General features: G+C 59.3%; 183 protein-coding genes, 8 tRNA genes and 1 pseudogene (1 of these 192 cut by a window edge). 76 read left to right on the top strand and 116 right to left on the bottom strand.

Annotation, left to right across the window (positions count from 1 at the left end; genetic code table 11):
* The 12 genes from rpoC to JJQ51_RS25975 form a co-directional block, all read right to left on the bottom strand.
* Positions 1 to 343 carry the 5' portion of a DNA-directed RNA polymerase subunit beta' gene (gene rpoC, locus JJQ51_RS25920; protein ID WP_113353738.1) on the bottom strand. 3866 nt of this gene lie to the left of the window's left edge, so 343 of the gene's 4209 nt are visible here — the first part of the coding sequence; the start codon lies at positions 341 to 343; the stop codon falls past the left edge of the window.
* A 176-nt stretch (positions 344 to 519) separates the two neighbouring features.
* Positions 520 to 4662, bottom strand: a complete 4143-nt coding sequence (gene rpoB / locus JJQ51_RS25925) for a DNA-directed RNA polymerase subunit beta (RefSeq protein WP_112435150.1) — start codon at positions 4660 to 4662, stop codon at positions 520 to 522.
* 262 nt (positions 4663 to 4924) lie between these two features.
* The gene (gene rplL / locus JJQ51_RS25930) at positions 4925 to 5308 is read right to left on the bottom strand and encodes a 50S ribosomal protein L7/L12 (RefSeq protein ID WP_069614844.1); all 384 of its coding nucleotides are present in this window, start codon (positions 5306 to 5308) and stop codon (positions 4925 to 4927) included.
* Positions 5309 to 5366: 58 nt separating this feature from the next.
* Entirely contained in the window at positions 5367 to 5885 is a 519-nt protein-coding gene (gene rplJ / locus JJQ51_RS25935) for a 50S ribosomal protein L10 (protein ID WP_047637052.1), read from the bottom strand.
* A gap of 329 nt (positions 5886 to 6214) precedes the next feature.
* Positions 6215 to 6913 carry a 50S ribosomal protein L1 gene (rplA, locus tag JJQ51_RS25940; RefSeq protein WP_069614843.1) on the bottom strand — a complete coding sequence of 233 codons (699 nt, stop codon included), beginning with the start codon at positions 6911 to 6913 and terminating at the stop codon, positions 6215 to 6217.
* A gap of 4 nt (positions 6914 to 6917) precedes the next feature.
* Positions 6918 to 7349, bottom strand: coding sequence for a 50S ribosomal protein L11 (gene rplK, locus JJQ51_RS25945; protein WP_069614842.1), 432 nt, complete (start codon positions 7347 to 7349; stop codon positions 6918 to 6920).
* A gap of 213 nt (positions 7350 to 7562) precedes the next feature.
* Positions 7563 to 8093, bottom strand: coding sequence for a transcription termination/antitermination protein NusG (gene nusG / locus JJQ51_RS25950; protein ID WP_004123460.1), 531 nt, complete (start codon positions 8091 to 8093; stop codon positions 7563 to 7565).
* Positions 8094 to 8111: 18 nt separating this feature from the next.
* On the bottom strand, positions 8112 to 8312 hold the full coding sequence (gene secE / locus JJQ51_RS25955; RefSeq protein WP_069614841.1) for a preprotein translocase subunit SecE: 201 nt from the start codon (positions 8310 to 8312) through the stop codon (positions 8112 to 8114).
* Between the two features lie 195 nt (positions 8313 to 8507).
* A tRNA-Trp gene (locus JJQ51_RS25960) sits at positions 8508 to 8583 on the bottom strand.
* A gap of 211 nt (positions 8584 to 8794) precedes the next feature.
* A complete protein-coding gene (locus tag JJQ51_RS25965; RefSeq protein ID WP_173002540.1) occupies positions 8795 to 9673 on the bottom strand; it encodes a 3-deoxy-manno-octulosonate cytidylyltransferase in 879 nt (292 codons plus the stop codon).
* A gap of 5 nt (positions 9674 to 9678) precedes the next feature.
* A complete protein-coding gene (locus JJQ51_RS25970) occupies positions 9679 to 10365 on the bottom strand; it encodes a glycosyltransferase (RefSeq protein WP_069614840.1) in 687 nt (228 codons plus the stop codon).
* A 329-nt stretch (positions 10366 to 10694) separates the two neighbouring features.
* Positions 10695 to 11588, bottom strand: a complete 894-nt coding sequence (locus JJQ51_RS25975) for an NAD-dependent epimerase/dehydratase family protein (protein ID WP_113333947.1) — start codon at positions 11586 to 11588, stop codon at positions 10695 to 10697.
* Positions 11589 to 11743: 155 nt separating this feature from the next.
* On the opposite strand from JJQ51_RS25975, the gene JJQ51_RS25980 reads away from it, so the two are divergent.
* Positions 11744 to 12292, top strand: a complete 549-nt coding sequence (locus tag JJQ51_RS25980) for a GrpB family protein (RefSeq protein ID WP_113333946.1) — start codon at positions 11744 to 11746, stop codon at positions 12290 to 12292.
* Here the strand turns inward: JJQ51_RS25980 and JJQ51_RS25985 are convergent.
* From JJQ51_RS25985 to JJQ51_RS26005, 5 genes are all read right to left on the bottom strand, one after another.
* Positions 12289 to 12798, bottom strand: coding sequence for an AAA family ATPase (locus JJQ51_RS25985; RefSeq protein WP_113353740.1), 510 nt, complete (start codon positions 12796 to 12798; stop codon positions 12289 to 12291). The two genes, JJQ51_RS25980 and JJQ51_RS25985, sit on opposite strands and share 4 nt — an antisense overlap.
* A gap of 72 nt (positions 12799 to 12870) precedes the next feature.
* The gene (gene tuf, locus JJQ51_RS25990) at positions 12871 to 14046 is read right to left on the bottom strand and encodes an elongation factor Tu (protein WP_095434658.1); all 1176 of its coding nucleotides are present in this window, start codon (positions 14044 to 14046) and stop codon (positions 12871 to 12873) included.
* 400 nt (positions 14047 to 14446) lie between these two features.
* A complete protein-coding gene (locus JJQ51_RS25995) occupies positions 14447 to 14875 on the bottom strand; it encodes a DUF3597 domain-containing protein (RefSeq protein WP_145631329.1) in 429 nt (142 codons plus the stop codon).
* Positions 14876 to 15077: 202 nt separating this feature from the next.
* Positions 15078 to 15151 (bottom strand) — tRNA-Gly (locus JJQ51_RS26000).
* Positions 15152 to 15176: 25 nt separating this feature from the next.
* Positions 15177 to 15261: transfer RNA gene (locus tag JJQ51_RS26005), tRNA-Tyr, on the bottom strand.
* A 198-nt stretch (positions 15262 to 15459) separates the two neighbouring features.
* Here JJQ51_RS26005 and rlmB point away from each other — a divergent pair.
* Positions 15460 to 16368, top strand: coding sequence for a 23S rRNA (guanosine(2251)-2'-O)-methyltransferase RlmB (gene rlmB / locus JJQ51_RS26010; protein ID WP_113351537.1), 909 nt, complete (start codon positions 15460 to 15462; stop codon positions 16366 to 16368).
* 39 nt (positions 16369 to 16407) lie between these two features.
* The gene (locus JJQ51_RS26015; RefSeq protein ID WP_113351538.1) at positions 16408 to 17097 is read left to right on the top strand and encodes an AprI/Inh family metalloprotease inhibitor; all 690 of its coding nucleotides are present in this window, start codon (positions 16408 to 16410) and stop codon (positions 17095 to 17097) included.
* 58 nt (positions 17098 to 17155) lie between these two features.
* Here the strand turns inward: JJQ51_RS26015 and JJQ51_RS26020 are convergent, their stop codons facing one another.
* From JJQ51_RS26020 to JJQ51_RS26030, 3 genes are all read right to left on the bottom strand, one after another.
* Positions 17156 to 17449 (bottom strand): hypothetical protein, encoded by a 294-nt coding sequence (locus JJQ51_RS26020; RefSeq protein ID WP_113351539.1) that lies wholly within the window; start codon positions 17447 to 17449, stop codon positions 17156 to 17158.
* Between the two features lie 146 nt (positions 17450 to 17595).
* On the bottom strand, positions 17596 to 17865 hold the full coding sequence (locus JJQ51_RS26025) for a hypothetical protein (RefSeq protein WP_069614918.1): 270 nt from the start codon (positions 17863 to 17865) through the stop codon (positions 17596 to 17598).
* Positions 17866 to 17998: 133 nt separating this feature from the next.
* A tRNA-Thr gene (locus tag JJQ51_RS26030) sits at positions 17999 to 18074 on the bottom strand.
* A 158-nt stretch (positions 18075 to 18232) separates the two neighbouring features.
* Between JJQ51_RS26030 and JJQ51_RS26035 the strand changes: the two genes are divergently transcribed.
* On the top strand, positions 18233 to 19006 hold the full coding sequence (locus tag JJQ51_RS26035; protein WP_113351540.1) for an NAD kinase: 774 nt from the start codon (positions 18233 to 18235) through the stop codon (positions 19004 to 19006).
* 106 nt (positions 19007 to 19112) lie between these two features.
* On the opposite strand, the gene prfB is transcribed toward JJQ51_RS26035, so the two are convergent.
* From prfB to JJQ51_RS26050, 3 genes are all read right to left on the bottom strand, one after another.
* Positions 19113 to 20244, bottom strand: a protein-coding gene (gene prfB, locus JJQ51_RS26040) for a peptide chain release factor 2 (RefSeq protein WP_269245487.1) whose coding sequence is annotated in 2 segments (ribosomal slippage) — positions 19113 to 20174 and positions 20176 to 20244 — 1131 coding nt in all. Because the reading frame shifts where the segments join, the coding sequence is not laid out codon by codon here.
* 126 nt (positions 20245 to 20370) lie between these two features.
* Complete coding sequence (locus JJQ51_RS26045) at positions 20371 to 22833, bottom strand: penicillin-binding protein 1A (protein WP_113328935.1); 2463 nt, start codon at positions 22831 to 22833, stop codon at positions 20371 to 20373.
* 257 nt (positions 22834 to 23090) lie between these two features.
* Positions 23091 to 24341, bottom strand: a complete 1251-nt coding sequence (locus tag JJQ51_RS26050; RefSeq protein ID WP_371864930.1) for an N-acetylmuramoyl-L-alanine amidase — start codon at positions 24339 to 24341, stop codon at positions 23091 to 23093.
* A 640-nt stretch (positions 24342 to 24981) separates the two neighbouring features.
* Between JJQ51_RS26050 and JJQ51_RS26055 the strand changes: the two are divergent.
* Positions 24982 to 27217, top strand: a pseudogene (locus JJQ51_RS26055) (Rne/Rng family ribonuclease); the annotation flags it as partial.
* 934 nt (positions 27218 to 28151) lie between these two features.
* Here the strand turns inward: JJQ51_RS26055 and JJQ51_RS26060 are convergent.
* Positions 28152 to 29309 carry a pyridoxal phosphate-dependent aminotransferase gene (locus JJQ51_RS26060; protein WP_269245489.1) on the bottom strand — a complete coding sequence of 386 codons (1158 nt, stop codon included), beginning with the start codon at positions 29307 to 29309 and terminating at the stop codon, positions 28152 to 28154.
* Between the two features lie 212 nt (positions 29310 to 29521).
* On the opposite strand from JJQ51_RS26060, the gene JJQ51_RS26065 reads away from it, so the two are divergent.
* The 7 genes from JJQ51_RS26065 to JJQ51_RS26095 all read left to right on the top strand — a co-directional run bounded on the left by JJQ51_RS26065 (position 29522) and on the right by JJQ51_RS26095 (position 35426).
* Positions 29522 to 30289: a DsbA family protein gene (locus JJQ51_RS26065; protein ID WP_152094275.1), complete on the top strand. Its 768-nt coding sequence runs from the start codon at positions 29522 to 29524 to the stop codon at positions 30287 to 30289.
* A 208-nt stretch (positions 30290 to 30497) separates the two neighbouring features.
* Complete coding sequence (gene aroQ, locus JJQ51_RS26070) at positions 30498 to 30935, top strand: type II 3-dehydroquinate dehydratase (protein ID WP_069614924.1); 438 nt, start codon at positions 30498 to 30500, stop codon at positions 30933 to 30935.
* 24 nt (positions 30936 to 30959) lie between these two features.
* A complete protein-coding gene (accB, locus tag JJQ51_RS26075; protein ID WP_069614925.1) occupies positions 30960 to 31433 on the top strand; it encodes an acetyl-CoA carboxylase biotin carboxyl carrier protein in 474 nt (157 codons plus the stop codon).
* Between the two features lie 10 nt (positions 31434 to 31443).
* A complete protein-coding gene (gene accC / locus JJQ51_RS26080; protein WP_173002541.1) occupies positions 31444 to 32796 on the top strand; it encodes an acetyl-CoA carboxylase biotin carboxylase subunit in 1353 nt (450 codons plus the stop codon).
* Positions 32797 to 32799: 3 nt separating this feature from the next.
* Positions 32800 to 33444 (top strand): leucyl/phenylalanyl-tRNA--protein transferase, encoded by a 645-nt coding sequence (gene aat / locus JJQ51_RS26085; RefSeq protein WP_152094276.1) that lies wholly within the window; start codon positions 32800 to 32802, stop codon positions 33442 to 33444.
* Between the two features lie 49 nt (positions 33445 to 33493).
* Complete coding sequence (locus tag JJQ51_RS26090; protein ID WP_145320339.1) at positions 33494 to 34453, top strand: DUF2167 domain-containing protein; 960 nt, start codon at positions 33494 to 33496, stop codon at positions 34451 to 34453.
* A 337-nt stretch (positions 34454 to 34790) separates the two neighbouring features.
* Entirely contained in the window at positions 34791 to 35426 is a 636-nt protein-coding gene (locus tag JJQ51_RS26095) for a DUF1062 domain-containing protein (protein WP_152094277.1), read from the top strand.
* Between the two features lie 66 nt (positions 35427 to 35492).
* Here the strand turns inward: JJQ51_RS26095 and JJQ51_RS26100 are convergent, their stop codons facing one another.
* The 6 genes from JJQ51_RS26100 to JJQ51_RS26125 form a co-directional block, all read right to left on the bottom strand.
* Positions 35493 to 35933 (bottom strand): DUF2155 domain-containing protein, encoded by a 441-nt coding sequence (locus tag JJQ51_RS26100; protein ID WP_069614929.1) that lies wholly within the window; start codon positions 35931 to 35933, stop codon positions 35493 to 35495.
* A gap of 103 nt (positions 35934 to 36036) precedes the next feature.
* Entirely contained in the window at positions 36037 to 36435 is a 399-nt protein-coding gene (locus JJQ51_RS26105; protein WP_152094278.1) for an NADH:ubiquinone oxidoreductase subunit NDUFA12, read from the bottom strand.
* Between the two features lie 106 nt (positions 36436 to 36541).
* Complete coding sequence (locus JJQ51_RS26110) at positions 36542 to 37009, bottom strand: GNAT family N-acetyltransferase (protein WP_152094279.1); 468 nt, start codon at positions 37007 to 37009, stop codon at positions 36542 to 36544.
* Between the two features lie 20 nt (positions 37010 to 37029).
* A complete protein-coding gene (locus JJQ51_RS26115; RefSeq protein WP_113351548.1) occupies positions 37030 to 37533 on the bottom strand; it encodes a GNAT family N-acetyltransferase in 504 nt (167 codons plus the stop codon).
* A 3-nt stretch (positions 37534 to 37536) separates the two neighbouring features.
* Positions 37537 to 39042, bottom strand: coding sequence for an Asp-tRNA(Asn)/Glu-tRNA(Gln) amidotransferase subunit GatB (gene gatB, locus JJQ51_RS26120; RefSeq protein ID WP_152094280.1), 1506 nt, complete (start codon positions 39040 to 39042; stop codon positions 37537 to 37539).
* Between the two features lie 87 nt (positions 39043 to 39129).
* Positions 39130 to 39639: a GNAT family N-acetyltransferase gene (locus JJQ51_RS26125; protein ID WP_269245490.1), complete on the bottom strand. Its 510-nt coding sequence runs from the start codon at positions 39637 to 39639 to the stop codon at positions 39130 to 39132.
* A gap of 300 nt (positions 39640 to 39939) precedes the next feature.
* On the opposite strand from JJQ51_RS26125, the gene JJQ51_RS26130 reads away from it, so the two are divergent.
* Positions 39940 to 40197 carry a YjhX family toxin gene (locus JJQ51_RS26130; RefSeq protein WP_113328947.1) on the top strand — a complete coding sequence of 86 codons (258 nt, stop codon included), beginning with the start codon at positions 39940 to 39942 and terminating at the stop codon, positions 40195 to 40197.
* Between the two features lie 72 nt (positions 40198 to 40269).
* Here JJQ51_RS26130 and JJQ51_RS26135 read toward each other — a convergent pair whose 3' ends face one another.
* The 4 genes from JJQ51_RS26135 to JJQ51_RS26150 all read right to left on the bottom strand — a co-directional run bounded on the left by JJQ51_RS26135 (position 40270) and on the right by JJQ51_RS26150 (position 45107).
* On the bottom strand, positions 40270 to 42267 hold the full coding sequence (locus JJQ51_RS26135) for a DUF4139 domain-containing protein (RefSeq protein WP_269245491.1): 1998 nt from the start codon (positions 42265 to 42267) through the stop codon (positions 40270 to 40272).
* Positions 42268 to 42482: 215 nt separating this feature from the next.
* The gene (gene gatA / locus JJQ51_RS26140) at positions 42483 to 43964 is read right to left on the bottom strand and encodes an Asp-tRNA(Asn)/Glu-tRNA(Gln) amidotransferase subunit GatA (protein ID WP_152094284.1); all 1482 of its coding nucleotides are present in this window, start codon (positions 43962 to 43964) and stop codon (positions 42483 to 42485) included.
* 57 nt (positions 43965 to 44021) lie between these two features.
* The gene (gatC, locus tag JJQ51_RS26145; RefSeq protein ID WP_015339557.1) at positions 44022 to 44309 is read right to left on the bottom strand and encodes an Asp-tRNA(Asn)/Glu-tRNA(Gln) amidotransferase subunit GatC; all 288 of its coding nucleotides are present in this window, start codon (positions 44307 to 44309) and stop codon (positions 44022 to 44024) included.
* Between the two features lie 87 nt (positions 44310 to 44396).
* Entirely contained in the window at positions 44397 to 45107 is a 711-nt protein-coding gene (locus JJQ51_RS26150; protein WP_145631346.1) for a metal-dependent hydrolase, read from the bottom strand.
* 117 nt (positions 45108 to 45224) lie between these two features.
* Between JJQ51_RS26150 and ruvX the strand changes: the two genes are divergently transcribed.
* Complete coding sequence (ruvX, locus tag JJQ51_RS26155) at positions 45225 to 45722, top strand: Holliday junction resolvase RuvX (protein WP_095434546.1); 498 nt, start codon at positions 45225 to 45227, stop codon at positions 45720 to 45722.
* Here ruvX and JJQ51_RS26160 read toward each other — a convergent pair.
* From JJQ51_RS26160 to JJQ51_RS26185, 6 genes are all read right to left on the bottom strand, one after another.
* Positions 45656 to 45991 carry a DUF6105 family protein gene (locus JJQ51_RS26160; protein ID WP_152096427.1) on the bottom strand — a complete coding sequence of 112 codons (336 nt, stop codon included), beginning with the start codon at positions 45989 to 45991 and terminating at the stop codon, positions 45656 to 45658. The two genes, ruvX and JJQ51_RS26160, sit on opposite strands and share 67 nt — an antisense overlap.
* Positions 45988 to 46161 carry a hypothetical protein gene (locus JJQ51_RS26165; protein ID WP_269245492.1) on the bottom strand — a complete coding sequence of 58 codons (174 nt, stop codon included), beginning with the start codon at positions 46159 to 46161 and terminating at the stop codon, positions 45988 to 45990. Before JJQ51_RS26165 ends, JJQ51_RS26160 begins: the two co-directional genes overlap by 4 nt.
* A 129-nt stretch (positions 46162 to 46290) precedes the next feature.
* A complete protein-coding gene (locus JJQ51_RS26170) occupies positions 46291 to 46947 on the bottom strand; it encodes a TetR/AcrR family transcriptional regulator (RefSeq protein ID WP_269245493.1) in 657 nt (218 codons plus the stop codon).
* Between the two features lie 153 nt (positions 46948 to 47100).
* On the bottom strand, positions 47101 to 47400 hold the full coding sequence (locus tag JJQ51_RS26175; protein ID WP_112723131.1) for a type II toxin-antitoxin system RelE/ParE family toxin: 300 nt from the start codon (positions 47398 to 47400) through the stop codon (positions 47101 to 47103).
* Complete coding sequence (locus JJQ51_RS26180) at positions 47390 to 47635, bottom strand: type II toxin-antitoxin system ParD family antitoxin (protein WP_113351557.1); 246 nt, start codon at positions 47633 to 47635, stop codon at positions 47390 to 47392. The genes JJQ51_RS26175 and JJQ51_RS26180 overlap by 11 nt, the downstream gene beginning before the upstream one ends.
* A gap of 85 nt (positions 47636 to 47720) precedes the next feature.
* Positions 47721 to 49379: an acyl-CoA dehydrogenase family protein gene (locus tag JJQ51_RS26185; protein WP_113351592.1), complete on the bottom strand. Its 1659-nt coding sequence runs from the start codon at positions 49377 to 49379 to the stop codon at positions 47721 to 47723.
* 185 nt (positions 49380 to 49564) lie between these two features.
* Here JJQ51_RS26185 and JJQ51_RS26190 point away from each other — a divergent pair, with 185 nt between their 5' ends.
* The 10 genes from JJQ51_RS26190 to rpmG all read left to right on the top strand — a co-directional run bounded on the left by JJQ51_RS26190 (position 49565) and on the right by rpmG (position 61176).
* Positions 49565 to 50521 (top strand): aspartate carbamoyltransferase catalytic subunit, encoded by a 957-nt coding sequence (locus JJQ51_RS26190; RefSeq protein WP_113351558.1) that lies wholly within the window; start codon positions 49565 to 49567, stop codon positions 50519 to 50521.
* Entirely contained in the window at positions 50518 to 51807 is a 1290-nt protein-coding gene (locus JJQ51_RS26195) for a dihydroorotase (RefSeq protein ID WP_113351559.1), read from the top strand. The genes JJQ51_RS26190 and JJQ51_RS26195 overlap by 4 nt, the downstream gene beginning before the upstream one ends.
* Positions 51808 to 51841: 34 nt before the next feature.
* Positions 51842 to 52459 carry a glycerol-3-phosphate 1-O-acyltransferase PlsY gene (gene plsY / locus JJQ51_RS26200; RefSeq protein WP_113351560.1) on the top strand — a complete coding sequence of 206 codons (618 nt, stop codon included), beginning with the start codon at positions 51842 to 51844 and terminating at the stop codon, positions 52457 to 52459.
* On the top strand, positions 52459 to 53607 hold the full coding sequence (dprA, locus tag JJQ51_RS26205; RefSeq protein WP_113351561.1) for a DNA-processing protein DprA: 1149 nt from the start codon (positions 52459 to 52461) through the stop codon (positions 53605 to 53607). Before plsY ends, dprA begins: the two co-directional genes overlap by 1 nt.
* 278 nt (positions 53608 to 53885) lie before the next feature.
* Positions 53886 to 56558, top strand: a complete 2673-nt coding sequence (topA, locus tag JJQ51_RS26210) for a type I DNA topoisomerase (protein WP_113351593.1) — start codon at positions 53886 to 53888, stop codon at positions 56556 to 56558.
* Positions 56555 to 58933, top strand: coding sequence for a ribonuclease R (rnr, locus tag JJQ51_RS26215; RefSeq protein WP_113351562.1), 2379 nt, complete (start codon positions 56555 to 56557; stop codon positions 58931 to 58933). Before topA ends, rnr begins: the two co-directional genes overlap by 4 nt.
* A 32-nt stretch (positions 58934 to 58965) precedes the next feature.
* Positions 58966 to 59421 carry a DUF983 domain-containing protein gene (locus JJQ51_RS26220; protein ID WP_113328958.1) on the top strand — a complete coding sequence of 152 codons (456 nt, stop codon included), beginning with the start codon at positions 58966 to 58968 and terminating at the stop codon, positions 59419 to 59421.
* Between the two features lie 35 nt (positions 59422 to 59456).
* A complete protein-coding gene (locus JJQ51_RS26225) occupies positions 59457 to 59735 on the top strand; it encodes a hypothetical protein (RefSeq protein ID WP_113328959.1) in 279 nt (92 codons plus the stop codon).
* Positions 59728 to 60912 (top strand): MFS transporter, encoded by a 1185-nt coding sequence (locus tag JJQ51_RS26230; RefSeq protein WP_069614950.1) that lies wholly within the window; start codon positions 59728 to 59730, stop codon positions 60910 to 60912. Before JJQ51_RS26225 ends, JJQ51_RS26230 begins: the two co-directional genes overlap by 8 nt.
* Before the next feature lie 96 nt (positions 60913 to 61008).
* Positions 61009 to 61176 (top strand): 50S ribosomal protein L33, encoded by a 168-nt coding sequence (gene rpmG, locus JJQ51_RS26235; protein ID WP_003587245.1) that lies wholly within the window; start codon positions 61009 to 61011, stop codon positions 61174 to 61176.
* A gap of 825 nt (positions 61177 to 62001) precedes the next feature.
* On the opposite strand, the gene JJQ51_RS26240 is transcribed toward rpmG, so the two are convergent.
* Together JJQ51_RS26240 and JJQ51_RS26245 are read right to left on the bottom strand one after the other, a co-directional pair.
* Positions 62002 to 63375: a PleD family two-component system response regulator gene (locus JJQ51_RS26240; RefSeq protein ID WP_113351564.1), complete on the bottom strand. Its 1374-nt coding sequence runs from the start codon at positions 63373 to 63375 to the stop codon at positions 62002 to 62004.
* 16 nt (positions 63376 to 63391) lie between these two features.
* Positions 63392 to 63763: a response regulator gene (locus JJQ51_RS26245; protein ID WP_028754034.1), complete on the bottom strand. Its 372-nt coding sequence runs from the start codon at positions 63761 to 63763 to the stop codon at positions 63392 to 63394.
* Positions 63764 to 63894: 131 nt separating this feature from the next.
* Between JJQ51_RS26245 and JJQ51_RS26250 the strand changes: the two genes are divergently transcribed.
* Together JJQ51_RS26250 and JJQ51_RS26255 are read left to right on the top strand one after the other, a co-directional pair.
* Positions 63895 to 64203: a DUF3572 domain-containing protein gene (locus JJQ51_RS26250; protein WP_269245494.1), complete on the top strand. Its 309-nt coding sequence runs from the start codon at positions 63895 to 63897 to the stop codon at positions 64201 to 64203.
* A 2-nt stretch (positions 64204 to 64205) separates the two neighbouring features.
* A complete protein-coding gene (locus JJQ51_RS26255) occupies positions 64206 to 64853 on the top strand; it encodes a hypothetical protein (RefSeq protein WP_269245495.1) in 648 nt (215 codons plus the stop codon).
* 17 nt (positions 64854 to 64870) lie between these two features.
* Here JJQ51_RS26255 and JJQ51_RS26260 read toward each other — a convergent pair whose 3' ends face one another.
* On the bottom strand, positions 64871 to 65449 hold the full coding sequence (locus tag JJQ51_RS26260; RefSeq protein ID WP_069614954.1) for a GNAT family N-acetyltransferase: 579 nt from the start codon (positions 65447 to 65449) through the stop codon (positions 64871 to 64873).
* A gap of 83 nt (positions 65450 to 65532) precedes the next feature.
* Here JJQ51_RS26260 and JJQ51_RS26265 point away from each other — a divergent pair, with 83 nt between their 5' ends.
* From JJQ51_RS26265 to JJQ51_RS26275, 3 genes are all read left to right on the top strand, one after another.
* Positions 65533 to 66822, top strand: a complete 1290-nt coding sequence (locus JJQ51_RS26265) for a DNA polymerase IV (RefSeq protein WP_113351594.1) — start codon at positions 65533 to 65535, stop codon at positions 66820 to 66822.
* A gap of 190 nt (positions 66823 to 67012) precedes the next feature.
* Entirely contained in the window at positions 67013 to 68056 is a 1044-nt protein-coding gene (locus JJQ51_RS26270) for a glycoside hydrolase family 25 protein (RefSeq protein ID WP_113328963.1), read from the top strand.
* Between the two features lie 194 nt (positions 68057 to 68250).
* Positions 68251 to 69522 carry a L,D-transpeptidase family protein gene (locus JJQ51_RS26275; RefSeq protein ID WP_113351566.1) on the top strand — a complete coding sequence of 424 codons (1272 nt, stop codon included), beginning with the start codon at positions 68251 to 68253 and terminating at the stop codon, positions 69520 to 69522.
* 62 nt (positions 69523 to 69584) lie between these two features.
* On the opposite strand, the gene dnaE is transcribed toward JJQ51_RS26275, so the two are convergent.
* Complete coding sequence (gene dnaE, locus JJQ51_RS26280) at positions 69585 to 73079, bottom strand: DNA polymerase III subunit alpha (RefSeq protein ID WP_113328965.1); 3495 nt, start codon at positions 73077 to 73079, stop codon at positions 69585 to 69587.
* A 355-nt stretch (positions 73080 to 73434) separates the two neighbouring features.
* On the opposite strand from dnaE, the gene JJQ51_RS26285 reads away from it, so the two are divergent.
* Together JJQ51_RS26285 and JJQ51_RS26290 are read left to right on the top strand one after the other, a co-directional pair.
* Positions 73435 to 74022 (top strand): hypothetical protein, encoded by a 588-nt coding sequence (locus tag JJQ51_RS26285; protein WP_113351595.1) that lies wholly within the window; start codon positions 73435 to 73437, stop codon positions 74020 to 74022.
* 79 nt (positions 74023 to 74101) lie between these two features.
* Positions 74102 to 74569 carry a DUF5680 domain-containing protein gene (locus JJQ51_RS26290; RefSeq protein ID WP_113351567.1) on the top strand — a complete coding sequence of 156 codons (468 nt, stop codon included), beginning with the start codon at positions 74102 to 74104 and terminating at the stop codon, positions 74567 to 74569.
* Positions 74570 to 74576: 7 nt separating this feature from the next.
* Here JJQ51_RS26290 and JJQ51_RS26295 read toward each other — a convergent pair whose 3' ends face one another.
* From JJQ51_RS26295 to JJQ51_RS26415, 25 genes are all read right to left on the bottom strand, one after another.
* Positions 74577 to 75260 carry an ABC transporter ATP-binding protein gene (locus JJQ51_RS26295; protein ID WP_113328967.1) on the bottom strand — a complete coding sequence of 228 codons (684 nt, stop codon included), beginning with the start codon at positions 75258 to 75260 and terminating at the stop codon, positions 74577 to 74579.
* Between the two features lie 14 nt (positions 75261 to 75274).
* Positions 75275 to 76585 carry a lipoprotein-releasing ABC transporter permease subunit gene (locus tag JJQ51_RS26300; RefSeq protein WP_113351568.1) on the bottom strand — a complete coding sequence of 437 codons (1311 nt, stop codon included), beginning with the start codon at positions 76583 to 76585 and terminating at the stop codon, positions 75275 to 75277.
* A gap of 26 nt (positions 76586 to 76611) precedes the next feature.
* Positions 76612 to 77934, bottom strand: coding sequence for a proline--tRNA ligase (gene proS / locus JJQ51_RS26305; protein ID WP_113328969.1), 1323 nt, complete (start codon positions 77932 to 77934; stop codon positions 76612 to 76614).
* Positions 77935 to 78556: 622 nt separating this feature from the next.
* Positions 78557 to 78832, bottom strand: coding sequence for a DUF1467 family protein (locus JJQ51_RS26310; RefSeq protein WP_069614963.1), 276 nt, complete (start codon positions 78830 to 78832; stop codon positions 78557 to 78559).
* A 149-nt stretch (positions 78833 to 78981) separates the two neighbouring features.
* Positions 78982 to 79386, bottom strand: a complete 405-nt coding sequence (gene mce / locus JJQ51_RS26315) for a methylmalonyl-CoA epimerase (RefSeq protein WP_152096420.1) — start codon at positions 79384 to 79386, stop codon at positions 78982 to 78984.
* Positions 79387 to 79410: 24 nt separating this feature from the next.
* Positions 79411 to 81084, bottom strand: coding sequence for a ribonuclease J (locus tag JJQ51_RS26320; protein WP_269245496.1), 1674 nt, complete (start codon positions 81082 to 81084; stop codon positions 79411 to 79413).
* Positions 81085 to 81098: 14 nt separating this feature from the next.
* Positions 81099 to 81863, bottom strand: coding sequence for a biotin--[acetyl-CoA-carboxylase] ligase (locus JJQ51_RS26325; RefSeq protein WP_269245497.1), 765 nt, complete (start codon positions 81861 to 81863; stop codon positions 81099 to 81101).
* Positions 81863 to 83305 (bottom strand): NADH-quinone oxidoreductase subunit NuoN, encoded by a 1443-nt coding sequence (nuoN, locus tag JJQ51_RS26330; RefSeq protein ID WP_069614967.1) that lies wholly within the window; start codon positions 83303 to 83305, stop codon positions 81863 to 81865. Before nuoN ends, JJQ51_RS26325 begins: the two co-directional genes overlap by 1 nt.
* 18 nt (positions 83306 to 83323) lie before the next feature.
* On the bottom strand, positions 83324 to 84835 hold the full coding sequence (locus JJQ51_RS26335; RefSeq protein WP_269245498.1) for an NADH-quinone oxidoreductase subunit M: 1512 nt from the start codon (positions 84833 to 84835) through the stop codon (positions 83324 to 83326).
* Entirely contained in the window at positions 84835 to 86829 is a 1995-nt protein-coding gene (nuoL, locus tag JJQ51_RS26340) for an NADH-quinone oxidoreductase subunit L (protein WP_113328975.1), read from the bottom strand. Before nuoL ends, JJQ51_RS26335 begins: the two co-directional genes overlap by 1 nt.
* A 7-nt stretch (positions 86830 to 86836) precedes the next feature.
* The gene (nuoK, locus tag JJQ51_RS26345; protein WP_007689961.1) at positions 86837 to 87145 is read right to left on the bottom strand and encodes an NADH-quinone oxidoreductase subunit NuoK; all 309 of its coding nucleotides are present in this window, start codon (positions 87143 to 87145) and stop codon (positions 86837 to 86839) included.
* 31 nt (positions 87146 to 87176) lie between these two features.
* The gene (locus tag JJQ51_RS26350; protein ID WP_069614970.1) at positions 87177 to 87791 is read right to left on the bottom strand and encodes an NADH-quinone oxidoreductase subunit J; all 615 of its coding nucleotides are present in this window, start codon (positions 87789 to 87791) and stop codon (positions 87177 to 87179) included.
* A gap of 149 nt (positions 87792 to 87940) precedes the next feature.
* Entirely contained in the window at positions 87941 to 88432 is a 492-nt protein-coding gene (gene nuoI, locus JJQ51_RS26355) for an NADH-quinone oxidoreductase subunit NuoI (RefSeq protein ID WP_112511122.1), read from the bottom strand.
* A gap of 40 nt (positions 88433 to 88472) precedes the next feature.
* Positions 88473 to 89516 (bottom strand): NADH-quinone oxidoreductase subunit NuoH, encoded by a 1044-nt coding sequence (gene nuoH / locus JJQ51_RS26360; RefSeq protein ID WP_047627053.1) that lies wholly within the window; start codon positions 89514 to 89516, stop codon positions 88473 to 88475.
* 12 nt (positions 89517 to 89528) lie between these two features.
* Positions 89529 to 91610, bottom strand: coding sequence for an NADH-quinone oxidoreductase subunit NuoG (gene nuoG, locus JJQ51_RS26365; protein ID WP_269245499.1), 2082 nt, complete (start codon positions 91608 to 91610; stop codon positions 89529 to 89531).
* A gap of 242 nt (positions 91611 to 91852) precedes the next feature.
* Complete coding sequence (locus tag JJQ51_RS26370; protein ID WP_269245500.1) at positions 91853 to 92611, bottom strand: 5' DNA nuclease; 759 nt, start codon at positions 92609 to 92611, stop codon at positions 91853 to 91855.
* Between the two features lie 9 nt (positions 92612 to 92620).
* Positions 92621 to 93925 carry an NADH-quinone oxidoreductase subunit NuoF gene (gene nuoF, locus JJQ51_RS26375; RefSeq protein WP_069614974.1) on the bottom strand — a complete coding sequence of 435 codons (1305 nt, stop codon included), beginning with the start codon at positions 93923 to 93925 and terminating at the stop codon, positions 92621 to 92623.
* Between the two features lie 10 nt (positions 93926 to 93935).
* Entirely contained in the window at positions 93936 to 95057 is a 1122-nt protein-coding gene (locus JJQ51_RS26380) for an NADH-quinone oxidoreductase subunit E (protein ID WP_113328979.1), read from the bottom strand.
* A gap of 15 nt (positions 95058 to 95072) precedes the next feature.
* Positions 95073 to 95375, bottom strand: coding sequence for a hypothetical protein (locus tag JJQ51_RS26385; protein ID WP_269245501.1), 303 nt, complete (start codon positions 95373 to 95375; stop codon positions 95073 to 95075).
* Positions 95375 to 96565: an NADH-quinone oxidoreductase subunit D gene (locus tag JJQ51_RS26390; protein ID WP_113328981.1), complete on the bottom strand. Its 1191-nt coding sequence runs from the start codon at positions 96563 to 96565 to the stop codon at positions 95375 to 95377. Before JJQ51_RS26390 ends, JJQ51_RS26385 begins: the two co-directional genes overlap by 1 nt.
* A 69-nt stretch (positions 96566 to 96634) precedes the next feature.
* On the bottom strand, positions 96635 to 97237 hold the full coding sequence (locus JJQ51_RS26395; RefSeq protein ID WP_269245502.1) for an NADH-quinone oxidoreductase subunit C: 603 nt from the start codon (positions 97235 to 97237) through the stop codon (positions 96635 to 96637).
* Between the two features lie 18 nt (positions 97238 to 97255).
* Positions 97256 to 97837 carry a NuoB/complex I 20 kDa subunit family protein gene (locus JJQ51_RS26400; RefSeq protein WP_015339504.1) on the bottom strand — a complete coding sequence of 194 codons (582 nt, stop codon included), beginning with the start codon at positions 97835 to 97837 and terminating at the stop codon, positions 97256 to 97258.
* Positions 97828 to 98193, bottom strand: a complete 366-nt coding sequence (locus JJQ51_RS26405; protein WP_028754004.1) for an NADH-quinone oxidoreductase subunit A — start codon at positions 98191 to 98193, stop codon at positions 97828 to 97830. Before JJQ51_RS26405 ends, JJQ51_RS26400 begins: the two co-directional genes overlap by 10 nt.
* Before the next feature lie 258 nt (positions 98194 to 98451).
* Positions 98452 to 98528 (bottom strand) — tRNA-Asp (locus tag JJQ51_RS26410).
* 48 nt (positions 98529 to 98576) lie between these two features.
* Positions 98577 to 98653 (bottom strand) — tRNA-Asp (locus JJQ51_RS26415).
* A 390-nt stretch (positions 98654 to 99043) separates the two neighbouring features.
* Here JJQ51_RS26415 and JJQ51_RS26420 point away from each other — a divergent pair.
* Positions 99044 to 99119 (top strand) — tRNA-Val (locus JJQ51_RS26420).
* Positions 99120 to 99481: 362 nt separating this feature from the next.
* Here JJQ51_RS26420 and JJQ51_RS26425 read toward each other — a convergent pair.
* The 6 genes from JJQ51_RS26425 to JJQ51_RS26450 form a co-directional block, all read right to left on the bottom strand.
* A complete protein-coding gene (locus tag JJQ51_RS26425; RefSeq protein WP_113390763.1) occupies positions 99482 to 100777 on the bottom strand; it encodes a capsule biosynthesis protein in 1296 nt (431 codons plus the stop codon).
* The gene (locus JJQ51_RS26430) at positions 100774 to 102351 is read right to left on the bottom strand and encodes an LTA synthase family protein (protein ID WP_113390770.1); all 1578 of its coding nucleotides are present in this window, start codon (positions 102349 to 102351) and stop codon (positions 100774 to 100776) included. The genes JJQ51_RS26425 and JJQ51_RS26430 overlap by 4 nt, the downstream gene beginning before the upstream one ends.
* Before the next feature lie 130 nt (positions 102352 to 102481).
* Positions 102482 to 103336, bottom strand: coding sequence for an SDR family oxidoreductase (locus tag JJQ51_RS26435; protein WP_113390762.1), 855 nt, complete (start codon positions 103334 to 103336; stop codon positions 102482 to 102484).
* 18 nt (positions 103337 to 103354) lie between these two features.
* On the bottom strand, positions 103355 to 104713 hold the full coding sequence (locus JJQ51_RS26440; protein ID WP_246661783.1) for an aminotransferase class I/II-fold pyridoxal phosphate-dependent enzyme: 1359 nt from the start codon (positions 104711 to 104713) through the stop codon (positions 103355 to 103357).
* Between the two features lie 62 nt (positions 104714 to 104775).
* Positions 104776 to 112239 carry a type I polyketide synthase gene (locus JJQ51_RS26445; protein WP_269245503.1) on the bottom strand — a complete coding sequence of 2488 codons (7464 nt, stop codon included), beginning with the start codon at positions 112237 to 112239 and terminating at the stop codon, positions 104776 to 104778.
* Positions 112240 to 112582: 343 nt separating this feature from the next.
* Positions 112583 to 113761 (bottom strand): polysaccharide biosynthesis/export family protein, encoded by a 1179-nt coding sequence (locus JJQ51_RS26450; RefSeq protein ID WP_269245504.1) that lies wholly within the window; start codon positions 113759 to 113761, stop codon positions 112583 to 112585.
* 636 nt (positions 113762 to 114397) lie between these two features.
* On the opposite strand from JJQ51_RS26450, the gene JJQ51_RS26455 reads away from it, so the two are divergent.
* From JJQ51_RS26455 to JJQ51_RS26485, 7 genes are all read left to right on the top strand, one after another.
* The gene (locus tag JJQ51_RS26455; protein WP_269245505.1) at positions 114398 to 115234 is read left to right on the top strand and encodes a class I SAM-dependent methyltransferase; all 837 of its coding nucleotides are present in this window, start codon (positions 114398 to 114400) and stop codon (positions 115232 to 115234) included.
* A 140-nt stretch (positions 115235 to 115374) separates the two neighbouring features.
* A complete protein-coding gene (locus JJQ51_RS26460) occupies positions 115375 to 116439 on the top strand; it encodes a hypothetical protein (RefSeq protein WP_269245506.1) in 1065 nt (354 codons plus the stop codon).
* Between the two features lie 70 nt (positions 116440 to 116509).
* Positions 116510 to 117721: a capsule biosynthesis protein gene (locus JJQ51_RS26465; RefSeq protein WP_269245507.1), complete on the top strand. Its 1212-nt coding sequence runs from the start codon at positions 116510 to 116512 to the stop codon at positions 117719 to 117721.
* Positions 117722 to 117734: 13 nt separating this feature from the next.
* Positions 117735 to 118388, top strand: coding sequence for an ABC transporter ATP-binding protein (locus JJQ51_RS26470; RefSeq protein ID WP_269245508.1), 654 nt, complete (start codon positions 117735 to 117737; stop codon positions 118386 to 118388).
* Between the two features lie 95 nt (positions 118389 to 118483).
* Positions 118484 to 119683, top strand: a complete 1200-nt coding sequence (locus JJQ51_RS26475) for a capsule biosynthesis protein (protein WP_269245509.1) — start codon at positions 118484 to 118486, stop codon at positions 119681 to 119683.
* Between the two features lie 17 nt (positions 119684 to 119700).
* Positions 119701 to 120807, top strand: coding sequence for a hypothetical protein (locus tag JJQ51_RS26480; RefSeq protein ID WP_113328990.1), 1107 nt, complete (start codon positions 119701 to 119703; stop codon positions 120805 to 120807).
* 56 nt (positions 120808 to 120863) lie between these two features.
* Positions 120864 to 123047 carry a glycosyltransferase family 2 protein gene (locus tag JJQ51_RS26485; protein ID WP_113328991.1) on the top strand — a complete coding sequence of 728 codons (2184 nt, stop codon included), beginning with the start codon at positions 120864 to 120866 and terminating at the stop codon, positions 123045 to 123047.
* Positions 123048 to 123064: 17 nt separating this feature from the next.
* On the opposite strand, the gene JJQ51_RS26490 is transcribed toward JJQ51_RS26485, so the two are convergent.
* Positions 123065 to 126520, bottom strand: coding sequence for an ATP-binding protein (locus tag JJQ51_RS26490; RefSeq protein ID WP_269245510.1), 3456 nt, complete (start codon positions 126518 to 126520; stop codon positions 123065 to 123067).
* The gene (locus JJQ51_RS26495; protein WP_269245511.1) at positions 126520 to 127755 is read right to left on the bottom strand and encodes a metallophosphoesterase family protein; all 1236 of its coding nucleotides are present in this window, start codon (positions 127753 to 127755) and stop codon (positions 126520 to 126522) included. Before JJQ51_RS26495 ends, JJQ51_RS26490 begins: the two co-directional genes overlap by 1 nt.
* Positions 127756 to 127974: 219 nt before the next feature.
* Between JJQ51_RS26495 and JJQ51_RS26500 the strand changes: the two genes are divergently transcribed.
* Positions 127975 to 128961, top strand: coding sequence for an aldo/keto reductase (locus JJQ51_RS26500; protein ID WP_269245512.1), 987 nt, complete (start codon positions 127975 to 127977; stop codon positions 128959 to 128961).
* 146 nt (positions 128962 to 129107) lie between these two features.
* The gene (locus JJQ51_RS26505; RefSeq protein ID WP_269245513.1) at positions 129108 to 129845 is read left to right on the top strand and encodes an SDR family oxidoreductase; all 738 of its coding nucleotides are present in this window, start codon (positions 129108 to 129110) and stop codon (positions 129843 to 129845) included.
* 116 nt (positions 129846 to 129961) lie between these two features.
* On the opposite strand, the gene JJQ51_RS26510 is transcribed toward JJQ51_RS26505, so the two are convergent.
* Positions 129962 to 130480, bottom strand: a complete 519-nt coding sequence (locus tag JJQ51_RS26510; RefSeq protein WP_092710850.1) for a winged helix-turn-helix transcriptional regulator — start codon at positions 130478 to 130480, stop codon at positions 129962 to 129964.
* Between the two features lie 89 nt (positions 130481 to 130569).
* On the opposite strand from JJQ51_RS26510, the gene JJQ51_RS26515 reads away from it, so the two are divergent.
* Positions 130570 to 131211 (top strand): dihydrofolate reductase family protein, encoded by a 642-nt coding sequence (locus tag JJQ51_RS26515; protein WP_269245514.1) that lies wholly within the window; start codon positions 130570 to 130572, stop codon positions 131209 to 131211.
* 208 nt (positions 131212 to 131419) lie between these two features.
* On the opposite strand, the gene hupB is transcribed toward JJQ51_RS26515, so the two are convergent.
* The 4 genes from hupB to clpP all read right to left on the bottom strand — a co-directional run bounded on the left by hupB (position 131420) and on the right by clpP (position 136948).
* Positions 131420 to 131695, bottom strand: coding sequence for a DNA-binding protein HupB (gene hupB, locus JJQ51_RS26520; RefSeq protein WP_015339480.1), 276 nt, complete (start codon positions 131693 to 131695; stop codon positions 131420 to 131422).
* Positions 131696 to 131898: 203 nt separating this feature from the next.
* Entirely contained in the window at positions 131899 to 134319 is a 2421-nt protein-coding gene (lon, locus tag JJQ51_RS26525) for an endopeptidase La (RefSeq protein ID WP_113351589.1), read from the bottom strand.
* Positions 134320 to 134739: 420 nt separating this feature from the next.
* Positions 134740 to 136017, bottom strand: a complete 1278-nt coding sequence (gene clpX / locus JJQ51_RS26530) for an ATP-dependent Clp protease ATP-binding subunit ClpX (RefSeq protein WP_047627083.1) — start codon at positions 136015 to 136017, stop codon at positions 134740 to 134742.
* Between the two features lie 298 nt (positions 136018 to 136315).
* Positions 136316 to 136948, bottom strand: a complete 633-nt coding sequence (gene clpP, locus JJQ51_RS26535; protein ID WP_269245515.1) for an ATP-dependent Clp endopeptidase proteolytic subunit ClpP — start codon at positions 136946 to 136948, stop codon at positions 136316 to 136318.
* Positions 136949 to 137359: 411 nt separating this feature from the next.
* Here clpP and JJQ51_RS26540 point away from each other — a divergent pair, with 411 nt between their 5' ends.
* On the top strand, positions 137360 to 138604 hold the full coding sequence (locus JJQ51_RS26540) for a GGDEF domain-containing protein (protein ID WP_269245522.1): 1245 nt from the start codon (positions 137360 to 137362) through the stop codon (positions 138602 to 138604).
* A 139-nt stretch (positions 138605 to 138743) separates the two neighbouring features.
* Here the strand turns inward: JJQ51_RS26540 and pstB are convergent, their stop codons facing one another.
* The 5 genes from pstB to JJQ51_RS26565 all read right to left on the bottom strand — a co-directional run bounded on the left by pstB (position 138744) and on the right by JJQ51_RS26565 (position 143153).
* The gene (gene pstB / locus JJQ51_RS26545) at positions 138744 to 139580 is read right to left on the bottom strand and encodes a phosphate ABC transporter ATP-binding protein PstB (protein WP_095434490.1); all 837 of its coding nucleotides are present in this window, start codon (positions 139578 to 139580) and stop codon (positions 138744 to 138746) included.
* Positions 139581 to 139609: 29 nt separating this feature from the next.
* A complete protein-coding gene (gene pstA, locus JJQ51_RS26550) occupies positions 139610 to 140461 on the bottom strand; it encodes a phosphate ABC transporter permease PstA (RefSeq protein WP_113328999.1) in 852 nt (283 codons plus the stop codon).
* 10 nt (positions 140462 to 140471) lie between these two features.
* Positions 140472 to 141443 (bottom strand): phosphate ABC transporter permease subunit PstC, encoded by a 972-nt coding sequence (gene pstC / locus JJQ51_RS26555; RefSeq protein ID WP_113329000.1) that lies wholly within the window; start codon positions 141441 to 141443, stop codon positions 140472 to 140474.
* A gap of 76 nt (positions 141444 to 141519) precedes the next feature.
* Entirely contained in the window at positions 141520 to 142545 is a 1026-nt protein-coding gene (pstS, locus tag JJQ51_RS26560) for a phosphate ABC transporter substrate-binding protein PstS (RefSeq protein WP_113329001.1), read from the bottom strand.
* 263 nt (positions 142546 to 142808) lie between these two features.
* Entirely contained in the window at positions 142809 to 143153 is a 345-nt protein-coding gene (locus JJQ51_RS26565; RefSeq protein ID WP_113329002.1) for a cupin domain-containing protein, read from the bottom strand.
* Between the two features lie 208 nt (positions 143154 to 143361).
* Between JJQ51_RS26565 and JJQ51_RS26570 the strand changes: the two genes are divergently transcribed.
* Positions 143362 to 143910, top strand: coding sequence for a phosphatase PAP2 family protein (locus JJQ51_RS26570; protein WP_152093450.1), 549 nt, complete (start codon positions 143362 to 143364; stop codon positions 143908 to 143910).
* 113 nt (positions 143911 to 144023) lie between these two features.
* Here JJQ51_RS26570 and JJQ51_RS26575 read toward each other — a convergent pair whose 3' ends face one another.
* A complete protein-coding gene (locus tag JJQ51_RS26575; protein ID WP_152093451.1) occupies positions 144024 to 145307 on the bottom strand; it encodes an O-acetylhomoserine aminocarboxypropyltransferase in 1284 nt (427 codons plus the stop codon).
* Between the two features lie 167 nt (positions 145308 to 145474).
* Positions 145475 to 145903 carry a CoA-binding protein gene (locus JJQ51_RS26580; protein ID WP_015339469.1) on the bottom strand — a complete coding sequence of 143 codons (429 nt, stop codon included), beginning with the start codon at positions 145901 to 145903 and terminating at the stop codon, positions 145475 to 145477.
* A gap of 113 nt (positions 145904 to 146016) precedes the next feature.
* Between JJQ51_RS26580 and JJQ51_RS26585 the strand changes: the two genes are divergently transcribed.
* From JJQ51_RS26585 to JJQ51_RS26625, 9 genes are all read left to right on the top strand, one after another.
* On the top strand, positions 146017 to 146343 hold the full coding sequence (locus JJQ51_RS26585; RefSeq protein ID WP_113329005.1) for a hypothetical protein: 327 nt from the start codon (positions 146017 to 146019) through the stop codon (positions 146341 to 146343).
* A gap of 825 nt (positions 146344 to 147168) precedes the next feature.
* Complete coding sequence (locus JJQ51_RS26590; RefSeq protein ID WP_113390105.1) at positions 147169 to 148005, top strand: EamA family transporter; 837 nt, start codon at positions 147169 to 147171, stop codon at positions 148003 to 148005.
* Between the two features lie 238 nt (positions 148006 to 148243).
* A complete protein-coding gene (gene rplM, locus JJQ51_RS26595) occupies positions 148244 to 148708 on the top strand; it encodes a 50S ribosomal protein L13 (protein WP_004122374.1) in 465 nt (154 codons plus the stop codon).
* A 2-nt stretch (positions 148709 to 148710) separates the two neighbouring features.
* Positions 148711 to 149181 carry a 30S ribosomal protein S9 gene (gene rpsI / locus JJQ51_RS26600; RefSeq protein WP_069616279.1) on the top strand — a complete coding sequence of 157 codons (471 nt, stop codon included), beginning with the start codon at positions 148711 to 148713 and terminating at the stop codon, positions 149179 to 149181.
* A 140-nt stretch (positions 149182 to 149321) separates the two neighbouring features.
* Positions 149322 to 149585 carry a hypothetical protein gene (locus tag JJQ51_RS26605; RefSeq protein ID WP_113354727.1) on the top strand — a complete coding sequence of 88 codons (264 nt, stop codon included), beginning with the start codon at positions 149322 to 149324 and terminating at the stop codon, positions 149583 to 149585.
* A 66-nt stretch (positions 149586 to 149651) separates the two neighbouring features.
* A complete protein-coding gene (locus tag JJQ51_RS26610; protein WP_269245516.1) occupies positions 149652 to 150029 on the top strand; it encodes an antibiotic biosynthesis monooxygenase family protein in 378 nt (125 codons plus the stop codon).
* Entirely contained in the window at positions 150010 to 150963 is a 954-nt protein-coding gene (gene speB / locus JJQ51_RS26615; protein WP_113354726.1) for an agmatinase, read from the top strand. Before JJQ51_RS26610 ends, speB begins: the two co-directional genes overlap by 20 nt.
* A 136-nt stretch (positions 150964 to 151099) precedes the next feature.
* Positions 151100 to 152032 carry an N-acetyl-gamma-glutamyl-phosphate reductase gene (gene argC / locus JJQ51_RS26620; protein WP_113354725.1) on the top strand — a complete coding sequence of 311 codons (933 nt, stop codon included), beginning with the start codon at positions 151100 to 151102 and terminating at the stop codon, positions 152030 to 152032.
* A 434-nt stretch (positions 152033 to 152466) separates the two neighbouring features.
* Positions 152467 to 153783 carry a DUF2778 domain-containing protein gene (locus JJQ51_RS26625; protein WP_113390104.1) on the top strand — a complete coding sequence of 439 codons (1317 nt, stop codon included), beginning with the start codon at positions 152467 to 152469 and terminating at the stop codon, positions 153781 to 153783.
* A 23-nt stretch (positions 153784 to 153806) separates the two neighbouring features.
* Here the strand turns inward: JJQ51_RS26625 and JJQ51_RS26630 are convergent, their stop codons facing one another.
* The gene (locus tag JJQ51_RS26630) at positions 153807 to 154910 is read right to left on the bottom strand and encodes a COX15/CtaA family protein (protein ID WP_113354723.1); all 1104 of its coding nucleotides are present in this window, start codon (positions 154908 to 154910) and stop codon (positions 153807 to 153809) included.
* A gap of 112 nt (positions 154911 to 155022) precedes the next feature.
* Here JJQ51_RS26630 and JJQ51_RS26635 point away from each other — a divergent pair, with 112 nt between their 5' ends.
* Complete coding sequence (locus tag JJQ51_RS26635) at positions 155023 to 155232, top strand: DUF2842 domain-containing protein (RefSeq protein ID WP_069616272.1); 210 nt, start codon at positions 155023 to 155025, stop codon at positions 155230 to 155232.
* 134 nt (positions 155233 to 155366) lie between these two features.
* The gene (locus JJQ51_RS26640; RefSeq protein WP_113354722.1) at positions 155367 to 156623 is read left to right on the top strand and encodes a GNAT family N-acetyltransferase; all 1257 of its coding nucleotides are present in this window, start codon (positions 155367 to 155369) and stop codon (positions 156621 to 156623) included.
* On the opposite strand, the gene JJQ51_RS26645 is transcribed toward JJQ51_RS26640, so the two are convergent.
* Positions 156624 to 158879: a GumC family protein gene (locus JJQ51_RS26645; RefSeq protein WP_113329015.1), complete on the bottom strand. Its 2256-nt coding sequence runs from the start codon at positions 158877 to 158879 to the stop codon at positions 156624 to 156626. It lies immediately after the preceding gene.
* A gap of 191 nt (positions 158880 to 159070) precedes the next feature.
* Between JJQ51_RS26645 and JJQ51_RS26650 the strand changes: the two genes are divergently transcribed.
* The 6 genes from JJQ51_RS26650 to JJQ51_RS26675 all read left to right on the top strand — a co-directional run bounded on the left by JJQ51_RS26650 (position 159071) and on the right by JJQ51_RS26675 (position 165283).
* The gene (locus JJQ51_RS26650; RefSeq protein ID WP_069616269.1) at positions 159071 to 159646 is read left to right on the top strand and encodes a polysaccharide biosynthesis/export family protein; all 576 of its coding nucleotides are present in this window, start codon (positions 159071 to 159073) and stop codon (positions 159644 to 159646) included.
* A 12-nt stretch (positions 159647 to 159658) separates the two neighbouring features.
* On the top strand, positions 159659 to 160804 hold the full coding sequence (locus JJQ51_RS26655; protein ID WP_113354720.1) for a glycosyltransferase family 4 protein: 1146 nt from the start codon (positions 159659 to 159661) through the stop codon (positions 160802 to 160804).
* A gap of 76 nt (positions 160805 to 160880) precedes the next feature.
* Positions 160881 to 162437: an undecaprenyl-phosphate glucose phosphotransferase gene (locus tag JJQ51_RS26660; RefSeq protein WP_269245517.1), complete on the top strand. Its 1557-nt coding sequence runs from the start codon at positions 160881 to 160883 to the stop codon at positions 162435 to 162437.
* The gene (locus tag JJQ51_RS26665) at positions 162434 to 163696 is read left to right on the top strand and encodes an O-antigen ligase family protein (RefSeq protein WP_152096044.1); all 1263 of its coding nucleotides are present in this window, start codon (positions 162434 to 162436) and stop codon (positions 163694 to 163696) included. Before JJQ51_RS26660 ends, JJQ51_RS26665 begins: the two co-directional genes overlap by 4 nt.
* A complete protein-coding gene (locus JJQ51_RS26670; protein ID WP_152096043.1) occupies positions 163693 to 164928 on the top strand; it encodes a glycosyltransferase family 4 protein in 1236 nt (411 codons plus the stop codon). Before JJQ51_RS26665 ends, JJQ51_RS26670 begins: the two co-directional genes overlap by 4 nt.
* A gap of 64 nt (positions 164929 to 164992) precedes the next feature.
* Positions 164993 to 165283: a helix-turn-helix domain-containing protein gene (locus JJQ51_RS26675; RefSeq protein WP_145631470.1), complete on the top strand. Its 291-nt coding sequence runs from the start codon at positions 164993 to 164995 to the stop codon at positions 165281 to 165283.
* A gap of 68 nt (positions 165284 to 165351) precedes the next feature.
* Here JJQ51_RS26675 and JJQ51_RS26680 read toward each other — a convergent pair whose 3' ends face one another.
* Positions 165352 to 166374, bottom strand: coding sequence for an extracellular catalytic domain type 1 short-chain-length polyhydroxyalkanoate depolymerase (locus tag JJQ51_RS26680; protein WP_246661063.1), 1023 nt, complete (start codon positions 166372 to 166374; stop codon positions 165352 to 165354).
* 224 nt (positions 166375 to 166598) lie between these two features.
* Complete coding sequence (locus JJQ51_RS26685) at positions 166599 to 166811, bottom strand: hypothetical protein (protein ID WP_113329022.1); 213 nt, start codon at positions 166809 to 166811, stop codon at positions 166599 to 166601.
* 236 nt (positions 166812 to 167047) lie between these two features.
* Here JJQ51_RS26685 and JJQ51_RS26690 point away from each other — a divergent pair, with 236 nt between their 5' ends.
* Together JJQ51_RS26690 and JJQ51_RS26695 are read left to right on the top strand one after the other, a co-directional pair.
* Positions 167048 to 167443 (top strand): hypothetical protein, encoded by a 396-nt coding sequence (locus JJQ51_RS26690; RefSeq protein WP_113329023.1) that lies wholly within the window; start codon positions 167048 to 167050, stop codon positions 167441 to 167443.
* Positions 167444 to 167536: 93 nt separating this feature from the next.
* Complete coding sequence (locus JJQ51_RS26695; protein ID WP_113329024.1) at positions 167537 to 168232, top strand: thermonuclease family protein; 696 nt, start codon at positions 167537 to 167539, stop codon at positions 168230 to 168232.
* Between the two features lie 36 nt (positions 168233 to 168268).
* Here JJQ51_RS26695 and JJQ51_RS26700 read toward each other — a convergent pair.
* Both JJQ51_RS26700 and JJQ51_RS26705 read right to left on the bottom strand, forming a co-directional pair.
* A tRNA-Pro gene (locus tag JJQ51_RS26700) sits at positions 168269 to 168345 on the bottom strand.
* A gap of 87 nt (positions 168346 to 168432) precedes the next feature.
* A complete protein-coding gene (locus JJQ51_RS26705; protein ID WP_113329025.1) occupies positions 168433 to 168843 on the bottom strand; it encodes a BA14K family protein in 411 nt (136 codons plus the stop codon).
* A 174-nt stretch (positions 168844 to 169017) separates the two neighbouring features.
* Here JJQ51_RS26705 and JJQ51_RS26710 point away from each other — a divergent pair, with 174 nt between their 5' ends.
* Positions 169018 to 169278 (top strand): hypothetical protein, encoded by a 261-nt coding sequence (locus JJQ51_RS26710; RefSeq protein ID WP_112723085.1) that lies wholly within the window; start codon positions 169018 to 169020, stop codon positions 169276 to 169278.
* 167 nt (positions 169279 to 169445) lie between these two features.
* Here the strand turns inward: JJQ51_RS26710 and JJQ51_RS26715 are convergent, their stop codons facing one another.
* The 8 genes from JJQ51_RS26715 to JJQ51_RS32855 all read right to left on the bottom strand — a co-directional run bounded on the left by JJQ51_RS26715 (position 169446) and on the right by JJQ51_RS32855 (position 175957).
* On the bottom strand, positions 169446 to 169691 hold the full coding sequence (locus JJQ51_RS26715; RefSeq protein ID WP_244557786.1) for a hypothetical protein: 246 nt from the start codon (positions 169689 to 169691) through the stop codon (positions 169446 to 169448).
* Positions 169692 to 170023: 332 nt separating this feature from the next.
* A complete protein-coding gene (locus JJQ51_RS26720) occupies positions 170024 to 171130 on the bottom strand; it encodes a porin (RefSeq protein ID WP_113329026.1) in 1107 nt (368 codons plus the stop codon).
* A 341-nt stretch (positions 171131 to 171471) separates the two neighbouring features.
* Positions 171472 to 172017: a MerR family transcriptional regulator gene (locus JJQ51_RS26725; RefSeq protein ID WP_069616255.1), complete on the bottom strand. Its 546-nt coding sequence runs from the start codon at positions 172015 to 172017 to the stop codon at positions 171472 to 171474.
* A gap of 229 nt (positions 172018 to 172246) precedes the next feature.
* A complete protein-coding gene (locus tag JJQ51_RS26730; protein WP_069616254.1) occupies positions 172247 to 172585 on the bottom strand; it encodes an integration host factor subunit alpha in 339 nt (112 codons plus the stop codon).
* 107 nt (positions 172586 to 172692) lie between these two features.
* A complete protein-coding gene (locus tag JJQ51_RS26735) occupies positions 172693 to 173664 on the bottom strand; it encodes a beta-ketoacyl-ACP synthase III (protein ID WP_269245518.1) in 972 nt (323 codons plus the stop codon).
* A gap of 19 nt (positions 173665 to 173683) precedes the next feature.
* Positions 173684 to 174730 carry a phosphate acyltransferase PlsX gene (gene plsX / locus JJQ51_RS26740; protein ID WP_113329028.1) on the bottom strand — a complete coding sequence of 349 codons (1047 nt, stop codon included), beginning with the start codon at positions 174728 to 174730 and terminating at the stop codon, positions 173684 to 173686.
* Between the two features lie 102 nt (positions 174731 to 174832).
* The gene (locus JJQ51_RS26745; RefSeq protein ID WP_269245519.1) at positions 174833 to 175390 is read right to left on the bottom strand and encodes a YceD family protein; all 558 of its coding nucleotides are present in this window, start codon (positions 175388 to 175390) and stop codon (positions 174833 to 174835) included.
* A gap of 9 nt (positions 175391 to 175399) precedes the next feature.
* Positions 175400 to 175957 (bottom strand): ubiquinol-cytochrome C chaperone family protein, encoded by a 558-nt coding sequence (locus JJQ51_RS32855; protein WP_069616334.1) that lies wholly within the window; start codon positions 175955 to 175957, stop codon positions 175400 to 175402.
* A gap of 280 nt (positions 175958 to 176237) precedes the next feature.
* Between JJQ51_RS32855 and JJQ51_RS26755 the strand changes: the two genes are divergently transcribed.
* The gene (locus tag JJQ51_RS26755) at positions 176238 to 176747 is read left to right on the top strand and encodes an outer membrane protein assembly factor BamE (RefSeq protein ID WP_069616250.1); all 510 of its coding nucleotides are present in this window, start codon (positions 176238 to 176240) and stop codon (positions 176745 to 176747) included.
* Positions 176748 to 176826: 79 nt separating this feature from the next.
* Here JJQ51_RS26755 and JJQ51_RS26760 read toward each other — a convergent pair whose 3' ends face one another.
* The 3 genes from JJQ51_RS26760 to JJQ51_RS26770 form a co-directional block, all read right to left on the bottom strand.
* The gene (locus JJQ51_RS26760) at positions 176827 to 178965 is read right to left on the bottom strand and encodes a sodium-translocating pyrophosphatase (RefSeq protein WP_113354712.1); all 2139 of its coding nucleotides are present in this window, start codon (positions 178963 to 178965) and stop codon (positions 176827 to 176829) included.
* A gap of 248 nt (positions 178966 to 179213) precedes the next feature.
* Entirely contained in the window at positions 179214 to 179696 is a 483-nt protein-coding gene (gene nusB, locus JJQ51_RS26765; RefSeq protein ID WP_047627120.1) for a transcription antitermination factor NusB, read from the bottom strand.
* A gap of 3 nt (positions 179697 to 179699) precedes the next feature.
* The gene (locus JJQ51_RS26770) at positions 179700 to 180155 is read right to left on the bottom strand and encodes a 6,7-dimethyl-8-ribityllumazine synthase (RefSeq protein ID WP_069616248.1); all 456 of its coding nucleotides are present in this window, start codon (positions 180153 to 180155) and stop codon (positions 179700 to 179702) included.
* A 199-nt stretch (positions 180156 to 180354) separates the two neighbouring features.
* Here JJQ51_RS26770 and JJQ51_RS26775 point away from each other — a divergent pair, with 199 nt between their 5' ends.
* Genes JJQ51_RS26775 through JJQ51_RS26785 form a run of 3 tightly spaced genes read left to right on the top strand, consistent with a single transcriptional unit; the run spans position 180355 to position 181923 of the window.
* Positions 180355 to 180864, top strand: a complete 510-nt coding sequence (locus JJQ51_RS26775) for a cupin domain-containing protein (protein WP_152096039.1) — start codon at positions 180355 to 180357, stop codon at positions 180862 to 180864.
* Positions 180865 to 180901: 37 nt separating this feature from the next.
* A complete protein-coding gene (locus JJQ51_RS26780; RefSeq protein WP_145320482.1) occupies positions 180902 to 181420 on the top strand; it encodes a GNAT family N-acetyltransferase in 519 nt (172 codons plus the stop codon).
* Positions 181421 to 181440: 20 nt separating this feature from the next.
* Positions 181441 to 181923, top strand: coding sequence for a GNAT family N-acetyltransferase (locus JJQ51_RS26785; RefSeq protein ID WP_113329031.1), 483 nt, complete (start codon positions 181441 to 181443; stop codon positions 181921 to 181923).
* 46 nt (positions 181924 to 181969) lie between these two features.
* Here the strand turns inward: JJQ51_RS26785 and JJQ51_RS26790 are convergent, their stop codons facing one another.
* The 7 genes from JJQ51_RS26790 to JJQ51_RS26820 all read right to left on the bottom strand — a co-directional run bounded on the left by JJQ51_RS26790 (position 181970) and on the right by JJQ51_RS26820 (position 188578).
* Positions 181970 to 182590: a riboflavin synthase gene (locus tag JJQ51_RS26790; RefSeq protein ID WP_113329032.1), complete on the bottom strand. Its 621-nt coding sequence runs from the start codon at positions 182588 to 182590 to the stop codon at positions 181970 to 181972.
* Positions 182590 to 183699 carry a bifunctional diaminohydroxyphosphoribosylaminopyrimidine deaminase/5-amino-6-(5-phosphoribosylamino)uracil reductase RibD gene (gene ribD / locus JJQ51_RS26795; protein WP_269245520.1) on the bottom strand — a complete coding sequence of 370 codons (1110 nt, stop codon included), beginning with the start codon at positions 183697 to 183699 and terminating at the stop codon, positions 182590 to 182592. The genes JJQ51_RS26790 and ribD overlap by 1 nt, the downstream gene beginning before the upstream one ends.
* A 2-nt stretch (positions 183700 to 183701) precedes the next feature.
* Complete coding sequence (nrdR, locus tag JJQ51_RS26800) at positions 183702 to 184178, bottom strand: transcriptional regulator NrdR (RefSeq protein ID WP_015339425.1); 477 nt, start codon at positions 184176 to 184178, stop codon at positions 183702 to 183704.
* 9 nt (positions 184179 to 184187) lie between these two features.
* The gene (glyA, locus tag JJQ51_RS26805) at positions 184188 to 185486 is read right to left on the bottom strand and encodes a serine hydroxymethyltransferase (RefSeq protein WP_113329135.1); all 1299 of its coding nucleotides are present in this window, start codon (positions 185484 to 185486) and stop codon (positions 184188 to 184190) included.
* A gap of 175 nt (positions 185487 to 185661) precedes the next feature.
* Entirely contained in the window at positions 185662 to 186975 is a 1314-nt protein-coding gene (locus JJQ51_RS26810; protein WP_113329034.1) for a L,D-transpeptidase family protein, read from the bottom strand.
* 513 nt (positions 186976 to 187488) lie between these two features.
* Complete coding sequence (ldtR, locus tag JJQ51_RS26815; RefSeq protein WP_069616333.1) at positions 187489 to 188004, bottom strand: transcriptional regulator LdtR; 516 nt, start codon at positions 188002 to 188004, stop codon at positions 187489 to 187491.
* Between the two features lie 133 nt (positions 188005 to 188137).
* A complete protein-coding gene (locus JJQ51_RS26820) occupies positions 188138 to 188578 on the bottom strand; it encodes a DUF6163 family protein (RefSeq protein ID WP_069616240.1) in 441 nt (146 codons plus the stop codon).
* Positions 188579 to 188721: 143 nt separating this feature from the next.
* Between JJQ51_RS26820 and hemB the strand changes: the two genes are divergently transcribed.
* The 6 genes from hemB to JJQ51_RS26850 all read left to right on the top strand — a co-directional run bounded on the left by hemB (position 188722) and on the right by JJQ51_RS26850 (position 192894).
* On the top strand, positions 188722 to 189735 hold the full coding sequence (gene hemB, locus JJQ51_RS26825; protein WP_113329035.1) for a porphobilinogen synthase: 1014 nt from the start codon (positions 188722 to 188724) through the stop codon (positions 189733 to 189735).
* A 180-nt stretch (positions 189736 to 189915) separates the two neighbouring features.
* Positions 189916 to 190374: an RDD family protein gene (locus tag JJQ51_RS26830; protein ID WP_113329036.1), complete on the top strand. Its 459-nt coding sequence runs from the start codon at positions 189916 to 189918 to the stop codon at positions 190372 to 190374.
* Positions 190375 to 190556: 182 nt separating this feature from the next.
* Positions 190557 to 191336, top strand: a complete 780-nt coding sequence (locus tag JJQ51_RS26835; protein WP_092710709.1) for an arginyltransferase — start codon at positions 190557 to 190559, stop codon at positions 191334 to 191336.
* On the top strand, positions 191337 to 192233 hold the full coding sequence (locus tag JJQ51_RS26840) for a DMT family transporter (RefSeq protein ID WP_152096037.1): 897 nt from the start codon (positions 191337 to 191339) through the stop codon (positions 192231 to 192233).
* Between the two features lie 50 nt (positions 192234 to 192283).
* A complete protein-coding gene (locus tag JJQ51_RS26845; protein ID WP_092710703.1) occupies positions 192284 to 192505 on the top strand; it encodes an AbrB/MazE/SpoVT family DNA-binding domain-containing protein in 222 nt (73 codons plus the stop codon).
* Entirely contained in the window at positions 192502 to 192894 is a 393-nt protein-coding gene (locus JJQ51_RS26850) for a type II toxin-antitoxin system death-on-curing family toxin (protein WP_152096036.1), read from the top strand. The genes JJQ51_RS26845 and JJQ51_RS26850 overlap by 4 nt, the downstream gene beginning before the upstream one ends.
* A gap of 105 nt (positions 192895 to 192999) precedes the next feature.
* On the opposite strand, the gene parC is transcribed toward JJQ51_RS26850, so the two are convergent.
* A complete protein-coding gene (gene parC / locus JJQ51_RS26855; protein WP_152096035.1) occupies positions 193000 to 195258 on the bottom strand; it encodes a DNA topoisomerase IV subunit A in 2259 nt (752 codons plus the stop codon).
* A gap of 230 nt (positions 195259 to 195488) precedes the next feature.
* Between parC and JJQ51_RS26860 the strand changes: the two genes are divergently transcribed.
* Positions 195489 to 196676, top strand: coding sequence for a hypothetical protein (locus JJQ51_RS26860; RefSeq protein WP_113329042.1), 1188 nt, complete (start codon positions 195489 to 195491; stop codon positions 196674 to 196676).
* 66 nt (positions 196677 to 196742) lie between these two features.
* On the opposite strand, the gene JJQ51_RS26865 is transcribed toward JJQ51_RS26860, so the two are convergent.
* Entirely contained in the window at positions 196743 to 197399 is a 657-nt protein-coding gene (locus tag JJQ51_RS26865; protein ID WP_173002488.1) for a TetR/AcrR family transcriptional regulator, read from the bottom strand.
* A gap of 66 nt (positions 197400 to 197465) precedes the next feature.
* On the opposite strand from JJQ51_RS26865, the gene JJQ51_RS26870 reads away from it, so the two are divergent.
* Positions 197466 to 198635 (top strand): serine hydrolase domain-containing protein, encoded by a 1170-nt coding sequence (locus tag JJQ51_RS26870; RefSeq protein WP_269245521.1) that lies wholly within the window; start codon positions 197466 to 197468, stop codon positions 198633 to 198635.
* 62 nt (positions 198636 to 198697) lie between these two features.
* On the opposite strand, the gene JJQ51_RS26875 is transcribed toward JJQ51_RS26870, so the two are convergent.
* A partial coding sequence (locus tag JJQ51_RS26875) for an IS3 family transposase (RefSeq protein ID WP_135488309.1) occupies positions 198698 to 198795 on the bottom strand: 98 nt, incomplete at its 5' end.

Consider the following 198795-nt stretch of genomic DNA (forward strand, 5'->3'; position numbering starts at 1 on the left):
TGTGGGCAACGGGAGCGGCGAGCTCGATATGGCCCATGCGCTCACGGCGAACGCGCGACAGCGTGACTTCGACGCCGCACTTTTCGCAGATGATGCCCTTGTACTTCATGCGCTTGTACTTGCCGCACAAGCATTCGTAGTCCTTGATCGGTCCGAAGATTCGCGCGCAGAAAAGACCATCACGTTCCGGCTTGAACGTACGATAGTTGATCGTTTCCGGCTTCTTGATCTCGCCATAAGACCAGGAAAGAATCTTCTCCGGCGACGCAATCGAAATCCGGATGGAATCGAAATTCTGCGCAGGCACCTGCGGATTGAAAAGATTCATGACCTCTTGGTTCATGCCTATCTCCTTTAGGGGCGAAACGCCCTCGAATTGCGTGCAGTGCCGGCAAATCCCGGGAACCGGACTGACGCTTTAAAACCGCCTTGCGGCGCCATGCATCCAAAGGGACGCCAACGGCGCTGCAATATTCCAAGCGGTGCGCGCTGACCGACAGCGCGCACCCTGACAGGCTATTACTCGGCTGCGTCCGGAAGCTGGCTTGCCGTCTGCAGATCGTCGACCTTGGAATTTTCCAATTCGACGCTGAGACCCAGCGAGCGCATTTCCTTGACGAGAACGTTGAAGCTTTCCGGAATGCCCGCCTCGAAGGTGTCGTCGCCACGAACGATGGCTTCGTAGACCTTGGTACGGCCGGCCACGTCGTCCGACTTGACCGTGAGCATTTCCTGCAGCGTATAAGCTGCACCGTAAGCTTCGAGCGCCCAGACTTCCATTTCGCCGAAGCGCTGGCCGCCGAACTGCGCCTTACCGCCCAGCGGCTGCTGGGTGACGAGCGAGTACGGACCGATCGAACGGGCGTGGATCTTGTCGTCGACAAGGTGGTTCAGCTTCAGCATGTAGATGTAGCCAACCGTAACCTGGCGGTCGAACTGCTCGCCGGTACGTCCGTCGTACAGCGTCGACTGGCCGGTTTCCTTGAGACCTGCCATTGCCAGCATCTTGTTGACGTCAGCTTCGCCAGCACCGTCGAAGACCGGGGTCGCGATGGACACGCCACGCTTCCACTGGTCGGCCAGACGCAGAACCGATGCATCGTCGTACTCGTGAACGTCGTCGCTCTTCGGGCCATCGCCAACGACCAGGTCGATCGTCTTGCGCAGAGGCTCGATGTTGCCGCTTGCCTTGTAGGCTTCGATCAGTTCGCCGATCTGACGCCCCATGCCGGCGCAAGCCCAGCCCAGGTGCGTTTCGAGAATCTGACCGACGTTCATGCGCGAGGGCACGCCGAGCGGGTTCAGCACGATATCGACATGCGTACCGTCTTCCAGGAACGGCATGTCCTCGACCGGAACAATGCGTGAGACCACGCCCTTGTTCCCGTGACGGCCTGCCATCTTGTCACCCGGCTGGATCTTGCGCTTCACGGCAACGAAGACCTTGACCATCTTCATGACGCCCGGAGGCATTTCGTCGCCACGCTGGACCTTCTCGACCTTGTCCATGAAGCGCTGTTCGAGGCGCGACTTGGATTCGTCGTACTGGCCACGCAGGGCTTCGAGCTCGCTCTGGACCTTTTCGTCCTCGACGGCGAACATCCACCACTGCGAACGCGGATACTCGGAAACGACGGCGTTCGATAGTTCCGTGCCCTTCTTGAAGCCCTTCGGACCAGCAAGAGCAACCTGACCACGCAGCATCTCGACCAGACGGCCGTAAACGTTACGATCGAGGATCGCCTGTTCGTCGTCACGGTCCTTGGCAAGGCGTTCGATCTCTTCGCGCTCGATCGCCATGGCACGTTCGTCCTTTTCGACGCCGTGACGGTTGAAAACGCGAACTTCGACGACCGTACCGTAGGTGCCGGGCGGCATGCGCATGGACGTATCGCGAACGTCCGATGCCTTTTCGCCGAAGATGGCGCGCAGGAGCTTTTCTTCTGGCGTCATCGGGCTTTCGCCCTTCGGCGTGATCTTGCCGACGAGGATATCGCCCGGCTGAACTTCGGCGCCGATGTAAACGATGCCGGCTTCGTCCAGGTTCTTCAGCGCTTCTTCCGAAACGTTCGGAATATCACGGGTGATTTCTTCCGGACCGAGCTTGGTGTCGCGCGCCATCACTTCGAACTCTTCGATGTGAATGGAGGTGAACACGTCGTCGGCAACGATACGCTCGGAGAGCAGGATCGAGTCTTCGTAGTTGTAGCCGTTCCACGGCATGAACGCGACGAGCACGTTGCGGCCGAGGGCCAGATCGCCGAGATCGGTCGACGGACCGTCCGCCAGGATGTCGCCCTTGTTGACCACGTCACCGACTGTCACCAGCGGACGCTGGTTGACACAGGTGTTCTGGTTCGAACGTTGAAACTTCATCAGGCGGTAGATATCGACGCCGGACTTCGACGGATCGAGGTCTTCGGTGGCGCGGATAACGATACGTGTTGCGTCGACCTGGTCGACCACGCCGCCGCGGCGGGCGCCGATAGCAGCACCGGAGTCACGCGCCACGACCGGCTCCATGCCGGTACCGACGAACGGGGCTTCGGCACGCAGAAGCGGCACGGCCTGACGCTGCATGTTCGAGCCCATGAGAGCGCGGTTGGCGTCGTCGTTTTCCAGGAACGGGATCAGAGCGGCAGCGACCGAAACCAGCTGCTTCGGCGACACGTCCATCAGGTTGATGTTGTCGCGCGGAGCGAGCATGACTTCGCCGGCATGGCGGCAAACGACGAATTCCTCGATGAAGGAGCCGTCGGCGTCGAGCTCGGCGTTGGCCTGAGCAACGTAGTACTTCGCCTCTTCCATAGCGGAGAGGTAGAGCACGTCGTTGGTCACCTTACCGTCGATGATGCGGCGATAAGGGCTTTCGATGAAGCCGTACTTGTTGACGCGGGCAAAGGTCGCCAGCGAGTTGATGAGGCCGATGTTCGGACCTTCCGGCGTTTCGATCGGGCAAATACGACCGTAGTGCGTCGGATGAACGTCGCGGACTTCGAAGCCGGCACGCTCGCGGGTCAGACCGCCTGGGCCGAGAGCCGAAAGACGGCGCTTGTGGGTGATTTCCGAAAGCGGGTTCACCTGGTCCATGAACTGCGACAGCTGCGAAGAGCCGAAGAATTCGCGGACAGCGGCGGCAGCCGGCTTTGCGTTGATCAGATCCTGCGGCATGACCGTGTCGATTTCGATCGAGGACATGCGTTCCTTGATCGCACGTTCCATGCGCAGAAGACCCAGACGATACTGATTTTCCATCAGCTCGCCGACCGAACGGACGCGGCGGTTGCCGAGGTTGTCGATATCGTCGATCTCGCCCTTGCCGTCGCGCAGCTCGACGAGCATCTTGACCACGGCCAGGATGTCGTCCTTGCGCAGGATGCGGACGGTGTCTTCGACGTCGAGGTCGAGGCGCATGTTCATCTTCACGCGGCCGACGGCGGAGAGATCGTAGCGCTCCGCATCGAAGAACAGCGAGTTGAACATGGCTTCGGCCGATTCCATGGTCGGCGGCTCACCCGGACGCATGACGCGATAGATGTCGAACAGAGCGTCCTGGCGGTTCTCGTTCTTGTCTGCTGCGAGCGTGTTGCGGATGTAGGCGCCGACATTGATGTGGTCGATGCCGAGAACCGGGATCTCGTCGAAGCCCGCGTTCAGGATAACCGGCAGTGTCTTCTCGTCGATTTCGTCGCCGGCTTCGAGATAAATCTCACCGGTCTGGAAGTTGACGATGTCTTCTGCCAGGAAGAGGCCATACAGCTCTTCGTCGGTCGCCTTCAGAGCCTTCAGGCCCTTGTCCTGCAGCTGACGCAGCAGGCGCGGCGTGAGCTTCTTGCCGCCTTCGACAACGACTTCGCCGGTGTCGGCGTCGATCATGTCGGCAACGGTCTTGGCGCCCTTCAGAGTTTCCGGCTTGAAGGGAATGCGCCAGCCATCGCCGTCGCGCTGATAGAGCGACTTCGTGTAGAAGGTCGACAGGATGTCTTCGCCATCCATGCCGAGCGCCATCAGCAGCGACGTCACCGGAATCTTGCGGCGGCGGTCGATACGGGCGTAGACGATGTCCTTGGCGTCGAATTCGATATCGAGCCAGGAGCCGCGATACGGGATGACGCGAGCGGCGAAGAGCAGCTTGCCGGAAGAATGGCTCTTGCCCTTGTCGTGATCGAAGAAGACGCCCGGCGAACGGTGCATCTGCGACACGATCACGCGCTCGGTGCCGTTCACGATGAACGTACCGTTGTTCGTCATGAGCGGCATGTCGCCCATGTAGACGCTCTGTTCCTTGATGTCCTTGATGGACTTCGCGCCCGTATCCTCGTCGATATCGAACACGATCAGACGGAGGGTCACCTTCAGCGGCGCGGCGTAGGTCAGGTCGCGCTGGCGGCACTCATCGACGTCGAACTTCGGCGGTTCGAACTCATAGGAAACGAACTCCAGCATGGAAGCGCCGGAGAAATCGGTGATCGGGAAAACCGACTTGAAGACAGCCTGAAGACCTTCGTCCGGGCGGCCGCCCTTCGGTTCTTCGACCATGAGAAACTGATCGTAGGATGCCTTTTGAACCTCGATGAGGTTCGGCATCTCTGCGACTTCGGGAATCTTACCAAAAAACTTGCGTACGCGCCTGCGACCGTTGAACGAAAGGGTCTGAGCCATCGTCGCTCCTTTAAAATCCTGCACCCGGGCCTGCAACGGATGGGAACCGCTGGCCAGGCGACCCCATCAATCAATGAGTAGTTCAATCTCGTCTATCTAACCGAAAACCGCTCAGCCGGATTGCGTCGCGGTTCGGTTTGAGACCATCCTCTTGAAGAACCCATTACCCAAAAGCCGTTTTGCCCGCGGCTTTTGGGTAATTCGTTCAGAAAAACGGCAAATGGGAGGTAGCAAAAAGCCACCTCCCAAAGCAGTTTCAAGCTTACTTAACGTCGACCTTAGCGCCGGCGTCTTCGAGCTTCTTCTTGATGTCAGCGGCTTCAGCCTTGGAAACGCCTTCCTTGACAGCCTTCGGAGCGGCTTCAACGAGGTCCTTGGCTTCCTTGAGGCCGAGGCCGGTGATGCCGCGGACTTCCTTGATGACGTTGATCTTGTTCGCGCCGGCATCAGCGAGGATGACGTCGAACTCGGTCTTTTCTTCTTCAGCAGCTGCAGCAGCGCCGCCAGCACCACCAGCAACGGCAGCAACAGCTACCGGAGCAGCGGCGGAAACGCCCCACTTTTCTTCGAGAAGCTTCGACAGTTCTGCGGCTTCGAGAACGGTCAGCGAGGAGAGGTCTTCAACGATCTTTGCGAGATCAGCCATTTTAGTAGTTCCTTTTGTTCGGTTCGAACTGGTTGGTTATGAACAGCGAAAAACCGCCTTACGCGGCTTCGTCCTTCTTGGCGTAGGCCGAGAACACGCGAGCAAGCTGGCTTGCCGGCGCTGCAACAACACCTGCGATGCGGGTAGCCGGAGTCTGGATCATGCCCAGCAGCTTCGCGCGCAGCTCGTCCAGCGAAGGCAGGGTCGCGAGCGACTTGACACCTTCGGCGTTGAGCGTTGTTGTTCCCATGGCGCCGCCCAGAACAACGATCTTATCGTTGGTCTTGGCGAAATCCACGACGACCTTCGGAGCGGTAATCGGGTCATTGCTGTATGCGATCAGCGTCTGACCGGTGAAGAGATTGGAAATCCCTTCCGCATCCGTGCCCTGAAGAGCAATTTTGGCCAGGCGGTTCTTCGCGACTTTGACGGTGCCGCCAGCAGCGCGCATCTTGGAACGAAAATCGTTCATCTGAGCGACTGTAGCACCAGCATAGTGGGCCACGACAACCGAGCCCGAAGCCTTGAAGACTTCGTTCAGTTCCGTGACGAATTCGCGTTTTTCCGCTCTTTCCACTGCTTTTCTCCAGTTGACAGGACCGGGTTAGCGGGCCTGCCGGGTTGCCTTTTGCCTCCTGGGATCAATGAGATCCCAAGCGACGCTTGAGGATCCTGTCCCCTCGCGCTCGAGCCTGACGGCTCCAAGGCACAAGGCATCCAAGGCTCGAACCGAGTTCATCGAAGCGAAGCTTCTTCAAAATTCGGGTCTTACCCGTCTCATGCAGGCTTGAGTGATTAAGGGATAACCACCTGCAATCTCGGACAGGAATTCCGGATTTCTCCGGAAATCCCGGCCCCGAAAGGCCGGGAATTCTTAAATGCCGGGCACAAAGCCCGGCATAATCATTAGGCGCTCGGCGCCGTAACCGTCGACGGCTCGATCTTGACGCCCGGCCCCATGGTCGAGGAGATCGCTACGCGCTTGACGTAGTTGCCCTTGGCGCCAGCCGGCTTAGCCTTGATGACGGCGTCGGCGAAAGCGCGGATGTTTTCTTCCAGAGCCTTGGCGTCGAAGGAAGCCTTGCCGATACCGGCATGGACGATACCAGCCTTCTCGACGCGGAACTCGACAGCGCCGCCCTTGGAAGCTTCAACAGCACCCTTGACGTCCATCGTAACCGTACCGACCTTCGGGTTCGGCATCATGCCGCGCGGGCCGAGAACCTTACCGAGACGGCCGACGAGCGGCATCATGTCCGGGGTGGCGATGCAGCGATCGAAATCGATCTTGCCGCCCTGAACGATTTCGACCAGGTCTTCCGCACCGACGACGTCAGCGCCGGCAGCCTTGGCTTCGTCAGCCTTGGCGCCACGAGCGAAGACGGCAACGCGAACCGTACGGCCGGTGCCGTTCGGCAGGTTGACGACGCCGCGAACCATCTGGTCGGCGTGACGCGGATCAACACCAAGGTTCATCGAGATTTCGACGGTTTCGTCGAACTTGGCGACGGCACGTTCCTTGACCATGTTGATGGCCAGATCCAGAGCATAGAGCTTGGTCGGATCAACGCCTTCACGAATCTTCTGAATACGCTTTGCTACCATGGTCTTAACCTACCACTTCCAGGCCCATGGCGCGGGCAGAGCCCTCGATCATGGCCATTGCGCCTTCGATATCGGCGGCGTTCAGATCCTTCATCTTGGCTTCGGCGATCGCCTTGACCTGAGCCTTGGTCAGGGTGCCAGCCTTGGCACCCTTGCCAGGGGTCTTCGAGCCGGACTGGATCTTCGCTTCCTTCTTCAGGAAGTAGCTGACCGGCGGCTGCTTCATGACGAAGGTGAAGGACTTGTCCTGGTAGTAGGTGATGACGACCGGGATCGGCATACCCTTTTCCATTTCCTGCGTGGCGGCATTGAACGCCTTGCAGAATTCCATGATGTTAATGCCACGCTGACCAAGCGCAGGACCGATCGGCGGCGACGGATTCGCCGAGCCGGCCTTGACCTGCAGCTTGAGCTGGCCTGCAACTTTCTTAGCCATTTCTCTCTGCCTTTCTACATGACCGGTTGCCCGGCCTACTATGCCGGATCGCTCCGGCGGCTGCGGTTGCGTGGTGCGGATCGCCAGGCCCGGCTAAGACCCTACCCTTCCACGCGGATTGCGGCTTGGCCGCGAGACATAAGCAAGCATTTGCTTATATCCAAACTCGAACAAAAGGCCAGCCGCCAGGCCAACCTTTCGTAGAAATCACAATCAGACCTTCTCGACCTGGCTGTATTCCAGCTCGACCGGCGTAGCGCGGCCGAAAATCGACACTTCCACCTTCAGGCGCGAACGCTCTTCGTCCACATCCTGAACCGTGCCGTTGAACGATGCGAACGGACCGTCGGATACGCGGACCTGCTCGCCAATCTCGAAGGATACAGAAGCCTTCGGCCGCTCGACGCCTTCCTGGACCTGACCGAGAATGCGCTCGGCTTCATAATCCGGAATCGGAACGGGCTTATTGTCGGAGCCGAGGAAGCCAGTGACCTTCGGCGTATTCTTGATCAGGTGGTAAGCCTCATCCGTCAGGTTGGCGCGCACGAGCACGTAACCCGGGAAGAACTTGCGCTCGCTGTCGACCTTGCGGCCGCGACGAACCTCAACAACCTTTTCGGTCGGCACAAGGATCTTCTCGAACAGATGCTCGAGACCCTTCTGCCTGGCCTTCTCCTCGATGGATTCAGCCACTTTCTTTTCGAAATTAGAATAAGCGTGGACGATGTACCAACGTGCCGCCATGTTCATCTCCACCCGATATCAGTTGCCGGTATTCAGCACGTAGCTGAGAATCCAGCCAATGAGCTGGTCGGCAGCAAAGAAAAACAGCGAGGCGAAAACGACCATGACGAGCACCATCACCGTCGAGATCATCGTCTCGCGACGCGAGGGCCAAGTGATTTTCGACGTCTCGGAGCGCACCTGCCGCAGAAACGCTAGTGGATTCGTTTTGGATGCCATTGACTGCCCACGCAATTACGGCGCGTAAAGCTGAACATATCAGCCCCACGCACCGCGTGTCTGTTAAACCCTACATAAACACCGATTCCCGATTTAACAAGAGGCAATACGGTGTTTTCTAAAATTTGCCGACAAACCGGCATGACCCTCAACCCAAGAAGCTGCGAAACGACGCGCCAGTCAAATCAAGGAAAATGGCAGGGGCAGCAGGGCTCGAACCTACGACCTGCGGTTTTGGAGACCGCCGCTCTACCAACTGAGCTATACCCCTTCTTCCTTCGAATATTCGCTCCAGGCGGTGGACCGCCCGAGCAGTTCGAAGACATGGCGCTCCCTTTAAGGCGGGACGAAACGATTGGCAAGAGCGTTTTTTGCTTTTTCCCAATCGAACCCGCGACTTCACATAGGACATGCCCAATCGGACAGATCTGCCGGACGTGCAAAGCCGCGGCAAATGCTGCAGAAAGGATGCCCCCTCGCCCTCATTGCTCTCCGGGAGAACCTTTCGGCTTGCGCTTGAGAAATTTCGGCCTGAGGCGACGCATAAAATTATCCGCAGAGCGAATCACATTGGTCAGGGAGATCAGCTTGTCTATTTCGGCGTCGGTATTTCCGAGCCGCTCAGACAAAACCTCGGCGGCGGCCAAGGCAATCTCGTCCGGAGGCACCTCCGTGAAGCGCTGAGCAAGGCTGATATAGGGGTTCAGTGCAACCCCACCATGGATGGTGATCTTTCCCAGCCGGGCAAACAAGCGCAGGAAGGTCTGCTCGAAACTCCAATCGTGGGCGGAAACCACCCTCCACTTCTGACTGCGCCGGGCCGAGAAGCCGGCAAGTACGATCTTGCCGGGCAATTTCAGATCGCTGAGCCACAGAGCCATGGCAAAGCCGCTCGTCGGCGTCTTGCCCTCCGTATAGAAATCGGAGCAGAAGCCGACGAGATCGAGATGGCCAGTCGGCGCCCCCTGAAAATCGGCGGCGGGATTGAGCTTCTCTTCCGCACCGAGGCGGATATTCATGATGCCGAGGAAATATTCCTTCGGAAAGAACTTGACCACCTCGCCCACTTCGCCGCGATAGACGATGTTGGCGCCACGCGGCTGGCCACGAGAGATCAGCAGTGAATGCCCATGGAACGGGCGATCCAGAACCTTGTAGACCTTGTTGAAGAAGACGAAGAGCGCAGTCTCAGGAAACTGCGCCTGCAGGCTTGAGATATCGACCGCATCGCTATTGGCGACCAGGACGATATGGGAAAACCCCATCAATATGGTCCGCCATTCGTCGGTGCTGCTCAAACCAGCCGCGGAACCCGCGGCCGGTATGCCGACCTCAATATTTCCGGTCGTCTTATGATCCAAATCGCTCACTTCTGCTGGACGTGCAGCATGCGGTCGCGCATGGCGAACCATTCTTCGGCGTAGTCGTCGTTGCGGTATTCGTCGAAATACGGGCCGCCATCGGTGAAGTGCACGAGCTTGGCATCTTCGCGATAGTCGTATTCATTGACGAGATAGTTCCAGACGACCGGCACCTCACCGATCTGATCGTCGTTCTCCAGCCACTTGAACTGATGAAGCTGAAGGCCCGTCGCCGTATTGACGAAATCCTTCGTCAACGCCGTGCACTTGGCGTTGTTGAACAGGATCATGCTGGACCAGTTCTTCTTTTCATACTTCGTCTGCGTCTGGCCGAGGAACTTGGTTTCGATCTTTGGCTGGTAGTCGTGCTTGACGCACATGGCGGCATAACGATCGTCACGCAGCGCCCAAAGCTCGGCGATATCGGCGCGGGCGAGCATGTCGCAGTCCATGAAGATGCTCCAGCCCTGGTAATCGCTGAGGTAAGGCACGAGAAAGCGCGAGAAGGAAAATTCTGTCGACTGCAGCGGATTGCGCTCGCGGGTGAAGATGCCCTCGAGATTGTTGAGCACGATCGGCGAGAAGACCACCGGAATAGACGAGCGCTCGATGATGCTCTGGGTCAGGACGTGATAGGCCACGACCTCCTTGGAATCGAACCCGACGAAAATACGTGCAACATTATCCTTCATGATACCTCCGAAACGGCTAAGCGCCTGCAGGCCAGCCGGCTATTATCTTTCGTCGCGACGCAAATCGCACGCTGCTCACCCTCAAGGCCCATCAGCCGGAGGGCGCTGGTTCGAAACAGGCGCGCGGATATACCGAACCATGCGCTGCAATCTCTAGGAGATGCTTCGCGAACGCAACCCTACTTAAATAAACGGCTGTATTTGTCGAGTGTTTGGGGAAGCATTTTTGGTTTTGTTGCGTAACAAATGGAGAGGCACCCTCCCCTAGATCGATGCCTTTGCCGGGCGCCAACACAAAACGCCCGGCCGATCGCATGGGCTGCGCGCCCTCAGACCTTCACATATTTGCGCCAGTCGTGCTCTTCCTTGAAGCCCAGAACCTCGCGGATCTTGCGGTTGGACAGGAGGCCCTCATATTCGCCGATCTCGCGCGTGAAGGGAACGTTGGGATAGTGCTTTGCGGCGAGCTCGCGCGATGGCGTATTGGCCGAAACCGTGTCGTTGGCGGCGTTGAACACCTGGAAACCGAGGCCGTTCTTCTCGATGCAGAGATGGACGATCTGGCCGAGGTCACGGGCGTCGATATAGCTCCAGGCAATGCGCTTGCGGATTTCGCTATTGGCGAAAAACTCGGGGAAGCGCTCATATTCGTGCGGCTCGATGACGTTGCCGATGCGCAGCGCGTAGATGTCGATGCCGAAACGCTCGGCGAAAGCCCGAGCCGTCTTCTCGTTTACGACCTTGGACAGACCATAGGAATCCATCGGATTGACATCATAATCCTCCTCCAGCGGGAACTGATGGAAGTCGCGATGGCCTTCGGCGAAACAGACGCCATAGGTCGTCTCGCTGGAGGCGATAATGATCTTCTTCACGCCGAGCTTCGCGGCCGCCTCGATGACATTGTAGGTGCTCATCGTATTGATGCGGAAGGTCTCGTTGTCCGGCTTGATCAGGATGCGCGGAATGGCGGCGAAATGCACGACGGCATCGAAAGGCTGCACACCCTTGCCCTGATCGAGATCGGGAAAATCACGATGCATCGTCAGGACATTATAGACCTGTCCCGCATCGGTGACATCGGCCTGCAAGTTGGTGACGCCGGGGCTGTTCAGCGGCACGAGATCGACATTGTGGACCTCATAGCCGGCATTGACCAGCCAAGGAACCGCGTGACGTCCAGCCTTGCCGCTGCCGCCCGTGAACAAAATACGTTTCTTCATGAAATCTCCTCCAGATAAAATCGAGCGATAAATAGGCCCTTGCCTCCGTTTCGCAAGACACGGCTTGGTGAGCTGACGCTTTCCTCGCAAAATAAACGGGACGACTCGGTAAAGCATATGCCGCGTGGCGAAAACGACGAAAGGAGATGAGTGGGATGCGGCCGATCACGCTTGTCGAATATGATCCGCAATGGCCCTTTCTCTTCGAAGACAAAAGCAGGGCAATTGGCCTGCTGCTTGGCCATCCCGCCACGTTCCATCATATCGGCAGTACTGCCATCGCCGGACTATGCGCCAAACCGAAACTCGATATCGATGCGGTCCTTTTCTCGGAAGAGGACAGACTCGACGCGACGGAGCGTTTGAAAGAAGACGGATATCGCTTTCATGGCGATCTTCTCAGAGCCGGCCGATGGGCTTTCACTAGGGATGAGATGCCTTACGGCACGCGACTTTATCTTTGTCTGCCTGATAACGAGGCCCATCGGGAGCGCCTTCTGTTTCGCGATTATTTGCGCACCCATCCCGAACGTGCGGCCGATTATGCGACTTTGAAACGGCGTCTGGCTGACGAGGCCAATGACGACTGGGACCACTACACCGGCGGCAAAAGCGATTTCGTTGCCGATATCGTGCGCCGCGCGAAGGCCGAATTTCGGATCAACGAAAAATATCGCCGGCGGGTGACAATATCCTCCGACTAATCGAGCAGGTGCCTCAGCACATTATCCACACTCTGCCTGAGCGAAAGATGGCTCGTATCGAGAATCTCAAGACCGGATGCTTGGGCCTCGCGGCGCAGATAAGCGGCCCAATTCATCATGTTCGCATCGGCAAGTTCCGGCTGGCCTCTCTCAGCGGACAAGCGATGTGTCCTCGTTGCATCATCGCAATCGATCAATATGAGGCGATAGTCATCGGCCCTGGCAGCCGCTGCAGCTTCGATAACGAAGGATGGGCGCATCTGCCCCTCGAAAAGAACGCCCCTGCCCTTCTGCGCTTGCGGCACAAGCCGTTCCAGCCATTCGATGGTCTTGTCGCGCTGCCAGGCCTCGGGCGAACCATGATCCCTGACCATAGCATCAAGCGACGGTACGCCGATGCTGTCGAAATGATAGACGGCTAACCTTCGCGCGTGGTCCCTGGCTATTGCCTGCGCGATAGCAGTCTTTCCCGAACCGGAGGCGCCGGTCAGAATGATCAGGCTCATGCACCATCTCCCAATGCAAAAAGGCCCCGCTGTTTCCAGCGGGGCCTTCTTAATAAAGGAATAATCCTGGGATTACTCGACGATGGAGGCGACGATGCCTGCGCCGACGGTACGGCCGCCTTCGCGGATCGCGAAGCGAAGCTTTTCTTCCATCGCGATCGGAACGATCAGCTCGACGTCAACCGTGACGTTGTCGCCCGGCATAACCATTTCCGTGCCTTCCGGAAGCGTCACGATGCCGGTCACGTCAGTCGTACGGAAGTAGAACTGCGGACGGTAGTTCGTGAAGAACGGCGTATGACGGCCGCCTTCTTCCTTCGTCAGGATGTAGGCTTCGGCCTTGAACTTCTTGTGCGGCTTGACAGAACCCGGCTTGCACAGGATCTGACCACGCTCGACGCCGTCACGGTTCACACCACGGATCAGCGCACCGATGTTGTCGCCGGCCTGACCCTGGTCGAGCAGCTTGCGGAACATTTCAACGCCGGTAACCGTCGTCTTCGACGTCGGACGAATGCCAACGATCTCGACTTCTTCGCCAACCTTGATCACGCCACGCTCGACGCGGCCCGTCACAACCGTACCACGGCCCGAGATCGAGAACACGTCTTCGATCGGCATCAGGAATGGCTGGTCGATCGGACGCTCAGGCGTCGGGATGTAGGCGTCAACCTGAGCCATCAGCTCGCGGATCGCGTCTTCGCCGATCTTCTTGTCCGAATCTTCAAGAGCAGCAAGCGCCGAACCCTTGACAACCGGGATGTCGTCGCCCGGGAAGTCGTAGGACGACAGAAGTTCGCGAACTTCGAGCTCGACGAGCTCAAGAAGTTCGGCGTCGTCAACCTGGTCGACCTTGTTCAGGAACACGACGATCGCCGGAACGCCAACCTGGCGGGCGAGCAGGATGTGCTCGCGCGTCTGCGGCATCGGGCCGTCAGCAGCAGAGCAAACCAGGATCGCGCCGTCCATCTGGGCGGCACCCGTGATCATGTTCTTCACGTAGTCGGCGTGGCCGGGGCAGTCAACGTGCGCATAGTGACGGTTCGGCGTCTCGTATTCAACGTGGGCCGTCGAGATCGTGATGCCACGAGCCTTCTCTTCCGGAGCCGCGTCGATTTGGTCATACGCCTTGAACTCGCCGAAGTACTTCGTGATCGCTGCCGTCAACGACGTCTTGCCGTGGTCAACGTGACCGATCGTCCCGATGTTAACGTGCGGCTTATTGCGCTCAAACTTACTCTTTGCCATTTGAATGCTTCCTGTGAACGTAATGAGTGACCCCGGCGAACCGGTTTAGTGCCGCCGTTTAAGGCTTTCGTTGCGTTTGCGCAAGACTTAATTGCAGGCCCTATTCCCGGCAAAGTCCGGCCGATGGCGGATGATCCGCAGCGCTCGGCATTCCTTCGCCGCGCAAGGTTCGCCGGCCGATCCGGAAAGATGTAAAAGCATTTGCCGGTTCAAGCGCTTAGATAGGAACGCTGGGGAGGAATTCCAGATGTTCCGCCTTAGAGCCTCGGAGATCTGGCCACTGCACAGCAAAACGCGCCCTCGCCCATCGGCGGGAGCGCGCAACTATCGGACGCAATCATGGTTGATTTGGCATGCTATCCGGCGGCGAGCGCATTGCCAACCGCCGGACTAAAGACAATCAATCGAGAAGATCGGCCGGTACCTTGCCGCCATTGTCCGCGAGCTTCTTCAGAAGAGCCTTGTGGAGGAACATGTTCATCTTGGCGGAATCACCCGTATCGCCGGTATAGCCAAGCTCCTGCGCCAATTCCTTGCGCTCGGAAAGGCTCGCATCCATGCCGAGTGCCTTCATCAGGTCGACGATGGAATGTTTCCAGTCCAGCTTCTGTCCGCTCTTCTTGACGGCGGCATCGAGGATCGAGGCGATATCCACTGGAGCGGCCGGAGCACTGGTCGCCGGCGACGTTGCTGCCGTCGTCGCTGAAGGAGCCGGCGTCGGCGCAGGCGCCGGATTGTCAGTTGCAGTTGTCGTCGTCGGTGCAGGAGCAGCCTCTGCAGCCTCCGCCTCACCCCAGATTGCACCCTTGATCTTGTCGAAGATACCCATTTTCGCTCTCCCGTTTCGGTTGCCCGAGCAATATGTATCGCTCGCGCGAATATAAGCAACCCTTCATGTCAAATATGCAAAGACTGCACCAGAGCGAGTATGGAAATGAAAGGCGCGTTTGCACGAGGGGTAACCGGGAGGCAAACAACAGGCTCGCTCAACCTCGAGGGGAGACAATCAGCAAGCAACGATTTGAAAATCTTGGAGCGGGTAGCGGGAATCGAACCCGCGTATTCAGCTTGGAAGGCTGCTGCTCTACCATTGAGCTATACCCGCGGGATGGCCAAGATCCGGCTCGGAATGGTGGAGGGAGTTGGATTTGAACCAACGTAGGCTGAGCCAACGGATTTACAGTCCGTCCCCTTTAACCACTCGGGCATCCCTCCAGTTTTCCGACTGGATCTTGCGACCAAGCTTGCTAGACGTTGGCGTCGCCGCCGTCATCTGCGCCGCGTATATGACCGGACGATTTCCGTCTGTCAACACAAGGAATTGCCAAAAATGACGAAAAAATTTCAGCCTGTGGGAAAAGCCCGGCACTGAAAGAGGCTAGGCGCTCAGGAAGGCGCTGGTTATAAAGCCGCATGAGCAAAGACAAATCATCCGGCCGTCAGGGCCAAGACAGCACCGCCGGCGATCGCTCGGCCAAGGACACTCATTATGCAACGCTGCGCCGCGCGCATCGCGATGCTAAGCGCGAGCGTGGCGAGATACCGACGCCGACGCCGCAGAAGCGCAAGAAGGCCGGCGCTGACGATTGGAAGCCGCCGGCGCTCGCGCCCGACCAGGTCTTTCTCTATGGCCTGCATACGGTTCGCGCGGCGCTGACCAACCCACAGCGCAAGAACGTCAAGCTGTCGGCCACCCAGAATGCGCTGGTACGGCTGGAAGTCGGCCCGGCCGATCAACTCGGCATCCCAGTCGAGATCGTCTCGCCGCAGGATATCGACAAGGTGCTTGGCCCCGAGGCGATCCATCAGGGCGTCATGCTGGAAACGCGCCCCCTGCCCGTGCGCCGGCTCGAGGCGTTGAAGGATAGCCCGTTGCTCCTCGTCCTCGATCAGGTGACGGACCCGCACAATGTCGGCGCGATCATGCGTTCAGCCGTCGCTTTCGATGCGGGTGCGGTGATCACCACGCAGCGCCACAGCCCGACCGAATCAGGTGTAATGGCAAAATCGGCCTCGGGCGCGCTGGAACTCATACCTTATATACAGATCACCAATCTCGCCGATGCGCTCGAAGAACTGCATCGTCTCGGCTTCACGACCATCGGGCTCGATTCGGAAGGTCCGGCTCCGTTGGAAGGCACCTTTAGCGGCGACAAGATCGCCCTCGTGCTCGGCTCCGAGGGCAAGGGCCTGCGCCAGAAAACGCGGGAAACGGTGAATGCGCTCGCTCGGCTCGATATGCCAGGCGCCATCAAGTCGCTGAATGTCTCGAATGCAGCCGCGATCGCGCTATATGCGACGCGGTCCTATCTCAAATCATAGTGGCGCCTTTGGCGGCCGCAGCACGTTGGGAGAATTGCTTTGATCCGTCTTTTTGGTCCTGCGGCGATTGCCGCCGCCCTTGCCTTGACAATGATCCAGCCGGCACGCGCCGCCGATGACGAAATGATCCAGGCGCAAGCCGGCGTCTGGCTGGTTGCGCCGGAAAACGGCGCCAAGGGCTGCCGCCTTACCTTCGGCACGAATACCGTGTCTGGCGGCTACGAGGTTACGGGGGCGGACGCCTGCGCGACGCCACTTCCCACGCTCGCCGCAGCCAAGATCTGGAATTTCACCGATGACGGGTCGCTGGCGATCGCGGATGGTGGAGGCAGGTCCCTCATGCGCTTCCAGCAGGAGGAAGGCTCGCCATGGGAAAGCGAAGGCGGCGATCGGATGTGGCTGCTGCCGGCGCTCGGCGATGTCGATCACGTGCCGACCACCGAAAGCCTTGCCGGCGCCTGGCGCATCCAGACGCCGGACGGCAAGCCCGTCTGCGATATCACGCTCACCACCGAAAAGGATCAGGACGGCACGGCCAAGATGTCATCGAACGGCAACTGCGCCGGCGAAGTCGGCGACCTCAAGCTTTCCCTTTGGGCGACAGAAGGGTTCGGACTTGTCATGCTGGGCAGCGATGGCTCCTCGCTCTCTTTTGATATGAAGCCCGACGGCAGTTTTCAGAAGTCCGAGGAAGAGGAAGGCGAGCCGCTGCTGCTGGTCCGCAAATAAGCCGGCTGAAGCATATCTAAGCACGCTCACCGCGAGCGCCAAATCAAGCGCGTAATGCTCATCGTACGATCATCGGCGCCGGGTGCCAGACCGATTGGCGCCAAAGCACCCTCTCGGTAACGGGGCAGCCATCCTGCAGCTTCGCCCAGGAGGTGACATTGAGGTTCATCTCGCATTGCGCGAGGTAGCTCCGCCCTCCGACGGTCATACAGGCGACCTCGCCGACTGCATGCTGCTTTCCATCCGCATTTTTACAGTAGCAGTTTTCACCAGCCAACGCTGATGCGCCTGTGAACGCCGTGATCATGACAAGCGGCAATCCCAAGACGACATGCCGCGATATCTCGCGCATAAACGTATCCTCCCCACCACAGATGGATGAAGTGTATGCCGATTTCCGACGTTGTAAATGCGTCTACAATCCCGAGCAGGCAGGCGAATGGATGCATGAAGAATCGGGGGACGATTTGATGCGCTCGCCAGGACCTATCGGTAGGTTCAGTGAACCATAGGGTCCGCTTCGTCGAAGAACGACCGGATACCGTCGCGCGCAATCGTCGCCAGGAACTCGTCGAATGCCTCGCGGTCGGTCGCGAAGGGCTCTTCCCATTCGATCAGGTCTTCCTCCGGCGTGATGACCTCCATCCGCCAGTCGGCATTGGTGCCGGCCGGGCGAAAGATATCGACCAGGACAGTCACGCCATCGTCGGTGAATTCACCCGAAAGCTCGGAGTGTTCGAGTTTAGGCTTCTTGGGCTTGCTCGGCATATGGTTCCAGGCACACGAATATGGGATGGATGACTGTGACGAGCGTTCGGAGCCCGTTAGCAAAGAGATATTATGTCGTTGCCGCCGGTTTTCCATACCGGAGATGAAACGATCGACGATATTCAGGAAAAAATGGTGCCCCCGGCAGGGTTCGAACCCGCGACCCCCTGATTACAAATCAGGTGCTCTACCAACTGAGCTACAAGGGCGTATGGGCATGCCAAATAACAGACTTTGAAATCCTGTAAAGGGAAAATCGGCCGATCCACGTTAAAGCTGGGGATCGACCGATTCACCAGTTCGAGCGAAACGTCTTGTCGCGGCAGGGGAATAACATTACGAAGAATCGCTATTCAGAGGACATTGCATGCCGCGCAATCTTCAATCCGTTTGTTTTCTCGCCTCCACCGCGCCAGAGGCCCAAGCGGCGCAGGAGGAGCTTATTCGCCTCTACGGCCAGGCACCGCAGGAAAATGCGGATATTGTCGTGGCTCTCGGCGGCGATGGCTTCATGCTGCAGACGCTGCATAAGACGATGAACACCGGCAAACGCGTCTATGGCATGAATCGCGGCTCCATCGGCTTCCTGATGAACGACTACCGCACGGATGGCTTGGCCGAGCGCATCGAAGCAGCTGTCGAAAACGCATTTCACCCCCTGCAGATGACGACGCGCAATGCAGATGGCAGCTCCTGTGTCGCGCTCGCCATCAATGAAGTCTCACTGTTTCGTCAGTCCTATCAGACGGCAAAGCTAAAGGTGGAGATCGATGGGCGGGTCCGCCTGCCGGAACTGATCTGCGACGGGCTGATGGTGACGACGCCGGCTGGCTCCACCGCTTACAATCTTTCCGCGCACGGCCCCATCTTGCCGCTGGAAGCGCCGCTGCTTGCCATGACGCCCGTCAGCGCTTTCCGTCCCCGCCGCTGGCGCGGCGCGCTGCTTCCGAACAAGGTGACGGTCGACATCACCGTGCTCGAAGCGGAGAAGCGTCCGGTCAACGCCGCCGCTGACAATACCGAAGTCAAGTCGGTCCTCGGCATTCAGATCCGCCAGAGCGAAGATACGACGGCCCGCATTCTGTCCGATCCGGACAGGTCTTGGTCCGATAGGATCCTGGCGGAACAATTCTCGGACTGAGCGAGACATCTGCGCCAAGCCCAGGAGGGCAGAGGCAGCCAGGCAGGATGTACCATGAAAAAAGCCCCGGAGACGGGGCTTTTTTCATGCGTGAACGAATGCGACCTTATTCGACGTCGTCGATGACGGCATCGGCAGCACCGCTGATGCGATGCGCAAGGGCTGCTTCCATGAACTCGTTGAGATCACCGTCCAGAACGTCGCTCGGCGCCGTGCTGGAAACGCCGGTGCGCAGATCCTTCACCAACTGGTAAGGCTGCAGGACATAGGAGCGGATCTGGTGACCCCAGCCAATGTCCGTCTTGGAGGCGGCTTCGGCATTGGCGGCCTCTTCCCGCTTCATTAATTCGGCCTCGTACATACGGGCGCGCAGCATGTCCCACGCCTTGGCGCGGTTCTTGTGCTGCGAACGCTCCTGCTGGCACTGCACGACGATCCCCGTCGGGATATGCGTGATGCGGACGGCCGAATCGGTCGTGTTGACGTGCTGGCCGCCGGCGCCTGACGAGCGATAGGTATCGATACGGCAATCGCTTTCGTTGATCTCGATCTGGATCGAATCGTCGACGACCGGGTAGACCCAGATCGACGAGAATGAGGTGTGACGACGCGCATTGCTGTCGTAGGGCGAAATGCGCACGAGACGATGCACGCCCGATTCGGTCTTCAGCCAGCCATAGGCATTGTGGCCCTTGACGAGCAGAGTTGCGGACTTGATGCCGGCTTCTTCGCCGTCATGGACTTCCAGCAGCTCCACCTTAAAGCGCTGGCGCTCGGCCCAGCGGGTGTACATGCGCAGAAGCATGTTCGCCCAGTCCTGGCTCTCGGTGCCGCCGGCGCCGGAGTGGACTTCGAGGTAGGTATCGTTGCCGTCGGCCTCGCCCGAAAGCATGGCTTCCACCTGCCGGCGTGCGGCCTCCGCCTTCAAGCCCTTGAGCGCTTCTTCAGCCTCGCGAACGACATCAGCGTCACCTTCTTGTTCGCCAAGCTCGATCAGCTCGACATTGTCGGCAAGCTGCTGTTCCAGCGCGCGCACGCCGCTGATGCCATCGTCAAGCTGCTGGCGCTCGCGCATCAGCTTCTGCGCCTCGGCAGCATCGTTCCAGAGGGTCGGATCCTCTGACTTATTATTCAACCAGTCCAGTCGTCTTATCGCCTGGTCCCAGTCAAAGATGCCTCCTCAGCAGGGTGATAGCCTGCTTGGTTTCATCAACTACTTTCTCGATTTCGGCTCGCATAATCCCACTTCTTCAGTTCACCGCTCAAGACAAGCGGTCATCCAATTCAAAGAGTGCTGGTGACATAGATATACATGCCGCTGGTGTAAAGCCCCGCGGCATGTCGATCAGACAAATAGGATCGGATCAGAAGAGACCGCCGGATCCGGAGGTGACCGCCTGGTTCGCCTGCGGCGAGGTCCTGAGGATTTCCTCGGGCGCCACCTGAGCCGCCGCATCGCCGCCGCCAATGACCTGCAGGCTGGTGGCTGGGCCGGTGCCGGGCTTGAAGGCTTCCATGATGGCATTCGGCTCGCCGGGCTGCGCGGCCATGCCGGTCGCGCGGTTGACCGCAACCATCGTCATGCCGGCCGGAACCTGGAACTTCTCCGGCGCCTCATCCTTCGTGGCGGCCTGCATGAATTCGTTGAAGATCGGAGCGGCAAGCGCCCCACCCGTGCCGCCGCGGCCGAGCGTGGCCGGCGTGTCGTAGCCGATATAAAGGCCGGCGACGAGGCTCGGCGTGTAGCCGACGAACCAGGCATCCTTCTCATCGTTGGTGGTGCCGGTCTTGCCGGCGACGTCAGTGTTGAGCTTGATCTTGCCGGCCGCCGTACCACGGATGATGACGCCTTGCATCATCGACGTGACCTGATAGGCCGTCATCGGATCGAGCACCTGTTCGCGATTGTCGGCGATGACCGGCTCGTCCTGATTCTGCCAGGCGCTGACGTTGCAATTGTCGCAGACGCGTTCCTCATGCCTGAAGATGGTCTTGCCGTAGCGGTCCTGAATACGGTCGATGAGCGTCGGCTTGATCTGCTTTCCGCCGTTGGCGATGACCGAATAGGCCGAAACCATGCGCAGCACCGTCGTTTCGCCGGCGCCGAGCGACATGGCCAGTACCGGGTTCATATGATCGTAGATGCCGAAGCGCTCGGCATATTCGGCAACCAGCGGCATGCCCATGTCGGAAGCGAGACGCACCGTCATCAGGTTGCGCGAATGTTCGATCGCGAAACGAAGCGTATGGACGCCACCGCCCTCGCCTTCGTAATTCGTCGGCTTCCAGACATCGCCATTGCTGAGCGTGATCTGCAGCGGATCGTCCAGAATGACGGAGGCCGGCGTATAGCCGTTGTCCATGGCGGCCGCGTAGACGAAGGGCTTGAAGGACGAACCCGGCTGGCGCTTAGCCTGCGTGGCGCGATTGAATTCCGATTGCGCATAGGAGAAGCCGCCGACCATGGCGAGCACGCGGCCGGTATGCGGGTCCATGGCAACAAGACCGCCCTGCACCTTCGGCGGCTGACGCAGGCGATAGCTGCTCGAATCGGCATTGCCGCTCTTCTGCACGTAAATTACGTCGCCGGGGCTCAAAACGCCGCTTGGCGATTTGACCGATTTGCCGCCGGCCGAGCGATAGGCCCAGCGCATGTCGGCGGGAGCGATCGTACCGCGCGTCCGCTCCGTCGATACCTTGCCTGCGGCATCGACGCGCGGCTGCAGCCCGATATCGACACCCTGATCCGATACGGAAAGAACGACGGCGACCTGCCATTCCGGCACATCGCTCAGGCTTGGAACCTTGGCGAGCTCCGCACCCCAATCCTGCGAAGTGGCAATCTGCTTGATTGGGCCGCGATAGCCGCGGCGCTCGTCATAATCGACCAGACCATCCTGCAGCGCCTTGCGGGCTTCGAGCTGCATCTGCGGGTCGAGGGACGTGCGAACGGAAAGGCCACCTTCGTATAGGGTCTTTTCGCCATATTGGTCGATCAGCTGGCGGCGAACTTCCTCGGCAAAATAGTCGGATGCAAACAGCGAAGGGCCGCTCTTTGGTGGCACGACGCCGAGCGGCTGCTTCTTCGCTTCTTCGCCGTCGCTCTGGCTGACATAGCCATTCTCGACCATGCGGTCGATCACCCAGTTGCGGCGGGTGAGCGCTGCTTCGGCACGGCGGAACGGATTGTAGTTTGACGGGCCTTTCGGAAGCGAGGCCAGATAGGCCGATTCAGCGATGGTCAGCTCGTTGACCGATTTGTCGAAATAGGTGAGCGCGGCACCAGCGATACCGTAGGAATTGAGGCCGAAATAGATCTCGTTCAGGTAGAGCTCGAGGATCTTGTCCTTGCTGTAGGCCTGCTCGATGCGGAAGGAGAGAATCGCTTCCTTGATCTTACGGTCAAACGTCTGGTCGGCGGACAGCAGGAAGTTCTTGGCAACCTGCTGCGTGATGGTGGACGCACCGACGAAGCGGCGGCCGGACCCAATATTCTGCAGATTCACGGCCACGGCGCGGATAAGGCCGCCGACATCGACGCCGGGATGGTTGTAGAAATTCTTGTCTTCGGCCGAAAGGAAGGCCGCCTTGACGCGATCGGGAATGGCCTGGATCGGCACGAAAAGCCGGTTCTCGCGCGAATATTCCTTCATCAGCGCGCCGTTGCCGGCGTGAATGCGGGTCGTTACCGGCGGCGCGTATTTGGCAAGCACCTCATAATCGGGCAGTTCCTTCGAGACCACGCTCAGATAGATGGCCGCCGCAGCCGCAGCACCCAGAAACAGGAGGCAGCCCAGGCCAAAGAAATATCCAATCAGTCTGATCATCTGATACTACCGGTGCTTGTTCTTCATGCTGCACGTGCGCGAGATCATCGCATAATCACGGGCGTTTTGCACGCTCGCGGCGTGAATGCAAGACGGCAATGGGACAAAGCCGTGCTTCATACGCGAGCAAATGATACTTCGCTGTAACGGCGGGAATGTGAGCAAAATAGGGCCCGACGCCAGCATTCCAATTTCATCCAGTTCTAAAGTACATCGCTGTTACATGGAAGCCACGGCAGATCGCCCCTTCGGAGCCGTCAGCCGCCATTTGCGATAATCGATACGCGATACTGCTTCACCGCTTCCGTCAGCCGGTCGGCGACCTTCTGCCGCCAGTCGGCATCGAGCAACAGCTTTTCGTCCTCCTTGTTGGAGAGAAAGCCGAGTTCAAGCAGGATCGAGGGCACGTCCGGCGCCGTCAGAACCTGGAAGCCGGCATGGCGATGCGGATTGTTGATCATGGCGATCTGACCGTTGAACGAGGACAATACGTCCTGCGCCAGTGAAATGGAGAAGGCCTGTGTCTCGCGGCGCGTCAGATCCATCAGAATGTCGTTGACGGCGGCCGGCTGCGTCTGAGCCTCGGCGCCGGCGATCTGATCGGAATTGTTTTCACGATCGGCTACTTCGCTGGCGAGCCGATCGGACGCCTTGTCCGAGATGGTATAGACGGTCGCGCCGCGAATATCCTTCTGCTTCAGCGTATCGGCATGCAGCGAGATGAAGAGCGAGGCGCGATTCTGGCGGGCGATCGTCACGCGTTCGGACAGGGATAGATACTGATCCTTGTCGCGCGTCAGGAAGGCCTTGATCCCAGGCTGCGCGTTCAGCTTGTCGGCAAACATCTTCGCAAATGCGAGCGTGATATCCTTTTCCTGCGTGACGCCATCCGTACCGGTTGCGCCTGCGTCGATACCACCATGACCGGCATCGACGGCAACGAGGAACACATTCGGATCGGCCCTCTGCGCCGGCTCGACCGGACCGACATCCTTGGCGGTATCGTCGCTCGTCCAGTTCTGCTTCTTCACCAGTTCTGCGAATTGTTCCGCCGGCAGCATCTCGGCATCCAGCACGAGGCGCTGCCCCTTGCCGCTTTCATCAGCCTGAACCTTGGCCGTGACCAGCTTTACTGGTTTCTTTGCCGTCAGCACGATGCGGGCGCTGTCCGCATCCATCGTGCCGTAGCGAATATCCTTGAAGAGGCCGGTCGGCTTGAGATTGGCGGTCGGAAAGCCGAATGCGGTCGCCGGAAGATCGACGACGATGCGGACGGGATTGTCAAGATAATGAACCGTGAAGGTGGGAGCGCGGTCCATGTCGATGACGATACGTGTGCGGGCATCATCACCGGCAATGCGGGCACCATAGGCGAGCACGGAATCATCCGCCGCCGCGGCGGGCGCAAATGTCGAAACCGAACCCAGAATCACCAGAGCGAAGGCCGCTGTCGCAAATCGCAAAGCCCTCACGCCACTCTCCGCCACATGCCGCAATCCCTTTACCAAGTGACCAACGCGCCCCATATTGGTTTCGACGTTGTTTTTGAAGTCCCAATAACGGGAACCAGGTTTGACCTGATGGCCGCATCGATGATGCGCCGGGAGACGAATCGACCAGACACCCTCCCGCGTCCTCATCATCCGACGAATCCATCAATATTATGGCATACTTGGCTTTTCCCTTGCTATTGTGACAGATAAAACATACAACGCATATTAGGGTAGAAGTGTTGACGGGATAGAGTCGTCGCAAAGGCAGCCGCCTCGAGTACCAGGCGCCAATAAGCGGCATTCATCCGCCGTCTGCAGTACTTTTGCTCGAAACAGTGGATATCTGAATTTCCGGCTTCAAACGGGAAATTCATCGGTGGAGAGCCACCAAACGCTCTTTAGAGAGCACATTCATCGGACCCTTTTGGGTCTAAGGCATAGTCGATCTCGCTTGGTTACGGATGTTACCGCAGCAGCTTTTTCAGAAAGTGAACAGACCCCAGGGAAATGATGCCCCGGCTGCCGTCTGGATGCTGTCATCGCCGAACCAATCGCGACTTTCATTATCCGGTGCAACAATTGCGGATCATATCCGGCCTGTCCCAGCGACAGGCAGGCCCCCATCCGGTTGTCTGCGCCGAGGAGCACAGCTTTCATGGCAGACAAAATGCTTATCGATGCGTCTCACGAGGAAGAGACGCGCGTCGTTGTCGTTCGCGGGAACCGCATAGAAGAGTTTGACTTCGAGTCACAGCACAAGAAGCAAATTCGCGGCAACATCTATCTTGCAAAAGTAACGCGGGTAGAACCTTCGCTTCAGGCCGCCTTCGTTGACTACGGCGGCAACCGGCACGGCTTTCTGGCCTTTGCCGAAATCCATCCCGATTACTACCAGATCCCGCTCGCCGATCGTCAGGCGCTGCTGAAGGCCGAGGCCGAGGAGCATCGCCGCGACGATGATGTCGAGCATGTCGAGACAGCGCTCGATCTTTCGCAGCAGGAACAGCCCGATATCGGCATCGTGGCGAAGGAAGGCGAAGAAGCCGAGGTGCCGGCTGCGATCGGCGAAGAGGCCCCTGCCGCAGAGGCAGCCGCGGCCGCCGAAGAAGCAGCTCCGGCCAAGAAGGCAAAGCCGCGCCGCAGCCGCAAGAAGGCAGTAGCGGACGCGCCCGCCGAAGAGACGCCAGCTCCCGAAGCAACGGCTGCCGTCGATGCGCCGAGCGAGGAAGAGGAAGGACCGTCCGGCGAAATGGCTGCAATGGTCGAAACCGATTCTATCTCAGAAGACGTCACGACCTCCAAGCGCCGCCACGATGACGACGATGATGATGACGATCATGACCACGAAGAGGAAGTGATCGAATCCGTCGGCGCCGAAGACGCGATGGAAGAAGTTCCCGATCGCGCCCAGCGCAAGCCGCGCAAGCAATACCGCATCCAGGAAGTCATCAAGCGCCGCCAGATCCTGCTGGTGCAGGTGGCCAAGGAAGAGCGCGGCAACAAGGGTGCGGCGCTGACCACCTATCTCTCGCTCGCAGGCCGTTATTCGGTTCTTATGCCGAACACGGCACGCGGCGGCGGTATCTCCCGCAAGATCACCAATCCGCAGGACCGCAAGCGCCTGAAGGAAATCGCCAAGATGCTCGAAGTGCCGCAGGGCATGGGCGTCATCCTGCGTACTGCCGGTGCCAACCGCACCAAGGTCGAGGTCAAGCGCGATTTCGAATATCTGATGCGCCTTTGGGAAAACGTCCGCACGCTGACGCTGGCTTCGACTGCGCCGTGCCTCGTCTACGAAGAAGGCAGCCTGATCAAGCGCTCGATCCGCGACCTCTACAACAAGGATATCGGCGAGATCATCGTTGCCGGCGAAGAAGGCTATCGTGAAGCGAAAGACTTCATGAAGATGCTGATGCCGAGCCACGCCAAGGTGGTTCAGCCCTATCGCGACATCCATCCGATCTTCTCGCGCTCCGGCATCGAGGCACAACTGGACCGCATGCTGCAGCCGCAGGTGACATTGCGTTCTGGCGGCTATCTGATCATGAACCAGACGGAGGCGCTGGTCTCGATCGACGTCAACTCCGGCCGTTCGACCAGGGAACATTCGATCGAGGACACCGCGCTCCAGACGAACCTTGAAGCCGCCGAGGAAATCGCGCGCCAGCTGCGCCTGCGCGACCTTGCCGGCCTGATCGTCATCGACTTCATCGACATGGAAGAGAAGCGCAACAACCGCGCGGTCGAGAAGAAGCTGAAGGAATGCCTGAAGAACGATCGCGCCCGCATTCAGGTCGGCCGCATCTCGCATTTCGGTCTTCTGGAAATGTCGCGCCAGCGCATCCGGGCCTCGGTTCTGGAAAGCACGACGCAGATCTGCTCGCATTGCGGCGGCACCGGTCACGTGCGCTCGCAGTCTTCCGTTGCCCTGCATGTCCTGCGCGGCATCGAGGAATATCTGCTCAAGAACACGACGCACGACATCACCGTGCGCACGACGCCGGACATTGCGCTCTATCTGCTCAACCACAAGCGGCAGACGATCATCGACTATGAAAGCCGCTTCGGCGTCGCGATCGTCATCGATGCCGACAATGCCGTCGGCACACAGCATTTCGCGATCGACCGCGGTGAGCCGGTCGCCAATCCGGTGAAGATCGAAAGCCTGTTCAACTTCGCAGCCATCCCGGACGACGATGACGACGATATCGTCATCGAAACGGACGAGGAGGAAGACGAAGAGCTGGAAGAAAAAGCTGCGAGCACCGAGCAGCAGCCATCGGCTCGCTCCGAAGGCAATGACGGCAACCGCAAGCGCAAGCGTCGCCGCCGGCGCCGCGGCCGTGGCAACGATACCCAAGCCGCTCAGGCTTCCGAGGCAGGCTCAGCGGCCAGTGTCGCTGAGGATGCGGACGGCGAAGAAGGTGACGACGACGAAGCTGATGTTGGTGCGGAAAACACCGCATCCACCGGCAGTGACGATGACACACAGCAGAAGCGCAAGCGCCGTCGTCGCGGCAAGCGTGGTGGCCGACGCAATCGTGAAAACGAAGGCAACGAACAGGCTGCAGCAGGCGAGGAAGTCGGTTCCGGCGAAGTTGATGAGAACGATGCAGAAGAGGGTGGCGACGCAACCGTAACGGTGGCCGAGATCGCGGTTGCCGAAGGCGAAGCCGCCGTCGAGGCGCAGCCCGCCATGGCAGCGGTCGAAACGGCAGCCGTCGTTACCGAAGACGTCAAGCCTGCCAAGGGCCGCGGTCGCCGCAAGGCGAAGGCTGTCGAGGCATCGCCGGTCGAAACGCCCGCTGTCGAGGAAGCGCCCACAGCGGATGTCGAAATCGAGGCTGTTGCCGAGATCGCCGAAGTTATGGACAATTCGGCAGACACGGCGGCGCCCGAAGCGTCTGAGGATGCAGCCAAACCGGCCCGCGCCAACCGCGAATCCAACGTTTCCTCCTCTGCTCCGGTGGTGAAATCCACCCGCGCTAACGAAGGTAGCGAGAGCGACGGAGAGCCGACCAAGCCGAAGAAAGCCGGCTGGTGGCAACGCCGCGGCTTCTTCTAAGAAGATCGACCGCAATGATGAGATAGAAACCCGGCCGCGGCAGCGTGGCCGGTTTTTTCATTTCTGGCAGCCGATATATTCGCTTGTCATGCCTGGGAACACGGCGTGAAGCGCCACGGTTTTGCAATAGCGACATGAAACAAATTGAAGGTCCAAGGCGAGGGAAACGGGTCCCGGAGACCATCATGCACTTTACGCAAACAGCCCTTCGACTTGCGAAAGCACTTTCGCAAGCTCGCATAAGCTATTGATTGCGGATTCTATTTCAGCCAAGCGGCCATACGTTCGATGGCTTCCTCGATCTCGGCATTCGAGCCGGCATAGGAGAAACGCATCGCGCGATGTCCTTCCACAGGATCGAAATCGAGGCCGGGCGTGGCGGCGACGTTGATTTCGGCCAGCATCCTTTGCGCAAAGACCATGCTGTCGTTCGTGAAGCCGCTGACATCGACATAGGCGTAGAAAGCGCCATCCATCGGCGAGGCAATACGGAAGCCGATTTCCGGCAGCCGACGCGTGAGGAAATCGCGGTTGCGGCCGTAGCTCTCGCGATAGACATCCAGTTCCGCGCCTGCGTCGAGTGCCGCTTCGGCGGCAATCTGCGACAGTTCCGGCGCGGAAATGTAAAGGCTCTGGGCCACGCGCTCGACGGGACGAACGAGCCGTTCCGGTAAGACCATCCAGCCAATACGCCAGCCGGTCATGCAGTAATATTTCGAGAAGGAATTGATGACAATCGCCTCGTCCGTCAGCTCCAGCGCACTCGTCTCCTCACCGACGAAAGTCAGCCCGTGGTAGATCTCGTCGGAGATGAAGGCGATGGAACGATCCGCGCAATAATCAGCCAGCGCCTTCAAGGCCGCCCTGCCCGTCACCGTGCCTGTGGGATTGGCGGGGCTTGCTAGCAGCACGCCCTTCAGGCGCTTGCCGCTTGCCGCCTGCACTGCCTCGAGGCTCTCGGGCGTTAACGTAAACTCCGTCTCCTCTGTGACCGGCACCTCGACGACATCGAGACCGAGTGCGGCGAGGATATTGCGATAGGCCGGATAGCCCGGCCGTGCGATGGCAACGCTATCGCCGGCATCGAACAGAGTCAGAAAGGCAAGATTAAAGCCCGCCGACGATCCGGTCGTGATCGCAATGCGCTTCGGATCGATGCTGAGGTCGTGGCGTACCTGGTAATGGGCGGAAAGCGCCTGCCGCAGGGCTAGAGTGCCGAGCGCATCCGTATAACCGATCCGGCCATGGCCAAGAGCTACGCGCGCCGCCTCCAACGCCGCTTGGGGCGCGGGATGCGAGGGCTGTCCAACCGCCATGGAAATGACGGAATGTCCTGCCTGGCGACGCCGTGTCGCTTCCGCCAGCACATCCATGGCATGAAAGGGTTCAACATCGCTGCGCTTGGATAGGGAAAACAAGGTCAATTCTCTCTCGGATCGGATTGGCAAGCGACATTTGCCGCAATATCGGCGCGTTCACAATCCTGCGATTGCGGCTTTGTCGTGAAAATTCCTGTTTCTGGAAGTAAGGACGCACCGTAAATTGTCGATGCTTATTTGCGGATGTTAACCCGACGATGTTATTGCGCATCCGAGAATGACGTCTCCGCCCAGATCCAAACGAGGACCCCATGACCTTTTCTCTCAAAAGCCTGCTGACGGTTTCGGCGATTGCCCTGACAGCGTCCTTCGCCACGATCCAGCCGGCCGCCGCGCTGGACGACCAGCAGAAGAAGGAAATCGGGGATTTCATCAAGGAATATCTCGTCGAGCACCCGGAGGTATTGCTGGATGCACAGGCCGCACTCGAAAAGAAACAGGATGAAGCCCGCATTGCGCAGTCGGCCCAGGTGATCACCCAGAACAAGGATGCGATCTTCAACTCCAAGGATGACGTGGCCATCGGCAATCCGAAGGGCGATATCACCGTCGTCGAGTTCTTCGACTATAACTGCACCTATTGCCGCCATGCGCTCGGCGATATGGACAAACTTCTGCAGCAGGACAAGAATGTTCGTTTCGTGCTGAAGGAATTCCCGATCCTCGGTCAGGATTCAGTTGCCGCTTCCCGGGTCTCCAGCGCGTTCCGCCTGCTCGCGCCGGAAAAATATGCCGAGTTCCATCACAAGCTGCTGGGCAGCGACGGCCGCGCCTCCGAAGACACCGCCATCGATGTCGCCACCTCGCTCGGTGTCAGCGAAGCGGCCATCCGCGCCGAAATGGCAAAAGCGCCGAACACTGACATGATCAAGGCGACCTATCAGATTGCCTCCGATCTCAACGTGACGGGCACGCCGGCCTATGTCATCGGCAACGAGATGGTTTCGGGCGCGATCGGCCTCGATGCTATCAAGGAAAAGATTGCCAACGTTCGCAGCTGCGGCAAGACGAGCTGCTGAACGGCGCAAAAGCCTACTCTCAAAAGCGGATAAGTAAGTGGCCTATTCGCTTTTTTAAGAGCTTCGGAACGGCGCCGCGACGCAGCATGGCGCAAAAATGCCAAAATCGCGGCGTTTCCACACCTAGAGGCACGCAACCTTCGTGCCAGGGCTTTCCTACAGAGCCTTGGGAGTCTATAGGTTGCGCTGCACTTTGACGGAACCTCTAATGGCGCAAACTATTTTCGTCCTGAACGGACCCAATTTGAACGCTCTCGGCAAGCGCGAGCCGGGCATCTATGGCGGCAAGACGCTCAAGGATATCGAAGCCGACTGCAAGGCCGCAGGTGAAAGCCTGGGCTTCATCGTCGATTTCCGCCAGAGCAATCACGAAGGTGTGCTGGTCGACTGGATGCACGAAGCCGGTGACAAGGCCGCCGGTGTCGCGATCAATCCCGGTGCCTACGGTCATACGTCCATCGCGCTGCATGACGCGATCCGCGCCATTTCCATTCCCGTCGTGGAGGTACATATCTCCAATATCCACGCACGCGAAGAATTCCGGCACAAATCGATGATCGCGCCCGCAGCAAAGGGCATGATCTGCGGTTTCGGACCTCATAGCTACATCCTGGCGCTTCAAGCGCTGAAATCCATCACCCAATAACAAAAATACAGGGCAAGAAATCCAATGGCTGAAAAGAAATCGGGTATCGACCAGGCGCTGATTCGCGATCTCGCCAATATTCTCAACGACACGGATCTCACCGAGATCGAAGTCGAGCAGGAAGATTTGCGCATCCGCGTGTCGCGCGCCGGCACGACGCAGTATGTTCAGGCGCCGATTGCCGCCCCGGCCGCTTACGCCGCTCCTGCTGCCGCGGCAGCAGCGCCGGCCGCCGCCGCTCCCGCCGGCAAGACCCGCAACCCCGACAATGTCGTCAGCGCGCCGATGGTCGGCACAGCCTATCTGGCGCCGGCTCCGGGCTCGGCTGCCTTCATCCAGGTCGGCGCATCCGTCAAGGAAGGTCAGACGCTGCTGATCATCGAAGCAATGAAGACGATGAACCAGATCCCCGCTCCGAAATCCGGCACGGTGACTGAAATTCTCGTTCAGGACGGCCGTCCGGTCGAGTACGGCGAAGCCCTGGTCGTCATCGAGTAAGGTCGGCCCGATGCCCATGATTTCGAAGATTCTCATAGCCAATCGCGGAGAGATCGCTCTGCGCGTGCTGCGCGCCTGCAAGGAGCTCGGCATTGCGAGCGTTGCGGTGCACTCCACGGCCGATGCCGATGCCATGCATGTACGGCTTGCGGATGAGAGCGTTTGCATCGGCCCGCCGCCGTCGCGCGAAAGCTATCTCAATATCCATCAGATCGTCGCCGCCTGCGAGATCACCGGCGCGGACGCCGTGCATCCCGGCTATGGGTTCCTGTCGGAAAATGCCAAGTTCGCCGATATTCTCGAGGCGCACGGCATTACCTTCATCGGTCCGACGGCGGAACATATCCGCATCATGGGCGACAAGATCACCGCCAAGACCACGGCGCAGCAACTCGGCATTCCGGTCGTTCCCGGTTCCGATGGCGAAGTGAAGACCGAGGCGGATGCGCTGAAGACAGCGCGCGAGATCGGCTATCCGGTGCTAATCAAGGCAACTGCCGGCGGCGGCGGCCGCGGCATGAAGGTCGCCCGCACGGAAGAAGACCTGATCGAGGCCTGGTCGACGGCACGCACGGAAGCGGCAGCCGCCTTCGGCAACGAATCCGTCTATATGGAAAAGTATCTCGGCAAGCCGCGCCATATCGAAATCCAGGTTTTCGGTGACGGCGAAGGCAATGCGATCCATCTCGGCGAACGTGACTGCTCACTGCAGCGCCGCCACCAGAAGGTCTGGGAAGAGGCCAACTCCCCAGCCCTCAACGTCGAGCAGCGCATGAAGATCGGCCAGATCTGCGCCGACGCGATGAAGAAGCTGAAGTATCGCGGCGCCGGCACCATCGAATTCCTCTATGAGAACGGCGAGTTCTACTTCATCGAAATGAACACCCGTCTGCAAGTGGAGCATCCGGTCACGGAAGCCATCACCGGCATCGACCTCGTGCACGAGCAGATTCGCGTCGCTTCCGGCGGCGGTCTTTCGGTCACGCAGGACGAGGTGCATTTCCAAGGCCATGCCATCGAATGCCGTATCAATGCCGAAGATGCCCGCACCTTCGTCCCCTCGCCCGGCACGATCACGCATTTCCATGCGCCCGGCGGCCTTGGCGTTCGTATCGATTCCGGTGCCTATCAGGGCTACAGGATCCCTCCCTACTACGACAGTCTGATCGGCAAGCTCATCGTACACGGGCGCACCCGCGTCGAATGCATGATGCGCCTGCGCCGTGCGCTTGACGAATTCGTTGTGGACGGCATCAAGACCACCCTGCCGCTCTTCCAGGATCTGGTTTCCAATCAGGATATCGCCAACGGCGATTACGATATCCATTGGCTGGAAAACTACCTGGCAAAAACATCGGCCTAGCCTGTGCCCGGAGCGCGCGGCAAACGTCCCGGCATTACCCCGGAGATTTTGCTGCGCGCCTATTCCATCGGGCTTTTTCCGATGGCTGAATCGGCAGACGATCCGGAGATCTTCTGGGTCGAGCCGGAATTGCGAGGCATCATCCCTCTGGATACGTTTCACGTCTCCAAGAGCCTCGCCAAGAAGATCCGTCAACACCCTTTCGATATTCGCTTCGACACGGATTTCGAAGCGGTCATCGCCGCCTGCGCTGAAGAGACGAGCGATCGCCCCAGCACCTGGATCAACGACACGATCCGCACGCTTTATGCCACCCTGCATCATATCGGCCACGCCCATTCCGTGGAGGCCTGGGACGGCGACCGGCTGGTTGGCGGGCTCTATGGCGTTTCGCTGGGATCCGCCTTCTTTGGCGAAAGCATGTTTTCCCGTCGCACGGACGCCTCCAAGATCTGCCTCGTCTATCTGGTGGAGCGCCTGCGCGAACGCGGCTTCACCCTACTCGACACGCAATTCACCACCGAGCACCTGAAGACATTCGGCGCCATCGACGTGCCTAAGGATGCCTATGCCAAGATGCTGGAGAAAGCGATGGAATCGCCCAATCTCAGCTTCTCCGATGGTGGAAATCGGCCGGAAATGAATTGATTACGAAACGGATTGCCCTAAGTTCGGCACAACAGCCGAGGGTAGAATCGTGAAGAATCATATTGCAATTGCATTTCTCGCCGCGCTGACCATCGCGACGCAGACCAACGCCAAATCATTCCACGACATGTTCGGGGTCGAGCCGCCGGTAGGCGACGAAGGCGCCGTGCTTAAAACGCTGGATTTCCAGCAGGGCGCGATCAAGATCCCCACCGCCAATGCCACACTGACTGTCTCTGACCAGTTCTACTATCTCAATCCGCAGGATTCGAAGAAGGTGCTGGTTGAGCTCTGGGGCAATCCGGAAAGTTCGGTGGGTAATCCGCTCGGCATGATCTTCCCGGCCAAATATCCGCCGACCGACCCACATTCCTGGGGTTCCGTCATCGACTATGACGGCAGCGGCTATGTCTCCGATGAGGATGCAGCATCGACAGATTACGACGATCTTCTGAAGAAGATCCAGGACGCGATCAAGGAAGCGAATCCCGAACGTGAACAGCAGGGCTTCGACCCGATCACACTGGTCGGCTGGGCAGAACCGCCACATTACGATAAGGCGACCCATGCCCTCCACTGGGCGCGCGATCTGATTTTCGGCAAGGATCCCAATGCCGGTCACACGCTGAACTATTCCGTGCGCGTGTTGGGACGCGAGGGCGTCACCGAGCTCGATTTCGTCGCCGGACTGGATCAGCTGCAGGAAATCAACGCCGCTATCCCCAACGTCATCAACACCGTGCAATATGATAGCGGCAAGCGCTATGCCGATTTCACCAATGGCGACAAGATCGCCGCCTATAGTATGGCGGGCATGATCGCTGCCGGTGCGGGCGTAAAGGTTGCGGCAAAGCTTGGCCTGCTTGCAGTCGTTCTCGGCTTCTTCAAAAGTTTTGGCGTCGCCCTTCTGGCATTGAAGAAAGGCCTCATCGTTGTGCTGGCGGGTGCCGTAGCGGCCGGCCGCAAGATCCTGAGTCTGTTCCGCCGCAAAGGAAATAGTGACGCCTGAAGCAATCCACGCCTGAAGTTTTTTACCACTTCAAATCCTGATTGTGGTCTGCTATCTCTGCAAGCGAAGAGCGTTGGTGCATAGAGGTTCCACTTTGCCGTCGTAAATACCGGTCTCATCCAAATCACCCAGTGCATCGGGACGGTTCAATGCCGTCCGACGCATATTCATGTCCATCGGGTGATGGCCTGAGACCGGTTTGGCATTGTCAAAACGCGCCTAATGCAGCCACCGCTGTCTCAGCTCTTCAGCCGTCCCGCAATATCGCCATACCGCGCCCTGACGGGCTTGTCTCACCGCCAGCTTGGTGGACTTCCAGACGGAAGACCAAGACGGTATGTGCAATATTCTTCAGGTCCGTTGGACCCTTACGCCTAAAACATCGCCTCAACCATGGATCGCCTGCAGCGGCTGCGGATCTCCAAAACCCTTCAGATCGAGCGGCAAGATCAGGCTCAACGCCAATGGCAAGCGGCTCGATGCCTGGCTTGTCTATAAGTGCATCGATTGCGACAAGACATGGAACCGAACGCTCTTCGAGCGCCGGACCGTTCACGACCTCGCCCCTTCCACGCTCGAGGCACTGCAGCGCAGCGATCCGGACTGGGTACGCGCGCAGGAATTCGATCTCGACGGGCTGAGGCGGAAAGCCAAACGTATTGAGGAGCCGCCCGATGTCTCCATCCTGAAAGAGGCTATAGGTGTGGCAAGCGGCTGGACTTTGCTTGATATCGGGATATCAGCTCAATTCCCGACAAACCTGCGCCTTGATCGGCTGCTTGCATCGGAGTTGGCAATCTCGCGCTCGCGGCTTCAGGGCTTTCGGGATGGAGGCAAATTGAAAGCCTATCCGGACCGCAACGACTTGTTGCGGCACAAGATCAAAGACGGCGTGCGGATCGTACTCGACTTGTCGGAGGTGGCCGATCGTCTGGCGATAGGTGAAGCGGCGGCAAATACCGAGCGAGAATGAAACTATGCCCGCAGGAGAAAGGCTTCTGCGGGCTACATAATCCTGCTGTGAATGTCTCGAAACCGACTACTTCGCGCCGGCAGTATCCGGCGCCGGAACGTCGGACTTCTGCTTGCACTCTTTCAGCCAGACGTCATAGATCGGATGCTCGACGGCGTTGAGGCCGGGGCTGTCGGCGAACATCCAGCCGGTGAAGATGCGGCGGATACGGCGATCGAGAGTGATCTCGTCCACCTCGACGAAACCGTCCACCTTCTGTTGCTCGGTATCGTCTCGTGAATAGCAGGCGCGCGGCGTCACTTGCAATGCACCGAACTGCACGGTTTCGTTGACATAAACGTCGAAGGTGGTGATGCGGCCGGTGATCTTGTCGAGGCCGGAGAAGACCGCAACTGGATTTGATATGCGGGCAGCCTCGGCAGTAGGGGCTGCCATGATGCCGGCGAAGAGGGTGATTCCCGCTGCAGCCACCGCACGCAAAGAAGCGCTCCGCGTGAAAAACATCATATCCGCCAGTCTCCGCTTGGTCTCGGTCAAGGCGCCGAGCTCGCGCCGGCATATGTCGCGCCTAAAGCCCAATTGTGGCCAAAGGACGAGCCGGCTGTCGCGCTCAGCTGCCCGGGGTCCAGGCGTCGTAGTCGCCGGTCACGCGCGGACGCTCGCCGGCAACGGCGAGAGAGCCAGGCGGGCGGTAAGCCTGCGGCGAGCCTGTGGGATTGGCGCGATGCTCCTTCTGCCAGTCCTTGGCGACATAGTTTTCCTTGGTCGGCGGAACGTCGGTGCGGTGATGCATCCAGCCGTGCCAGCCCGGAGGAATGGCGGAGGCTTCGGCATAGCCCTTGTAGATCACCCAGCGCTTTGGAAGGCCGTAAGAGGACGTGCCGCCTTCGTAATAGACATTCCCGAACTCATCCTCGCCGACACGCTTGCCAAACCGCCAAGTCGCGAAGCGCGTCCCCATGGTCTGACTGTTCCACCAGGTGAAGGTCTGTACGATGAAATTCCACATGTCTTTTCCTCGATACCCGCTGAGGGGCGAGCGATACCAGAATTCGATAGTTTGCTTATGCCGCCCCTGATCCTGCTTGTCCAGTGATTCCAGCAGGCAAACGGCTTCATTTCAATGTCATCTTGAAGCCCAGATGTGTCGGCTTGAAACCGAGTCTTTCATAGAAGCGATGTGCATCCTTGCGAGCCGCATTCGAGGTCAGCTGTACCATCCGCATGCCGCGGCGTTTCGCCTCCTCGATGCAGAAGTTGATCATCGCCGCCCCGATCCCCTGCCCGCGCATGTCGCCACGCGTCTGGACGGACTCGATGATCATCACGGACGATCCCCGACCGTGCAGCGAGGTGACGACAATTGTCTGAAAGGTGCCGACGACCTCGCCGGCAAACTCAGCGGCGTAAAGCGTCTGGTTCGACGATGCGGCAATCACGCGAAAAGCATTGGCATAGTCGTCATAGGCCGAAGGCTCGGCGGTATCGCCATGACCGCCCATGGTGTCGGCGGCGAAGAGCGCGATCAGGGCATGAAGGTCGGACTCTTTCGCTTCGCGGATTAGCAGGCGGCCGGCTTCCATGAATGATCTCGCCTATTCTTTCAGTGGCCCGCCAGCGGCTTCTCGAATATCAGCGCCGGAATGCCCGACTGCCCATTGCCGCAGTTTTCCGTGCGGCCAACCTCGACAAAGCCGTGGGCCTGGTAAAAGGCGATCGCAGGCGCGTTCTGCGGATCGACCTCAAGGCGCATGATCTCCGCATCCGGGAAGCAGGTCTCCAGCTCAGCGAAAATATCGCGGCCGATACCCTCGCGCTGATGCTCCGGACTGACATAGAGCATGTGAAGCATGACGGTTTTCGTCATCTCTTTGGACATGGCGGCATAGCCCATGCCGCCGATCGTCTTGCCGTCGTCGGCCACCAGGAATTCGGAATTCTTATTCGCCAACCGCGCCTTCAGCGAGGCAAGCGAATGCCAGGAGGCGTGCAGCTCGCCGACCTTTTCCGGCCCGTAGATCCGGTCATAGGTCGCATGCCAGGTTTCGCCGAGCAGAGCGCGGACCTTTTCCAGGTCCTGCTCGCTGGCGGTGCGGACGAAGAACACCGCTTATTCCTCTTCGATGCCGAGCTTGGCCTTGACCAGCGCCTGCACCGCCTGCGGGTTGGCCTTGCCGCCGGTCGACTTCATCACCTGGCCGACGAACCAGCCGGCAAGGGTCGGCTTGGCCTTAACCTTGGCAACCTGATCCGGGTTGGCGGCGATGATCTCGTCGACAGCCTTTTCGATCGCGCCGGTGTCGGTGACCTGCTTCATGCCGCGCGCCTCGACAATCTCCGCGGGATCGCCGCCCTCGGTGAGCACGATTTCGAACAGATCCTTGGCGATCTTGCCGGAGATGGTTTCCGCCTTGATGAGGTCGATGATCGCGCCGAGCTGGGCGGGCGAAACCGGAGTCTCTTCAATGTCTTTGCCGGTTCTGTTCAGAGCGCCCAGCAAGTCGTTGATGATCCAGTTTGCCGCCATCTTGCCATCGCGGCCGGCGGCAACTGCTTCGAAATAATCGGCAATCGCCTTTTCCGAGACGAGCACGGAGGCGTCGTAGACCGAGAGGCCGAGTTCGCGGACGAAACGCTCCTTCTTATCGTCGGGCAGCTCAGGCAGATGCTCGGCAAGCTCCGCGACGAAGGCATCGTCGAACTCAAGCGGCAGCAGATCCGGATCGGGGAAATAGCGGTAATCATGCGCATCTTCCTTCGTGCGCAGAGACCGCGTCTCGCCCTTGTTCGGATCGAACAGGCGGGTTTCCTGATCGATCGTACCGCCGTCTTCCAAAATGCCGATCTGGCGGCGTGCTTCATATTCGATCGCCTGACCAATGAAGCGGATGGAGTTGACGTTCTTGATTTCGCAGCGCGTGCCGAATTCGCCGCCGGGACGGCGAACGGAAACGTTGACGTCGGCGCGCATGGAGCCTTCGTCCATATTGCCGTCGCAGGTGCCGAGATAGCGCACGATCGAGCGCAGCTTCGTCATATAGGCCTTCGCCTCGTCGGCGGAGCGGATATCCGGCTTGGAGACGATTTCCATCAGCGCGACGCCGGAGCGGTTCAGATCGACATAGGACATGGTGGCGTGCTGGTCGTGCATCGACTTGCCGGCATCCTGTTCCAGATGCAGGCGCTCGATGCCGATCTCGATATCCTCGAACTGGCCCTGACGGTCCGGACCGAGCGAGATGACGATCTTGCCCTCGCCGACGATCGGATCCTTGAACTGCGAGATCTGATAGCCCTGCGGCAGGTCCGGATAGAAATAGTTCTTGCGGTCGAAGATCGAACGCTTGTTGATCTTGGCCTTCAGACCGAGACCGGTGCGCACGGCCTGCTTGACGCATTCCTCGTTAATGACGGGCAGCATGCCGGGCATGGCGGCATCGACGAGCGACACGTTGGAATTCTGAGGATTGCCGAACTCCGTCGAGGCGCCGGAGAAGAGCTTGGACTTGCTCAGTACCTGGGCGTGGACTTCCATCCCGATAACGACTTCCCAATCACCCGTGGCACCGGGAATGAGGCGTTTCGGATCTGGCGTACGGACGTCGACAATGGTCATGGGAAGCTCTTGTATAATGCTGTTTTCTGCTTTGGTGAGGTAGAGCAATTGGCGAGGCGGCGCAAGGCTTTCGGCATCGGCTGCGTGCTATATGCCCGGGCCATAGGCGCCATCGCTTTCATCGACCAGCGATTTCGAAAGCCCGACTGTGGGAACATCGCTGTCGAGCTTGGGGGAATAGACGATCGACAGCCAGCGGATCTCATAGCCGCGCGCCCTGAAGAAGGCGATGGCATCGGTATTGGCCGCATGGCTCTGCAGCGAAACCTTCTCCAGCCCCTGCCCGTGCACATCCGCTTCGATCCGCGCCAGAAGCGCCGAGCCGAGACCGCGTCTGACGAAATCCGGATCGATCCAGAAATCGGAAATCGCTTCGTCCAGCGCCTCGCGCGCCGCCCATCCCACAGCCTCGCCGTTCAGCTCGATCACCGTGATCGTCAACCAGAGATTGCGGATGAAATTGGTAAAGGCTTCGCTTGCACTTTCCAGCAGCTCGCCCGTGCCACCGATCGCGCCCATCGCCCTTTGCCAGGAGCGCAAGCCAATGCTCGCCAATACCGCAGTTTCGCCTTCATGGGCATTGCGAATGTGGATCATCGGGCCCCCGCCATTTGGAGACAGTAAAGCACCCGCGAAAGGCTTTTGCCAGCGGAGAGATTCACCGGCGGACTGGCATGCAAAAATGCCCACAGGGTTGAAGCTTGACTGTGGATCGCAACCTGTTTTAGAGAGGTGCATCAACGGAGTTTTTATGTCTAACTTTTGTCAGTGCCGGTAAAGGCCCCGCCCGCAAGTCTTCTTGCGTGCCGGGCCTGAAAAACGAAGCCCCGACTTCCCCCAAGGGAAGCTTCGGATCGTTTTTGTGCGCCTTTTGGCGCTATACGGATTCTGACAACAATGGACATTTCCCGCGCCGAACAGCGCATCCTGCACCTGCTCGCCCAGGGCGGGCGCATCGAAATCGAACGCAGCGACAACAAGAAGATCGAGACAGCCTACTGCTTCACGCGGGACGGCTGGATCTACCCCGATTTCGGCCTCGACCTTTTCCGGCGGCTGAAACGGCTCAAGGCCATCAAATCCACCGACGGCCATCCCTATCGCATCAGCGAAAAGGGATTGCGGCTCGTACGATCGCAATTGAACAATCGATAGAGCAAACAGGAGAGCCGCCCCATGGGCGGCTCTCACCGATTGATAAGGCTCGAATGAGAAAGCGCGTGGCGATCAAAATGTCCTGATGATGTCAGTCACATGGTCGCCGCGGCGATCGCTTTCCTGCTGCACTGCATCGCGCCTTTCGTTCATGGCGGCAATTTGATCCTCGCTATCCGCTAAGGCCTTCAAATAGCGCTTCTTCAGATCGCTGTTGTCAGGCACGGCGCCGAGATTGCGCCTTATCCGCTCCTGCTCATTGACGGTTTTCTCGATTTCACTGTCAAGGCTCGCCAGTTCGTTCTGGATCGCGACCTGCCTTTTACGAGCGTCGGCGAGATTTGTAAGCTTGTCCGTCAGTTCCTTGTCATGGGTCGAGGCCGACCAGCCGAGCAGCATGTCCGGATCGGTATCGACCAAGGCGTAGCTGTTGCTCTGAAGCTGCTCGTCGACTGCCGTCAGTACTTTTTCCGCCCCAGCTGGCACCGCCGCCTTGAGCCGCTGGTGCGTTGCCGTCTTGCCGAAGCTTTCGGCTGAAGAAAATGACCAGCCGTCCCGGATCGGGTGCTCGATGACAACAGTCCGTTCGCCGTCCAGCGCGCCTGATACGGTGTATGTCGTCGTCTGGCGATATTTGACGGTAGCGTTCATCACGCCGTCGGCAACCTTCAGCGAGGCGATCTCCTCCGTCGGCGTTTGCTGCTCGCTGATCGTTACCTTGCGATCGGTCGCGAAACTGGCGAGGCGCGTGTCGTCCTTGGGTAATGCCGATAGCTGGGAATCGCCGATATAGCCGGTTTTGCCGTTGTAAAGCGTCAGGATTCCCGCCGGCAGGCTGACGCCGGTGGCATTCTTCAGCATTACCGCGGCGATGGGATTGCGCAGGCTGCTGCCGGCTCGATACATATCCACCATGTCGGCCTCCACTTCTGCATCCATGATCGGCACCGACAAGGTATCGCCATTGGCCAGATCGTAGGTTCCCGGAAGCTCGAAAGTGGCCGAGATATCGCTCTCGGTCGCGCTGGCCGGATTGGACGCGGCAATCTGCATCGGCGCGACCGAACCTTCCAGCTCGTCAGCCGCGTATGCCTTTCTGCTGACGCCACCCATCATTGCCTTGGCAGGTGCGGGCGCGGCTCGCTCCTCGGCATTCGAAGCGAGACGCTGCCTGTTGGACAGATCGCCGCTATCGGGATCAGGGACATTGTTGGACGCCGTGTTGACCGGCACTTCCTGCCGCTCTTTCCAGTAGAGCTGGTGCAGACCCTGTTTCAGCGTCACCGGCTCCGCAGAGGTCAGCGTCAGCTTGACGCCCTTCCAGTCCTCGCCACTGGCATTTTCCAGCACCGTCCATGCCTGCAGGCGCGCCTTGTTCTTTTCGTCGATCACGACCTTGTAAGCCGTTTTCCAGATCGGTGACGGCACGACATAGGTCAGGCCGATGGCGCCGCTGTCCTTCACGCCGTTCACCTTGATATCGATCGCGCGGGTGCGATCGTTCTTGCCCCGGGCAATGGCTGCCGTCGCCTGGGCGAGCTTTGCTCTTACGTCGGGGTCATCAAACCGGACGGAGGCATCCTCGCCAAGCGCCAGCGTCTCCACCGCGCCATCCCTATCGATGACGGTCAGCAGATAAACCGTCGTATTCTCCTCCGCCTTCCTCTGCTCGATTCCCAGAATGCTTCCTTCGATCGTCTTGCCGCCGCTGGTGACCGCGACCTTGGCGCCCTGCATCGACGTCAGAAGCGACGGCACCGAGGAGAGCGCTTCCAGACTGAACGGCAGGCCCTTGAACGTCTCCTGCAATGGCTGCGGCCCCGCCAGCGTCATGCCTGCCACTGAACCCGCGGACCCGTTGACCACAAGGCTCTTCAGGATGTCATCGATCTGATCAAGGGGAACCTCGATCCGGATCACGCCGTTGCTGTCGACATCGGCCGATCGAGACACCTGGGCCAGACCGCCCGAAGACAGGGTAATGGATCGAATGGCCCCATTATCGGCCGCCAGCAGGATCGCTGGGCATGACACGCTGAGGAGCAGGATCGCCGAGACTTGCTTGAGCATGAAGAGACCTTCCGATTCGGTTGCAGAGGACGAGACCAAGCGGCTCGCTGCAATTTATGATCGTATTTCGGTCCAAAATGTGATGGCGTTCGGGCGGAATATTGGCATGTGCAAAAGGGCCGCCCGGATTTCCGGACGGCCCTTCCGATAAGCGGCGTCAGATGTCGCGAAGCTTGACGGGATTGGTCATCAAGCCGTTCGTCTCATTGTGGTGCTTACCACCACTTCGCCGGCGTGAACTTGCCAGCGGCCTGTTCGATGACGTGGGCGGTTTTGAAGAGGGTTTCCTCTTCGAACGGCTTACCGATGAGCTGCAGGCCGAGCGGCAGGCCCCTCGGGTCGAGGCCGGCGGGGACGGCGATGCCCGGCAGGCCGGCCATGTTGACCGTCACCGTGAAGATATCGTTCAGGTACATCTTCACCGGATCCGAAGCCAGGTCCTCGTCGGCGATGCCGAAGGCCGAGGATGGCGTGGCGGGAGTGAGGATCGCGTCGACGCCGGCGTTGAAGGCCAGCTCGAAATCGCGCTTGATCAGCGTGCGGACCTTCTGCGCGCGCAGGTAATAGGCGTCGTAGTAACCGGCCGACAGAACATAGGTGCCGATCATGATGCGGCGCTTCACTTCCTGGCCGAAGCCGGCAGCGCGCGTCTTTTCATACATGTCGACGATGTCCTTGCCGTCGACGCGCAGGCCGTAGCGGACGCCGTCGTAGCGGGCGAGGTTCGAGGATGCCTCGGCAGGGGCGACGATATAGTAAGCCGGCAACGCATATTTCGTGTGCGGCAGGGAGATGTTGACGATCTCGGCGCCGGCATCCTTCAGCCAGGCGATACCCTGCTGCCAGAGCGCTTCGATCTCTTCCGGCATGCCATCGACGCGATATTCGTTCGGAATGCCGATCTTCATGCCCTTCAGCGACTGGCCGAGCGAGGCTTCATAATCCGGCACCGGCAGGTCGACGGAGGTCGTATCTTTCGCATCGACGCTTGCCATCGACTTCAAAAGGATGGCGGCATCGCGCACGTCGCGGGCGATCGGGCCGGCCTGGTCGAGCGACGAGGCGAAGGCGACGATGCCCCAGCGCGAGCAGCGGCCATAGGTCGGCTTGATGCCGACGGTGCCGGTGAAGGCTGCCGGCTGGCGAATGGAGCCACCCGTATCCGTGGCCGTTGCGCCGGCGCAGAGATGCGCTGCAACGGCTGCGGCCGAACCGCCGGACGAGCCGCCTGGAACCAGCTGCTGGTTCGAACCCTCGGCACGCCAGGGGTTGATCACCGGGCCGTAATAGGAGCTCTCGTTGGAGGAGCCCATGGCGAACTCGTCCATGTTGAGCTTGCCGAGCATGACGGCGCCGTCGTTCCAGAGGTTCTGCGTGACGGTCGATTCATAGCGCGGCTTGAAGCCATCAAGAATGTGGCTGCAGGCCTGGGTGTGGATGCCCTCGGTGCCGAACAGGTCCTTGATGCCAAGCGGAATGCCTTCGAGCGTACCGGCCTTGCCGGCGGCAAGACGCGCATCCGAGGCCTTGGCCATCTCGCGCGCCTTGTCGGGCGTGACAGCGATATAGGCATTGAGCTGGCCATTGGCTGCATCGATCGCCGAGATATAGGCCTCGGTCAGTTCGGTGGCGGTAATCTGCTTGGCGCGCAGCTTGTCGCGGGCTTCGGCAATGGTCAGGCTGGTCAGTTCGCTCATTTTGTTTCGCTTCAGATCTGGAATTGGGCAACGGGTCGGAAAGGCTCGAAAGAACCGTTATTCGACGACTTTGGGCACCAGGAAGAAATTCTGATCGGTATTCGGCGCATTGGCGACGATGTCGGCAGCCTTGTTGCCGTCGGTGACTTCGTCGGTACGCTTCTTCATCGCCATCGGGGTTACCGAGGTCATGGCTTCGACGCCATCGACATTCACTTCGGAGAGCTGCTCGACGAAGCCAAGAATGCCGTTAAGCTCACCCATCATCCGCTGCGCTTCGTCTTCATTGACGGCGATGCGGGCAAGATGGGCGACGCGTTTGACAGTGGCGAGATCGACGGACATGGCATTCTCCGGATAGCAAGATTATCCACCGAAAGTGGATTTGCTTCACGCTATAAAGGCCATGCCCGCCATACGCAACGGGTATCGTCAGGCAGAAATGCTCTCACCCGCCTTCGGTGCGGCAACCGCAGTCTTCGAGCCTTCCATGCCGGCGATGAACTTTTCCGGGGTCTGGTCGATGATCGGGAACGTGCCATAATGGCAGGGGATGGCGGTCTTGAAGTTGAAGAAGCGCTGGCAGGCAAGTGCTGCCACCGCGCCGCCCATCGTAAAACGGTCGCCGATCGGCAGGATGCCGATATCGGGCTGATGCAGTTCATTGATCAGCGCCATATCCGAGAAGATATCCGTATCACCCATATGGAACAGCGTCGGCTCGTCATCGAAATGCAGCATCAAGCCGTTCGGATTGCCGAGCGCATGGGAAACGCCGTCTTCGGTGATCTGGGCGGAGGAGTGCAGCGCATTGGTAAAGGTGGCCGAGAAGCCGCCGAGGCCGACCGTGCCACCGGTATTACCCATTTCCAGCTTCTCGACGCCCTTGGTGCCGAGCCAGGAGGCGAGATCGGCATTGGCGAGAACGACGGCGCCGGTATCCTTGGCGATCTGAACCGTGTCACCGACATGGTCCGCATGGCCATGCGTCAGCAGGATATGAGTCACGCCCTGAGCAACGTCCTTGATGTTGAGACCGGCGGCCGCAAAGGAAGAATTGTAAGACAGAAATGGATCGATCAGTATTTTTGCCGTCGCCGTTTCGATGCGAAAAGCGGAGTGGCCGAGCCAGGTGATCTTCATTGGATTTCTCCTTATGACTTGATTTGAAATGTGAGGCTGGTGTCTAGGAGATATCTCAAACCGCAACAAAGAAAAGCGGTTAGGACTTCAATTTGTTTTGACAGGAGCAGTACCCTGATGACGACGCTGACCATCGAAGATCTAGCCGTGATGCTCCTGCCCGGTCAGCCGATTGCCGGTCTCGACCTCGGCACAAAGACAATTGGATTGGCCATGTCGGATCTCGGGCGGCGTTTCGCCACGCCTCGCCCCGTCATCAAGCGCGTGAAATTCACCCAGGATGCCGAAACATTGCTCGCCTTCGCCGAGAAGGAAAAGGTGGCGGCCTTCGTCATAGGACTCCCGATGAACATGGATGGCTCCGCCGGGCCGCGCGTGCAGGCGACACGCGCCTTCGTGCGTAGCATGTCGGAAAAGACCGCTCTGCCCTTCGTCTTCTGGGACGAGCGGCTTTCGACCGTTGCGGCCGAACGGGCGCTGTTGGAAATGGACGTCTCGCGGGCCAAGCGCGCCGAGCGCATCGACTCGGCGGCGGCAAGCTTCATTCTTCAGGGAGCCTTGGACAGGCTATCGGCGCTCGGCAGGGCCGCCTTGCCCGATTCGGACGCCTCCTGACGGCGCTTCCACCATCCGATGATAGTTGCCCGGCGGCGAAAGCCGTAGATTGCGAAGACCAGCAGGCTGTCGAAGGCGATCGCACGCGCGACCAGCGGCGGGATGGTTTCCGGCGGAATACCGAGGATCTTGCCGTAGATATCGAACACCAGATCGTGCATCTGCCGCGTCAGCATGAAGATGCCGAAGCTCATGTCGTAGTACGACAGATAATACCATGCCCCGAGAAACGAGACCGGTCCGGCCCAGCAAATCAACAACCACTTCATGCGGTACCCCTTCGACGCTGAAATTGCGTCGTGCCAGCCGAAAGGACGAGCCAGTTCGACAGCGCCATGGCGCTCAACACCATCGCGGGCAGCGTTATATCTAGTGCGAGCACGGCAAAGAACATCACCGTGGTAACGAGAAACACTAATTTAGCGGGTTTCAACCCCATGGCTGCACGCTTGATGGTTAACTAATCGTTCTCCGACAGTGACGAGTTAACCGCTGCGGCGCAATGTAAACCATTTGTTAAGGTTAACGGCGAAGCGAGCCTGTGGATATCCCTGCCCGACGGCTGGCATCAGCCGTAAACGCCGCGCACGATCCGCTTCAAGGCCGTTGCCGCCTTCTCCCAATCCTTGCCGTTCTTCAAGACGAGGCCGGCGCATTGGTCGCTAACGGCCGCAGCTAGGACGATATGCTGGATGGCCGCAAAGATCATGGCATTGACGGCCTGAGCATCGACGCCCTTGGGCGGCACGAGCGAGCCGCGCATGCGCTCGATCCAGCCGGCGAGCGCCTTGGATCGAGCCTCGGACAGGCGGCGCACCTGCTCGCTATTCTCGGAGACTTCCCAGGCGACGATGCGGCGCATGAGGGGATCGGCGCGCAAAGCATCGAGAAACAGCATCGAAAGCCGCTCCATCAGATCGCCATAGGTTAAAAGGAACATGCCGCCGGTATCGTCCGGAATGCGATCGGTGACCCAGCTGCCGAGATCGGTGCCGATGGCCTCCACAAGGCCATTCAAGCCGCCGTAATAGCGGTAGATCAGCTGCTTGTCGCAGCCGGCACCGCGGGCCACCGCATTGATACCGAAATTCTGGAATCCCTCCTCCGCCAGCAGCCGTTTGGCGGCATCCAGGATTGCCTGTTCCGTCGCGGCGCGATTGCGCACACGCTTTTCCACGACTGGCATTTCTACCGGAATTTTAACGGCAGTATTTGCTGGGGACATCGACTCGACTCCAATCTGTCACCGACCGGTGAATAGCAAGCCAAGTCGCCTCGAACAATAAATCTGACAAGGCTCACGTCCGCCAACCGCGCGAATCCACAGATTAGAGATATTGACCAAATCACACTGTCGTTCCGGATGCCAGACATCTCTTCAAAGATGCCGACCGACATCCATTCGCCGGTGCAATATGCGAATGATCGCGACCTCGCCATCCCGTAAAAGATAGTAGATCACATGAGAGCCTACGGCATATTTGAAATAGCCGTCACGGATGTCAGTCGCGCGACCAATTTTCTCGCCGGACGCTAACCCCTCGAAAGCTGCAACGATTTCAGCATGGTAGATCTCAGCTTGCCTTACAGACCAGTTCTCGACCGTATATCGCCAGATACCTTCAAGATCCGCCACCGCAAGCGGCGAAAGACCGCACTTGCGAGGCCTATTCACCATAGGTCGCGCGCATTCGCTTGAGGAATGCGGCGTTATCGAAGGAAGCAACCTCCCCGGACTCTTCCCCGGCGATCAACGCACTCTGCAGATGCTTGACCTTTGCCTCGTGCTCTTCAAGCAGGCGCAAACCTGCGCGAACAACATCACTGGCAGAGCCATATCGCCCTGTCTTTATCTGCGCTTCGATGAAGGCGCTGAAATGATCTCCCAGCGAAACGGATGTGTTGCGAGCCATGAAGCCCTCCTACGGATACCAATAGATAATAAATACTGGTATCGCATCAATCAAGGATACTGGCTACGCAGCCGACAGCATGGTTTTATGTCGCTGGCGGATACAGCAGATCGACAATGTAGCTGGCATCGAAGCGTGAATCGAGCATGCCATAGGTCGCACGCCAGCCACCGGCGAGACGCGTCTCGATGAAGGCATCGGCGATCTTGCCGGCTCCGAGGCGATAAAGCTCGGCGGCACCGGCCGCGAGCGCCATCTGCTCGACCAGCAGGCGGGCAGCGCCCTCATCCTGCTCGCATAGCGCCATGGCGGCGCGCAGGACATCGATGGTCTTCTTGCCGGCGGGGCCGAGATCGCGGGAGAGACCGGCAAAGACAGTCTCGAACAGGTCCCTGCCCCGGTTCAACACGCGCAAGACATCGAGCGCCATGACATTGCCGGAGCCTTCCCAGATCGCGTTGACCGGGGCTTCACGGTAATGGCGGGCGATCGGGCGCTCCTCGATGTAGCCGCTACCGCCGATGCACTCCATGGCTTCGTAGATCAGCGCCGGCGCGATCTTGCAGCACCAGTATTTGGCAACCGGCGTCATGACGCGCGCATAGGCGGCATCTTCGCTGCTGCCGCTTGCCTTGTCGAAGGCCTCGGCCAGGCGGAAGGCGAGCGCGGTTGCTGCGGCGACATCAAGTGCCATATCGGCGAGCACGCGCGTCATGATCGGCTGATTGACCAGCATCTTACCGAAGACACTGCGACCGCGCGCATGGTGCACGGCTTCGGCGAGCGAGGCACGCATGATACCTGCAGAGGCCAGAGCGCAATCGAGCCGCGTCAGCGTCACCATATCCAGGATCGTGCGGATGCCCGCATCGGGCGCGCCGAGCAGGAAGCCGAACGTGTCGGTAAACTCGACTTCCGACGAGGCATTCGAGCGGTTGCCGAGCTTGTCCTTCAGCCTCTGGAAATGCAGGCCGTTGGCGGAGCCATCCTCCAGCAGCCGCGGCACCAGGAAGCAGCCCATGCCCTCCTTGGTCTGGGCGAGCATAATGAAGGCATCGCTCATCGGCGCCGACATGAACCACTTGTGACCCGAAAGCCTATAGATGCCTTCGCTGACCTTGTCGGCACTTGTCTTGTTGGCGCGCACATCCGTGCCGCCCTGCTTTTCCGTCATGCCCATGCCGATGGTGACGGCGCTCTTCTGCATGGCGGGCTTGTTGGACGAATCGTACTTGCGCGACAGGATCTTCGGCGCCCAATCCTTCTGCACCGCCGGCGATGCCATCATGGCGGCGACCGAGGCGCTGGTCATCGTAAGGGGGCAGAGATGACCGCACTCAAGCTGCGCAGTCAGATAGAAACGGGCCGCGCGCAGCTTGTGGGACTGGCCCTTCGCCTCGGGATCGGCCTGCGCATCCCAGATCGAGGAATGCAGGCCCATCGCCATGGAGCGGCGCATCAGCGCGTGCCAGGCCGGATGGAATTCCACGACGTCCAGACGCTCGCCACGCGGCCCATGGGTGCGCAGCTGCGGCGTGCCCTGGTTTGCCATGCGCGCCAGTTCCTGCGCCTCGTGCGAAGTGACGAAACGACCGTGCTGCTCCAGCTCTTCCCGGATCGAACGCGGCAGGCCGGAGGTGAGATCGACGATCAGCGGATCGGAACGATAGGCATTGATGCCGGTCCAGAGGCTCGGCTGGTTCAGGTCGGCAAAGGGGTCGTCAGTCCGGGTCGGTTGGGTCATGAATCGCTTGTAGAGCAAGTGGGTTGGAAAGGGAAACCGGAAGTTACGTCTCCCACCGGCATAGCTCCTGTAGCGGGATTCGGGCGAAATTGCATGGGGAACACGCAGCCTCGGCGCACGCCGCCGCTTGCCCCATCGGCGCTCCCTCTTTATAGACCGCCTGACGAAATCCAGAGGGCAGGTTCATGGTCTTCTTTCCCCACCGCCACCTCATCGGCATCAAGGGCCTCACCGAGCAGGATATCACCTATCTTCTCGACAAGGCCGACGAGGCGGTCAAGATCAGCCGCCAGCGCGAGAAAAAGACGTCGACGCTTCGCGGCCTGACGCAGATCAATCTCTTCTTCGAAGCATCGACGCGCACGCAATCCTCTTTCGAACTGGCCGGCAAACGGCTCGGCGCCGATGTGATGAACATGTCGGTCGGCAATTCTTCGGTCAAAAAAGGCGAGACGCTGATCGATACGGCGATGACGCTGAATGCGATGCGGCCTGATGTGCTTGTCATCCGCCACTCCAGCGCAGGCGCCGCCGCACTTCTGGCGCAAAAGGTGTCCTGCTCCGTCGTCAACGCCGGCGACGGCCAGCATGAGCATCCGACCCAGGCCCTGCTCGACGCACTGACCATCCGCCGCGCCAAGGGCAAGCTCTCGCGCATCATCGTCGCCATCTGCGGCGACGTGCTGCATTCGCGTGTGGCCCGCTCGAACATCCTCCTTCTCAACGCCATGGGTGCGCGCGTCCGTGTCGTCGCACCCGCCACGCTGCTGCCGGCCGGCATTGCCGACATGGGCGTCGAGGTCTTCCATTCGATGAAAGAAGGGCTGAAGGATGCCGACGTCGTCATGATGCTGCGTCTGCAGCGCGAGCGCATGTCGGGCGCCTTCGTGCCTTCGGTGCGCGAATATTATCACTTCTACGGCCTCGACGCCGAGACGCTCAAGGTCGCCAAGGAGGATGCACTCGTCATGCATCCAGGTCCGATGAACCGCGGAGTGGAAATCGCCTCTGAGGTGGCCGACGGCCCGCAAAGCGTCATCGCCGAACAGGTCGAGATGGGCGTCGCTGTGCGCATGGCTGTGATGGAGACCCTGCTCGTTTCACAGAACCAGGGACCTCGCACCGAGGGAGTGGGCGCATGAGCAACTCGATCGTCCTCCAGAACGTCCGGATCATCGACCCCTCGCGCGATCTCGACGAGGTCGGCACGATCGTCGTCGAAGACGGCGTGATCGTTGCCTCAGGCAAGGATGCGAAGAACCACGGCATTCCCAAAGGCGCGACCGTTCGCGATTGCAATGGCCTCATCGCCATTCCTGGCCTCGTCGACGCGCGTGTGCATGTCGGCGAACCCGGCGGCGAGCATCGCGAAACAATTGCCTCCGCCAGCCGTGCAGCGGCAGCCGGTGGCGTCACCTCCTTCATCATGATGCCGGACACAGATCCGGTCATCGACGATATCGCCCTGGTCGAATTCGTCCGGAAGACGGCGCGCGACACGGCCGTCGTCAATGTCTATCCGGCAGCGGCCCTTACCAAGGGGCTTGCCGGCGAGGAGATGACGGAAATCGGCCTGCTGCGGGAAGCGGGAGCCGTCGTGTTCACCGACGCCCATTCCAGCGTCCACGACAGTCAGGTCCTGCGCCGCATCATGACCTATGCGCGCGAATTCGGCGCTGTCATTTCCTGCGAGACGCGCGATAAATATCTCGGCGCCAACGGCGTCATGCATGAGGGCCTGCTGGCAAGCTGGCTCGGGCTCTCGGGCATCCCGAAAGAAGCCGAACTGATTCCGCTGGAACGCGACCTTCGCATCGCGACGCTGACGCGCAGCCATTACCACGCTGCTATGATCTCGGTGCCGGAATCAGCAGAGGCGATCCGTCTCGCCCGCTCGCGCGGCGCCAAGGTCACCTGCGGCATCTCGATCAACAATCTCGCCCTCAACGAGAATGACATCGGCGAGTACCGGACCTTCTTCAAGCTCTACCCGCCGCTACGCTCCGAGGATGACCGCACGGGCATGATCGAGGCGTTGGCGGACGGCACGATCGACATCATCGTCTCCTCGCATGATCCGCAGGACGTCGATACGAAACGCTTGCCGTTCGGAGAAGCGGAAGACGGTGCGGTTGGGCTGGAAACCCTGCTTCCGGCAGCGCTCCGGCTCTATCACAGCGGTCAGGTCAGCCTGATGCGGCTCGTCGATGCGCTCTCCACGCGACCGGCGCAGATCTTCGGACTTCCCGCCGGCACGCTGAAGCCCGGCGCAAAGGCCGATATCGCTCTTGTCGATCTCGACGAGCCTTGGCTTGTCGCAAAAGACATGCTTTTGTCGCGCTCGAAGAATACGCCCTTCGAGGATGCGAGAATGAGCGGCCGGGCGGTTGCAACCTATGTCGCCGGCAAGCTGGTTCACAGTCTCTAAGGCAAGCGCCAGGGTTTACGGAGAATAAGACGCGATGGCTGATTTCTGGACTTGGCAGCTTACCCTGCAGACCGCGCTTGCCGCCCTCGTCATCGGCTATCTGCTCGGCTCCATCCCCTTCGGCCTGTTGCTGACCCGAATGGCCGGTCTCGGCGATGTGCGCAATATTGGTTCGGGCAATATCGGCGCAACCAATGTGCTGCGCACTGGCAACAAGGGGCTTGCAGCCGCGACCCTACTGCTCGATGCCTTCAAAGGTACGGCGGCCGTCCTGATCGCCGTGCATTTCTTCGGCGAGGATGCCGGTGTGCTCGCCGGCTTCGCCGCCTTCATCGGCCACATCTTCCCGGTCTGGATCGGCTTCAAGGGCGGCAAGGGTGTCGCCACCTACCTCGGCATCTTGCTCGGCCTCGCGCCGCTGATGGCTTTGATTTTCGCCATCGTCTGGCTGGCGATCGCCTTTACCACGCGCTATTCCTCACTTTCCGCACTGGTTGCAACTCTTGTCATCCCGGTTGTATTGTGGATATTGGGCGTCGACAAGATCGCCGCTGTCATGGCGCTGATGACCGTCATCTCCTGGTATAAGCATAGGGCAAACATTGCTCGGCTGACTGCGGGAACGGAAGGCAAGATCGGAGCAAAGGGATAATGGATACTGGCAGCGCAAGACGGACAGGAGTTGCGCTGACCGAAAAACAGAGGATCGCCTGGCTCAGGCTCATCCGCTCCGACAATGTCGGTCCGTCCACCTTTCGTGACCTCATCAATCACTATGGTTCCGCCGAAGCTGCGCTAGCCATGCTGCCGGAGCTTTCGCAACGCGGTGGCTCGACGCGCAGCGTCCGTATCGCCGACGAACGGGATGCATTGCGAGAACTGGAAGCGGCGCATCGTTTCGGAGCGCGCTTCGTCGGCATCGGTGAACCGGACTATCCCCCTGCCCTTCGCGAGATCGATGGCGCTCCACCGCTGCTGGCCGTCAAAGGCAACATGTCTGTAGCTACCAAGCCGGCTATCGGCATGGTCGGCTCCCGCAACGCCTCAGTCAGCGGCGCGAAATTCACCGCCATCATCGCGCGCATCTGCGGTGAAGCAGGCTATGCAGTGGTTTCCGGGCTCGCGCGCGGCATCGATACGGCAGCCCATCGCGCGAGCCTCTCAACGGGCACGATCGCCGCTATGGCGGGCGGGCTGGACCAGCCTTATCCACCCGAGAATATCGGCCTGCTCAACGATATCTGGGACGGTAACGGACTTGCCGTGAGCGAGATGCCGTTCGGCTGGGAGCCTCGGGCGCGCGATTTTCCGCGCCGCAACCGCCTGATATCAGGCATTTCACTCGGTGTCGTTGTTGTCGAGGCGGCAACCCGATCCGGCTCGCTGATAACAGCACGTCTGGCCGGAGAATTCGGCAGGCTTGTCTTTGCCGTTCCCGGCTCGCCGCTCGATCCACGCTGCGAAGGGACGAACGGCCTGCTGAAAGACGGCGCGATGATCGTCGCGTCACCGGACGATATCGTTGAGGCGTTGCGACCGCTCGCCGAGCCGGACCTCTTTCGCCCGCGCCCCGCCGCGCCGCCCGTTGAAAGAAGCGGACCGCTCGCCGCGCCGCCCGATGACGCCGAGCGCGACCATATCGTCGAAACACTCGGGCCGACGCCGGTCGAAATCGACGATATCGTCCGCCACACCGGCTTATCGATATCGGCCGTTCACTCCGTTCTTCTCGAACTCGACATGGCCGGACGGCTGCATCGCCACCCCGGCGGACTTGTGTCGATCTCCATGCTGGATTGAAAACTGTGACGGGCATACCGATTCTGAGCATCGCATCGTCGCGCAAGCGCAAAAATCGCATTACAGTGCCGCGCGTCAGATATGACGCGCAAAGGTCGCTGTAACACGTTAAAGGTGCTGCATAATTTTAGCCTTCAATCGATTCCGATTTAAGGAATTATGCAGTAGCCTCTTGACCGCGACGATTTCCCTGTCCATGTCGGAAGGCCGGGAAGACGGAAAAACCCGGTATCTCCCGCGTCTTATACCGGCGCGACCTCGTATTCAGAGACTTGATGATGAACGTTGTAGTGGTGGAATCGCCTGCCAAGGCCAAGACAATCAATAAATATCTGGGACCCGGATATAAGGTTCTTGCATCCTTCGGCCATGTGCGCGACCTGCCCGCTAAAGACGGTTCGGTGCTGCCGGATCAGGATTTCGAAATGCTGTGGGAAGTCGATGGCGCCTCACAAAAGCGCATCAAGGACATCGCCGATGCGCTGAAAACCTCCGACGGCCTGATTCTCGCGACCGACCCGGATCGCGAGGGTGAAGCCATTTCCTGGCATGTACTCGACGTGCTGAACAAGAAGCGTGTCATCAACGGCAAGCCGGTGAAGCGCGTCGTCTTCAATGCCATCACCAAGAAGGCGGTGCTCGACGCCATGGCCGAGCCGCGCGACATCGACGTGCCGCTGGTGGACGCCTATCTCGCCCGCCGCGCCCTCGACTATCTCGTCGGCTTCAATCTATCTCCGGTCCTGTGGCGCAAGTTGCCAGGCGCCCGTTCGGCTGGTCGCGTACAGTCCGTCGCCCTTCGCCTCGTCTGCGATCGCGAGTCGGAGATCGAACGCTTCATCTCGGAAGAATACTGGAACCTCTCGGCGATCCTGAAGACGCCACGCGGCGACGAGTTTGAAGCGCGTCTGGTCTCCGCCGACGGCAAGCGCCTGCAGCCGCGCGCGATCGGCAACGGCGAAGAGGCCGGCAAGCTAAAGGCCCTGCTCGAAGGCGCCTCTTATGTCGTCGACACGGTCGAGGCAAAGCCGGTCAAGCGCAACCCCAGCCCGCCATTTACCACTTCTACGCTGCAGCAGGCCGCCTCCTCGAAGCTCGGTTTCTCGGCCTCGCGCACCATGCAGGTGGCGCAAAAGCTCTATGAGGGCGTCGATATCGGCGGAGAGACCGTCGGTCTCATCACCTATATGCGTACCGACGGCGTGCAGATGGCCCCGGAAGCGATCGATGCGGCACGCCGCGCCATCGCCAATCAGTTCGGCGACCGCTACCTGCCGGAAAAGGCGCGCTTCTATTCCACCAAGGCGAAAAACGCCCAGGAAGCGCACGAAGCGATCCGCCCGACCGATTTCGACCGCGTGCCGGATCGCATCCGCAAATTCCTCGATGACGACCAGCTGAAGCTCTATGACCTGATCTGGAAGCGCGGCATCGCCAGCCAGATGGCTTCGGCCGAAATCGAGCGCACGACCGTCGAGATCCTGGCCGATAACGCCGGCAAGAAGGCCGGCCTGCGCGCCGTCGGCTCCGTCATTCGTTTCGACGGCTTCATCGCCGCCTATACCGATCAGAAGGAAGATGGCGAGCAGAGCGACGACAGCGAAGAAGGCGGTCGTCTGCCGGAAATCAATGCCCGCGAAAACCTCGCCAAGCAGAAGATCAACTCGACCCAGCATTTCACCGAACCGCCGCCGCGCTATTCGGAAGCATCGCTGATCAAGAAGATGGAAGAGCTCGGCATCGGCCGCCCCTCCACCTATGCGGCAACGCTCGCAACGCTGCGTGACCGCGATTATGTGACCATCGACAAGCGCAAGCTGGTGCCGCAGGCCAAGGGACGGCTGGTGACGGCTTTCCTCGAAAGCTTCTTCACCAAGTATGTGGAGTATGATTTCACGGCCGATCTCGAAGAGAAGCTCGACCGCATCTCCGCTGGCGAGCTGAATTGGAAGGACGTGCTGCGCGACTTCTGGCGTGATTTCTTTGCCCAGATCGAGGACACCAAGGAACTACGCGTCACCAATGTGCTCGATGCACTGAACGATGCGCTGGCGCCGCTTGTCTTCCCGAAGCGCGAGGATGGCAGCGATCCGCGCATCTGCCAGGTGTGCGGCACGGGCAATCTCTCGCTGAAACTCGGCAAATACGGCGCCTTCGTCGGCTGCTCGAACTATCCGGAATGCAATTATACCCGCCAGCTTTCGTCGGAAGGCGGCGCGGAAGCCGAATCCAACGGACTAAACGAGCCGAAGGCTCTCGGCGCCGATCCGGTGACCGGTGAAGAGCTGACGCTGCGTTCGGGCCGCTTCGGTCCCTATATCCAGCGCGGCGACGGCAAGGACGCCAAGCGCGCCTCCCTGCCGCGCGGCTGGAAGCCCGAGGATATCGATTATGAGAAGGCGATGGCGCTGATCTCGCTGCCACGCGATATCGGCAAGCATCCGGAAACCGGCAAGATGATCTCTTCCGGCATCGGCCGCTACGGGCCTTTCCTTCTGCATGACGGCAGCTATGCCAACCTCGAAAGCGTCGAGGATGTCTTCACCGTCGGTCTCAACCGCGCGGTGACGCTGATTGCCGAAAAGCAGAGCAAGGCAGCTGGCGGCAAGGCACGCGGCGGCACACCGGCAGCACTGAAGGAACTGGGCGAACATCCGGATGGGGGCGGCGCGATCACCGTTCGCGACGGCAAGTACGGCCCCTATGTCAACTGGGGCAAGGTCAATGCGACGCTGCCGAAAGGCACGGATCCGCAGGCGATCACGGTCGAGGAAGCTCTGGCTCTGATCGCTGCCAAGGCGGGTAAGAGCGGCGGCACCATCAAGAAGGCGCCTGCCAAGGCAAAGACCGCGGCAGCCGGCGCAAAAGCGACGAAAACGACCGCCAAGCCGAAGGCTGCCGCAAAGAAGCCTGCGGCCAAGACGGCAGCGAAAAAGAAGAGTGCAGAGTGAGCAGAGAACCGCGCGGCAGGATTTCATCGTCGGAGCGACGCCCCGGCAAGTCTGGTCGCGCGATCAAGCGGGGCGAGAGTGCAGAGCCGATGATGGCCATCATGCACGGCGTTCTGCCGCCGCGCGAGGTCATCCTGCGCTTTATCGCTGATCATCCGCAGCAGGCGTCCAAGCGCGAGCTTGCCAAAGCCTTCGGCCTGAAGGGTGAGAGCCGCGTCGCGCTGAAGGACCTTTTGCGAGAGCTCGAAGAAGAAGGCATGGTGCAGAAGAGCCGCAAGTCGCTCATCCGCCCCGGCGCGCTGCCACCGATCGCCGTGCTCGACATCACAACGCGCGACAAGGATGGCATGCTGATCGGCCGTCCCGCCGAATGGGCTGAGGAAAATGGCGTCGCGCCTGCCGTGTTGATCAAGCAGTCTTCCTCGCCGGCCGGCCGCAACGGCAAGGGCAAGGCGCCGGTCGCCGGCATGGGCGACCGCATTCTTGCGAAGATCTTCTCAGCCGTCGATCGCGGCGGCCCAGCCTATACGGCTCGCATCATCAAGGTCATCGACAAGCGGCAGGGCGCCTCCATGGGCGTCTTCCGCGAAACGCCTGGCGGCGGCGGCCGCCTGATGCCGATCGAACGGCGCGGCGAGGAGATGGTGATCGACCCGGATTATACCGGCGGCGCCAAAGACGGCGACCTGGTCGAAGTCGAAGTGGCGCGTCTCGGCCGCTTCGGCCTGCAGCGCGCCAAGGTTCTGTCGGTCATCGGCTCCGTCGCCTCGGAAAAGGCGATCTCGATGATCGCCATTCATGCGCACGGAATTCCACATGTCTTCCCCGCCGCCGTGATCACGGAGGCCGATGCCGCAAAGCCGGCCACCATGTCCCATCGCGAGGATTGGCGCAGCCTGCCGCTGATAACAATCGACCCGGCCGACGCCAAGGACCATGACGACGCTGTCTACGCCGAAATGGATCCCTCGCCCGACAATCCGGACGGCGTGATCGTCACCGTCGCCATCGCCGACGTCTCCTGGTATGTGCGTCCGAACTCGCCGCTCGACCGCGAGGCGCTGAAGCGGGGCAATTCGGTCTACTTCCCCGATCGTGTCGTGCCGATGCTGCCCGAGCGCATCTCCAATGATCTTTGCTCGCTTAAGGAAGGCGTCGACCGCCCTGCCCTCGCGGTTCGAATGATCTTCTCCAAGGAAGGCCGCAAGGCCGGCCATACCTTCCATCGCATCATGATGAAGAGCGCGGCCAAGCTTTCCTATCAGCAGGCGCAGGCGGCAATCGATGGCAAGCCCGACGACAAGACCGGTCCGATGCTGGACCCGATCCTGAAGCCGCTCTGGCACGCCTACAACATTCTTAAAAAGGGCCGTGACCGGCGCCAGCCGCTCGAGCTCGACATGCCCGAGCGCAAGATCCTGTTGAAGCCGGACGGCACCGTCGATCGCGTCTTCGTGCCGCCGCGCCTCGATGCGCACAAGCTCATCGAAGAGATGATGATCCAGGCGAATGTCGCCGCTGCCGAGACGCTGGAAAAGCGGAAGCAGGTACTGATCTATCGTATCCACGATGGCCCGACGCTCGCCAAGCAGGAGGTGCTGCGCGAATTCCTCGCCACCCTCGGCATATCGCTTGCCAAGGGCGGCAACGTGCGCGCCAACAGTTTCAACGGCATCTTGGCGAAAGCCGAGGGTACGGCGCATCAAACCATGGTCAACGAGATGGTGCTGCGCTCGCAGAGCCAGGCGATCTACAGCCCCGACAATATCGGGCATTTCGGCCTGAACCTGATGAAATACGCCCACTTCACCTCGCCGATCCGCCGCTATGCCGACTTGATCGTGCATCGCGCGCTCGTCGGCTCGCTCGGCCTCGGCGAAGGTGCGATCACGCCGGACGAAGAGGCGTCGCTCGACGATATCGCAGCTGAGATCTCGACCTTCGAGCGCCGTGCCATGGCCGCCGAGCGCGAGACCGTGGACCGGCTGATTGCTCATCATCTCGCCGGCCGTGTCGGTGCGGAATTTGAGGCCCGGGTCGGCGGCGTCACCAAGTCGGGACTTTTTGTCACCCTGCCGGACTATGGCGCCGACGGTTTCATCCCTATATCTACGCTCGGCACTGATTACTTCATTTATGACGAGGCGCATCAGGCGCTGACGGGTGAAAGGACAGGGCTCGGCTATCGTCTCGGCGACGATGTGACGGTGAGACTGGCGGAAGCCGTGCCGCTTGCCGGAGCCCTGCGCTTCGAAATGCTGAGCGACGGCAAGCCTATGCCGACGGCGGTGCGCTCCTTCCACAAGGCGACCCGCCGCAACAAGAGCCAGGCCCGCAAGGCGCCAGGCACGAGACCGCCGCGCGGCCGTAGATAAAAGGTGGCTGCCGGCACGGAGGAAGCGTATTCATGACGGGCAGCCCATCCGACTCTCCCATCCGCTTCGGCGGTTCAGACGAGAGCGAACGTCCGCTCGGACGGTCGATTTCCCGCGGCATGCTGAACCGCTGCCCGCGCTGCGGCACCGGCAAGCTCTTTCGCGCTTTCCTGAAGCCTGTCGACCGTTGCGCGGTCTGCGACGAAGATATTTCCCACCAGCGCGCCGACGACCTGCCGCCCTATCTGGTGATCCTCGTTCTCGGCCACATCATCGTCGGCGGCTACATGCTGACTGATATGACCTTCAAGCTGCCGCTCTGGGCGCATCTCGCCATCTGGGCACCGATCACCATTATCGCGGCGCTTGCCATCATCCAGCCGATTAAGGGTGGCGTCATCGGCCTGCAATGGGCGCTGCGCATGCATGGCTTCGGCGGCCATGATGACAGCCCGGAGGAATGGGATCAGGGGAACGATCGTTCGTGACGATAGGTGCCCGTCCCCGCAGCCGGCCAGCGCTCATGGCCGAAGTTGTCTTGCCACATCGCACTCTTCTATCGGGAATCGTCGTCGATTCGACCAATATTCGCCATTCGCGCGAGCTCGTTAATCAGCAACGGCTTGACATCGGCAACATTTCTTGTCTGAACATGCCCCGCGTCAAGGGGACCATTCCGGAGGGTTTGACCGATCTCATGAAAGCCGACCCGTCACCTGAATTTGGCCGAGCCGTGCCTTTCTATGTTCCGCGTCCGGATCGATTCGACCGTCTCATGCTCCAGGAATCAGTTTATGCTTGAACCGACGAACGACAAGGCCGGCCATGTCGAAGAAATTCACTGGCCCTCGCTCGTCGCAGCCATAGCGTCCGTATCCGCCGTCGGCATCGCCATCGGCCTTGGCCTGCCGCTTCTGAGTATCATTCTTGAAAAACGCGGCGTTCCCTCAAGTCTGATCGGGCTCAATACTGCGATGATGGGCGTCGCTTCGATGCTGGCAGCGGTCGTCACGACCAAGCTCGCGCACCGCTTCGGCGTCGTACAGACGATGATCTGGGCCGTCTTCCTGTCGGCACTGAGCTCGCTCGGCTTCTATTATGCGGAAAATCTGCTGCTGTGGTTTCCGCTGCGCATCGTCTTTCATGGGGCGACGACGACGCTGTTCATCCTGTCGGAATTCTGGATCAATGCTGCATCGCCACCTTCGAAGCGCGGCTTCGTGCTCGGGCTTTACTCCACCGTGTTCTCGCTCGGTTTTGCGGCCGGCCCCCTGCTCTTTTCCGTTGTCGGCAGCGAAGGCTTGATGCCCTTCATCATCGGCGCCTGCATCATTCTGGCTGCTGCCATCCCGATCTTCATCGCCCGCAACGAGAGCCCGATCGTCGACGAGAAGCCGGAGCTGCACTTCGTCCGCTACATCTTCCTGGTGCCAACGGCGACAGCCGCAGTCTTCGTGTTCGGCGCGGTCACCGTCGGCGGCGGCTCGCTCTTCACCAGCTATGCGACACGTCTCGGCTTCAACGAATCACAGGCCGCACTGCTGCTGACCGTCATGGGCGTCGGCAATTTCGTCTTCCAGATTCCACTCGGCCTGCTTGCTGACCGCATGCGCGACAAGCGGCCGTTGCTGTCGATCATGGCCACGATCGGGCTTGTCGGAGCGCTTCTGCTGCCCTCCCTAGCATCGAACTGGATCATTCTCGCGATCATCCTGCTCTTCTGGGGAGGCTGCGTTTCCGGCATGTATACGGTCGGGCTCAGCCATCTGGGCACGCGGCTGACCGGCGTCGATCTGGTGGCGGCCAACGCGGCCTTCGTCTTCTGTTACGCCGTCGGCATGGTTCTAGGGCCGCCGACGATCGGTACCGCCATGGATCTCGCCAATCCGAGCGGCTTTGCCTGGGCTGTGGCCTTTTTCTTCGGCCTTTATGTCCTGCTTTCGGGGATACGCCTGCTTTTCATGGGCAACAGAGGTTGACTTTTCGGGCGCGATTTGTATTTTCGCGCCAGAATTCGCCGTGGACCTCCGCACTGGCCGTCCACGGCGTTCATTTTTATTAAAGGCAGGACGACCATGGCCAAGGCTACCACCATCAAGATCAAGCTGCTGTCGACGGCCGACACCGGTTTCTTCTACGTCACGACGAAGAACAGCCGTACGATGACGGACAAGATGACGAAGACGAAGTACGACCCGATTGCTAAGAAGCATGTCGAGTTCAAGGAAACGAAGATCAAGTAAGTTTCCTAAACTTTAGGTTACAAAAAGGTGCTAAACCCTCGGGTTGGCGCCTTTTTTTGTTTTGGCGGTATCGTCTCGATCGTTGTCCGATTTTGCGACGTCAGTTAGAAAACTCCCGCGTGGAGCAATGGCCTGCCGTGTCGGTAGAAAAGAAAAACGCCGCCTTCGACGAACGAAGAGCGGCGTTTTAAAATTGGGGGCCGGCTAGCCTGCAAAACGGCACGAGGAACCGTTATCTTTCTGCCTGCCAGCCGACCGACCCCACGACCCAGGAGATGCGGCGGACCTGAGCATCATGGGGTATCTCGGAACCCTTGCGGGTTGTCCATGTACGAGACTAAATTCGCGCGAAACCGAAAGAAAATCAACAAATTCTTAATGATAAAAAATGCCTGTCTGCTCGGATGGTTAAAATTCATGACTTTGGTGGAAAGGAATGTCCGATAGTCTTAGTGAAATTAACTCAAGAAACTATCAAGAATAAAGTGATAATGCCTCCTTTGTTAGAAAAGATCGAATACAGATATTCAAGAGCATTTGAATATACAAATTACATTCAGTTAATCGGTCAACTTTCAACGGACATCTCATCAACACGCCGCCAACAAAACAAAACTATATGCCGATAAGACAAGAATATTTCGAAAGTACCCGAAAAGCGAAGGTATCTGGCGAATTCAAAAGTATAAGTATGCAGCGTTTCTTTAAAACAAGGCTATGTGACGATGCCCGCAGGATAAAGAACAAAAAATTTTGAACTGTTGTTCAAAACCTGAAAAATACCCTCAATATTCACGGGCGGCCGCATTTCTCCGCCATTCATCCCTAGGCCGCTGAAGCTACAACCCTATTGCGTCCTGCTCTTTTGGCCTCGTAAAGCGCAATGTCCGCCTGCTTCATCAACTGCTCCGGCGTCTCGATCGTCTCCAAACGGCACGAAATTCCGAAGGAAGCGGTGATGTTAAGCGCAACACCGTTTTCGCGTAATTTCACCGGCATATTTTCTACCGCAGCGCGTAGTCGTTCCGCGACCGCGGCGGCCGTATCGGCAGGCGTATCCGGCATAACCACAACGAACTCCTCGCCCCCATAACGGCATGCGAGATCTGCGCCGCGTACCGTGGAACGGATTCTCGCGGCGAATTCCTTGAGAACTTCATCGCCGGCATCGTGGCCATGGGTGTCGTTGACGGTCTTGAAGCGATCGATATCGGTAATCAATATCGAGAGCGGCCGGCCCCGCGCCAGGGAACGGTCGAAAAGCACCTTGAGGTGATTGTCGAGATAGCGCCTGTTATGCAGGCCAGTGAGCGCATCGGTGACGGCAAGCTCGATCGTCTGCTGTACGCTGGCGCGCAGGCGATCATTATAGCGTTTGCGGCGTATCTGCGTGAGGCAGCGCGCGACGAGTTCGTTCGGATCGATCGGCCGGACGATATAGTCGTTGACACCGAGATCCAGCGCGCGGACGATCATGTCGTCTGCGCCCTGCTCCGTCACCAGCAGCACGGGCAGAAAACGCGTGCGCTCCAGCGAACGAAGCTGCGAGCAAAGCCGCAGCGGGTCGTAGTCGTCGAAATTCGAATTGACGATGACCAGTTCGAACGCCCGTTCAGCAGCCTCGAACAGAGCGGCCTGCGGATCGGACATTGCGACGACCTGGGCGATCGGCTTGAGCGTGCGGATGATACGCTCCTGCGAATTGGCGCGGCCATCGACCAGCAGTACCTGGCCGGCTTCCTCGGTGCGGCCGTCGCCAGCCCGCATCAGATCGTCAATACCGAAATTGCGCGCAGTCTCGTTGCGCATATGCAGCTCGTCGCTCAATGTCTTCAAGCGAAGCAGGCTCTTGACGCGCGAAATGAGCTGCAGGTCGTTGACGGGCTTGGTCAGGAAATCGTCGGCACCGGCCTTCAGGCCGCGCACACGGTCGGCAGGCTGATCGAGCGCCGTGACCATGACGACGGGTATATGGGCGGTGCGGGGATCGGATTTCAGGCGTTCGCACACCTCAAAACCATCCATGCCGGGCATCATGATATCGAGGAGGATGAGATCGACCTGCGTGCCCGCGCAAATGGCGAGCGCCTTCAAGCCGTCTTCGGCTGTCAGCACTTCGAAATATTCGGCGAGCAGCCGCGCTTCCAGAAGCTTCACATTGGCCGGAATATCGTCGACTACCAGGATGCGTGCGGTCATCAGCTCTTCCCCATCATCAGGCGTCGCCCAGATAGGTCTTTATGGTCTCAATGAATTTCGGCACCGAAATCGGCTTCGACACATAGGCCTCGCAACCGCCCTGGCGAATGCGCTCCTCATCGCCCTTCATGGCGAAGGCCGTGACCGCGATCACAGGGATCACGTGAAGATCGTCGTCTTCCTTCAGCCATTTGGTGACCTCCAGACCGGAAACTTCCGGCAGCTGGATATCCATGAGGATCAGATCGGGACGGTGCTTGCGCGCGAGATCGAGCGCTTCCATACCGTTACGGGTCTGGATCGTCGTGTAGCCGGACGCTTCGATCAGATCGCGAAAGAGCTTCATATTGAGCTCGTTGTCTTCTACAATCATTACCTGCTTAGGCATGGAAAGCTGTCCCTGCATCCGGTATTGCATCCATTCTCTCGAAATATAGGGTCGCGAGGAACCGATTCCAGAAATACTTGAATCGCAAACTACCGGCATTTGGTTGAAAAATAGGTAACTCACCCGTCAAAATGCAAAGTAACTTCAAGAACCCGAAGAAGAGCGCGGCCGACCCGCAAGAGACTGCCATTGCCGTACTCGGCTGGCTGGCCAATGAACCGGATATGTTCGGCCGCTTCTTGGCGCTGACCGGCATAGAGCCGGCACAGGTGCGCAACGCCATCAACGAGCCGGCCTTTCTTGCCGGTATGCTCGATTTCCTCATGAACCACGAACCGAGATTGCTGGCCTTCTGCGAGGCCAGCGGCATTGCGCCGGAGGCCGTCGCCGCTGCATCGGCGCATTTTTCGCCGCCAGGCCTTGCCTCTGGAGAATACTGATCATGGATGCCCCGATCGAATTCGACGTATCGCATATCCAGCTGCAGGAGCGGCCGTTGATCGTTTGCGATGTCGACGACGTCGTCTTGCACTTCTTTGCGCCCTTCCTGACCTTCATCGAGGCAGAAGGCCATGAATTCCTGCCGCGTTCCTTCCGGCTGACGGGCAACATCGTCTCCAAGGCCAACGGCTCTGCGCTGGAAGAAAAGGATGTTCATCGGCTGATCGGAGCCTTCTTCGAGGCACAGGAAAAATGGCAGACACCACTCGATCGCGTGGTCGATACGCTCGGCGAATTCTCGAAAGACGCTGACATCGTTTTCCTCACCGCCATGCCGCCGCAGTTCTGGGAACAGAGGCGGCGACTGCTGGACAGACTCGAGCTTGCCTATCCACTGCTCGCGTCGCTGCAGCCGAAGGGGCCGATCGTGCGCTCGCTGCATCGGCGGCGCGAGATGCCCCTCGCCTTCGTCGATGATATGGCCCACAATCTGCATTCGGTCAGCGAGCATGTTCCGGAGTGCCTCCTCATCAATCTGAAACCGGATTCCATCGTCCACCGCATGGCACCGGCAGCGGCCGCGGGTATTCCAGAAGCCAATGAATGGAGCCAGGCAGCGCCGCTGATCCAGGCCCATATCGCGCGCTGACGCCGCCCAAGCTGCCCTCAGAGCACGAGGCGCATCAGAGGCCTGCCATCCTTGCGCTTTGCAACTTCCAAAAATCCGGCGGCCTCGAAGATGCGCTGCGAACCGACATAGAGACCGACGGATTTCGACTGCTTGGTACGCTCGATCGGACAGCCTTCGAGCAACCGCGCGCCTGACGCACGGGCAAAATTCACGGCCTCCGACAACATGCGGTGGCTGTGTCCCTTGCCGCGATCCTTCGAATTCATGAAGAAGCAGCTCACCGCCCAGACGGAACTGTCTTCCGCATCGGCGGGATCGAGCGGACGCGACACCGTTTTCGGCGAGTTCCATTGCGGCAGCTCTGCACGCGGACCGACCTGCACCCAGGCGATCGGTTGTCCATCATTATAGCCTAGAAGGCCGGGCGGCGGCCCAGCCGAGATTCGCTCGCGGATCAACTGCTTCTTTGCTGCTGCATCCATCGTCTTGCGCTGCGATGTCGGGACGCGGAAATAGGTGCACCAACAGCCATAACAGGCGCCGCTTGGCCCAAACAACGTCTCGAAATCGTCCCATCGGTCTGGCGTCAACGGCTGCACGATTAAATTCTGCACTCCCGCCTCCCCGGCAGTTTTCCAGCTTGAGACTCGCAAGCTTAGAACATAAAGTGGCGATGTTCAATTTTTGTTCTCGTTCCATGACCCATGCGCCCGACAAGATCTCCGGCTTCTGTCGCGATTGCTTGAGCGAGCAATCGGGCATGCGCACGCGCTGTCGGAGCTGCGGCAGCCCCCGCCTCGTTTACCACCGGGAGCTCTACGCACTGACGCTGGCGCATATCGATTGCGATGCCTTCTATGCCTCCATCGAAAAACGCGACAATCCGGAGCTCGCCGATAAGCCTGTCATCATCGGCGGCGGCAAGCGCGGCGTCGTCTCCACCGCCTGCTATATCGCCCGCATCCATGGGGTGCGCTCCGCCATGCCGATGTTCAAGGCGCTGGAAGCCTGCCCACAGGCTATCGTCATCCGTCCAAACATGGAGAAATACGTCCGCGTCGGCCGCGAGGTTCGAGGCATGATGCAGGACCTGACGCCGCTGGTTCAGCCGCTTTCGATCGACGAAGCGTTTCTTGAACTCGACGGCACACAGCGGCTCCATCACGATCCGCCGGCTCGCATTCTCGCCAAGTTCGCCAAGCGGGTGGAGCAGGAAATCGGCATTACCATCTCCGTTGGGCTGTCGTACTGCAAGTTCCTCGCCAAGGTGGCCTCCGACCTGCAAAAGCCGCGAGGCTTCTCCGTCATCGGCAAGGAAGAGGCCCTCTCCTTTCTGGAGCCACGGCCAGTCACGACGATATGGGGTGTCGGCAAGGCCTTTGCCGCGACGCTCGAAAGCGATGGCATCCGCACTGTCGGCCAATTGCAGGCCATGGAGGAAGGCGATCTCATGCGCCGTTACGGCGTTATCGGGCAGCGGCTTTTCCGCCTCTCGCGCGGGATCGACGACCGGACCGTGCATCCAAACGAAGCCGCGAAAAGCGTGTCTTCCGAAACCACCTTCTTCGAAGACATCGGGCGTCATGAGGATCTCGTGCCGATCCTGCGCGATCTCTCCGAGAAGGTTTCCCGGCGTCTGAAACGCAGCGGCATTGCCGGCCAGACCGTCGTGCTGAAGCTCAAGACCTCGGATTTCAAGATCCGCACGCGTAACCGCCGTCTGGAGGACCCGACCCAACTTGCAGACCGGATTTTCCGCACCGGTCTGAGGCTGCTCGAACCCGAAACGGGTGGGACGAAGTTTCGCCTCATCGGCATCGGCGTCACCGATCTTGGCGATGCTGGACGCGCAGATCCGCCCGATCTTATCGACGTTCAGGCCACGCGACGGGCCGCGGCGGAAGCAGCCATGGACAAGCTGCGAGAGAAATTTGGTAATAAGACAGTCGAAACCGGTTACACGTTCGGCGACAAAAACCACAAATAACAATTACTTAGCACAAGTCACCATATGGTGATTTTTGGCTGTGTCGCAAATAATCGCACCACGCGCGCGATTCTTTCGCGCGCAAAAGCTCGGATTCAAACTTTTTTGGTAAATTTCCATTAGGACTTGGGTTCTGTAACTTTCCGGCGGCGTGAACTCGTCGCCGAGTGTGTTTTGCGTACGGGTTCCTATGCGTCTATCGGCTGTATCGACCATTTTTCTCGCCTGCCTGACGATTTCAGGCTGCGCCGCCCGAGGTGAGCGCGAAGCCGCGCAAGCCGCACCGCCTTCGAAAGAATTGACGAGTTCCATTGCAAAGACCAGCAGGCCGGTGCCGTCGGTCGAAATCGGCGAAACGGTTTCGCGCGTCGAGCGACAGCAGGCTCTCGCAGTCGCCATGCCGACGAACCTCCGTCCGGAGGGGATCATGCCTTCCGATCAGAGCGACGACGGTGACGCACCCGTGCCGCTGCAGCGGCCGCTCGCCATGCTCTCTCCATCAAACCCGATGCCCCGCGCCCTGAGGCAGCAGCCGATGCAGATCTACAGCCATCGCTTCCGCGATGCCAAGCCGATCAACTTCGGTACGTCTACCTCGCCCCGGAAGCTCGCCGTCCATGGCGTCGACGTCTCGCGCTGGCAGGGCGAGATCGACTGGGATACGCTGCGCACACAGGGTGCGAACTTCGTCTACATCAAGGCAACGGATGGCGGCGATCATCTCGATCCCATGTTCAAGAAGAACTGGCGTGCCGCCCAGCAGGCCGGCCTGAAGCACGGCGCCTATCACTTCTTCTATTGGTGCCGGACTGCGGGAGAGCAGGCCGACTGGTTCATCCGCAACGTGCCCAAGGAGGCCGGAGCGCTGCCGCCTGTCATCGACGTCGAATGGAATGGCGAGTCGAGCTGCAAGCGGCGTCCTTCGCGCGAGCAGGTTCTCGCCAAGATGCAGGTCTTCATGGACAAGCTGGAAAAGCATTACGGCCAGCGCCCGATCGTCTACACCGCACCGGATTTCTATCGCGACAATCTCAGCGGCGAGCTGCTCGACTACCCCTTCTGGCTGCGCGCCGTGGCTCAACATCCATCCAAGGTCTATCCGGGCCGCAAATGGCTGTTCTGGCAATATTCCGGCTCCGGCGTATCCCATGGCGTCGAAGGCAGGATCGACCTCAACGCCTTCCACGGCAGCGAGCAGGACTGGCACAACTGGGTGGCCTCCAACGTCCACTGATCGCACATAAGCCGCAGATTTCATTCATCGCCGAAGCAGAGTGTGGCCGCCCCGCTTCGGCGATGCTGTATTGGGCTGGCATTCGGCGAACTCACGTTTTCATGGACGCGGAAAGGCATGAGTTTTCGGCAAGTCTTCCTTAAACTTCGAAGTCTAACCTTGGGCGCAACGAGTATTGCGTTCTGGTTGTGTCTATGAAGCCATTTTTGTTGCTGGGGCTCGCGCTGTTGTCAGCCACCGCCCTTTCTCATCCCGTCTTTGCTGCGCCGGATGCCCGCACCCTGCAGATCGTGGTGTCGAAGGACAGGCAGTCGCTTGCGGTCTATGACGGCGACAAGGTGATCGCGACTTCGAAGGTTTCCACCGGCAAGCGCGGGCACACGACCCCGAGCGGCATCTTCTCCATTCTGGAAAAGAAGGTCTATCACGAGTCCAACCTCTACTCGGCCTCGCCTATGCCCTTCATGCAGAGGCTGACCTGGTCGGGAATTGCGCTGCACGAGTCCAACTCGGTGCCGAATTATCCGGCGTCCCATGGCTGCGTGCGCATGCCGAAGGCCTTTGCCAAGATGCTCTATCAAATGACCGAGCGCGGCGTCCATGTCGTCATCGCCGATCAGCCGCTCGTGCCGCAGCCATTCGAAAACGCGACGCTGTTCCAGCCGCTGCCAGCACCACCGCCGGCGCTGTTTTCCGGCATCGAACTGCGTCCCATGACCGCGAGCTTCCTGCCGCAGGCACAACCGTTGCAGGTCGCGACGAATGACGTAACCTCGATCAAGATACCGAAGGCACAGGAGACTCTAGCGCCATCGGCCGATCCAGCGCCGCTCAGCATCCTCATCACCCGGCGCGGGCTGCGCGAAAACGTGCGCGACCTACAGGGCATCCTGAACGGAATGGGCTTTATCACCGGAACACCCGACGGGATGCTCGGGCCGGCGACGGTGCAGGCGATCGAAGACTTCAAGAAGGCACATAATATCAAGACGACGGGCGGCCTTGTCAGCCCCGCGCTGATGAAGGCAGTCTATGCCGCCGCCGGCAAGGGCGAACCGCCGAACGGTGCGATCATGGTCCGCCAGAACTTCAAGCCGCTCTTCGAAGGCCCCGCAATTATCGCCGAGCCGCAAGAAGCGCTCGGCGTGCATTTCTTCACCGCCAACGCGATCGACCGGATCAGCGGAAAGGCCGACTGGTTCGGCATGACGCTCGAAGAAGATTTGAGCAAGCAGACGAAGAAGCGCTACGGCATCACCAGCGAGGAGCAATCGCAATCGTTCGACGCAGCCGGACAGGCACTCAATCGCATCACCATTCCCGACGATATCCGTCACCGCATCGAGGATTTGCTGACAGCCGGGTCGTCACTGACGATTTCCGATACCGGTGTGGGACCGGAAACCGGCAACGAGACCGATTTCATCACCATTACCAACAATGGCGCGCTGGGTAAGAAGGGCTAGAGCCTTTTTGTTTTTACGCAATTCCGGACGGAAAACCGCTATCCACTTTTCCTGGAATTGCTTCAGACCAGCTCCACGTCGATCACGCCGGGTGCCGTGCGCAAGGCAGCAGCGATTTCGGGCGTGATGCGATATTTCTCCGGCAGTGCCACCTCGACCTCGCGCATTCCTTCCTCCTTGATGACGATGAAGGAAACCAGGCCATCGCCCTTGGCGTTCAGATGCGCGGCGACGGCTTTCAGCGGGCCGGAATCGCGGACATAGACGCGCAGTGCCTTCTGCATCTGCAACGACTTCTCCTCCAGCGACTGCGCCGTCTGCAGGCGCAGGCTGATGCCTTCCGGGCGCTCATCTGCCTGGGCGGTAATGACGAAGGATTTGCCGACTTCGAGCACGTCACGATACTGGTTGAGCGTTTCCGAGAAAAGCACGGCTTCGAACTGGCCCGAGGCATCAGAGAAGACGAAGATGCCCATCTTGTTGCCGGTGCGTGTCTTGCGCTCCTGCTTGGAGATCACCGTGCCGGCGAGACGGCCGTTGCTGGCGCCCTGCTTTACGGCGGCGGAGAACTCGGCAAACGGCTGCACCCGCATCTTGTCGAGCACGCTCTTATAAGTATCGAGCGGATGTGCCGTCAGATAGAAGCCGAGCACCTGGAATTCGCGCAGCAAACGCTCCGAGGCGAGCCATGGCGTATAGGGCGGAAACACAATCTTTTCCGGACCGGAGGCTGCACTTCCGAACATGTCGTGCTGGCCGCTGCGCTTGTTTTCCTGCGCCACCTGGGCATAGCCCATGATGCGGTCGAGGCCGGCGATCAGCTGGGCGCGATCGATTTCGAAGCAATCGAAAGCGCCGGCGCAGATCAGGCTTTCCAGAACGCGGCGGTTGATCTGCTTGGGATCGATGCGCAGGCAGAAATCTTCGATGCCGGCAAAGGGTTTGTCGCCGCGCACCTCGACGATATGGTCGACGGCGGATTCACCGACGCCCTTGATGGCCGCCAGAGCATAGTAGATGCGGTTATCACCCGTCTCGAAATGGCGGAACGAGGTCTGCACGGAAGGTGCGATGACCTCGATGCCAAGCCGCTTGGCATCCTGACGGAAGTCGTTGACCTTTTCGGTGTTGGACATATCAAGCGTCATCGACGCTGCCAAGAACTCCACCGGATAGTGCGCCTTCATATAGGCGGTCTGGTAGGAGACGATGGCGTAGGCAGCGGCATGCGACTTGTTGAAGCCGTAATTGGCGAATTTCGCGAGCAGATCGAAGATGACGTCGGCCTGGCCCTTCGAAACGCCGTTCTTGATGGCTCCGTCGACGAAGCGCTCGCGCTGCTGGTCCATCTCCGCCTTGATCTTCTTACCCATGGCGCGGCGCAGAAGATCCGCTTCGCCGAGCGAATAGCCGGAAAGCACCTGGGCGACCTGCATCACCTGTTCCTGGTAGACGATAACGCCCTGGGTTTCCTTAAGAAGATAGTCGATCTTCGGATGGATCGATTCGATCTCTTCCTCGCCATGCTTGCGGGCATTATAGACCGGGATGTTCTCCATCGGGCCGGGACGATAGAGCGCTACGAGCGCGATGATATCCTCGATGCAGTCGGGACGCATGCCGATCAGGGCCTTGCGCATGCCCGCACTTTCCACCTGGAACACGCCGACCGTCTCGCCGCGCGAGAGCATCTCATAGCTCGGTTTGTCGTCGAGCGGTATGCTGGCAAGATCGATAGAGATGCCGCGCTTGGCAACAAAATCGACGGCCGTCTTGAGGACTGTCAGCGTCTTCAAGCCGAGGAAGTCGAACTTCACCAGCCCGGCCTGCTCCACCCATTTCATGTTGAACTGGGTGACCGGCATGTCGGAGCGCGGATCGCGATACATCGGCACGAGCTTCGACAGCGGACGGTCGCCGATGACGATACCAGCGGCGTGCGTCGACGCGTGACGATAGAGGCCTTCGATCTTCTGGGCGATGTCGAGAAGTCGGGCGACGACCGGCTCCTTGTCCGCCTCTTCCTGCAGACGCGGCTCCTCCTCGATCGCCTTGCTCAGCGGCGTCGGATTGGCGGGATTGTTCGGCACCAGCTTGCAGATCTTGTCCACTTGGCCATAGGGCATTTCGAGCACGCGACCGACGTCGCGCAAGGCTGCGCGCGCCTGCAGCGAACCGAAGGTGATGATCTGCGCCACCTGCTCGCGGCCGTATTTGGCCTGCACGTAACGGATCACCTCTTCGCGCCGGTCCTGGCAGAAGTCGATATCGAAGTCCGGCATGGAGACGCGTTCCGGATTGAGGAAGCGCTCGAACAGCAGCGAGAAGCGCAGCGGATCGACGTCGGTGATGGTCAGAGCGTAGGCGACCAGCGAGCCCGCACCGGAACCGCGGCCTGGGCCGACAGGGATATCGTGACGCTTGGCCCACTTGATGAAGTCCGCGACGATCAGGAAGTAGCCGGGAAACTTCATGCGCTCGATAACGCTCAGTTCGAATTCCAGCCGCTCGCGATAATCCTTTTCCGCATAGCCCGGCGCCATGCCGAGCGAGGCGAGACGCTGGTCGAGCCCCTCAATCGCCTGAGCGCGCAGCTCGGCGGCCTCGGCGCGTTCCGCCTCCTCCGCATCGTCCGTGGCGCCGGTGAAGCGCGGCAGGATCGGCTTGCGGGTCTTCAGGATGAAGGAGCAGCGGCGAGCGATCTCGACCGTGTTCTCCAGCGCTTCGGGCAGATTGGCGAACAGTTTCGCCATGTCGGCACGGCTCTTGAGATAATGATCCGGCGTCAGGCGGAACCGCGTATCGTCCGAGACAATGGCATTGTGGGCCACCGCCATCAAAGCGTCATGCGCATCATAATCGTCCCGCGTCGGGAAAAAGGCTTCGTTGGTGGCAACGAGCGGGATGTCATGCTCATAAGCAAGCTTGATCATCTTCTGCTCGTGACGACGATCATAGGTGCCATGGCGCTGCAATTCGACATAAAGCCTGTCGCCGAACAGCTGCTTCAGCCTCAACAACCGAGAGAGCGCCTGGGCGGCGTGCCCTTCTTTCAACGCCATATCGACGGGACCGGTGAGCGAACCGGTGAGTGCAATCATTCCTTCCGTGCCGATTTCATCCAGCCATGATGCTGCAATGTGAACGGCGCTGTTGCCCTCGCCGCCGAGATAAGCGCGGCTGACGAGATCAACGAGGCGCTCATATCCCCGCTCGGTTGCGGCAAGCAGAACGATGGATGGCAGCTTCGCCAGAGCCTGCTGCGGCCCGCGCTTCTCGCCCTCGCCGCCATCCTCCATATCGATCGACAGCTGACAGCCGATGATCGGCTGCAGCCCCTCATCCATCGCCTTTTGCGAGAATTCCAGGGCAACGAACAGATTGTTGGTATCGGTGATGGCAATAGCAGGCTGACTGTCCCCGGCAGCCTTGGCCAATATCTTCTTGAGCGGCAATGCGCCCTCTAGCAGAGAATAGGCGGAATGAACCCTGAGGTGCACGAATTCCGGCATTTCGCCGACCGGCGCTGCCGCGCCGCTGCCACCTGCATCCGCCATTTCATACCCTTCCGCACACCTGAATGAATCAGCGGCATTTTCGGCATTGCGGACCGTAAAGTCCAGAAGTTGCTCCCATCAAATATGGGAACAGCATGTGCAAATGGGGGACAAAACTTACATCGCCATCATGATGAGGGAAAAGCTGGCAACGAACATGACGATGGAAGTGAATGCTGCAACGTCTCGAATAATGTCGGTCATTTAGGCGCTCCTTACTCGTTATGTTTCTTTTTTGTTCCATTTTTGTTCGAGAGTCAATAGACACATCAGGAAATTTCATTGGACGGTTTTCTGCCCTCAGATGGACGCCGGTACAACCGAGCGTTATGCAAGGGCAAACAGGGAGATCACGATGAAATCACTTGCCGGCGCTCTCGCCATTCTTTTGACCGCAACTGCGGCTCAAGCAGAAAATACATCTGTACCCGAGCGCATCGTCGACGCCGCGATCGGCGACTGGAACAAGGACGGGAAACCGGACCTTGCCATTCTGGTAGCTCCCCCGGCGGACAAGCAGGCCGAAACCTCCATCGGCATCTACATTTATCTGCGTGACAACGAGCATTCCCTATTGCAATTGGCAGCAAGCGCTCCTGACAAGATCTGGGGTAGAGCCAGCGGTGTTTACGGCCAGGAACCTTCGATCGCCGCGCTGCCGAACGGTTCGATCGCAATCACCTCGCAGAACGATGCAATCGGCCGCGATCGTTGGCATCAAACGCTAACACTTGCCTATCGCAACAACGGTTTCGTGGTGGCCGGCTACACTTACGATGCCCGCGATACGCTCGAACCGGATAATAGCCAGACCTGCGACTACAATGTATTGACCGGTAAGGTGACGAAAGGCAGCAAGACGCTGAAGACCGACGCCAAGACCATCAACATTCAGGATTGGCAGGATGAGATCGGGGAGAAGGCCTGCGGGCTCGGCCATTAACAACGCATGTTCACTTTTTGTTCTTTACACTTCTTCGGATCCATGGCATCTTAGCCGCTCACCAAAATTGGAGAGGGTCATGCCGGATCTTGCCGAGCTGAACGATTTTATTGTCGCCGCCAAAGCCGAGACCTATGTTGGTGACGGCGAGCGGCTGCCGTCCTGCCGAAGCGGCTCGCATGACATCGGTTATGCGAGCGGCCGCTGGCGCTATCTCGACAGCTATTTCGGCGGCACGGATTTCGCGGGACAGGAACTCGTCTGGCATGACGACAAGCCGGTATGGGCCATGAACTATTTCGGCCATATCGTCGAGCCCGATCTGATCGACGGAACGCGAGCCGGCATGGTTATCAAGGCGGCACTTCTGCGCCTCTATCAGGATGAAAAACGTTTTCTAGGCGGCTTCGAATTCGAACATGTCTATGGCCGCTATATCGACCGCAGCACCGGATCGTGCGACCACTTTATCGGGCACGAAGCCATCATGGTGAATGAGCACAGGGCCTATGAGCTGGATTATCGCGGTGGCCTGATCGTCCCGTAACGGCAAATCAGACTTCGACCACCTTGCCTTCACTCAGCGTGACACGGCGATCCATCCGGGCCGCAAGCTCGTGATTGTGGGTGGCAATCAACGCCGCGAGACCCGACTGACGCACCAGTGCTTCCAGCGCATCGAAGACATAATGCGCCGTGGCCGGGTCGAGGTTGCCGGTGGGCTCGTCGGCCAGCAGCACTAGCGGTGCATTGGCGACAGCACGGGCGATCGCGACGCGCTGCTGCTCGCCGCCGGAGAGCTCGGCGGGGCGGTGATCGCCACGATGGCCAATGCGCATATAGTCGAGAAGCTGGGAGGCGCGCTCGCTCGCATCTTTACGCGAAAGCCCGGAAATAAGCTGCGGCATCATGATATTCTCGAGAGCCGAGAACTCAGGCAGCAGGTGATGGAACTGATAGACGAAGCCTATTTCGCTGCGGCGCACGGCGGTCCGCCTATCGTCGGACAAGCCTTCGCAGGCCTGACCATTGACGAGCACTTCGCCGCCATCCGGATGCTCAAGCAGCCCGGCCACATGCAGAAGCGTCGATTTACCCGTGCCCGACGGCGCAACAAGCGCGACGATCTCGCCGCTGCGCAAAGTGAAATCGGCGCCCTTCAGGATCGACAGCCGTGTCTCGCCCTGCCCGTAGTGACGCTCCACGCCAGAGAGCTGGAGAACGACGTTGCGTTTCATCAAATGGAATATCCTTATTCGTAGCGCAGCGCCTGCACCGGATCGAGCCTCGAAGCCCGCCAGGCCGGAAAGATGGTAGCAAGGAAGGACAGAGTGAGCGCCATCACGATGACAGAGATGGTCTCACCGAGGTTCATCTCGGCCGGCAATTTGCTGAGGAAATAGACCTCCGGATTGAAAATCACGGTGCCTGAAATCCAGGAGAAGAACTGGCGGATGGATTCGATATTGAGGCAAACCAGAACGCCGAGTATGACGCCGGCGAACGTTCCGACGACGCCGATCGCCGCACCCGTCATGAAGAAGATGCGCATGATCGCGCCCGATGTCGCCCCCATGGTGCGCAGGATGGCGATGTCGCTGCCCTTGTCCTTCACCAGCATGATCAAGCCGGAGATGATATTCAGCGCGGCGACCAGAACGATCAGCGTCAGGATCATGAACATCGTGTTGCGCTCGACCTGCAGGGCCGAGAAGAAGGTAGCGTTGACTTGCCGCCAGTCCGTCAGGAAGATCTGCCGCCCGGCCGCCTCTTCGATTTTCGGCCGCAGCTGATCGACGTCATCGGGATTGGTGATGAAGAGCTCTATCTTCTCGACAATGCCCTCGGCATTGAAGAAGACCTGCGCTTCTTCGAGCGGCATGAAGACGACGGAGGAATCATACTCCGACATGCCGACCTCGAAGATGCCGGAGATCGTATAGGCTTTGACGCGCGGGTTAACACCAAAAGGCGTCACATCGCCATCCGGTGCGGTAAGGGTGATCTGATCGCCGACCGTCAGGCCCAATTGCCGGGCCAATCGGCTACCGATCAGAACGCCCTGTCCGGAGGCGAAACCAACCATGTCGCCGGACACGATGTGATCGGAGACTGATTTGAGCTTGGTCAGATCTTCCGGGCGGATGCCGCGCACCAGCGCGCCGGTGCCGGAGCCGCCGCGGCCGGAGGCGAGCGTTTCGCCCTCGACGAGCGGCAGGGCCATGGTGACGCCCGGAACGGCAGAAAACTTCTTCGCCAGATCGGCATAGTCGTTTAGCGGCGAATCAATCGGCTGAACGACGACATGACCGTTGAAGCCAAGAATCTGTTTGAATAGCTCGGCTCGGAAACCGTTCATTACGGCCATGACGATGATCAGCGCCGCGACGCCGAGCATGATGCCGACCAAAGAGAAGCCGGCGATGACCGAAATCGAGGCTTCCTTGCGCCGGGAGCGCAGATAGCGCCAGGCCACAAGCCGTTCGAAACCGGAAAACGGGCGAGACGATGGGCCGGCCTTGAACGAATTTTCCTGCTGTTCCACTGCCGCGCTCACCGCCATTCGCCTTTCATCCCTTGTATCGTCAATCAGCCTGCCAGCCGATTGATCGCTGCCTCGACCGTCATCGTCTCGCGAGCGCCGGTCTTGCGGTCCTTCACTTCCACTTCGCCGTTCGCGATCGAACGCGGTCCGACGATGATCTGCACGGGCACGCCGATCAGATCGGCGGTCGCGAACTTCGTTCCGGCGCGATCGTCGCGATCGTCGTACAACACATCCTTGCCGGCCTTCGACAGCGCGGCATAGACAGTTTCGCAAGCTTCGTCGCAGGCCTGGTCGCCAGCCTTCATGTTGATCACTACGACGTCAAAAGGCGCGACCGAAGCCGGCCAGATGATTCCGTTCTCGTCATGCGATGCTTCGATGATGGCGGGAACAAGGCGTGTCGGGCCGATACCGTAAGATCCCATGTGGACAGCATGTTCCTTGCCGTCAGGACCCTGCACCTTCGCGCCCATCGGCTCGGAATATTTCGTGCCGAAATAGAAGATGTGGCCGACCTCGATGCCGCGCGCCGACAGGCGATCGCCTTCGGGAATGGCATTGAAGGCGGCTTCGTCATGCATTTCCGAGGTGGCGGCATAGACCGAAGTCCACTTGTCGAAAATCCCCTTCAGGCCAGCAACATCATCAAAATTGGTGTCTTCGCCGGGAATGTCGAAATTGACGAAATCCTTGTGGCAGAAAACTTCCGACTCGCCGGTGTCGGCGAGAATGATGAATTCGTGGCTGAGATTGCCGCCGATCGGGCCGGTATCTGCCCGCATCGGGATGGCTCTCAGGCCGAGACGATTGAAGGTGCGCAGATAGGCGGCGAACATCTTGTTATAAGAATGCACTGCTCCTTCCTGCGTCAGATCGAAGGAATAGGCATCCTTCATCATGAATTCGCGCGAGCGCATCGTGCCGAAACGCGGACGGATTTCGTCACGGAATTTCAGCTGGATATGATAGAGGTTCAGCGGCAAGTCCTTGTAAGACTTGATGTAGGACCGGAAGATATCGGTGACCATTTCCTCATTGGTCGGGCCATAGAGCATAGGCCGATCCTGCCGGTCCTTGATGCGCAGCATCTCCTTGCCGTAGGCGTCATAACGGCCGCTTTCCTGCCAGAGCTCAGCCGACTGCAGCGTCGGCATCGACAGCTCGATGGCGCCGGAGCGGTTCTGCTCCTCGCGGATGATCTTGTTGACCTTGTCCAGCACGCGTTTGCCCAATGGCAGCCACGAATAGATACCCTGCGACTGCTGCCGGATCATGCCGGTGCGCAGCATGAGCCGATGGGAAACGATTTCAGCCTCCTTGGGATTTTCCTTCAGGATGGGCATGAAGTAACGAGACAGACGCATGACGCTTGTTCCAGATGGTTTGACGTTCCGCTGGCGGCGGAATCGTTAGCAAATTATGTACTGGAGGCAGTTCATAACTGCTTCGGCGCAGGAAGGAAACCCGCATTCTTCAATAGAAGAATTTGACAAAAGCCTGAGAATACAGGGGATAGAGCCCATTTTCGATGTTTCGAAAAAGCGCACGTTTATAAGGATTTACGACGGAAATTCGTCAACAGAAAAATTCTGCGCGGCTGTAGCAAAAAAGCAAAAAAAAGGATGACAAAGCTCAATGTTTGAGCTAATTTTAGCTCACAAAAGAGGCAGGAAGGCTAAATTCTTGCCGTTTCGCGGTCAAGTCTTGGGAGGATCAGATCTTAGGCGCGCTCGTTCGCTGCCCCGGTAACGGATAAGGATCACGCGATACTTTAAAACAAGGCTTTTAGCCTTGTTTTTTTTTGCTTTCTCAGCTCAGCCTCGACGGTCCACGGATTTGCCCGAAATACTCGGCTCGTGCTTCTGCTGAAATAATATACATAGACTGTAAATTCTTTGCTCCACGCTCATGACAAGCGTGTGACGAATTGATGGCGATCGCAAGGCACCCGCATTCCGGGCACCTTTAATCTACAGCTGTCACAGATCACTTGTAGCTTGGAACGATCTGCGGAATGGAATCTATACTCAGCCCGAAATAACGCGAGGCGATATACCACGCGCCATAAATAAGGGCCGATACCAGCGTTGTAGCAAGCACGACCCGCCAAGCACGAAATTTCGTCGGCGCACTTTCGACCGTACCCAGAATGACATGCTCATCCTCGGCCTGAGTACGCAAGCCAAAGGGCAGGACGGCGAAAAGCGTAATCCACCAGATGACGAAATAGACGGCGAAACCGGCGGCAATCTGCTGTGCCATTGTGCTCCCTTCGAGACGAGCCTGCTCGCCTCCTCCTCTTCCAAACTGCTTATAGGGGCAAAGCAGTTGTCTTTCAAAGCGCCGATCAGCGCACTTAAAGCAGATTCAGATTTTACGCCAGTTCCGCCAAAAATCATCCAGCTCTGATGTCACACCTGCTCAAGCTCGATGAGCGTGCCGAAGAAATCCTTCGGATGCAGGAAGAGTACAGGCTTGCCATGCGCACCGATCTTCGGATCGCCATTACCAAGCACGCGTGCACCGCTGGAAACCAGCTGATCGCGTGCCGCCAGGATATCCGCAACTTCGTAACAGATATGGTGCATGCCGCCATCCGGGTTCTTGGCGAGGAAGGAGGCGATGGGCGAAGCCTCGCCCAGGGGCTCGAGCAGCTCCACCTTGCTGTTCGGCAGCTCGACGAAAACGACGGTTACGCCATGCTCCGGCAAGGATTGTGGCGCGGATACAGTGGCGCCGAGCGTCTCGCGATAGGCTCGGGAAGCCATGGCGATATCGGGAACGGCGATCGCAATGTGATTGATGCGTCCCAACATGACCCTCTCCTCCCCGCTCAGACCTCAGCCGCCAGTGCGCGTGACGAATACGGTCACGACCGGCTTCTTGCCCCAGCCCTGGTTGGCGGCGGCACGCACCGCGCGGCGTACGGCCTCCTGCAGCATGTCCAGATCCTTGCGGCGCGCACGCGGAATGCTCTCGATGGCGCTGACGATGGCGTCGAACAGCGTGTCCTCCATCTCCTCGCCTTCATCATCATAAGCCGGCAGGCCGATCGGGACGACATCGGGATCGCCGACGATATCATAGCGTGCATCGAGAACTACGTTGACGGCGACATGGCCGACATAGGAGAGCTTCTTGCGCTCGCCGATGCCCATCTCGTCGAAATCGCCGATCAGAATGCCATCCTTGAAGATGCGCCCATGCGGCGCCTCGCCGATGACCTCGACCGGACCCGGCGCGAGGCGCACGACATCGCCGTTGCGCACCCGCGGCACGGTGGCAATGCCGCTCTGTTCGGCCAGTTCCTTATGGGCGGTCAGATGCGTCGCCTCGCCATGCACGGGGATAACGACCTTCGGGCGCGTCCACTCGTACATCTTCTGCAGTTCGTTGCGGCGGGGATGGCCGGAGACGTGCACGAGCGCTTCGGCATCCGTCACCACATGCACCCCCTGCTCGATCAGGCCGTTCTTGATGTCCTGAATCGCCTTTTCATTGCCCGGAATGGCCCGCGAGGAAAAGACAACGATATCGCCAGCGGCCAGTGCGACATTGCGCATCTCATCCCGGGAGAGCTTGGCAAGGGCTGCGCGCGGCTCGCCCTGGCTGCCGGTCAGGATGACCACGACCTTGTCGCGCGGGATATAGCCATATTCGTCTTCAGCGATGAAGGGCTTGATACCTTCCATGAGGCCGATATCGCGAGCAACATCGACGACGCGCTTCAGCGAGCTGCCGAGCAGCAGCACTTCGCGGCCGGCGGCTTCGGCGGCCTCGGCAATGGTGCGGATACGGCCGACATTCGAGGAGAAAGTGGTGATCGCTACCCTACCCTCGGCATCCTCGATAATCTTGCGCAGGCTTTCCGAAACGTCCTTTTCCGAAGGCGAAACGCCATCGCGCAAGGCGTTGGTGGAATCGCACATCAATGCCAGCACGCCTTCGTCGCCAAGCTGCCGGAAGCGGGTCTCATCGGTCAGTGGCCCAAGCGAGGGTTCGTGATCGATCTTCCAGTCGCCTGTATGGACGACATTGCCGAGCGGCGTGCGGATCATCAGCGACATCGGCTCGGGGATAGAGTGATTGACGGCCACGCCCTCGATCTCGAAAGGACCGACATTGATGCGATCACCAGCCTTGAAGAGCGTCACCGGGATTTCGCCCATCGACTTCTCGTAATCGCGCTTGGCTTCAAGAAGGCCGGCGGTGAAGGCAGAGGCATAGATCGGAACATTCAGGCCCGGCCAGAGATCGTTCAATGCGCCATAGTGATCCTCATGGGCATGGGTGATGATGATACCCTTGAGGTTCTTGCGCTCCTTGGCGAGGAAACGAATATCCGGCAGGACGAGATCGACGCCAGGCAGATCCGGCCCAGGGAAGGTGACGCCGCAATCGACCATGATCCACTGGCGCTGTTCCGCCGGGCCGTAGCCGTAGAGCGCGAGATTCATGCCGATTTCGCCGACGCCGCCGAGGGGCAGAAACACCAGTTCGTCTTGCTTCGCCATGTGATCCCCAACCATTATCTAAAGAAAACGTCGCCCGCCGCGATCGGCATGATCCTGCCGTCCTCGGTTTCGAGCATCAACAAGCCATTATCATCGATTCCCGAGAAATGGCCCGAAATCGAGCGATCCGGCAAGTTGACCGTGATCTTTTCCCCGATGCCGCATGCAAATTCCCGCCAGCGCGCGGTGATTTCCCGAATGCCCTTGCCGCGGTTCCAGACGTCGAGCGCCTCGGCCATATCGGCGTAAAGATGGGCAAACAGCTCATCCGGCGACACCATCGAGCCCTGCTGCCTGAGGCAGGTGACTGGATACATCGGATTGTCAGGCATGACTGCAATATTGATGCCGATACCGATGACCAGCGCATAACGCCCATCCGGCAAAGCCTCGCCCTCGATCAAAATACCACAAGTCTTCTTGCGACCGATCAGGATATCGTTCGGCCATTTGATCTCTGCAGGTTCGGCGGCCAGCGGCAGCACGCCGCGCACCGCCTGATGCACCGCGACCGCGACCGCAAGCGGCAGCGAGCCGAGGCGGTCCATCGGAGCGGGATCGATCAGAAGGAGAGATGCGTAGAGATTGCCGGCTTCCGATACCCAAGGACGACCGCGGCGGCCGCGCCCACCCGTCTGACGCTCGGCGGTCACCCAAAGGTTCCCGGGGTCGCCGGCCCGCGCACGCTCGAGGCACACGCTATTCGTAGAGGACGTCTCTTGAAGGGCATCGTGCCGGAAGTCGGCGAGCGACTTCCGGCTGTTCATGTCAGACGCCATCAAAACAGTGTCGCAGCAGCGAGATCGGCCGCTCCGCCGATTGCACCGCCGAAGAAGACATAGGTGATGACGAACAGGCCGGAGAGACCGAAGACGAGGCGCAGCGAACCGGCCGTGCGCGTGAATTCGTCCTTAGCTTCATCGAACCACATCACCTTGATGACGCGCAGATAGTAATAAGCGCCGACGACCGAGGCCAGAACGCCGATGATGGCGAGCGCATAGAGATGCGCCTGGATGGCGGCGACGAAGACGAAATACTTTCCGAAGAAGCCTGCGAGCGGCGGAATACCAGCCAGCGAGAACATCAGCGCCGTCAGAACGACCGCCATGAAGGGGTTCGTCGTCGAAAGGCCGGCGAGATCATCGATATTTTCAACCTGGCGGCCGTCCTTGCGGCGCATCGCCATAATGATGGCGAAGGAGCCGAGCGTCATGACCATATAGATGACCATATAGAGCATGACGCCGGATACGCCTGTCTTGGTGCCGGCGGCGAGGCCGACGAGCGCATAGCCCATGTGGCCGATCGACGAATAGGCCATCAGCCGCTTGAAATTGCGCTGACCGATCGCAGCGAAGGAGCCGAGCAGCATCGAGGCGATCGAGATGAACACGATGATCTGCTGCCAGTCGGCGAGCACCGGATGGAAGGCGGTGACGACGATGCGGGTCAGGATCGCCATGGCGGCAACCTTCGGGGCAGCCGCAAAGAAAGCGGTAACCGGTGTCGGCGCACCTTCGTAAACGTCCGGCGTCCACATGTGAAACGGCACGGCGGAGATCTTGAAGGCGAGGCCCGCAAGCACGAAGACCAGACCGAAGACGAGGCCGAGCGAACGGGTCTCGGCGCTGAGTGCGGTCGCGATCGCATCGAAGGTCGTGTGGCCGGTGAAGCCGTAAACCAGCGACATGCCATAGAGCAGCATACCGGAGGACAACGCGCCGAGCACGAAGTACTTCAGGCCAGCTTCGGTCGACTTGATGCTGTCGCGGTTGATGGCGGCCACGACGTAAAGGGCCAGCGACTGCAGTTCCAGCGACAGGTAGAGCGAGATCAGGTCATGCGCGGAGATCATCAGCAGAATGCCGAGGGTCGCGAGCACGAGCAGAACCGGGAACTCGAAGCGATCGAGCTGCTGCTCGCGCGCCTGGCCCATGCTGAGGAACATGGCGACGATCGAGCCGACCAGCGCGACGATCTTCATGAAGCGGGAGAAGCCATCGGCGAGATAGGCACCGCCATAGGCAAGCCCCTCACCCGGCACGAAGATGATCCAGAGACCTGCCACCGCGAGGACCGCGATGGCAAGACCGGTGACCGTGGGGCCAGACCGCTCGCCCGAGAAGACGCCAATCATGAGCAACGCAAGTGCACCGACCGCGAGGATGAGCTCCGGAATGGAAAGATGCAGGCTTGCAAGAATTGTGTCAGCAGTCATGTCGAATAGGTCCCGTCATCAATTCATCGACAGCGCAACATTCTGCGCAGCGTGCAGGGCAGCGGTATAATTGTTCACCAGCAGATCCACCGATGCCGCCGTGGCATCGAAGATCGGAGCCGGATAGACGCCGAAGAGGATCGTCAAAGCGATCAGCGGATAGAGGATCAGCTGTTCACGCGGCGACAGATCCAGAAGCTTCTTCAGGTTTTCCTTCTCCAGCGCGCCGAATATGACGCGGCGGTAGAGCCAGAGCGCGTAAGCCGCCGACAGGATCACGCCGGTCGCGGCAAAGAGCGCAACCCAGGTGTTGGCGCGGAAGACGCCGATCAGGGTCAGGAATTCGCCAATGAAGCCGGAGGTGCCGGGCAGACCGACATTTGCCATGGTGAAGACCATCATGGCGACGGCATATTTCGGCATGTTGTTGACCAAGCCGCCGTAAGCCGCGATCTCGCGGGTGTGGGTGCGGTCATAGATCACGCCGACGCAGAGGAAGAGCGCCCCCGAGACGATGCCGTGCGACAGCATCTGGAAGATCGCACCCTGGACGCCCTGCTGGTTAGCCGCGAAGATACCCATCGTCACGTAGCCCATGTGGGCGACCGACGAATAGGCGATCAGTTTCTTGATGTCGTCCTGCATCATCGCCACCAGCGAGGTGTAGATGATGGCGATGACCGAGAGTGCGAAGACGAGCGGAGCGAAATATTCCGAGGCGTTCGGGAACATGCCGAGCGAGAAGCGGATGAGGCCGTAGCCGCCGAGCTTCAGGAGAACGCCTGCCAGGATGACCGAGCCTGCCGTCGGCGCCTGAACGTGTGCATCCGGAAGCCAGGTGTGAACCGGCCACATCGGCATCTTCACGGCGAAGGAGGCGAAGAAGGCGAGCCATAGCCAGGTCTGCAGCTGCGGCGGGAACTTGTAAGCGAGCAGCGTCGGGATGTCGGTCGTACCAGCCTGCCAGTACATCGCCATGATAGCGAGCAGCATCAGCACGGAGCCGAGCAGTGTGTAGAGGAAGAACTTGTAGCTGGCGTAGACGCGATCCTTGCCGCCCCAGACGCCGATGATCAGGAACATCGGGATGAGGCCGGCTTCGAAGAAGACGTAGAACAGCACGATGTCAAGCGACACGAACACGCCGATCATCATCGTCTCGAGGACGAGGAAGGCGATCATGTAGTCCTTCAGGCGCTTTTCGACCGAGAGCCAGCTCGCGAGCACGCAGAAGGGCATCAGGAAGGTCGACAGAATGACGAACAGCATAGAGATGCCGTCGACGCCCATGTGATAGCTGATGCCACTCGTCAGCCATTCATGCTTTTCGACGAGCTGGAAGCCTGGATTGGCGTTGTCGAACCAAATCCAGACGAAGAGCGACACGATAAAGGTGACGATGGTCGTCGTCAGCGAAATGTTCAGGACGTTCCGGCGGCCGTTGGCGCCGTTCTCCTGCGTAAACAGCAGAAGGAGAACGCCGACCAGCGGCAGGAAGGTGACCGTTGAAAGAATGGGCCAATCGGTCATCAGAGGGAACTCCCGAGCATCATCCAGGTAACGAGGGCCGCGATACCGAGCAGCATCGCGAAGGCATAGTGATAGAGGTAGCCGGTCTGCAGGCGCACGACGCGGTTGGTAACATCGACGACGCGGGCGGCAATGCCGTTCGGGCCGATGGTGTCGATGACCCCAATGTCGCCCTTCTTCCAGAGGAAGCGGCCAAGCGCCTTGGCTGAGCGGACGAAGAGGAAGTCATAGAGTTCGTCGAAGTACCACTTGTTCAGCAGGAACTCGTAGAGGACGCGCTGCTGCTGAGCGAGGCGGCGCGGCGTTTCCGGCGACCGGATGTAGAAGTACCAGGCGGTGACGAGACCGAGGAGCATGGCGATGAAGGGGCTGAGCTCAACCCAGACAGGCGCATGTTCCATTTCCTCAAGGATCTTGTTGTCCGGGAGCGTGAACAGCGCATGCTTCCAGAATTCCTCGTAGGCGTGGCCGACGAAATCGGCGTTGAAATACATGCCCGCAGCAACGGCGCCGATCGCCAGCAGGTAAAGCGGGATCAGCATGACATTCGGCGATTCATGCACGTGGTGCATGACCTCGTGCGAAGCGCGCGGCTTGCCGAAGAAGGTCATGAAGATCAGGCGCCAGGAATAGAAGCTGGTAAACATCGCGGCGATGACCAGCAGCGTGAAGGCGAAGCCGGCGGCTGCGTTGTGCGAGGCGAAGGCTGCCAGGATGATCGCATCCTTCGACAGGAAGCCGGCGAAACCGATATGGGTCAGCGGAATGCCGACGCCGGTGATCGCCAGCGTGCCGATGATCATCATCCAGAAGGTCTTCTGAATATGCGGGCGCAGGCCACCCATATGGCGCATGTCCTGCTCGCCGTCGACGGCGTGGATGACCGAGCCGGCGCAGAGGAAGAGCAGAGCCTTGAAGAAGGCGTGCGTAAAGAGATGGAAGATGGCTGCGCCGTAAGCGCCGACGCCGAGGGCGACGAACATGTAGCCGAGCTGCGAACAGGTTGAGTACGCGATGACGCGCTTGATGTCGTTCTGCACGAGGCCGACGGTCGCGGCGAAGAAGGCCGTGATCGCGCCGATGATGGTGACGAAGGTCAGCGCATCCGGCGACAGTTCGAAGATCGGCGACATGCGGGCGACGAGGAAGACGCCTGCGGTGACCATGGTTGCAGCATGGATGAGCGCCGAAACCGGCGTCGGGCCTTCCATGGCGTCCGGCAGCCAGGTGTGCAGCAGGAACTGCGCCGATTTACCCATCGCGCCCATGAAGAGCAGCAGGCAGACGGCCGTCAGCGCGTGGCCGCGATCGAGATGCATGCCGAGGAAATTGAGCACGATATCGGTCGGCTGGCCGCCCTGCCCGGAAGCGAAGCTCTGGGCATTGCCGAAGATCACATCGAAATTGATCGAGCCGAAGAGGACGAAGACGCCTGCGATGCCGAGAACGAAGCCGAAGTCGCCAACGCGGTTGACGATAAAGGCCTTCATCGCAGCGGCCGAAGCGGACGGCTTCTTGAACCAGAAGCCGATCAGCAGATAGGAGGCGAGACCGACGCCTTCCCAGCCGAAGAACATCTGGGCGAGGTTGTCGGATGTCACCAGCATCAGCATGGCGAAGGTGAAGAGCGAGAGATAGGCGAAGAAGCGCGGACGATGCGGATCGTGATGCATGTATCCGATCGAATAGACGTGAACCAGGGTCGAAACCGAGTTCACGACGATCAGCATCACAGAGGTCAATGTGTCGACGCGCAGCGCCCAGGAAACGTCGATGCCGCCGGACTGGATCCAGCGCAGGACTTCGACCTTGATCGGGCCATCAGTATGGCCAAGCGCCACCGTAAAGAAGACGATCCATGAAAGGACGGCCGCGATGATCATCAGGCCGGTGGTAACATATTCCGAAGCCTTGGCGCCGATCGCGCGGCCGAAAAGGCCGGCGATAACAGCGCCAATCAGGGGAAGAAAGACGATAGCCTTATATAAGAACATAGCTTTATCAGCCCTTCATCACGTTGACGTCTTCGACCGCGATCGAGCCGCGGTTACGGTAGAAGACGACGAGAATTGCAAGACCGATTGCAGCTTCAGCCGCAGCGACGGTCAAAATGAATAGCGCGAAAACCTGGCCGACGATGTCGTTGAGGAACGACGAGAAGGCGACCATGTTGATGTTGACGGCGAGCAAAATAAGCTCGACCGACATCAGGATGATGATGACATTCTTGCGGTTCAGAAAGATACCGAAGACGCCGAGCACGAAGAGGATGGCGCTAACCGTGAGGTAATGGGAAAGTCCGATGACCATGTTCTTGTTCCTTTGATCCTCGTGCCTCGCCTCAGACGCCCTGCCCCGGCTTGACCTTGACCACCTCGACGGCGGTCGCGGGCGTGCGGGCGACCTGTTGGGAAATGTTCTGGCGCTTGATGTGCGTGCGATGCTTCAGCGTCAGCACGATTGCGCCGATCATCGCGACCAGCAGAACGAGGCCAGCGATCTCGAAGAAATAAACGTAATTGGTATAGAGCACGTCGCCGAGGGCGGCGGTGTTCGTCCGCTGCGTCAGAGCCGGGATCGGCATGGCGACGGTCTTGGCAACGGTCGGCGAGATGACGCTGCCGCCGATGACGACGATCAGTTCGGCCGCCAGGATAACGCCGATCAGCGCGCCGATCGGTGCGTATTCCAGAATGCCGGCCCTGAGCTCGGAGAAGTCGATATCGAGCATCATGACGACGAAGAGGAAGAGAACCGCCACGGCGCCGACATAAACGACCAGCAGGATCATCGCCAGGAACTCAGCCCCCATCAAGAGGAAGAGGCCGGCCGCGTTGAAGAAAACCAGGATGAGGAACAGGACCGAATGGACCGGATTCCGCGCCGAGATGACCATGAACGCCGACGCCACAGCGACAAAGGCGAAGATATAGAAAAAAAGAGCCTGCAGACCCATGTTGGTGCCTTTTTCGTCTTCCCCCGGGCAGCCGGGAGTTTCCCTGCCCGATGGAGCTCGGCCGGACGACAGGTCCGACAAAACTCCGGTCTAGATTCAACCGCGACGGCGACAATCGGCCGCCCGTCGCGGCATATTCAGAATTCCGCTCAGCGGTATGGCGAATCCATCGCGATGTTGCGCGCGATTTCGCGTTCCCAGCGGTCGCCATTGTCCAAAAGCCGCGCCTTGTCGAAATAGAGCTCTTCGCGGGTCTCGGTGGCGAATTCGAAGTTCGGCCCTTCGACGATGGCGTCGACCGGGCAGGCTTCCTGGCAGAAGCCGCAATAGATGCACTTCACCATGTCGATGTCGTAACGCACCGTGCGGCGGGTGCCGTCGTTGCGGCGCGGCCCGGCCTCGATGGTGATGGCCTGGGCAGGACAGATGGCTTCGCAGAGCTTGCAGGCGATGCAGCGCTCTTCGCCGTTGGGATAGCGGCGCAGCGCATGTTCGCCGCGGAAGCGCGGGCTGACCGGCCCCTTTTCGAAGGGGTAGTTGATCGTTGCCTTCTGCTTGAAGAAGTAACGCATCGACAAAAAGAATGCGCCGACAAATTCCTTGAGGAACAGCGAGCTGACGGCGTTGGAAATTCCGGCCATCTTCAACCTCCAAATCTGCTTGAAGCGAGGATCGACATCATCATGCCCATCCCGTCAGCTTCAGCACGAATGCAACGATAACGACCATGGCGAGCGACAGCGGCAGGAAAACCTTCCAGCCAAGGCGCATGAGCTGGTCATAGCGGTAGCGCGGCACGAAGGCCTTCACCATCGCGAACATGAAGAACACAAAGCACGACTTCAGCAGGAACCAGATGATGCCCGGAACCCAGTTCAGGATCCAGATATCGACCGGGGGCAGCCAACCGCCGAGGAATAGGATCGTCGTCAGCGAGCACATCAGGACGACGGCGGCATATTCGCCGAGCATGAACATCATGTAGGGCGAAGAGCCGTATTCGACCATGAAGCCGGCAACCAGCTCCGATTCCGCTTCCGGAAGGTCGAAAGGCGGACGGTTCGTTTCAGCGAGTGCCGAAATGAAGAACACGATGAACATCGGGAAGAGCGACAGCCAGTGCCAGTCGAGGAACGAGGCCGGCAGGCCGAGCTTGGTGCCGAGGCCGGTCTGCTGCGACAGCACGATATCCGTCAGGTTCAGCGAACCAACGCAGAGCAGAACGGTTACGATGACGAGACCGATCGAGACTTCATAGGACACCATCTGCGCCGCCGAACGGAGCGCGCCGAGGAACGGATACTTCGAGTTCGAAGCCCAGCCGCCCATGATGATGCCGTAAACTTCGAGCGACGAGATCGCCAGAATGTAGAGGATGCCGACGTTGATATCGGCGACGACCCAGTTCTGCGCGACAGGCACGACGGCCCAGGTCGACAGCGCCAGCACCACGGAAACCAGCGGCGCCAGCAGGAACACGGTCTTGTTGGCGCCGGCGGGGATGATCGGCTCCTTGAACATGAACTTCAGCAAGTCAGCGAAGGACTGGAACAGACCGAAGGGGCCGACGACGTTCGGGCCGCGGCGCAGCTGGACGGCTGCCCAGATCTTGCGGTCGGCAAGCAGAATGTAGGCGATGAAGATCAGCAGGCAGACCAGGAGCAGCAGGGACTGGCCGATCATGATCAGCGCCGGCCAGAGATAGGTCGAAACGAATGAATCCATAGTCCTCTGCCCTTACTCTGCCGCAACGCGGAAATTGTTGCGGGCCAATGCCGAGCATTCGGCCATGACAGCCGACGCGCGCGTTATCGGGTTCGTCAAATAGAAGTCTTTGATCGGCGAAGCAAATGCCGATTTGCCCATCGTGCCGGCTTTTTTCGCAAGTGCGGCAATTTGGGCGCTATCGCCTTCCGCAATCTCGTCGATCCCGGCAAAATGCGGGAAGGCTGCATAGAGCTTGGCCCGCAATTCTCTCAGCGAATCAAAGGGAAGCTTCTTGCCGAGCACGTCGGAAAGAGCACGGATGATCGCCCAGTCCTCGCGGGCGTCGCCCGGTGCGAAACCGGCACGGTTGCCCATCTGGACGCGGCCTTCGGTATTGACCCAGGTACCCGACTTTTCGGTATAGGCGGCCGCCGGAAGGATGACATCGGCGTTCTGAGCGCCGTTATCACCATGCGAGCCGATATAGACCGTGAACTTCGCGCCCTTGCGGCTGAAGTCGAGTTCATCGGCGCCCAGCAGGAAGAGGACGTCCATCGACGACAGCATGGTGGCGGCATTGACGCCCTTTGCGCCCGGCACGAAGCCGAGATCAAGGCCGCCGACGCGCGCAGCTGCCGTGTGCAGCACGGCAAAACCGTTCCAGTCTTCCTTGACGACGCCAACGGCGGCAGCGAGTTTGGCGGCATTTGCCAGAACCTCGGCACCATCTTCACGGATGAGAGCGCCCTGGCCGATGATGATCATCGGCTTCTGAGCGTTCTTCAGGACGTCGGCGAAGCTGTGCGAGCCACTGACGAGATCGGCCAGCGTGTCCGGGCCTGCGCCGAGATAATCATAGGAGTAGCGAAGATCTGCAGCTTCACCGATCACGCCGATCGGGAACTTGCCGCGGCGCCAGCGCTTGCGGATGCGCGAATTCATGACGGCCGCTTCGAAGCGCGGATTGGCGCCCACGATCAGCAGCGCGTCAGCGGCTTCGATACCCTGGATGCTCGGGTTGAAGATGTAGCTTGCACGGCCAAGCGACGGATCTAGCGCCGTCCCGTCCTGGCGACAGTCGAGATTTTCCGATCCCAGCGACTTCAGCAGCTCGCCGAGAGCGTACATTTCCTCGACCGAAGCGAGATCGCCGGCGATTGCACCGATCTTGTCGCCGCTGGTAGCGGAAACCGCCGACTTGATGGCGGCGAAAGCGTCGCTCCAGGTCGCCGGCTGCAGGCGGCCGTCCTTGCGGACATAGGGCTTGTCGAGGCGCTGCGTCTTCAGGCCGTCCCAGATGAAGCGGGTCTTGTCGGAGATCCACTCTTCGTTGATCTGCTCGTTGACCCTCGGCAGAACGCGCATGACTTCGCGGCCGCGGGTATCGACGCGGATCGCCGAGCCGAGAGCGTCCATGACGTCGATCGATTCGGTCTTGTTCAGTTCCCACGGACGAGCCGTGAATGCGAAAGGCTTGGAGGTCAGAGCGCCGACCGGGCAAAGGTCAACGACGTTGCCCTGCAATTCCGAGGTCATCGCCTGCTCGAGATAGGTGGTGATTTCAGCATCTTCACCGCGGCCGATCAGACCAAGCTCGGAGATACCGGCAACTTCCGTCGTGAAGCGGACGCAGCGCGTGCAGTGAATGCAGCGGTTCATCACGGTCTTGACGAGCGGGCCGATATACTTGTCTTCGACCGCGCGCTTGTCTTCCTGATAGCGCGAGGAGTCGATACCGAAGGCCATGGCCTGATCCTGCAGGTCGCATTCGCCGCCCTGGTCGCAGATCGGGCAATCCAGTGGGTGGTTGATCAGCAGGAATTCCATCACGCCTTCGCGGGCCTTCTTGACCATCGGCGTGTTGGTGAAGACTTCCGGAAGCTCGCCGTTCGGGCCACCGCGAATATCGCGCACGCCCATGGCGCAGGATGCCTGCGGCTTCGGCGGGCCACCCTTCACCTCGACGAGGCACATGCGGCAATTGCCGGCCACCGACAGTCGTTCATGGAAGCAGAAGCGCGGGACTTCGGCGCCGGCTTCCTCGCACGCCTGGATAAGCGTGTAGTGATCCGGAACTTCGATCTCTTTACCGTCAATCTTCAGTTTAGCCATCGTCCACTCAGTCCTATGTCACGTCTCCAGCCCAACCTGGCCGCAGACAATTTCATGATCGCAAACCGGGTTGCCATCGGGGCGGCTGAAACGCCTGATAGCACCGGCTTGCTCACAATAAGCTTTGCTGAATCTTGTCCCCGCAAGACCAGCTTTGCGACCGAAACATTGCAGACATCTCCGCAATGATCTCACCCGCGTTCATTCACCCTCCCCGGCGGCGATCCAGCCGAGGAAAAATCTCAGCTCCGGCCCTTCGGCAGCAGCGCCTTCGCCTGGCCAACCCAGTCGTCGCGCCGGATGCGGCCGTCGAAGCCAAGCTCCGTGTCGATCCGCTCGATATCGGCATCGCTCCAGGCGGCAATATCGGCAAATCGCTTGATGCCACGTCCGTTCAGCACCTGCTCCAGCTTCGGACCGACACCGGAAATCCGCTTCAGGTCGTCAGCTTTCTCGGCTGCCTTGCGGCCGCGCGCGGGAGCCGCCTTTGCGGCAACCGGTGAAGCGGCTTCAGCCTTCGCCGTCTTCTTTGCAGTTGTCGTCGCGGCCTTGGGCGCGGCAACTACAGGCTTCGGCTCAGCCTTCTTTAAGCCAACCGCCTTCTGCCTGGCAGCAGCCGGCTTCGGTGCGACTGGCTTCGGCGCAGCCGTCTTGACAACGGGCGCTGCCTTTACAGGCTTTGCGTCCCCTGCCCCGCCATTCGCAGCAGTCGGCTTCGCAGCGGCTTCAGCCTGGTGCTTTTCGTCTTCCAGGGCTTCGGCCAATTTGGTGGTCGCTTCAACGGCACCCTGGAAAGCGCCAAGAAATGCGCCGGCCAGTTGCGAGGTAAAGCCGAAACCGATTGCGGTCGCAGCGGCAATGGCCGCGGCCGGATGGGCCATCAGCGGATGGATCGGCATGATCGGCGCATTCCCAAATATATCGGCAGCGGCGCGGCCGAGATCGGCCGATGCACGATCGGTCGCTCCGCTGTCCTGCCTGATATCGTTGGTCTTCGCCATCTTCGATCCTTATTCGGCTGCTTCCAGAACCGCGCCGTGGCTCGTCGCGTTGGCGGTGTACTGGTCGATGCGCTTTTCGATCTCGGGACGAAAATTGCGGATCAGGCCCTGAACCGGCCATGCGGCTGCGTCACCGAGCGCACAGATGGTATGACCTTCGATCTGTTTCGTCACCTGGAACAGCATGTCGATCTCACGCTTCTGGGCGTTGCCGCGAGCCATACGCTCAAGAACGCGCCACATCCAGCCCGTACCTTCGCGGCACGGCGTGCACTGGCCGCAGCTTTCATGCTTGAAGAAGGCCGAGATGCGGGCAATCGCCTTGATGATGTCGGTCGACTTGTCCATGACAATCGCCGCGGCCGTGCCAAAGGACGACTTAACTTCGCGCAGGCCGTCGAAATCCATCGGGCAGTCGATAATATCGGCAGCCGGAACGACCGGGCACGATGCGCCGCCGGGGATGACGGCAAGCAGGTTGTCCCAGCCGCCACGGACGCCGCCTGCATGCTTGTCTACCAGCTCGCGGAAGGTGATGCCCATGGTTTCTTCGACCGTGCAGGGACGGTTGACGTGGCCCGAGATCATGAAAAGCTTCGTGCCGACATTGTTGGGGCGGCCGAAGGAGGAGAACCAGCCGGCGCCGCGGCGCAGGATCGTCGGTGCTACGGCGATCGACTCGACATTGTTGACCGTCGTGGGGCAACCGTAGAGACCCATATTGGCCGGGAATGGCGGCTTCAGGCGCGGCTGGCCCTTCTTGCCTTCCAGGCTTTCCAGCAGCGCGGTTTCCTCGCCACAGATGTAAGCGCCGGCGCCGTGATGAACGAAAACATCAAAATCCCAGCCGAGCTTGTTGTTTTTGCCCAGCAATCCGGCATCGTAGCACTCGTCGATGGCAGCCTGCAGAGCTTCGCGCTCGCGCATGTATTCGCCGCGCACATAGATATAGGCAGTATTCGCGCCCATGGCGAAGCCGGCGATGACGCAGCCTTCGATCAGCGTATGCGGATCGTGGCGCATGATGTCACGGTCCTTGCAGGTGCCAGGTTCGGACTCGTCGGCGTTAACGACGAGATAATGCGGGCGCCCGTCGCTTTCCTTCGGCATGAAGGACCACTTGAGACCGGTCGGGAAGCCTGCACCCCCGCGGCCGCGAAGGCCGGAAGCCTTCATCTCGTTGATGATCCAGTCACGGCCTTTTTCGAGGATTTGCTTCGTGCCGTCCCAATGGCCGCGCGACATCGCGCCCTTCAGGGATTTGTCCTTAAGGCCGTAGATATTGGTAAAGATGCGATCCTGATCCTGTAACATGCTTCACCTCTTACCGCGGCTTCTTGCCGAAGACCTTGATATATTCCGCTTCGCCACCCTTAGCGAGTGCCTCAGCCTGCCTGACCCAGTCGTCGCGCTCGATCCGGCCCTTGAAATTCAGATAGCCGTCGACCCAATGACGCTCGGCCTCATTCCAACTGGCAATCTGCGTGAAGGTGAAGATACCGAGCTCATGCAAGGTCCCTTCGATCTTCGGGCCAACGCCTGAAATGAGCTGCAGATTGTCCGGCTGCGCGGGTCTTTCGACACCGGCGGGACGATTTTTGTCGTCGAGCGACGGCTTTCCGGCAGCGGGTTCCGCGGCTGCAGTGCCCGAAAGCGGCTGCGTTTCGGCCGCTTTGGCATTCTTGGCTGCTTCCTTCGGCGCCGTCGCCGGCGTCTTCAGGCTGGGATTGGTTTCGGCATCCGTGCTTTTTGCACGGCCGGCTTCCGACGGCGGGATCGATACGGCGTCAGCAGTGGCCTTGGCCGTCTTGCTTGCGACACTCTTTGCCTTCGCCTCATCCGAAAGCAGCGACGTCAAGCCGCCTTCCGGAGCGGAGAAAACGCGATCGATCTGCGGGCCGGTCTGAATCTCATGGCCCTTGCCTGCGGCGAATGCATCGATGATTTCTTCGAGACGTGCCGGCGTCAGATCCTCATAGGTATCTTTGCCGATCACCACCATCGGTGCGTTGACGCAGGCGCCCTGACATTCGACTTCTTCCCAGGAGAGCGTACCGTCGGCATTGCGCTCGAAAGCGTGATCGTTGATCCGGCTCTTGCAGACCTTGATCAGCCCCTCGGCGCCGCGCAGCATGCAGGGCGTGGTGCCGCAGACCTGAACGTGGGCGCGCGTACCGACCGGGTGCAGCTGGAACTGCGTATAGAAAGTCGCGACTTCGAGCGCGCGGATATAGGCCATGTCGAGCATGTCGGCGATCGTTTCGATAGCCGCCTTGGTGACCCAGCCTTCCTGCTCCTGCGCACGCATCATCAGCGGGATGATCGCGGATTGCTGACGACCATCAGGATATTTCTGAATCGTCTTTTCAGCCCAGACCGCATTCTCCGCATTGAAAGCGAAGGCGGCAGGCTGGAATTGATCTTCGGCTAGTCGACGAACGGACATCTTTCACGCCTTATCTCAGTTTAAGGACCCACACCGCGTATTCGTCAGAGACGAGAATTCGCAGGCATAGGCCGACTGGTCTTTCTGCATAAACACAACAAACTTACCGCCATTCGGCACAGCGGCCTTGATCTCGTAACCGCGGGAAAGGAGGTCACCCATGGTCGAATCTCCGCCCGACGTAACCTCGCTTCCACTTTTCGCAGAATTCGAATTCTGCAGGTTGATGCTCGGCAGGCCCTGCGTCTTGCCGGTCTGCTGTGCCGAAGCACCGCAGGCGACGAGAAGCGCTGGAATGAGGACCTGCCAGGCTCGCATCAACGATCCACCTCACCGAATACGATATCGAGCGAGCCGAGCACGGCCGCGACGTCGGCGAGCTGGTGGCCGCGGCACATGAAGTCCATGGCCTGCAGATGCGCATAGCCCGGCGCACGGATCTTGCAGCGATACGGCTTGTTGGAACCGTCCGAGACGAGATAGACGCCGAATTCGCCCTTCGGCGCTTCGACAGCCGCATAAACCTCGCCGGCGGGCACGTGATAGCCTTCGGTGTAAAGCTTGAAGTGGTGGATCAGCGCTTCCATCGAGCGCTTCATCTCGCCGCGCTTCGGCGGAACGACCTTACCATCGAGCGACGAAACCGGTCCGGTCTTGGCATCACCCAGCAGGCGATTGACACACTGCTTCATGATGCGGACGGCTTCGCGCATTTCGATCATGCGGATGAGGTAACGGTCGTAGCAGTCGCCGTTCTTGCCGATCGGAATGTCGAATTCGAGATCGGCGTAGCATTCGTAAGGCTGTGCCTTGCGCAAGTCCCAAGCAGCACCCGAGCCGCGGACCATGACGCCGGAGAAGCCCCAGGCCCAACAGTCTTCCAGCGAGACTACGCCGATATCGACGTTACGCTGCTTGAAGATACGGTTACCGGTCAGGAGGTCGTCGATATCGTCGAGCGCCTTCAGGAAGGGATCGCACCAGTCGCCAATATCCTGCACGAGCTTTTCGGGAAGATCCTGGTGAACGCCACCCGGACGGACGTACGCTGCGTGCATGCGCGAGCCGGAGGCACGCTCATAGAACACCATCAGCTTTTCGCGCTCTTCGAAGCCCCAGAGCGGCGGCGTCAGCGCGCCGACGTCCATGGCTTGGGTCGTGACGTTGAGGAGATGCGACAAGATACGGCCGATTTCCGAATAGAGCACGCGAATCAGCTGACCGCGGATCGGTATATCGATGCCGAGCAGCTTTTCGACGGCCAGCGCATAGGCGTGTTCCTGGTTCATCGGCGCCACGTAGTCGAGGCGGTCGAAATAAGGAACAGCCTGAAGATAGGTCTTCGATTCGATCAGCTTTTCAGTGCCGCGATGCAGCAGGCCGATATGCGGATCGACGCGTTCCACAATTTCGCCGTCCAGTTCGAGGACAAGACGCAAAACGCCGTGCGCAGCCGGGTGCTGCGGACCGAAATTGATGTTGAAGTTGCGAACGTTATGTTCTGTCATGGCGGCGATGCTCGCGTTTTCAGAATGTCAGAGGATGGCAGGCTGGAAAGCCCGCCACACGCCATCAAATTATGCCTTCGCCTTCTCGTCGCCGGGCAGCACATAATCGGTGCCTTCCCATGGCGACAGGAAGTCAAAGTTACGGAATTCCTGCTTCAGCTCTACCGGCTCGTAGACAACGCGCTTGGCGGCGTCGTCATAACGAACTTCGACGAAACCGGTCGTCGGGAAGTCCTTGCGCAGCGGATGGCCTTCGAAACCATAATCCGTCAGCAGGCGGCGCAGATCCGGATGACCGGTGAAGAGAACACCGTACATGTCCCAGGTTTCACGCTCGAACCAATCGGCACCGGGATAGACGCCGCAAGCGGAGGGAACGGGCTGATCTTCGCCGACGGGAACCTTGACGCGAATGCGCAGGTTCTTCTTGGGCGACAGGAGATGGTATACCACGTCAAAACGCTCGGCGCGCTGCGGCCAGTCGACGCCGCAAATATCCGTCATGTTGACGAAACCGCACTTGGCGTCGTCACGCAGGAAGGTCAGCAGGGCGATAACGTTTTCGGTCGTCGTCGTCACGTTCAGCTCGCCGTACTCGATCTCGCTCGAGGAAATCAGGGCGCTGCGAACTTCCGTGAGGTAGGCGGCGAGTTCGTTCAGGGCTTCACTCATAGTACCTTGTCCCCTGCCTTACCGTTCGATCGTGCCAGTGCGCCGGATCTTCTTCTGCAGCAGAAGCACGCCGTAAAGCAGTGCCTCCGCCGTGGGAGGACAGCCCGGAATATAGATGTCGATCGGAACGACACGGTCGCATCCGCGAACGACGGAATAGGAATAGTGATAGTAGCCGCCGCCGTTGGCGCAGGAACCCATCGAAATGACGTAACGCGGCTCAGGCATCTGGTCATAGACCTTACGAAGCGCGGGCGCCATTTTGTTGGTGAGCGTGCCGGCAACGATCATGACGTCGGACTGGCGCGGCGAAGCGCGCGGCGCAAAACCGAAGCGCTCGACGTCATAACGCGGCATGGAAACCTGCATCATCTCGACAGCGCAGCAGGCAAGTCCGAAAGTCATCCACATCAAGGAGCCAGTACGGGCCCAGTTGATCAGCTCATCGGTAGAAGTGACCAGAAAACCCTTGTCGGCGAGCTCATTGTTGATTTCGCCGAAGAACGGATCGTTGCTGCCGACCGGCCGGCCGGTTGCGGGATCGATGATCCCCTTCGGCTGTGGCGCCACGAGTGTCGTGTTGCTTGGGGCTACTCCCATTCCAGGGCTCCCTTCTTCCATTCATAGATAAAGCCGATGGTCAGCACCGCGAGGAACACCATCATCGACCAGAACCCAAACCAGCCGATGGCGCCGAAGGATACGGCCCACGGGAAAAGGAAGGCGACTTCCAGATCGAAGATGATGAAGAGAATCGATACGAGATAAAAGCGGATATCGAACTTCATGCGGGCGTCATCGAATGCATTGAAGCCGCATTCGTAAGCCGACAGCTTTTCCGAGTCGGGCGCCTTGAAGGCGACGGCAAACGGCGTGATCAACAGCGCCAGGCCGATTACCACGGCAATACCAATGAAAATCGCTATCGGAATATAGGAACTGAGCAGTCCAGTCATCATGTCCATCCCTGCTTGCGATCAGCGCCGGGGCGGCGCATCTGAGCAAATGCCCAGCAAGCGAAAGAGCGTTGCAACAGAGCCGTGGTTAGCGCAGGCGGAGCGCGCGCGCAAGCCTTTTGAATCTGTCTGTTAGGGTACTATCGAGCGGTAGATATCAATGTGTTGCGACGGCAACGCGACAAATCAGCGCTGGCGCGAAAAGGCTTCTTCGCAATCGCAATAAATTGATGTTTGATTGTAATGGCTTGGAGAGAATGGCGCGAGTGACGGGGCTCGAACCCGCGACCTCCGGCGTGACAGGCCGGCACTCTAACCGACTGAGCTACACCCGCGCATTGTTTGGCCTTTCAGCCGGTGCAGATCCGAAATTTGCCTTGAAATGGCGCGAGTGACGGGGCTCGAACCCGCGACCTCCGGCGTGACAGGCCGGCACTCTAACCGACTGAGCTACACCCGCATTTCATTTCAAGCATTCCAGATGCTTCCGCACCCATCAAAGCGGCCCTCGCCGTTCGATGAGCGGCTAACTACGGGGTTCGTGTTTGGGTGTCAAGCAGGTTTGAATACAAATCGATGACAGAGTGCGAATTGTTTTGGACAAGCTCGCCCGCAACTTTCCGTTCCGGCGATTTAACATGGCAGGTTCCCGCCCCACGCATTTCATTCGCGCCTGATATGCACAGGAGCAATCCAGCAAGCCTCACATCTGCTCATGTGGATGACGACGGCCGGAGAGTGTAAAATTCAAAAAAATCAAAAAATCTTCACAAACACTCTTGCGGTTTGTCGCCGTTCCGCATAGATCACGGCCACCGAACGCGGCGGGCCAACGACCCGCTTCGCAGAAGGGCGATTAGCTCAGTTGGTAGAGCGCCTCGTTTACACCGAGGATGTCGGGAGTTCGAGTCTCTCATCGCCCACCATTCTCCACATATTTGATTGTTAGTTTGAATGATCGGCGGTTGTAGGCAGCAATCACGATGAGCGCCTTTGTCCGCCCGACACCTGTGGCTCAGTAGTTGCCGAGAATGATGACGGCCAGAAGCACGACGGAAACAAGCACAAGGGCTGCTATGATAACAAGCAGCTCCTTCAACATGAATCGTTCCATCTTGCTGTCATCCATGGCGTTTGCTCCCGGCAAACCGTTATCCACATTCATTCCCAGTGTCGAATCGCTGCGCTGAGTTCTATATCAGTCCACATGTAAGTGGCCTCGTTGTCAATTTCAGCCTGAAGACCCTCGCAGGGGCAACTATTCCTCTTCCATCCCATTGCACCTTCATTACGGCACATGAAATTTTATCGGCCGCTGCCTTGGCGGCGGCTCGATGTAGGCATCCGGCAGGTTGACCGTCCGCGACAGCAGTCTCCCCGCGATCTGCGCGGCGGCGGCGCGCGCGCCCTCGCGCGAGCAAAAGTTGCCGCGTACCTGTACCGTCGCGGCCAGCAGGCGAAAAAATGCGCTGCATAGCTCCGGCGACGGCGGGATCGGCTCCCACCAGAATCGATCCAGGCTACCTTGATCGCTCAAACCATCGATATCGTAGATCGCCGCTCCCAGCGCTTTGACCGGCTTCCCAACCTGCAGCGCGGAAAGCGCCGCCGTCGAGTTGACCGTCACCATGCCCTGGCTGGCGGCAATCAACCGATCGAGATTGCCACCATCGATCAGATGAATGCGCGCCGACAATCCGCATGAGGCGCCGATGCGGTCGACATAGGCGCGCCAATCCACCAGCCCGTGATCGAGCGGATGCAGCTTGAGGACGAGATGCGCGTCGGATGCCGCATTCTTCGCGAAGGAACGAAGAATCAACCGGATAGCATCCTGCTGCTGATGGAAGGGCGAGTGCGCTCGCAACTGAAAATCGGTCTGAAGCTGCAGCGGATAGACGAAGAAGCGCTTGCCGGCGGCAATCAGATCCTTGATCACACCCTCTGCCTCTCGCGCCCTCCTGCCCCTGAAAGAAAGTTTCCTCAGCCAGCCGGCGTATTCCATTAGAGGATGGTAGAGCCCGTGCCGCCGATAGCCTGGATAGAGGAACCACAGAAAGACGGTCGGGAGATAATAGGCGAGATCGTAAAGGGCTTCCGCCAGGAAAGTTTGATTGTAGCGGCGTTTCCAATCCGGCTCCGGCAGCTTGGACGCTGCTTTCAATATATGGGCAGGATCGGCCGGAAAGTGCGAATTGGAGGAGAGGCCATCTCGCTCGAGCGTCACCCAGTCAGGCCGCAAATATCCCATCTCGACGACATTGACGGTGACGCCGGCACGCCGCGCCTCCTCGATGGCAACCTTATGGTAGGGGCGCTCCTCGCCGTGCAGGATCAGGTCGGTGACGTTCTCGGCCTCGAATCGCTGCCTGACATAGGCGCGCCATCCGGCAAAATCGCCGCGATAATTGGAAGCGCCGCGGCAGCGCCAAGAAATCCAATCCCCGGCATTCAAGTTGATGCGGATGCAGCGGCCGCCAGCCTTTTCCAATATCCTGGCAGTCTCGACGAACAAAGGCGAGGATGGGCCCTGCAGGAAGAGGAAGACGCGCGGGCGCGTGACCCCTTCCCCACTGGGCATCATTCCGCGACCTCGGTGGCAAGTCCGGCATAGTGCAGCAATGTGCCGATCAGATTCCAGGGCGCCTCTTCCTGCGATGGCTGCGGCCTTTGCGAATGGGCGCGCGCGCGGCCTAACGGAACGATGACGTAATCGGTGCGCGGATCGGGGAAAGGATCGGCAAAGGCTTTCAGCAAGGGCGCATGATCACCATAGAAGAGCAGCCAGACCGGGCGATCCAGCCTGTCGAGGTGATGGGCGAGATTGCCGAGTGCATGATCGGCGCGCATCAGGAGCTCGCCATAGATATCCACCGGATTGACGAGGTCGCCGCAGCGGCCCGGCTCCCAGGGGCCATGGTTCGCCATGGATGCGACAAAGAGGAAATTCTTGCCCACGCCATCGTCGTCGATCGTCCGAATCACACTCTTGGTCAGCGAGAGATCGCTGACATAGGGTCCATCGCGTTCCGGATTGTGATCAAACTCGTCCAGCATCATCATCCGGTCGAAGCCGAGCTGCGGCAATGCCTTGTGGCGAAGGAAGAATGTCTTGTCGTAGGGATGGATGAACTGCGTCTTCCAGCCCGCCTTCTTCAGCCGCGCCGGCCAGACCACATCCTTATAGTGGCTGGCGCGCAGATAGGGGTAGCTGGCATCGATATGCACATTTTCGGGCAGTAGCCCGCTCAGGACGGCAAATTCGGTTCGCAGCGTATAACCACCCTCGAAGACGCTGGTCATGCGGCCCCATTGCGCGGCCTGCTCACGCAGGCGGTCGAGATTGGGAAGCTTGATATTGTCGACGCCAAAATGTCTGAGGTCGATGAAGGATTCGGATTGCCAGACGACGATGAGCGGTTCGTCTTCACCATGGTCCCAAAGCTCCTGAAGCGCCGACATGAAGCGCCCGGACAATTCCGAGACGATCGCCTCGCGCCGGACACCAACCCAGATGACGAAATGAAAGACGACGGAAGCGAATGTGCCAAACCGCACTGTATCGATCTTCACATCAACCCTGCCGAGAAACTTCTGTGTGAAACGGCAGACCGGTTCGCTGACGACCCTGCTGAACAGCGCGAGCCATGGCGCGAAGGCGACCACCAACATCAACAGGACCCACAGCAATTGGTTCGACGAAGGCAAAACCGACGGCTCGAGATACATGTAGAGGCCGCTGAGGCCGAAAACATAAGCGAAGGCGATGATCCAGAAGACGATGTTCAGCGAAGTCGCGTAGAAGATCTCCTTGTATTTGAAGACATCTACGACGAGCGCGATGTCCGAAAAAACCAGAGGCTCACGGATAAACTCGAACTTCGCCCTCGATATGCCCGTGAAGATGACGAAGAAGCTGATGACAGCCTGCGTGCTGTAGAGCGGGCGCCACGAAATGGCGAAGAAGGCGACATAGATCAATATGATAACCGGAATCCTCGCCGCCCAGTCGCAGGCTACCCGCCGCCAGCTTCTTTTCGGGCGATTCTCGGCGGTGACGGCAGCCGGCATTGCGAAAGGATCAGTCAGCAGGACGATGACGCAGGAAAACGCGAAGCAGGCGAGCGTCAAAAGAACTGGAAAATCATGAAGCTTCAAGATTGCGCCATCCAAATGCCCGCCGCCTCTATGACATTCTCATATCCGCGAGGAACGGGCCGCCAATTCCCTGACTTACCTTCTCTTGCACGTGTTTCACCGACAGCGCAACACCGGTAGTTGTTTCGTATTACTTATCACTATCAAAGCGTTGCTCGGCGGTATCGGCAAGACCGCGCGCCCCCTCCCCACCAAATATTTTTCGCGTCGTGCGCGAAAACCACCATAGCAGCGGCGGTTTTATCAATGGTCCGAAAAATGCAAGCGCCGTCAGCGAAAATCCGAAATGGATTCTCTGCTTGCCACGATCCAGCCCGTGGACGATTTTTGCCGCGACCGCCTCCGCGCTCCACGGTTTGACGGCCCCCATCACCACCTCCGCCTCGCGAGGCCTGAGCGAGATTTCCCGGCGATATTGCGGCGTCATCGTATCGGGCGGAAAGCAGATCGAAATCTTTACGCCCGAAGCACCAGCCTCGGCACTCAAAGCTTCGGCAAAACCCTCCAACGCAGATTTGGATGCGCAATAGGCGGTGTAGCCGAAGATACCGATCAAGGCAGCGCCCGAAGAGATCATCATGATCCGGCCGCCGCGCCGGCTCTTCATGCCTTTATAAACAGCGCGAACCGCATTGGCCGTCCCGACGACATTGATGGATATCTGCTCATCGAAAACCGATGCCGGCATTGCATCGAAGGCGCGAGGCTCGACGATGCCCGCAGAAGTTATGAGGATATCACACGGACCAAGGGACGCCTCGCAAAGCTTTACCGCCTCCGCAGTCTGTTCGGCCGAGGCCACATCAGCGGAAGCCGCCCGGATGAAGGCGCCGTCGACGCCGGGAAGCGCTGCGATTTCGGCGCGCGCCGCTTCGAGCCGCCCCACATCGCGGGCAAGAAGCGAAACTCGAGCGCCCCTGGCCGCATAAAGCTTCGCTACCGCCAGACCAATTCCGCTTGAACCTCCCGTGACGATAACGTGCATGAGACGACCGCCCCGAACTTATGAGCCGCCTGGAGCCTGAGCCAGGGGCAGCAGCTGCATCATCTTGTCCATATCCAGCGAGGCAAGACCGAAATTGCGGTCCTCCAAACTCTTGAGTTTTTCGGCCGTGAGCGCGACCGCCCGCCGGATCTGTTCCTCGGTGTGATTGCAGGTGATAAAGAAGCGCAGCCGCGCCATGCCTTCCGGCACCGCCGGATGAATGATAGGCAGCACATTGATGCCTTCGGCGAGCAGGTCATTCGAAAGCTGCGCCGCACGAAGCGAATCGCCGACGATCACGGGCACCACCGAATGGCCCATGCTGAGGCCGGTATCGAGACCCGCCGCCTCTGCTTCTTCGAGAAAAAGATGGCCGTTACGCCTGAGGCGTTCGGTTCGCTCCGGTTCGGATTTGAGGATATCGAGGCCAGCAATGGCGGCGGCGGCGAGAACCGGTGAGAGACCGACGCTGTAAACGAAACCGCCGGCTTCCGCTTTTAGAATATCGGCAAGTGCGCTGCTGCCGGCAATATAGCCGCCACAGCTGGAGGTCGTCTTCGACAGCGTGCCCATCCAGATATCGACATCACGCGGATCGAGATCGAAATGCTCGAACGTGCCGCGGCCCGTCTTGCCAAGAATGCCAAGCGCATGCGCTTCGTCGACCATCAGCCAAAAACCGTAGCGCGCCCTCAATTCCAGCAGGGCCGGGAGATCGGCGATATCGCCATCCATCGAATAGATGCCTTCGACGATAACGAGGATGCGCCGAAAATCCGATGAGAGCGTCTTCAGGATATTTTCGAGATTCTCGACATCATTATGCTGAAACAGCCGGCGTGCCGCGCCGGAAAGCTTGATGCCGGCAAGCGCACTGTTATGAATGAATTCGTCGTGGATCACGAGATCCTGCGGCCCCATCAGGCAGCCGATTGCGGCAACATTGGTCAGGTAGCCGCTGACGAAGCAGACGGCGGCATCGACGCCATAGACTGCGGCGAGCCTGCGCTCGAGCTCGACGTGACCAGGTCGCTCTCCTGCCACGAGGCGACTTGCCGACGCCGAAATTCCGAAGCGGTCGATCGCTTCTTTCGCACGTGCGGCGACATGCGGATCGGTATTGGTCGCCAGATAGTCATAAGAAGCAAAATTGACGAACTCGCGCCCGCCGATGCGCGTCGTCGCGCCCGCAGCGGCATCATGCGATCGGTAGAAGGGATTGGCAACGCCAAGCAACTCCCCCGCAATGCGCTGCGTTGCGACGCGCTTGTATTCCGGCAGATCCTCGAAGCGCGTCACCTGGCGCGGCTGTGCCTGCGGTTGCCGGTTCAGCCGTTCGGTCCGATTGCGGCCGGAGGATTCGCCAACTCGGCGCATCTGTTCGAGCAGCTTGCTCTTCTTCCGCTCCGCCGGATTGCCATCATCGGCATCATACGTGGTCACTGGACGACCCTTTTTTCCTGGTCTGAGGCATGGCTGCGCGCCAGACGCTCGACCACGCCGTCATCACCCGCTACGTCGCCATTACCATCATCACCATTGCGATTCATGACACGATCACGCAAGCGGCTGACGACATCGCCCACGGTGGTACCCTCGCCTACGCCGCTCAGAGGAATATCGAAGCCGGTCTTCTGTTGGAAGCTCATGCCCAGCTCCATGGCCATCAGGCTATCGAGCCCGATATCCTTCAACACCTTGTCAGGCGTCACCGTGTCTTCCGTCACGCGCAAGATGGCGGCAATCTCCGCAGCGATGAGCGCATGCAGTGCGGCCTGAGCCTCCCCTTCCGATTTCCCCCTGATCAGCTCCCTGAGATCGACGTTGTCTCCCTCGTTGAAGACCTGATGACTGCCTGCATGGCGCATCAGTGGCTCGAACAGCGACCGGCCTGAGATCGGCAGCAGGCGCACGGCATTCCAATCGATCTCGGCGATCATGACCGCCGCTGCATCGATCGCGCCTCTATCCGCCAGCATATAACGCTCCACCTGCTCCAGAGCATCGCGTGCCTTCAGCGCAGCCTTGCCGATGCGCTTGGAAAGGAGATCATTGACCTCGATATTGCGGGCAAGGAAGCCCTTGTCGGCGATGGCGCCGAAACCGACGGCGAGCGCGGGCTTGCCGGCAGCGCGGCGCGCACGCGCCAGGCCCTCCAAGTAGCCGTTTGCCATCACATAATTCGCCTGGCCGGGATTGCCGAGCATGGTCGTTGCCGAGGAGAACAGCAGGAAAAGCTCCAACTTGTCGTCTCGCGTCGAGCGATCCAGGTTTTCGGCGCCACGGATCTTGACCTCGAGAACGGGACGATTGCGCTCCGGCGTCAAGTTGGCGAGCAGTGCGTCGTCCAGAACCATGGCGGCATGAACGACACCCTTCAGCGCTCCTTCGGAGCGAAGCGAGGCAAGCAGCGTCTCAACCGCTGCAGCATCGGTGATATCGCAGGCATGCAGCGTCGTCACGACATCTCGCCTGGTCCAATCGGCTATCGCCTTTTTCGTTTCCGCATCGGCAATGCCTCGGCGCGAGCACAGAGCTATGCGGCGCGCACCTCTGGAAACAAGCCAATCGGCGGCGGATAGGCCGAAGCCGCCAATGCCGCCCGCAACGAGAAAAACGCCTCCGGCATCGAAGCGCAGAGATTTCGCAGGCGCTCGCAAGACGCCGTCGACACGCGCAACAGGCGGGCGCACCACGATCTTGCCGATATGGCCGGCATTCTGCATCAACCGGAAAGCGTTGCCGATCTCGTCAAAAGCGAAGGCGCGATACGGCAGCGGCGTCAGCTTTTCTTCGGCGAAAAGCTGACCGATCTCCCTGAATATGCGCCGTGTCAGGTCGGGTACATTGACCAGAAGCTGATCGGCATCGATACCGAAATAGCTGACATTGCGCCGGAATGGACGCAGGCCAATCTTACGGTCGGCGTAATAGTCACGCTTGCCAAGCTCCAGGAAGCGGCCGAATGGCTTGACCAGCTCGATGCTCCGCTCCATCGCTTCCGAAAAGAGCGAATTGAGAACGAGATCAACCCCTTCACCGCCCGTAAGCCGCCGCACGCCGGAAACGAAATCCAGGGAGCGGGAATCAAGCACGTGATCGGCGCCGAGCATTTCGAGAAAGCCGCGTTTCTCGACCGTGCCGGCGGTGGCGATCACCTTGGCACCCCTGTGCTTGGCGATCTGGAGTGCCGCCAGACCGACGCCGCCGGCAGCTCCATGAATCAGGATGCTCTCACCAGGCTGAATGCGTCCAAGCTCGACCATCGCATAATAGGCGGTCAGAAAGGCAACCGGCACGGTGGCGGCAGCAACGGTTTCCATCTGCTCCGGCAGCTTTGTCACGCCATCACGATCGACACGCACGTGAGTCGAGAATGCGGCAGGCCCGATCCCCATCACATTATCGCCCGGCTTGAGATCATCGACGGCATTGCCCACGGCAAGAATTCGCCCGGCGAATTCCATGCCGATCGTGGCACCGGCAAAGCCGTCTTCCAATGCTTCCTCGGGCAGAACGCCCATAGCCCACATGACATCCCGGAAATTGAGGCCGGTGGCTTCGACGGAGACGACAACCTCGCCCTGGTCGGGCGCGGGAAGGCCCGTCTCCTCCCAAGCCACGCTATCCAGGCGCCCGCTCACATGCTGGCGGATCGTTGCTGCTGTGAAATCACTGCGGCTCGCTTCAATGGCATCGAAGGGACCAGCCACAGCCCGGATTTCCCGGACCTTTCCGGTCGCGCGGTCCAGGAACCATTCCCTATTGTCCGTTTCCGCGACCATCAGGGTATCGACCACCGAGAGCGTTCGGCCGCCAGCCGTATCGGCATCCAGCAGATGCACGTCAAAGGCATCGTACTCGTTCTGAAGGACGCGGCCGAAAGCCCACAGGCCGGCATTGGCATCATCCAGGGAGCCAGCCGACAGCGGTGAGCCGCCGGGCGCCACGATAACCAATCGAGGCCGCGCTCCATCGCTGTTCTGCGACAACAGGCTCGCCAACTGCGTGAACGCCGAGAGACGAGACAACGAGAGTTCCGCTGCATCGCCGCGCTTCATATCCGCAAGATAAACGACGCGGCGCGTAGCCGGGTCAATGGCATCGAGAGCGTCGACAATATCCAGAGACGATCCGCCGAGATCGATGACCGTCATATTCTTGCCCAGCTTGCCGAGACCCTTCCTGCCCTGCTCCGACAAGATCAGGATCGGATCGGCGGCATCCACGACGGAATTCTCTTCCGGCTGCCGCTCTGATACGGCGGACACCATAATCAGCGCGCCTTCGGGGAAAGTCTGTTCCTGGATCAGAGGCTTGGCAAAGCCCAAAATTCCGAGGAGATCGGCAATCTGCTGGGGCGTACCGAGCCGTCCGACCGGGAATTCCGGCGACTGGCTATCGGCAAACCAGCCTTCGGAAAGGCCGAAGACGAAATCATTGAAGGCGCTCGGTGCGCGATCGGCGAGCAGCAGCTGCGCGCCGCTGGCGGCGACCGACCGGACCATTCGCTTGATCTCGTCATTGTGGCGCATCAGATGCTGGCTCTGATCGCCGGAGGCGACCACGATGTCGGCGACATGGCGATCCGCCAGCCTGGCAGGATCGGCGACGATAACATGCGCGTCACGCTCGAAGGCGATCTCCAATACTCGACGGGCTTGCTCGCGCGGCTCAGCGATCACGAGACGTGCATCTGCGGTCGCGGCGATCGTTGCCAGCTTTCGACTGAACGCAACCGATACCGAGCCGACCTCGAGCACGTGCCCGATCGCCCCATCATTGGCCTCGATGGATGAAGCCAATGCCTCTGCCAGCATCGAAAGCCGTCTCTGGCTCAAGGGAGAATGAACAAGCACATGCTCCAGCGTCGCCCCACCCGGCATATTTGCACCCTGGGCCGCAGGCTCACGCTCCAGCACATGCGGACGTATCATCGCCAGATGCTCGAGCGTCTCGCGATAGGCATCGCCAACGAGGATACTCTCGGCCACGCGCCCAGCGTCCTCGCGATAGATTTCCTGCAGCAGCTCCGCCACCGGCGGCAGCGTCGGCTCCAGGGGAACATGCCACCTGCCGTCTCCCGTCTCCGCAATACCGGCGTCTTCCAGAATATAGAGGCAATTGACGAGGAAAGACCTGAACTCGGGATCGCCGGGGAGGCCGGAGAATGCGACGGTACCGTTGCGGTCCGCAACCTTCAGCGCGATATCATGGCAGGCCCGATAGATCGCGGCATCAAGAAGAAGACTTGCATTGTTGAGCATGTGGTTCCCGTCGGAGCCGCCGTGCGATGAAATCCGACGTGTACCGGCGCCGGGTCTGTCTACGCCGTCGAAAAGAGCCGAAGGCACGCCCTCGTAATGAAAGGCGACGGAATCGAGCGTTGCCCTGCGGCGCAGCTGTGTGCGGCGGAAACGGCTATCGTCAAGAACGACGACCGGCCTGCCATCTGCATCGAACAGAGTGAAACGGGCCTTGATCGAATTCGCGCTGAACCGCTCGATCTCGATAATGGCTTTGGCGATCGGTCCTCCCTTGCCGAAAGCTCTCACGGTGCCGAAATGAACGGGAATATAGGGAGCACCGGTTTCGTCGCCGGAGAATTGATCGAACAATGCGATGAGTCCGTGAAACGCCGCATCGACCGACATGGGGTTGAGATTATAGCTGACGAAGGGATGAGACGGCGGGGCAGCCGGCTTCAGGTCCACTTCGATCACATGATGACCAAACGCCACGACTTTCGACAGAAGCTGGAAATGCGGGCCATAATGCAATCCGAAACGTTCCGCCGTTTCGTAAGTCACATCGGAGGTCAACGTCGATTTGCCCTCCTTGCGCGATCGATCGAGGGATTTGCTGTCCCCCTCGCCTGCCAGCGGCTTGCGGCAACGTCCAACTACATGAACCGTCCATTCGTCATGGCTTAGGCGTTCGCGCGACCGGATCTCGATATCTCCGGTCTCAGGCGACAGGACGGTCGACAGCTCGACCATTCGATCCTGGGACAATTCCAGCGGCCGGATGATTTCGAGATTGCCGATTTCAACCTCATCCGTCCCGTAATAGCGTTGCGCCGCCGTTACCGCGATCTCGACGAAGCCACTGCCCGGCATGATTGCCTTGCCGTCGACCACATGTTCAGCAAGGTCCGGGAAGAGACGGGCATCGAGATGGTTCTTCCAATTCGAACCATTAAGATCGGCGCGCCAACCGAGCAGCGTATATAGGCTCTTGCGATCCCGACCGAAGATATCGATCTCGTCCGTCGTCGGAGGGGTGCGAAGCTCTACCGGCTCGAAAGGCAAAGACGGCAGTTTGACGAAGGCGTTGCGGGTGGCGCTGCCGCGGGCACGCAGCGCAGGTGCTCCATTGGCGACTGCCCGCGCAAATGATTGCGAAACCGGATCATGGTCGGCAACGGGCGCCTCCCGTAGCAAGGTCGGTATCGCAATGACCTGAACTGATGTCTGTTTGGCGATCTCCGCCACATAGTTCGACAGGATCGGGCGCGGCGAAATCTCGATGAAGAGGTTGCATCCCATTGCCATCGCGGCCTGACAACCAGCCTTGAAGAGCACGGGATCGCGAACATTGCGCCACCAATATTGCGTGTCCAGCAGGCGCCCGTCGCGCAATTCGCCTGTTACCGTCGAAATGAAGATCCCCGTGCCGCTATCCGGCGCGAGATCGGGCAGATCGGCGAAAAAAGCCTCTTTGGCGCGGTCGATGATCGGATGATGGAACGGATAATTGATGTCGAGAACATGCGCGACGATCTGGGATTTGCGTGCAGCGTCCCTATAGGCCTCTATCTCATCGGCCGGACCGGAGATCGTTACCGAATTCGGAGCATTGATCGCCGCTATATATATATTGTCGAGATCCCTGGATTTCGCAAAGGCCAGCGCAGCATCCTCGCCAAGCACCACGGCGGCCATCTTGCCCTCGCCGGCGAGGAGATCCTGATGCAGCGAGCGCTTGGCAACGATTGCAACCGCTTCGGCAGCCGTCAGCGCCTTGGCGGCATAAGCGGCTGCGATTTCGCCGACCGAATGGCCGAAGACCGCATCGGGCTTGACCCCCATGGACCATAGGCAATCCGAAAGAGAAGCCTGGATGGCGAACAACAGCGGCTGCGCGATCTTGGTATCGGCCAGGCGTGCGGCAAGATCGGAAGCGACCAGAACGTCGGTCAGCTTCTCGCCGAGATAATATTCAAAGAGCGCGCTGAAGGATTGGAAGCATTGCCGGAAATGACGGTTTTCCTGATAGGCGCCGACACCCATTCCCGCCCATTGCGAGCCGTTGCCGGAAAAGACGAAGGCGATCTTGGCAGCCTGCGCCGGAGATTCGCCCGCCTCGCCGACCGAATTTCTGCCTGCAAGATGCGCATCAATCGCGGCAAGCACGGCGGCGCTGTCCTTTGCGCGGGCAGCAAAACGATGACGCATGGGTTCGCGATTGGCGGCAGCGGAAGCAACGATCTGACGGGCCTCCTTGGGCTCGGCAGTTTCAAGACGGGTCCTATAGTCTTCGAGCAGTGTCGAAAGAGCGGACGCCGTATGAGCGCTGACGGCAAAAACGATCCCCTCGCCCCGGATCGGCGGCTCCGGCGGCGCGATCGGATCGGGATCGCTGATGACAACGTGAGCGTTCGTTCCGCCGAAACCGAAGGAATTGATTCCGGCAAAGCGCGCCTGCTTGGCCGGAAGAAGTTCGATCGTTGATGTGTTGACCCGAACGTTCAATCCCTCGAAGTCGATGGACTCGTTCGGATGGTCGAAATGCAGCGAAGCGGGTAAGAAATTATTTTCCAGCGCGATCACGGCCTTCAGCAGCCCGAAAAGGCCGGATGCGGGTTCGGTATGCCCGATATTGGTCTTGATCGAGCCGATTGGCACCGGCGCCCGCCGATTGCGGCCTATGACTTCACCGATCGCCCATATTTCGGCGGGGTCGCCGACCTTCGTTCCCGTTCCATGCCCCTCGATGAAGGCGATGCGATTGACATCGATATTGCGGCCTTCATAGATCGACTGAAGCAAGGCGGCCTGCGCTTCACGAGACGGCATGGAAATGCCGTTGGTGCGTCCCGAAGAATTGACGCCTACGGCATGGATCCTGGCATAGCTGCGGTCTTTCTCGCGCAGCGCCACGTCCGTCCGGCGTAGTACGATCGCCGCACCACCTTCTGCACGGACGTAACCGCGGCCGTTGTCGTCATAGGCGCGGCAGAGTCCTTCCGGCGACAGCATTCGCGCCTGGGCGAACCCTACGAAGGACATGGGATTGAGCAGAATATTGATGCCGCCGACGATCGCCGTATCGATCTCGCCGTTCTCCAGCGCCTTCACCGCCTGGTCGAGGGCGACCAGCGACGACGAACAGGCCGTGTCGATCGTCATGCTCGGTCCGCGCAATCCGAATATGTGCGAGATGCGGTTGGAAACGATGGAAAGCGTGTTGCCCGTCATGAAATACGGGCTGCCCGAGGCGGGGTCTTCCAGCGTCAGATTGCCGTATTCAAGGGAGGATGCCCCGACATAGACGCCGACGCGCTGCCCCTCGAATCCATCGATCGGCAAGTTTGCATCTTCCAAAGCGCGCCAGACTATATTCAGAAGGATGCGCTGCTGCGGATCCATCTGCATCGCTTCGCGCTGGGAAAGGCCGAAAACCGCGGGATCGAAGGCGTAGACATTATCGAAGACGCCAGCTGCAAAACTGTAAGTCTTCCCCTGAATACCAACAGCCGGATGCCAAAAGCGCGCGAGATCCCAGCGCTCCTCTGGTATGCGGCTTACGGTACAACGCCCCTCCTTGAGGACAAGCTGCAGTTCTTCAATCGAACTCGCCCCAGGGGCAACGCTTGCGCGTCCGATAATTTCAACTGTCATGATCTCTCAGCAATACTCGAAGAAGTGCACCAAACTGGTCAAATTCAATATCAACTGCGCACGTTATTATCTGTGGTTGTTATCGACAAAAAATTTGCGTGTGCAACCAATATGCGGCAGTGCAACAACCGATGCAATATGCGACATCTTACACCCTTCAATCCAAGTCGAAGATCGCAGCTATTGCTTGCGACGATTGTCGTGTTTTCGACAAGTCAGTTCGCGATGAATTTCCGTTGCCGACAAGGCACGATCCGTCACAATCATACAGATCTCGGCATCCGCCGACGAATAGGAGCGCAGGTAGACCCGATGGCACCGCCGCTCCTTCATTTTTCCAGGATTACTGTCCCAGATTCACCGCTGTTGCCGCTCCCTGGGAGGCGATACCTAGCGGCGTACCGATAAGATTCAAGAACTTCCTGATGTCGACGGAAGGATGGCGCGACACGTAGATGACGTCGCGGCTCTTGACCGGGAAGGTCTGCCCTACGATCAGGCTGTCGGGATTGGACATGTCGAACCGATAGACAATCGGATAGCGTCCCTTGGCATCCGGCACCATTCCCTTGCGCAGCAGGTCCTGGAAACGGGCGGGACCGAGCAGAATCTTAGCGATTTCAGGCTCTTCGTAGCGGAACAGGAAGAAGCCCTTGGCATTGCTCGAATCGTCGATCGCGCCATGACCGAGGGCAACGGCCTCGAGCAGATTCAGATCGTTCGCCCCGAACTCGATACGGCCGTCTCCGCGAACAGAGCCGAGCAAGGTGAAGGTTCGCGGATCGCGGACGAGGAAAATCTGGTCGCCCGGCTGGACATAGATATCTTCCGAGGGATGCTCGATGATCGACTTCAGCAGAACCGTTCCGGTCTTGCTGCCGCGAACCACCGTAACATAGGTTTCATAGGGTTGCGTCGAGGGTCCACCAGCCTTGGCGATGACTTCGGTGATCTTTTCCCTGGTCAGATCGAGCGGAACCATAGAAGGACGGCCAACGGCGCCCGAAACCGTAACGGTGCGCGACGGCGTGCCCATGCTTGTTACGATAACATCCGGCTCGACGGCCTTGCTTGCCAGAGCCGCCAGGATTGCCTTGCGAGCCTGGTCAAGCGTCTTGCCAGCGAATCGAACCGAGCCGGCATAAGGGATTGCCGCCGTGCCGTCCGGCTGCACGACGATATCGAGCGATACCTGCTTCGATTGTGCCGTCGAAAACAGGCCATCGGCACCAGCTTCGAAAATCGTGACCTTCAATGCGTCGCCGACACCGATAACGACCAGACCGACGCCGCCGCCCATGCCAAAACGGCGATTGAGCGTGGAGGAAACATAGTCGGAAACCAGGCGCGCACTGCGGCTGTCGATATCGACAATGTCGAAAACCGCGGCATTCCTGCGACCCAATTCGATACTGGATTGGCCGGCATCTTTCACAATAGCGCCAGCCAGCGGACCTTCGCTCGAAACGGAATTACATCCCGCCAGAACCACGCAACAAAGTACGGCGCCAATACGAAACAATTGAAACCCTCAAACCAATTAGCTGCCGTGATTACCTGATGGCATACATCGACATAGAATGCATCAAATCTATCGACGCCTTGAAAAGCATAACGGGCCTGCGTCAACAAGCCCAAACGCCGGGAATACAATCAAAAATATCAGGTGCGATCATCTGAACACACCCGGGATTCAAGAAGCGCCCCATCAGATCGGCTTATAAGGGGCAAAGAGGGTTAAAGCAATTTGGACGAGTATTATTTGCGGTTTAAAATTAAAATTTTCTGAAAAATAAAAAGGAACCGTTAAGTAACGGCAACAGTAAAAAATCGCCCGATCGGCGACATAAAGTTCCACAGAATCGCACTTGTGCCGCTTTTCATAAGATTGCTATTGCCTGTAAAAGAGTTGAGTCCTGACCCGCAACCCATGCAGAGATGACAGACCACAACAATCGGTACTTGCCGAATTTCTGCCTCCAGCGAGATAGCATCAATGGCTCCTCGAATCAGCCTCGGCAATCCCCGATTGTCCATCGGCGCTTATAAATTCCGCCAACTTGCTGCGAGGCAAAAAGCGGTTTGGGGGCTGCGATGCGCCAATGCGAGAACTTCTCCGGATCGGCGGGATGCCGATTGAAATGAAGGTTATGTTTTAATGCTTGGTTTTTCAAAGCGCTCCCAGAAGAAAGCATCGAAAAGTCCCCTGGAGATTTTCGATCAGTACGAGCAAGGCAGGCCAGCGCACCAAAACGCCATCGATGCACTTCAAGGATGGAACTGTGCGTTTCCGCCGAAATTCGGTCTTAGCGCCGGCAACCTGCCCCTTTATGCCGACGACCGCATCGACTGGGCATTGCGCACCTTCGGATCGATAGAAGGCAGGACCGTTCTCGAAGTCGGCCCGCTCGAGGGGATGCATACCCATATACTGAATTGCCATCGCCCGGCGCGGATCGATGCGATCGAAGCAAACCGTCTCTGTTTTCTAAGATGTCTGGTTACCAAGCAGATCCTGAACATCGACACCGCCTCCTTCATGCTCGGCGACATTCAGGCGTGGCTGACGGAAGGCGAAGAAATCTACGACTTAACGCTTGCATCGGGGGTTCTCTATCATATGGCCGACCCTGGCGAGTTTCTTCGCTTGCTGGCAAAGCGGTCCAGCGCGGTTTTCATCTGGACCCACTTCGTCCTTGAGGACGCAATGCCCGAGGGCGATGTGCGGTGGCTGCCTTTCAGCGGTAAGGTGGAGACGAAACTGATAGATGGCATTGCGGTGCGCTATTACGAGCGCAGCTATCACCACGCCAATGCCAATGCGTCTTTCTGCGGTGGCATGAAGGACCGGCACTTTTGGATGCACCGGGATGACATCTTGATGCTGCTGCGTACATTCGGCTTCAATGACGTTATCATCCGGGATGAAAATCTGAGCCATCCAGGCGGCCCCAGCTTCTCGCTGCTGGCACGAAAAGCGCCCAGCGAGGCCTGACGAGGTTCGAATGCCAAGGCCCGACATCCGCGATATCGATAGGCATCTTGATCAATGTGATACTATGCAGGGCGCAATGACGTCACTCCATCACCAATTTCGGCGCTGCGCCGATCTGGTAAAAGCGCCGGAGCAACTCCGTGCTTTTTAACCTCGAATATGATCGCGGCAATGTTATCGAGGGCTATCTGATCCCCGATGGCTTTTCCGACAAACCACAAATCAGAATCTCGGATGCCGACGGCGATCTGATGATCCTGCCGTGCGACCAGTTCAAACAGGCGGTCATCGACTCGGGACGGCACGAAGATGGCTATGTCGGATTCAGGCTCGACACAACAATCATGCCGGACCTCATGGAACGTACGTCGCTGATGATCCATGACGCCAAGTCCGGATTGTTGATCTATCGGCGCCCGCAAGTATCGAACACGATTCCGTTAAAGATTGTAAGGCTCGAGACACAGCTGCTGCCAATGGTCAAATTCGACTACTATTGCGGCCGCAATTTTCAATACGAGCTTTCATCCGTCGAGCGCTTCGGTCACGAAACGACCCTGCAGGCCTTTCATCTGAACGCCATCCAGTCGATCTATCTTAGCGGCCGGCTGTTGATGCGCAATTATGAAGAGTTTCTCGACAAGGGATTCAAGGCCATCGTTCTGCTTACCGATCCCTATTACGAACTTGCTCTGCGGATATTCCTTCTGAAACGAATGGCGAAAACCCAGATTTCCTTCTTCGGCGATCGCGACAAGATCATCCTGGCGCCGGCTGCGGAGCATTTTGCCGAGGTAAGCTTCGAAAACGCCGCCTCTCTCAAGACAGCCCTGAAGAAAGCGCCTCAGAGTGTCAGAAACGTTCTCGTATCTCCGGTCACCCGGCAATTGGCCACGACCATACCGGAACAGACCGTGACACGCGGCGATGTCGCCACCGCGATCGATCTTCTCTCGCGCTTTGCCATTGTCGGTTTCGATACGGACAGTCTTTATTTTCAACAGGCGCTCAGCGAGCTCATAGGGATTTCGGTTGACGATTTTCCGTTGCCACCCAGACACAGCACCCTTGAAGACGTTGCAGCAAGGTTGCGTTCATTGCATATTGCCGAGCTTATGCTCGAAGAGGATTTGATTTTCGACCACTATGTGCGTCAGGCGATGAAACCAACCGCGCCCGGACTGCCGGAAACGATTGCAAGCTGACATGCCGAAGCCAGTCATTGAAGACGCGATAGTTCAGGACTCTCCACGAATAAAAACGAGCCGGCATATCTTGCCTTCGCTGTTTCGGCGCAGGCTGCCGGCGCAGCGTGCGCGCACCGATCTCGAGGACGTCGAATACATACCGGTGCATGACAACAACGAGCCCGAAACACAGTCGGGCGGTAAGCCGCCGCTGAGGCTTATCGGCTTCGTATTGCTCGTTATCCTGCCTTTCCTGGCCAGTTCGGTGTATTACGCCTTCATTGCCTCAGACCAATATGTGGCGGAAGCGCGTTTTGCCGTTCGTGCCGTGTCGGGAGCAGGCGACACCAGTGATGCCGGCGACCCCGGGGGGGCCACCAGCGCTCTGAACATGCGCTCGGCTTCGCAAGACGCCTATGTCGTCACCAGCTTCATTCACTCGACGGAGATTCTGAACCGGATCGGCAAGAAACTCGATTATCGGGCCATGTTTACCCGGCCGGATGCGGATTTCCTGTCGCGATTCAGCTCGGCGCGATCCGACGAAGAGTTCCTGAAGTACTGGAACGACCATGTCAGCGCCTATATAGACGTCACCTCCGGCATCATCACACTGAAGGTCAGGGCTTTCACGCCCGATGATTCCGTCAAGCTCGCGGACGCCATCATCGAGGAAAGCGAAAAGCTCATCAACGAGCTTTCCGAACGGGCGCGCAACGATATCATACAGAGCATGAAGGCCGACGTCCAGAAAAGCGGCAAGGCCTATGGCGACACGCTGATCGCCCTCAACCAGTTCCAAAACGCATCCGGCCTTCTCAGCCCGCAGGCACAGGCGCAGAACAGCGGCACGATTCTGACCGGCCTGCTGGCCCAGAAACTGGAATTCGAAACGCGCCTGTTCGTCATGCGGCAATCCAACGCCCAGAATTCTCCGACCTATCAGCAGCTCAATCTCGCCAAGGACAGCCTCGATGCACAGATCGAGAAGATGAGATCGGAGTTGACAGGTCCTGAGAATGCAAGCCTTGCAAAGGCCCTGCTGGACTATTCCAGGCTGGAGACCGATCGCATGATCGCGGAAAAGCTCTACGAAAGTGCGCAGAAGAACTACGATGCCGTGCTAGCCGAAGCTCTGCGCAAGACGCTCTACCTCGCCGTTTTCGTCAAGCCGGTGCTGCCGGACGAATCGATCTTTCCGCGCCGTGTCAGCACACCCCTGATCATACTGCTTGCGCTTATTGTCACTTGGGCGACGCTTTCTCTCATCTGGGCATCCGTCGAGGATCACCGGATATGAGCGGGGAAGCACCATGATCAGCTTCAAGAACGTCTCGAAATTCTTCAAGACACAAAGCGGCAAGAAGATCATCCTCGACCGGGTGCATTGCGAGTTCGAATCCGGCTATTCCTACGGCCTGCTCGGCGTGAACGGTGCCGGAAAATCGACGACGATCCGCATGATTGCGGGCACGATGCTGCCGAATTCGGGCAAGATCAGCAAGAATGTCCGGGTATCCTGGCCGCTGGGCCTCGGCAGCGGCTTCAATCCCTTCATGACGGGGCGGGCCAATGTTCATTTCGTTGCGCGCGCTTACGGCGAGGATGTCAGGCGCGTTTCCCGCTTTGTCGAAGAATTCGCCGAGTTGGGCGACTATCTCGATGCGCCGGTGCGCACCTATTCCTCCGGCATGAGCGCTCGATTGGCATTCGGACTTTCGATGGCAATCGAGTTCGAATGCTATCTCGTGGACGAAGTTCTGGCCGTCGGCGATGCGAGATTTCAGGAGCGCTGCCGTATCGCATTCGAGAGCAGGCGCAAGAATTCCGATATCATCATGGTGTCCCATAGCATGAGCATGATTAATACACATTGCGACAGGGGTATTGTACTTGTCGATGGCAGACTTATCGTCTTCGATAAGGTAGAGCAGGCTATCGAAGCCTATTATAGATTGAATCGATAGAAGATCAGGAATCGACAGCAAGGCCCAATATGGCTCATGATACCGAAAACGCGCCAAAAACGCTTCAGCTCAGCGCGACGGAGCGTAGCCGGAACGTGGCCACGAATCTGTCGGTGACCGCGCGGAAACTGCGCTTCTCGACATCGAGGCGCAGCCAGCTGTTCAAGGCCGTCGGCCTGCGGCCGCGGCCGATGCAGCAGATCATCGGCAAGGTCATGCTGGCATCGACCTTTCTGCTGATTGTCGTCCCCAATGTTGCTTCGATCTACTATTTTACCTGTGTCGCGTCCGATCAGTATCAATCGGAAACGCGCTTTACGGTCCGCACCTCCACGCCCGCACTCGGCAGCAATCAGATTACCAAGGTGACCGGCCTGCCGCCGGCACAGATCGTCCAGAACACCCTGATCGTCACCAACTTCATCAAGAGCAAGGACATGGTTACCGCCCTCGAGGAAAGGGTCGACTTTCAAAAGATCTACGGCAACGACTCGATCGATCGGATTGCGCGCCTAAAGAAGGATGCGAGCTCGGAAAAGCTGCTCAATTACTGGGAAGACATGGTTTCGGTCAAAATCGATGCGAACAGCGGCATCGTGACGGTCAAGGCACGGGCTTTCACCGCGGCCGATGCCCAGAAGGTATTGCGCGAGGTTGTCGCCGCGTCCGAGGTCGTTGTTAACGACGTCAACACCCGCATCTGGCGTGACGTCATCGCAACCGCCCAGGCGAATCTCGACAATGCTAGGGATCAGCTGCAGAAGGCGCGAGATCAGCTTTTGATTGCGCGCAACCAGACAGGCGTCCTCAGCGTCGAGGGATCGTCGACCGTTATCACGAACCTGATCTCATCCGTGCAGAAGGAGAGGATAGAGCTTCAACAGAAATATGACGCGCTGCTTGGGACCGTCTCCGCCGATGCACCGCAGATGCGCGTGTTGAAACGCGAGATCGACAGCAGGCAGAAGCAGATCGATCAGCTCAACAGCCAAGTCGCCGGGCAGAACAAATCCGAACAGAATCTCGCGGACGTTTCCGTGGATATGTCGCAGCGCGAACTGGAACAGAGCCTTACCGAGCAGCAATTTGCCTCGAGCATGAAGACGCTGGAGCAGGTCAAGTTCGTCAGCAAGCAGCAGTTGCTCTACCTCGATACGTTCCTGGCGCCCAGCCTGCCCGACGAGGCGGAGTATCCTCAGCGGGCACTCTGGATCGGCGGGATCTTGGGTGTGACGCTCCTTGCCTGGGGTGCCGTTTTCGGCATCCTCGCAAATCTCCGAAGTCGCCTGGCGTGATTTTGCGCGGAAGCCCCATGCAAGTTTTGCGCGACATCGTCTATCAATTGCTTCCAAGACCGCGGCCATCCAGTGCGTTGGCGGGAGATGGTGAGCGCGTTGCCAGGCGTCTGCTCATCTTGTCGCGCCACCCCAATCCGAGCTTCAGCTACTATCTTGCTGAGCGGGCCAAGACACTCGGCCACATTCCGGTCATCATGAAAGGCCTCGACGACCCCCTCGACGCCATCGATAGCGACGGACTCTTCGTCATCATTTGCCGCTACATTAAGCAGCCGCAATTGCGCTGGCTGGAGGAAAGGCGAGGCACGCTTGCCGGGGTCGCCTATTTCGTCGATGACGACATCCCCGCCGTCGTGACCGGCAACGAAGCCGGTTGGCTCTATAAATTCAGGCTGATCAAATTGGCGGTCCGCCCAATGCCGAGGGTCAATAGGCTCCTTACTCATGTCTGGACTTCGACCGAACCCCTGGCAAACGCGCTCGCGATGAGAAGCCATCGGATAGATATCCTGCCCCCGCTTCCAGCGGATGCAGCAGAAATCGTGGTCAATGGCAGGGATGACGGAGGCACGCCGCTGAGGATGGTCTACCATGCCACCGGCGTCCATCGCCGCGAACACGAGTTCCTCATGCCGATCGTCAAAGCCGCGATGGAAAAACACGGCAACCTGCATTTCGAGGTTTTTGCCGCCGGCACTCTCGCTCGACGCTGGGCTTTGCAAGGGATCGACCCGGCGAGAATGGCGATCATTCCGCCGCTCCCGTGGCCGGCCTATCTCGCAAAGACAGCACATCATCAAGCCGATATCGCTCTGGCTCCTCTTCTGTCCGGAAAGACCAATGCGAGCCGCTCGGATACCAAGCGGATCGACATCAGCCGCCTGCAGGCAGCAGCCATATTTTCCCGATGCCCGACTTTCGAACGATGCGTCGTCGCCGGGGAACTTCATATCGGCAATACCGCCGACGAGTGGCTTGCCGCTATCGACCTGCTCATCGGCGACCGCGCGCGACGGCTTTCTGCTCGCGATGCCACACGACATTCGATCGAGAAAATGCGGCTGTATGCCAGTCCGACATTTCCCGGCATACGTTTTGAACCTCTCAGCGGCGCGGGCTAGGCCAGGAATTTCTCAGGCAATGCCTCTGCTCGCATTTAGAAGAAATCAATATTTTGATGACACTCAAAATCATACCGAACGCCGATCTCGAACGGGAAATCTCCGTTGACGCCGATCCCAGCCTATGGAAATCCATGGGGGATGATCCGGCTTTCGAGATCAGATTTTCGCCGGTGCGAAAGAAGCTGATCGTCATCCATGTAGTCGCAACCGACGAGCCGCTAGATCCCAAATTCTATATCAATCGCGGCTACGGCTTCCGCGAGAAGGATACGGTCTCTCTTCCGGAAGGGCATCGTTTCGTCATCACCGCGGACATCGGTTCGGTCGGCTCCATCTGCGCCCTGCGTGCCGATCCGGCCAGCTTCCCGACGACGTTCCAGTTCGCCGCCAGGGCCTTTGCGTCCGAAAAATCGGCTGAAAGATATATTGCAACCCTTCTTCGAAGCGAGGAACGAACCAAACGTGTCGATCTCGGCAGGCTGCCCCAGTATTGGCTGAAATTGCCCAGACTGCGCTTGGGGCGCCGCGCGCCTAACCTGACGATACAATATGCCGAGGCGAGCTATAGGCTTGCTGCAGAACTGGAGACAGCATCGGTACCGGCGGTGGGAACCTGGCTCAGTGTGGTAGTTCCCGTCTATAATGCTCCGCCCCGTTATCTGGACGACCTCGCCAAATCCTTTGAAGAACAGGGTGAAACAGGCACCGAGCTCATCCTGAGCGATGATGGCTCGACGTCGCCGGAAACGCTGCAGTGGTATCGGAGCCAACAATCGAAAGACAATATCCGTTTTGTGCTGAATGAGCGCAACGGTGGCATCGCGGCCGCTACCAATGCAGGTCTGTCCCAGGCACGAGGGCAATGGATCGCCTTTCTCGATCATGACGATGTCATCGCACCGCATGCCTTCAAGCTCATCCGGCATACGCTGGAGCAAAATCCGGACGCGAATTTCCTCTATACAGACGAACTGGTGGTCGACGACATCTTGAAGCCGACCGGCGTCATGCTGAAGCCTGCTTATGATTCCGTGCTGCTGACGGGCGTCAATTACATCAATCATTTTTCTATCTACCGCCACGACCGCCTCCGGGAGATCGGCTATCTCCGCATGGGCTACGACGGCTCGCAGGATTACGATCTGTTGCTGCGTTATCTGGAGGGCGTCCCCGAGGAGAGCGTCCTCCACCTGCCCTACCCGGCATATTGGTGGCGGCGCAATGGCAAGACCTTTTCCCGCAAGTTCATGGAGGCCGCTACCACGAACGCCAGGAAAGCGCTGGTCGAACGATTTGAGCGGCTAAAGCAGCCGATCGCCGTCGAGGGCGCTCTCACCACGACGCTGCACCGGATCATCTTTGAAGCCCCGCATGCGTGGCCGAAAATCTCGATCGTCATTCCGAGCAAAAACAATTTCGATCTCATTTCACGCATCCTCGGCGATCTCTTTGAAAAGACGGATTATCCGAATTTCGAAGTTCTGGTCGTCGACAACGGTTCCACGGATCAACCAGTCCTCGATCTCTACAAGCGCTACCGCCAGAGCGAGCCGCGATTTTCGGCAACTGTCACACCGGAAGCCTTCAACTTCTCGCGCTCGGTCAATCGAGGCCTGAGCGCGGCGACGGGGGAGCACTATCTCATCCTCAATAACGACATCGAGGTCATCGAAGCGGATTGGTTGAAGGAGATGGTCTCCTGCTTCGCCTATGACAGAGCCGGCATCGTCGGCGCCAAACTGCTCTTCGCGAACGACAAGATGCAGCATGCCGGTGTAGTCATCGGTTTCGGTGGACTTGCAGGTCACTGGTATTTGAACAAGCCCAAGGAGTTCGGCGGACCGATGAACCGGCTGCATGTACGCAACACCATGACCTGCGTGACCGGAGCGGTGATGCTGATCTCGGGGGACTGCCTAAGGAAAATCGGCCTTTTCGACGAGGAGAATTTCGCGGTCGCCTATAATGATGTGGATTATTGTCTGCGGGCTCACAAAGCCGGCTATCGCATCGTCTGGACGCCCTTCGCCTGTCTTTATCACCATGAATCGCTGTCGCGCGGCTCGGACAAATCCGGCGAGCGGAAAAAGCGTTTCGAGCAGGAAAAGCAGAACCTGCGCCGGCTCCACGCCACGCAGGGTTTCATCGACCGCGCGCTCAATCCAGCCTACAGCCGGGACAAGTCGGACCCGAGGATCGTGATACCGACGCAACTGCATATCCCGTCGATGCCGTAGCGCGATCTGCGAGCCGGTCAGAGCTGGATCAAGTCGAGATCCTTGCCGATTTCCCTTTTGGCAATGTCGACCACGCTTCTCTCATGGGTAAAGAGGATCGTCTGGAAACGATCGGCCGTTGCGGCCAGCACCTGCAAACCGGCCCGAACGCGCTCGTCATCGAAGGTCTGGAAGATGTCGTCAACAATCAACGGCGCAGGCTCGTTGCGGGCGGAATAATCCTCGAGAAACGCCAGCCGTAGCGCGAGATAAAGCTGGTCGCCCGTCCCTTCGCTCAAGCCGTCGAGCGGCACGCGTTCGCCGGCCGCTCGTTCCGCCAGCAACTGCAGCGCATCGCTTTCATCGTGGGCTTCGACCAGGCGGGAGAAGCGGCCACCCGTCAGCTGCGAGAACAGCTCACCGGCACGCCGGATGACCGGATCGGCCTGCTTCTCGCGATAAGCCTCCATCGAGCCGGCAAGCATGCGGGCCGCAATCTTCAGCACGACCCATTGTCGCGCGAGATCCTTTGCATCCTGCTCGGCCGAGAGCTTCTCGAAAACCGCGTATTCGGCGCTAACGCCTGTTTCCAGCGCCTGCCGCTGGCGGCGGTTCTCCGCCAGCCGTGCGGAAAGTTCGCCATGCACGGCGAACTGCCGCTGATCTTCCTCCGTCAATCGCTCGATTTCGAGATCGGCCGCAACCCGTTCGAAGCCGGCAAGCGCGGCGCGAAGATCGTCTTCGGTCTTGCCGTCGGCTTGCTGGCGGAAGCGATCACGGCTTTCGACGAGCCGGGCAGTCAGACGCGTGCGTTCGCGCAGTCGAGAGAGGAGTGCAGGCAGATCTTCGACCCCGCCGAGATCGGCGGTCAGTCCTTCCAGATCGGCGGCGATGGCGGCAAGCGCAGCCTCCTGGCGGACGACGAGCCCTTCCCCACGCTGCCGTTCCTCCTCCAGGGCGTCGCGCTTCTTCAGTTCGCCGCGCATGGCGTTGACGCGGGTATGCAGTGCCTCGGCAGCGGCATCTGGCGGCAGATGATCCAGCTCATAGCCGCTATTGGCGCCAAGGGTCGCCAGCCGCCGCTCGAAATCCGCCATGTCGCGCCGCATGCCATTGACCCGGCGCAGGCGGTTTTCGCGCTCCGCCAGGACATCGGGCAGTTCCTGCCATGCCTTCAAGGCGGCATTTGCCATGTCCAGGGTCGTGTCGGATGGCAGACCGAGCAGTTCCACGGCTTTGGCGAATGCGCCGCGCCAATCGGTGTACTGTCGTTCCACGCTCTTTTGCTGGTCGTCGAACCGGGTCAGCCTTTCACGCGCCGCGCCAATCTCCCCTTCCCGCGTGCGGCTTTCGCTCCAGCGTTCGGACAGAAGGCGCAGATGCTTGCGCAGGCCTTCCGCAATCGCTGCCGGCGGAAGGCGGCCGCTCTTGTAGCCGCTTGCCTCGACGATATCCTGCAGCGCGGGCAAGACGCGGTTTTCCGCCAACGCATTCTCATCCCGTTGATCGATTAGATCCCGCAACGCTTTGCGCTCACGTCGCAGCAGCTCCACTCCGCGGCGCCATTCCAGCATCGTCGATGGATCGAGGGCATCGACACCGCAAGGCTCAAAAAGGGCTGCGAAGGCTTCCTGTGCATCCTTCAGCGCCTTCTCGAAGCCCTTGAGCCGACCGGAAGCCTCCTTCCGATCCTGCAGCAGACGCGCCTGCCGCAAACGATAGTCGGCGTGGCGCACGACCCGATCCGCGTCGCTCAGGGCGGCATCGGCCAGACGGTCCGCCTCGGCCACGCTGACAATCAGTGCCGCAAGGATCTTCGCTTCCGGAGCCGCGCCGTCCTTCCACTTTTCCTGGATGGAGGCCCATTGCGCATCACGGCTTTCGCGTGCAGCGGCGATCTGCTCGCGCGTGACAACTGGCCCGGCGCGCTCGGCATCCGCGAGGATTTGCACTATCTCAGCCAGCTGCTCATCATAGGTCTGCAGCTTGCCGGTAGCGTCGCGCACCTTCGATCGCGCCGCGTCGATCGCATCGCGATGTCCTATGATCTCCATCGTTTCCGGAAGCGGTACCGAAAAGAGCAGATCAATGTCACCGACCGGTGGCCGCAGCCGTCCGGCCGCCTCGTGGAGATCGGCATCGGTGCGACGTATCTGGGTTTCCAGCCCATCGAGGCGCGCCAAAGCTGAGAGATCGCTGCCCAAAGCCTCAAGCTGGTCAATATAAGGTCTCGGATCGATCAGCCGCCCGTTAAGGCTGTCCTTCTGGAGCGTGGCCAACTGCCTTCGCTCGCTGTCGGATTGCTCGGCAAGCGACTGTATCTGCCGCGCAAGCTGCCTGCCCTGCTCCACCAATTCGGACAGGCGCGTACGATCGATATCGCTCGGCTGCTGCCGTTCCAGCTCGGCTTCGGCAAGACCGAGGCGACGGGCAAGCTGCGAAAGCGTCGTGTCGTAACCGGCAAGTTCCTGATCGACGCGCGGTAGATCATGACGCTGGGCGCGGTAGTTGCCGGTATCGGCAAAGAGCTGCGTGACATCGCCCGACATCTGCAGTAACGCTTCATCCACCTGGATGCGCGAGAGATCCTCTTCCGCGCGCAGAACGGCTTGCCGCGCGCGTCGCAGTTCCGCTTCGCTCGCCTCTTTATCCCGCAGTCTCTGTTCTAGCTTATCGGCAAAGCCGTCCGGTATGGCGGCAAGATCGGAAAGGCCATCGAGCGCAAGAGTTTCCGCATCGATTTCTGACAGCAGAGGCTGCAGGGTCTTCAGCCGCTGGAGCCGATCCAGCGCCTCACGCGTGCTGCGGCGCTCCGCCTGCAGGCGCTCCAGCTCCGTCTCCAGCTCGGCCGCTTCGGCAAGCAGCTTCTTCCAGTCGCCGGATTTCAGCTCGTTGTCCTTCTCGGCCTTGCGGGCATCCTCATAGCGGTCGAGAGCCTGGTAGAAGCCACGATCCTTCGAGCGCCTGGCCGCATAGATGCTGTCCGCCTCCGCTTCCAGCGACTGGCGCAGACGTGACAGGCCCGTCAGACCGGACGCCGCCGAAAATAGCAGACTGCCGATCTCGCCGCCGCTACGCAGCATCGCAGTCGCGCCCTGCCGCAGTCGCTGCGAATCGAGCCCGAAGGCGCGCTCGAAGACATCGCGGCTCAAATTGCCAAGGAAGGGCGAAAGCGCATCGTCGGCGAGCGCCGTCTCCTTATCGTCGGGTGCGAGAAGCGTCCCCTTGCGGCCACGGCGGCGGCGGAAGCTCAGCTTTGCACCATCACGCGCGCTGATATCGGCGCCGATCCTCAAGGTATTTGGTTCATGCAGGAAGCTTTGCTCGGCAGCGGTTGGGAAACCGAAGAGAAGATCGGAGATCGCGCTCAAAGCCGAGGATTTGCCCGCCTCGTTCGGACCATAGATCACATGCAGCCGTGCGTCGCGGCGAAAATCGATCGCTCGATCGGTCAGCGCGCCATAGCGGAGAATATCGAGGCGGGTGAAGCGCATCAGCCTGCCCCCTGCCCGCGCGCCAGCAGCAATTGCCGCGCCTCTTCTATGAGGGTGTCCATGCTGTCGTCCAGCGGCTGCTCCGTCGCGCCGAGGCCGCCAGGCAGCCGCACCGCAATCTCATCGATCAACCGGGCCGCCTCTGCTGCAATATCCGTATCGCCGGCATGGTCTGCCAGTAACTGGCGCAGATCGAGCGCGCCGTCCGCCTCCGCCGATCTTTCCGGCGGCGGCTCAAGCCGCAGCTCGAGCTTTTCCAGCCAGATATCCTCATGTACGCGGTGACAGGCAGCTTCCACTTCGTCACGCCATTGCTGGCGATTGGCAGCTATCGCACCCTGCAGCGGCGTTACGCCGGAAAGCCGCACACGCAGCGCGGTCATGCGACCCACCATCTCATCGGCTACTGGCTGCACCGCCTGCTCCACATGACGCAGGATCGCCGCTTGATCGTCCTCCAATCCAACCACGACATCAATTTGCGCAAAGCGCGCCTCATCGACGATCAGCCGCTCGTGATCGATCCGCCCGTCTTCGACGGTCACCAGCACCGCGCCCTTGGCACCGCGTTCACGGATATTGCGGCCCTGCAGATTGCCGGGAAAAATAACGAGCGGGTCCTGCGCCACCACTTCAAAATCGTGCACATGGCCGAGCGCCCAGTAGTCATAGCCGCGCGAACGCAGGTCATCCACGGAACACGGCGCGTAGGGTGCGTGCGGCTCGCGCCCGGTCAGCGAGGTATGGAGAATGCCAATATTGAACCAGCCGGAAACGGGCGCGGGATAGGTGATCGCCAGATTGTCGTTGGCGGAGCGTTCGGCAAAGCCCTGGCCATGCAGCGCCACCTTCAGCGCCTCCAGCCTGACACTGCCCGGTTTGCTAGTCGGAAACTCATGAACGTTTGACGGCAAGGTGATGGTCTTGGTGATGACGCTTGCCGCATCGTGATTGCCGCGCAGCAGGTAGACCGGAATGCCCGCCCGCTCCAGCCGCGCCATCTCGCGATTGAAGAACAAGCCGATCTTGTTGTCCTTCCAGTCGCCATCATAGACATCGCCGGCAATGACGAAGAAATCGACGCACTTTTCGATCGCCAGGCCCACCAGCGTCGAGAACGCTTTGCGGCTCGCTTCGACGAAGACAGCAGCGACGGCGGCATCCTTCAGGGCCAGGCCCTGAAAGGGGCTGCCAAGATGGAGATCGGCGGCGTGGATGAAGCTGAAAGAGGACATGGGCTCCGATAGCGGTCAGAAATCCGGCCTTTCCTTTTAAGGAAATAGAGGCGCAATGAATACCGCGCCGGCGACTTCATCCAACGGTTTCGTAAGCCGGCTCGCGCTGCCGTGTTCAGTCACGCGATTGCGATCCTCGATCGCCAATGTGCGCTTGTGGCCCTGTCGGGCGGCTGCTACTGCGCTATCATCTTATGAATAAAAGAGAGGAGACTACTCATGAGACATCATGCCTTCGGACGGACGCCCTTTATGGTGACCGATGTCGGCTTCGGCGCCTGGCAAATTGGCGGCGCGTGGGGCGATGTCAGCGAGGCCGACGGCCGCGCGGCGCTCAACGCTGCCCTTGATGCCGGCATGACCTTCATCGATACCGCCGACGTTTATGGCGATGGCCGCTCGGAAAAGATCATTGCCGATGTGCTAAAGGCGCGCGGCGGTGAGCGCCCGATGGTGGCGACGAAGGCCGGCCGCCGGCTGAGCCCGCATGTGGCCGACGGCTATACCAAGGCCAATCTCGAAGGCTTCATCGATCGCAGCCTCAAGAATCTCGGCGTCGAGAGCCTTGATCTCGTGCAGCTTCATTGCCCGCCGACCGAAGTTCTCTATCGTCCAGAAGTTTTTGCCGGGCTCGACGAATTGCAGAAGGCGGGCAAGATCAAAGGATACGGCGTCAGCGTCGAGAAGGTCGAGGAAGCGCTGAAGGCGATCGAATATCCGGGCGTGCTCAGCATCCAGATCATCTACAACATCTTCCGCCAGCGTCCCGACCATCTGTTCTTCAAGGAGGCCAAGCGCAAGAACGTCGCCGTCATCGCCCGCGTGCCGCTCGCCTCCGGCCTACTGTCCGGCAAGATCACCCGCGATACGCAATTTGCCAGCGACGACCACCGCAATTTCAACCGTCATGGCGAGGCCTTCGATGTCGGCGAAACCTTTGCCGGCGTGCCGTTCGAAGTCGGTCTGCAGGCCGTGGAAGAGGTGCGCAGGCTGGTTCCAGCCGGTACCAGCATGGCAGCTTTTGCGCTACGCTGGATCCTGATGAACGATGCCGTCACCGTCGTCATTCCGGGTGCGCGCAATGCCGAGCAGGCCAAGGCCAATGCCGCCGCGGCCGATCTCGCTCCGCTCTCCGCCGATGTCATGGCGGCGACGCGCGAAATCTACGAGCGCCTGATCGCGCCGCATGTTCATCATCGCTGGTAACATCCATATCTGAAATGGATGGCCGGAACGTGCTTTCGGCCACCATGGACATATTGTTCCATAGATGCAGAGACAGCATCAATGTGCTGCTGCCCAAGCTTGACACCATTGAGGAAAAGGGCCGGACAGGCCCAAGGAGGAATGCCATGAAAGTAGCGCTGGTAACGGGCGCCTCTCGCGGTCTCGGTGCGGTGATCGCCTTGGAGCTTGCCGAGGCTGGCTGGGCCGTTGCCATCAACTATGCGAGCGACACTCAGGGGGCCGAGAAGATCGTCGACACTATCAAGCAGCGTGGTGGGCAGGCTTGTGCCGCGCAATTCAGCGTGATCGACAAGGACCAGCTTACGGACGGTTTGGAAAAGATCAGGGCATCGCTCGGACCGGTCGATCTCATAGTCAACAACGCCACAGGCCCTCAGCCGGACATGCCGCTCATGGAGCAATCCTGGCGGACTTACCTCGACCAGCTCGAATTCTTCGTCAAGGCGCCGCTGGAACTGCTGCAAGCCGTGCTGCCGGACTGGCGGGCGCGCAAGTCGGGCCGCGTCATCAACATCGGTTCCGAAGTGGCGGAGCTCGGCAATCCGAATTTCGGCAATTATGCTGCCGCCAAGGGCGCTATGCTGTCGATGACGCGCTCCTGGGCGAGAGAGCTCGCGCCGGAAGGCATCACCGTCAATCTCATCGCGCCTGGCTGGATTCCGGTCGAGCGTCATGCCGAGGCTTCCCCGCAGGCAAAGGAAGGCTATCTCGCGCAGACGCCGATGGCCCATTTCGGCAAGCCGGAAGACATCGCCGACGCCGTCGTCTTTCTCGCATCGAGCAAGGCGGATTTCATCACGGGCCAGAAACTTGCCGTCAACGGCGGCCGGACGCTGCTCTGACGCCGCCAGGCAAAGAAACGGTGCTTGCCGCTATTTGGTGCGACTGGCGGACACTCCGGTTCCTGCGCACAGTCATCGAACCGGAGCATTCCCGCCGTTAGCGGCGTAAAACGATCTCACTCTTTGCGTTCCATTTTTGCGCGGACCTCGAGAAAGGCGTTTGTAAGGCTTATCAAGACGGGCGATGTGACACTCCCATTTGCTCCGCCGATCGGGTCCGCAATGTGAATGTTTCTAAGATCGTTCATGAAGTCGTCCCAAAGGGCCGGTCCGCCTTTTTCAAGAAGTTCGGCGCGGATGCTTAGGTCTTCGCTGACGGGCAGATGCCTCCTACCCCAGGCGCCGATCATGGCGATCATCGGCACAAGCTGAATCGCCGGTTCCGTCAGACTGTAAATCGCCTTCTGACTGTGGCTGGGATCGTCCAGTTTGGTGATCAAGCCGAGTGAAACGAGACGCTTTAGGCGCGCGGCAAGTATATTGGAGGCAATCCCCTCCTCGGACCGATTGAGCAGTTCGCGAAAATGCCGGCGATTGCCGAACATGATGTCCCGAATGACGATCAGGCTCCAGCGATCCCCCAACACTTCCATTGTCAGGTTGATCGGGCACCCCGACCGCCGCTCGATATCCATATTCGCTTCCTTTGGTGAATCGATTGCAATGTAGGACGAGCCATGCTATCACACAACCAGTTGCAAATTGCAATTAGATGGAGGACGGCATGTCGAAAGTTCGTGTTGCAGGATTCTCGCTCTCGATCGATGGCTTCGGGGCTGGACCGGAGCAAAGCCTGAATGACCCCTTGGGCAAGCGCGGGCCGGAATTGTTTGAGTGGTTTTTCCCGACCCAGACATTCCAGGCGATGTTCGGCAAAGAGGGTGAAACCGAAGGTGCCGATGCGAAATACGCGGCATTGGCGAATACCGGTTTTGGTGCCTTCATCCTCGGCCGCAATATGTTCGGCCCCATTCGCGACGAATGGCCCGATGAAAACTGGAAAGGCTGGTGGGGCGACAATCCGCCCTATCACGCACCGACCTACATCCTGACCCATTATCCGCGCGAGCCGATCGTCATGGAAGGTGGTACGACCTTTTATTTCGTCACGGGCGGGATCGAGGAGGCGCTCACGCAGGCCAAGGCCGCAGCAGGAGGCAAGGATATCAAGATCGGCGGCGGTGTCAGCACGGTGCGCCAATATCTCCAGGCGGGCTTGGTCGACGAGATACACTATGCCATTTCGCCAGTCGTGCTCGGGAAAGGCGAGGCAATGTTTGCCGGCATCGACCTGCCTTCGCTCGGCTTTCATGTCTCCGCCCACGAGGCGACGGCGAAGGCCACGCACATCGTCTTGAAGAAATGAGGCCATCATATCGTTGGTCATCTACGCGCACTGAGCCATCCGCTTTGACGACGCCGCGAATATTCGCATCTCCTGTCAACTGCTCGCACGGCCCGGCATTGAACTTTCAGGGCGTAATGCGGCATGAGACCATAAAAAAGGGCCCGCTTTTGCGGGCCCCAATCTTGTCCACCCGCAAGGCTAAAGCCTCGCAGCGGGTGAAAACGAATTAGCTGTTGACCGAGTCCTTCAGGCCCTTGCCGGGCGTGAACTTCGGTACGTTACGGGCAGGAATATCGACCTCGGCGCCGGTGGACGGGTTACGGCCCTTGGTGGCTGCACGGTGGGAAACGGTGAAGCTGCCGAAACCAGCAAGGCGAATGTCGCCGCCCTTCTTCAGTTCGGCCTGGACAGTATCGAAAACAGCGTCGACAGCGGAAGCAGCGTCAGCCTTCGTGATACCGGCCTTCTCGGCCACTGCGGACACGAGCTCATTCTTGTTCATGTTTCCACCCCTTTCTCTGGTATGAAACGACTTATCAGTAAGCGGGGCGCAAAATAGCAATGCTCTTACCCGCCGCAACCCCAAAAGCCCTGCAAATCAAGGAAAAGCAAGCGTTGCCATACGCTTTTCACAAAAAAAGACCGGCAAAAATGCCGGTCTTTTCGTCCATTTACGTCAATTCGACAGAATTGAGGCGAAGGGGCTCAATGAGCGATGGCAGAACCCACTTCGTCGACGCCTTCGACCGTTGCGATCACAGGCGTTTCCACGGTGCCATCCCACTCGATCGGTTCGGGACGACGAATAAGCGCGTGCTTGATCACCTCGCCCATGCGCGACACGGGGATGATTTCCATGCTGTTCTTCACGTTGTCCGGAATCTCCGCCAGATCCTTGGCGTTTTCTTCCGGGATCAGCACCTTCTTGATGCCGCCACGCAGTGCCGCGAGCAGCTTTTCCTTCAGGCCGCCGATCGGCAGCACACGGCCGCGCAACGTGATTTCACCCGTCATGGCGACGTCCTTCGAGACCGGAATGCCGGTCATGATCGAGACGATCGCGGTTGCCATGGCGACACCGGCCGACGGACCATCCTTCGGCGTCGCACCTTCCGGTAGGTGCACGTGGATGTCGCTCTTGTCGAAGCGCGGCGGCTCGATTCCGAAATCGACAGCGCGCGAGCGGACGTAAGAGGCCGCCGCCGAGATCGATTCCTTCATGACTTCCTTCAGGTTGCCAGTGACCGTCATGCGGCCCTTGCCCGGCATCATCACGCCTTCGATCGTCAGCAGCTCACCGCCGACTTCGGTCCAGGCGAGACCGGTGACAACACCGACCTGATCGTCGCGCTCGGCTTCGCCATGGCGGAAGCGCGGCACGCCGAGGTAGTCCGGGACATTCTCAGCCGTGACGGCAACCGACTTCACCTTGCCCTTGATGATCTCGGTGACCGCCTTGCGGGCGAGCTTCATCAATTCGCGCTCGAAGTTACGCACGCCAGCTTCGCGGGTGTACTGCTGGATGATGACCATCAGGGCGCCGTCGGTGACCGAAAACTCGTTCGGTTGCAACGCATGTTCCTTGATGGCCTTCGGCAGCAGGTGCCGCTTGGCGATTTCGCGCTTCTCGTCTTCGGTGTAGCCGGCGATACGGATGATCTCCATGCGGTCCATCAGGGGCGCAGGGATATTCAAGGTATTCGCTGTCGTGATGAACATCACGTCCGACAGGTCGTATTCGACTTCCAGGTAGTGATCCATGAAGGTCGAATTCTGCGCCGGGTCCAGCACCTCAAGCAGTGCCGAAGACGGATCGCCGCGATAGTCCTGGCCGAGCTTGTCGATCTCATCGAGCAAGAAGAGCGGGTTGGACTTCTTCGCCTTCTTCATCGACTGGATGACCTTGCCGGGCATCGAGCCGATATAGGTGCGGCGGTGACCGCGGATCTCGGCTTCGTCACGAACGCCGCCAAGCGCCATGCGGACATACTCACGGCCGGTCGCCTTGGCGATCGACTGGGCGAGCGAGGTCTTGCCGACGCCCGGAGGGCCGACGAGGCACAGGATCGGGCCTTTGATCTTCGTCGCGCGGGCCTGGACCGCTAGATATTCGACGATGCGCTCCTTGACCTTTTCCAGGCCGAAGTGATCCGCTTCGAGGATCTTTTCGGCGTTGTTCAGGTCGGCCTTGATCTTCGATTTCTTGTGCCAGGGGATGCCCAGCAGCCAGTCGAGATAGTTGCGCACCACGGTCGCTTCAGCCGACATCGGGCTCATCTGCCGGAGCTTCTTCAGCTCGGCATCGGCCTTTTCCTTGGCTTCCTTCGACAGCTTGGTCTTGGAGATGCGCTCTTCCAGTTCGGCCATCTCGTCGCGGCCTTCCTCGCCGTCGCCGAGCTCCTTCTGGATCGCCTTCATCTGCTCGTTCAGATAGTATTCGCGCTGCGTCTTCTCCATCTGGCGCTTGACGCGCGAGCGGATGCGCTTCTCGACCTGCAGAACCGAAATCTCGCCTTCCATGAAGCCGAGCGCCTTTTCCAGGCGAGCCTTCACGCTGGTGGTTTCCAGCATTTCCTGCTTTTCGGTGATCTTGATCGAAAGATGCGATGCGACGGTGTCGGCCAGCTTCGAATAATCGTCGATCTGGCTGGCGGCGCCGACCACTTCCGGCGAAATCTTCTTGTTGAGCTTCACATAGCTCTCGAATTCGGAGACGACGGAGCGGCTCAAAGCTTCGAGCTCAACCTGGTCTTCTTCCGGCTCATGCAGGACATGGCCAAGGGCTTCGTAGAAGTCTTCACGGCCGGTATATTCGTCGATCTCAGCACGCGCACGGCCTTCCACCAGCACCTTGACGGTGCCGTCGGGCAGTTTCAGCAGCTGCAGAACATTTGCAACGGTACCGACCTTGTGGATGGCATCCGGCGCGGGATCATCATCGCTGGCATTGATCTGGGTGACGAGCATGATCTGCTTGTCCGAACCCATGACCTCTTCCAGCGCGCGAATGGATTTCTCCCGTCCGACGAACAGAGGCACGATCATGTGGGGGAAGACCACGATGTCGCGCAACGGCAATACCGGATAGGCAATGCTGTCGTGTGTCGCAGACGTTTTCTTACTCATGTCATTTCCTTTCCGTCGTCCCGTTCCCGGGCTCTCTGCCGGCTGGGGGGAATTAGCCGGCTCTCTCACTTGGTAAACAAGTGGAGCTTCACACTGCCTATTTCAAGTCACAGGAAACGCCCGCCACGAGGCAACGATCCCGCATGTCTGCAAGAAGGAACGCAACAACAAAACACCAAAGCCCGACAACTCGAACACTGCCGGCGACGCTAAGATCCGAAGAAAAAACGCCGGGCCTGCGCCCCATCCGCCTCATGCTCCAGAATCATGCCATCATGGCCGCAGCAGGGGCTCTTCACAACCGGTTTCGACGGCATTCCCATAAGCTTATCCAAGACTTTATCAGCAAACCGTGCGATTTTTCAAACAGAAAGGGGCCCGTCGATGACGAGCCCCCGATTCGTGATCACGGATGATGGATCAGGCCGTTGCGTTGGCCTTTTCCTCCTGCCGGTCGGCATAGATGTAGAGCGGGCGGGCGGAGCCGCGAACCACTTCCTCGGAAATGACCACTTCGCGCACGCCTTCCAGGGCCGGCAGCTCGAACATGGTGTCGAGGAGGATCTTCTCCATGATGGAGCGCAGACCGCGGGCGCCCGTCTTGCGGACGATCGCCTTACGGGCGATTTCGCGCAGAGCATCCTCGTGGAAGGTCAGTTCGACGTCTTCCATCTCGAACAGGCGCTGATACTGCTTCACCAGCGCGTTCTTCGGCTCGGACAGGATCTGGATCAGCGCGTCTTCGTCGAGGTCTTCCAGCGTCGCCAGAACGGGCAGACGGCCGATGAATTCCGGGATGAGGCCAAACTTCACCAGATCTTCCGGCTCCAGCTCGCGCAGCACTTCACCGACGCGGCGGTCATCCGGCGCCTTGACGGTCGCACCGAAGCCGATCGAGGTCTTCTCGCCGCGGGCAGAGATGATCTTGTCGAGGCCGGCAAACGCGCCGCCGCAGATGAAGAGGATGTTGGTCGTGTCCACCTGCAGGAATTCCTGTTGGGGATGCTTGCGGCCGCCTTGCGGGGGAACCGAAGCCACCGTGCCTTCCATGATCTTCAGAAGCGCCTGCTGCACGCCCTCGCCCGAGACGTCGCGCGTGATCGACGGATTGTCCGACTTGCGGGAAATCTTGTCGACTTCGTCGATGTAGACGATACCGCGCTGTGCGCGCTCGACGTTGTAGTCGGCGGCCTGCAGCAGCTTGAGGATGATGTTTTCGACATCTTCGCCGACATAGCCAGCTTCCGTCAGCGTCGTCGCATCGGCCATGGTGAAGGGAACGTCGATGATGCGGGCGAGCGTCTGGGCAAGATAGGTCTTGCCGCAGCCGGTCGGGCCGACGAGCATGATGTTCGACTTCGCCAGCTCGACGTCACCGTTCTTTGATGCGTGAGCGAGCCGCTTGTAATGGTTGTGAACGGCCACGGAGAGGATCTTCTTCGCCTGCCGCTGGCCGATGACGTATTCGTCAAGAACCTTGATGATGTCCTGCGGGGTCGGAACACCGTCACGAGACTTCACCATCGAGGATTTGTTTTCCTCGCGGATGATGTCCATGCATAGCTCGACGCACTCGTCGCAGATGAATACGGTCGGTCCGGCAATCAACTTCCGGACTTCATGCTGGCTCTTACCGCAGAACGAACAATAAAGCGTGTTCTTTGAGTCGCCGCCGTTGCTGCCGCTGACTTTGCTCATATCACTTTCCTTCCAGCACGCCGCAAATTTCCAAATTGAAATCGCGGTCCACTCTATGCGCCCGCCGGACCTGCCCCTCGTTTGCAGATCGCGGCGCCCTTCAGGGTACTGAACGCAGGCCAGGCAACCAAACCGGAACTGCGTGGCAACGAATCCCCCTTCGAATGCCGAATGCTATGTCACAAAAACGCTACATAGCATTAATGCGTACTATTACCGCGTTCCGCTCCACATTAAACCCCTATTCGATCACAAATGGGATAGAACTGTGGCGTAGAAGTCACCGCCTAGTGGATAATCACGAGACGGTTTCACCTTCTATTTCAGTACGCGACGTCAGCACCTTGTCGATCAGACCCCATTCCTTGGCCTCATCCGAAGACATGAAATGGTCACGATCGAGCGTCTGCTCGACCTCTTCATAGGTCCGGCCGCAATGCTTGACGTAAACTTCATTGAGACGGCGCTTCATCTTGATGATGTCGCGCGCGTGGCGCTCGATGTCCGAAGCCTGGCCCTGGAAGCCGCCCGAGGGCTGATGAACCATGATACGGGAATTCGGCGTTGCGAAACGCATGTCCTTGTCGCCGGCGGCCAGAAGCAGCGATCCCATCGAGGCAGCCTGGCCGATGCAGAGCGTCGAAACGGCCGGCTTGATGAACTGCATCGTATCGTAGATCGCCATGCCGGCGGTCACGACGCCGCCCGGCGAATTGATATAGAGCGCGATTTCCTTCTTCGGGTTTTCGGCCTCGAGGAAGAGAAGCTGTGCGCACACCAGCGTCGCCATATGGTCTTCGACCGGTCCGGTCAGGAAAATGATGCGTTCCTTCAGCAGGCGGGAGTAGATATCGTAAGACCGCTCCCCGCGGTTGGTCTGCTCGACAACCATCGGCACCAGAGCCATAGCTGTATCGACTGGATTTCTCATGTGCGTCCTTTATCAAACTTGCCCCGGCGACGGAGACGCCGGGAATCGGAGTAAAAATCCTTTACTCCTACATAGAGTGTCCCTGCCCTGCACTTCAAGACGCCCGAAAGCATAACGTCAAAAAGCACGAATGCCCCACGAAGCGTTCACAAAGCATTTCTAACCACGACTCCTCGAATGCCAAGACGCCGTAGCGACGCACCATCCGCTACCCACTACAATTCGCGGTCGCAAGGTGAAGGAAGCATGAAGGTCTGTACCCATCGGGCGGAGATCTCCACCACAGGCAAAATTTACCAACTCATTTAAGGAACTTGCCATCTTATTGGGCAAGGATGAGCCGATCGCGGAAATCGTCGTGCCGCTCGCGCCGACGGCCCCAAAAAGCGGAGACGTCCGATCGTGCTGAATATGACCACAGGCCTCACCATCTGGTGTTCGGAAGCCATCACCTTGGCGACCGTCCTCCTTCTTGCCTGGCGGCACGACCGCAAATCCCCCGCCTATCTGATCTGGGCTCTGGGCTTCACCATCAGTGCCGCGGGATTCGCCCTGGTGGCAGCTCGCGGCGTCATCCCCGACATCTGGTCGATCCAGATCGGCAATGCCGTCGGACTGCTTGGCGAAAGCGCCTGGATCGCCGGCTTCCGCATAATGGACAAACGCAAGCTGGAATGGTCGGCGTTCCTGCCTCCCGTGCTCTGGCTGATCGGCGTCAGCCTGCCCTGGGTCACCGATAATTTCGTTAATCGCATTATCGTCTATGACCTCGCAGGCGCCGTCGGCGCGACCCTGCTCGCCTTTGCCGTCCACCCGGCCGATGGCCGGCGCGAACCGGCGCGCGGGCAGCTCGGCATCATCTTCGTGACACTCGCCTGTTTCTGCTTCGGCTCTGCCCTCTCGATGGTATTGATGGCCCCGCCATTGGAACAGGCCATGATCTATCGCGGCTACATGGCACTCGGCTATGCCCTGCTCATCATCGTCGCCATCGTTCTCAACGGCAAGCTTCTTATGGAACGCGCCGAGCGCCGCTGGCGGGCGATTTCCATTACCGATACTTTGACCGGTGTCCTGAACCGGCGCGGACTTCAGGAAAGCTACGAGATCCTTGCCGGCGAAGGGCAGCACCGGCCACAGAAACTTGCCGCCCTGTTATTCGATCTCGACCATTTCAAGAAGATCAACGACCGCCATGGCCACCAGGCAGGCGATGCGGTTCTGGTCGAGTTTGCCCGCATCGCGCGTCAGTTCGTGCCTCGCACTGGCGCATTCGGCAGAATGGGCGGAGAGGAATTCGTCGCCTTCGTTCCGATAGACGAGCAATCGCAGGCCGAAGCGCTGGCGGAAACCATCCGCGCCGATTTCTGCCGCGTGCCGCTGCTTGCTGGTCGCTCGCTGGTGCCGGCAACCGTCAGCATCGGCGTCTCGATCATGCCCCACGATACCGTCAGCTGGGATCGATTGGTCTCTTTCGCAGACCGTGCGCTTTACGCCGCCAAACGCGCAGGCCGCAACTGCACTATCGTCTTCAATGAAATGGAGACTGCGAGGGAGCCCGACGCGGCGACCGCAGCGGATGAAGGCGAGCTTGTGCCGACGCTCGACGACCAGATCCACGCCTTGCGGCGCATGGGCACGCTCGCGAGGATGTGATCGGCTCATTCGGCACACCCATCCTATAAGCTTTCTCTTGACCAAATGGTGCGAGTGCCGAACAAGGCCGCCATTCTCAAACGAAAAGACGCGCCTGAAAGGCGCGCCTTCGCAAATTGTGCGGCAATGTCCAGCCGTATCAGCCGTAACGACCGGTGATATAGTCTTCCGTGCGCTTGACCTTCGGCGCCTGGAAGATCTGTTCGGTCGCGCCGTATTCGATCAGCTCGCCCAGATACATGAAGGCGGTGCTGTCGGAGATACGGCTTGCCTGCTGCATATTGTGCGTGACGATGACGATGGTGAAATCGCCCTTCAACTGCGACACCAGTTCCTCGACCTTGGCGGTCGAGATCGGGTCAAGAGCCGAGGTGGGCTCGTCGAGCAGGAGGACTTCGGGACGAATGGCGATGGCGCGGGCGATACAGAGGCGCTGCTGCTGGCCGCCGGAAAGGCCAAGTCCGCTCTGATGCAGCTTGTCCTTGACTTCGCTCCACAGCGCCGTTTCCGTCAGCGCCGCCTCGACGCGGGCGTCCATTTCCGCCTTGGAGATCTTCTCATAGAGGCGGATGCCGAAAGCGACGTTCTCGTAGATGGACATCGGGAACGGCGTCGGCTTCTGGAACACCATGCCGACCTTGGCGCGCAGATCGTTGAGATCGACGTCCTTGGTGAGGATATTGCGGCCATCCAGCAGAATTTCGCCAGCCACGGTCTGACCGGGGTAAAGATCATACATGCGGTTGAAGGTGCGCAGCAGCGTGGACTTGCCGCAACCCGAAGGGCCGATGAAGGCGGTGACCGCGTTCTTGCGGATATTCATATTCACACTCTTCAGAACGCGATGGCCGTTCTGATAGGTGAAATCGAGGTTCTTCACCTCGAGCTTCGCGAGCGCACCGAGATCCGACTGGGAAGCGGCGTCCTTCCCCTGTTGTGCGTTGACGCTCTGAAATTTGCTGTCGCTCATGTTCATGGTCTCATTCCTATCGTTCGACGGCTGCGTCATTGACGGCGCCCACTCAAGACACGGGCAAGGATGTTCAGGGCAAGGATGGCGACGGTGATGATCAGCGCACCGGCCCAGGCCAGTTGTTTGAGATCCTCGCCAGCATCGGCGGCAAGCGTGTTGATGGCAACCGGCAGCGTGGCGATCGGACCGGTCAGGCCCGTATTCATGAATTTGCTATAGCCGGCAGTGAAGAGAAGCGGTGCGGTTTCGCCGCTGATGCGGGCGATGGCCAGCAGAATGCCGGTGAGAATACCGGTCCAGGCGGAACGGTAGATCACCATCATCATGGACTTCCAGCGCGGCGCACCGAGCGCGGCAGTCGCCTCGCGAAGCGCATTCGGCACCAGTAACAGCATGTCCTGCGTCGTCCGGTTGACAACCGGAAGGGCGATCAGCGCCAGCGCTAGGATGCCCGCGATGGCAGAATTACCGTGCATGGGCACGACCACGGCGCCGTAGACGAACACGCCGACGATGATCGAGGGTGCGGACAGCAGAATGTCGTTGATGAATTTGGCGACCTCGGCAAGCTTGGTGCCGTTGGCATATTCCACCAGGTAGGTGCCGGCTAGAATGCCGATCGGCGCTGCGATCAGAATGGCACAGCCGGTGACCAGCACCGTGCCGTAGATTGCGTTTATCAGACCGCCGCGCGAGCCCTGAGCCGGGATCGACATGGTGAACACGTCGAGGCTGAGCGCCGATACACCGCGATAAACCAGGCTGACAAGGATCACGCTGAGAAAGAATATGCCGAGAATGGCCGCGAGGAAGGACAGGGCCATCATCACCTTGTTCTTCGTATAACGCCTCGACACGAGATTCTGACGAACTGCATTTTCCATGGTTTTTTCCTCAGAGCGAGTCGCCGCGGCCGATCATCCATCTCGCCACTGCAAGCACGCAGAAGGAAAGGACGAACAGGAGCAGGCCGAGCGCGATCAGGCTCGACAATTGCAGACCGTCGGCATCGCCGAAGTTGTTCGCGATCTGGGCGGAAATGGTCGTGGACGGCGAAATGATCGACGATTGCAGACGGCTCACCGAGCCGACGACGAAGGTGACGGCCATGGTTTCGCCAAGCGCGCGGCCAAGGCCAAGCATGATGCCTCCGACGAGGCCACGGCGTGTATAAGGGATCAGGATGTGGCGGGCCACTTCCCATGTCGTCATGCCCATGCCGTAGGCGGATTCGCGCAGCATCGGCGGCACGGTGCTGAACACGTCGCGGGAGATTGCGGTGATGAACGGCAGGATCATGACGGCGAGCACGAGGCTTGCCGTCAGCAGGCCGACGCCCGGGGCCGGCGGCTGGAACAGCAGACCGATCACCGGCACCTGGCCGACCGTAGAGATAAGGAATGGCAATATATAGTTCTGCATGAGCGGCACGAGAATGAACAGGCCGACGATGCCGTAGATAATGGAGGGAACGCCTGCCAGAAGCTCGATGGCCGTACTGATTGGACGGCGCAGGCTGCCGGGGCAAAGTTCCGTCAGGAATATGGCGATGCCGATGCCGAGGGGAACAGCAATCAGCATGGCGATGAACGAACTTACAAGCGTACCGACCACGGCAGGCACGGCGCCATAAATATCAGCCGGCGCGCTCCACTTGGTGCCCCAGAGGAACGACAAGCCAAAGGTCTGAAATGTGGGCAAGGCATCGATGACAAGAACCACGAGGATTGCCAGCAGCAGAAGCACGACAAGAACAGCCGAGCCAAGCGTCATCAAATAGAAAATCCGATCCTGGATTCGGAATTTTCTGGTCGCGGCGGAGGTATTCACAGCCTGGAAGCCCGCCATTTGAGTCGCGTTAGCCATCGATTTCCCCTTGTCCTATCACGAAAGGCGGACAGGGAAATACCCTGCCCGCCGCAACTTTCTCGCCTAGCACAAATTACTTCGTGCCGAAGTCCGTCTTCCAAGACTTCTCAACGATCTCGACAACATTGTCTGGGACCGCGAGATAAGACAGGGCGGTCGCGTCCTTCTGGCCATGCTCATAGGACCACTTGAAGAACTTCAGTGCCTCTTCGTTCTTAGCAGCATCGGCCGGCTTCTTATAGAGCAGAACCCAGGTCGAGGCAGCAATCGGCCAGCTCTTTTCGCCCGGCTGATTGGTGATGATCAGGTTGAAGTTCTTGGCCTTGGCCCAGTCGGCGTTGGAAGCGGCAGCCTTGAAGGTTTCCAGGCTCGGCTCGATAACCTTGCCGGCAGCATTCTTCATCTTCGCGAAACCGATGTGGTTGGCGACGACGTAGGAATATTCAACGTAGGAGATCGAACCAGCCGTCTGGTTGACGGTCGTGGAAACGCCTTCCGAACCCTTGGCGCCGAAACCGACCGGCCATTCAACAGCCGTGTTCGAGCCAACCTTTTCCTTCCACTCCGGCGAAACCTTCGACAGGTAGTCGGTGAAGTTGAAGGTCGTGCCCGAGCTGTCGGCGCGGTAAACGACCGAGATCGGCGTGGACGGCAGCTTTACATCGGGGTTGAGAGCCTTGATGGCTGCATCGTCCCACTTGGCGATCTTGCCAAGGAAGATGTCAGCCAGCGTCTTGCCGTCGAGAACGAGTTCGCCCGGCTTTACGCCTTCGACATTATAGGAAACGACGATGCCGCCGGAGATCATCGGGAACTGGGCAATGCCGTTCTTCTCGAGGTCGGCGTCGCTCATGGGCTTGTCCGAAGCGCCGAATACGATGGTCTTGTCGAGAAGCTGCTTGATGCCGGCGCCCGAACCAACCGACTGATAGTTGACGACATTGTTCGTCGCAGCCTTGTAGCCTTCAGCCCACTTGGACAGAACCGGTGCGATGAAGCTCGAGCCGGCGCCCGTGATGTCGGCAGCGGAGGCCGAAGCGGACATAGCCGCGATGAGGCCTGCAGTCAGGCAAAGCGAACGGAGTTTCAGGTTAAGCATAGTAGACTCACTTCCTCAAGTGAATGAAAGGATGGCGAGCAGAAGATCGGCGCGAGGTCCCCATGGTAAACGAACCTCCCCGCCTGAAATCTCCCGGCGACAGACTTGGCTCTAAAGACGCATTGTTTCAGTTTGATGACAGTTTAATGAAGCGGCAGTGACACAACCTGCGGCAATCATCACGGCCATCGCGGAACGGCAGGAAATGAAGCGCGCCAAAGGGCGCATGAACGCGAACTTCATGTTCTAATTCAAGAGCATCGTCAAAGACGGATCACATAATCCTTGCGAGTCGTTTCAATCACTTCCCAGGTCCCCTTGAAGCCCGGCTTCAAGATAAGGCGGTCGCCCGCACGCAGATGAAAGGCCTCGCCATCGTCTGACGTTACAACGGAGTAGCCGGAGAGGATATGGAAGTATTCCCACTCGTCATAGACGACCTTCCATTTGCCAGGCGTCGCCTCCCATATGCCGACGTAAAGGCCGCCATCGGCCTCTTCAACATTCCATGTGCGAAAGATTGGGGCTCCCGAAACGAGGCGATCAGCTGCGGGCGCGCCCGTTTCCGGTTCGATGTCGCTGATGTCCACTGCCAGATAGGTCGTCACAAATGTCTCCTGTCGATTGCCTTATGTGGCTCTCCGCGAACCCAATAAAACGCGAACCCGAAAAGCATATCATCCTGACCTGCCGCCCCATGCCAAGCTCCCACCTTTCAGGGAAACGTCAGAAAACAATGCCCTAGTGCGCTTCGTTAATTTGGCTCGACCATCTCAATCGGGCCGAAATCGCAATCGCAGTTCAGAAGGGGCCAGCATGTATGGACTAGATGTCGTTATAACAGAGTGGATCAATGGCATAGCCGGAAACCCGACAGTCGACAGCCTGATGATCCTAATCACGGCTTACGGCGTTCCCTTGTTGATCGTTCTCGTCGCTGTCCAATGGTGGGTCGGAGAACGTCGATCGGAAACCCGACACGCACTCGTTGCCGCGGGCCTGACCTTCGTCATCGGTCTCGGCATCAACCAAGTCATCCTGTTTTTTGTCAGTCGCGTTCGCCCGTATGATGTCGGAGTCACCAAGCTACTTATAAATCGCAGCAATGACCCGTCCTTTCCCTCCGACCACGCAACGGCCGCGTTCGCGATCGTTGCCGCATTTGCACTTCAACGCATGCCAGAGCGAAGCCTCTTCTTCCTACTCGGCGCGATCCTTGTCTCCTTCTCGCGAGTCTACGTCGGCACGCATTATGTCGGTGACGTCATGGGTGGGGTGCTTACCGCCGTTTTCGCGGCGATCCTGGTCAAGACGCTCTATCGTCCAGAAACCCGGCTGGATCGCTTCGTAACCGGCATCCTATAGGGTCAGATTTGAAGAGGCCATATATGCGAGCGCCCCGTTTTTCACGTTTTTTCGCCGGTCGCCTCAATACAACCCAATAAAAAAGTGTTGCCAAAGCTATGTGAGGAACCTCATCAGACTTTCGCGAGCGCCTGTTCCAGGTCGGCGATGATGTCCTTGACGTCCTCGATGCCGATCGACAAACGCACGACATCCGGGCCGGCACCGGCGGCAACCTTCTGCTCGTCAGTCAACTGTTTGTGGGTCGTCGAGGCGGGATGGATGACGAGCGAACGCGTATCGCCGATATTGGCAAGATGCGAAAAGAGCTCCAGACCTTCGACCAGCCCCTTGCCCGCTTCATAACCACCCTTCAGTCCGAAGGTGAAGACCGAGCCCGCGCCTTTCGGTGAGTAACGCTGCTGGAGGGCATGGTTCGGATCGTCTTCCAGGCCGGAATAGTTCACCCATGCCACCTTTTCCTGCGCTTTCAGCCAACGCGCAACGGCAGCCGCATTGTCGGAATGGCGCTGCATGCGCAATGGCAGCGTCTCAATGCCGGTCAGGATCAGAAAGGCATTGAATGGCGAGATGGCTGGCCCGAGATCGCGCAGGCCTAGCACCCGGCAAGCAATGGCGAAAGCGAAGTTGCCGAAAGTCGAATGCAGAACGACGCCGTTATATTCCGGGCGCGGTGAAGACAGCATGGGATAATTGCCCGAGGCGGACCAGTCGAAAGTGCCGCCGTCGACGATGATGCCGCCCATGGAATTGCCGTGGCCACCGAGGAATTTTGTCAGCGAGTGCACGACGATATCGGCGCCATGCTCCAGCGGCCGGATGAGATAGGGGCTTGCAAGGGTGTTGTCGACGATCAGCGGCAGGCCATGCTTGTGCGCGATGGCCGCGATCGCGGCGATATCGACGAAGGTGCCGCCGGGATTGGCAAGACTTTCGATGAAGACGGCGCGGGTGCGGCCATCGATCTGCGCCTCGAAGGTCGCAGGATCGGCGGAATCGGCCCAGTGGACTCGCCAGTCGAAATTCTTGAAGGATTGCCCGAACTGATTGACCGAGCCACCATAGAGCCGCTTGGCCGCAACAAAATTGTCGCCCGGCTGCATGATGGCATGGAAAACGAGCAGCTGTGCCGCATGACCGGAGGCCACCGCGAGAGCCGCGGTTCCGCCTTCAAGAGCCGCCACCCGCTCTTCCAACACCGCCTGCGTCGGGTTCATGATGCGCGTGTAGATATTGCCGAACTGCTGCAATCCAAACAGTGCAGCGGCATGATCGGCGTCCTGAAAGACGAAGGAGGTCGTCTGGTAGATCGGCGTCGCGCGCGCGCCTGTCGCCGGGTCTGGCTGCGCGCCGGCGTGGATCGCAAGCGTGTCGAAACCTGGGTTGTTGGTTGGCATATTTTTCCTCCCGCCGGATCTTGTTCGTAACGGGAAAAGCATAACGCCTGGCATATGAAAGTTAACCGCGAACTTTGCCGTGCTTCTCGGCTCGCGGAAAAAACTTGCCATCTTTCAGTGAGATCGCGCGATAAACGGCAGAATGCAGCCGTCATGCATGATCTCGGTCAAGCGACCAGACGCGGATACTCGATAGCCGGGCAGCGGTCCATGACGACCCTTACCCCCGCAGCTTCCGCTCTCGCCGCAGCCGCATCGTCACGCACGCCGAGTTGGCCCCAGATGACCGGGGGCCGCGGCTCGATCATGATCGTCTCCTCCACGACCGATCGGAGATATTCCGGCGCCCGAAAAACATCGACCATATCCACAGGCTCGGGAATGTCGGCCAGGCGTGCATAGACCCATTGCCCCAGAATTTCCTTGCCGGCCTGTCCGGGATTGATGGGGATGACGCGATATCCCCTGTTCAGGAGATAGGCCATCACACCGTTGCTCGGGCGCGCGGGATTGGGCGAAGCGCCGACGAGCGCGATGGTCCTTACGGACAAGAGGATATCGGCTATATAGGAATCGTCATAACTATCGTGGTTCATCACGAAGCCTCCCACCTCGATCACACTTGCGTTTTGTCACAAATATGGAAACCGCAATGGCGGTCTCCGCGTATATATATTGTATTATAACAACTTCAGGGAGGATTACTCAGATGAAAAATTTCATCCTGCTGGGCCTGCTCGTCACTTCGGCCGCGACGCCGGCATTGGCGATTTCGCGATATAATTCCATGTCCATGACCTGCGCCGAGGCCAGGGCGGTCATCAATCGGGAGCGTGCAGTCATCATGCGTTATCCGGCCAGAAGAACACCGAACATGACGCTCTATGATCGCTATGTTGCGGACAGCGGCGCATGCGATATGGGCTTTTACGCCTATCAGGATTATCTCCCCACGAAGGATCGCGCTTCCTGTCCGGTCTATATATGCAGGCCGACGACCGACCTCGATGACGATGATTTGATTTTCCGACGCTGATCGCAATAGACTACGGCTGGATATGACGGACGGCTCACGAGTTCGATACGACCATTGATTGTCCCAGGCACGGTGCATCTTGGGCCCTATGGCCGCGCGCGGGCATTTATACGCCTGTGTTCAAGCCCCTCTCCAAAGCGCTTTCATAAATTTTCCTGAAGCCGCGGGGTTGCGTTCTCAGGAAATGCAATCTTTGTTCGCTTTTTATTCGCATATAAATTAGAAACTTCGCATAGATAGTCAATTCCAACGAGAACCGAATGCGAACGCGGAACATATGCTATTTGATTATTTTCCCACAGAATAATTTTCGAGTTCGCGCAATGATATTGCCCTGCCAATTTTTGGTTCGACGATTCTATACTTATCTCTTAGTATGATTTTCATCAGCAGCATCGCGCGCTCTACCTGTAATATTTTTCACCTCTTGTAGAATTATCCACTCTATTCATGAGGGGAAGAGAGATTGCGCGCGGCGTTTTCGCGTCGATTTTCCCACGCCCGACAACACGCGGCGTTGCAGGCGACACAGCCCTCTGTCGTTTTTAAGTAAGAAGTGTCTAATGCTACTCTCGCGTTCACAGGACATGCGATATTTGTTCGCGCTTCATACTCCAATAAATTAGTTACTTATAATGCTGAAAAGAGCGATCTGGAACATAACAAAAACACCATTCTCAGCGCCCGACATGACCGGAGCAAATGGCAAGCCGTCAGAATGACCGATATTTCGTTGCTTTTCGATGTATTGCTGATCATATGGGGACCGCACTCCCACAAAATACCAAGCATTGCCATTACGCCTGCCAATTTCCGAGGTTTTCCGTGTCTCTCGACGTTATCGCGCTCGTTCTTTTCGGCGCCCTGCTGCACGCGACGTGGAATGCGATCATCAAGGCCGGAACCGACAAATCGCTCGATGCGGCGCTGGTTTCGGCCGGCGGCGCGGTCGCGGCATTGCCCCTTCTGCCGTTCCTTCCCCTGCCCGCCTCAGCGGCATGGCCGTTCATCGGTGCCTCGGCCATCCTTCAATTCGCCTATTTCCAACTGGTGGCAGCCGCTTATCGCGCCGGGGATATCGGGCTCGTCTATCCGCTGATGCGTGGTGTCGCACCGCTCATTATTGTCTCGACAAGCAGCTTCATTTTGAAGGAAACGCTTTCGGGCGGCGCATTGATCGGCACCATGGCCATTTGTGCCGGCATATTGACGCTTGCCTTCGAGGCCCGAAAGGGCAGCCGCCGGGCGATCGTTCTCGCCCTCGCCAATGCCGTTGTCATCGCGACCTATACCTATGTGGATGGCATCGGCGCGCGGATATCGGGCAATTCGGTATCCTATACTCTGTGGATGGCACTCCCTCCCCCCATTCTCCTTTTCGCCTGGGCGATATCGCAACGCGGCATCAATGCCGTCGCCGCCCACGTCCGTTACAACTGGTGGCGCGGGCTTATCGGCGGCGGCGGTTCGATCGCTTCCTACGGGCTGGCCTTGTGGGCGATGACCAAGGCGCCGGTCGCCATGGTCGCCGCCTTGCGCGAGACTTCGATCCTCTTCGCTTTGGTGATATCCGTCGTCGTTTTGAAGGAGCGGTCCAGCATCTGGCGCTATATTGCCGGCGCCATTATTGCTGGCGGAGTGCTGGTTTTGCGGCTTGGCTGACGATAAATTATGTGGTCTTATTTTACCACATAAACAACATATTGATTTTACTTTATAATTTTTGCGGCCTGTCAATCAGGCGATATTGACCCTGGCCCTTAATCGATCTATAAGCCGCCGCAGATTGCAGCCTCTCCCGGCTGCTTTCTTTTTTGGCACGCATTCATACGCGCCAAACCAAGCAACAAGAAACGCCCAGACGCCTTCGGGCCAAGGGTCCTAAAAGAGAGTATGCAACATGGCAACCTTCTCCCAGAAGCCTGCAGAGGTGGAGAAGAAGTGGGTTCTCATCGACGCCGAAGGGCTTGTCGTTGGCCGTCTCGCTTCTATCATCGCAATGCGTCTGCGCGGCAAGCATAAGGCTACCTTCACGCCGCACGTCGACGACGGCGACAACGTCATCGTCATCAATGCCGACAAGGTCGTCTTCACCGGCAAGAAGTACGAAGACAAGGTTTACTACTGGCACACCGGTTATGCCGGCGGCATCAAGGAGCGTACGGCTCGCCAGATCATCGAAGGTCGCTTCCCGGAGCGCGTCGTTGAGAAGGCCGTCGAGCGCATGGTTCCCCGCGGCCCGCTCGGCCGTCGCCAGATGAAGAACCTGCGCGTCTACGCCGGCTCCAACCATCCCCACGAAGCCCAGCAGCCGGTCGTCCTCGACGTCGCCAAGCTGAACAAGAAGAACGTAAGGAGCGCCTGATAATGGCTGACCTTTCCTCCCTGAAGGACCTCGGCACGACGTCTGAAGCAGCTGCTGCTCCGGTTCACGTCCGCAAGGTTGACTCGCTCGGCCGCTCCTACGCGACCGGCAAGCGCAAGGACGCCGTCGCCCGCGTATGGGTCAAGGCCGGCTCCGGCAAGATCATCGTCAACGGCAAGGACTACACGGCTTACTTCGCCCGTCCGGTTCTGCAGATGATCCTGCGTCAGCCGATCGTCGCAGCTGCCCGTGACGGCCAGTTCGACATCGTAGCAACCGTAGCCGGCGGCGGCCTCTCCGGCCAGGCTGGTGCCGTTCGTCACGGCCTGTCCAAGGCGATCACCTACTTCGAGCCTGGCCTGCGCTCGGTCCTGAAGAAGGGTGGCTTCCTGACGCGCGACAGCCGCGTTGTCGAACGCAAAAAGTACGGCCGCGCAAAGGCACGTCGTTCGTTCCAGTTCTCCAAGCGTTAATCGCTTACCCGAGATCGGATTTTTGGAAAGGCCGGGTTTTCCCGGCCTTTTTCTTTTACATCATGAGAAAAGATGCAGATCCGCGAAGGCAAGCGGCACATTTTGTGGCAAAGTCCCGATACAAGCACCGGGAGAGTTCAATGCGTGGATTCATCTTTTCGCTTCTGTTTTTGATTGCCAGCGCCGTACCCGTTCTGTGTGACGATGCCCAGCCAGCTCCGCCTGCAGAAACGACGGCGGATATGCAGAGCATGAAGGATTTTCTCCACGCAAATGCCGATTGTCGCGAGTTCAACGACAGCTGCTCCTACTGTGTCGTGACCGATGGGCAGGCCGAGTGTTCCACGCCGCAGATCGCCTGTGTGAAAAAGGCATATCAATGCACCGCTAGATCGAGCAAATAATCACCGGATCTTGGCTTATAATTCCAGCCTGAATTTCCAGATTTGACCGCTCTCCGGAGAAACACCATGAGCAAGAGTACTTCATCGCGTTTCGCGGCCACTCCCGAGCCGCCCTATTACATCGTCACATTCGCGTCGCTCCGCACCGAAGGCGACAACGGCTATGGTTCGATGGGCGAGCGCATGGAAGAACTGGCAAGGGCGCAGGATGGCTTTCTTGGGCTTGAAAGCGCGAGAAGTGCCGATGGTTTCGGCATCACCAACTCCTTCTGGCGGGACGAGGAAAGCATCCTCGCCTGGAAGAACGTGGTGTCGCATCTGGCTGCGCAGAAACTCGGGCGCGAGCGCTGGTACGAAGAATACAAGGTTCGCATAGGTAGGATAGAATGGGCCTACGACTTTCAAGCGAGCAAAGGAGAGGCCCTTGCCGAGCACATCGATTGACCATGCCTTTACCGCGGCAAGCCTGACCTCGGCTGCGAGCGACCCGACCTTTGCCGGCGCGCTCTCCTTCATGCGCCGCCGCTTCACGAAATCGCTTGATGGTGTCGATGCCGTGGTTTGGGGCATCCCCTTCGATGCCGCCACCTCGAACCGGCCGGGAACGCGTTTCGGACCGCAGGCGATCCGCCGTGCGTCGGCCATCTTCGACAATGATCCGCAATATCCGTTCAATCGCGATCTTTTCGCCGAGATGGCCGTCATCGACTATGGCGACTGCCTGCTCGACTACGGCAATCATCAGGAGACACCCGCTGCAATCGAAAGACAGGCGGCCACGATCCTGGACAGCGGCGCCTTCATGCTGACCCTAGGGGGCGATCACTTCGTCACATGGCCGTTGTTGAAGGCGCATGCCGCCAAGCATGGGCCGCTGGCACTGGTGCAGTTCGACGCCCATCAGGACACCTGGTTCGATGACGGCAAGCGTATCGACCATGGCTCCTTCGTCGCGCGCGCCGTACGTGACGGGCTGATCGACCCCGATCGCTCCATCCAGATCGGCATCCGCACGCATGCGCCGGAGGATTTTGGTATCCAGATCCTCTATGGCAATCAGGTTGAAGATATGAGCGCCGGCGATATCGCTTCGATGATCATTTCTCATACCAAAGGCGCACCAACCTATCTGACCTTCGATATAGATTGCCTCGATCCGGCCTATGCCCCGGGCACGGGAACGCCGGTCGCGGGCGGCCCTTCCAGCGCCAAGATCCTGTCGGTGCTGCAGCGGCTGCATCAGCTTGACATCCGGGGGGCCGATGTCGTCGAAGTGTCGCCCGCCTACGACCACGCCGACATCACCGCCATTGCGGGGGCGACCGTGGCGATGTATACGCTCGGTCTCCACGCCGAACGACGTGCGAGCGGTCGTTGAGACATGATTTCGGGATAGGTGGGACGGTTTTCGAAAGCCGCCTTCTGCTTCCACAGCGGCCGTTATGAAATTGAATCAACTGCATGGCAAACTGAGTCCGGAAACACTCTGAACCTATTGAAAGAGCAGGAATAAGATGGCACCGAAAATCTTCATCGATGGCGAACACGGAACCACGGGCTTGCAGATCCGCACGCGCATGGCCGACCGCCGCGATGTCGAGCTGCTGTCCATTCCCGAAGCCGAACGCCGCAACGCCGCCATGCGCGAGGACATGCTGAATAGCGCCGATATCGCCATCCTCTGCCTGCCCGACGACGCGTCGAAGGAAGCGGTGAAGATGGTGGCGGGCAACAACAACGTCCGCGTTATCGACACCTCGACGGCTTTCCGCATCCATCCCGACTGGGCCTATGGCTTTGCCGAAATGGACAGCAACCAGGGCAGCAAGATCAAGGCAGCACGTTTCGTTGCCAATCCCGGCTGCTATCCGACAGGTGCGATCGGTGTCATTCGGCCGCTGCGCGCCGCCGGCATCCTTCCGACGGACTATCCCGTGACGGTCAATGCCGTGTCGGGCTACACGGGCGGCGGCAAGCAAATGATCGCCCAGATGGAAAATCCGGATCATCCGGATGCGATCACCGCGCCGCACTTCCTCTATGGCCTGCCGCTGACCCACAAGCATGTGCCCGAGATGACGACCCACGGCCTGCTGGAGCGCGCGCCGATCTTCTCGCCCTCCGTCGGCCGCTTCCCCCAGGGCATGATCGTACAGGTGCCGCTGCATCTTGGCGATCTCGCGGAAGGCGCGACGCTGGAGAGCATTCATGCCGCGCTCGTCGAGCATTATGCCGGTCAGAATATCGTTCAAGTCGTTTCGCTCGATGAGAGCCGCGCCCTGCCCCGCATCAACGCCGTCGAGCTCGCCGGCAAGGACACGATGAAGCTCTTCGTCTTTGGCACGCCGGGCGGAGCGCAAGTCAATCTGGTGGCGCTGCTCGACAATCTCGGCAAGGGCGCATCGGGTGCAGCCGTACAGAACATGGATCTGATGCTGAGCGCCTAACTCAGCCCGACGCAAATCGAAGCTTGTTCGGCCCGGCCCGTTCATCCGTAGAGGATCGATCAGGCCGGGCTTTTTACATGCCCGCAAGGGGTTTTGCGCGATTTCGAGCTCGCCATTGTTTGCGGCCTTATTTTTGCCGCCGCTCTAAATTAGCCGAAGCTACACGGAAAAGTGAATGCCTGCGAGGCTCCGCGACCAATTGTCGGCCGGATTTCCTCTTTAACGGCTTTGCTGGTCCGAATGGGCGGGACGTTTAAAACTATCCCTTTTTTCAATGAATATCCAAGAATGAGCCATCGTAAAGGAATTGGTTACCATAATTCGGCATGCTTCCAGACAGCCGGCAAGTTGGCGACCGAACGCGACACTCGCGTTAGGGCGCGTGTGCGTTCTTGAGCCGGCTTGGTGTCTGTGTAGTTTGGATAACGAGTATCATGGCGTTCGTGACCGAAACGTTCGGTAACTTCAATTCGCGCTCCGGCTACGCCTCGCGATCAAAAAAATCCTTCAGCATCCGTCCCGGCACCCTGGCCACCGGCGTCGCAGTCGCTGCTTTCGCCTGGATCGCGGCGACGCTGATGACGACGCAATCGATGGTGCTATCGCTTCCCGGCGCAGCGGCGCCGACCGATAATTTCCTGGCGCCCCGCGCATCGGCATTCATCGTTCCGCCAAGCCGCGCGGCCCATCCCGTCCGCTACGCCAGCCAGACGACCTCGCTGCATGGACAGAGCCGCTTCGGCAGCATCGCAGACGCGGATGTTCAAACGAAAGGTGTCGGTGCGGACGCGGTTCGACTGCAACTAGCCTATGCGCTTGCACAGCAGACCTCCGAAATGAAACAGGCGCAGGACGTAGCGGCGAGCATCAAGAGCGGTCGTATCGAAGTGGCCGCGGCTTCACCCGAGAAGATCGACCATTTGCGCAAGGTCATCGCCATAAACTTCGCGACTGCAATGCAATCGCTGAGCCAAGCAAAGTATGCAGCCGCGCTGATACCTGCCGCAAGTCCTCTAAAGACGACCGGACAGCCGGCTGCGGTTGCTTCGGCAGCCCCCGCGGTAAGCTTGCCCGCCGTTGCGGAAGCCAAGCCTTTGCCCGCCAAGGACGCCGACATTGCGGTGGCCGAAGCCGTTCTGAACGTCATTCCGGTGGCCCGCCCTGCCCGCGAGACACCGACACCCATGCAGCGCGCCAATGCCACGAGCGCGATCGCCAGAGCGACGGGCGACGAAGCAACCGCTCAGCCACCATCACGTCTCACGGCGTATGCCGATCCGGATGACAGTTCCGTGCGCAAGACGAAGCCGTTCATCAATCCGTTTGCGGCGATCAGCCCCGGCGCAGGCACGGCGATCTACGACATCGAGGCGAAAACCGTTTATTTGCCGAGCGGCGAGCGCCTCGAGGCCCATTCCGGCCTCGGCCACATGCGCGACAATCCCCGCTATGTCGACCGCAAGAATACCGGCCCGACGCCGCCTGAAACGTATAACCTGACTTATAGGGAAAGCCTGTTCCATGGCGTGCAGGCGCTGCGCCTGACACCTGCAAACGGCGCTCGCGTCTATGGCCGCGATGGCCTGCTGGCTCACACCTACATGCTCAGAGGCGGCCGTGGCGAATCGAATGGCTGCGTGGTCTTCAAGGATTACAATCGCTTCCTGGCTGCCTTCCGGCGCGGCGAAATCAAGCGGTTGAAAGTCGTCTCGCGGATGTCGTCGGCGGCAAGCGTCGCTTCTGCGCGGTAAAAGGATTCGAGGCGCAAAGCGCCTCAATCTCTCACGACGATCGATGTCTGGCGCGGCAGTTCACCATAGAACCCGCGCCAATTGGCAATCGCGAAGCCGAAGACGATCAGGGCGCCGGCCTGATGCGCCAAGGCCAAATGCAGCGGCACGTGCAGCAGCAGCGTCGAAATGCCAAGGATCGCCTGGATCAGCACAAGCACGAAGAGAACGACGGATCGCCGCGCATGGGTCGTTTGCGCCGCCGCGCGCAGCGAGATGATCATGTTGACGGCGACCACGGCGAAGAGCGCATAGGCGCCGAGGCGGTGAACGAACTGGACCGTCTTCGGGTTCTCGAAGAAATTGATCCAGCCCGGCGACTGTATGAAAAGATCACTCGGTACGACGGCGCCATCCATCAGTGGCCAGGTATTGTAGCTGAGGCCTGCATCGAGACCGGCGACGAGCGCGCCGAGATAGATCTGAAACAAGGCCATAAAAGCAATCAAACCGGCGAGTTTTGCTGAATGACGTGTAGGCGGCGGCTCGTTCGAATGCGGCGACAGGGCGCGCATGAACCACATGCAGGCGGCAAAGATCAGACAGGCCGTCACGAGATGCGTCGCAAGGCGATATTGGCTGACGTCGGTGCGCGCTTCGAGCCCCGAGGAGACCATCCACCAACCGATCGCGCCCTGAAGGCCGCCGAGGAGGAAAATGCCCGCAAGCGGCAGCCAGAGCTTGCGCTCGACGCGGCCCGTCAACACGAAGAACAGTAGCGGCAGGCCAAAGATGATACCGATGGTGCGGGCCAGCAGGCGATGAGCCCACTCCCACCAGAAGATGCCCTTGAACTCTTCGACCGTCATATCCTTGTTCAGGATCTGGAATTGCGGGATGCGCTTGTAGAGATCGAATTCGTCCTGCCATTCCTGCGCATTCAGCGGCGGGATGACGCCATGGATCGGCTGCCATTGTGTGATCGACAGGCCGGAATTGGTGAGGCGCGTGGCACCTCCCACCAGCACGAGACCGAAGAGAACCAGAAGCACGCAGGCGAGCCAGATGCGTATGGCGCGGCGATTGCGGTCCTGACGAGCCACTTCCTTCAAAATAGCCTGCTCGGTCGTAAAATTAGTGGCAGCCATGGCTTCTCCCTTCGATCAGGCTGTTGATTTGCCCGATAGGGGCGTGCAAAACAAGTCCCGGGAGTTTGCGGCATGCCGTCGCGGCATGCTGCCATAATGAGGAGAAAACCCCGTGCCCCTTCGCCTGCGCAAATTCATTGGCATGATCCTGCTGGTGCTGCTGGTTGCAATCTATGCGATCGTCGCCATGATCGTTGCAGTGCGAACGCTTGCAGATCAACCCGGCTGGGTGCATTTCCTCTATTTCCTTTTCAGCGGCATCATCTGGGTGCTGCCGGCAATGGGCATCATCAAGTGGATGGCCGGGCCGCGCCCGCAGTAACGCGCGTTCTGGCAGGATTTACATTAGGCTAACCCTGATCCGCACCTTGTCCGGCGCGAGTGTCCATCTTAAGCCAAAAATAAGCCGTTGCCCGCCAGACTGCGCCCGAATACCGCCGGAGCGGAGAAGATCGGATGCAGACCCAGACGCGAGATATCGCTGGCATGGCCGCCGAAGCAGCGGATAAGCGGATTGCGTCCATCGAGATGGAGCCCGCCGCCGCCGATCAGTTGCGGGTCGACATCTTCGACAGCATGGCACCGCTCGAAGCCGAATGGCGCGCGCTGGAACGGGACGATCTCAACTCGCTGCACCAGAGCTATGACTGGTGCGCAGCTTGGGTGGAGAACCTCGAACGTCCTCTCGCCATCATCCGGGGCTCGATCGGAGACCAGGTTGCTTTCATCCTGCCGCTCGAAATCATTCGCAGTCGCGGGACAAGACGAGCCGAGTTCATCGGAGGCCACCACAACAATATCAATACCGGATTGTTTTCAGCCGAGTTCCTGGAGAATGGGGGTTTGACGGCTCCCCAGGCGAGCGCCATCTCGGCGGCTTTGCGCGGCAAGGTGGACGTCGTCATCCTGCGCAACGTCCCGCTCGAATGGCGCGGCCGCAAAAATCCGCTCGCTTTGCTGACGTCGATCGAAAATCAGAACCACGCCTTTCAGATGCCCTTCCTCGGCAGTTTTGAAGCAAGCCTAAAGCAGGTCAATGCCAAGCGCCGGCGCAAGAAGTTCAAGCATCAGAGCCGGCTTCTCGATGCCAGGGGCGGCTACGAATATGTGATCGCCGGTCCTGACGAGCAGGACGCATTGCTCGATCTGTTCTTCCGGCAGAAGGCGATCCGCTTCGAGGATGCCGGCCTGCCCGATGCGTTCAAGGATGGCCGGATCAAGGCTGCGCTGCACGCCATGTTGCGCCGACGCCAAGGCGATGGCATCGGCGCGACGCTGGAGATGCATGCGCTGCGCCTAAAAGGCGAACACGAGGGCCATATTCCAGCCATCGCTGCCCTGTCCCGCAAGGGAGATCATGTCATCTGCCAGTTTGCCTCTATCGATGAGGCTCTGGTTGCGGAGGCGAGCCCCGGCGAATTGCTGTTTTGGCTGATGATCGAGCGGCTGCATCGCGAAGGCGTCGCGCTCTTCGACTTCGGTATCGGCGACCAGATTTACAAGCGTTCCTGGTGCCCGATGGAAACGGTGCAGTATGATCTCTTCCTGCCCGTCTCAGGCATGGGGCGTCTCGCGGCGATGGCGAACCGGGTCATCACGCGTACGAAGGTCGCGATCAAATCCAATCGCAAGCTCTATTCCTTCATCCAGCGGCTGCGGGCACGGCATGGAGCCGGCACCGCATCGGATGATGGAGGCGGCGACGCGGATTGATCAGGCTGCGTCCCGGCGCGTGTCCGGATCATGCTCCTCGCGCCAGCCGGACATCAGAATGATGTGCTCGTAGCCGGCCTTCTGGAATTCCGTCATGGCAGCGATGAACTGGCTTTCGTCGGGCTCAGGCATGGAGAGGATGATTTCCGTCTCCTTGCTGCGCGTCAGCCGTGCGACGCCGGAGACTTCAGCCGCGCCACATTCCACCAGAACGATGTCATAGGCCGAACCGAGTGCGTCGAGGATCAGCGACAGACGATCGGCGCCGCGCATGGCACGGGCAAGGTCGCTCATGCCCTGCGGCACGAGATGGGCATCCGACAGGCGATCCGGATGGATCGTATCGGCAAAGGCCGCTTCGCCGCAAAGCAGGTCGGTTACGCCAGGAAGTTCGTCATGCTCTGCCATGAGTCTGGAGGGACATCCGGTGCCGGTCATATCGACCAGCACGATACGGCTCCCCGCATCGGCGATGGTCCGCGCCAGCATGACAGTCGCGGTCGAACCATTATCACCGGTCGGAGATATGGCGATCGCCAGCCGCGAGCCGCTGTCGATCAGATAATCCGCGACGGATTGGATGGAGAAATCTTCCTCTTCCTCCGTCGCGCGAGCAGCCTGCCTGGGTTCATGGTCCGGAGCGATTGCAGTGCCCGGGGCGGCAGCGGCGTCGGGCGCAATTGCAGTGTCTGCAACCTGAACCGCGATGTCTTCTGGCGGGATCGAAAGCATGCTTGCCGGCGCCTCGGCACCGCTCGCGCTCGCAACTGCCCGAACCGGAGCAGGTTCGACGACGGGTCGAGTGCGCTTCGCCGTCTCCAGCATGACGGCATCTTCCCTGCGGGCAGGCCCGACCGGCCGCAATGCACGGCCGCTGAACAGCTCCGCGAGCATGATAACGATGGCCGTGAGGATGAAGGTGGCAAGGGTAGCGACGATGACGATCGGGCCGACTTTCGGGAAAGAGGGATCGACCGGTTCGACCGCCGTGGAAACGATGCGCGCATCGGCAGGGCTGGAATTCTTGTCGACGCGAGAGGCCGCTTCGCGATAACGGGCAAGATAGGTCTCTAGCAATTGTCGCTCTGCCGCAGCTTCACGCTCCAGCGCATTGAGGCCCACTTCGTCCTCCCCTGCCCGGGCGCTATCGGCCTTCAGCGTATTCGATTGGGCGAGGAGCTGCTGTTCGCGCAGCTGCGCTACCTTCGCCTCGTTCTCGATGCTTGCCAGAATCCTCTGGGTCTCGCGATCGATCTGCTGACGGATATCGACGAGTTGCGCCCGCAGGCTCTTCAGCCGCGGATGCCCATCCATCAGCGTCGTGGACAGATCCGATATCTGCGACTCGAGATTAGACTGGGTCGCCTTCAGCCGCTGAATGGTTTGCGAGCCTGCGACGTCGGCAAGCGTATCGGTGGAACGGCCGCTGGACAGTGCGCTGCGCACCGCCTGCGCCCTCGCCTCGGCATTGGCCTTGTCGCCACGCACCTGCGCCAGCTGCGTCGAGATATCCGCGAGCTGCTGCGTGGCGAAATTGTTGTTCTGACTGGTCTGGAGAAGCCCGTTGGCGGAACGATAATCCGCAACCTTCTTTTCCGCCTCGCTCACCTTATCGCGCAGCTTGGCGATCTCCGGCTCCAGCCAGCGCGTCGCCTCGCTATTGGAATCGAGCTTGGCGCCGCTCTGCATGGATAGATAGACCTGCGCCATGGCATTCGGCACGCTGGCGGCGAGATCCGGATTGCGGGACGTGAAGCTGATGCCGATCACGCGTGAGCTGTTGATCTGATAGACCTGCAGGCGGCTGTTGAAGGCGTCCAGCATCCGCTCTTCCGGGGCCTTGTCGGCCGCCGCCCGCTTCAGATGCAGCTTGATCAGAATATCAGAGAGAGCAGAACCGTTGTTGCCGGCGGCGAATTCGGGACGATCGTAGAGCTTGAGATTGGTAATGACCTGTTTCACCAGATCCGCCGACTGCAGGATCTGCACCTGGCTGGCAATATTCAACTCGTCCAGCAGCGGGCCAGCACCGGCATCGTTGCCCGATGTCGTCGCCGCAAAGGCAGGCGCACGCTGCTCGATGAGGATGCGGGCCTCGCTGCGATATTCCGGCGACATGACCTTGGCGATCGCGAATGCCGCGCAGGCGCCTGCCAGCGTGATGGCAACGACGCGCACCCGCCGCTGCCACACAGCGCGAAAGAGCTGAGCGAGATCGATGTCCACATCCTGCTGGGTGTTGTTGACACCGGACATATGCAAAACTCCGTAATAGAAAGCCAAAATTAATCGTAAACGACTATGGTAACCCAAGCGTTAATAGTATTTCGCCAGCATTATTTTTGGCATCTCTAATTTTTTCCTGGAATTTGATTTGCTCTTTACCGACCGTTAACCCTAACGGATCGATAACGACGGCAGTGTCTTCCCTTTCTAATGAGCGCGAAATGCCCTTCGCAAAGTCAAAGATTGTCCTTGCACTCGGCATGGCTGCCGTGAGCGCCGCGCTCACCGGCTGCAACACCTATCAACCGGCACCCAAGGCCTTCAACGAGGCCACGATCCAGCCCTATACCCTCGACAGCGGCGACCGGTTGCGCGTCACGGTGTTCGACCAAGCCGGGCTGACCAACACCTATACTGTCGATCAGGCCGGCTATATCGCCTTCCCGCTGATCGGCCAGGTTGCTGCCCGCGGCCGCACGCTACAGCAGCTCTCCGGCCAGATCGCGCAGAAGCTTCGCCAGGGATATATTCGCGATCCAGACGTCACCATCGACATCGACCGCTATCGCTCGGTCTATATTATGGGCGAAGTCGGCCAGCCGGGCCAATATTCCTATGTGCCGGGCATGACCATCCAGAATGCCATCGCGGTCGCAGGCGGGTTCACCAGCCGGGCCAACCAATCCAACGCGGATGTCACCCGCAAGATCAACGGCCATGTCATGACTGGACGGGTCGGCATCTCCGATCCTGTGCTGGCAGGCGACACCATCTATGTCAGAGAGCGGTTGTTCTAACCGCGACCGCTCATGGCCCGACCGCTTCGAATCCTTCACTGCTTCAGATCGCCCGTCGGCGGGGTCTTCCGCCATGTTCGGGATTTGGCGGAGGAACAGAGCAAAGCGGGCCATGAGGTCGGCATCCTTTGCGACAGCCTGACGGGCGGCGAGCATGAGGATCGTCTGTTCGACGATATCGCGCCATTCCTGGCTCTTGGCGTCGTCCGTCTGCCGATCCGACGGCAAATTACCCTCTCGGATGCTGCGACACTTTGGAGCAGCTATAAAGAAATCAAGAGTTTGCGGCCGGATGTGCTGCACGGGCACGGCGCCAAGGGCGGCCTGCTTGCGCGCGTTCTCGGCTCGATCCTGCGGGTCAACAGGTGTCGCGTAGCCCGCCTCTATACAGCGCATGGCGGAAGCCTGCATTTCTCGCGCGGCTCGTTCCAGGGCATGCTGGTGCACAGCCTGGAACGGATGCTCGAGTTTCTCACCGATGGCCTGATCTTCATTTGCGACTTCGAACGCCGCACCTATGAAAGAAAGATCGGCAAGCCGCGCACCCGCTCTGTGATGATCTATAACGGCATCAGCGAAAGAGATTTTCGCACCATACCGACACGATCGGACTCCGTGCATTTCGTCTATATCGGCATGCTGCGGGACCTCAAAGGTCCCGATCTGTTCGTGGACGCCTTTGCAAAAACGGAGCGGCGGATCGGCAGGCCGCTGTCAGCGCTGATGATCGGCGACGGACCGGATAGAGACAAATATCACCGAATGATGGTCGAACGGGGCCTCGGTCACCGTATCGGCATGCTACCCGCGATGCGCGTGCAGGAAGCCTTCACGGTATCACAGAACATCGTCGTTCCCTCGCGCGCCGAGGCCATGCCCTATATCGTTCTTGAAGCGCTCGCAGCCGGCAAGACCGTCATCGCCTCGCGCGTCGGCGGCGTTGCGGAAGCGCTTGGCGAAAACAGCGCAGCACTCGCCAAACCGGAAGATGCCGATGACCTCTCGCGCATCATGGCCGAAGCGATCACAGAACCGCTGTGGGGCGCTCGCAACATGCCCGATATCGGAACGATACGATCAAATTTTTCGGCTTCAGCCATGGCGCGGGATACTTTGCACTTGTATCAAAATATACTTGGCCTGAACGAAGACGGTTAGAATACAGGCAAGTGTTGTAAGTGTTTTTTAGCTGATATCTGATAGGCCTTGTCCGGTAACGACTGGATAAGTTGCCATGAACACTACCGAAAAGTCCGAGCAATTCAACTTGGACCATCTTCGCAAACAGGTTTCGGAAATCCGCACTCGCGGTGCCAGCGAGCCTCATAGCGATCGCCCAGACAGCATGAATGCCTATGCGCGGCAAATCGCCGAACAGCTTCGCGAAACCAACCAGTCCCCGGCAATCATCGTCGGACAATACCGGCTGTTCGAATTTCTGTCGCTGCTCGCATTCGGGCTTGCGATCCTCCTCTTCGGGACGTCGGACAATCATCCCTTCCTGTCGAAGGCCGTGGTGACGATCGCCCTCTGCGGCCTTGCCATCGTCTTCCTGCAGATTGCGGATGCCTATCAGATACCGGTCTTGCGCTCGCCGCATCACTTCCTGCACGGGATACTGGGATCCTGGGCAGCCGCCTTCGCGGTCATGGTCATCGCCCTCTTCCCCTTCGACATCAACAATATCTATTCGCTCTCACTTCTCAGCCTTTGGTTTGCGGCGGGTGCAGGCTTCCTCCTCGTCGCCCGTCTGCTTTTCGCCTACGGTATCCGCCACTGGGCCCGTAACGGCGTCATGGAAAGACGCGCCGTCATCGTTGGCGGCGGCGAACCGGCAAAGGAGCTCATCCGCGCGCTCGAGCATCAGCCCGACAACGATATCCGTATCTGCGGCATCTTCGACGATCGCGGCGAAAAGCGCTCGCCAGTCATGGTCGCCGGTTACCCGAAGCTGGGCACGGTATCGGAACTGGTGGAATTCGCCCGGCTCGTGCGCATAGACATGCTGATCATCGCGTTGCCGATCAGCGCCGAGGATCGCATTCTGCAATTGCTGAAAATGCTTTGGGTGCTACCCGTCGACATTCGTCTTGCCGCCCATGCCAACAAGCTGCGGTTCCGCCCCCGCGCCTATTCGCATGTCGGCGCCGTACCGATGCTCGACATCTTCAACAAGCCGATCCGTGACTGGGATGGCGTTGCCAAACGCATCTTCGACATCTTCTTCAGCCTGGTCGCACTTGCGTTGCTCTGGCCGATCATGCTCGGCGCCGCAATTGCCGTGAAGGCAACCTCGAGAGGGCCGATCTTCTTCATGCAGAAGCGCCACGGCTTCAACAACGAGATTATCAACGTGTTCAAGTTCCGCTCGATGTACACCCATATGAGCGATCCCTCGGCGCGCAATGCCGTGACCAAGAACGACCCGCGCGTGACCCCCGTCGGCCGCTTCATCCGCAAGACATCGATCGACGAGTTGCCGCAGCTCTTCAACGTGCTGCTCGGCAGCCTCTCGCTTGTGGGACCGCGCCCCCACGCCGTTCTGGCCGCCAGCCATAACCGCACCTATGCCGACGTCGTCGAAGGATATTTCGCGCGCCATCGCGTCAAGCCCGGCGTCACTGGCTGGGCGCAGATCAACGGCTGGCGCGGCGAGATCGACAGCGACGACAAGATCAAGTTCCGCACGGCTTACGATCTGTACTACATCGAGAACTGGTCGCTGCTCTTCGATCTGAAGATCCTGTTCCTGACGCCGTTCCGTCTGCTCAATACGGAAAACGCCTATTGACCACGCTGGACCTGCCATCGCCCCGCGTCGCGCAGCCGCAGCTTGCCGCCATGCGGCTGGTCGGCACAGCAAGCGTTGCTGTCGGCGTGTTTCTGTCGGGTTTCGTCATCGCCGAGCCGGCACCCTACGAGCTGTGGCTCGCTTTTCTGATCGGTACCTGGTTCATTCTCGGGCTCAAAATCTCGCGCAGCGTCGCGCCACTGCTGGCGCTGTTCCTGCTGTTCAATATCGGCGGCATGCTGTCGATCACTCAGATGCATGATCTCGCCGCCAGCGATCATCTCGCCGGTCCGATCTATATCGCCGTTTCCACTTTCCTGGCGCTGAGTTCCGTCTTCTATGCCGCCATCACCGAAGACAACGAAAAGCGGCTGAAGCTGATCTTCAATACATGGGTCGTGGCGGCGCTGATCACCGCGAGCCTCGGCATCCTCGGCTACTTCCACGCCGTGCCGGGCTTCGACATCTTCACCCGCTATGATCGCGCCATGGGTGCGTTCCAGGATCCGAACGTCTTCGGCCCCTATCTCGTGGCGCCAAGCCTTTACCTCATGCACGGCTTGCTCATCGGTGACCTGAAGAAAGCGCCGATCAAAGGCATATGCCTGTTCGTGCTCGCCTTCGGTATTTTCCTGTCTTTCTCCCGCGCCGCTTGGGCCCTCTTCGCCTTCGCCTCGGTGATGCTGATCTTCTGCATGCTGCTGAAGCACCGCAGCAATACCTTCCGGCTGCGGATCCTGGTGATGTCGCTGGCGGCCATCATCCTCATGGTCGTTCTGCTCGTCGTTGCGCTGCAATTTCCCCAGGTCAGCGACCTGTTTTCGACGCGCTTGCAGCTGGTTCAGAGTTATGACGGCGGACATCTCGGCCGCTTCGAACGCCACAGCATCGGCTTCCAAATGTCCATGGAACGGCCTTTCGGCATCGGGCCGCTGGTCTTCGGTCAGATCTTCCGCGAGGACGAACACAATACCTGGCTAAAGACACTGACCACTTATGGCTGGCTCGGCTTCGTCACCTGGGTCAGCATGATCTGCTGGACCATCTATATCGGCTTCCGCAACCTCCTGAGGGAGCGTCCCTGGCAGCCCTGCCTGATGATCGCCTGGATCGTCATTCTCGGCCATGTCGGCATCGGCAACGTCATCGATACCGACCACTGGCGCCATTTCTACATGCTGATCGGCATCGTCTGGGGCTGCGGCGCCCTGGAGCAAAAGTATCAGCGTGACCTGAACAAAAGGAAAGCTGCGCCGTGAACATTCGCACCAACGTCAAACGCCTGTCGTTGCTGCAGGTTCTCGAGCCGAGCGGCGGTGGCTCCGGGCGACATTTTCTCGACTTATGCCGGGCCATGCAGCATCGCGGCCATTCCGTGACCGCTGTCTATTCCCCGGTGCGCGCAGAGCCCGCTTTCGTCACAGAACTGGAAAATATCGGCCTGGACAATGTCATTCCGCTTGGCATGCGGCGCGCGCCCGGCGCCTGGGATCTGACTGCATGGTGGCAACTGCGCAAGATCGCGGCCAGTCATGGGCCGTTTGATCTTATCCATGGCCATAGCTCGAAAGCCGGCGCGTTAACGCGCTTGCGTTTGCCGGGGCGCCATGTCCCCGTTCTCTACACGCCGCATGCCTTCCGCACCATGGACCCGACGCTCGGTGCGAAAGGCCGCCTGATCTATGGCGGTATCGAGCGCTTTCTCGGGACGTGGCTGACCGATCGCCTGGTCTGCGTTTCGCAAGATGAATATAATCACGCCCTGTCGCTCGGCATCCCGGAAAAACGCCTGCGGGTCGTGGTCAACGGCGTCAACGCACCTCCCCTCAGCCAGCGAGCAGCCATCCGCAGACGATACGGCATTCCTCAGGAAGCTTTGCTCTTCGGCTTCGTTGGCAGAATGACGCAACAGAAGGCGCCTGAGCGCCTGGTCGCGGCTTTTGCACGGATAGCAGCCCAATTGCCGCAAGCCCATCTGCTGATGATCGGGATCGGTGAGCTGGCCGACACTGCAAGGGAGATGATCAAGGCGGCCGGGCTTGAAGATCGCGCCCGCATTGATGGCAGCGTACCGGGGGTGACGGCCATCGACGCCTTCGATGTTGTCGTCATGCCAAGCCGCTATGAGGCGATGTCCTATGTGATGCTGGAGGCCGCAGCTGCGGGCAAGCCGCTGCTGCTTGCCGATGTCGGTGGCGCGCGCACGGTGCTGGAGCACGGCAAGAACGGCTACATCGTGCCGAACAGCGATAATCCGGAAGCGTTGGCGGCCGCGATGGCACGTCTTGGCGATCCGACGTTGCTGGCGAATTTTACTGCCGAAGCCCGTCGCCGTAAGGATGGATATACGCTCGCCGGCATGGCGGATGCGACCGAGAAGATCTATCACGACCTGCTCGGCTACCCCACCCCTGCCCCGCTGGAATTGGTAGCAAATTCCAGTTTGGATAATAAGCGCGAGGACCGGGAGAAAAGCGCGGCTGCCCTTTAAACTCGCAGAGGATTTTCGTCGGAAATCGGTTCCGCTTTTCAAGCCAATGCGATAGACTTAACTCATGATTACTTCAGCACAATTGCGCGGCGCGCGCGCCATGCTCGAACTGACAGTGGAGACGCTTGCCAGCGAGAGCAAACTCCCGGTTTCGGCGATCGAAGCGCTGGAAACAGGGACAAGCCCGGCGGATATGAGGGCGCTTGCGACAGTTCGCTCCGTCCTCGAGAGCCACGGAGTGCTTTTCCTCGCCGGCGGCAGTGACGGCATGGGTGGCCCTGGCATTCGCTTCAAGCATTGGTCCGAAAATGATGGCGTCCGGCCTGAGAACCTGAATGCCACCAATGACGATTGACGGCTGACGCAGTGCCTGAAATCTCCCAGCGCCGCTTCGCCTTCAGGCCTTAGGTCTTGCGATCTGCCTCAGGCCGCGAGCTTCCAGCCTTTGACAAGCTCTTCGGGCGCAGAGAGGGCTGCAGGCAGGATGTAGCGCTCGGTGTTGTTTGCCGGCTCCCAGCCTTCAACAATGGAGCCAACCGGCAGGCCATGCCCGAAATCGGTCAGCGTCACGAGCTCCAGGATCATATGGCCGTAGTCGTCGCGCCATTCGCGCCGCTCGCCACCTTCGAAGAGACGCAACCGACCCTTGGTGCGCGGACGCTCGCGAGCAGTCAGCCATTGCGCCACGGATGCCTCGGCATTGGCGAAAGACACCACATTATCGGCATCGCCATGCCAGATGGAGACGACGGGATAGCGAGCAGCTTCGGGGGAAACTTCGCGAACGAGCTCGCCCCATTTTTCCGCCGGGCGGCTTGAGCCGCGCTTCATGACGTCAAGCGCCGATATGGCATCGCGGGCAGCGCCGAAAGGCAGGCCGCCGATGATGGCGCCTGCGGCAAAGAGTTCCGGATAGGTCGCGAGCAATGCAGCTGCGATAGCGCCACCGGCCGAGAGGCCCATGACGAAAATCCTGCTATCGTCGATCGCATGCAGGCGGCGGCTGAAATCAATCATTTCTCTGATGGATCCGAGCTCACCGCGATCGCGCGTGACCATGCTCGGGCGAAACCAGTTGAAACAGAGATTTGGGTTGTTCGATGCCTTCTGCTCCGCATAAAGCACGGCAAATCCGTGCTGGCGCGCAAGTGCGGTCCACCCGCTCGCGCGGTCGAAATCCTCGGCATTCTGATGACAGCCGTGCAGGACAACGACAAGCGGCATCGGTCCCTTTACCCCCGGGGGCACATATTCGAGCATGCGCAAATCGCCGGGATTGCGGCCAAACCACAAAACTTCCGTCAGCCGCTGCGGCGACGGGCGCGTGGAAACGCGACGGCGCGACGGCTGCGATTGCGGCTGCATCATCGGAAATTTGAGCTGCGGCAGCTCGACGGAATCGACGAGCAAGCGGCGAAGCCGGCTCGGAACTTTAAAATTCATCATGGACCTTTCTATCCACGTCAGCCACGGCCGGTTTTTTCCTCCGCTGCGGGCTGACGCGCACTGTTCCTTTCCAGAATCAGTGACATCGAAAAATCGAATCTCTTTGTGCAACGCAGCAAATATAGGGAGGCCGACCCGCTTCGAACAGGCACAAAGCATCATTGCTGCTATGTGAAATCAGCTTAAATCGATTAGATTTTCGGCCACAAAAAAACGCAGCTGCGTCAGAAATAAGCCCGTGCAAGCGCGAGAAGCTTCGCGTCGTCCTTTACGCCCTGGCGATAAAGCTGAATAATCAATGCGCCGAGGCGCTCTGCTTCGAGGCTTTGCGGGCTCATGCCACGATCCTTGCAGACCGTATCAAGCACCTTCTCGAGTCGGTCCAGATCGTCTGAAAACAGCGGCAGATCTCGTGGATGGATAGGTGTGTCCAGCATTTGCGCGTCTCATTGTCCGTGGGGCAGAAGCACGCAGTACTTCGCCGGCACCCGTTTTATTCCCGACGATAGGATTAGACTATGCGCCTTGCGCGTGGGGTTGGCAAGGAAGCATTTCGGCCGACGCATTTCTGATTCGCAGATTTTACGGAAATTCGATCGAAGGTACAATTTTAAGTTAGTGCATCACCAAGCCTTTATCCGCATCTGCAATAAGCGGAAAAAACGGAGGCATAATGATGACCAGATTTCTGATCCGGGCTGCTCTCAGCTTGACGCTTGCAGCGGCGGCCCTGCCCGCCCTCGCGCAGAATTTTTCGAATCTTCCGCTGCGCAACCCTCGCCAGCCACCCGAAGGATATATTTCCGTGCAATCGGGAATATCGATCTCCTATCCCATGACAGATGGTGACAGCGAGGAGCAGCAGGAGAAGGCGTTGAAATCCTTCTATAAGTTTGCCGCAAGCAGCTGCGCCAGCCTGCTCGACACGATTGCCGATGCCTGCGAGATCAGTGCTCTGTCGAGCAATACTTCGGTCAACAATCCAGACAATCGCGGCACGAGACTTTCCATCAACGGACAGGTGACGATGGCGGTGAAACTGAAGCCGCCGACGGCGGCCACGAAATAGCCCTGCCCCATCGCAGTTCATGATCGCCGCCAAAGCCAACGGATCGGTAAGAAATGGCGGCGATAATCCCCCTCGCAATTGAGGGATGATACCATGGCGAAAGCGAAACGACGCACGCGGCGCAGGCCGCAATCCAAGGCGGGCAATTCGATGTGGCTATGGGGTGTTGTCGGCCTGGCAACGATAGCCGGCATCTACGCCTATCAGCATCGCAAGGACATGCCGTCGATGCTGGCGCATGCCGGCGCAGTCGCAGGCATGCCGCATATGGCTCGGGAAGCACCGGTGCCAGCGGCAAAACCGCAAATAAAGACGGCAGCAGTGACTTCGGAGCCGCGCGCGACATCCGCCCTGCCGGTACCGCCTGCCGCCATTCCTGTGGCGATGCCGGTTAACAAGATACCGGTCGAACGGCCGATACCCAGCCTGCGTGCGCAGTCCGGCGGTCGTTTCGTGCTATGCGGCGCTGGCTCTGGAACGAACTGCGTCGTCGATGGCAATACCTTCTGGCAGGATGGCATCCGGATTCAGTTGGCCGATATCGATGTACCGGACGCCGGTGCCGCGCGTTGCCCGAGCGAAAGACAGAGAGGCGTAGCCGCGAAACTGCGCCTGCAGGCCATTCTCAATGACGGAAGCTTCGTGCTTTCCGGCAGCAGCCGTCGCGACGACCCGAATGGCGGCAAACTGCGCATTGCCATGCGCGCGGGGCGCTCGCTCGGCGATCAGATGGTGTCGGAAGGTCTCGCACGCCGCTGGACCGGCCAGGCGTCGTCCTGGTGCAGCTGACTTTCAGAAATTCGATTGGGAGTTCAAGGAGATAAATGGTCGGGGCGACTGGACTCGAACCAGCGACCCCTTGACCCCCAGTCAAGTGCGCTACCGGGCTGCGCTACGCCCCGACCTGCCGAAACGGCTTGTTTCGTTTAGAGTTTAGCGTTTCCCGACGCAAGCGAAAAGTGTCGGCCTGCTCAGAAAAAGTTGCCGTTTCAACGGCACAGCTGCCTCGGTCCGCGGCTCGGCTGATAGGTGTTATCGGAGGCGCGATAAGAGCGGTAGCGGCTTGCGCAGTCACGCGCATGAACGCCGTAATAGCTCTGTGAGCCCTGCCTGTTGAACAGCGTGCCGGTCACAAAGGATTTAAAGAGCACGCCGCTATCCGAATCGTCGTCATAATAGCTGTCCGAGCCATGCAGCCGATGGCCGCTGCCCCAACGATTATGGTGATGATGCCAATGGCCGTGGCCATGACCGTGATCGCGCACCTGGATGATGTCCGACTGTCCGGTTGCAGGCACGGTCAGGGTCGGCATGGTGACGGCATTCGCCGGCATGGCGGCACCGGCCGCCAGCAAAAGACCAAAGCCTGCGGCAGTTATCGATCTCGCAATCGTAAACATATGCGACTCCTTCGAAATCCGGCGGCGCAATCAAGTAAATCTGCACAACAACCTTGCTGCCGAGCACGCCGTCATTATCTGTATATAGTGATTTGGAGCCACACTCATAGATGCCCTTCCGTCTTTATGTGCGACGGATATCGCAAGACGGAAAGTGGGCGGAAAGTCAAAGCAATGAAGCCTTATATAATGACTCTCCTGTTATGTGCACCGCTGCTTTCCTCGTGCAATACGACGGAATCGGTGCAGCCCATCCCGGGCAGCATTACCTATGGCGGCCAGCCGCATATGAAATTGACGAAATCGCCTCCCGGATCGCAATTCCAGCATCACTTCACGAACCAGTGGGGCCAGGATGTTATCGAAACCTATATTGTCCAGCCGGACCGAAGCGTGAAGCTCGTGAACCGCCAGGAAATGAGCCCGCCAGACTAGAGCCGTTTTCTTCGAAACGCGAAAACGCCCATCCACTTGTCTTTCCACATCTCTGGACGGAAAATCGCTGCAGTCTCCTGGAGCCGCTCTGGAGATTCGTTGGCCTGAAACGAAAACTCCGTCAGCGTGAGCCGACGGAGCGTGTTGGAATGCAGATAAAAGCACGCTTACCAGCAGCGGTAGCACCGACGGTAATAGGGTCGGCCGTAATAGCCGCGGTGATGATGATTATCGCTGACAGCGGCGCCGACGAGAACGCCGCCGATGATGCCGGCGGCGGCCAGGGCAGCAGCCTGGTTTTCAGCCTGTTGCGCCTGAGCGCGATTGGACTGGTAGGTCGCGCCGACGCAGCGGTTATAACGCTGCGTACCTGGACGGAAGCCCTGCGACTGGCAGGTCATTTCCGCATTCATTGCAGATTCCTGCGGTGTCTGACAGCTCGATAGAATGGTTGATATAGCGACAAGGCTCGCCGCCATCGTGGCACGTATGCGCATATTCCCTCCGGCAATTTAGGATACAACCCCGGAAAGCGAAATACAGCCAAAGGTAAGCTTTAGCAAGCCAACCTTATCAAGCATCGCGCGAAAATCCGTCAAATCGTGGCAAAACTGCACGCAAGGATGGCATCGTGCTTAACGACCGGATAGCAGCATAGCGCAAAATGAAAAGACCCCGTTGAGACGGGGCCCTCATATCCGATTTGCACGCCCGCAGCCCATCAAGACGGCGGGCGTGTTTTCGATCAGAAGTTCCGTTCGAAACGAAGGATGCCGGCGACCGTATCATCTTTGATGTAGTCGTAGTGCACATAGGTGAGTTCCGGCTCGACCAGGAAATCCTTGACCGGATAGATCTTGAGGTTTGTGGTCGCTTCGAACATCTTCGACTCTGTATAGGCGAGCTGCAGGTTCCACTTCAGCTTGTCGTTGACCGGGACGCCGACGCCGCCCCAGAGCGCCCAGTCACCCCAGCCGCATTTGGCGGCATTCACAGTGCCGTTCGATCTCGTGCAGGCCGAGATGTCCTGGTTCGTGCCTGCATATTTGTTCAGCTTGTCGCCGTCCGTATTCCAGCCCCCCATCAGGAAGGCTTCCACGCCACCGAATTTGGCGTCGAGACGAGCCTTGATGGCACCCTCCTCGACGATGGAGTCATAGCCACCGACAACCTTGATGCCCCAGTTGCCTGCCTTATAGCCGAGGCCAGCCACGACGTCGGGAGCATAGTGGTTGGATTTGTCGTCCGTCCACCAGCCGGCACCGTAGGAGGCCTCACCGTCGGAGGTGGAATTGGAGTCTTCCAGCGAGATCATAGCCGAGAAGCCATTGTCCGGCTCGTATTTATAGGTCAGCTGATTAAGTTCATACGGGCCGTCATAGATCACGTCGTCGTTGATGACATCGCCAGCATAGCCGGCGTAAAGATTGAATTGCGAATCGAGCTTACCCACCGTGAAGCCGGCGAGGCTGATATTGGCAAACAGCAGCTTCGAGGATGTCGCGCCCCCATCGTTCCACTCCCAGCGGAAGATGGTGTTGGTCTTCAACGGCCCGTATTCGGTGTCGGTCGCCGTATCGACGTTGAGCTCCACACGCTCATGCCAGAGCGTGCCGACCTTGCTGCGCGGATTATAGGCGTCATACCACTCGCCCTCCGTGCGAACCTTTCCGCCGATTTTCAGGCAGGTTTCAGTGCCGGGAATATAGAAATAGCCTGTGCCATATCCATCGCAGATGCGGACATATTCAAGCGGTTCGGGTTCCGCAGCGACAATGGCGTCGGCGGCATGGGCGGCGCTCGCCGCGGCGATGGCAGCGGCGGAGCCAAGAAGAAGGCTCTTGATGTTCATGGTGTCTCCATTCGACTATCCGTCAGAGATGGAGTCTCCCGGCAGACAACAGCGTGCCCCTCCATAGCCTGACTGTTCCCCTCAAACAGGGCGAAGCAATAAGCTTCGCCGTCAAACTGAACCCGTGAGCTTGCCCCAGCAAGTTAATAAGGCTGACGAACTAATTCCTACAACGCAGAAGAGTGGCAGACGTGACAAAAATGTCACATGCCGGTCGCAATGACAAAACGAACGCACCACAGGTAGCCGAAACATGCATCGGACAAGAGAATGCATACACCTGCAACATAATATGCTTTAAACGCAATCCCCAACACCTGCGACCCGGGGCGCGGGCAGTCTTATCGCACCTGATCGAGGAGACGCTTGCATTCCAGAAGATCGTAAAGCGTCTCCTGAAGCAAAGCGCGATCTTCCTTGCCGACACTCGATTTGCCGATGGAGACGTCAGGCACGCCATCGTCACCACTGACGAAATTGAAGAAACGGCGGCTGATCGGCGCCTTGGCGCGGCCGACGATCTGGTCTTCGTCGGAATTGGCGGAGGCGACGCGGGGCTCCATGGCGGCAGGCTCCTGGGCCGCCGCAAGCGCCTCCACACTGGCCAGATCACCATGCCCAACAGCGATGACGAACTTGTTGCCGTTGGTCTTCAGAAGCTTCTGAACACCCTTAATCGTATAGCCGTGATCGTAAAGGAGATGGCGGATACCATTCAGCAGGTCGACGTCCTCGGGGCGATAGTAGCGCCGGCCGCCGCCCCGCTTCATCGGCTTTATCTGCGGAAACCGGGTCTCCCAGAACCGTAGGACATGCTGCGGCAGATCAAGGTCTTCCGCGACTTCGCTGATCGTGCGAAATGCATCCGGGCTCTTGTCCATCATCATACTCCCACACTGCGCATGCAGCGCCGTTTGGCCGGATCACGCAAAGCGGATGTCGGCATTCGTATCGTTCCATGATACGACTCACCATATTTCAACGGTTTGGCGGTGGAAATTCAAGTCACATCTTCAGCCGCTGCACAGGCTGGCGACAAATCAACACAGAAGATGCACTGGAGCGACCGCACGACAAGGCATGCGGTCGAGCGAAAACAGAAATCATAAGGATGGATCAGGAGGCAGGATTTACCGGCTTGGCCTTCGCCTTGCGGCTCGCATGTGCTTTCAGAATGCGGGTCTTGAGGACGTTCGACGCCTTGAAGGTCATGACACGCCGCGGAGAGATCGGCACTTCCTCGCCGGTTTTCGGATTGCGGCCAATGCGCTCATTCTTGTCACGCACCTGGAATGTCGCAAACGAGGAGAGCTTTACCGTTTCCCCACGCACGATGGCGTTGCAAATTTCATCGATCACAGTCTCGACGAGCTCCGCCGACTCCGTTCTGGAGAGACCGACTTTCCGGAATACCGACTCCGCTAGGTCTGCGCGCGTCACTGTCTTGCCCGTCATAGCTCCCCGCCCATATTGCTGCGTAATCTTCTTCAAGTTTCGCGAGACTATTGCCGTTGCGCCGAACGGTCAAGCTCTTGTTCGGAACGGCTTTTAGAGATGTGGCACTACCAGCGCAGCAGGACCGCGCCCCAGGTGAAGCCGCCACCCATAGCCTCCAGCATCACCAGGTCGCCCTTCTTGATTCGTCCATCACCTGCCGCAACGGCGAGCGCAAGCGGAATTGATGCAGCCGATGTGTTACCATGAAGGTCCACGGTGACCACAACCTTCTCGGGAGCAATTCCGAGCTTCTTGGCGGAGCCGTCGATGATGCGGCGATTGGCCTGATGCGGCACGAGCCAATCGAGATCGTCGGGCGTGGTGCCCGTTGCATCGAATGCGGCCTGGATGACGTCGGTGATCATGCCGACGGCGTGCTTGAAGACCTCACGACCCGCCATATGGAGAACGCCGACGGTTCCCGTTGTTGACGGGCCGCCATCGACATAAAGCTTGTCCTTGTGCGAACCGTCGGAGCGCAGGCTTGCCGTCAGCACGCCGCGATCGCTATTGGCACCACTTCCCTCGCCAGCTTCCAGGATCAGCGCGCCGGCACCGTCCCCGAAGAGGACGCATGTCGTGCGGTCGGTCCAATTGAGGATGCGGGAAAATGTCTCGGCGCCGATGACGAGTACGCGCTTGGCAAGGCCGCCGCGAATATAGGCGTCAGCCGTGGTCACCGCATAGACGAAGCCGGTGCAGACGGCCTGGACATCGAAGGCGAAGCCATGATGCATGCCGAGCCGGTTCTGGATATTCACCGCCGTTGCGGGAAAAGTATTGTCCGGCGTCGAGGTGGCAACGATGATCAGATCGAGGTCATCCGGCGTCAAACCGGCATTGGCGAGAGCGGCGCGTGCCGCCTGCTCGCCCAGGGACGCCGTGGTTTCGCCTTCACTGGCGATGTAGCGCTGACGAATGCCCGAGCGTTGGACGATCCAGTCGTCGCTCGTGTCGACGATCTGCTCCATCTCGGCATTGGTCATGACGCGTTTGGGGAGCGCCGCCCCAAAACCGCGGACTATTGAACGGATCATTCTGCGTATACCCCGTCTCTCATGCCGCTTCCGGCCCGATAGGGGGCAGCCGTTTGGCATGATATCTCTTCAAATCGTTTTCGATTTTCTGCGTGAGCCCATTCTTGGCCATATCGTAGCCGACATCGATGGCGGCTGCGAAGGCTTCGACATTCGCACCGCCATGGCTCTTAATGACGATGCCGTTCAGGCCAAGGAAGACGCCGCCATTGACTTTGCTGGGATCGAGCTTTTCGCGCAGCAGGTCGAAGGCGCCCTTGGCAAAGACATAACCGATGCGTGCAAGCAGCGTGCGCGACATGGCGGCGCGCAGATAGGCGCCGATCTGCTTTGCCGTGCCTTCGGCCGCCTTCAGCGCGATATTGCCGGAGAAGCCTTCCGTGACGACGACGTCGACCGTGCCCTTGCCGATATCATCGCCCTCGACGAAACCGGAATATTCAAGCGATTCGAGATTGGCTTCGCGAATGAGGCGGCCGGCGTCCTTGACTTCCTCCTGCCCCTTGATTTCCTCGACGCCGACGTTCAGCAAGCCGACGGTGGGGCGCTCGATCTCGAAGAGCGCGCGTGCCATGGCGCCGCCCATCAGGGCAAAGTCGAGCAATTGCTGGGCATCGGCGCCGATCGTGGCGCCGACATCAAGCACGATGCTTTCGCCACGCAGCGTCGGCCAGATCGCCGCGATTGCCGGGCGTTCGATATTGGCCATGGTGCGGAGGCAAAATTTCGCCATCGCCATCAGCGCGCCGGTATTGCCGGCGGACACGACGACATCAGCATCGCCCGTCTTCACCGCCTCGATCGAGCGCCACATGCTGGAGACGTAGCGGCCGCGGCGAAGCGCCTGGCTCGGCTTTTCATCCATGCTGATGGCCACTTCGCATTCGTGAAAGACCGATTTTTCGCGAAGCTTGGGATATTTGGCGAGGACCGCCTCGCAGCGTTCCTTCTGTCCGTACATGACGAATGTGATATCGGGATGCCTATCCAGCGCCTTGGCCGCGCCGGGAACAACAACCTCAGGGCCGAAGTCGCCACCCATTAGGTCAAGAGAAATTCTGATCACGCGTCCCTAGTCCTTTTTCTTCGCCGCGACGGGCGAATTTGGCGTCAAAATACCGTTTTCTCCCCCGGTTACAACTGAATTGTGCTCGAACGGCACCGGGGCCTATTCCTTTTTCCAGTCTTTCAGAACAGCGAAGGGCGACGGTTTTCTGTCATCTTCGCCCGTGTCTTCAATATGCGCTTCGAATTCGACGCCAGGCTTGCGCGGATAGGGATCGATGGCGAGAGCGGCAAATTCCGCAACGACCGCGCCGGCATCAATCGTGTCACCGGTAAAGGTCTCCAGAAGATCCGGACCATCGGGATCAAGTATCATTTCTCCGGCATCCACAGAGGGCGCACGCGCCAGTTTGGAATCCTCGGGCACGAAGATGTGCTCGAAGTCCTCGTCGATATCAGATTCGACCGGCTCGAGTGTGACAACGCAAGCCTGAACGATCTTTGCCTTCACATTGCCCTTGATGCGCACGCCGTCGCGCTTCCAGCGAGAAATCTTGAGGTCGGCTTCTAGCTTGCCGACCGAGAGAACATCCCAGAGAGCAGCGAGCCCTGCCAGTTCGCGATCGTCAGCCTCGAGGCGCACATCCACCGGATTGGCGGAGATATGCCCCACCTTCACCGGATAGGAGAACGGCGTTTCATCGGAGTCGTGTCTTTTCATTTTTATCTCCTAACCGGCCCGTTGGCCGACTTTATCTGGCACTGGCAGCGTCGCCGAGCCCGTAGCGATCTGATTTTCGGTTATGGTCGCCAAGTGCGCTTCTGCGATCATCATCCAATCGGCCAGCGAACGCATGGATGCCGCATTTTCATTCGCCTTGGGATAGATGTTGCGCTGTAGCGCCGCGGCAAGCGCGGTGCGATCATCGCTATCCATGGCACCCGCATAGCTTTCGAGCCGTCCATAAAACATGCCGGCCAGCTTCTTCATGCGCTTCGGCACGCTGTTGTCGCCTATACCGAGCTCGCGGATCGAATAATCGATATCCTCGAAGAAGGCATCCACGATTTCCTGCGCCAGCTCCTGGCCGCTTGTCGCCGAAGACCGCGTGCGGCGAAAGAACAGGATCATCATGACAGACAGCAATTCGAAGCGCCCCATCACCGTATCAGGCACCTCGTAGTCGGTATAGAAAACCGGCTGCCGCGCCATGGATGTCAGGATCTCATACTGCCTGACCACGATGATCTGATTGTGATTTCTTTTACGGAAGAGCCCAAAAATCATGAAAATTCCCGGAATTGGCTCCCTCAGAGCGCGCCGTTTTTGCTTGGCCTTGTTGCATCCACGCAAAAGCTGGTTTACCGAAGCAAGCGCGAATTGCAATGCCGTTTGTGCCCGCTTCGAGGCTCCAGCCCTTACCGTCGTCACGTTGTGCATGATCGGTGACGAAGAGTGCCGAACAACATGATTGTGCCTTTTGCCATCGCGGAAAGGCCACAATGATGTGCACAGCAAGGTCATATCGGCCGTCCGGCCATCGGATTGATTCATTAGGGGAGATGAGATGTCGTTGACCAGACGGTATTTCAAGTCTGACATTACTTTCAGCAGCGCTGCCGCCATCGCCCTGGTGATTGCGACCATGGGCCTTTCGGGATGCAAGACCAGCGAGGTCATGAACAACGGCTACATCTTTGACCCGCAGTCGCTGGCGCTCGCGCCGGTCGGTTCGAGCCGCGAACAGGTTCTATTGTCGCTCGGCACGCCTTCCACCACCGCAACCTTCGATGGCGAGGTCTTCTACTACATCTCCCAGAAGCGTACGCGCGCCGTCGCCTTCATGAAGCCGAAGCTGGTCGACCAGAACATTCTGGCGATCTATTTCGACAAGGACGGCGTGGTGAAGCAGGAAGCCAACTACACGCTGAAGGACGGCAAGGTCTTCGACATGATCAGCCGCACGACCCCGACCGGTGGTCGCGACATCACCTTCCTGCAGCAGATCCTCCAGGGCAGCGGCAGCGGCGTCAACGGCGCAAGGAACTTCCTCAACAACCTCAACCCGGGCCAATAAGACCGGGACGGTATCTCAACGAAAAACCCGCGGGGCACTGCGCCCCGCGGGTTTTCTTTTTGCGTTCGGTCTGCTTCGCTTAGCCGGCGAGAATCGCAAGTAACAGCAGGGCGACGATATTGGTGATCTTGATCGCCGGATTGACGGCCGGACCCGCCGTATCCTTGTAGGGATCGCCGACGGTGTCGCCCGTCACCGATGCCTTGTGAGCTTCCGAGCCCTTCATGTGGCGCGTACCGTCTTTGTCGACGAAACCGTCCTCGAAGCTCTTCTTGGCGTTATCCCAGGCGCCGCCGCCCGACGTCATCGAGATGGCGACGAAGAGGCCGTTGATGATCACGCCGAGCAGCGAGGCGCCGAGAGCGGCAAAGGCAGAGGCCTTGGAGCCGGACAGCAGCAGGACGCCGAAATAGACGACGACAGGCGCCAGAACCGGCAGCAGCGACGGGATGATCATTTCCCGAATGGCAGCCTTGGTCAGCAGATCGACGGCGCGGCCGTAATCGGGACGCTCCGTGCCCTGCATGATGCCGGGCTTTTCACGAAACTGCCGGCGCACCTCTTCCACGATCGAACCGGCGGCACGACCGACGGCCGTCATGGCGATACCGCCGAAGAGATAGGGGATCAGACCGCCGAACAGCAGGCCGGCAACGACGTAGGGGTTTGAAAGCTCGAACGAAATCGTGCCTACATTGGCGAAATACGGGAACTTGTCGCCGTGCGCCGCGAAATATTGCAGGTCGTTCGAATAGGCGGCAAACAGCACGAGCGCACCGAGACCGGCCGAACCGATGGCATAACCCTTGGTGACGGCCTTGGTCGTGTTGCCAACCGCGTCCAGCGCATCGGTGGATTTGCGCACTTCCGGCGGAAGATGCGACATTTCCGCGATGCCGCCGGCATTGTCCGTCACCGGACCGAAGGCATCGAGCGCGACGATCATGCCGGCAAGGCCGAGCATGGCGGTAACAGCAATACCCGTGCCGAACAGGCCGCCGAGCTGGTAGGTGGCGATGATGCCGCCGACGATGACGATCGCCGGCAATGCCGTCGATTCCAGCGAGACGGCAAGGCCCTGAATGACGTTGGTGCCGTGACCGGTAACCGACGCCTGGGCGATGGAATTGACCGGCCGCTTGTTGGTGCCGGTGTAGTATTCGGTGATGACGACGATCAGCGCCGTGACGATGAGACCGACGATACCGCAGGTGAAGAGCTTCGTGCCGGTAACGTCGAAGCCGCCAACGGTGCCGATCGAACCCCAGCCGATGGTGAGCGAGGTGGCTGCGGCCAGACCGACGATCGACAGCACGCCGGTCGCGATGAGGCCCTTATAAAGAGCGCCCATGATCGAGCCATTGACACCGAGCTTGACGAAGAAGGTGCCGATGATCGAGGTGATGATGCAGGCGCCGCAAATCGCCAGCGGGTAGATCATGGCAGAACCGAGGATCGGGGAGCCGGCGAAGAAAATGGCGGCGAGAACCATGGTCGCAACGACGGACACCGCATAGGTCTCGAACAGGTCGGCTGCCATGCCGGCGCAATCGCCGACATTGTCGCCGACATTGTCGGCGATCGTGGCGGGATTGCGCGGATCGTCTTCCGGGATGCCGGCCTCGACCTTGCCGACGAGGTCGCCGCCGACATCGGCCCCCTTGGTGAAGATACCGCCGCCAAGACGGGCGAAGATCGAAATCAGCGAGGCGCCAAAACCAAGGGCGACAAGCGCATCGATCACGTCACGCGAACCCGCTTCGTGACCGAGGATGCCGGTAAGCACATAGAAGTAGATGGAGACGCCGAGCAGGGCGAGACCTGCAACCAGCATGCCGGTGATGGCACCGGACTTGAACGCAATGTCGAGGCCTGCAGACAGGCTCTGCGACGAGGCTTGCGCGGTACGAACATTGGCGCGCACGGAGACATGCATGCCGATGAAACCTGCGGCGCCTGAGAGGATTGCGCCGATCAGGAAGCCGAACGCGGCTTCGGCCGACAAGAGGAGCCAGGCCGCGATGAAAACAATGATCCCGACGATGGCGATGGTTCTATATTGGCGCGCCAGATAGGCTTGCGCTCCTTCACGAATATACCCGGCAATCTCCTGCATGCGGGCATTGCCCTGATCGGCAGCGAGCACCGACCGGGTTGCCCATACGGCATAGATGACCGAGAGCAGTCCGCATGCGATCACTCCTAAAAGAATCGACATTTCGCTTTTTCCCTCCAAAAAAGCCGGCGGTTTACTCCTCCCCCGGCCGCCTGCGACAACGATCGGTCCCCTCCTCCAGGAGATCGGCTGATGTGCAGTTGCGAGATTGATGGCGGGAAAACGTCGCGTCAAGACCGTCCGCGGGTAAAACACCCGCAGGAGGTTCAAAAGAATATTCGAAGATGAAATCAGGCGCGAACGAAGAAAACGAAAATGCGTTACATCGCGATCTGAACGTCCGGCGAAGCCTATTTCTTCGCTTCGCCGCGAACCTGCTTGGCGATTCGGTCGAGCACGGCATTCACGAGCTTCGGCTCGTCCTCCTCGAAGAAGGCATGCGCAATCTCGACATACTCGGTGACGATGACCGGGACCGGCACGTCCTTGCGGTCGATAAGCTCGAAAGTGCCGGCGCGCAGGATAGCGCGCACGGTGCTGTCGAGACGCGACAGCGCCCAGTCATCCTGAAGCGCGGAACCAATCAGCGGATCGAGCCGGGTCTGCTCACGCACGACGCCCGACACGATGGAGCGGAACCAGGATGCGTCGGCCTTCAGATAGGTCTCGCCATCCAGCTCCTGCCCGAGACGGTGGGCCTCGTATTCAGCCACCACCTCCAGAACGCCGGTTCCGCCGATATCCATCTGATAGAGCGCCTGAACCGCCGCAAGACGTGCGGCACCCCGCTGGTTGGCGGGCTTGGCCGGTCGCTCGTTATCCTGATTGCTCATCTATTATGCACCCAACTTCTCTTTCAGCGCGATCATGGTCAGCGCCGCACGGGCAGCGAAACCGCCCTTGTCCTTGTCCGAACGGCGCGCACGCGCCCATGCCTGCTCATCGTTCTCGACGGTGAGGATACCATTGCCGATCGCAAGAGATTCGCTGACGGCCAGGTCCATCAGAGCCCGCGAGGATTCATTGGCGACGATATCGAAATGATAGGTCTCGCCGCGGATAACCATGCCGAGAGCCACATAGCCGTCATAAACCACATTACCATTGTCGCCGCCATCGAGCGCCATGGCAATTGCCGCAGGGATCTCCAGCGCGCCGGGGACGGTAACGACGTCATAGGTCGCGCCTGCCTCATCGAGAGCGGCCTTGGCGCCGTCGAGCAGGGCATCGGCCATATCGTCATAGAAGCGAGCTTCGACGATAAGGATATGAGCGTTGGAAGAGCTGGTCATACATCACCTGCAATTTGAGAGGGCGCGGCACCTTGTTAGGCCCGGGTCAAATCACGGCGAGCCTCGCTTGGCAAGTGTTTTTCAATGGCGCGGGCCCGATTCCGACCCTATTTGGAAATGATCGGCGCACCGCGGAAATTGTGGCTTTCGCACACGCAACCGCTTCGGTAATAATTTGCAGCCTGCGAGGGGGAGGTTCATGACAGAGAAATCCACACCCGCCATCAATGTCGGCGAGCTTGAACTGGAACATTGGCAGCAAGGCAGCTTCTTTGCCGGCAGCGACACGTCCTTCGGGGCGAAGCTCGGGCTGAAGCAGCTTGGCATCAGCTACAACGAGGTGCCCCCGGGCAAATCCGGCTGTCCATTTCACAATCATCATGTCGAGGAGGAGATGTTCGTCATTCTCGACGGCGAAGGCGAATACCGCTTCGGCGACCAGCGTATCACGGTTAGCAAGGGCGATGTTCTTGGAGCTCCGGCCGGCGGCCCGGAAACGGCACACCAGCTGATCAACATCGGCCCCAGCGTGCTCACCTATCTCGCCATTTCAACGAAGGCGCGGACCGAGATCGTGGAATATCCCGATTCCGGCAAGTTCCTGGCCAAAACTTATAGCGGCGGCAAGACGGCGTTCCGCGCCATCGGCCGCGCCGCTGCCACCAACCTCGACTACTGGGACGGCGAGCCCGGCGCCTCGGACGACTGACCATCACCAAAAACATTTTCGGCAAAGACCTGACCCGATGACCCACATTCCAACATTGACGACTGACCGGCTTCTGCTGCGCGGCCATACGCTTGATGATTTCAACGAATTCCTCGAGCTCTGGAAGCACAAGGAGATTGTCCGCTTCATCGGCGGCGAGATGCCGACACGCGAGCAGGTTTGGGCCCGACTGTTACGCTATGCCGGCCTATGGCATCATCTCGGCTTCGGTTTCTTTGCCGTCGAGGAACGCCAAAGCGGCCGGTTGATCGGCGAAGTGGGCTTCCTCGACCTGCATCGCGACATGACGCCGATGACGGAAGGCACGCTGGAGGCCGGTTGGGGCATTACGCCGCCGATGCAGGGCAAGGGCTATGCTACGGAAGCCATGAATGCGGCGATTGCCTGGGCGGACAGACTGTTCGCAGGCCGTCGCATGACCTGCATCGTGGATTTCGAGAACCTGCCGTCGATACGGGTTGCCGAAAAAATCGGCTTCCGCCGTATCGGCGAACTCGTGCTCAAGGACAGGTCCAACGTCCTATTCGAACGTTAGGCGTTGCGGGGAGAACTATCATGCCGGCTCTGCAGGACAGGTTTTCCGTCAGATCTTACGAACCGGATGACGCCGAAGCCACGATCGATATTTTCCTGAGAGCCATTCGCGAGGTGGCGTCCAAGGACTACAACCCGGCCCAGATCGCTGCCTGGGCGAAGGTCGATGATGCAGAAAAATGGGCACAATATCGAGCGAGCCGGCCGACTTGGCTTGCGATGGACGGTTCGAAACCCATCGGCTTTACCGATCTGAAATCGGATGGTTGCCTGGATATGATGTTCGTTTCGCCCGATTATCAGGGAAAAGGCGTCGCCAGCCTGTTGCTTGCAACCGTCGAAAGGGCTGCACGCGTTCAAGGCTTTCAACGGATTTTCACCGAGGCGAGCCTGACGGCCCGCCCCTTCTTCGAGCGCAAGGGCTTTGTCGTCGTGACCGCGCAACAGGTAGAAAAGCGCGGCCAGATCTTCTCGAACTTCCTGATGGAAAAAATGCTCGCGTAAGTCGCCGAGGCGCGGCCGGCGCCCCGCCGCAGCGAGCCTGTAACACTCAGTCCTCACGGACGACAGGGAATTCCGCCAGACGAGCGGCGTAGCGGGCCATGGTGTCGACTTCGAAATTGACGAAATCGCCAGCCTTGCGCTCGCCCCAGGTGGTGACTTCCAGGGAGTGGCGGATCAGGAGCACATCGAATTCCGTACCCTCGACGGCATTGACCGTGAGCGAGGTGCCATCAAGCGCGACCGAGCCCTTCGGCGCCACGAATCTTGCGAGATGCTCCGGCGCGCGCAGGCGGAAGCGGGTGGCCTCGCCTTCTGATGTCACCGATAGGATTTCCGCCTTGCCGTCGATATGGCCTGACACGATGTGGCCGCCAAGCTCGTCGCCGATCTTCAGGGAACGCTCGAGATTGATCTTAGCCCCGGCCTCCCAGCTGCCGATGGTCGTCAGGCGGAGAGCCTCTTCCCAAGCCTCGACCTCGAACCAGCGTCCATTGCTGCCCTCTTCCGGCAATCCGGTCACTGTCAGGCAGACGCCTGCGTGCGAGATGGATGCGCCCATGTCGATCGTCGCCGGATCGTAATTGGTGGCAACGCGCAGCTTGATGCCTTCCTGCATCGGGGAAATGGATTCGACCGTGCCGACGTCGGTGACAATTCCGGTAAACATCAAAAACCTCTCTCGTATTCGTCGCAGAGATCGTCGCCGAAGCGGCTCTCGCCGACATGCATAAAATCAGCTGGGATATTGGACTTGAGGACCGGCGATTCAATACCGCCCTCGCCGATATCGGCCGGCCCCCGGAACAGCAGAATGCGATCGACGAGCCCGGCGTCGAGAAAGCGCTGCGCCGTCCTGGCGCCACCTTCCACCAGCAGGGACGAGATGCCGCGCGTACCCAGCGCCTCCAGCAGCTCTCCCGGCTCGCTGGAATTGGATTGCAATACCTCGACACCAGCAGCATCGAGCGCCGCGCGCCGTCCGAGGAATGCAGCATCGGTATTGTCATCGAAGGACGGCGGATGGCCGGCAACTGCGATCACCGGATACTGCCGGGCCGTCCGGACCAGCTTGCTGCCGAGAGGCAGCCGCAGTTCGCCATCGATGACGATACGGAGCGGCGAACGATCCTCCAGGCCGGGAAGCCGGCAAGTCAATTCTGGATCATCTGATATCGCCGTGCCTATGCCGACGAGAATGGCGTCGCTTTCGGCGCGCAGCATCTGGACCTGCGCGCGCGCGATATCGCCGGTAATGCGAACCTGTCCCGCGCCCGTCTTGCCGATCATGCCATCGGCGGAAACGGCAAGTTTGAGAGTCACATAGGGCCGGTTTCTCGTCTGGCGCATGAGATAGCCGGCGAGAGACCGCCTGCCTTCCGCCTCCAGAATGCCGGCGTCGACCTCGATGCCCGCATCGCGCAGCATGGCGATGCCACGCCCGGAAACGCGCTGGTCGGGATCAGTGACGCTGATGACGACGCGTGCCACGCCATAGGTAATCAGCGCCTCGGCGCAGGGCGGTGTCTTGCCGTAGTGAGAACAGGGTTCCAGCGTCACATAGGCGGTAGCGCCCCGCGCCGCCTCCCCCGCCTCGGCCAGCGCCTGAGGTTCGGCATGCGGCCGCCCGCCAAGCGCTGTCACAGCGCTGCCCAAGACTACATCATCTTTGACGATGATGCAGCCGACGGACGGATTGGTGGAGGTCAGTCCCAGATGCCGGCGCGACAGGCGGATGGCCGCGGCCATGAAACGCTCGTCTTCAGGCCGCAACACCATGGTCAAGGGTCCAGCGGATCGCGGGCGATCTTGGCGTTGATCTCGTCGATCACGTGCTCGAAATCCTCCGCATGCGAAAAATCGCGGTAGACGGAGGCGTAGCGCACGAAGGCGACGTCATCGAGACTTTTCAACGCTTCCAGCACCTGCAGACCGATCTGCTCGGAGCTGATTTCGGTTTCGCCCGAGCTTTCGAGGCGGCGGACGATACCAGACACGGCACGCTCGATCCGGTCACGATCGACCGGACGCTTGCGTAGCGCGATCTCGAAAGAGCGCACCAGCTTGTCACGATCGAACGGCACCTTGCGGCCTGTCTTTTTGATAACCATGAGCTCGCGCAGCTGCACGCGCTCGAAGGTGGTGAAGCGGCCGCCGCAATCCGGACAAATGCGCCGACGGCGGATGGACGTATTGTCCTCCGCCGGGCGCGAGTCCTTGACCTGGGTATCTTCTGAGCCGCAGTAAGGGCAGCGCATGCGCTCTCCTTAGCCCATGTAGCCGTACATCGGGAAGCGGTCGGTGAGCTTGACCACCTTCTCACGCACGGCAGCCTCGACGGCAGCATTGCCTTCGTCGGAATTGGCAATCTTCAGGCCATCGAGCACTTCGATGATCAGATTGCCGATCTCGCGGAATTCGGCTTCCTTGAAGCCGCGCGTCGTGCCGGCCGGCGTGCCGAGGCGGACACCTGAGGTGACAAAAGGCTTTTCGGGGTCGAACGGAATGCCGTTCTTGTTGCAGGTGACGTAAGCGCGGCCAAGTGCGGCTTCCGCACGCTTTCCGGTGGCGTTCTTCTTACGCAGGTCGACCAGCATCAGGTGGTTGTCGGTGCCGCCAGAGACGACGTCGACGCCGCCGGAGATCAGCGTTTCAGCCAGAGCCTTGGCGTTCTTGACGATCTGGGCGGCATAGTCCTTGAAATCGGGCTGCAGCGCTTCGCCGAGGGCAACGGCCTTGGCGGCGATGACGTGCATCAGCGGGCCACCCTGGAGACCCGGGAAGACGGCCGAGTTGAACTTCTTTGCCAGATCCTCGTCATTGGTGAGGATCATGCCGCCGCGCGGGCCGCGGAGCGACTTGTGCGTGGTCGTGGTGGCGACATGGCAATGCGGGAACGGCGACGGATGCTGTCCGCCGGCGACGAGACCGGCAATGTGGGCCATGTCGACCATCAGATAGGCGCCGACGCTGTCGGCGATCTCGCGGAAGCGTTTCCAGTCCCATATACGGGAATAGGCTGTGCCGCCTGCAATGATGAGCTTCGGCTTGTGCTCTTCGGCCTTGCGCTGCACTTCATCCATGTCGAGCAGGTTATCGCCTTCGCGCACGCCGTAGGACACGACGTTGAACCACTTGCCGGACATGTTGACCGGCGAACCATGCGTCAGATGACCGCCCGAATTCAGGTCGAGGCCCATGAAGGTATCGCCCGGCTGCAGAAGCGCAAGGAAGACGGCCTGGTTCATCTGCGAACCGGAGTTCGGCTGAACGTTGGCGAAGTTGACGCCGAACAGCTTCTTGGCGCGCTCGATGGCGAGTTCTTCGGCGATATCGACGAACTGGCAGCCGCCGTAGTAGCGCTTGCCCGGATATCCCTCGGCATATTTGTTGGTCATGATCGAGCCCTGCGCTTCCAGAACGGCGCGCGAGACGATGTTTTCCGAGGCGATCAGTTCGATTTCGTGCCGCTGGCGACCGAGTTCCTTGCCGATCGCGCCAAAGATTTCCGGATCGGTGTCGGCAAGCGAGCGATTGAAGAAGGGTTCGGTGGACGCGTTGGTCATCGTGAAAGCTCCTGAACGGGCCGGAACGGCAATGCAGACGGTATTAGCGCCCGGGTCGCCGGAGAGCAATACGACCAGCGACATTTGCTGGGCAAACTACGATAGCTGACACCGACACACGAAAAAGCCGCGTCCGAAAACGCGGCTTCGATAAGAATTGCAATTGGAATGCCGATTATTGAACCGGCTGCTCCATGCCCTCAGTCGTATTGAGCGCCAACTGGGAATTGCCGTCGAGATTATAGATGTCGTCACGGAACTGGACGATGCCGTCGCGGGCGCTCCAGGCCGAAATATAAACGAAATAGACAGGCACTTCGGTCGCCAGCTTGATCGGCGTGTTGACGCGGGTGGAAATAACCTGCTCGATGTGCTGACGCGGCCAGCCTGGCGTTTCAGCCAGCAGCCAGGTTGCGAGGTCGCGTACGTTCTGGACGCGCACGCAGCCCGAGCTGTCGAAACGCATTAGCTTGTTGAAGAGGCCCTGCTCGGGCGTATCGTGCATGTATTCGTTATTGGGATTATAGAAGTTGATCTTCGTGGATGCCATGGCATTCGTCTTGCCCGGGTCCTGACGGAACATCAGGTCCGGCGCCTTGTCCGAATTCCAGTCGATCGTCTCGGGGGCCACTTCCTGGCCCTTGCCGTCGAGAAGGCGAATGTTGTTCTTCGTCAGGTAGGTCGGGTCCTTGCGCATCAAGGGCACGATGTCCTTGACGACGATGGAGCGCGGCGCCGTCCAGTACGGGTTGAGGATGACCTCATAGATCTTCGAATTGATGATGTGCGTCGGCCGCGATTCACGGCCCACGATCGCCTGGTGGCGCAACGCTACCTGGCCATCCTCGACGGCTTCGACACGTGTCGCCGGGATGTTGACCATGACGTGACGACGGCCGAGGTCGGACGGGAACGTCTGGAGGCGAACAAGATTGGTGTTGAGCTGCTGCAGGCGAACATTGGCGGGGATGTTCATCGCCTTCAGCGTGAAATCGCCCAGGACGCCATCTGCCGGCAGTCCGTGACGGGCCTGGAAACGCTTGACCGCACCGTCGACATAAGAGTCGAAGGCAGAGGAGATACCAGCCTCACGCGGCAGGTCGCCGGTGATCATCAAATGCTGGCGCAGCGACTGTACCGCCGGATCGGTCACACCGAGCTGCAGCGGCTGCTGGCTTGTCGGATTGATCTGCGGCCATCCGCCGTTGGCGGCAATACTCTGATATTGCGCGATCGCCTGCTGAATATTCGATACGGAATCTGGCCCGAGAATTGGCGTGTTCGACTGAACAGCAGCGGCGGTGCGCGCCGCAGCCTTGGCGTCGAACTGATCATCCCAATTGCCGCGAGAACGGTCGTTGATCAGCGCTTCCAGTGGGGTCGCGTTTTGCGCGAGAGCCGGAGCAGCCAGTGCGGCAGCGCCAAGAGTTGCAGCCGACCGCAGGAAAGCGCGGCGCGAAAAGGGTTCAATTCCGTTTTTCTTCGACATATCCTAACCATTCAACGCTGCGATCCAATCATGCGCAGCCTAGAGAGGAAGCAGTAAATAGCGCAAGCTTGCGCCAAGTAACGTGGCTCAGTATCAATCCGTTCCCTTAATGCACCACCAAAAACTTGGCCACGAACTATCACAATATCGCGAAGCCAAGATCTTCAGGTCGGAAGATCGTATTTCGAGAACGCTGCCTGCAGTCGATTTCCGCTGTCATAGCAATATGGCCAATTCGTGTCTCACGGCATGAAACTTGCTTTGCCGCGCGAGTGCGAAAGAAAAGCCAAACTGCATTTGCTAAAATACCACAGCTGCGCGTGGTTCATAGCGTGTCCTGATCTTGCGTCAATGGCTTAGCCGCCCGGGACGTTACATGTGACGGAAGGTGAAGCGCGGACGTGGCAAAAAACGCACAACGGCCGACCCGTTAACGCGTTCAAGCCGGACACGCAGGGAACGTGTCCAGCTTGCTTTGACTGGAAGGTCTTGGGATCTGTCCCTGCCCGCTACTTACAGGCGATAGAGGATCTGATCGTTCCAGAAGCGGTCCAGACGCTGCAGGAGCTTGTTCATCTGGGTGAACTCGTCCGTGCCGATGCCGCCGACCTTGTCGATCGAGCCGATATGGCGCTCATAGAGCTTGGCGACGGTTTCGGCGATATCCTGGCCGGTTTCCGTCAGGCTGATGCGGACCGAGCGACGGTCGATGCGCGAGCGCTGATGGTTGATGAAGCCCAGGTCGACCAGCTTCTTGACGTTATAGGAAACGTTGGAGCCGAGGTAGAAACCGCGGGAGCGCAGTTCGCCGGCCGTCAGCTCGGAATTACCGATATTGAAAAGGAGAAGTGCCTGTACGGCGTTGACATCGTCGCGACCCTGGCGGTCGAACTCGTCCTTGATAACATCAAGCAGGCGGCGGTGCAGACGCTCGACCAGGTGAAGGGATTCCATGTAGAGGGCCCGGATGTCATCAACCTGCTGATCCCGAGCGTTTGCAACTGCCTGCGGCTTGATTTTCGTGTTCATCATGACTTGGCCTCACTCTGTTTTGTTTGGCGGTGTCGTTTTCTTCCCGCCTTGAGTGAGACCCTATCGAATACACATAAAATTCTACTTAAACTGCAGGCTTAACAGCACCTTACCAGGAAGTGTTGCTGTCTCAGGGTAAATCAACCATTACCTGCTGCCGACGACGCCGGCGTTTCTCCTGCCACAGCAGGACGCGGAAAGCGCAATAAATCACCGCGACACAGGCATGCAAGATCATGATCAGCGGATTGGATCCGAATATCTCCGGCCAGACGCCATACATCAGCCCCTGCCCGCCTGCAGCCAGCACCCACATGACCGGCCCCCAGGAAACTGTAAGCCATAATCCAAGGGCTGCGACCGGAAAAACCACGGCAAGCCCGGCACCCGCGACCTTCCAGGGCAGAGCGAGCAGATCGAAGCGGGCGTGACCATCCAGCGAATAGCCGACCAGCATCGCCCAGTATTGCAGGCCGAGCCAGAAGCAGGCGATCGCGATCAGCCGCAGGAACAGCACGAACAGGATGTCCGTCAGCGTATTCTTGGGTACGGTCGAAGAATCAGGTTCCATGCGCGAACAATACGTAGGAGGCACGTGCCTCGCCAGAATATAATGGCTGCGGCCTTTCGCCTTGTTTTGAATCCTGGGGACGGCGTGATAGGTACGCGCCCCATAGAGAATGCCATAAATAGACGAAGAAGGATGGCGGCATCATGGAGAACAAGACGCATCTCGTTGACGAGATCACCGGTCATCGGCGCATGCGGCGCAACCGCAAGGCCGATTGGACGCGCCGTCTCGTGCAGGAAAACCGGCTGACGGTCGACGATCTGATCTGGCCGATCTTCGTGATCCCAGGCACCGGCATCGTCGAGCCCATCCCGGCCATGCCCGGCGTCAACCGCATGACCGTGGACAAAGCTGTGGAAGCGGCCAAGGAGGCAGCCGATCTCGGCATTCCCGCGCTCGCGACATTCCCCAACATCGAGATGGAACTGCGCGATGAGACCGGCTCCAACAGTCTCGAGAAGAATAATCTCATCAACCTCGCCACGGCCGCAATCAAGAAGGCGGTGCCGAACATTGGCGTCATCACAGACGTCGCGCTCGACCCTTTCACCAGCCACGGCCATGACGGCATCCTGCGCGGCAACGAGATCGTCAATGACGAAACGGTCGAACAGGTGGCGCGTGCCGCAGTATATCAAGCGGATGCCGGAGCAGACATCATCGCGCCTTCGGAAATGATGGACGGCCGCATCGGCGCGATCCGCCAGGCACTCGATGCAGCCGGCCACCAGAGCGTCGGCATCATGAGCTATGCGACGAAATTCAGCTCGGCCTTCTACGGTCCCTATCGTGAGGCAATTTCGACCGGCGGTCTGCTGAAGGGCGACAAGAAGACCTATTATATCGACCCGGCAAACGGCACCGAGGCCGTGCGCGACGCGACGCTCGACGTCGAGGAAGGCGCCGACATGCTGATGGTCAAGCCCGGCCTGCCCTATCTCGACATCTGCTGGCGGCTGAAGGAAGCCTTCGGCCTTCCGACCTTCGCCTATCAGGTCTCCGGCGAATACGCTATGATCAAGGCTGCCGCGGCCAACGGCTGGATCGACGGCGAGAAGGTAATGCTCGAAACCCTGCTCGCCTTCAAGCGCGCCGGCTGCGATGGCATCCTCACCTATTTCGCTGTCGAGGTGGCGAGACATCTGGCGAAGAAATAACGTCACGCCGCTCGCTTATTGTATTTGCTGAAGCCGATACCATATGTTCGGCAAATGTTTCCTCGCCGCGACTTTTGCGTGCCCTACCGGTCGCACAAAAGTCGCAGAGGGATCTTTAACTGGCATTGGCCCCTTGCGGATCTGAAGAATTGACGGGGGCTAGTGCGAAGGAGCAAAACGATGAGCCTGAACCCCAGCCCGCTCTATGCAGCACCGGATGACTGGCGCGCCTATAGTGGCGTGCTGAGCCGGCGCATCTTCGCCTTCATCGTTGACTACATCATCGTCGCGCTGCTGTGCATTCCGGCGGCCGTACTGCTGTTCCTCGTTTCAATCCTGACACTGGGGCTCGGCTTCTTCCTTTATCCGGTGCTGTTCGTTCTCGTTGCCGGCCTCTATTTCGGGTGGACGCTTGGCGGCCCCTATCAGGCGTCGCTCGGCATGCGCGCCATGGGCCTCACCATGGTTCGAGTCGACGGCCGGCGCATGGATTTCCTGACCGCGATCGTACATCTGGCCCTGTTCTGGATCCTGAACTCCGTCCTGACGCCGCTTATCCTGCTGGTAGGTCTCTTCACCGACCGCAGCCGGCTTGTGCATGACCTGCTGCTCGGCACGGTCATCGCCCGGACGGCCTAAAACAACGCATAAGCATAGGGCACCCCACGATTTCCCACGGGCCATGGCGCGCGCGGGAGATTATTTCTGTGCATGGTCAATTAGGAAACTTCGATCTTTAGCGAAGGACGTAGTTGACGTTTTCTAAACTTGGGCCATGCTTGTAGAAAACGGGTGCCGAGAGAAAGGTCAATCAACGGCAGATGAACACGCAGTCGACGCCATCTCCGCAGTTTTACCTGACGGCACCGGCTTCCTGCCCGTACTTGCCGCACGAGATGGAACGCAAGGTCTTTACGCACCTTGTTGGTCCGCGTGCCGCGGAGATGAACGATATTCTGACCCAGGGTGGCTTCAGGCGCTCGCAAAACATCGCATATCGTCCCGCCTGCGAATCCTGCAGGGCCTGCATATCAGTGCGCATCCTCGCTCAGGAGTTCGAGCCTACCCGATCGATGAAACGGGTGCTGACCGCCAACAGCGATATCATCGCCACCGAATTTCCGGCGCAGCCCTCCAGCGAACAATATTCGCTCTTCCGTCGTTATCTCGACTATCGCCACCAGCAAGGCGGTATGTCCGACATGACCGTGCTCGACTATGCGATCATGGTCGAGGACACGCATGTGAACACGCGAATCATCGAGTATCGCCGCCGCGAGGAAGGATCGGGCCTGGAACAGCGTCCCAAGGGTGAGCTCCTGGCCGCCGCCTTGACCGACGTCATGAGCGACGGGCTGTCGATGGTCTATTCCTATTTCAATCCCGATCTCGACGAGCGATCTCTCGGCACCTTCATGATCCTCGATCATATCAAGCGGACGAAGGCTCTCGGGCTGCCGCATGTCTATCTCGGCTATTGGGTCAAAGGCTCGCGCAAGATGGACTATAAGACGCGTTTCCAGCCTCAGGAGCATCTCACCCCACGTGGCTGGGAACGCTTCGATCCTACCGCCGACGGCGACAAAGAAACCGTCCGCTGAATGTTCTCCCAGCTTTCGGATCACAAGAAGGGCCTGCTGCTGACGACGTTCGGCGGCCTGGCCCTGTCGATGGACATACCGTTGATCCGGCTCTCCAGCGGCGAAGTCTGGTCGGTGCTGTCGGCACGCAGCCTTGCGACCATTGTCGTGGCGCTCGCAGCCCTTTTCGTCATCCGCCGTGTCACGGGTTCGCTGCGCGGCGTATTGCCGGGCTGGCTCGGGCTTCCCGTCGGTTTCTTCTACGGGCTGACGACCATCACCTTCCTGCTTGCCGTCTATTATACGAAGGCGGCAAACGTGGTTTTCATCATTGCGTTGAACCCGATGTTCACCGCCCTGCTCTCGTGGGTCTTCCTCAAGGAACGCCCTGCCCTTTCGACCTTCGTCACAATGGCCGTTATGATCATCGGCGTCGGCCTGATTGTCGGAGATGGCATGGAGGGCGGCCATCTGCTTGGCGATGCGCTTTCCGTGCTCGCGTCGTTCTCCATCGCCTGCGCCATCACGATCAGCCGCGCCTCGGGCCGGGATATGGGTTTTGCCTCCCTGCTGGCGGCCGTCATTCCGGCGGCCGTCGGGCTCTATCACATGGTGCCGTCGGGCTTTTCCATCGACCATCCCGGCTGGATCCTGTTCGACGGCGCCGTGCTGATGCCGCTTTCCTTCTGGTGTCTTGCAACGGGCACGCGCTTTCTCTCGGCGCCGGAAGTGGCGATGTTTTATCTGCTCGAAACAATCCTCGCACCGATCTGGGTCTGGATGATCTTTTCGGAGGCACCGACCAACATGACGCTTGCGGGCGGCGCGATATTGATCCTGGCGCTTGCCGCGCACTCGCTCTGGCAGGCGCGGGTCAAGGCAAGAGCGGCGTTGGCAGCGCAGGGTCTTGCGCATTGAAACAACGGCCATCCACTGTTATAACTTTGTTATTACATTGGAGCTGAGCCATGAACGTCACTATCCGCAAGATCGGCAATTCCGAAGGCGTGATTATTCCGAAGGAAATCCTTCATAGGCTCGGCCTGAAGAACGGCGATGCGTTGGAAATACGCGAAGTCAACGGCAACATCGAGTTGGTTCCGGAGCGCGCCGATCTTGCCGAGCAACTGCGGGCTGCGCGGCTTGGCATGCAGAAATATCGCGCTGCTCTGCGTGAACTCGCAAAGTGACCGAATACAAATGGCTCTCCCGCGAAGCCATCGAGATCATGCACGAGGAACAACTCGCCGAGCATGGTGGCTTGCCGGGTTTAAAGGATGAAAATGCTTTGGAAGCGGCATTGGCCCGTCCGCTCAACAAGGCCGTATATGGCGAAAATGACGTATTCGCTCTGGCCGCCGGCTATCTTTATGGCCTGGTGCGGAACCATCCTTTTTCCGACGGCAACAAAAGAACCGGATATCTGGCGGCTTTCACATTTCTCTACATCAATGGCTATTTGATCGAGGCAGATGATGGGATGATCGTTGCGCTCGTATTGGGTGTCGCGGCTGGAGAAATCGATGAAATCGGCGCCATGCACTTCTTCAAAGACTTCTGTGTTCCGCTAGCCGGGTGACGGACTGCCGTATCCGTCACCCTCAGCGTTTTCGGTAAGGCTCAGGGCGTTCATCGCTGCAATCGACCCGCTGGGTCGATTGCTCGGGCTTTGCCCGACCGCTCCTCACCCCGAAAACCGGCCGCTTCTGGGGAAGCCCTTCGGCACGGCTCGACCGGCACCGGCGCGGTCGCCCAGCCATTCCACCAACTCGTCCTTCGTCTTGGTGAAGGTGCGGCCGGCGCTGTCTTCCCAGGTCAGGCCCTCGGCGATCAGGAAACACCTGATATCGGCGATGCCGCCATCCTTGTAGCGCTGCAGGCGAACGCCCTTGCCGCGCGACATTTCCGGCACTTGCGCCAACGGGAAGATGACCATCTTGCGGTTCTCGCCAACCACTGCGACGTGATCGCCGGAAATCGGAACCAATAGCTTCGTCTCATCGGGATAGGAGACGTTCATGATCTGCTTGCCCTTACGGGTATTGGCGACCAGTTCCGCCTCGGCGACAATGAAGCCATTGCCTGCCGTTGATGCGATCATCTGCTTGCGCTGGGGATCGTGGACGAAGGCGGTCAGTACATCCTGATCATTTTCCATGTCGATCATGATGCGCAGCGGCTCGCCATGGCCGCGGCCGCCGGGCAGCTTGTCGCCGCCGAGCGTATAGGCCTTGCCGCCCGTGGTGATGATGAGGATCTTGTCCGTCGTCTGCGCCGGGAACGCGACCTTGAGACCGTCACCCTCCTTGAAGGTCAGCGAAGACGTATCGGAAATGTGGCCCTTGAGGGCACGGATCCAGCCCTTTTCCGAGACGACGACCGTGATCGGTTCCTTCTCGATCATCGCCTGCTGGATGGCTGCATCATCGGCTTCCGGCGCTTCGGCAAACTGTGTGCGACGGCGGCCAATTTCAGTCGCCTTGGCGAATTTCTTCTTCACCTCACCGATTTCCCAGGCAACCGTCTGCCACTGCTTCTCGTCCGAAGCGAGCAGTGCCTCGATGTCGGCTTTCTCCTTGGTCAGGCCGTCGAACTCCTTGCGGATTTCGAACTCTTCAAGCTTGCGCAAGGAGCGCAGCCGCATATTGAGGATCGCCTCGACCTGATTATCCGTGAGGCCGAACCGCTCCATCATGACAGGCTTCGGCTCATCCTCCTCGCGGATGATGGCGATGACCTCATCGATGTTGAGATAGGCAACCAGCAAGCCGCCGAGAATTTCTAGGCGCTTTTCGATGGCCGCCAGGCGGAAGCGCGAACGGCGCAACAAGACTTCGCGGCGGTGATCCAGCCACTCCTTCAGCACCTCGTTCAGGGCCATGACCCTGGGGATGCGGCCCATGGAGAGGACATTCATGTTGAGCGGGAAGCGGCTTTCCAGCTCCGTCAGCTTGAACATCGATTCCATCAGGATCGTCGCGTCGACTGTGCGGCTCTTCGGCACGAGAACGACGCGGATATCCTCGGCGGATTCGTCACGGATGTCCTCGAGCAGCGGCAGCTTGCGCGCCAGCAGCAACTCGGCAATCTTTTCGATCAGCCGCGACTTCTGCACCTGGAACGGGATTTCCGTGACGACGATCTGATAGCCGCCGCGACCGAGGTCCTCGATCTCCCATTTGGACCGGACGCGGAAGCCGCCACGGCCGGTCTTGTAACTTTCTATGATGCTCTGCCGATCATCGATAATGATGCCGCCGGTCGGAAAGTCGGGACCTGGAATATACAGTTCAACCAGCTTCTCGACCGTCGCGTCGCGATCCTTGATCAGATGCAGGGCGGCATCGCAAAGCTCGTGAGCATTGTGTGGCGGAATGGAGGTCGCCATGCCGACGGCGATACCCGAAGAGCCGTTGGCGAGCAGATTGGGAAAAGCCCCAGGCAGAACGATCGGCTCGGAATTCGACTCGTCATAGGTGTCACGGAAATCCACCGCATCCTGGTCGATGCCTTCGAGCAGCAGTTCGGAAACCGCCGTCATCTTGGATTCGGTGTAGCGCATCGCGGCGGGGCTATCGCCGTCGATATTGCCGAAATTGCCCTGGCCGTTGACCAGCGTGTAGCGCTGCGAGAAATCCTGCGCCAGGCGCGCCAGCGCATCGTAGATCGATTGGTCGCCATGCGGGTGATAGTTACCCATCACCTCGCCGACAATCTTGGCGCATTTGCGGAAGGCGGCGTTCGGGCGGAGCCCCATCTCGCTCATCGCATAGACAATACGGCGATGCACCGGCTTCAGCCCGTCGCGGACGTCCGGAAGCGCGCGTTGCGTAATCGTCGACAAGGCATAGGCCAGGTAACGCTCTTCGAGCGCGGCCTTCAGATCGACCGGAAGGATGTTGTCGTCGCCGTCACCGGGCGGCGGTGTCAGATTTTTTCCCATGGCCCTTGACTATAAGAGATGACGATTCACAGCAAGAAATCAGCCGAAAGCACCTGTGGATGAAGGCGTTTCAGGCACATTGCAGGGTGGCTATCGATACATTTTTGCTGCACTCGCACTCTACATTCATTGTCGTTGGATTTTCACAGAAAGATCAATATAAGTCAGCGCAGTACACGCTCAATCTGTACGTCCCCGCCAATACCACCGGCTCAACGAGGAACGCCATCATGACTTTCTATCGGACCACGCGGCTGATGCTGTGCAGTGCCGCCATCCTGTCTTTCGCCAGCTCCGCCTTTGCGCTCGACGGCAATGATCTGCTGAAGAAGATCAACGACGTCTATAGCCAGCAGGGCGGTTCGATTGCCGCTAGCAGCATCGATGTCGACGGCAGCACAGTGACGCTGAAGGGTGCAAGCGTCAAGGCGGCCGGCATGGAAGACAGCATTCCGCTGGGCGATATCACCCTTGATGGCGTCGAGGAAAACAATGGCGGCTACACGATCGAAGAAATCGATTTTGCGGATGTCGATTTCAAAAAGGACGGTGCCTCCGTTTCCGCCACCGATCTCAAGCTGAGCGGCGTAGAGATCCCGGCCGACGCAAGCAAGGGCGACCTGAGCTCGCTGCTCTACTACAAGAGCGCTCATGCCGGCGCCGTGTCCGTAACGAAGGACGATACCGAGGTGTTCTCGATCGAGGGCGCCGACGCCAACATGAAGAGGCGTGACGACAAGTCGGGCCTCGACTTCGACGCCAAGATCAACGGCATCAAGGCCGATCTCAGCAAGGTCGACGATGCGAAGACAAAGGAAGCGATCGATGCGCTGAAGCTGCAGCAGATCGACGGCACCGTCTCCATGAAGGGCAGCTGGGAAATCGGCCCCGGCACGATCGACATCAGCGAATACTCCTTTGACTTCAGGGACATCGGCAAGCTGAACCTCGCCTTCAGCATTTCCGGCTATACGCCCGCCTTCGCCAAGTCGATGCAGGATGCGCTGAAGACGGTTCGCGCCAATCCGAACCAGCAGGAAGCGCAGCAGTCCGCCGGCCTCGCCATGCTCGGCCTGCTGCAGCAGCTCACCTTCAACAGCGCCCAGATCCGCTTCGACGACGCGTCGATTACGGCACGCGCGCTCGACTTCGCCGGCAAGCAGCAGGGCGTTACCGGCAAGCAGCTCGCCGACACGCTGAAGGCAATGACGCCGATCATGATGGCGCAGCTCAACGTTCCGGAGCTCCAGAATGCCGTCTCCGCAGCGGTCAGCGCCTATCTCGACAATCCGAAGAGCCTGACGGTCACGGCTGCTCCCGGCAAGCCGGTGCCTGTGCCGATGATCATCGGCGCTGCCATGGGCGCGCCGACGACGATCCCGCAGGTCATCGGCCTCAAGGTTTCCTCGAACGACTAATCGGTCATTTCCAAAACCATTCCGGAACCCGGCGATCTCGGTCGCCGGGTTTTTCTTTGCCTCGGCTCAGGCTTCCTGCCGCACTTGATAGGTTTTCAGTTCGTTGAGCGCATGAGACAAGAGGGCGAGCAATTCGTCCGTGGTTGCGCCGTCGCGGGCCTGAACGGACATGCCCTGCACGATCGCGCCCAGAAAACGCGCCAGCGACCGAGCGTCCGCGTCCGGCCGCATATCCCCCTCCGCAATCCCGCGCTCGATGCGGGCGGTGAAGATATCCAGCGTCTGCAGACGCATCGATGCGACATGATGGGCGATCGGCTCGTTCTCCTCTGCGCAATTCAGCACCGCGGTGGATATCATGCAGCCTTTCGGGTGTTCCGGCGCCGTGAAGATCTTGGCGGAGTTCGTCAGAAAGCGCTCGAAGGCAGTCACGGTATTCACCTTGTCCTGGAAGGGATTGCCGGGTTCCGGACGGGGCATGCGCCGATATTGATCCAGCGTCTCGCGATAGAGCTCGGCCTTCGAACCGAAGGCGGCATAAAGGCTTTGCGGCGTAATGCCCATGGCGGCCGTCAGGTCGGCAATGGAGGAACCGTCGTAGCCGTGCTTCCAGAAAGTATCTCGCGCGGCGGCAAGAACCGTTTCCCGATCGAAAGCGGGCGGCCGCCCACGCTTGCGTGGCGAAGAATTTTCCTTCTCTTCAATATTTTTCACAATGGTCACTCTAGAATTATTTCCCGACTTGGTTTATTCAGGAATGGTCATTGTGATTATATAAGGTTTTTCCCCATGAGTCTTCCACTGGAAAATTCCGTTCCTCTCACCGACGGCAGCCTCGCTGAAGGCGTCGATGCTGCAATCGATTCCGCGCTGGCCGACAAAAGGCTGGTCGGGACCGTCGTTCTGATCGCTCAGGACGGAGAATTGGTCTACACCCGCGCCGCCGGTCTGGCGGATCGCGAAAACAAAGTCGCAATGCGGGAAGACGCTATTTTCCGCCTTGCTTCCGTCACCAAACCGATCGTCACCATTGCCGCCATGCGGCTCGTCGAACAGGGCCGCATCGGTCTCGACGATCCGATCACCAAATGGCTCCCGGATTTCCGGCCGCGTCTGCCCGATGGCGGCGAAGCCGTTATCCGTATTCGACATCTTCTCACCCATACCTCCGGGTTGGGTTACACATTCGCCGAGGCGCAAGACGGCCCCTATCACACGGCTGGCGTATCCGACGGGCTGGACACACCGGGTCGTTCGCTGGCAGACAATCTCCAGCGCCTCGCCAGCGCACCCCTTCTCTTTGCACCTGGTGAAAGTTGGCAGTATTCGCTGGCGATGGATGTCCTTGGCGGCATCATCGAGAAGGAAACCGGCGGCCCGCTCGGTGATGCGGTTGCCGATCTTGTCATGAAGCCGCTCGGCCTTTCCGACACGGGCTTCTACGTGCGCGACCGTAGCCGCCTGGCAGCCGCCTATGTGAATGATGCTCCCGAGCCGCAACGGATGGGGGAAGAGGCTCTCGTCCCGATTTTCGACGGCACGATCCGCTTTTCACCCGACAGGATATTCGACCCCGCTTCCTACCACTCCGGCGGCGCCGGCATGGCCGGAACGGCAAGCGATATCCTTACCATTCTGGACACGATCAGAAAGGGTGGAGCACCGCTGCTGTCGGCCGATACGGTGAAGACCATGATGACAGATCAGGCAGGCGGCCACATGCAGGCCCAGCAGGCCGGCTTCGGTTTCGGCTACGGCTGGTCCGTCGTCCTCGATCCCGTCGTCGCTCAGGTCCCCTTCTCGGCTGGCACGATCAAATGGGGCGGTGTCTATGGGCACAGCTGGTTCGTCGATGCCCAAAAGGGCCTGACGGTGGTCGCGCTGACGAATACAGCGCTCGAAGGCATGTGGGGGCAATTCACGATCGACCTGGCGAAAGCGGTCTATGCCGCAATCTAACTGATATCAGCAGACAAGCAAAAACCCGGCGATTGTGAACTGACCCCGTAAAGTTGGACGGTTTATTGGCTGGGCTGATTTAAGGGCTGTGTCCTGTATTGAACAGGGCTCAGCCCTTTGAGTTTTAGCCTGATGCGATCGTTGTTGTAATATCGAATAT

This window comes from Rhizobium sp. AG207R, from assembly GCF_027109195.1.
Taxonomy (GTDB): domain Bacteria; phylum Pseudomonadota; class Alphaproteobacteria; order Rhizobiales; family Rhizobiaceae; genus Rhizobium; species Rhizobium dioscoreae.

Coding starts and splice junctions, on each gene's coding strand:
- rpoB (WP_112435150.1), bottom strand. CDS start 4,662: ATGGCTCAGACCCTTTCGTTCAACGGTCGCAGGCGCGTACGCAAGTTT.
- rplL (WP_069614844.1), bottom strand. CDS start 5,308: ATGGCTGATCTCGCAAAGATCGTTGAAGACCTCTCCTCGCTGACCGTT.
- rplA (WP_069614843.1), bottom strand. CDS start 6,913: ATGGTAGCAAAGCGTATTCAGAAGATTCGTGAAGGCGTTGATCCGACC.
- rplK (WP_069614842.1), bottom strand. CDS start 7,349: ATGGCTAAGAAAGTTGCAGGCCAGCTCAAGCTGCAGGTCAAGGCCGGC.
- nusG (WP_004123460.1), bottom strand. CDS start 8,093: ATGGCGGCACGTTGGTACATCGTCCACGCTTATTCTAATTTCGAAAAG.
- secE (WP_069614841.1), bottom strand. CDS start 8,312: ATGGCATCCAAAACGAATCCACTAGCGTTTCTGCGGCAGGTGCGCTCC.
- JJQ51_RS25970 (WP_069614840.1), bottom strand. CDS start 10,365: ATGAAGGATAATGTTGCACGTATTTTCGTCGGGTTCGATTCCAAGGAG.
- JJQ51_RS25975 (WP_113333947.1), bottom strand. CDS start 11,588: ATGAAGAAACGTATTTTGTTCACGGGCGGCAGCGGCAAGGCTGGACGT.
- JJQ51_RS25980 (WP_113333946.1), top strand. CDS start 11,744: ATGCGGCCGATCACGCTTGTCGAATATGATCCGCAATGGCCCTTTCTC.
- JJQ51_RS25985 (WP_113353740.1), bottom strand. CDS start 12,798: ATGAGCCTGATCATTCTGACCGGCGCCTCCGGTTCGGGAAAGACTGCT.
- tuf (WP_095434658.1), bottom strand. CDS start 14,046: ATGGCAAAGAGTAAGTTTGAGCGCAATAAGCCGCACGTTAACATCGGG.
- JJQ51_RS25995 (WP_145631329.1), bottom strand. CDS start 14,875: ATGGGTATCTTCGACAAGATCAAGGGTGCAATCTGGGGTGAGGCGGAG.
- rlmB (WP_113351537.1), top strand. CDS start 15,460: ATGAGCAAAGACAAATCATCCGGCCGTCAGGGCCAAGACAGCACCGCC.
- JJQ51_RS26020 (WP_113351539.1), bottom strand. CDS start 17,449: ATGCGCGAGATATCGCGGCATGTCGTCTTGGGATTGCCGCTTGTCATG.
- JJQ51_RS26025 (WP_069614918.1), bottom strand. CDS start 17,865: ATGCCGAGCAAGCCCAAGAAGCCTAAACTCGAACACTCCGAGCTTTCG.
- JJQ51_RS26035 (WP_113351540.1), top strand. CDS start 18,233: ATGCCGCGCAATCTTCAATCCGTTTGTTTTCTCGCCTCCACCGCGCCA.
- JJQ51_RS26045 (WP_113328935.1), bottom strand. CDS start 22,833: ATGATCAGACTGATTGGATATTTCTTTGGCCTGGGCTGCCTCCTGTTT.
- JJQ51_RS26065 (WP_152094275.1), top strand. CDS start 29,522: ATGACCTTTTCTCTCAAAAGCCTGCTGACGGTTTCGGCGATTGCCCTG.
- aroQ (WP_069614924.1), top strand. CDS start 30,498: ATGGCGCAAACTATTTTCGTCCTGAACGGACCCAATTTGAACGCTCTC.
- accB (WP_069614925.1), top strand. CDS start 30,960: ATGGCTGAAAAGAAATCGGGTATCGACCAGGCGCTGATTCGCGATCTC.
- accC (WP_173002541.1), top strand. CDS start 31,444: ATGCCCATGATTTCGAAGATTCTCATAGCCAATCGCGGAGAGATCGCT.
- JJQ51_RS26095 (WP_152094277.1), top strand. CDS start 34,791: ATGTGCAATATTCTTCAGGTCCGTTGGACCCTTACGCCTAAAACATCG.
- JJQ51_RS26100 (WP_069614929.1), bottom strand. CDS start 35,933: ATGATGTTTTTCACGCGGAGCGCTTCTTTGCGTGCGGTGGCTGCAGCG.
- JJQ51_RS26105 (WP_152094278.1), bottom strand. CDS start 36,435: ATGTGGAATTTCATCGTACAGACCTTCACCTGGTGGAACAGTCAGACC.
- JJQ51_RS26110 (WP_152094279.1), bottom strand. CDS start 37,009: ATGGAAGCCGGCCGCCTGCTAATCCGCGAAGCGAAAGAGTCCGACCTT.
- gatB (WP_152094280.1), bottom strand. CDS start 39,042: ATGACCATTGTCGACGTCCGTACGCCAGATCCGAAACGCCTCATTCCC.
- JJQ51_RS26125 (WP_269245490.1), bottom strand. CDS start 39,639: ATGATCCACATTCGCAATGCCCATGAAGGCGAAACTGCGGTATTGGCG.
- JJQ51_RS26130 (WP_113328947.1), top strand. CDS start 39,940: ATGGACATTTCCCGCGCCGAACAGCGCATCCTGCACCTGCTCGCCCAG.
- JJQ51_RS26135 (WP_269245491.1), bottom strand. CDS start 42,267: ATGCTCAAGCAAGTCTCGGCGATCCTGCTCCTCAGCGTGTCATGCCCA.
- gatA (WP_152094284.1), bottom strand. CDS start 43,964: ATGAGCGAACTGACCAGCCTGACCATTGCCGAAGCCCGCGACAAGCTG.
- gatC (WP_015339557.1), bottom strand. CDS start 44,309: ATGTCCGTCGATCTCGCCACTGTCAAACGCGTCGCCCATCTTGCCCGC.
- JJQ51_RS26150 (WP_145631346.1), bottom strand. CDS start 45,107: ATGAAGATCACCTGGCTCGGCCACTCCGCTTTTCGCATCGAAACGGCG.
- ruvX (WP_095434546.1), top strand. CDS start 45,225: ATGACGACGCTGACCATCGAAGATCTAGCCGTGATGCTCCTGCCCGGT.
- JJQ51_RS26160 (WP_152096427.1), bottom strand. CDS start 45,991: ATGAAGTGGTTGTTGATTTGCTGGGCCGGACCGGTCTCGTTTCTCGGG.
- JJQ51_RS26165 (WP_269245492.1), bottom strand. CDS start 46,161: ATGGGGTTGAAACCCGCTAAATTAGTGTTTCTCGTTACCACGGTGATG.
- JJQ51_RS26170 (WP_269245493.1), bottom strand. CDS start 46,947: ATGTCCCCAGCAAATACTGCCGTTAAAATTCCGGTAGAAATGCCAGTC.
- JJQ51_RS26175 (WP_112723131.1), bottom strand. CDS start 47,400: ATGGTGAATAGGCCTCGCAAGTGCGGTCTTTCGCCGCTTGCGGTGGCG.
- JJQ51_RS26180 (WP_113351557.1), bottom strand. CDS start 47,635: ATGGCTCGCAACACATCCGTTTCGCTGGGAGATCATTTCAGCGCCTTC.
- JJQ51_RS26185 (WP_113351592.1), bottom strand. CDS start 49,379: ATGACCCAACCGACCCGGACTGACGACCCCTTTGCCGACCTGAACCAG.
- JJQ51_RS26190 (WP_113351558.1), top strand. CDS start 49,565: ATGGTCTTCTTTCCCCACCGCCACCTCATCGGCATCAAGGGCCTCACC.
- JJQ51_RS26195 (WP_113351559.1), top strand. CDS start 50,518: ATGAGCAACTCGATCGTCCTCCAGAACGTCCGGATCATCGACCCCTCG.
- plsY (WP_113351560.1), top strand. CDS start 51,842: ATGGCTGATTTCTGGACTTGGCAGCTTACCCTGCAGACCGCGCTTGCC.
- dprA (WP_113351561.1), top strand. CDS start 52,459: ATGGATACTGGCAGCGCAAGACGGACAGGAGTTGCGCTGACCGAAAAA.
- topA (WP_113351593.1), top strand. CDS start 53,886: ATGAACGTTGTAGTGGTGGAATCGCCTGCCAAGGCCAAGACAATCAAT.
- JJQ51_RS26220 (WP_113328958.1), top strand. CDS start 58,966: ATGACGGGCAGCCCATCCGACTCTCCCATCCGCTTCGGCGGTTCAGAC.
- JJQ51_RS26225 (WP_113328959.1), top strand. CDS start 59,457: ATGGCCGAAGTTGTCTTGCCACATCGCACTCTTCTATCGGGAATCGTC.
- JJQ51_RS26230 (WP_069614950.1), top strand. CDS start 59,728: ATGCTTGAACCGACGAACGACAAGGCCGGCCATGTCGAAGAAATTCAC.
- rpmG (WP_003587245.1), top strand. CDS start 61,009: ATGGCCAAGGCTACCACCATCAAGATCAAGCTGCTGTCGACGGCCGAC.
- JJQ51_RS26240 (WP_113351564.1), bottom strand. CDS start 63,375: ATGACCGCACGCATCCTGGTAGTCGACGATATTCCGGCCAATGTGAAG.
- JJQ51_RS26245 (WP_028754034.1), bottom strand. CDS start 63,763: ATGCCTAAGCAGGTAATGATTGTAGAAGACAACGAGCTCAATATGAAG.
- JJQ51_RS26250 (WP_269245494.1), top strand. CDS start 63,895: ATGCAAAGTAACTTCAAGAACCCGAAGAAGAGCGCGGCCGACCCGCAA.
- JJQ51_RS26255 (WP_269245495.1), top strand. CDS start 64,206: ATGGATGCCCCGATCGAATTCGACGTATCGCATATCCAGCTGCAGGAG.
- JJQ51_RS26265 (WP_113351594.1), top strand. CDS start 65,533: ATGACCCATGCGCCCGACAAGATCTCCGGCTTCTGTCGCGATTGCTTG.
- JJQ51_RS26270 (WP_113328963.1), top strand. CDS start 67,013: ATGCGTCTATCGGCTGTATCGACCATTTTTCTCGCCTGCCTGACGATT.
- JJQ51_RS26275 (WP_113351566.1), top strand. CDS start 68,251: ATGAAGCCATTTTTGTTGCTGGGGCTCGCGCTGTTGTCAGCCACCGCC.
- dnaE (WP_113328965.1), bottom strand. CDS start 73,079: ATGGCGGATGCAGGTGGCAGCGGCGCGGCAGCGCCGGTCGGCGAAATG.
- JJQ51_RS26285 (WP_113351595.1), top strand. CDS start 73,435: ATGAAATCACTTGCCGGCGCTCTCGCCATTCTTTTGACCGCAACTGCG.
- JJQ51_RS26290 (WP_113351567.1), top strand. CDS start 74,102: ATGCCGGATCTTGCCGAGCTGAACGATTTTATTGTCGCCGCCAAAGCC.
- JJQ51_RS26295 (WP_113328967.1), bottom strand. CDS start 75,260: ATGAAACGCAACGTCGTTCTCCAGCTCTCTGGCGTGGAGCGTCACTAC.
- JJQ51_RS26300 (WP_113351568.1), bottom strand. CDS start 76,585: ATGGCGGTGAGCGCGGCAGTGGAACAGCAGGAAAATTCGTTCAAGGCC.
- proS (WP_113328969.1), bottom strand. CDS start 77,934: ATGCGTCTGTCTCGTTACTTCATGCCCATCCTGAAGGAAAATCCCAAG.
- JJQ51_RS26310 (WP_069614963.1), bottom strand. CDS start 78,832: ATGGCACAGCAGATTGCCGCCGGTTTCGCCGTCTATTTCGTCATCTGG.
- mce (WP_152096420.1), bottom strand. CDS start 79,386: ATGTTGGGACGCATCAATCACATTGCGATCGCCGTTCCCGATATCGCC.
- JJQ51_RS26320 (WP_269245496.1), bottom strand. CDS start 81,084: ATGGCGAAGCAAGACGAACTGGTGTTTCTGCCCCTCGGCGGCGTCGGC.
- JJQ51_RS26325 (WP_269245497.1), bottom strand. CDS start 81,863: ATGGCGTCTGACATGAACAGCCGGAAGTCGCTCGCCGACTTCCGGCAC.
- nuoN (WP_069614967.1), bottom strand. CDS start 83,305: ATGACTGCTGACACAATTCTTGCAAGCCTGCATCTTTCCATTCCGGAG.
- JJQ51_RS26335 (WP_269245498.1), bottom strand. CDS start 84,835: ATGACCGATTGGCCCATTCTTTCAACGGTCACCTTCCTGCCGCTGGTC.
- nuoL (WP_113328975.1), bottom strand. CDS start 86,829: ATGTTCTTATATAAGGCTATCGTCTTTCTTCCCCTGATTGGCGCTGTT.
- nuoK (WP_007689961.1), bottom strand. CDS start 87,145: ATGGTCATCGGACTTTCCCATTACCTCACGGTTAGCGCCATCCTCTTC.
- JJQ51_RS26350 (WP_069614970.1), bottom strand. CDS start 87,791: ATGGGTCTGCAGGCTCTTTTTTTCTATATCTTCGCCTTTGTCGCTGTG.
- nuoI (WP_112511122.1), bottom strand. CDS start 88,432: ATGGCCGGAATTTCCAACGCCGTCAGCTCGCTGTTCCTCAAGGAATTT.
- nuoH (WP_047627053.1), bottom strand. CDS start 89,516: ATGGATTCATTCGTTTCGACCTATCTCTGGCCGGCGCTGATCATGATC.
- nuoG (WP_269245499.1), bottom strand. CDS start 91,610: ATGGCTAAACTGAAGATTGACGGTAAAGAGATCGAAGTTCCGGATCAC.
- JJQ51_RS26370 (WP_269245500.1), bottom strand. CDS start 92,611: ATGGCGAAGACCAACGATATCAGGCAGGACAGCGGAGCGACCGATCGT.
- nuoF (WP_069614974.1), bottom strand. CDS start 93,925: ATGTTACAGGATCAGGATCGCATCTTTACCAATATCTACGGCCTTAAG.
- JJQ51_RS26380 (WP_113328979.1), bottom strand. CDS start 95,057: ATGTCCGTTCGTCGACTAGCCGAAGATCAATTCCAGCCTGCCGCCTTC.
- JJQ51_RS26385 (WP_269245501.1), bottom strand. CDS start 95,375: ATGCGAGCCTGGCAGGTCCTCATTCCAGCGCTTCTCGTCGCCTGCGGT.
- JJQ51_RS26390 (WP_113328981.1), bottom strand. CDS start 96,565: ATGACAGAACATAACGTTCGCAACTTCAACATCAATTTCGGTCCGCAG.
- JJQ51_RS26395 (WP_269245502.1), bottom strand. CDS start 97,237: ATGAGTGAAGCCCTGAACGAACTCGCCGCCTACCTCACGGAAGTTCGC.
- JJQ51_RS26400 (WP_015339504.1), bottom strand. CDS start 97,837: ATGGGAGTAGCCCCAAGCAACACGACACTCGTGGCGCCACAGCCGAAG.
- JJQ51_RS26405 (WP_028754004.1), bottom strand. CDS start 98,193: ATGACTGGACTGCTCAGTTCCTATATTCCGATAGCGATTTTCATTGGT.
- JJQ51_RS26425 (WP_113390763.1), bottom strand. CDS start 100,777: ATGATGCCCAGTGGGGAAGGGGTCACGCGCCCGCGCGTCTTCCTCTTC.
- JJQ51_RS26435 (WP_113390762.1), bottom strand. CDS start 103,336: ATGCACGTTATCGTCACGGGAGGTTCAAGCGGAATTGGTCTGGCGGTA.
- JJQ51_RS26440 (WP_246661783.1), bottom strand. CDS start 104,713: ATGCGCCGAGTTGGCGAATCCTCCGGCCGCAATCGGACCGAACGGCTG.
- JJQ51_RS26445 (WP_269245503.1), bottom strand. CDS start 112,239: ATGACAGTTGAAATTATCGGACGCGCAAGCGTTGCCCCTGGGGCGAGT.
- JJQ51_RS26455 (WP_269245505.1), top strand. CDS start 114,398: ATGCTTGGTTTTTCAAAGCGCTCCCAGAAGAAAGCATCGAAAAGTCCC.
- JJQ51_RS26470 (WP_269245508.1), top strand. CDS start 117,735: ATGATCAGCTTCAAGAACGTCTCGAAATTCTTCAAGACACAAAGCGGC.
- JJQ51_RS26480 (WP_113328990.1), top strand. CDS start 119,701: ATGCAAGTTTTGCGCGACATCGTCTATCAATTGCTTCCAAGACCGCGG.
- JJQ51_RS26485 (WP_113328991.1), top strand. CDS start 120,864: ATGACACTCAAAATCATACCGAACGCCGATCTCGAACGGGAAATCTCC.
- JJQ51_RS26490 (WP_269245510.1), bottom strand. CDS start 126,520: ATGCGCTTCACCCGCCTCGATATTCTCCGCTATGGCGCGCTGACCGAT.
- JJQ51_RS26495 (WP_269245511.1), bottom strand. CDS start 127,755: ATGTCCTCTTTCAGCTTCATCCACGCCGCCGATCTCCATCTTGGCAGC.
- JJQ51_RS26500 (WP_269245512.1), top strand. CDS start 127,975: ATGAGACATCATGCCTTCGGACGGACGCCCTTTATGGTGACCGATGTC.
- JJQ51_RS26505 (WP_269245513.1), top strand. CDS start 129,108: ATGAAAGTAGCGCTGGTAACGGGCGCCTCTCGCGGTCTCGGTGCGGTG.
- JJQ51_RS26510 (WP_092710850.1), bottom strand. CDS start 130,480: ATGGATATCGAGCGGCGGTCGGGGTGCCCGATCAACCTGACAATGGAA.
- JJQ51_RS26515 (WP_269245514.1), top strand. CDS start 130,570: ATGTCGAAAGTTCGTGTTGCAGGATTCTCGCTCTCGATCGATGGCTTC.
- hupB (WP_015339480.1), bottom strand. CDS start 131,695: ATGAACAAGAATGAGCTCGTGTCCGCAGTGGCCGAGAAGGCCGGTATC.
- lon (WP_113351589.1), bottom strand. CDS start 134,319: ATGAGTAAGAAAACGTCTGCGACACACGACAGCATTGCCTATCCGGTA.
- clpX (WP_047627083.1), bottom strand. CDS start 136,017: ATGAGCAAAGTCAGCGGCAGCAACGGCGGCGACTCAAAGAACACGCTT.
- clpP (WP_269245515.1), bottom strand. CDS start 136,948: ATGAGAAATCCAGTCGATACAGCTATGGCTCTGGTGCCGATGGTTGTC.
- JJQ51_RS26540 (WP_269245522.1), top strand. CDS start 137,360: ATGACCACAGGCCTCACCATCTGGTGTTCGGAAGCCATCACCTTGGCG.
- pstB (WP_095434490.1), bottom strand. CDS start 139,580: ATGAACATGAGCGACAGCAAATTTCAGAGCGTCAACGCACAACAGGGG.
- pstA (WP_113328999.1), bottom strand. CDS start 140,461: ATGGAAAATGCAGTTCGTCAGAATCTCGTGTCGAGGCGTTATACGAAG.
- pstC (WP_113329000.1), bottom strand. CDS start 141,443: ATGGCTAACGCGACTCAAATGGCGGGCTTCCAGGCTGTGAATACCTCC.
- pstS (WP_113329001.1), bottom strand. CDS start 142,545: ATGCTTAACCTGAAACTCCGTTCGCTTTGCCTGACTGCAGGCCTCATC.
- JJQ51_RS26570 (WP_152093450.1), top strand. CDS start 143,362: ATGTATGGACTAGATGTCGTTATAACAGAGTGGATCAATGGCATAGCC.
- JJQ51_RS26575 (WP_152093451.1), bottom strand. CDS start 145,307: ATGCCAACCAACAACCCAGGTTTCGACACGCTTGCGATCCACGCCGGC.
- JJQ51_RS26580 (WP_015339469.1), bottom strand. CDS start 145,903: ATGAACCACGATAGTTATGACGATTCCTATATAGCCGATATCCTCTTG.
- JJQ51_RS26585 (WP_113329005.1), top strand. CDS start 146,017: ATGAAAAATTTCATCCTGCTGGGCCTGCTCGTCACTTCGGCCGCGACG.
- rplM (WP_004122374.1), top strand. CDS start 148,244: ATGGCAACCTTCTCCCAGAAGCCTGCAGAGGTGGAGAAGAAGTGGGTT.
- rpsI (WP_069616279.1), top strand. CDS start 148,711: ATGGCTGACCTTTCCTCCCTGAAGGACCTCGGCACGACGTCTGAAGCA.
- JJQ51_RS26605 (WP_113354727.1), top strand. CDS start 149,322: ATGCGTGGATTCATCTTTTCGCTTCTGTTTTTGATTGCCAGCGCCGTA.
- JJQ51_RS26610 (WP_269245516.1), top strand. CDS start 149,652: ATGAGCAAGAGTACTTCATCGCGTTTCGCGGCCACTCCCGAGCCGCCC.
- argC (WP_113354725.1), top strand. CDS start 151,100: ATGGCACCGAAAATCTTCATCGATGGCGAACACGGAACCACGGGCTTG.
- JJQ51_RS26625 (WP_113390104.1), top strand. CDS start 152,467: ATGGCGTTCGTGACCGAAACGTTCGGTAACTTCAATTCGCGCTCCGGC.
- JJQ51_RS26630 (WP_113354723.1), bottom strand. CDS start 154,910: ATGGCTGCCACTAATTTTACGACCGAGCAGGCTATTTTGAAGGAAGTG.
- JJQ51_RS26640 (WP_113354722.1), top strand. CDS start 155,367: ATGCAGACCCAGACGCGAGATATCGCTGGCATGGCCGCCGAAGCAGCG.
- JJQ51_RS26645 (WP_113329015.1), bottom strand. CDS start 158,879: ATGTCCGGTGTCAACAACACCCAGCAGGATGTGGACATCGATCTCGCT.
- JJQ51_RS26650 (WP_069616269.1), top strand. CDS start 159,071: ATGCCCTTCGCAAAGTCAAAGATTGTCCTTGCACTCGGCATGGCTGCC.
- JJQ51_RS26655 (WP_113354720.1), top strand. CDS start 159,659: ATGGCCCGACCGCTTCGAATCCTTCACTGCTTCAGATCGCCCGTCGGC.
- JJQ51_RS26660 (WP_269245517.1), top strand. CDS start 160,881: ATGAACACTACCGAAAAGTCCGAGCAATTCAACTTGGACCATCTTCGC.
- JJQ51_RS26675 (WP_145631470.1), top strand. CDS start 164,993: ATGATTACTTCAGCACAATTGCGCGGCGCGCGCGCCATGCTCGAACTG.
- JJQ51_RS26680 (WP_246661063.1), bottom strand. CDS start 166,374: ATGATGAATTTTAAAGTTCCGAGCCGGCTTCGCCGCTTGCTCGTCGAT.
- JJQ51_RS26685 (WP_113329022.1), bottom strand. CDS start 166,811: ATGCTGGACACACCTATCCATCCACGAGATCTGCCGCTGTTTTCAGAC.
- JJQ51_RS26690 (WP_113329023.1), top strand. CDS start 167,048: ATGATGACCAGATTTCTGATCCGGGCTGCTCTCAGCTTGACGCTTGCA.
- JJQ51_RS26695 (WP_113329024.1), top strand. CDS start 167,537: ATGGCGAAAGCGAAACGACGCACGCGGCGCAGGCCGCAATCCAAGGCG.
- JJQ51_RS26705 (WP_113329025.1), bottom strand. CDS start 168,843: ATGTTTACGATTGCGAGATCGATAACTGCCGCAGGCTTTGGTCTTTTG.
- JJQ51_RS26710 (WP_112723085.1), top strand. CDS start 169,018: ATGAAGCCTTATATAATGACTCTCCTGTTATGTGCACCGCTGCTTTCC.
- JJQ51_RS26715 (WP_244557786.1), bottom strand. CDS start 169,691: ATGAATGCGGAAATGACCTGCCAGTCGCAGGGCTTCCGTCCAGGTACG.
- JJQ51_RS26720 (WP_113329026.1), bottom strand. CDS start 171,130: ATGAACATCAAGAGCCTTCTTCTTGGCTCCGCCGCTGCCATCGCCGCG.
- JJQ51_RS26725 (WP_069616255.1), bottom strand. CDS start 172,017: ATGATGATGGACAAGAGCCCGGATGCATTTCGCACGATCAGCGAAGTC.
- JJQ51_RS26730 (WP_069616254.1), bottom strand. CDS start 172,585: ATGACGGGCAAGACAGTGACGCGCGCAGACCTAGCGGAGTCGGTATTC.
- JJQ51_RS26735 (WP_269245518.1), bottom strand. CDS start 173,664: ATGATCCGTTCAATAGTCCGCGGTTTTGGGGCGGCGCTCCCCAAACGC.
- JJQ51_RS26745 (WP_269245519.1), bottom strand. CDS start 175,390: ATGAAAAGACACGACTCCGATGAAACGCCGTTCTCCTATCCGGTGAAG.
- JJQ51_RS32855 (WP_069616334.1), bottom strand. CDS start 175,957: ATGATTTTTGGGCTCTTCCGTAAAAGAAATCACAATCAGATCATCGTG.
- JJQ51_RS26755 (WP_069616250.1), top strand. CDS start 176,238: ATGTCGTTGACCAGACGGTATTTCAAGTCTGACATTACTTTCAGCAGC.
- JJQ51_RS26760 (WP_113354712.1), bottom strand. CDS start 178,965: ATGTCGATTCTTTTAGGAGTGATCGCATGCGGACTGCTCTCGGTCATC.
- nusB (WP_047627120.1), bottom strand. CDS start 179,696: ATGAGCAATCAGGATAACGAGCGACCGGCCAAGCCCGCCAACCAGCGG.
- JJQ51_RS26770 (WP_069616248.1), bottom strand. CDS start 180,155: ATGACCAGCTCTTCCAACGCTCATATCCTTATCGTCGAAGCTCGCTTC.
- JJQ51_RS26775 (WP_152096039.1), top strand. CDS start 180,355: ATGACAGAGAAATCCACACCCGCCATCAATGTCGGCGAGCTTGAACTG.
- JJQ51_RS26780 (WP_145320482.1), top strand. CDS start 180,902: ATGACCCACATTCCAACATTGACGACTGACCGGCTTCTGCTGCGCGGC.
- JJQ51_RS26785 (WP_113329031.1), top strand. CDS start 181,441: ATGCCGGCTCTGCAGGACAGGTTTTCCGTCAGATCTTACGAACCGGAT.
- JJQ51_RS26790 (WP_113329032.1), bottom strand. CDS start 182,590: ATGTTTACCGGAATTGTCACCGACGTCGGCACGGTCGAATCCATTTCC.
- ribD (WP_269245520.1), bottom strand. CDS start 183,699: ATGGTGTTGCGGCCTGAAGACGAGCGTTTCATGGCCGCGGCCATCCGC.
- nrdR (WP_015339425.1), bottom strand. CDS start 184,178: ATGCGCTGCCCTTACTGCGGCTCAGAAGATACCCAGGTCAAGGACTCG.
- glyA (WP_113329135.1), bottom strand. CDS start 185,486: ATGACCAACGCGTCCACCGAACCCTTCTTCAATCGCTCGCTTGCCGAC.
- JJQ51_RS26810 (WP_113329034.1), bottom strand. CDS start 186,975: ATGTCGAAGAAAAACGGAATTGAACCCTTTTCGCGCCGCGCTTTCCTG.
- ldtR (WP_069616333.1), bottom strand. CDS start 188,004: ATGAACACGAAAATCAAGCCGCAGGCAGTTGCAAACGCTCGGGATCAG.
- JJQ51_RS26820 (WP_069616240.1), bottom strand. CDS start 188,578: ATGGAACCTGATTCTTCGACCGTACCCAAGAATACGCTGACGGACATC.
- hemB (WP_113329035.1), top strand. CDS start 188,722: ATGGAGAACAAGACGCATCTCGTTGACGAGATCACCGGTCATCGGCGC.
- JJQ51_RS26830 (WP_113329036.1), top strand. CDS start 189,916: ATGAGCCTGAACCCCAGCCCGCTCTATGCAGCACCGGATGACTGGCGC.
- JJQ51_RS26835 (WP_092710709.1), top strand. CDS start 190,557: ATGAACACGCAGTCGACGCCATCTCCGCAGTTTTACCTGACGGCACCG.
- JJQ51_RS26840 (WP_152096037.1), top strand. CDS start 191,337: ATGTTCTCCCAGCTTTCGGATCACAAGAAGGGCCTGCTGCTGACGACG.
- JJQ51_RS26845 (WP_092710703.1), top strand. CDS start 192,284: ATGAACGTCACTATCCGCAAGATCGGCAATTCCGAAGGCGTGATTATT.
- parC (WP_152096035.1), bottom strand. CDS start 195,258: ATGGGAAAAAATCTGACACCGCCGCCCGGTGACGGCGACGACAACATC.
- JJQ51_RS26860 (WP_113329042.1), top strand. CDS start 195,489: ATGACTTTCTATCGGACCACGCGGCTGATGCTGTGCAGTGCCGCCATC.
- JJQ51_RS26870 (WP_269245521.1), top strand. CDS start 197,466: ATGAGTCTTCCACTGGAAAATTCCGTTCCTCTCACCGACGGCAGCCTC.